Origin of the sequence: Proteus mirabilis ATCC 29906 (genome assembly GCF_000160755.1) — a bacterium.
GTDB classification, from domain to species: Bacteria; Pseudomonadota; Gammaproteobacteria; order Enterobacterales; family Enterobacteriaceae; genus Proteus; species Proteus mirabilis.
In genome coordinates, this window is sequence record NZ_GG668579.1 from 252,255 (window position 1) to 474,195 (window position 221,941).

The window sequence follows — 221,941 nt, forward strand, 5'->3', positions numbered from 1 at the left end:
TGATATAAACAGCCAGAACGACTTATTATGTAAAAAAACCCGAGCCTAAGCTCGGGTTTTTGGTGTAAAACAGCTAGCAGATGAATTACATCATGCCGCCCATTCCACCCATGCCGCCCATTCCACCAGCAGCACCTAAATCCATTTTTTCGTCTTTAGGTAAATCTGTCACCATAGCTTCAGTGGTGATCATCAGACCTGCGATAGAAGCTGCGAATTGCAGAGCAGAACGAGTCACTTTAGTTGGATCTAAGATACCCATCTCGATCATATCGCCATAAGCTTCTGTTGCAGCGTTATAACCGTAGTTACCTTGGCCTGCTTTCACATCGTTAACTACCACAGAAGGCTCTTCACCTGCGTTAGCAACGATTTGACGCATTGGCGCTTCCATTGCACGTAGTGCAACACGGATACCAACCGTTTGTTCTTCGTTATCACCTGTCATTTCACGCAGCGCATTAGCAACGCGGACAAGTGCAGTACCACCACCAGCAACAACGCCTTCTTCAACTGCTGCGCGAGTTGCATGCAGAGCATCATCAACACGAGCACGTTTTTCTTTCATTTCAACTTCAGTTGCCGCACCGACTTTAATTACCGCAACACCGCCAGCTAATTTAGCCACACGCTCTTGCAGTTTTTCACGATCGTAATCTGAAGTTGCATCTTCGATTTGTTGACGGATTTGAGCAACACGACCACTGATAGCCTCTTGTTCACCCAGACCATCGATAATGGTTGTTGTATCTTTGTTGATAACAACACGTTTCGCTTGGCCTAAATCTTCCAGCGTTGCTTTTTCTAACTCCATACCGATTTCTTCAGAAATCACAGTACCATTAGTTAGAATAGCGATATCTTGTAACATTGCTTTACGGCGATCACCAAAACCTGGTGCTTTAACCGCAGCGACTTTCACGATACCACGCATGTTGTTGACGACTAATGTTGCTAGTGCTTCACCTTCAACATCTTCTGCAATGATCAGTAGAGGTTTGTTTGCTTTAGCAACACCTTCTAAAACAGGAAGTAATTCACGGATATTAGAGACTTTTTTATCAACTAATAGGATGAATGGATTTTCTAACTCAGCTGTACCTGTTTCTGGTTTGTTGATGAAGTAAGGAGACAGGTAACCGCGGTCAAACTGCATACCTTCAACAACATCCAGCTCATCTTCTAAGCCAGTACCTTCTTCTACAGTGATGACACCTTCTTTACCCACTTTTTCCATTGCTTGAGCAATCAGAGTACCAACGGTTTCATCAGAGTTAGCAGAAATAGTACCTACTTGAGCAATAGCTTTAGTATCTGAACATGGAACAGACAGTTTTTTCAGTTCTTCTACTGCGCCCACAACGGCTTTATCGATACCGCGTTTCAGATCCATAGGGTTCATGCCAGCGGCAACTGCTTTTAAGCCTTCGGCGATAATTGCTTGTGCTAACACTGTTGCAGTTGTAGTACCGTCACCTGCCGCATCATTAGCTTTAGAAGCAACTTCTTTCACCATCTGAGCACCCATATTCTCGAATTTATCTTCTAATTCGATTTCACGGGCAACAGACACACCGTCTTTAGTGATAACAGGTGCACCGAAAGATTTATCTAAAACAACGTTACGACCTTTAGGGCCTAAAGTTACTTTAACTGCATCTGCAAGAACATTAACACCACGTAACATTTTATTACGAGCGTCTATACCGAATTTGACGTCTTTAGCTGCCATCGTATATTTCCTTTGAATTCGTTCAGTTTAAGAAGATCTTAAAAGAGAAAAATTATGCTTCTACAATTGCTAAAATGTCACTTTCAGACATGATAAGCACGTCTTCGTTATCAATTTTTTCTGATTTAACACCATAACCATCGTTAAAAATTACGATATCGCCAACTTTAACATCGAGTGGTTTGACTTCACCGTTTTCCATAATACGGCCGTTACCAACTGCTAAGATTTCGCCACGAGTTGATTTACCCGCTGCAGAGCCAGTCAGTACGATACCACCTGCTGATTTAGCTTCGACTTCTTTACGTTTAACAATAACACGGTCATGTAATGGACGAATCTTCATTAATAGATCTCCTATAAAAAAGTCCATATCAGGATTAAGGTTGATACCAGTGCCTAAGATGAACCAGTACCATGACGATACAAGTGGGGGCATCCAATAAAACTTCAAGGGGGAGAAAAGTGTTTTTTTTCAAAAAATCCCCTTTTTAGATGATTATGCTTACAGTTAATTATTTTTTATCAGAAAAATGGTCATTATCCTGATGTTCATCCTTATTATTCAGTTGCTTACTAGGTGAATCTTCTTTACGTTGATATTCACCTTCAAAAGTACTCCCACCTTGATGGGAAGAAAAGCCATTTCCGCCCTGTCCGGGGGTATAAATTTTGATACGCGTAATCAGTTTTGTGACCAATAGCGCTTGTAATGGGGGTAACAATAAAAGTAAGCCGAGGAAATCAGTAAAGAAGCCAGGGATCAATAACAATATCCCAGCCAACACCAACGAAACGCTTTTCACCATTTCAGCCGCAGGCACTTCTCCCATGGCTAATTTTTGTTGCATTGAAGCAATATTTTTCACACCTTGATTTTTAACCAAAGAGATCCCGACACAAGAAGTCAGTACTACTAAAAATAGGGTTGTAAGAACGCCAATTGAAGAGGCAACATGCACAAAAATCACAGCTTCTATATAAATAAGAAGACAGATAACAATTAATGGGAGCCAACGCACTTGGTTCTCCTTTTATAAAAAAGATTCATATTATTAATAGAAAGGAGTGTGAACCACCTCTAAGCTAACAGCTTATGCACTCGCTTTTTCTTAGTTTATCTACATAATAATGGGGAGCCTAATCCTCCTTTTCAAGGGAGCATAAAAAGAGAAGTAGAACTGTAAAATCCATGAGATAGATCACAAAAAGAAAATAATTCAGCGTTATTTACTTATAAAGTGATCCAGCTTAAAGGTATTTGCTTACAACCCGAATATGATCGTGTCAGTACCAAGCAAAACGGTAAGTTATATTACATTATTAACCGTTAACGATATATTTTATTAACAAGCGCATAACTAGACAGTTAAAATTTTAATAAGAAGGTTCTCATGTCAAATAAAACTCGTATCGAAGAAGACCTGTTAGGTAAAAGAGAAGTTCCTGCTGATGCTTACTACGGCGTCCACACTTTACGTGCAATTGAAAACTTCTACATCAGTGATCGTACAATCAATGATGTTCCAGAATTCATCCGCGGTATGGTCATGGTGAAAAAAGCCGCTGCATTAGCAAACAAAGAGCTTCACACTATTCCTCGCGAAATCGCTGATACGATTATCAAAGCCTGTGATGTTGTTTTAGAAACAGGCAAACACATGGATCAATTCCCAGTTGATGTATTCCAAGGTGGTGCGGGTACTTCATTAAACATGAATACTAACGAAGTTATCGCAAACATCGGTTTGGAATTAATGGGTCATCAAAAAGGTGAATATCAATATCTGAACCCTAACGATCACGTGAATAAGAGCCAATCAACAAACGACGCTTATCCTTGTGGTTTCCGTATCGCAGTTTATAACTCTGTTATTAAATTAACTGAGTCTATTGAGCTACTGAAAGCAGGTTTTGATAGAAAAGCAACTGAATTTGAAGACATCCTGAAAATGGGTCGTACTCAATTACAAGATGCTGTACCAATGACTTTAGGCCAAGAATTCCACGCTTTCTCAGTATTAATGAAAGAAGAAATCAAAAACCTAAAACGTACTGCTGAATTGCTGTTAGAAATGAACTTAGGTGCAACTGCTATCGGTACTGGTTTAAATACTGCACCTGGCTACCAAAAATTAGCTGTTGAAAAATTAGCAGAAGTAACTGGTTTACCTTGCGTTCCAGCTGAAGACTTAATCGAAGCAACCTCTGACTGTGGTGCTTACGTAATGGTTCACGCTGCATTAAAACGTCTAGCAGTGAAAATGTCTAAGATCTGTAATGACTTACGTTTACTTTCTTCTGGTCCTCGTGCCGGCCTGAAAGAAATTAACCTGCCAGAATTACAAGCAGGCTCTTCAATCATGCCAGCTAAAGTAAACCCAGTTATCCCAGAAGTTGTGAACCAAGCTTGCTTTAAAGTTATCGGTAATGATACTTGCGTCACCATGGCAGCTGAAGCAGGTCAATTACAATTAAACGTAATGGAACCGGCTATTGGTCAAGCAATGTTTGAATCAATTTCTCTATTAAGCAACGCTTGCCGTAACTTAGTTGAAAAATGTGTTGATGGTATCACTGCTAATAAAGAAATCTGTGAACACTTCGTATTTAGCTCAATCGGTATCGTAACTTATCTAAACCCATTCATCGGTCACCACAACGGCGACATCGTTGGTAAAATTTGTGCAGAAACAGGTAAGAGCGTACGTGAAGTTGTATTAGAACGTGGCTTATTAACTGAAGAACAACTGGATGATATCTTCTCTGTTGAGAACCTAAAACACCCGGCTTACAAAGCAAAACGCTTCGATGATTAATATTTATGTTTCATAACATAATCATGTTAAACATAAGAATGAGCTCTTAAAAATACAAGGCACGGACTCTTTAAGAGACGTGCCTTTTTACTTGATTGTAAAAACAAAAATTTAACTTATCTTTCTCATTTTTTTAATTATCTCAAGGAGTAAACGCTATGTTAGCCGTAGAATTGATTATCGTTCTGCTGGCCATTTTCCTCGGTGCGAGACTAGGAGGAATTGGTATCGGGTTTGCCGGTGGTTTAGGGGTGTTAGTATTAGCCGCTATCGGTGTTAAACCAGGTACTATCCCTTTTGATGTGATCTCCATCATTATGGCTGTTATTGCCGCAATCTCTGCGATGCAGGTTGCTGGTGGTTTAGATTATTTAGTTGATCAAACAGAAAAACTATTAAGACGTAATCCTAAATACATCACAATACTTGCGCCAATTGTGACTTATTTATTAACTCTCTTTGCAGGTACAGGTAATATCTCTTTAGCTACATTACCCGTTATTGCTGAAGTTGCTAAAGAGCAAGGCATCAAACCTTGTCGCCCATTATCAACAGGTGTGGTTGCTGCGCAAATTGGTATTACAGCATCACCTATTTCTGCTGCGGTTGTTTATATGGCATCAGTCATGGAAAACCCTGCAATGGTCGGTGAAGGTAATACAGTAAGTTATATCACTCTGTTATCTATTTTATTACCAGCGACCTTCCTTGCTATTATTCTGATGTCATTCATCATCTCTTGGGTATTTAACTCAAAACTGTCTGATGATGCGATTTATCGTCAACGTTTAGAGCAAGGTCTAGTTGAATTACGTAATAGTAAAGAGCGTAGAGAAACATTACCGGGTGCTAAATCTTCTGTAATGCTATTCTTACTTGGTGTTATTTGTGTGGTCACTTATGCCATTATCAATAGCCCAAGTTTAGGCATTGTAAAAGAGCCGTTAATGAACACCACTAACGCTATCCTTATCATTATGCTGAGTGTGGCAACCCTTATCACTGTTTTCTGTAAAGTTAAAACAGATAACATCTTAAACTCAAGTACATTTAAAGCAGGTATGAGTGCATGTATTTGTATTCTGGGTGTTGCTTGGTTAGGTGATACTTTCGTTTCAAGTAATATCGATTGGATCAAACTGACTGCCGGTGATTTAATCACAGGTCATCCTTGGTTATTAGCGGTTATTTTCTTCTTCTGCTCTGCCTTATTATATTCACAAGCGGCAACAGCAAAAGCGTTAATGCCAATGGCTTTAGCTTTAGGTGTTTCTCCATTAACAGCGATTGCATCATTCTCAGCAGTTTCTGGTCTATTTATTCTACCAACTTACCCAACACTGGTTGCTGCTGTTCAAATGGATGATACGGGTACAACTCGTATTGGTAAATTAGTCTTTAACCATCCATTCTTTATTCCTGGTACTATCGGTGTGATATTAGCGGTCGGATTTGGTTTCCTCTTCGGCGGTATGATTTTGTAGTTTAAAACCAATATTTAAAAAGACATTGCAAAAAGCTTTACTTTTTAACTAGATATAAAAATAAGTCCCCTCACCCAAATGGATGAGGGGATTTCATTTTGACACTACCCCACTCGCGGCTGTTACTTTCATTTCTGATTAAAATCTGTTAATTATGGTGCTCTTGCGACACTATGATTTAAGGAGATTTCCGTGCAACGTGAAGCATTATTAGACCACGTACTTATCCAATTAGAGCAACATGGGCTTGCCGCTACGTTGCCTGAGTTATTGCAGGGATTTGATATTACTGAATCTGAACTCCAACCTTTTTGGCCTGATAAAGACGCGTTAATTTTTGATTGTCTACGCCATCATGGACAGCAAATTGATATTTGGCAACGTCAAGTGATATTAGATGAAACGCTGACCACAGAGCAAAAATTACTAGCACGTTACGATCAGCTGGCTATGCGCTTAGAAAAAAATCGTTTTCCAGGCTGTTTGTTTGTTGCTGCTTGTAGTGCTTATCCTGATGAGCATTCACAAATCCATCAGTTAAGCCAGCGCCAAAAGCAAAGCTCATTTGAATACTCTAGAATGCTACTACGCAAGCTTGATCTTGAAGATAGTGAGTTAGTTGCTAAACAAATGGAACTCATCTTAGAAGGCTGTTTAAGTCGCTTAATGGTCAATCGTCGTGCTGACGATATCACGACAGCAAAACTATTAGCTCAAGATATTCTTAAAATCGCCCAATGTCGTAAAAATGGTGCGCTAAGCTGATTGCATATCAATATTGCAATTAGAGTAATTGCTCATTTCGTTCTCTTATTCCATTACTCTCGATGAGAGGAAGAGCAAAGCGGTTAAGTGATAAGCAAAGGAAAAATATCTCTTTAAAAGATAAAAATGGACTATCTTTACTGATTGTTATTTAAGCATTTTTTATTAGAAAATCGCTTGTGCTGAAAAATCAGACTCAAATAGAATAAAAAGAGAGCAAACAAACTTATTTTTGCATTTTTTATTAAAAAGACGTTGACGCATCACGCTGAATACGGTTTAATGCGCCTCGTTGCCCGGATAGCTCAGTCGGTAGAGCAGGGGATTGAAAATCCCCGTGTCCTTGGTTCGATTCCGAGTCCGGGCACCATCTTTCCTTTCGGAAATGGTGTAACCGTTTCCCTAGCACGGTCGCTGGAAGTGAGATCTCCAACGCTCGGTTAAAACTTGAATTTCAGTTGTAATCACGTTCATGACTTCTCACGTGGTTGACAATGATTTATCAAGTAAGGGTGTTTTCCTAGAACACCCTTCTCAATCAAATCCAGCTTATACACAAAGTTGATAAAATAGTCAACTTTGTGTAAATATTTTTTATTTATATCACATCCTCTGTCTTTTTGATGCTAGCCTTGTAAGTTCACCACCTAATCCCATTGTTAAAAACTCACCTAACTCATTCTCCAAGATCCTGACTGTACTGTATGCATCCAGAGCAATATATTCCATAGTTGAAGAGAGACTACGGTGTCCTAACATCTGTTTCGTCAATTGCATATTACGTTCAGGATATTTCATTAATGTCGTCGCCAGTGTATGTCTGAAACGATGGGGACTGACATGAAATCCACATTCCTTTGATAAACGACGGAAAAAAGAACGTATCGTCTGACTGAGTGGAGTTTCAGAGCGGGATAGTCGTTTATGATAAAGACGATGAACATCAAACAAAATATCGTTTTTATCCGCCCCGTGACAACGCATTTCCTCAACCAAGGGCGCCAGTAAACAACGTAGTGGCTGAACAAAAGCAATCTGATATTCCCGGTGATTTTTACTGCTTTCACTGCGCAATGTGATCGTACACTCCTCAAAATCCAGATCGCCAATATGCAGGTTAATCAGCTGGTTAAAACGAATAGCCGTCAGCCTCAGCGTTTCCAGCACAGCAAACCAGAATCGAGTGGGATAAACCGCACATGCCTGAAAGTGGGCCTGATCAGGTGGCAGCATATTTTCCTGTTGCTGAAATTGTTCCAGAATACGATAAATCGTTCTCAGTTGTGATTGTGTATAGACTTTTTTCTGTTTTTCACCCGGTTCAATTTGTGTTTCTGAGAACGGGTTTTCTTTAAGTGAAACAATCCCTTTTTTGATCCAATAATTATACAGAGACTGCATATGCCTGGTTTTTGTGTTCCATGTCCGTTCCCGGACTTTCTGAATATTCAGCTCATTTCTTCGCCATCTCAGCACATGCTCATGTGTCACTTCATCCGGTAGCGGTAACGCATTTTCACAAACTCCGCAATAACGCAGAAAAAGACGTACCATCTTACGGTATGTTTTCTCCGTATCCGGCCGTAATACTTTATTGTAAAAGTAATTACTCAGCATTTGCTCCCATACATCCACTTTCTGCTGATGTTCATCAGAACTGTGATTATCTTTCATAAACACCTCCTGCTTTTAACTTCCGACAATACGAATAAACAATGATTCCTCCGGCATATTCATGCCAAAAATCTGACGTCCTTTAATCATGTAACCATTGATTTTTTTATGGGATAACGTAATTAATGTTTTGTTATCACTCAGCGGATTCAGTTTTTCACCATAAATTCGAGCCCTGAAATGCCCTGTTTGTCGGGTATCATGACGAATAATCCGGTGCAATTTAAGGGATTCAAAAGAAGAAATAATATGGCCGATATCATCCGGATTTTTACCCGCCTCCTGTATGTACTGATAAAAAACAGCCGGACTCTGGCAAAACAAATACTCCATGACACAGTGAACCTTCGCATCCGGCGTATTTATTGCCAGTTTTCCGCCCAATAATCCGGACTTAAACCACGCCCAGAAAGCCTCTCCTTCATTTTTTATACTCAGACAGTTTTCGCGCTGTTCATCCTTCTCATCACGATTGCCCGTCTGAGTATCAGATAAGATTTCCGGCATTAAACCTGATAATTCAAGTGCATATTTCATATCCTCAGATAACGGAGGAGACATATCTGAGACAGTTTTTTCATCAGCAGAATCAAGTGCCCCATGGACAACCGCACCTTCTGCTTCTGCAACTACCATTAGCGGTATATCGCAGTGAATTCCGTTCTCTGTTTTTTCTGAAGTAACAGACTCCGGAGGCAATACAGATGTTACAGACGGAGTTTCAGGTTGTGGCTTTTGCGCCAATTCAGCAGGCGCCAATGACGCGATATCATTCTCCGGCTGCCCTGATAGCACTGAAGACGAAGCATCAGGCGCTGACATAGAAACAACGGAAGAAAATGCCGGCAATGCACCGGCGGGGAACGCAGCCAGAGCCTCATTCAGCACACGCTGTAAATCATTATCACCGTTTACCGGCTCGGTCACCACGTCAGACAACGCCTGAAGCGCCTTTGGTGTACCCGACAACCAGTGGATTACCTTCTCCGGTAATAGCCGGAAAGCCATCATGGCCCCCGTCGTCCGGCGAAAATGCGTCATATCCGGCACCGGCTCATGAAAGCGAAAACGATACGGTACGGTGGGCGCACTCATCCCCGGCTGCCACGCCGACAGGCTGTTCAGTTGTCCCTCAAACTGTGCCGTTAACGGTAACCAGTAAAACAGTCCGGTATAAAAAACACACACATTCCAGGCGCTGAACTGACGGCTCTGCTCTTCCGACGGAAGCCCGCGGGGCAGCATCTCTTTCTGGGACATCCGCATACACCAGGCTGTCGTATTCAGCGTTAAATCCAGCAATCCCCCTTCGCCGGCATATTTCCCGGTTTTTGATGCCGGCACACACTGAAGTCGTTCTGCCAGCGTCTGCAAAGGAGACAGGCAAAGTGCCCGGTACTGGTTATCCGGTAACGCTACCACCCGGCTGATTTGCTGTAACCAGTTTTGCCGCTGCGGTGTGGTCAGCAATACGTCAGCTGCCTGCGGTAAATAAAAGCCGTCACTGTCACGGATAAATAATGGCCTTTCCTGCGTGTTTCCCGGGGAAACACGCAATGTTTTCTCTTCCGCTTTCCGGGAAAGCGATTTACGAAACCACGGTAACATCGGTGTTACTGCCTCTTTAATTCGGTAAAAACAACAACGCAACATTAAATAAAACATAAATTATTTTAATATCAGGATAAGAATAAATAATAAATGCACCTTATTTTCATTACGTTAACTCATCCACAAAAATAATTCCGGCAACAAAACAGAAGATTACATGAATAATGTTTTATTATTCTGTCTCTGTCTGTTTCTGCTGCCAGGCACGGATGGCCTTTTCATACGCGTCCGCATTCACATGCTCCCGGGTCATTCCGCATTGCAGAATATTTTCCCGACCTGACCAGAAGCCCGCATTTCTGTTTCTTTCCACCAACTGACATTCCGTCAGGTAATAACGCCCCCACTCAGCCTGGCGCTGTTCATCCCAGACCAGGAAAACGCCCACAACCAGAATCAGTGGCAACAAAAGTCCGGCTGTGACAAAAAAAGGAAACAGAATTTCATTCCAAAAATCCTGAGCCCACTCCCTCACACCCTGCCCAAATTCACATCTCATCACACTCTCCCCCATCTCATTCAATGACGGCATCACGATAACAATGCGGGAATAAAACAAAAGCCGAAATTAGTTTTCCGAAAAAAAATAAAAAAACCCGGTATCACTACCGGGTTTTCAGTCAGTTAAATCAGTACGGAAACCTCACCCTCCGTAATGTGGCAATGAATCAAGAATATAGTCCGGTCCCGTCACATCCTGGAAACCGTCCTCATTCTCTTCATCACTGAACTCAATCTCATCAGATTCATGGTCGGTTAACCGGCCATGGTCATACTCGCTGTATCCGCAGAAACCACAGCCTTCTTCGGCATAGACATGACGGACCTGACAGCGGAAACGCGCAGACAGAGCACACAAAACCGCTGCTGACGGCGGCCCCCACGGAGTATCAAACTCTGCGGATAACTCCGTCGCATACCCGCCATCAATACAGTGAAAACCACTGCCGTTCGGCCATTTCACACCATAACGGCACTGATAAAGGTGATATGTACTGTTACCGGGGGCAAACGCCTGCCAGCGCGCCTGCCGCCAGATGACCTCCGGTGTTTTCCATAAACAGCCGTTAAAACCGTGTAATTCAGCCGCAAGGCTGGTCGGTAACAGAGTCCGCATATCCATCGGTATGGCTTCTCCGGTACTGCGAAGGTACTGAATATCCTCCCAGGCTGTCGCCACCCGGCTCTCATCCTCTCCGGTAAACCGGTTAAGCCAGTCAAAACTGCTTCCCGATAACAACGGGGACAGTCTCGCTTTCTGCGTCGCCGTCAGCGAGTCCCAGGAATGGTACGCCCCGCCTTCAGATAACCACATCTGATACCACTGATGGATTTGCTGACAACATGACGGTGTCAAATCCGGTGCAGTCATCAGCAGGTCAACCCAGTGCGTGAAAGCCGTGTTTCCCGGGGAAACAGGCCCGGTTGCACCGTATGAAGTCAGTTCCGGTAACGGCGGAAAAGACAGCGGTCTGACCGGTTTCAGTATCCCCGCGCAGCCGGCCAGCAACAAATGCAGACTTTGTGCTATCGCCGTCTGCCAGGCGGGTATCCCATCATCCGCATATATCCAGTGTTTAAGAGCCGGCATATCCGCCGCGTTGTGTAAGGTGATGTCAAGTCGGTTCGAGCACCAGTTTGGCATGATGATGTCCTCTTTTCAGAATAAAAAAGAGGGCTTATCCCGTGAGGAACAAGCCCTCACGGGAAAGATGTCAGTCGTTAATCGTTAAGGATTATCCGGCATGACATCCGGGTTAATGGCACCGCTCAGCTGAGCCTGTGCAAGTAAGGCATCGCTGTCACTGACATACGGGGATGCCGGCAGATAACAGGATGCATTCAGTTTATCCAGGTGGTACTTATCCACCAGACGGTTGACCACCGATACCGGCGATATCCCGAGTTCAATCATCCGGGACACCTCAGCATCATCGGACAATCCGGTATCACTCAGCGTAATGCCGTAATGCACTTGCAGTAACTGATGTACCAGTAACTGAAAGCGGATAATGGTCATTTTGTTCATCGCAGTCTCCTACGCGGCCTGTCGGGATGCGGCCACATTCAGTAAAAACTCACAGGCCTGGCGGGCCTGCCCGGCGGCCCGGAACAACGCTTTTTTGTCCGATTTCAGTACCCGCAGCCAGCTGTCAAGATAGCTTTCATGGTTCACTTCTCCCTCGACGCTTAACTGCGCACAAAGAAAAGCGCTGCCCATTTCCGCAACCAGCTCCTCAAAACTGTACAGCGGGTCACCAAACTTCAGGGACGATGAGGTGATGCCTTCACGGGCCAGCCTGGACGGATGACCGGTACTGTGCACCAACTCATGCAGTAAGGTGGCCTGGTAATCGGCATTCCGGTCAAACTGTGACGACAGCGGCATCACAATCCGGTCCTGTGACGGACTGTAATACGCCCGGTTCTGCGCCGCACTGGTCACCTTCACGCCGCTGGCATTCAGGATATCCAGCACCCGGTGCGTGGCCGGCAGGGTTATCCCTGCTGTCTCCTCTCCGGGTAGTCGCCGGTTTTCGTAAAAATGCGCCGGCAGGTCATCACACTGGGCTATGTTAAATAACGGATTCGCCTTTATCATCGGCACCTCCGTCATCACCACCTCACCGTGTTCATCCCGCAGCAGCTCACCGTGACGGTCTTTTGCCGGCACCTTCACCGGTTTGAATATCACAGTATTCGTCGCCATTTCGCCTTTACGGACATGGCCACCCAGTTGCTGTGCCTGACGGTAAGTCAGCCAGATATCGTAACCAAAGCCCTGCTCCGCCGCCGACAACCATAACAGCAGCACATTTATCCCCTGGTAGGAATGACCGGTCAGGGCGTTCACCGGAAAACCGGTGCCTGTCCCTTCCGACGGCCGCCATGGTCGTTTCCACGGACGGGTGCCTTTTTCCAGCGCGGCCACAATACGGTCAGTCACTTCCTGATAAATATCGCGAACCGGCTTATCCGCTGCCGGACGGCGTTTACGGTCAGATTTTTTCATCGGAATACCCTCAATAAAAAAGGTGTATCCCGTCCTGACGGTGAGATACACCATCAGGTGAAAAAACAATATGGTTAATTTTCAACCGGCGTTTCCAGTGGAAACACTGATTAAAATGTGTTCAGTGCTTCCCGGGGAAACACCTTACCTGATTACCACCAGGCCACAAAAAACAGTGACTCTGCGTCAAAGTCAAACGTCTCCGTTATCTCTGACAGCCAGCGTCTGACGCCTTCCACATCAGCCCAGTACGCCTCATCATAAGCCGTTGAAACCAAAAAAAAAGCCCTCAGTGGTCGGGAACCGTGTCTGACAGTTTTCCGGTGTCAGTGCCTGCAAGTCCTGCTGTAAAGCCCGCAGATGGGCCTCTGTCACCAGCACCTTTTCACAGTTCTCAAAAGCCCCGATATGGTCATGCACCCACTTAAACAGCGCATTAACCTTACGGAAATACCCGACTTCAATATCGCCGTCGCTGTCCGCTTCTGCGTAACGTGAGGCGGGTATCCGGCTTTTGTCTGTACCACGCTTTTCACTGGCATAAAAGTAAATATCGAGTCCCTTCTGCTCAGCATCTCTGACACACGATAACGCACACGCCAGCGTGTCCCAGTTGATCCCCAGCTCCGCATCAAAATGATGTGCAACATGCGTTAATGTTGCCCGTGTCTCTGCCGGACAAGCCGTTTCATCAACATAGGTAACATCATCGGGGAACCACATCTCACACAAGACGAATGCCTCCGGATTGCAGCGGGATAAATCCGCTATCAGTTCCCGTATCGTACAGGCTCTGGCCATTATCCTGCCTCCGGTAAACCTATCCCTTCCGGTAACGTCAGGATAAGATAAGGAAATACCTGACTGACATAGTCCAGCACCGGCTGCCAGTCCCGGATATCCCCGTCAGAAGAGACCGAAAAATATCCCGGGCACAGGTTGTACAACAACAGTAATGCCGCGACTACAAACACGTCATAGGGTTTGTATGCTGTCTTGCAGAAATCCCAGTAGTCCTCTACGGGGATTTCGCGCTGAACAATAAACGTCTCATGATTCATGTCATCAGCCGCATTACCGTTAAAACAAAGCGCCTCACCGTCGTCGGTGAATAATGAGCCATCATTCAGCCGTTTTTCCTCCAGGCCATCACACAACACAATAGGTTTATCTGGGTATCCGCCGCAAATCTGCTCTGCGGATATGGGATTGGCCAGATAGTGGTGATAGAGCTTGTCCAGATGTTCACGGAAGTTCTGCCACATCAGGGGGTCAACGCTTTGTTTTTGTGTAAAATAATGTGTATATCCCATGTGATAAATCCTCATTCTGATTAAAAAAATGGCGGATTCATCTCCTGACGGAAATCAATCCGCCGGGCGGGGTCATAACAAAAAGTCAATGGTGCTATCAGTACAACAAATCAGCGACACCAGGCATAACGCACCTGTGCCAGCTGGTATGTCAGTGCAAATCCGGCACGGGAGGCCGCTTTTATGGAACAAAATGTCCTGCTGTCCAGCGAGGTTATCAACGAATGAAAGCGGTATTCTTTCGAATGCGCGCCCAGACGTACAGTAATGCGGATCCTGAACTGCCGGGGATTCACTTTCACCACCGTCGCACGGTAAGCGCGCCGGCCGGTTCGGTTACTTATCCACGGTAATTCACCGGGTATCCCTGACGAAACAAACGGTATACGGTCATAAAAACGGTACAGCCGTTGCATGATCAGACTCAGAAATGAAAATGGTTTGTTTTCTGGCAGTAAAACAGACATGTGTGTTTCTCCGGTAAAAAAAGACGGAGAAACGTCCACCTGACGGGGAGTTTCCCCGTCGGGTAGGTAAGTAAAAAAAGAATGAATGCCGGCAAATCAGTCGCTCAGTTCGATACCGACAAGGTATTCATCAGCCATCTCCATTGCCATCCATTCACTGACGGTCTCATCCAAGCCGGCTTCACAGCCTTTCTGCCAGATCACTGCATCAATCCGCTGACCGATATCCGGTAAACGGCGAAGCAGACATGCCGGCCAGGGTCTCATCAGACCATCCGCACGCCACAGTAATAATCTGCCGTAAGCAAATCCGGCATCATAAAGCGTACACTTCATCAGCGAAATGGAATGAGGGCGGTTTTGCTCACCGGCATACCTTTCAGCCAGTTTCAAATCAGCCTCAACATTTCGCAGTGTCCGGGCTTCCTCAACCAGCCACATCAGCCATTCCCAACTCCGGGAATAGCGACAGACGTGATCGGCCACAAAGAACAGTCCGCGGGTAATGCCATAAATCATGGTTATCAAACCTGATCAGTAAATGGAAGCAGCCCCATTTCAGGGTAGCTGACTGACACCTGTGAGTCCGTTAAATCAGTCGGTTACATGCTTTTCATTTTCGTGTTGCAGGCAGCAGCGGTAACCCCAGCGCCAGGCTTCATTCCAGATTTCCGGATCGAGCCGCTCAGCGATGACTGTCAGCCGGTGAAGCAAAAATGCGGGGGCACCGGTTTGCGAGTCCATAGTAAATCAGGGCGCCAAAACGAAATGCCGTTGTATACAAATCAAGCTCAATAAACGGCAGTTCTCTGTAATCTCCGCTCTGATACATCCGTTTTTCGTCCAAACGTATCACCTCCAGTTCTTCTGCGGTGATTTTCAGCATCCGGGCATCATTAGCAACGGCCTTCAGTTGCTGAGAAACACGGGAATGCGGAAATAAATAACTGGCAATACCAGACATTACGTGGGCAACACCATAATTCAATGTAAAAAGAGTCATAAGGGCTATCCTCAGATAAGGGAATACAGCCCTCACGGGATGTTTTCCCGTATGGGTCATAAAATCAGTGAATGTCCGCCGTTAAGCACCAAACATCAGCGCTTCAACCGGATCTTCAAACTGTGCATTTTTGATCGCATCGTTGTAGATACGGCGAAAGTCAGACGCATAAGGCGTTTGCTCAGCCGCTTTCCAGACAGCGCGGACCATTTTCTCAAGATGTGGACGGGTAAAATCAGCCTCCACAGATAACGCGCCCAGTTGCTCTGCAACGGCACTGATTATCCAGAAGTTTGGCGGAAAATTATCTTCGTCCGGGTGCTCGCCAATATCCAGACGGACAAAAGCAAGAACCATGTCGAGCTCACCTGAGAGGTGATGCAGTTGCGTGAGAGAGTGCAGATCGTCAAAAAAAGACGATTCCGGAAATGTAGATACCTTCATTGAATTTCTCCTGAAAAAACGGAGAAATTCCCTGATGACGGGTGATTTCCCCGTCAGCGGGCAGGTTATATGAAGCGTTGCGTAAAAATAATCCTGATGATAACGCTATTCTGTTATCACCCTCCGTCAATTTCAAGGACGAACGGAGTTCTGTCATCGCCCGTAGGCTCCCGTCTCAGATGACCCGAGGATTGGCAGTGGCAATCACCCGTAGGCGTTCCTCTCAGATTGCCGGAACATTGGCATTGTTGTCACCCGTAGGCGCTTCTCTCAGACAACCGAAGCATTGGCAAGTTGCATTACGCAACGAGATAAGCAGATTCATTTTTAGCCGTTTTTTTATCTTTGTCAATCCTGCCCATTCAGGATTTTTACCACTTCTCTGATCACCCGTACTCCCCCTTTACGGGTAATATGTATTCCATCATCAGTTCGTACAGTTTCATTATGAATAACAGATTGCCATTGCGTTCCTAATATATGAGGCTGATTAATATCCAGATAATGAATATTTAATAACATCGCACTGTGTTTAATTATATGCCGGGTATGTATTAAATAACGTTCATGTTCCGGATTTTTTAAATGTGGTGGAGATATCCAGACAATTGTCGCTAACGGATTTTCACTTTGAATTTCAGCAATGAATTGAAATACCAGACTGTAATATTTCAGCCATTCATCCGAACCATATTGAACAAAATCATTTGTTCCGAGACTAATAATCACATTATCAAACTCCCGCAAATCGAAATTATTCACGAAAGCGATCCAATCTTTTTTACTTTTATTTATTAACCCCGAACCGGAAACATATTCTGTTTTTATTTTTTCATCCAAAACATATTTTGCTGACATTTCATAAACAGCCGTTAATGAATCACCTAAAAATAACGTCTTCGCCATTAACGGAAAACAAAAAGCAAAATTAATAAACAAAATAATTAAACAGACTTTCATTTTTATCTTATTCCTCAATATCTCCTTTCTGACTATAAACCCGTTTAATATAATCGCCACGACCGTCACCATGCCCTAAATCCATGGAGGTTAATGCATAGGCTTCCTTTTGACTGAATCCCTGACTGAGATAATATTTTTCAACATCCTGAGCATAGGCATACCGTAAACCATGATTTGATTCTTCGTGAATAAATCCGCCTATCCGTCGCATCACATTAATATAACGATCTTTGGCAGAATGTAATGACGGACGATTAATTAAATAACCGTTATGTTTATCCGCATATTCAATGGCTTTATTAATTAATGTTAATACACGGGCTTTATCCGGCACTAATGCTTCACGGGGTCTGCCTCCTTTTGTCCCAAAAACCACATGAACGCGATCTTTACCGTTTTTAAGCGCCTGTTGCCAGGTCCGTAATGATTTTACTGACTGCACTGCTTCTTCATTTCTCAATCCCAGACTACGGGATAACTGCATAGTTAATGCCACCCCCTGATCATAAGGCTCAATCCGAGCGAGCGCTTCGTGAAAGCGCTCGTCCGATATCGCGGTACGGGTGCCAGCCCTGCTGGCACCTGAAAGCCCCAGCGCCTCATTACTGAGGCGCTCATGTTTAGGGTCAGCCAGTTTATGACGTCCGGTAACACGAAATATCGCCCGGATAGCCGACATTTCGTTTTGACAGCTGCGTAAACTGATATTCTGTTCTCTGCGGGCATGGATATACATTTCAATATGGCGGGATTTCAGTTGCTCAACAGATCGTATCTGAATATTCAACCCGGCCAGCTCTGCCGCAACCCGTTCTGCAATTTTGACCCGGTCTGCAATGGTTTTAAAGCTCCCTCCGGCCTGACGTGCAAGGATATGCATTTCACGGGACAGGGCTTTTGCTCTTCTGGACATTCTCTGATTCTCCGCCTCTTTCGCTCTCAACTGGTTACCTTTTCCCGGCGCGACGGTTTTATATTGCGCATCCTGCGACCTGACAGATACCTGAGCACCGGGGCGATAAAAGGTTGAGTTGTTGAGAGGTATCAAATCAGTTCTCTGAACTGTTTGCGGTCATCAGACCGGCCCCCGTTATCAGGGCACCTCCGTCCGTCAGTTTCCTGACGTCGCCTTGGTATCGTGTCGTTTTTTCTCCTTTTTTCATAATGTTATACGTTTTTATCATCATATAAACGTTGAGCGTTGAAAGACTTTCAGCCGTTCTGAGCAATGCATTACATGTCTGTCAGATTGTCAGTTTTGCTGTAAGACCAGTATTGAAGCGTTCTGAGCGTATGCACTTGCGTGCGTCACTTTGTCTTCGTTTCACTTGACGAAAGTGACGCACGCCCATCATTCTGCTGCTCAATGTATTGCTCCGAAGATGCCGCTTTCCAAAGCTGCGCAATGGAAACGCGTCATACCGGGCATACAAAGGTTGCAGAAAGCAGGGCGTATTCGTCAGAACACATCAGAAGAGGCAGATACACGTTATCGCATACTCTGCTTTTTTGTGGATATCCGGGTGACCGGATAGCTGTGACATGGTCACTGAAGTGCAGTTAATCCTGATGATAACGCTATTCTGTTATCACCCTCCGTCGATTTCAAGGACAAACGGAGTTCTGTCATCGCCCGTAGGCCCTCGTCTCAGATGACCCGAGGATTGGCAGTGGCAATCACCCGTAGGCGTTCCTCTCAGATTGCCGGATTGGCATTGTTGTCACCCGTAGGCGCTTCTCTCAGACAACCGAAGCATTGGCAATGTTGCATTAAGCAACGGTGTAACGTGGTAAATTTAATCAAACTTTCTTTTTTCGTCAATACCCGATAAAGAAAAAGGAGAATATTTTACATCCTCCTTTTTCTCTTTATTAAATATCCCCTTGTTGGTTCTTCATCGTATTAATAATCAATGCCATCTTTAATCACGAAAACTCAACAATCAGATATGTTTTTATTTGGATTTATCATAAACATCCCAAACAGGCGGTTTATTTTTCATAGAGTCAACAGAAACACGTAAGAAGGGCATATTAGTTTTAAATGTTAAAATAAAATCCAAGGACATTCTATTACAAACAGAAAAAAAACGTTTTTGTTCTTCATCAGTAAAATTTTTTTGTTTTGGGAATATAAATAAACTCCCTAAACTAACCTGACAATGTATATAACATTTCTCACCAAACCAGCTCACTAACTTATCATGATATTTTTTTCAGTAATCGTAGTCAAATATTCTTTTCTGTAAAATTTAATACCTCTCTCGATCATTAACCAAAAGAAACTTTCTTTATTCTCAGAATAAAAATTATTACAATCCCCATTACCTTCCAAAGCATCATTGTCATTTTTTTTATTATATAAACATCCTTTGTTACCATTTAATGTTGTTTTTCTCCTTGAGTATTGCTTCCTTATTTTACTGAACCAACCCCTCCTCCTCCACAAATACCCCGCCCCTATTAAGACCACAAACCAAAAAATAAAATTCATATTATCATCTCCTATATACAAGGACTCGGATACATATTAAAAACTTACTTAAACTGACATAAAAAATCAAATTCAATAAATCCATCCAGATGAAAGAATAAGATTTTTATATGAAGGCAACAAAAAAGTTATACACATACCCACCGCCACCATCAGGGCCGATACCCTGTACGCTCCCGTTTACCCGATTGCTTGTTGGCATCGGGTTGCACTGGCTTGGTGACCGTGGATATGTGCATAACTCACAAGATGTAGACAATGATTAAAAATCGACCTAAAATTGTATTAACGATAGACGACAAGCATGAGATAAATCAGACTCACTGATTACCGGAGGGGGAAATGAGTGATAAAACAGCCGCTTCCAGAGGAGAACGCTGGGGCATAAAAGCAGCTTATAAAGCAAAATGGCTAATCAAAAAATTGAAGGCTTTCGATAAGAACTGTGTGGCAAGCGCCAAAAGCAAAAATATGCCGGGTTGGCTGGGGCATATTCCACTGGTATCTATAACTCTCGCAGTCATCGCGTTACTGGCTTATTTCAGTTTGTACATCCTATTTACCTTTGGAGCGTTGGTGATTTTATTTTCTGTAATAGAACACATTGATATTTCTTCAGGAAATAACATTCAATCCACTGATAACAATAATGAATGGCAATCCAATCTCGTTGGCAATAGTGACGACTTTAGAAATGGCAACCAAGGTTTTGGATATTATATGAACGGAATAAATATTGACGAAGATTAGCCAGCCACAAAACTAAATTTTGCAGCTGGCTTCAAAATATTATTAGTTAACTTTTTTAGAAATAGCTTGTTCTGCTAACTGTCCTCCTTTCCCCCCCGCACTATGCGCAGGTGAAGTCGCGTTAGATGTCATATTACCTAGCTCGGACCCAACTTTAGCTCCAGCCCAACCAAATGCTGTCAACCACAACGCCGGCAACACCAAAAACATCGTTCCCATTACCAGGTTCATAATGACATCATCAGACGTGTTCTGAAGCCCGTTCATATTCCACTGACTGTGCGTATCGGAATTATACAGTGCCTCCATCATCCAGCTGTCTATCCAGCGTGCCAGCTCCCACCAGAATGTCAGAAAGTTCAGCGCAAATATCACAAACGTCACCGTTATCGCCGTCTTAAATTCATACGCCGAAAACATCAGCACCATCGGGATCATGATATACACCGCCATTAACATCAGCCCCTGCACCATCGGTAAGGACTGTCGCATCGTATCAAAGGCAGGGAATGCCCCCAGTGACGCCAGCGAAGTCCCGGCTACCCCTCCCATTCTGGCCAGCTCATTCATCACCGTCATATCCGCATTACCCCCGTATCCCCGGTATACCCGGCCGCCGGAGACATCCAGATTCGCCGGACTCACCAGCCGGCGGACGATGGCCTCCTCAAACTCTTTCGAGTTTTTATTAATCAGCTTCATCGCCGCCCGGGCACGCAGCCACATCCCTTCATCGGTCTGCTCTTTGACAAGTTTCAGTAACCCTGCATTCGCATCATTCCACCACTGATAACAGGTCGGGTAACCGTTGCCGTTGACATTCGCATACCCGTCATCCCGGTCGGCATCCCAGGGAAAGCCCGCCCGCGGTGTCCGTGACTGGATCTGATGATATTCCCCTTTCATAAAGGTGGCCGAGCCTATCCAGGTGATATCCTGTAACGTTTTTTCATCCTGTGTTTTTCCCTGATCTTTCGCTTTCCAGTCATACAGGGCACGTGAGTAACAGTCATCCGTAAAATCCTGAAGTGCGGCAGCCAGCGCCGGATTTTTAATGTTGCTGTGCTGCACCTCAAAACGCACCTGACGCAAATCCGGCCGGCACGGAATGCTGGCCACCGCCGCCTGAGTCACCCCTTTCGACAGCTTATGTACCAGCATCCACCACAGCGGGATTTTGGCTGTCTGATTATCCAGTGACGACACCACGCCGCTGTAACCGGATTCCGCCGGCTTCACCGGGGTCCAGGTGCCGCAGGTTTTGGTCCGGCTGGTATCAAATTGCAGGGTACTGACACTCACCTCCATCAACGGCACACAACAAAACAGGATCACCACAAAGGCGCCGTAAAGCGCGTTCTCGATACGCACAATTGCCAGTGAACCTTTGTTACCCTCATCCTCCCCCTCTTCCCGCACTTTCAGCCAGATCCCCAGCACTTTAAAGACCAGCGGCAGCGCAAACAGCCCGGTGCTGGTCAGTACCGACCACAATCCGTTATTCACCACCCAGGCCAGCAGCGTGAGAAAATACTCGAGATAACTGTTTGTCATCATAAGCCGTCACCTCCCGCCCAGACTGACCATTCACTCACCGCCACAAAGGCGGCCATCGCCAGCCCGCTGCGCTTCAGACTGCGCCGGGCCGTCTCACTGACTTTCGGGTGGTGATACAGTTTCCATAATCCAACCGCCACGGCTCCGTACAACACACACCGCCAGACCAGCCAGAACCAGCGGGCACGGTAAAACGCCCGGCGCAGACTGTCCGCCTCACCGTAATAACTCAGCCCCAGCTGAGCCACCGCCAGCAACACCACCATACTGAGCAGGGTCAGCCCGGTTACTTTCAGCACCGGCCATAACCGGCGCCCGGTTTTTCCTTTCGTCATTTAACGTCCTCCGGTGTCACTGTTTTGCTCCAGTCCCTGTACACGCACATCCGTATTATCTGGGGTCTGGGTGGCAGGGTTCGCCTGTGTCCGTTGCTGATCACGCTCAATCACCGTCAGCATCGCGTTATTGGCAATGGATTTACGCACTTCCATTTCCGTTTGCAGCATCCCGATTTCGCGATCCAGCTGGTCAACCGACTGGTTACCGATCTCCTGGGCTTTCGGAAAATTACCGGCATTCGGCTCCCCCTGGCCGGTGATCAGCATCCGGCGCATCGTCAGCGCCAGCTCCATCGTGTCCGCCATCGCCAGCTCACCGGCCAGACGCTGTGTTAATGCCGTTTTATCCGGATCCCGGCGCAGCGCTTCAATCCCCCCCCGGGAGACCGTCAGGCTGCCGGTTTTCAGTTTCGCCAACTCTGCCGCCCCGACCGCGCCCCGGCTGTTCACCAGTTTATGCAGCTGTTCCAAATTTTCCCGGGTGGTGGTCTCCAGCACCGGTGCCAGCCCGGTTCCTGGCTGGGAACTGCCCGGTTGCTCCGCCTCACCGCCGCTCTGACAATCCGCCGGATTGGTGCAGGTGCGGACCGATTTGCTGCCCAGCACCTGTGTGACCACCTGAGCGGCTTCCTCACTGTTGGCAAAGCGCCTGCAAGCGGCTCCGTTACACTGGCCGGCCGGCACCGGGGCCGTACTGGTTGCCGGCAGACCGTTCATGATATTAAAGCCGGCCTGTGCAAAATCCTGCGCCGGCTGAATCGCAGGCTGACCAACCCCACCGCGCTGTTTCCCGCCTATCCATACAACCCCTTTATCGCCACTGCTTTGCTGAATTTGCTGGTCAGTTTTTACCGCATCCCCGTCACTGTTATTGATGATATTCTTTGCTTCTTCGAGGATCGCCGCCTGCGTCCACTGATTATTTTCTGAAAAGTCCATCATCCGTTTAGCCATGTTCTGACAGTTCAGCTGCGCCTTATCAAACGCCACATTAGCCTGCAACACCCCGTTGGTCAGCATTTCATACAGGCCGGGATTCGCCCGCTGGATAGCCATCGCCGGCAGACTGGCCACCGCCCCGGTGGCATTCTGGATCACCTCACTCATCAGATTCTTAAAGCCGGCCGTCACCCCGTTCAGCTGGTTGCCCACCGTGGTTTTGATATCAAAATTGCCGCACATCAGATCACTGTTCCAGCCCATGCTCATCCCCAGACGTTGCAGATTACTGCGCCCCGGCGGCTGGGATAACACCGTGCCGCCGCCCAGGTTGTAGTACAGTTTGTCGGAGACCGCGCCGGAAACATTTGCGCCGTAGCCGATATCATTCGCACCGGCAGAAAAATCCAGCCCGGCCCGGACAGAAAATGCCGGTACACTGCATAACACCATCAGTGTCAGCGCCGGCGGAAAAAACGTGTGTCGTTTTGCTTTCATCATCTTAAAATCCCTGCTTAAAACGTTGTGCTGTACAGAAATTTTTGCCCCATGCGCTTGCAGCAGCTGTACGGCTGCCACAATGCCCAGGCATAATTACCGTCCTGTGCCTGTGCTCCGCCCTCATCCGGAAACACCGCACAGCTGTTTTTCAGCCCCGGCGACAGGCGCTGCCATTTATGGTTTTTTGTCCCGGTATTCTCCGTCACCGCGTCCGGCGGCCAATAGCCATCCCGGCGGTTGCCTTTCAGGGGCACATAGGTATGCGCCTGCCCGGTGCGGGTCATAATATCTGCCACGCGCTGCGCCACCACAGCCGCCGCTTTATCCCCGTCCTGCTGGTTGACAAAACCGCTGCGCGGATAGAGATTTCCCCACATGTTGCCCCGGCTCTGCCCCCCGATTTCCCGTTTCCCGGGAATTATCGCTTCCGGATACGCCATTTCCGGCACATCGAGCCGCCACGGCACACTGTCGAGCGTGCTCAGGTAATAAGGAAACAGCGGTGTGGCTGCGCTGTCACAGGAATACCCCGGAATACTGCCGCCGATAAGGGTGGTTGCCGGATGACCGATAGCATCCGCATAAAAAAAGTGCAGGGCGGTTTTACGTTTTGCCTCAAACTTCTGTTCACTGTTTCCGCCCCCGGCAGATACCCCGCTCAGCACGCCGGTCACGGCATTTTCAATCCCGCCGGCCGCCCCGCTGACCAGTGACATTTCCCGCCACGGGTTTTCACCCGGGGCATGGTAGGCCGAGACCACCGCCTGCGGAATAAAATGTGACACCCGGACAGATGTCCGGATACGGCAGCCGCCCCAGCCACACTTCAGCCAGTAGCAAATCCCGCTGATACGCCAGCTGATACACGACGGTGAGGCCGCAGAAGCGACCAGAGTGGCGGTACTCAGACTGGCTTCCGCCACCGGCACCAGTGAACAACCGAGTAACAAAGCCCCCGCCAGACGCCGGCGATGTGATTGTCGGGTCATGGTTGACCTCCTCCTTCCTGTTGTTCCCGGTACTGCTGTATCTGCGTCACCGCCTGTGCAATATCGGTGGTGCCGTAAACCACCCACTGCGCATCAACGACGACCGCCGGCAGAGATGACACCCCCAGCTGCCAGGCCTGAACCACGCCCTGATAAGCCTGCCGTAATGCCGTTTCTCTGGCCTGCCAGGCCGGACTTTGTAACAGGGCGGTGATGTGCGGGGCATCCGCTTCACTCAGTTCCGTCCCCGGCTGAAGCAGGGCCTCATCCAGCAGGCGTTCAGGCGCATCCAGATACACCACCTCAAACGGGATGTCCGTCTGCGGCAGAGCGTCATCCTGCGTGGTATACAGCACCACTGCCGCCCCGGCGGTCAACGGCAGGCATGACAGCGACAGCATCAGCAATCCGGAAAGAGATAAAAATCGTTTTTTCATTCGGTCAGTCCTCACAAACGAACGGTGAGAGAAGAAAAGCGCATCAAAACCCGCCGGTGACCGGCGGGTTTTCACCGGTTACCAGCCCACCGCAAACCCGGCGCCGATACTGGTATCGCCGCCGTTATTCCATGACGCATTCAGGCGCACATTGGTATTGGCCGTCGGCTTATACTGCACCCCGGTGGCTATCGCCTGTGCATCACGGTAATGCCCCATCGCCATCCCGAACGAAAAACGCTCACTGTTCACATACGGAATGGAAGATATTGCGGTCACCCCGGCAATCCCCGCATTGGCCCGTTTCTCCACCTGACTGATTTTATTGTCCAGCTGACTGAAACGCTGGTCGGTATACTGCCGGGCATTGTCCAGCACCGTGTGGGTCACCTGCCCGAACGTCTCATCGGTATAGCGGTTTGCGGCCGCCAGGGTCTGTTCCTCCCCCTCAATACGGGCCTGCTGCTCTTCCGTAATCCGCTTGTTTATCTTCGCCTCACTGTACTGAATGCTCACATCGGTGTAGTCCATGGCCTGTTTCAGCGTCTGCTTATCGCCGGCAATACGCGCATCCCGCTCCTCATCCAGTTGCCCTTTGTTGACCGCATCCGTTTTTGCAATGCCGGCCGCCACATGCGTCAGAAAACGTTCCTGACCTTCACGGCCGACGGACACGCTGTTATCCCGGTCAGCCAGGCTGCCGTCCCCCAGTGCCACACTGTTTTTCGCCAGCGCCCGGGCATCCACACCCAGTGCCACGGATTTTTCGCCCAGCGCCAGACTCTTATCCCCGACCGCAACAGCCTGTTTACCCTGACTCAGCGTACTTTGCGCCTCATTCAGGGCTTTATCCGCCGCCTGATATTCCGCCTGTTTCTGCGCCAGTTCGGCTTTCACCTTCTCCAGATCCCGGATGTTTTCCAGCTCGGATTGCGTCGGACGCAAATCAGACAACTTTGTATCCAGCGCGGAGAGATCCTTTTCCAGCCGGGAGAGTTGCGTTTCTGCCTGCTTCAGTGCCTGATCGGTGACGGCTTTTTCCGCCGATAACTGCTGTTTCAGCTGTGTGGCCTGTGACGACATGGCCTGTGTGTGACTGAGCGCATTGTCCTGAAGGTACTGATCCACTTTTTGTTTCAGCGCCTCCGGGTTGGTATTCAGCCCGACGGTGTTATCCCGGGGACGGCTTTCCAGTACCAGCAGTTGCTGTAACTCTTTGGCATAATCCGGGCTGTCCGGCGATAAACTGTTGACCTTATCCAGCTGGATCAGGTAGTTCAGCTGATTCTCATAGCGGGTGAAAATACCGCTGACCATCTGATTAAAGGTGCCTTCATCGATGTTATCCAGATACAGCTCTGACAGGATCTGCTTCCCGGCCTCTGTCACCCCGGTGAGCCCCTGCTCAATTTGCTGCCGGGCATTTTTCTGATAAGCCTGATACAGATTCTTTTTCCCGTCCGCAGAGGTGATCAGGGCGATTTTGGCCAGCTCTTCCTGATAACCGGCAACGCCCTTCAGGGCCGCGGTATTCAGGTGTAAACGGGATAATTGTTTCTTCTGCTCGCTGTCCGTGACCGCATCCGACCACAGCATCGCTTTATCACTGTGGCCGGCACTCAGTACCGGGGACAGGGCCACACCCTGATAGTTGGTCGTAATCTGAGAACCGGTTTTCTCTTTGATGGTTTCATTAACCAGAGCACTTCTGGTTTTCGCTTCAATATAGGCATTAACATAACTGACATAAAACTGCGTGTCATTACTGACCGACGTATCCTGCTCAACCCGTTTTTTCACTTCCTGAGCCAGACGGTCAGCCTGCCCCTGCTGCCACAACGCCACAAAATTCTCATCCACAATCTGTGAAACCGCCCCCAGATTGCGTTCATAAATCTGTGCCATCCGGTCAGCGACCTGCTGTGCCTGTGTCACCTGCTGCTGTTGCGCGGTACGCTGACCCGCCAGGGTCTCCTGTTGCTGCAACAACGGTTTCATCGCTTCCTGACGCTCCAGAATATTGCTGTTCGCCAGCGATTTACTGTCAAACAGGGCCTGCGTCTGCATGTACTGCTCATGCGCCTGCGCCCTGTTCTGCAACAGGGCATTCTGGGCTTTCATCGCCGCCTGCGCCTGTTCCGCCGTCATATTGTTCCCCAGCGCCATACTGCCCTCACCGACAGCCGTACTGTGCTGCCCCGTGGCCACGGCCGTGTCCCCCAGTGACACGTTTTTGGCCTGTAAAGCGCAGGAATAACTGACAACCAGCGACAAAAGCGTTACTTTAACTCCCGTCGTTTTCATGACGTCATGTTTCCTCTTTTTAACATACCCAATGAAGCGGCCGGGTAAGCCGTGCTGCAACACGGTTTACCCACTCCCTGCTCCACCCGTTTCATCATCCCGGCACCCGGGGCGGTAACCCCCGTTTCCGGTCAAGTTCATCTGCCACCCTGAACGCCGCTTCCAGCTCACTGCATCCGTATTGCTCCATCAGCACCCGCCGTTGCTGCTTCTCCTCTTTTTCCGTCATCCCCAGCGCCAGATATAAGCTCGGCTGTACCACCCGGAACAGCGCCTCCACTTTCCGCGCCAGCACCACCCCTTCCGTGTAACAGCCGGAGAGTTTGGCTGCGGACAGCAGCACCTGTTTCTGCTCCTCACTGAGCGTCTTAAAGCGGGCGATTGCCTCCACCTCTTTCTGCGGCATCGTCAGACACACCCACCACTCCGCCATATTGAGCATTTTCTCGGCACAGTCCGGATAGTCATCGAGGTTCTGGGTCGCCAGCCACAGCCAGGCCCCCAGTTTCCGCCACATTTTCACCACTTTGGTCACATAGGGGGATAACAGCGGGTTGACCGTCACGATATGCGCCTCATCCACCACAAAATTAATGTCCCGGGCCCGGTACTGATCCCGCTCGGCAATATTGTTGATGGAGTTGATAAGACTCACCATCGTCAGCGCCATCTGGGCCTCATACCCTTCCCGCGCCAGGTGCCCTAAATCAATCAGGGTCACATCCGCCTCCGGCCACAGCTCCCCCGGCAGATTAAACAGCTCATGCTCAAAACTGCCCGGTTCGGTAAACATCCCCAGGGATTCCGCCATTTCGGCCGCTTTCGCCCGGCGCTGCGGATTTAATGCCCGCCCTTCCTCTTCACCTTCCCCCCGGGAGAGGGCATACAGCGCCTCCTGCAAATCCGCCGGCAGCATCTGCCGGTCGGCGGCATAAGACGCCCGGGCCCCCGCCATCAGCGCCCGGCGGATCATCGCCCGGTCAGCCCGCTTCAGCTCCGCTTCTTCCCGCACATCCCCGCCGGTGATCATCATGCGGGCGGAGATTTCCATTTCCCCCAGAATGTCACGCTGCCCGTCATCATCCTCAGATTCACTGTCCGTCTCGGGCAGTTCATCCGCATTCAGTGCCAGACGCTGTTCATCCATCATCAGCAGCTGATGCGCATCCGCAAACAGCGGCAGACGCACCCCGCTGCCGGGCTTGACACTGACCTTATTGACACTCAGCCCCAGACTGGCGTAATAGTCCGCCAGTAAACCAAAGGAGTTACCGGCCTCCGCAATAAACAGACGCGGACGGCGGACCGCCATCAGCTGCGATAACTGTGCGCATAAGGTGGCGGATTTACCGGCCCCGGTGGGACCGAATAACAGCAGATGCGCATTCTGGGTACGATCCTGTTTATTCTGCGGATCAAAGGTCAGCACCCCGCCGCCCCGGTTAAAGAAACTCCAGCCGGGATGCCCGGTGCCGCTGGTGCGCCCGGTCACCGGCAGTAATCCGGCCAGGTGCTGTACCCAGGTCAGCCGGGTATACCAGTGTTTTTTATCCGTCTGCGGGTCAAAACACATCGGCAGGGCACGCAGATACCCGTTCAGCGGCGCCACATCATATTCCGGCTTCACCGGCTCCAGACCGGCATTCAGCAGCGTGGCCGTCAGATCCACGCGCTTTTTGTTCAGTTCCTCCACCGAGCCGGCACGCAGCAGCAATGACAGGGAGGCCCGGTAAAGCTTATGGCGGTGCCCCAGTAAACCTCTGGCGGTTTCCACGTCCCGGCGGGTACGTTGCGAGTCGGTGTTTTCCCCCACCGAGTTTTTCCCCAGCCGGGTAAATTCCTGCTCCAGCGTATCCTGGGGCTGTGTGACGATGGTCATCGACAGCATCGTCCCTTCCGGAAACAGGTCCATCAGCGCATTGATATTTTTGTCACCGCGCTTCTGCTCCCCGGTCAGGTGCCCCGGCCCCGGGGCTTTACGCAGTTTTTCGATATTCACCACACCGTGCGCCAGGTTATCAAACCACCACACGCCGTTTTCCACATCCGACCGGGGCGGGGTAAACCACAGCGTTTCCGCAAAATCCTTCAGCACCGGCAGGGTGCCCGGGGCTTCCTCCGCCGCCGGCCAGTACGCCCCTTCCCGGTACAGCGTCTCCCGGTCCACCCAGTCAGGGGCCGGATTGAAATGACGCAGCAGCCACTGATGCACCTGCCTCCCGTCCTGGCGGACACACTGCACGCCGGCACTGCCCAGACTGCTGACCAGCCGGTCACACATCTGATTGAGCATCGCCACCGGCGGCATCGGATCGGTATAGCTGTTCCCCAGCCGGCGGTAAACCACCATCCGGGTCCGGCGCTGCTGTCCGCGCCAGGGTTGTCCGGTCACCTCCGTGTCCTTAAACAGCCCTTCCGGACGGGCAATCCCCCGTAAATGACGCGCCATTTCGGTCAGCCAGGCTTCGGTAAACGCGGTGCCCCGGGCCGCCGGCAGGATATAGTCCCGCAATGTGGCCAGTGTGACGCTCACGTCGTCCTCATCCTGACAAAAAAACTGCACCACCCACGGGTTATCATCATGCTCATCCAGACTGTCCTGAAGCGCATCCTCCACCGCATCCCGGATTTCGAGCAGACGGCCGGCAGAGCGCCCTTCCGTCGGCGCCGGCTCAACGGCATACACCGCCCCGACCGACACCCCGTCATCAAGCAGCAGGCATTGCTCCTCATCCAGAAATTCCACCCAGGGCAGGTAATCAATAAAGGACGGATTCGCATGGTAAATCTTCTGCTCATCCGCCCGGGTCATTTTTCCCGGCCGGGAAAGCGGCTGACGGCCTAAACCGGCATTCTCTGCCGGTGTACTGCGGTGTACGGTTTTGTCAGCCTTGTTTTCATCCGTTTTTTCAGCAGAAACCGCCTGCGCTTTCCGGCGTGAGCGGAATAATGAAAATCCCATCACAAGCCCTCCACACGCTCACCCGGCAGGGCATACTGCACTTGATGGTAAAACGGAAACACCGTACTGTATCCCGGCACCGGCAGATTGCCGGCCGAGAGATGCGGGAACACATACATCACCATGTCCGGGTTCGGCAGACGCGGAAACTGCTGATGGATCTCACTGCTTTGTGTCCGGGTATACGCGGTGTCCGCCTGCTGAAGGCGCGCGGCTTCATCATTCGTCAGGGCGCGTCGCAGGGCGCTGCGGGCGGTCTCCGTCACCGTCCGGCTGTCCGCCGCACCGTTCGGATCAGCCTGTCTGCCGGACCAGATGGCCATCATGTCGCTGTTTCCCGCCGGCAGCAGCTCCTCTTTGGAGGTGGCACAGCCGGCCAGCAACAACACCAGTGCGCACAGCACTCTGCTTTTCATCACACATTTCATCATTCTCATGATATGACGCCTCCCGCGCCCTTCAGGATCGCCCCCCGGCAGGTCAGCCGGGCAAACTCACCGTGACAGCTCAGTTCAGATAGTGAAAAAGGCACACATTGCCAGCCGGCTTTATCCGGCGCCTCCCCTTTAAAAACGGTGTACAGCAGGCGATCCCAGTCACTGTCCTGCGGCCACGCCTCATCCCGCGGGGCAAACCGGTAAACGGTAATGTCGTTGTCACTCAGCCCCACCCGGTGACGGCCCACAGACAGAACCGCCCCGGGCGTCTCACCGGCGGTACTCTGCCACGCCAGCTGTATCGTCGCCGGTGACATGCCGGCAATCAGCTGCTGTTGCTCCTCATCAAACACCTGATGACCGGCCACCGTCAGGCAAAAATGACTTCCAGTACAACCGGCCTGTCCGGCACTGAACACAAACACCAGCGGAAACGTCACCGGCGTCACAGCCAGCACCCCCGGCTTCGCAAAATACGTCACTCCAGACCTCCTTCCTCACCCTCTGTCAGTGAAAAACCGTAATTCACCCGGCGTCCCTGCGATTCATAATCCACCGGGATCTGACGGCTGATATGCACCGCGACTTTCTGCCCCGGCGGCACATACACCGCATCAAAGGTCTGCCCGTAGCGGGATTTCACCCAGTCCGCCACATCCTTAAACCCGCCGCCGATGGCACTGCCCAGCGCCGCTTTCCCCGCATCCCCGGAGAGCGAGGAGGTGATACCGTACCCGTTGTTCTGCGCGGTATACTGACTCTGCGACATCGCATCCCCGGCCGAGGCCGCTGCCGTCAGGGCAAACAGGGTCGGCAGATAGGTGCCGGCATTGGTTTTACGTTCACCGCTGATACACGGGATCCCGCTCTCATCTGAAATCCAGCCGAGCGACCCGCCGTTATTACGGGCATTCTGTCCGCTGTTGGCCTGACTGCCGCCGTCCGTCCGGTCAGCCGGCTTTGGCACCGTGCGGATCGTGCCGTCCGTAAAAACAAAGGTGATCGAGGTGATATCCCCGCGCACACAGGACAATGTCCAGTCACCGGTGGCCGAGCCGCTGATCACCGCCCCTTCCACATCCGGTAACTCAATGCCGTTCGCCGTGAGGTTGTCTTTTCCCACCACCACCTTGAACGGATACGGATCGGTCACTTTACCGTCAATGGGCACCCGCCCCAGCAACGCCGTCATCGCCTGGCTGCCCACCAGGGTGGCATTCTCCGGTATCGTGTACGCCGGTTCGGTATGGGCCTCACCGTCCACTGTACCGGAGAGCGTGCGCTGATTTTTGGCCACCCGGTCCAGTTCCGCTTTCTGACGGGTAATGGCGTTATCCTCCAGAAAAGAGGTCGGAAACGCCGGTTTAGCCGGTTGTCCGTTCACCATCCGCCCCGGTTCAGCCGGTTGTGCATCCTGCGGCTCAGCCCACAGCAACCCGTCTTTCACCGTCAGTCCGCTGCCCCCGGTATCCAGCCCCAGTCCCAGCGGAATATCGCCTTGTCCGCTGCCCTGAGCCGGCTGACCACCTGATGCTGTCAGCGTTTCCCCCAGGCTATCCAGACGCCGCATCAGTGTCTGCTGCTCCTGTTGCAGGGCACGCTGCTGACTCTCCGCTTCCTGACGGACGGAAGCCACCGCAGACTGGATCTGCCCCGACACATTCTGCTGCCGGTTACGCAGCTGCGCATTCTCTTCCAGCAATTTCTCATTCTGGGCGATCAATTCCGCCTGACGGTCACGTACCGTTTTCATAGTGCCAATCAGCGTCCTCAGTGTATCGGCCGGGGTATCCCCCTCAATCCCGAGTGACTTCAGCTCCCCTGGGTCAAGGTCATTGATTGACTGAGACAGGTTGTCCTGTCCGCTGCCGGTGACCGGCGTGTCGGGCTGGCAGCTTTTGATACCAATCAGCACCGCCAACGCCAGTGCGGACGGCACCAGAATTTTAACCAGCGTATTGGATTTCACTTTCATCGGGCTTTCCCTCCCGTCCTCCGGACAGGCGGCTCCGCAGGAAACGCCTTATCCGGTTTGCCTTTCATCACCAGATACACTGTGGTGGTATCCTCCGGTGTGCCCTTCGCGTCCAGCCACTGATGCTGGAACGTGGCGCTGACAAACTGCCCCTGCAACTGACGGGGATCCAGCACGACTTTCTGAGCGGACTGATTGGTCAGTTTCACCGCCACCACCCGGTACTCCGCCGCCTGCCAGCCGGCCAGCGGCCGCGCGATCAGTGGTTCAGACGGGTAGAGTGCTGTCAGTGTTTTTGGTAAGGTCAGTGGCAAAGGTTGTACGCCGGACACCGGCTCCACTGTTCTTAACGGTGCATACAGACTCTGGGCGGCATAACGGGTCAGTAAGACCAGTAACGGCGCCGGATAACGGGTTTTCGCTTTGCGGTCCACGCTTTCCGGTACGGCATCGGCTGCTGCCCCCGCAGCCTGCCCGCTGCGTCTGACGCTCTGACTGTCACGCTGCGTACTGACTTCACCGCTGTACACCACCCGCACCGGCTCCAGCTTCCCTTTACCGGCAGTGGCCGTCACATCCAGCAACAGGATTTCCCCGCTTTCCACATCCTGTAACTGAAGGCGGGTCTGCGGGAAGGCGCTTTCCGCCCGCAGGTACACCGCCCCTCCGGTACTCTGGATCCGCAGTTTCTCATTCAGAGACGGTGGAAAACCGACACGCACATTTTTTTCCACAAACACAATGCGCTCTTCCCCCACATGCAGAGAAACCGGTAACGGAATACGCTCCCAGCGGACCAGCTCTACCGCCTGCACCGGCAGCGGCAGAGCGGCCACAGAAAACACCGCCGAAATCCCCAGAGCACAGGCCGTCAGATGACGTTTTATGCTCATTGACTGACCTCCTTATTCTGCTCCGCCGCTTCCAGACGCTGAGGCAGCCCGTCATAGCAGTCCAGGGCCAGACCAAACGGATTACTTTCCGGATCGCCCTCCCAGCGCACCACTTTCACCGGATAACGTACCGTCGCTCGCTTGACCGGCTCCGCGCTAAAATATTCATCCGCTACCAAATCCAGGCGCACGATCCAGTTATCCCGGTCAATCACCCGGACTTTATCCTCACTGAACCCGCGTCCCGGGATCTCATACACCACCCGGGAACGCCCTTTCAGCTCCCCGAGCGTAGTACGGTAAGCGGCCTCTTTCTCAAAATACGCCCGGCAGGACGGCGTCAGATAGGCACTGAGCTGTGCAATCTTTCGCGGATAATCCACCTCGCCGTCTTTCGGCCAGGCATTCAGTTGCTGAAAAATATAAAAGCTGAAAGCGTACACCGTCGGCAGCGGCACTTCCCACCATGCCCGGGTACTGCCGGAGCGCAAATCCGGCGGATTATGGATCGTCAGTTTAGCCGGCGCCCGCATCCAGCCGGCAAAGGCCACAAACAGGCAGAGCACCAGCACCCCGCAGATCATCCGCAGTGTCAGAATGTGCTGGTCCCGGTTTTGCAGGGCATGACGAAATTTACTCATGGCGGCCTCCGGCGATATACCGGCACAGTGACAGCGCCTGCGTCCGGCGTAAAAACCATCCCTGAGATACGGTGATGAGGGATTTTTCAGTCAGCCGTCCGGTCAGCGGCAATGTGCGGGCAAACCCAGTTTGCAGTTTCCAGGACAATCGGCGGTAGAGATAATTTTCCGGTTTTCCGCGTTTGATACGGGTCAGAAAAGTGCCGCCAAAAAACACCACCAACAGCGGCATTATCAACGCGCCGGTCGGCAGGATCACCCACCCGGCCAGCGGTAACAGCGGGATACTGATAACGCTCCCGCCCACACAACCGACACCGGCGGCGGCAAACATTTCATGGGTGGTAAATCCGCGAAAGACGGTGGGCTCTGCATTTAAGCGATCCGGCATAAAATCGATGGTCTGCATCGTTGCCTCCGCTTAAAAAATAATAGTGGCGGATTTTCCGGCCAGCCAGACGACCGCCACAATCAGGACGACACCGACTACAATAATTGTACCGAATTTACCCCAGCCAGCCTTTTGGTCGCGCACTTCATTGAACGTGGTGACCGCGGCAATGGCCACCACGATAAAAGCCGTCGCAGCCACAACCAGCCCGCCAATCACAATGCCGTCATTAAGATAGCCTTTAATGGTGTCCATCAGTCCGCCGCCGCCACCGGAAGAAGGGGGTTCCACCGAAGGCAGTGCGGCATACGCCGGCATCAGACTGAATAAAGTGAATAACGTCACCACTGACGCACCAATACGACGGACACCACGTCCCCAAAATGATTTCATATCCATAAAATGACCTTTCATTCTGTAAAATAAATTAAACAGCACACTCAACTGGCAAACATCCAGATGCAGACCACCAGTAATATCACTGCCCGGACAGCAAACTGCCCCACCCTTGCAGTACGAACATTTTCATTTGCCCAGCCCCGGTAAACATCAACCAGTCCCCAGGCTGCCCATAAAAACAGCACCGCCAGTAATGCCCCGATACACAACAGATTCAGAACAGCCGGAGACATCCCCGAGCCGGCAGCAGCCTCAAATGCCGCCTGCTGTGACGGATTCATCGCTGCTCCCGGCGGTAATCCCCGCGCAGCGGCTCCGCCACATTAACCGGCACCGTGGGCTGGGCCCGGGAAGGCTCCAGATAGCGGACAATCCCCTGCCGGATAATCTCCACCTCTCTGGAGGCGCGGGAATAATCAAAATAAAAACGGGCGTGATTGTCCTGATTTGCCTGAATACGGGCGCGCTCCAGGCTGGCCTGGATGTGATCGAGCTGCTTTAACGTCAGCGCCAGTTCATCTTTTTCAGCGGCCTGAGCAGGCAATACCCCAAATGCACTGACAACCAACGCAAACAGGGAAATAAGCGGAGAAAATAATCGCATAACGACTCCTTAAAGACGGTTAACGTGGAGTCAGGGTAAAAAAGGCGGACAGAAAAAACAGCAAACAATTAGTTTTCCAAATTTTTTAATTTTATATTGCTTGCTTTTTGCGAAAATAGCTGAAATGAATAAATAAAAGTGAGCCTATGAGTCAGACCATCACCCGAAAAACTGGGCATTTTGCCTGGTGTGCACTGGTTGCCCTGCATCTGGCCCGCAGGGAGGGGCTGGTGCAGTCCGACATGCAGAAAAACCTGTTTTTAATACGCTGGCTGGCAACCGCCAAAAAGCAACGCCGTTTTGACCGTGACGTTACGCCGGATATTGACTGGCTGCTTCAACAGGGACGTACACTGGGGAGCCGGGCCAAACTGCCACAAAAACTGGATTATCTGTACCGCTCCTGTACAGGCGCATTACACGAGCAGAGCGATCTGTTCCGGCTCACTTATGCGCTTGAATCGGCCAAGGAGGCAGGCTTTGCCTATCAGTTATTGAGTGATAAATCGTGGCACAGACGACATGCGGTGAGCCCGGATACGCTCAGCAACACCATCTGTTTATCCAAAAATGCACTGGAGCAGGCTTTTGATACTGACGGTCATCAGACCGCACACCTACCTGTAAAAATCGGAGGTGATATCGCCGCACTAGCTGAACTGCTGACACAATGTGGCTGGCAACTCATCACGACAGACAACCCGCCACTTTATTTACTGCTCACACTCATCAATCCATCAATCAGCGCAGGATAACCCCATCACACCACTGACGCGCGGCCTAGCCGCTTGTCTGCTGACAGAGACACACAAAAACAAGTGTTGTGTGTCTCTGCCCAGCGCCTATAAATATTTTTTAAATGACGCGGTAGCCACTGCCACCGCAAGCCCGAACAACAGAGCCGCCGGTAACAACACCAGATTAGGGTAAATGGCAGACGGCCAGGACAGATAAATCATGCACGGAACAAAAAAGGCCGGCTTAACAAAACGCTTGGCGTGGTGATACACAAAACTGGATTCATACCCGGCACCATAACGCCGCAAATCACGCCGGTTAAAGCCTTCCACCATGCCCACCAACAGCACCATAACAAACAGGGGCATCGACAGCACCAGAATAGTCACCCGGATAAAAAAGGTCAGCGTCACATAAACCGTCGCCAGCAGATAGTCTCTCAGCTCGGACACAAACCAAATCCGCCAGTCATCCAGTTCACGGGCAACTGCATTCCCGCTGACAGGATACACGTTCTGCCAGCTCTCCATCAGCCCGGACTCCACAAACAGCCACCGGTATGCCTGTTCAACGGTATGAGCCAGCCACTGCGCCGGACTGGACATCAGCAGACTACGGGTAAACCCTTCTGACAGATACCCGCTCTCGGTTAACATCACCTGCCGGCTGTGCTCCGCCCCTTCGTCCGCCCAGAAAAACGCAATCCCGACCCACTCAATCAACAGACTGCATACCCAGGAGGCCAGTAATACCCCGATGATGGCCCACGGCCAGTGCCACAACAATTTAGCCGGCAAACCGGGGTCTTTTGCCGGGTGACGCGGGGTTTCCTGACGTACCTCAGCAGTTGCCATCGTTGCCCCCTTCGGTATCCGGTGCCATCTCAGCCACATTCATACCGCCGCTGTCATGCCGCGCATCCGAAAATGATGACGCAGTCCACCAAGTTTCGCCGGTACGGTAATTTTTCTCCATATACTGTGCGATTTTTTGTAAATCCGGTGGCATCAGGGCATCAGCCTCTGCCGCCGGCAGGGGCATCCTGATTTTCCATAACTTCCCGCCTTCCAGCAGCGCAAACGCCTGTCCTTTCGGTAACTGAATAATATCTGCCGGTAACAGCAGCGGTTTAGCCACCATACTGACCCTGTCCTGGGTATTGGAGGTAAAATCACTCCCCTGCCTCGGATTGGAAATATCGGTGATCCCGGATACCAGGGTTTTGGTGTAAATATCCACTTCCGGTAACTGTTCCGTCAGTAATTTCGCGGTCATCAGTTCACGGACACGCAACATCACCAGCGTATTAAAGTTACCGGTGACCTGCGCCGATTTCGCCGCATTCCCCAGCCGGGCTTCAATATCAGACCAGGTCTGTGTGTAGGCCGTCACTTCAATCCCCGCGCCGCCGCTCTTGTTCAGTAACGGAATAAATTCATCCCCCATCAGTTCATTAAATTCATCGCAATGCAGGCTGATCGGTAATTTTCCGGCGTGCTCATCCTCCGGCAGTCCATCCTGAGTCCCGAATTTATAAATATGCCCGGCTACCGAGACCAAATCCGCAAACATGGAATTCCCCACCGCTGCCGCCACTTCCGCATCCGATAACGCATCCAGCCCGACATATACAATCCCTTTTTTCCGAATCACCTGCTGCCAGTCAAAAATCGGACGGGGATCCTGCATATTGGTGTAATCCGGCGACAACAGGGCGGCAGTTTTTCCGGTAGTCAGTTTTTCCAGTAACGGCAGCAGAGAAGCCACTATTTTATCAAAATAGGTCCGGTCATAACGGATCGCACTGCGCAGCCCGTCCAAAATCGGATCATAGATTTTTTTCCCTTTCTCACTACTTAACGCCAGCTCCGTTGCCCAGATAGCCACAGCTTTCGGATCACTTTGCAGATGACGGGGCACATCCTCGACCGTCAGCGCGTTCTGCGCATTCTCGATTTGGACAAACAAATCAGGTAGTTGTGCTTTAATCACCTGCATCGAATATGTCTGATAGAGTTCCCCGATATTGGTGACATAACGTAAAATTTTGGCATAATCCGGACGCTCCCCCAGAGCAACCAGTGCCCGGGCAATGATATTAACAAACCGCCAGGCAAACTCCCGGAACGCCGCGCTGTTCCCTTCCCCGGATAACTGGCCGGCAACCCGCCCCGCGACTTCCGATACTCGGCCAAAACGCCCGATGGCGTTATAACGGGCACTGATATCAGGCCAGCCCAAGTGAAAAACATAAAACTCCTCACTGCGCCCCGCACGATGCGCTTCCGCCCACATCCGGCGCAATAAATCCGCATCCCCTTTCGGATCAAAAACAATCGTGATATTCCCCCGGTGGATATCCTGAGTGATCAGCACTTCCGCCAGACGGGTTTTGCCGACACGGGTGGTCCCCAGTACCAGCATATGACCAACCCGTTCACGCAAATCTATGGTCACATTCACCTCATCCGGCTCCACACCGTGTAACACCGGATTCCCCCCCACCGGCGTCAGCGGGCGGACCGGATTCAGCCAACTGTCTTTTTGCAAAAGCCGGCAAACCGCCGGAAAACGGGATTCAAAACGGAGTTCAAACTGCCGGGCCAGCCGGTAATGTGCCGGCGGCTGAACATACCGCTCCACTTCCGGACGCTGGGTTTCCAGCAGGCGTTGCGTGTGTTTTTGCTGCCACTGAAACCCTTTTCCCAGAAACAGACGCTGCCGGCTGACCGGCACCTGTGCCGACGTCACCTGATAGCGGGGCAGACGCCGGAGATTCCGGCGGTAACGTAATACCCGGAATCCCTGATGTGCCCGCAATGCGGAAAAACCGGCAAACGCACCGGCGGTGACATAACTCACGGACGGAGACAATGCCACTGCCCAGGGTGCTACCGCACACACAAACGCCGCCCCGCCGGACACCAGAGCACTGTTCAATTCCACGGCCGGTCGCAGCCAGGCCTCTATCACATAACGATCACTCATTCTCTCAAACTCTTTTTTGGTGTTACCCCGGAAAACAGTGTTTAAAAATTCACCGGTGTTTCCAGTGGAAACAGTGTTCAAAAATCATCCAGCGTTTCCACTGGAAACACTGTTTGAAAATTCACCGACACGTCCGGAAAACAATGTGCTCACTGCACTCAACCACAGGGAGGATCTGACGGATTTTCTTTTTCCGGTACACGCGATTCTTTCCCGTGACAGTGACGATGACGGCGGGCAGGACGGTTTTTTTTCCCCAGGAGTCTCATCACAACAAAGAACACGCACCACATCAGCACGGCCAACCAGAATGCCGGGGAGTCAACCCCATCTGAAGGCCATATCGGCGGTAACATTACTTCACCTGCTGGGTCAACCCGGTTTCCGTGATCAGAACTGGGTAATGTGATAACTGAAGACGGTGAGCTAAATCGGTGCCAGAAGCTGGGGAGAGCAGTCCTCCCTGAGCCAGCGCCTGAAGCGCCTGTAACCCGGTTTCCGATTTCACATTCACCACCATCCCGGCCGCATTCATTGCATTCAGCTGGGCTGCGTGCTGTGTGAGCCATGCCCGGGATAACGGATCATCCCCCACCAGATACAGTGCCCCAATCCCCGGTAAATGCAGGACGCGGTCATCCACCTCCCCCGGCGTCATTTCCGGTGTCTCAACCGGCAACACCATTGACGGGGCCATCACGGACGGCAGAGGGCGGGACGCCGGCTTTGCTGTCCATTCATTCGGGGCATTATTTATCGCGTCATAAAAAGGTGCTGCCGGTTGCCCGCCATAATCCGCCACCACCGTTAATGCCGCCTGACTGCCGCCGGCTGCGCAAAACAGCAGCATCCCCAAGACGGGCAGGGGATAAAAGGCTCGCGTTGTCTTTTCTTCAGGATTATTTCGCATCGGTTTTGTTCTCCGGTTCTATCCACACAAACGATACAGCCCGATCTGTACTGACTGCCGGTAAATGAGCGGGAACGGGTTGTGTACCGCCCGTCAGTGTCGCCAGCTGACGCCGGACACTATTTTTATAGCGTACTGCGGGCTGACCGCCCGCCGGATGGTGATAACAGCCGGCGGCACGGATCCAACTACCCGGTGACGCCTCATAACAGCGGCGCAGGATGCGGGCGGCCACATGCAAATTGGTATAAGGATCAAAGGCCTCCCAGGCGGAACGGAAGTGATGCCCGTTCCAGCCCCAGTTCACCTGTGCAATCCCCACATCAATACGTCTGGGGGATGTCGTCTGTAAAAACGACTGTAAAGCCTGCCAGGCGGCCTGCCGTGTCGGATAACGGTATCCTTTACCAGCCACATTCAGCGTCCACGGCCAGGGATGGATTTCACCGGCCTGCGGGTGATGTGCCGGTAATGTCCAGGATGACTCCGTCAGTGCCAGGGAATACAGGGCTTCTGCTGGTACATTCTCCTGCCGGGCCACCTCACGGTAGCCCGGCGGCACCTCCCGAGCCGGTAACGGCACGGAAAACAGCAGCAGGACAAGAGTGAGCAGGGAATTTTTACGCATCACGCCTCCGGATTAAGGTGTGAGCGGACGCCACCGCCCATCCGGTAACTGTTGCATCACCACCGGTGTGGTGGTCAGTCCGTACTGAAGCGAGAGACCGCCATCATGATTTAACGTAATTTCCCGCTTTCTGACGCGCTCTGCCGGGATATTTTTTTGTCTGGCCCAAGCCCTCAGGCGGTTATCATCCCCCTTTGTCCCCAGCACATAAATATCAAACGGCTGTTTGCCGGCCAGCAGAGTAGCCAGACGGGCATCACACGCGCTACAATTTTCCGCCTGCACAAACAGTGCCTGCCGGCGCTGCGCTGTTCCCTGTTCCATCCTGCCGAATGTTCCCAGACTGACCGGTAATACCTGACCATAGAGCCGCTTCCAGGCAGCATCTACTTCCCGCTGAAACGCCAGCTCTTTTTCTGCCCTGGCAAATTCCTGCTGTACCCACTTTTCAGCCAGCCGGCGGCGCTCTTCGTCTGACCGGGCCTCAATACCCAATGTCGTCAGGGGATCCAGTCCGGGAGACTGAATACCGCGCCGCCCTTTCATCAGCGCCTCAAAACGGGCATACTCCTCCGCACTCAGTCCCCATTCCTGCGCCTCATACTGCAATGACTGTGTCTGACTCTCAGCCGATTTCCCCGCCTCAATCTGAACCGGTCGGGTTGCCCCGGAAACAGACTGTGCAGCTGTCAGCGGTGCGGACATCAGACACCCACCCAGTAAAACCACGCATCTTATGTTTTTCATCACGGCATTCCTTTTATGGCAGGCGCAACGTCACTGTGCGCCCCTGATAACGTAATGTCACACGATCAGTCTGAATGTCGGTCATTTCCCAGCCCTGATAACGTCCGCCTACCGGCAGTAACTGTACCTGCCCCAGCTGACGAATATCCGCAGGAGCCAGTGCGGCAAGAAGACGACCGCCCCGCTGTTCAATCGCGGTTAACTGAAACGGCACGGTCCGGGATGGACGGACAGAAGCCCCGAGACGGGAAGTTTCCGGCGTGGCGGGTTTTGCCCTGACAACCGGGGGATTGACCGTTTTTTGTTCCGGCTGGCGCTGTTCCTGCAACTGATGTAACGCCAGTGCCCACTGTGCCTGGCGGGTTTCCAGTTGTGCCAGTCGTTTTTCCAGCCCGTCAGACAGTACGGCGATCTGTTCATCCGGTTTGCCGGCCACCGCCAGCTGTGCTGTCACCGTTCTGAGGGTGTCGCGCTGTGATGCCACATCCTGTTTTAGCGTCGTCAGCCCCTGACGGAGCACGTCCAGTTGCGCATTCATCCGGTCATCCGTGACAGAGTCAGCCATCTTCATCTCAATCGCCTGTAATCGTTGTCCGAGTTGTGACAGAGCCTCTGAGTGTGAACTGATAACATTACTGAGGATAAACAGCGGGATACCGGCCACCAGAGCACAGGCGACCACGCCCGTCACAATCACCCCCCGGTAAATTTTTTTATGTAATGGGGTTACGGACAATTCTTCAGAATGAGTCATTTCAGCCACCCTCCGCGATGAACCTTATTCACATCGGTATGACCAGTGGAAGTGTTAAGCACCGGTGGCACCGGTAATGGCGTACTGCCCGCAGAAAGTGGGGTGACCACAGAGACGGATGAAGCGCCGCTCATTCCTGCATCCGGCGCAGATGGCGTGTATTCCGGACGAAGTCGGTAACACACTTCCCGTTGCACATCATCCACCCACAACTGCCAGGCCGGACCGACAAGGATCTGTAACGCCACATTCAGGCGGATCGATCCCATCTGATAATGAACAGCGGGTAACGGCAGACGATAAAGGTGGTTCACCTGTCCATCGGACGTGCACAGACGATATCCGGAATCACGCAGGGCATAATGTAGCGCATCCCCGACTGTCGGGGAGACGGAAGCAGGAATACGCAGATGAACAATTTGTTCCAGCGGGTAACGCTGTGCCTGTGAAGGCGAAATATCAACCAGCCGGTAACGGTCATAACGCACCACTTCCGGGGCTGACGGATAAATATCTGGGAGCAGCGGCTGAGCATAACCGACGTTGAGCGGAATCGCGATGTCTGCCGCCGCTTCCGTAGGCTGGGCTGGCTTGTCTGCACAGCCCCCCAACAACAGTGAGGTCAGGGCAAGACATATCGGGAGAGTTTTCATACGCATTTTCTGTCCTGAGTTAACAAAATAAAGTCACAGGCACACTGTGCGCAGAAAAGCAAGCGCTCTCAATAGGAAATTAGTTTTCCGAAAAAAAAGAAAACGGCGGGTGTAAAATACCGCCTCTAAAAGAGGTGGTTTTAAATTGGGCCTCCTATAAGGGGGCTATATTCTTTATTAATCCCCCAACAATTCCATTTGTTGGTCGAGCTCTTGATCAACTTTATCCTGATGCCTTACATAACGCCTAATGATGACTTCATTAACCCCCACCGTATCAGCAAAATATCCCCTAGCCCAAAAATGATTACCCCAAAGTTTCTTACGTATATGTGGAAATCGATTATATAACCTTATCGTACTACGTCCTTTCAGGACTCCCATTAGTGTTGATATTGATAGTTTAGGTGGGATCATTACAACTAAATAAGCATGGTCTGGCTGAACATTTAGCACCAATACTTCACAGTCTTTCATAATGCAGAGAATATAAATTATTCTATAAAGCTCTTTTCCTACTTTATCTTTCAATATATTATAACGATATTTAGGAGTCCAAACTAGATGATATTTGCAACGTCAATACACATGTGATGAACTTCTGTATAAACCCATGTTATTTCCTCTTTACTTGTGGTGAGTAAGAGGTAGTTTTTTAACATGGGTTTCCTTCAGGCTATAGCCTCACAGGGTCAATCATCACCTGCTTAGGTGGTGGTTTAAGGCTGACAATAAAAACCCGCTTTTTGGCACAGGCGGATTTTACTATACCCTAAAAGTTAATACTTCCCTGAACCCCGATCTCTCTCGGATTACCTAGCTGTGCTTTATTACCAAATGCATACGTTCGATATAAAGCATCACCAATATTTTTCGCATAGATACTAAGTTCATATTGCTTTGTAGGGTGCCATGATATTGATGCATCAACAACAGTATAATGCCCTTGTTCTAAATTATTTTGCTCATTAAAGTAAAATGGTCCATTAAATCTGACTGCAATCCGAGAAGACCACTTTTGCTCCTTGCCATATAAGCCCTCCCATGAAATTAATGAACTATAACTAGGAGTATAAGCAGGTCTTTTATTTTTATGTTCTCCACTGGTAAACTCTGATTGATTGAACATGCCACCCAGTGAAATACTATGATTAGGGGTAAGCTTTGATTTCCAAAGATATTCTATCCCTCGACTTCTTGAATCTCCCATATTAGATAATGCCTGATAACCAATAACACCTACATATCCTTGAACATCTTTACTATCTATTTGATATAAAGTAATTTCGGCCATATGGTTATCATTAACACTGTGCCATTTCCAACCTAATTCCATTTCCGTGGCAATTTCCGATTTATAAGAAGTCAGAGCTAGTTTATCAACCCCTTCTTTGTTAAAACCACCAGGTTTAAAACCGCGGCCAACTCCAAACCATATACGATTCTGCTCATTTGGAAGCCAGGCGATACTTGCTCGTGGAATAAAGGCATTAAAAACTGCATTATTATTATAATTAGACTCACCTTTTCCTTTTTCTAAAATAATCATTCGAGTTTTTGCTTTTTCGTGAGAAAAACGAGCCCCTGCACCTAACTCCCAATTGTCATTTATCCTGTATGCACCATCAAAATATCCAGAGTAATTATAAATATCATTATCAGATTTTTTTCCTCCCATTCCGACTTTCCCTACAGATAAATTATCATGTCTATAACCCATCTTTTGAAATGATACCCCTATAATTCCACTTAGATCCCCCCCCTCATAATTAGCTCTTGCTTCTGAATACAAAATATCCTGAGAATCATCTTGTAACGTTCCGTCCATAAACAATCTATCTATATCCATATTTTGATAAGAAAGTATCGTTTTAAACTTCCATTCATCATTAAAATCATAACCTGTATTCCAGGAAATATTTTTTAATTTACGTTTAAGATTAGGTGTTTCATATAACCATTCAGTATCAATTTTTGAACGTGAAAGAGGTGAAAAAGGAACAAAATATTCCTCATGAGAATGGTAATTTTCTCCACCTACTTTTAAATTAGACTCAAATAATGTATCAGGGGAAATATAATTAGCAGACAACCATCCAGCTTTTATATCTCTGCTATCAACATTTTTTTTATCCCATGCTGGATTGTTCAAAGAACCATTATTTCTATCGAGACTAACATTCCCCTGAAAAGCCCAGCCGTTTTCCATGTAGCCAGTGCTTCCTCCTGTATTGATTCTTTCCCCTTGACCAAAATATTGCCCCCCTAACCATACTTCAGCGTGACTACTGGGTTTTTTGGTAATAACACTGATAATCCCTCCCAATGTGCCACGCCCATAAATAACTCCTTGTGGGCCTTTAAGTAGCTCAACTTGCTCAACCCCTTGAAGAGATTGAGCATACGATTGAGAAAGCTGGGGAGCACCATCAACAAACAGTCCCAAACTTGGAGAAAAGAAATCGGCCGAAGATTGGCCCCGAAGAGTCATATTGTTATAAATACGCGAACTTCGGTTTGCAGATAACAACTCAGGAAAAACTGCGCTCAAATCATCAGTTTGATTAACTAAAGATTTTTTTAACTGTTCATCAGTTTGAACATTCACATTACCAATTACATCAAAACTACTTTGAATGCGCTTAGTTGCAGTAACAGTTATTGTATTATCATGCTGTTCTGTGGCAGCTACAGAGCTTACTGTTACCATTGTAGCCGCTACAAAAGATATAGATTTAAATAAAGTTCCTTTATTTTCCATATAAACCCCAAAATGTGCAATGGCACTTTACGCCGAAATGTTAATACGAATTAATATCATTTGCATTGTTATTATTATTTGATGTTGATCACATTTTGAGCATGAAAATTATATATACTTATGAAAGTGTGCTGAGTAACAGAAAACATGAATATTAAGGTGGGTTAATAGAGTGCAAACCAATGACAAAAAACAAAAGGATCATTGCTGCTATAAATCAATCTGTTATGAGTTATCAGCCAACAGAAGGATCATTATGGCTATAGGTGGGGTTTATATCACCCAAACCCTTATATCAATGATTATCATGCAATCTGTACCAACCTTACTAAGAAGTGAAGGATTTTCTCTCTCTTTAATTGGATTGACTTCACTTTTTATGCTTCCTTGGACACTTAAATTTTTATGGTCTCCATTTATTGAACGCCTGAGATTACCTTTTGGAAAAAAATTTCGCCGTTCACGTAACTTGATTCTTATTGGTCAATCATTGGTTGCTCTTTTAGTTTTTTTACTTATTCTAATAAACCCTAACGATAATATAAGCAAACTGAATAATCTTTGGATTTTTGGAATATTTATCCTATGTGCATTCTTAACATCGACTATTGACATTGCATGTGATGGCATGGCGGTAGAACAGATTAAGGCAAGTAATAGAGGGTGGGGAAATATTGCCCAAGTTGGCGGAGGAGAAATAGGAGCATTATTAGGCACTAGTGGTTTTTTATTAATTTCCAGTTATTTTAGCTTAAATACTGCATTTGCTATATCAGCTCTAACCATCATATTACTTACAATTCCAACACTCTACTTTAAAGAATCAGATAGACTAACCACATCTGAAACTTACCATATACCCAAATTATCATATGCATTTAATCGAAAAGAGGTAAGAATTGGTATTTTATTAGTAGTTTTATTAGAAGGAGGTAACAGAATCACAGATATGATTACCGGACCTCTATTAATAGATATAAATATTACATTAAATAATATTGCACTATTAATAGGAAGCTTCAATTTTTGTGCAAGCCTATTTGGAACACTTTTAGGTGGTATATTAATAAAAGTATTTGGCATATGGAAATCAATTTTCATTACCTATGGTTTACAAGGTTTAATTTTTACTTTCATATCCATGGCTATAGGAATAAAATATATCCCACATGAAATACTTTTTTTACTTATAGGGTTCAAATATATTCTTTTTTCTGCAGGACTAGTTTCTTTTTACACTGGTTTAATGAGCTTATCTTCATTGAAACAAGCTGGTATTGATTTCACTATTTTCCAATGTACAAATGCTTTTACAGCAATCATTGCTACTCTATTAGGCACTTGGACAGCGGAGAACTGGTCTTATCATTTTGTTTTTGCAATATCATCTATTTATACTTTTATCGCAGTACTAATTTCCATTAAATTAATAAAAAAACGCCTTAAACTAAATATTTCATCAAACAATTTTGAGCAATATGTATAATTAGTAGGAAATTGAATAAGGTAATTACAGAATGGATAACTATGAAGATTATTATACTCAGTCTGCTGAAATGTATGATATTTTAAGCGAACCTCATTGGGAAACTCGTAAAAATACATTTATAAAATCCTTGAAGTTTATGGGAGTAAAAACAGGCAACTGGTTAAATATAGGTTCCGGCACTGGCCAAGAATTAAGTATAATTGCGCAAATGTTTCCAGACATACATATTTTTGCAATTGAACCGTCTGCATCTATGCGTATTGGCCTAATGACAAGAATTATGATGTTGCCTGAAATACAACACCAAGTAACTGTGATTGCTGATACATTTCAAAATACCATTCTACCAAAATCATTTTCTGCCGCTATTATATGTGGCTGTATAGGATATTTTAATCAGAATGATAGAAAAATATTATGGAATAAGCTTGCAAATGGGCTAGAAAAAAAAGGTGCTATTTTGGTAGATACAATGCCGTTTAATACGCCTTGTAACATTTCTAAGATACTATTAAATAGTAAAAAAATAGGGAACCATATCTATGAAATTTATTTAAGTGGCAAACCTATAGATCAAGAGGCTATTCGTTGGAATATGAATTTTAAAATCATAGAAGACGATAAAGTCATACGAAATTTTAATATAGAAAGAGATTGGTATACTTTTGGAATTGAACAAGTAATTAAGGAGGCATCAAGAGAAGGATTGGTCCATGAAAACATTAGCTCAAGTACTGTACCAATGGCAATCCTCCGCCATAAATAACTCATAATTAAGGTATAGAAATGAAAATATTAAGTGATATTAATAACATAAAAGAATTATGTTCCAAGCAAATAAACATTGACAAAAATAAATTTTCAGATAAGGACAATCTGATAAAATTAGGTCTTGATTCAATTGGATTTATGCAATGTTTATATATTTTCCAAAAAAATGGTTATGCTATAACATTAAAAGATTTGTATTTAAATCCAACAATAAAAGGATGGTATAAAATATTAAAAAAATCAGATATAAATAAAAAAGAAAGAAAAGATAATATATATACACATAAAACAATAAAAAATGCTGGTGAGTTTTCACTTACACCTATACAACATGCCTATTTTGTCGGCCGTTTGAATAAACAAACTCTTGGTGGTGTTGCTTGCCAAATTTATCAAGAATTTGATGGCACCCCTAAATTTACTCCGGAAAGTCTAGAGAAAGCATTAGTATTATTATCAAAACGTCATCCCATGTTGAATATAGTATTTCACCAACAGGGTACACAATTTTGGTCTCCTAACCCAAATAGAAAATATGTTACATATCATGATTTTAGTAAATTACCAAAAGATGAGTATGAGAAAAAACTTTTACAATTACGGGAAAAATTAAGCCATCAGGTACTAAATGTTGAAAGCGGTCAGTTAATTGATTTTCACATGATATCGCTACCTAACAACAGATATCGTTTATGTACTAATATTGATATGTTGATTGCAGATGGTACAAGTTATTCATTACTCTTTACTGAACTTTGTTTATTATTGAGCGGAGAAATACTGCCTCAGTTAGATGAGCACTATGACTTTTACCATTATTTACAAGATAAAAAACAGTATGAAAACAAAGAATCAGCATATCAATATTGGAAAAATAAAATCCCAAACCTACCAGACTCTCCTCTTCTGCCATTATATATGGATCCAGAAAAAATAAATAAAATAAAAATTAAACGCCTTAGCTGGACATTTAGCTCAAAAGAATGGAAAAACTTTAGTAATTTGGCTAAAGAAAATAATATTACACCTTCCATTGCATTAGCAACCTGTTTCTCATCTGTACTTGCAAGATGGACTGGCCAAAATAGCTTATTACTCAACTTTACATTATTTGATAGAAAGCCATTAGCCCCTGCAGTTAATAATATTATAGCTGATTTTACTAATGTCATTCTTTTAGAAATGAAAACAGACAATCGACCATTAATTTCATTATCTAAAGACAATCAAAATACATTTATTGAAGCTTGGCAACATTCTGATTATTCTGGTATTGATATCATTAGAGACCTTCGTAAAAATGGCACCCATCCTTATGGGTGTCCTGTTGTCTTTACTAGCCATATTAATCAACCACTTATTGATAAAAATATAGAATCTGTATTAGGTTCTATAGGATGGGGAATATCACAAACCCCACAAGTTTGGCTTGATCACATGGCAATTAACAAAAGTGGAAATATTGTTTTACAGTGGGATTATAACAATGACTTGTTCCGGAATGATGTTATAACAACAATATTTGATGTTTATATTTCTCGTATACGCCAACTTGCCAACGATCCTAATGCCTGGATTGAAACCCAACCTGATTTAATTCCTAAAAAACAATTAAAAAATAGAATATCAGTTATCAAAAAAGATAATTCACTATTACCACATACACTGCATAAGTCTATTTTCCATAATTATTCAAATTCATCAAAAATTGCTGTCATTGATATCGACTCTCAGGAATGGAGCTACAAAAAATTATTATCTAAAGCAACAATACTCAGTGATCAAATAATACAACAAGGTTATAAACCAGAAGACAGAATTGGTGTATGTATGCCAAAAGGAGTAGGGCAAATCATTAGCGTTCTGGCTATTTTATTAATGGGGGGAACTTATGTTCCGATTGATGTACTACAACCAGAAGAACGTATAAACCGCATTGCTAAAAATGCTCAGCTTTCATTACTCATCGTATCTGATAGCGATCCATCCTATTCAATCTATGCTACATTTTGTAACAGGATTGTTTGGCAAAAAGTTCAACCCTCCGAGAATAAACCACTACACAATATAGATATATCTCCTCATCAAGCAGCTTATGTTATTTATACTTCAGGTTCTACTGGAGAGCCTAAAGGTGTTGTTGTATCCCATGCCAGCGCAATGAATACCTGCCTTGATCTCAATCGGCGATATAACATTTCAGACAAAGATCGGGTACTTGCCATATCAGCACTACATTTTGATCTGTCTGTTTATGATATTTTCGGTGTTTTAAATGCCGGAGGGACTCTTGTATTAGTTAAAGAAGATGAGCGCCGTAATCCTGATGCATGGTTACGACTTATTAACCAACATAAAATAACACTTTGGAACAGCGTACCTGCACTGTTTGATATGTTACTAACCTATGCAGAAGGAATAGGGTCATCCATTCCACAATCGCTGCTATTAATCTATCTCTCTGGAGATTGGATTGGGCTTGATCTCCCGACACGTTACTATAATTTCTGCCCTGATGGACAAATAGTCGCCATGGGAGGTGCCACAGAAGCCGCTATTTGGTCTAACTATTTTAATGTCACAACATTAGACCCATCCTGGAGCTCGATACCTTATGGATATCCTTTATCCAACCAACGTTATCGTATTGTTAATGCTAGAGGAGAAGATTGCCCTGATTGGGTATCAGGAGAACTTTGGATTGGTGGTGCAGGCGTTGCGTTAGGCTACCTAAACGATCCCGAAAAAACAGCACAACAGTTTGTAAAACAAAATGGTGAAAATTGGTATAAAACAGGTGATATGGGAAGATATCTCCCTGGCGGTATACTTGAATTTTTAGGAAGACGTGACCGCCAAGTTAAGATTGGCGGATACCGTATAGAACCAGGGGAAATTGATGCTGCATTCAATAAGCTTCAGGGTGTGCAAAATGCGATTACACTATGCCTTGGTAATGGTAATAAAGAAAAAGCATTACACTCTTTTGTGATACTAAATTCGGGTAATTACCAGGATATTATCAGTTCAAATAGCACCTTTTCTCCCCTCTACTATCTGCGCTCAACCCCAATAAATGTACAACAACAATCCCAAGAAACGGCAATCATAGCTGGATTTTTATATGATTATCTTACTGAACAAAATATTGATTTCGACAACCTCTTGTCAGAAAAAAAATCAGCAGATGACCATAGCATTATCGCTAGCTATCAGTCATTAATGGCTAATTGGCTAAATTTAATAGCACAATATCCACAAACTACACTCAATTCCCCCCCAACTAATAGTACCCAGCGAACGCTAATAGAAAATTTGCAGCGCCACAAAAACAATTTAACAGACATACTCAAAGGTAAAAAATCAGCTCTAACACTATTTGATGATCCCTATTGGTCACCAGAACAAGTCACTATGCGTATTGATGGAATGCACTACTCCTTAGAAAATTTACTACAACAAATAAGAGAACTTCATCATTCACTAAAAAGGCCAATAAAAATCATTCAATTAGGTGCTAGAAGCGGTATTTCAGCAAATTATATTCTGCAACGATTACCCACTAATATGGTTACCCTACTGCTAACTGATGAGTCTCTTTCAATGGTAACGCAAGCTAACCAAAATTTATCAGATTATCAAAATAGTTATGCTGAGCCTCTTACAGAAGTATTTCTTCATAAAAATCGATATAGTGCAGATATCATTTGGATGAACAATTATCTTCATCGATTAGACAGCCCACAAAAAGAGATACAAAAATTCGTTTCACTCTGTGCTCCGAGTGGAATGATTTTTATACAAGAAGTGTTACATGCCCCTGCACAATCACTGATAAGCATCTCTTTATTACAACAAAATGGTAGTGATCCTGCTGATGAATTATTAACAGCAAAAAAATGCAAAGATATCTTTAGCGCTTCTACTGCGACTTATAAAAGTGAAGGAGTTAACGGCGAAATATTGACACAGTTATACCAAGCACCAGAAAAAATTTATTTACCAGATAAAAATAAGCTAGAGCATGATTTGCGCCAATTTTTACCAGACTATATGATCCCAAAACATATTTATTTTCTAACTGAGTTCCCCTTAACCGCAAATGGCAAAATAGATAACCAATCATTAAAATTGTATTGTCAGGAATACCAAGAAGAATACCTAAATCAACAACCTATCAATGGTAAAGAACAGATCATCATAACAATATGGCAAAAGCTCCTTGGCACCAACAAGATACACCGTCACAGTCATTTCTTTCGTGAAGGGGGAGATAGCCTAGTTGCTATTCGATTGATCTCTGATTTAAACCATATTGGCTACCAAGTTGAACTGGAGCATATCTTTGCTTATCCGATCCTTTCTGATTTTGCACAAAATATAAAGCAGAGCGAAGTTTTCGAAAAACAGCCAGCAATTTCACATAACGAGGCGTATAGATACAATCCATTTCCACTCACTGATATTCAGCAAGCTTACTTAGTTGGACGGCAAAATAATTTTACACTTGGGGGTGTTGGTACACATTTTTTTGTCCATTTTATAGCGGAAAATTTAGATGTACCTAAATTAGAACGTACAATTAATCAGTTGATTTCTCGTCATGATATGTTACGTGGTGTCATTATTAATGGACAACAACAAGTACTTAAAAAAGTTCCTTATTATTCCGTTAAAACGCATTATATCCCTACAGAAAAAAGTGACGCTTTTCTAGTATTACGAGCTCAACTTGCTAACATTGTTTATGATCCAGAAATTTGGCCTTTATTTACTATTCAAGTTATCAAGACCAAAGAACAACCAGATCATATTTTTATTAGCCTTGATAACTTATTCCTTGATGGAATGAGTATGCAGATATTTTTCAGTGAGCTAAAAACACTGTATATGGAGCCAAATCACCAATTTATCCCTCTAGATATTACTTTTCGAGATTATATTGATTGTGATGCCTATCCGATTAACACACAAAATGATTGGGAATATTGGTTAACGCGTTTACCACAATTACCACCAGCCCCACAATTGCCACTAATAAAAGATCCAGCACAGATTGTGCAACCTCGCTTCTCGCGTTTACAAACATCATTATCTACTTCTGTTTGGCAAGCACTACAACAAGTTGCTCAGCAAAATAATGTTACGCCAGCAGCACTTTTGATTGCTGCTTATTGCGCCACATTATCCGCATGGAGTAAAAGCCCTGAGTTAACAATTAATTTGACATTATTTAATCGGCATCCTGTACATCCTCAAATAAATGAAGTACTTGGTGATTTTACCTCATTACAATTACTCGATTGGTATACCTGTGATCTTTGGTCAAACAGTATCTCAATGATGCAAAAACGTTTACATAAAGATATGCAACATCGTAGTGTTTCAGCCATTAAAGTAATGCGTGAAATGGCAATTCAACGACAGATGTCTCATATAGAGATACCTGTCGTTTTTACCTGTGCATTGGGCTATAAACATGATGAAGGTTTTCTTTCTCATCATTCATGGCTAAAACCTGTTTGGGGAATATCACAAACACCACAAACATGGCTAGATCATCAAGTATATGAGTCAGACGGTGAATTATATTTAAACTGGGATTTTGTCGAACAATTATTTGACTACACAACCATTTTTTCCATGTTCCAGCAATATGAACATATACTCACTAAACTGGCTACTGAACCACAATCTTGGCAATTGCCACTAAATAAACTTATACCAAGATGCAATAATCTCGTCATCACCCCAGTTTTCAATGCCAAAAATAATCAAAACACACATTATAAACAATCTACTGATACACAAAAAACAGGTCAGACAATACAAAAACTACAACAACTTGTTAAGCAAGTTATTGGAATAACGTTAGCACCTGAAACAAATTTTTTCGAAGCAGGTGCCAGCTCTTTACAATTGGTTCAACTTCATGCAGCACTACAAAAAAATGGCTATAGCCATATTACAATTACTGATCTGTTCGCTAGTCCAAATCTAAGTACATTAGCGCAATTGCTTTGGCAAAACACTTCACCAACATGTGAGCAATATTCCGACCGAGACAAACACAAAAACAAGAGAAAGAAACGGTTACAACTACGAACTCATAGTAGATAAAGGATATTAATCATGCTGAATTTTGAAACTTTCTATGGTAATAGTGAACCTATAGCTGTTATTGGTCTTTCTGGTCGCTTCCCTGATGCACAAAATATTGATCAATTTTGGCATAACATAATTAATAAACACGATAGCTCTCGTCTTTTTTCTGAAGAAGAACTAAAAGCCGCAGGTGTCGCTGAACAAACTTATCATTCACCTGATTTTGTTAATCGTGGCGCGCCGTTAGATGAAGCGGAATATTTTGACGCTACTCTATTTAATTATTCACGCTCAGAAGCTGAACTTATCGATCCCCAGCAAAGAATTTTTTTACAAGGTGCTTGGCATGCTTTAGAGCATGCTGGATATGCCCCTTGCAATATAACCATCAAAACAGGCGTTTTTGCTTCAGCAAGAATGAGCAGCTATCCTGCCCAGCAAGATTTAGCATTGCACAATATTGGCCATGTCCGTGGCATGCAAAAATTATTAGGGAATGATAAAGACTATCTCGCAACACGTATTGCATATAAATTAAATTTAACTGGTCCAGCATTAACTATACAAACCGCTTGTTCTAGCTCCTTAGTTGCCGTACATATGGCTTGTGAAAGTTTACGCTCTGGTGAATGCAGTATGGCTATTGCTGGTGGAATTGGTATCACATTTCCACAAACCGGTGGTTATCTATATCAGAAAGGCATGATCTTCTCACCAGATGGTATTTGTCGTCCTTTTGATGCAGAGGCAAACGGTACTTTTGCTGGTAATGGATTTGGTATTGTAGTGTTACGTCGTCTTGAAGATGCCTTAGTGGATGGAAACACAATTATTGCTGTATTACGTGGTAGTGCCATTAATAATGATGGTCATCAAAAAGCGGGATTCACAGCTCCCTCCGTAGCAGGCCAAGTTTCAGTTATTAGAGAAGCAATACAACTGGCCGATATTAAAAATGAAGATATTGAACTTATTGAAGCACACGCAACAGCTACACCATTAGGTGATCCAATTGAGTTTAGTGCATTATGTCAGGTTTTCGCTGATCGCTCTCTTACTGCTTCTAAATGCGCTATTGGCTCAGTTAAAGGCAATATCGGACATCTGGATACAGCAGCAGGTATCACTGGCCTAATTAAAACGATATTAGCGGTAAATAAAGCACTTATTCCTCCATCTATGCATTTTAATCACCCAAATCCTCAATTACAAATAGAAAAAAGCCCGTTCTACATTCCTAAAAACCCTAAAGCTTGGTCTAGCAGAATACGAACTGCTGGTGTTTCTTCATTTGGTATTGGTGGAACAAACTGTCATATCATTGTGCAATCATTGCCTGACTCATTAGTATCAATCAAACCTGAACAAGAGGTAGACAATAATTTTGAATACTCATTATTGCTTAGTGCCGCCACAAAAGAGAGTCTAAAAAAACTTGCTGGTGATTATGCACCATTAATAAAAATTACCCCAGCAAACATTCTGGCTCATAATGCATTACAGCAAAGACAACTCAACTTACCATGGCGCTTATCTATCCCCTTAACAAGTGAGAGTGATATTTCACTGTTAGCTTTCTCTCAAGGAAGTGCTGATTCTTTAATACAATATGGTCATACATCAACAAATAAGAAAATAGCGTGGCTATTTTCTGGTATGGGATCACAATATCCTGCTATGGGTAAAGTGATGTACCAACATTCAACAACATTTGCCGAAACAATCGATCGTTGTGAGCAAGCATGCCTGCAACACTTAACATTTCCGTTAAAAGAAGTCATGTTTGGCCTACATAGCGATAAACTTGTTAATGCCAGTTATATTCAAGCGGCTATTGTCGCCTATGAAATCGCAATGGCAGCACATTGGCGAGCAATCGGTATTTTACCTGAAATAATTGTAGGTCATTCTTGCGGAGAATATGCCGCAGCCGTTATCGCTGGTTTCTATACAATCGAACAAATGATGCCACTTGCTGTATATAGTGGACAATTAATGGAAAGTCATGTTAATGGTGAAATGATTGCTGTATTTGCAGAATATCAAGATATTCAAATCATTGCTAAACAATGTCATGTTGAATTAGCTGCAATTAATGGCCATAACAACTTATCATTCGCGGGGCAACCCGATGATATGCAAAAGTTTACTCAAATATTGAAAGCAAAGAATATTCGATTTAGAGAAATGAATAACGTGTGTGCTGCTCATACCTCTTATATTGATAATATTCTTGATCAATTGATGGAATTTACTGAGTCATTATCAGCCTCACAAGGAAAAATAGCCTTAGTCTCAGGCTATACAGGGCAATTAATTTCTCAAAAAGAACTTCAACATCCATCATATTGGGCTCAGCAACTACGCAATACAGTTATGTATCAAGATGCAATACAAACGTTAGTCAATCATGGTGTCACCCATGCTATGGAATTAGGACCAACTTCTGTATTAAGTGATCTTGGTGAACGTGAAGGCATTACTGAGATTAGTTGGATACCAACTGCCAGAATGGGAGTTGATGAAATTCAGATGAAACAACAGGCTGCAACAACCCTATTTATTGCAGGCTATGATTTACCATGGCAGTCACTGTTTAAAACTCAAGGAAGTTATATACCATTACCTCTCTATCCCTTTGAAAAACAATATTATTGGTATGAAAAAAAGGATAGTGAAAAATATCAACCACAAAAAAGCGCATTTGATTTACCTATTAGCCAAGGTCGTGAAACGGCATTAAAAGCGCTTACAACACTCGATCTTCCTCGTTTAAACTCATTTAATTCAACACTTACCACTTTACATAATTATTACGTCGATAAAATGATATGCTCGTGTTTAGGCCATGAGTTGAATACCCCCATGTCTGTAATCGATATTATGCGAGCAGGACGCATTTTACCCCGCTATTATCAATTATTAGTACGTTTATTAGAGGCCTGTGTTGAGGATGGATATTATATTTACCAACAGATAAATCAGCACAACTACTATAAAAAAATAAAATCTATTTCTAGTGATAAATTACCATTATTATTCCATCAATTACAATTAGATAGCGAAGGTCTTCAATCTATTCCTGACACCGTCAAGCGAGCAGGAGAGCAACTCTACGATATGATGACAGGCGTGATTGAACCTGTTTCAGTGATCTTTCCTGAAGGTGCATCTCAAGGTGTTGAAGTTCTCTATCAAGATTTTAGTTTTGGTCGTTATTTTAACCAAATTGCTGCCGCGGTACTTAAAGGATTACTTTCTCACTACCAGCCCACTGTGGCTAAGCCTTTGCGAATTATTGAAGTCGGTGGTGGCACGGGAGGAACCACCTCTTGGCTGCTACCTATTTTATCAACCATACAACATGTTGAATACGAATTTACCGATATTTCACCTATCTTCACCCGACGTGCCGCACAAAAATTTAGTCAATATTCATTTGTTAACTATCGAGAGTTCAATTTACAACAATCCCCTGAAATACAAGGTTTTCAATCTGATTATTATGACATTATTATTGCTGCTAATGTTATTCATGCCACTCAACATATTGGAGATACATTAACTGCTCTTCGTACTTTACTGCGTTCCAATGGTCATTTGCTTATGCGCGAAATAACCAAACAAGCTCGCTTATTTGATTTTGTTTTTGGCCCACTGGTGTTACCCCTCCATGATGAAAAGATCCGTAAAGGAAAACTATTTTTATCACCAGAATTATGGCATCAACAGTGTCGCTTAGCAGGATTTCAACATATTCGCTGGTTACCTGATGCATTACCAGAAACCAAAGATATGTGTGAACATATTATTCTCGCCAGTGTTTCGACAGAAAACGATCACTTTGATCAAGAGTTACCTAGTGACACCAAGATACAACAAAGTTCACACTACCAATGGCAATTAACACCTTGTGTGGAACAAGATCTTATCAAGCCAACATTAATATTTAACCATCAACAAACATTGCCTTCTGAAATCGCAGCTATTTTATCCGCTATTGGATGTCTTTCTGAACAGGGCGAAAATCAATTAATCGTTGCCAACCTTGCAGATCCTTTAATTATCGCCGAGCAGATCCGCCAAATATTACTGTCATCGTCTGATGGGTTTGTTGTTATCACGCAACAAGCCTGGGCATTAACTGCCATAGAAACGGTTAATCCAGCACAACGTAGTATTCGAAGTTTATTAAAAACTATTCAAAAAGAATATAGCTCAAGGTTAATTGCCATTGTTGATTTAGGTATAAATGCCTCATGGTCTGAATTAGTTCCTGCTTTTATACAAATAGAACAAGGTAATAATGAAATTATTGTTCGTAACCATTGCTGCTACTTACCACAATTAACCCCACTGCCCTCATCTTCTACGATCATAGCGCAGAACATCATGGTATCCCCGCGCTGGCATATTATTACTGGTGGTTTTGGAGGCTTAGGTCGAATTACAGCAAGTTGGTTAGTAAGGCAAGGTGCTAAACGTATCGCTATTTTGGCACCACGAGCTGATAGCAGCGCATTAGATTGGATGAATAACTTACAGAAATCTAACCAGCTAGAAATAAAATGGCTAACATGTGATTGTCGTGATAACGCTCAATGTCATGCAGCACTCACTCAGCTTGAAAATGAAGGTGGCATTGAGGGGCTTATACACAGTGCAGGTATTTTGGATGATGCACTTATGACACAACTCACCCCTAAGCGTATGTCTGACGTATTTTCTGTTAAAGCGATATCTGCCAAGCAATTTTGTGATGCTTTAGAAAAAACAGATGCCAGTTACCTTATTTTATACTCCTCTGCCGCTGCAACTATAGGCTCTGAAGGACAAGCAGCTCATTCCCTCGCTTGTGGATATTTAGATGGATTAGCTGAATATGCACGTCGCAATATCAAGGGATTAACCGTCATTTCTATCGCTTGGGGGGCATGGCAAAGTGTTGGCTTTGTGGCAGAAAAACAACTCCATGATAAATTACAACACAAAGGTATGAGTACGCTTACTACTGAGGAAGGACTGGCACATTTAGATGCTTGTCTGCTAGATAATACCTCTTGTCGCCTTGCAATGCGCTTAGCGACTCCACCTTTAATGACACAAAAAACGCCTTTATTTCATCAGACTAATCATAATGATCATTATGATAACCATGAAATTAATCACACTCGCCAGCTTTGTGAAACCCCAACTCAAACGGATCAAACAGAGCCGGTAAGCCCTAACAGGGTTGATTATCGCGTTGGTGATAACTTAGAACAGTGGCTAACAGCATGTATCAAACAACTGTTGCGTCTTGGTGATGAACATATTGATACTCACATTGAACTATTCCAATTAGGACTAGATTCTCTCTCTTTCCTCGATCTCAGTGCGGAAATTAAGAAACAGTTTGCGGTCAATATTGACGCTGAACAATCTTATGATGATATGACTATTGCTGGTTTAGCCTCAGTTATTCGAACCGCAGCACCTGAGAAATTTACTGTGACAGAAGCACTCCATAATCAAGACAACATTTCCCACACAATGGAGTCAGAACGATATGCCCCATTTCCATTAACACCAATTCAACACGCCTATTGGATCGGACGTAAAAACCTCTTTAACTACGGAGGCGTTGCTTGCCATGCAATTTTTGAATGGGATTGTCAACGCCATATATGGGAGCCGGCCTCACTTGAAAAAGCTTGGAATAAAGTTATTCAGCGTCATGATATGTTGAGAATGATCATAGATGATGATGGACAACAACGTATCTTAAAAGAAGTTCCTTATTTTCATTTTATTCAACATGACCTAACAAATTTAACCCAACAAGAGCAACAAGAGAGCCTAACACAGATAAGGGAAGCCCTTTCTTATCGGGTATTACCGACTGAGTCATGGCCATTATTTGAAGTTGAAATTTCTTGGCTAAATAACGATTGTTACAGATTACATATCAATCTAGATTTACTGCAGTTTGATACCATGAGCTTTAAAATTCTGTTTGATGATCTATTTAACGCCTATTCAGGACAAGAATTAATACCACAAACATTTACCTTCCGCGACTACTGCTTAAAAAATCAAACAAATCGTAACAGTGATGAGTGGAAAATGGCATGGTGTTACTGGCAGGATCTATTATCTGATTTACCTTCTGCCCCATATTTACCGATAAAGAATTCATCCATTACTGAACAACCTCGTTTTACGACTTTCCAACATCATGTTTCTATAGCGCAATGGGACAAATTAAAACAGAGGTGGAAAAAGCATGGTATTACACCATCAGCAGGGCTTTTAACACTTTTTGCTTTAGTTTTAGGTCGCTGGACAAAATACCCAGCCTTTACACTAAACTTAACTTTCTTTAATCGTCAACCATGGCACCCAGATGTTACACAACTTATTGGTGATTTTACCTCTGTACTCCCTATAGATATTTATCTAGATAACGACTGTACATTAAATGAGTCAATGGCAAAAATACAGCGCAGACTTTGGCAACATTTAAGTAAGTCCCAAGTAAATGGTGTAGAGATTTTACGTGAATGGGGACGCTATAAAGGGGATAGTAGCCAATCTCTGTTACCTATTGTATTTACTAGCATGTTAGGTATGACACTAGATGGTGACAATATTGATGAAGCATTAAATCAGCTTTTCGGCCAACCCGTATATAGCTTCGCGCAAACACCTCAAGTTTGGTTAGATCACCAAGTAATGGAAGGAAAAGAGGGGCTAACATTAAATTGGTTCTGCATGGATGACATCTTTGCTGACGGTTTATTAACAATGATGTTCTCTGATTATCAAAGCTTGATCACTCAATTATGCCAAGATGAAGATAATAATCAATCAGTTGATAAGATTATTGCGCAACTTCCTTCATATCAACATTTAGCAATAGATAATCACCTCCAATCACGCTATCAACAACTCGAGCAAACATTGGAAAATCATCCGCAAATCAAACGTGCTCATGCTATGGTAATGGTAAAAGACGATACGAAAGTAGAGCCTCCTCTACAATTACTGTTTGAAGCCTCTTCTGATATTCCACTATCCGTTATTAAACAGCCCAATTGGTTACCTAATTTACTTTCGCCATCAGCTTCACTCAGTGACATTATTGAAAAGAGTTGGCAACGATTTGAGGAACGAGCACGGTATGGCATATGTCACACACTGTATCGAAATGCTCTTTTTACCGAGCTAAACACACCAATCACCCTAGCTGAAATAGTGGCTCGTTTAAAAGCAAAGCCTCAGTATGAGAGGCTACTTAGTCAGTGGCTAGATTTATTATGCCTGCATCACTTATTAACCAAAGAGGGTGATCAGTTTTATGCCACAACACAGTTTATTAACTTATGTTTATCTGCCCCAGTATTTCAACAACCTGTTAATGATTGGGAATATGTACTTTGGGATTACCTTGAACAATCACTAACCCAACATGAATTACTCTTTAGTGGTAAGGTTTCTCCTCTTTCACTACTTTTTAATTCAGATGAAATTACCACAGCACTATACGCCAAACACCCTGCACTAAATTATTTAAATCAATGTGCAAAAGATATTGTTAGTGCAATGGTTGGTGCAACATCTTCACTCAATATTTTAGAAATAGGGGCAGGTACAGGAGCTACCACTCAAGGTATAGTCGCAGTACTTAAGAATACGCATTACTCATACACCTTTACTGATATATCACATTACTTCCTTGATAAAGCGCGAAAAAAATTCACTGCTGTAGGAGAAATGCGCTATCAACTCTTTGATATTAATGCACCAATACAATTTTCTCATCATCCAGATAATGGCTATGATCTGATCATTGCATCTAATGTATTACATGATGCATCACATATCGGCCACGCACTAAAACGGATTAGAAGCCTGTTAAAACCTCAAGGCTATTTATTATTTATCGAAGCAACCGAGTGTCAAAGTGCTATGCAAATGGCGACTGTTGGCTTTATTGAGGGATTAAGTGCATATCAAGATAAGCGTATATTGACGAATAAAGCGATGCTTGATAGTGAAAGTTGGCATGATATTTTAATCAATACTGGTTTTGAAACTATTGGTCAATGGCCCCAAACAGATTCCTCATCTTTGCGACAAACACTCTTTTTAGCCTCTCCCACTCGTGGAGGAAAACCTTATTTAGGTAAATTACGTGATTATTTATCTCATTCTCTTGATCAGAATATCGACTCTTTTGAGTTGTTCCAATGTGAAAATATTGAAGCAACCCTTAATGGCATAGCAACATCATCCGCTCAAGAGCTAAATGAACAGATACAACCTGTTGCAATACCTGATGTACCAACCAATATGATTAATGAAATCATTGCATTATGGTCTGAGTTATTAGGTCGTGAGGTCAATAGTACAAATGATTTCTTCCGTTCTGGAGGAGATAGTTTGATTGCAACCAAAATGATCAGCCAATTACATCAACGGGGATATCCAGCAACATTACAACAGATTTTTACCTATCCATGCTTAGCCGATTTTTGTGCTCATTTAGAGCAGGAAAAGCAATCTCAACGAGAGTACTCCTCTTTGATACCTCTAAGCGCTGTATCTGCTCCAAAACCTTACCACTACTTTATGGTACATGCTTCTGATGGTGATCCCGGTGTTTACCTACCTCTTGCTGAGTCGTTAAATAATACAGTGTGGGGATTAACAGTTACAGATGCTTCAAAACTAACTGATTTGGATACATTGTTATCATTACATTTATCTAGCATAAAAACAGCACAACAGACTGGCCCTTATATTCTTATTGGTTGGTCATATGGTGCTTTTATTGCCAGTTACCTTGCAGAACAACTCTCGCAACAAAATCATTCCGTATTATTAGTATTAATAGATCCCGTCTATCGACATGATTTTATTAAATTTTGTCATGATGACTCAGATAGTTCATCAGATGAAAATAAGCAGCTTGCATGCACTAAAAGACTTATGTCATTCCTACCTGAAAGTGACCTACCATTATCTGATGATATCGCCTGTTTATGGCTGGAAGCCACCAACCACCCAACAGAATGGACATCACCTGAAAAAGAGTGGTACCAACGATTACCGCCACATACCCAACATCACTATTTTTCAGGGGAGCACTGGTCAATACTGCAAGATCGCGCTACCAGCACACATCTGGCCGAAATCATTGATCAGTGGGTGCAACAAAAACTTTCTAATAACGGATATCCATCCGAAGGAGGTAATTAATGAAACCGGCAAAAAAAGTGGTGATTGTAGGCAGTAAATTTGGAGAGGTTTATCTCAATGCATTTATACAACCTCAAGACAAATGGCATCTTATTGGCCTTTTTTCCAAAGGTAGCACTCGTTCTCGAGAATTATCTAAAGCATTCGGTATTCCACTTTTTACTCGATTTGATCAACTACCTGAAAAAATAGATCTAGCTTGTATTGTTGTGCGATCAACCATTGTTGGTGGCGAAGGTAGCCAACTTGCGCAAGCATTTTTACAACGGGGGATCTCGGTTGTACAGGAACATCCTGTACATCCTGATGAAATTACCAGACTACAATCATTAGCAGAAAAAATGCATTGCCACTATATCGTTAACAGCCTCTATCCACATAATAAAGCAGGACGTTTATGGATAGAAAACACACAGAAGATATATCAGCAAATACAACAACGACCAGTGTGGGGACAAATTATCACAAGCAGGCAATTAATTTATTCCGCCTTAGATATATATTGCCAAGCAATGAAATTACACCCTAATGATATTACAGTCACATTAGAAAAAGATAATACCCCGCTACAATTTCTACGACTATCCAACCCTACTGGTGATTTGCTTTTATGCCTACAAAAACATTTGTCATCTAACGATCCTGATCAGCATAGCCTCGTGATGCATCATATGATATTAGGCTGGCCAGCTGGTTATTTAACTCTCGCTGGAAGTTATGGGCCAGTAGAATGGAATAATGCGCTTTATATTCATCATCACCAAGATAGTAAAAAAGCCATGTATCAATCTCCTGCCACGATGGAGCTTGATGAACCACTGTTTCATTCATTTCATACTCCACCAAATAGTTGGCAGGATGTGATGGAATGTGAAGCACCAGAAGCTATTAATTACTTACTGGCAGAGATAGATAAATGCTGGCAATTACCTAATGATAAAAAACCAATGATTTTACAACCCCATTACCAATTAGCTTTATCTCAATTATGGATAAAAACATTGCAAACGGCAGGTAAAGCCATTGATGGCACAATTGCGTCATTTAAGCGAATGAACTTCACCAAAAGTAGTGGGCGGAGAAAATAATGATAAAACAATCTCCCAAATATATTACTCCTTTAAATGAGCAAAATGTAAATAAAGACAATGCTAACCTATTGGTTTGCCCATTTGCTGGTGCCAGTAATAGTGCATTTAACTCGTGGAGATCTACCGATATTTCAGGGTTAAATTGTCAATTAGTTAATTACTCTGGCCATGGTTGCAGATTTAAAGAACCAGCCTTTAATGATATTGGGTTATTAGCCAATGAATTAATAACAATAATAAAGAAATTTTATCCACCACGGCATAATTCATTATTACTTTGTGGTCACAGTATGGGGGCCCAAGTTGCCTTTGAAACTGCTATTCAATTAGAAAAAAATGGCTGGGAATTATCTGGACTAATATTATCAGGCTGCCAAGCTCCTCATATTCAAGCAAGGAGATTACTGAGTGATTTAAATGATGATGACTTTATTCAACAATTAATTGCCATTGGTGGATGTGATGCTGAATTAATCAAGCAGCCACAGTTGTTAAAACAGTTTATGCCATTATTACGTGCTGATTTCCTTGCTACCGAGCGTTATTTTTTTCAAAAAAGCACTAAACGGCTTTTTCATACCCCTGTTTTATTAATGTATGGTAGTCATGATAGTGAAGCTGATAAAAACGAAGTTGAAGCATGGCAAGATTGGATAGATAAGCATTGCACTATTAATTGCATCGCTGGAGATCACTTTTATCCAATTACACGCCCAAATACTTTTTGTCGTTTTATTATTGATTTTTATCACCAATTTATCAATGATTAAATTGATTAGGTAATATATATGAATAAAACAATAGATACTTTGCCACTTAACTTTCGTATTTTAATAAAATTAGCCCCACTCCCTCTGATTAGTGGCATTATTATGGCAATAATCTCAACAATGCTAAGTTTAGCACCATTATGGATCATCTATAAAATCAGCCAGATTTGTTTTTCAACATCACCTAATATTCAACAAATAAATAATCTAGTTTATATCACTGTGATTATTTTAATTTTACGTTGGGGATTAATGGCAATAAGTCATATTGCCGCACATCGGGGTGCTTTTTATATTCAGCATCAATTACAACTCGCAATAGCTAAAAAAATCAGTAAAGTACCATTGTCATTTTTTGCTCAATATGGCAGTGGAAATCTGCGACGTATTATCAATGATGATATAAAAAGCTTAGAAGGTTTTTTCGCACATATGCTACCTGATCTCGTCTCAGCCATAGTGACTCCCTTTATCGCTATTATATTACTTTTTTATGTAAATTGGCCTCTTGCCTTATTATCTCTAACCCCATTACCCATTGCTTTTATGGCTCAACTTCTCATGTTGCGTCGAGCCAATAAACAAACCAATGAGTGGATGAATATTCAGAAAAAAATTGCTAATGAAATAGGAGAATATATTAAAGGAATACGAGAAATAAAAGCGTTTAACTTAACCTCCCATACTTTTGGTAAATTATCTCAATCTATCAATTCCTCTGTTAAATGGATAAAAAATAATGTCAAAGCTAGTACAGGCTCTTGGATGGTATTTAGTGGGATATTAACAGCGAATCTCGTTATTATAGCACCAGTAGGTGGGTGGATGTATTTAAATCAAAATATTGATTTATCTACTTATATTTTATTTTTAATGACATCCCCCCTCGTACTTGCGCCGTTATTACGACTAACATTTGTGCTAGGAGAACAAGCTCAACGAAAACAAACCTTAAAACATATCAGTATGATCCTTGAACTTTCAGAGCATAAACAACATGATAAACATTTTACTCTCCCTAAAAATAGCGATATTACTTTTAAAGATGTCTGTTTGGATCATGGTGATAAACCGATATTAGAGAAAATTAGTTTTAATGCCCAAGCGGGTACAACAACTGCAATTGTAGGCCACAGTGGTGCAGGAAAATCCTCATTATTAAAACTAATTCCCCGTTTTTATGATTGTACTTCTGGCCAAATAAAAATAGGTCAATATGATATCAACTACTGGCCAGAAATTGATTTACTTTCTCAAATAAGTGTTGTTTTTCAAGATGTATATCTATTTCATGGAACTATTTTAGAAAATTTACTCATAGCAAATCCTAATGCCTTATTTGAGGATATTATCAAAGCAACTAAAGCAGCCAATATTCATCATGTTATTGAAAAACTCCCAGCAGGGTATAATACATTAATTGGTGAACAAGGAAATAAACTTTCAGGTGGAGAGAAACAGCGATTATCAATTGCAAGAGCACTATTAAAAAACTCTCCAATCCTACTTCTCGATGAAATTACTGCCAATGTTGATGCTGAAAATGAAATTTTGATCTATCGCGCATTAAAGAGTCTATGCCAGAATCGGACTGTTATTATGATCACTCATAACCTACATACTATTATTAACGCAGATAAAATTATTGTGCTTGATAATGGAAAGATTATTGATACAGGTACACACACCCATTTATTAAACCAATGCCCAACCTATCAAAAATTATGGAATGATTATAGTCACACTATTCATTGGCAATTAATCCAGGAGAATAATAATGATTAAAGAATTAATTAAATCAGGTTATTTGCTTTCTAATAAAAAAGATAAAGATTTAATGGTGGGTCTATGCCTTGCCGTAGTTGAAGGTCTTTTTGCTACTATTCCGTATATTCTACTCTATTTTTTATTAATTGATCTTTTTGCCAATAAAATCACACTAGCTCAGTTATTTTATTACTTTTTATCAATACTCTTATCTATTGTTCTGCGTATTGTCATTGGTACTTATAGTATGCCAATGATTTTTATTGGTGCTTATAAAATGATGGGACAAGCCCGTCTAAGAATAGCCGATCATTTACGAAAAATCCCGATTGGCTGGTTTTCTTCTCAACGCAGTGGTGATCTTGCATCACGGCTTACTGCTGATTTAGAGATCATTGAAAATATCTGGTCACATTTCTTAGGAATGTTTATCAGTACTTTAGCGATGCCTGTTTTTCTCTCACTATTCTTAGTATGGGTAGATTGGCAACTCACTTTAATTATATTATTTTCTATTCCAATCGCTCTGTTCGCATTATCCATAAGCCATAAAATAATGTTAAAAGCTGCACAACAGGCAGCTGATGCTAATGCCAATGTACAATCCGAATTACTCGATTATATCCAAGGAATTATGGTTATTCGTAGTTTTGGGCGACTTGGTCCTGCATGGAAAAAACTAAAAGCAGCCTTAGAAACACAAAATAAAACCCAAATAGTTCTAGATTCCAAGCCTGCCCCTTGGATTGCACTTTATGGTTTTATTCTTGAATCAGGTTTTATTTTATTAATGATAATAGGAACAAGCCGTTTAATTAGTGGCTCACTTTCTCCTTCTCAATTCGTTTTTTTCCTTGTATTAGCACTCCCCATTTATCGACAATTCTTTGATTTAGGATTATCCAGTATGTTGTTAAATTATGCACAAAAATCATTACAACGCATAGAAGAAGTAATGAAAGTGGTTCCACTTTCTGAGCCTAAATATACTCAATTACCAATAAGAACAGATATCTATTTTAACAATGTAAGCTTTATTTATCCTTATAATAGTCAATTAACATTAGATAATATATCTTGCTGTTTTCCTGAAAAAAGCTTTACTGCTATTGTTGGCCCTAGTGGCTCAGGGAAAAGCACTTTACTACAGCTTATTTCTCGTCTATGGGATGTTAACCAAGGTGAAATATTGCTAGATGATATTAATATTAACCAAATAAATTCCGATAAACTCTGTTCATATGTATCTTCTGTTTATCAAGATGTCGTTTTATTTTCAGGAACAATTAAAGATAATATTTTAATGGGAAAAACAGATGCTCACGATGATGAAATAATAACTGCAGCTAAATTAGCTAATGCACATGAGTTTATTATACAAAAACCACAAAATTATGATACTCCTATTGGTTACGGTGGTATGTTACTCTCAGGTGGAGAACGTCAACGTCTTTCTCTTGCTAGAACTTTATTAAAAAATGCACCAATTTTACTGATCGACGAAGCAACATCGAGTATCGATTGTTCATCAGAAGTATTAATTCAACAAGCTTTATCATTGTTATCAAAAGATAAGACAATCATTATGATTGCCCATCGATTAAATAGCATTAAAAATGCCGATAACATTATCGTAATGGAAAATGGAAAAATAGCAGAACAAGGAAAACATGCTGAGTTACTTGCAAAAAATGGCTTATATGCACATTTATGGTTACAACAGAAAGCGTTATGCTAATAGCCAAATGCAATGAGTAATAGCAACTTGTTTATAGATAATGAGGTGCATATCTGGATTGGTAATCTACAAACGATACCATGTTTAAGTAAAGCTAAATCCAGAATGCACATCTTAAATAACGATGAAATTTCATCGTTATTCGACTACCCTTTTATAAAACAACGAAATATTTTTTTGCTATCAAGAGTCATGTTACGCGATATTTTATCATTTTATTTAAAAATTTCACCAGAAGATGTAAGATTTTCAAAAAATGAGTACGGGAAACCATTTATTTTAAACGAATCAAAGGAAAGCATTTACTTCAATTTATCACATTCAAATAATTGTGTTGCTCTCGCTATTTCAAATACATCATCCGTTGGTATTGATATTGAATATTTCAACCGTGATATAGAAATAAATAGCATTATAGATTATTATTTCTCAAAAAAAGAAAAAAAATACCTATCTTATTTTGACGAGACTCAAAAAAAACATAATTTCTATAAGATGTGGACATTAAAAGAAGCCTATATTAAATCAAGAGGCATTGGATTATCAGAAGAAATCATTAAGAATTTAGATTTTTATATAAAGAGAGATCAATTTGATAAATTATATTTTATAGAACAGCATTACTCTGCTCATCTTTCATATATTACCAAATCAATATTAGATAGCTATAAAATATCCATAATCACATATCACCATCCATTTAACTATAAATTCTTAACATGGGGTGATATAAAAAGCAACCTGCCACATCATTTATTATAGTTATACGACCACAATGAAATTATATATTAACAGTTAGTTTTAAGTATTATTTGACTGACTATAGGTCATATAAAAGATATGACAATTCAATTCATATATTCACACCAAAACACGAATAAATTATAAAAAACCATCAATATATTAGCACTCATATAAATAAGGAAAAATTATGTTTAATAATAAAACAAAAAATACTATTATTAAAAATAAATCCGATTGGTTAACCATACCTGAAGCTGTATACCTAGCCAACCAGAAAAAAACAGAGAAACAATTAACCGACAGCGACGTTTATCGCCATGCGCTATCTTGAAACATTTATTTATCTATATACTTTCAATCTACAATTATATTAAGGAAAGTCACAAAAATTAAGAATAAAATTAAATTGAAAAAAATAGGAAACTCTCTCACAGATCGTTTATGCTATCTTGATACACATTGTTTCATTAAACATATAAATTATACCACACTCACTCAAGATAAATATATTCATTCTAAAAAAATGGGTCATTGATACCACTCTGATCGGGTATGAATTCGTAACAATTCAACACTTACTGGCGCACTCAATCAATATATCACCACCAATCACAGGCAATCAATGTATTAATTATGGCATTTCAGTTTTATTATCAAGAACTCTATTTCAAGCGTTTGAGAAAATAACATGAAAAGAACGAATTAGCCAACAACTAATGTAATTACCTGAAGAACTAAAATCTGAGATTTATAACAACATTAATCGAATGAAACTCATAAATCCAGTGACAAAGAATATTTCCCTATTTATAAATTACCACAAGATTCCTGTTTTGTAATTCGCCTGACTGAACTACAAAAGCTGATGAATGCCTATGTAAATATTAAACACACTCCAACATCGACACGCATATCCAGCCCTTTATCTCGTCTTTTCTGGCTTTCATGTAAACATAATGAAGTCATCAGTCCATTACTAGGAAAACCTTACAAGCTTTTATCCATTTTCGAACAATGGGCATCTACCGAAGGTATTACTGACAAATTCAGCGGCGATACACTGAAAACAGCACTTGAACGCGGTTCTCCCACTTCAGTGCCTTATTGATTTAACTCACCATTATACTGAAATACGTATTAAGAACTCAAAAACTCTTAATACGGGCTTACGTGCTTTCTTCTTCACCTTCGCTTATGCTTTTTTATCTTCTCCAACCCCACTCTACACTGGAGAAAATCATGACATCACATCAGTTATTACGCCTGAAACAGGTCGAAGAAAAAACCGGTCTGAAACGCTCGCAAATCTATCTGTATATGAAAGGGGGCTCTTTTCCTCGTTCAATAATAAAGGTTGGCCCTGCCAGCGTAGCCTGGCTCGAATCTGAAATTGATGAATGGATCAACCTCAAATTAGCCAACCGCTGAAGTGTTTAAGGAAGGTCCGAAATCATGATTCCGTCTCTGAATTACGCCGTATTAACAGATGCCCTGCGTGCGCTGAAAGAAGACAATATTCACCATCGTGAATCTCTGGGACTCACCTTAGACGAAATGAATACCCTCAGGACAACACTGGTGCTTTAATGAAAAAACGAAATTTCAGTGCAGAATTCAGACGTGAATCCGCTCAGTTAGTGGTGGATCAACACTATACGGTTGCAGATGCCGCAAATGCCATGGATGTCGGACTTTCCACTATGACCCGGTGGGTAAAGCAGCTACGAGATGAACGTGCCGGCAAAACACCTAAAGCCTCCCCTATCACGCCGGAGCAAATTGAGATACGTGAGCTGAAGAAAAAACTTCAACGTATTGAAATGGAAAATGAAATATTAAAAAAGGCTACTGCGCTCTTGATGTCAGATTCCCTGAACAACTCTCGATAATCGGGAAACTCAGAGCGCATTATCCTGTGGCCACGCTTTGCCACGTGTTTGGGGTTCACCGCAGCAGCTATAAATACCGGAAAAACCGTCCTGACAAGCCGGATAGCAGGCTAGCTGTATTACGCAGTCAGGTTCAGGAACTACACGGCCTCAGTCATGGCTCCGAGGATGCAAGAAGTATCGCCACAATGGCCACACACAGGGGCTTCCGGATGGAACGATGGCTTGCCGGCCATCTTATGAGGAAGCTGGGGCTGGTGAGTTGTCAGCAGCCTGTTCACCGATATAGACGTGGGGGACACGAACATATTGCTATCCCGAATCACCTCGGACGTCAGTTTGCAGTGACAGTGCCTGACCAGGTATGGTGCGGCGATGTGACGTATATCTGGACAGGTAAACGCCGGACTTACCTTGCTGTGGTACTCGATCTATTTGCACGGAAACCCGTGGGGTGGGCAATGTCGTTCTCTCCGGACAGCAGGCTGACCACCAAAGCACTGAAAATGGCATGGGAAAGACGCGGTAAGCCATCCGGGGTTATGTTCCACAGTGATTAGGGTAGTCACTATACAAGCAGGTAGTTCAGGCAGTTACTGTGGCGATACCGGATCAGGCAAAGTATGAGCAGGCGCGGAAACTGCTGGGATACTCATTCTAATATACTTTCAAATACCGGATCGGACTGACCCGTGCTGGGATTGGCTCAAATGCCTTTGTGTTGACCTGTCGTCCGATTCTGGTATTTCCCGGGCATAACCGGGCCCAGAGTTTGTGACCTGATAGGAGCTTTGTGCTGCATCCCGAGTGTCCTGTCCTGCGATGGGGATGATTGTGCTACCAATATCTGGAGGCAAACCATGCAAAACGACCGCCAATCTTCTGAAACCGTGATTCTGGGTGTCGATACCCATCTTGATATTCATGTCGGCGCTGTTATCAGTCAGGCAGGTAAACTGCTTGGAACTCACATTATTCAAACAAATCAAGCGGGCTATCTGGAACTACTTGATTGGGCACGTTCTTTCGGTAGCCTCGAACGAGCAGGCATCGAAGGAACAGGAACATATGGTGCCGCATTAACACGCTATCTCATCAAGAATAGCATTTATGTTGTTGAAGTTAACCGGCCAGATCGCTCAAAACGCCGCCTTGAAGGGAAGTCAGATCCACTAGATGCAGAAAATGCAGCCCGGACAGTGCTTTCAGGGAGCAGCAAGGCCATACCAAAAATGCAGTCAGGTGCATGTGAGGCTCTCCGGATTATTAGTGTTGCCCGACGTAGTGCAGTAAAAGCCTGTACGCAGGCGATTAATCAGCTTCGTGCACTGCTGGTTAGTGCCCCGCAAGATGTTCGCGACAAACTCTGGAAATCGAAACCACACGAATGCGTAACCGCCTGCATTAACAGCGAAGTGTCAGAGCACTCACCGTTACGTATAGCCTTGTGCAGTACGCTTCGAAGCCTTGCGAAACGATGGATGGCCCTGACTGAAGAGTTGAATGAACTAGACGAATCACTAGATAAACTGACCCGCAAGTATGCCAGTAACCTTCGTAGCCAGTTTGGCGTTGGGCCACAGACGGCTGCAACACTGCTGGCAGTTGCGGGTGATAACCCCGAACGTTTAAAAAATGAAGCGGCCCTGGCATCGCTCTGTGGCGTAAATCCACTGCCAGCATCATCAGGGAAAACAGTAAGGCACAGATTAAACCGTGGTGGCTCACGTGAAGCAAACAATGCCCTGTGGACAATAGCCCTTGTACGTATGCGTAGCGATCCGCGCACGAGAATCTATGTCGACAGACGAACTGGTGAAGGGCTATCGACTAAAGAGATCCTGAGATGCCTAAAACGCTACATCGTCCGTGAGCTCTATCCATTGATTTTATCGGACCTCGCATATGCCAATCGCCGCTCTTGACATAGGAGCGTCAACAGTCCGATGGAGCGCTTTTTCAGGAGTCTGAAAAACGAGTGGATGCCGGTGACAGGCTACACCAGCTTCAGTGAAGCTGCTCAAGCGATAACGGGTTATATCGTCGGGTATTACAGCGAACTCAGGCCGCACGAATATAACGGTGGATTACCACCAAATGAATCGGAAAACCGATACCGAAAAAACTCTAAAACCGTGGCCAGTTTTAGTTGACCACTACAAAAGCTTATTGATGAACGAACTGATGATGTTTTGTATGGTGAACCATGATACAAAAAATGGACGATGGGCCGAATGATCTCATTTAATACATCTTCGCCTTATACCAACGCGAATGGAAGATTAAAAAAGTGGGCAAAAAATAATAACAATTTAAAGTAAGCATCAGCGTCAAATTAATGGCCGAAAAATCGCTCTATGCCCACATCCTTAATCTGACCACGCCGTGGCAGGTTAAATCCCTTGCTCTCAATAAAAATGCAGATTCTGTAACCGGAACAAAGAATTCTTCAAGGTGGCGATAATATTCCATTATGGAAAGCTAAATATGGCTTTCTGAGCCTTATTACCATGACTAAGGAATACCCTATTATCAACAGTATAAAAATGTAGTTTGCAGGATGAGCGGGCTCTTTACCGTCCGCATTCGCAGGGAAATTGAAATCTATGTCACTCTGCCAGATCCAAAAATAAGGTTAAGGCCGCATTCCTTTGCGGCGTCTTATTCCTCTGTTCAGACCTTATCCATCATATAACGATGCGCTTTCGATGCTGCCTGGCGGCTTTAAAAATATAGCGCTTATCGTTTTTCAGTGCTTTCAGCCAAGAAGCAATATAACTTTCGTGCTGAACCTATCCGACAATCCCCAGATCCGCCATCAGGAACACGCTTCCCAGCTCGGCGATCAACTCTTCAAATGCATAATTTTCACTGCTAAATCTTCCTTTCATTTCGCGGTTCAGGCGACTTTTGCCATCGCTCCAGTGAACAATCTCATGCAGATCCGTGGCATAAAAGCTAGCGGCATCGGAAAAAAACGACGTTCAGGTAACAAAACCTCATCTGTTGATGGCATGAAAAAGGCGTTTTGTCCTTTCTCAATGATGTTAGCACCGCTGTTACAGAACAGATTTTCAGCCTGTGGCAACGCGTCAAACGTCGCTTGTGGGGCAACGGTATCTGCCGTCAGTGAGAGGCCATCAATTTGTTCGACATTAAACACGACAAAGGTTTTCAGCATCGGGATATGGTCAATTTCTCCGGTGTCGTTTTCCTTCTCCAGGATGGTATAAAAAATGGCGGTCATGCCGTGCTAGTCCTTACGAACTTGCGCACCTTCTGCCCTAGCCTGTTTGTATGTCATCCAGCAGGAATCACTGAATCCTCATTCTGATTCACTGCACCCGCTGTAGGCTGTGCCAGTAGCGTAGTTGGAAGGCATGCCGGACATACCCGGTACGCGCTGCCACGGACACACTCAGGGTTTAACGCCTACTTCCAGTGTGGTAATGATGAGGTCGGTAACGATCTGATAAATATCGGTTCTGGTTTTGGAAAATTTCGTTTTTGAGGAGCCTGACGGGTCCAGCGGGGATACGCTGGCCGCCGTTGCGGTGTTAGAGGCACTTGTCTGAGTATGCAAGGAAGTGATCATAGTTTTTTCTCCATCAGTAATGTGATTTTCATCTTCGTATCGCCTGACAGTTCGCTTTCTCGGCATCGTTCTGGCCCACAAGGGTGCAGCATGCGTGCACTTCACCCTTACGGGACCGGTTGTGCCGTGAAATGATTAACCGGAAGCTGATACGGGAACAAAAAGCACACAGGAGGAAAAATCGGTCCCTGCATAGCCGAACTTAGCGCCCTTTACTCCGTATTGGTGAAAAGTAGATTTGTGGTAATGAATTGGGGATTGGTACTGATAGAAACATCTTGTTGGCACCGAGATCTCAAAAAATGTCTAGAATTAAAACAGGTGTGCTTACCTTAATGTGATAGAGCCCTAAAACATGCATCTTCAAGTTAATTGTGCATGATTATAAAAAAAAAGAGGCACCCATAGAGTACCTCACTTACTTTATATCTTATTAAATCAGAATATATTAAAAATCAATTTTGACATTTATCCCATAATTTCGACCCGGTAATGGGACTAAATATTTCAATTGAGAAGATGCAGGTCTTGCTTCAGTATCGGTGAGATTATTAATAATAAAATCAACCGAAACATCTACCTTATCAAGGTGGTATTTTTTGCCAATCCCCGCATCAACTAACGTATAGGAAGGAAAGGCCATATCTCCACCATACATTAACCCACCGCTTTCTTTTTGTTTTTTATAGTAAGTTGCACTACTAAATGCAGTTAATTCATCATGTTGGTAATAAATACTGATACCATGCTTTTCATTAGGTAAATTTGGCAAATAGTGACCTGCAATAAACAGTTTTCTTTTGCTTTTATTTTCGACAAAATCACCAAATAGTGTAAATGTTAGATTGTGATCATGAGGCATTTCATATAAATATTTAAATTCATATTCTAATCCTTTTGTTTCAAGATCGGTGTCATCCCATTCCATAACAGGACCAGCACCACGACTGATACCCGTTAATCGTCTAAATTTAAAACCACTGTAGTCTGTTTTATACAAATTAAGTTTATTAGAGAAATTGCCAATCTCAATAACAGATGATAATTCAATACTTTTGCTTTTTTCGGTATTAAATTCACTGTTTCCTTGTTCTTCAATTAAATAAGCATAATGAGGGCCATGTGTATAAAGTTCATTAATTTCTGGTGCTCGATAAGAAATATTTTGTTGTAGTTTTAATGTCCATTCATCAATTGGTGTAAAAGATAGAGCGAGTGTATTTGCACTTGTATCAAAATGACGGTTTTGTAAATTAGAACCTTGCCCTCTACCACGATTATAATTCGCTGGAATATTGAGATTATGTTGAGTGTAACCTTTACGATATCCAGCAGTGAGCTCAAAAGGAGATAAATTTAGCGATTCAACCCAATATATTCCGTACTCTTTGGTTAATACACTGGGTAAATAAGCATCATAACCAGACGTTTTCAGATCACGATAATTACCGTTGATCCCAAACGCACCATTAAGTCGATTAAATAGCGGAGTATGTGCAGTTTCTAAAGCTAACTGATGGCTTTTTGTATTAAATACCGATGAAGCAATTTGGCCGACTAACTCTTCATCTTTAGATTCAGAATAAGAATAATAAAAAGCACTGTCTCTTAAAAATGGTGCTAAATGATCATGTTTTCCTTGTATATCTATTCTTCGATTACTATTTGAAACCGAAACAGGTTTATACCTTTCTCGAGTTGTTTTAGTTGTGAGATAAGCATAGCCTGGCACTCCATACGATGTTTGAAAATCAGTGACAGAAAAACCTAAGTAACCGTCATCTCCGATATAAGAGAGTGATGCGTTACCACTTTGGCTTTTTAAAAAGCTATTGGGAATTTCGTTATTATTATTTTCAACATAATGCTTTGGAGGTGTGACATGTTCAATAGATGTGGGGCTACCAGGTTTATATCGTAAGTTAGGTTCATTATCTACATAACCAATACCTGAAAAATAGTCCTTATCTTTAAAGGTATATTTATCATCCTCGCTTAACTCATATTCAACCTGATATTTTTTCCAAAACTCACTAATGTAAGGATACGCTTCAGGGTTACGGCTAGTAAACACTTTCATATCCACTTGGCATTGATCACGTAATGCAGAGTGGTCTTTTAGCTGTTGATAGCTATAGCAAGCACCAACTTTAGAGCGTGTTGGAATTTTATATTTTGAGACTCGTTTAGTAGCACCGGAAAGATTAAAAATCCAGTTTTCTTTATTACTGAATTTAATATTTACTGATCCACCGTTACCATTATTAGTGCTACCATTAAATGTCACGGCACCTGAAATTGCTTTTTCAGGAAACTGTGTCATTATTCGATCATCCCACAAATGAATTGCACCACCACTGCTGCTACCACCATAAAGTAGTGCTTCGGAGCTTTTACTAATTGATATTTCGTTAATTCTATTCATATCAACAGGAATAGGCATATTCCCACTAATAAATGAAACATCATTAATCGGAAGATTATTAACTAAAATCCCGACTCTATTGCCAGAGAGACTTCGAATAACAGGCCTTGCCGCATTTGGGCCAAAACCTTCCGCTTGTACACCAGCAACTTTTGAAACGGTATTACCAATCGTATTTGTTTTTATTTGTTCAAGTTGTTTTCCTTTTATCTCTTCTCGATTATTGAGTAATAAAGAGGAGAATGTCTCTTTGTTTTTTATTGATGTTGCTTTAACAGTAATAACATCGTTTGATGTTTCTTTTTCTTGGCTTTTATCTTGATTATTCTCTTTTCCATATAAAGGAGACGACAAAAGTATAAGTAAAATAATAGAGAGTTTACTTTTTTTCATGATATTCATATTAGAATGTAAGAGTAGCGCCTAAGATAATATTACGACCAGGTAAATACATTTCATCTTTAATATAAGAGGTGCTGTCTTTCCCTTTTACATCAAAGATATTATTAATCTTGGCGTATAAGGTATAATCTGTGTTATCTAAATAACCAATATATTCACTACCTAAACTAACTGTGTTATAAGCCTCTGTGGATGTTTCATAGTCTGCTGTTTTATTCTGTTTTCCAAAATAATCAATGCGAATTTGTCCAATTACGTTTTCTGTAAAACTATGTTTAATATAAGTACTTAAACGATAAGCCGGTATTCTTGGTATATTTCCCTTATTGTGTAGTAAATTTGCTCTAACATAATCACCAGAAATACCAATTAAGCTATCTTGGTTATAGTAATAATCAATATTTCCTTCTATACCTTTAAACTGTGCATCATTTTGAACATATTGTAATGAACGATAGCCATTATTTAATTCAGTCCCCGTAAATTGACCGTAAATATAATTATTAATACGGTTATAATAGGCACTCATATTGAATTGAATATCACCTGTTACTTTAGTTATTCCAATATCAATATTATTTGCAGCCTCTGCGGTTAAATTAGGATCGCCTTTTTCAATAGTTCGACTTGCAGCATGAACACCATTCGCGTAAAGCTCTTCTGCAACAGGTAATCTTTTCGTGTGTGAAAGTGATAAATTTAAAAAATAGTCTTGTGTAAAATTCCATGCTAATCCAGCAGAAATAGAAGATGCACTCTGCTTATTATTTTTTTGAGTTTCTCTATTTAACAGTGATTGCCACTCTTGGCGAAATCCTAATTCATAGCGAAAATCACCTAATTGGTATTCTTCTAATAAAAAGAGTGAGTGATTTTTTGTTTTTGTTGACGGTACATAAGCTTCTTCTCCTTGAGCACTAAAATCACGCTGGTTAAATTGCCCGCCAATAACACCATGCCAACCCCAAATAGGTTGATGTGTAAATGTCAGTCTTAATTCATCGCCTTTGTTTTTAAATGAGGTACTGACTTCATTTCCTTCTTTTTCATCATGATGATAATCGGTTCTGACCGCACTGAAACGTATTGATTCAATACCAGTAAATGGATTGTTTTTTTCACCACGAAGATCCCATCGTTTGCTATCCATAACAATATAAGGAATACCATGTTGATGTTGTTCATCAGGGTATTCATGATTGTGATTATGATGATGATGGCCGATTAAAGGAGGGCGAATTGGGGCGTGATGATGGTGATCATCTTCATGATCATGAAAATGCGTATGACCAGGCAGCCCATATCGACGATGTTGTTCACCATAACCAATCCCTATATAACCGTCATCAAAAAGCCAGGATACACCAATATTTGCCGATTGGTTATCTTGATAAGATCCTGCTAAACGGCTAGTTTCTCCTTGATGTAAAGGTTCTGGTTGTTTGTAATCACTTTGATAACGTTTAGTACCCTCAAGGCGAAGCGCCAAATTATTTTCTCCTAACGTTAATCCTACTGATCCTGTATTTCCTTTAGAAACAGAATCGTATTGATAATGCAATTCACCCTCATAGCCTTTTTCAGGCACTGACATAGGAATCTTGCTATCAATAACATTAATTGCACCGCCTATTGTGCCTCCTCCATAAAGTAATGTTGAAGGGCCTTTTAATACTTCAATGCGTTGACTTAAAAAGGGTTCACTGGTGATTGTATGATCTGCACCAATAGAGGATACGTCCATAAGATCACTACCACTGTGTAATACCTTGACTCGATTGCCTGACATTCCTCGAATAACTGGATGAACTGAGCCTCCACCAAAAAAGCTGGCATGAAAACCTGGTAAGGATGTTAAGGTTTCAGCAATCGAGGCACTACGATTAGCGCGTAGATCTTCTTGTGTCAGAACAGAAACGGGGATCGCCATTTTCTCTTGCGGAGTATGCAAAGGTGTTGAATAGACCTCTAATACCTCATTGTTCCGATTTTCAGTTGATTTTATTGCAGGGCTTGCATTTGCAAATAAGGAATAACTCATTGAAATAAAAAATGTTGTATAATTAAAAATAGATTTTTTCATACTATCCGCCATTTTTTGTTATGTTATAACATATCACATTGTATGTATATATAATTATCATTAGCAAGTGATTATTTAAAAAATAATAAAAATTTGGGCTGTCCTAGATAAGGTTTAAGTTTTAACTATCTGTTTTAGAATACTTAATTGCTTCTTTGCAGCTTGGCGTATTAAACGGGTTATTGTTAAATCTGGTGTATGGCACCATCAGACAATGCTCCGATCTGATGCTTCATCCTCTGCATACTGGGGTTGACGGTGTAAGTATCCCGCATAATTAATTTGCCAACGAAGGAGATCGCTATGCGTAAAGCCTGTTTTACTGAGCATCAGATCATCGCCGTAATTAAGTCGGTTGAAACCGGGCGGACTGTTAAAGTTGATGACTTTAACCGTGAGACATTGTCGATTAAAATCATTCTGAATCTGCCAGATCTGCGAATGATCCGTGTACTCGACAGGATCGCGGCAAACTGCGGCTACCCGATCATGCTGCACATGAATAATGGTCCAGAATTTATCTCACTGATACTGGCTGAATGGGCAGAAAAACATGCAGTAAAACGGGATCTTATCCAGCCAGGTAAGCCGACGCAGGACACTTTCATTGAATACTTTAACCGGACATACCGTACATACGCGATTTTTATATATTCATGATCAGACGTGAGATAAATAACGAATTGGAGTGGGTTTAAACAGGTTATAACGAATAGGTTACTGTAATTAATTTTCAGTATATGTAAGAGAATTTCGAGTCCGTTTACCATGCTGTGTAAACGCCTTTTTCAAAAGTGACCATCCTGGCGGTCGCGGTCACCGAACTCGACAATAAAGCGACTCTATTACTATACGCCAGTTCCTCAGCGGCATTGTCCATTTTTGCGAGGCAATCCGTCAGACAGTGCGGGGTTAGGATTGAAGCCACAGAGCACCGTTATCACTGGATACAATGGTACGTTGGCTCAATCTCAGGCTACGTGGGTATTGTACTATGGACGCTTTTGTCAATCAGTAATGGATTATATAGCCAGACATATCGATCTGTACCTTGCTAAATGGGTTACCCGTAAATACAAGAGGGGACACGGTAGTCTGGTTCAAGCGTATGAATGATTAGACAGGATCCGGAATGTTAAACTCAGTTTGTTTGCACACTGGACTATTTGTACGCGATGTTACCAGTCAACTACAAGAGCCAGATGACGGGATACTGCCACGTCCGGCTCCGTGGGAGTGGAGGGGGAAAGTTCCCCTCCACGACGCGATAACCTCATATAATACTAGAAAATAAAAATCAGATAAATGATAGTGTTCACTACTTTTTAGTGATACACCTTGCAGAATGTACCATTGCAACAAATCCTGCTGCTATCATCATAGTATCTTTCAGAACTAACCTTCCCGCACCGGAAAGATAAGGAAACTCAGTATGAGCATCTGCTCCATGTACCCAGGTTTCAGGTGTAAACACCAAAAATGTTAATGTGACAAATGGCGTAAGAAACACTAAGGCAGAGCCCTTTCCATTTATTATTAAGATAAACATCAGCATAGTACTTTCCTGCTGGAGTTGGATTTCCTTGATTGAAACGATGAATATCTAACGTCGTCTTCCCTTGAGTATGCTGTAAAAAACTGGGATCAAATTCAGCATATTTCATAGCCACTGTGTCCATGGAAAAAACTCCCAGTGAAATAAATATGGCAGGCAGGAATGAATGATGTTCAGTTTAAGTGCAATATTTCATAAATATTATCCTTATTTCAGAGCTGACTCACTTAATTCATGCCCACCATAATCGTTAACAACTGTCCACTTCACTTTTCCATATCCCGACATATTTCCATGTATAGGAAGGCGTATTGAAGAATAAGGAGCAACCATATCTACTGGATTAATTGATTGTGAGTAGTTGCTCTGAATCAAAGTAATATGATTATAAGTAATAAAATAAGGACTTTGATTATCTGCACAAAGAAAGGCCTTTGCTCCTTGTTTTTCAATATGCCATATAACAGAATTATAGGCCTCACTGAGAGAACGTGTGAGTTTTTCTGGACGATAGAATAGCTTTATGCGACTATGGATCGGGAGTTGAAGATAATTTGAGTTTACATTTAAATTATTTTTATTTTCAAATTTAGGTTTAGCTGAAATATCCAGTATATTTAGCCAAAAAATTGATTCACGATCATTAGGCAGTGCTTCACCCGTATACATAATTCGTAATGTTTGCCCTGTGTGAGGTTCTATACGAAATATAAGCGGAGTAATAATAAAGGGAACATTGACTGAGTCTGGAGCAACACTGGCATCACCAGTATCAATCCAGGACTGAATTAAAGATGGAGTAGATTCATCATTATTAATTTTAATATTAATACCTTCCTAGTTTTCAGGATAAATAACTCAGGTACCCAACATTAGCATAACTTGACACAGAAAATAAGCCGGCCATCATGAAAAAGAAAAGTTTTTTCATGGAAACTCCGAACAAAGCAGTGCAGATGAGCTGCCTTGTAAATAATGATAATAAAAACGCACGATTATTATTTATTACTCATAGGCAATAGTGTAATTAACACTAGAAATGACATCCCCTACAATTGCTTTTCCTGTAGCATAATATTGGGCCATATAGCGTAGTGTCGCTTCATCGTCACTATTAATAGCTTCTGAATGGACATCCTGTCCGACAAAGTCTTTCCCTAATTGAATAGCAGTAGTACCATCGTTATTTAATAACTGAATTTGAACATTTTGTGCTCCGTCAGAGCTTGCATTTTTTAGTTTGTTCGTATTAAAGTCAGTATTAGCTCCGGGTTCAAAAAAAGCTTTCACATTACTAGATCCATTTTGTCCAGTAGTGCATCCAGTAAGACTAATTGTACCGTCATATGCCATTGCTGAGTTAAAAATAGCAACAGACAGTACCGTACTTAAAGCAATATTATTTTTAAATTTCATTATTTGGTTACTAACATAAAAATCAATCTATAAACTTCATTGAGGGTATTTATATCCTTAATTTATATATTAAAACTATAAAAAACAGGTGCTACTCTATTAAAATTATTAAATATAAACGCCATTATTTAATAAAAAATTACTAACATTCACCAACATGAAAAATACGGAAGCTTTATTTGAAATTACAAACTTATTATTTATTAAAATGTAACCTCATGTAATTAAAATATAATTAATGGATATAATTTTCTTTCTAAAAATAAATTATGTTAATATGTTATTATTGATCGATAATGTATTTTTTTGATAGATTAAAACCATCAATATAAACATAACAATCGTTTTTAACGATCATTTTTAACAATTTATACTGATTGTAAAACTCATTTATATTGATATAGAAGGGAATAGGTAATACAGAATATATTTCAAAGTATATTTTATTAATCTTAATGACTATATAAGCAAATTTAAAAAACTTTAAAATAATTATTTAGAAAATAAATATATATTAATGCAACCATTAATGATAATAATTTATAATCTTTAATTATAGGAAAGGCACCATAAATACATTGTATTAATATTTATAACATAGACTTGGCGACTATATTAATCACCTATTCTTTTGTTAAAAAGAAAACAACAAATAACAAAAAATAAATATATGAATTAAAGAAAAATCATTCTTTAAATGATATACCTTGATCTGCATCACAGTATAATTCGGATATTTAATTACATATAACTTATAGTTGTTATATATACCTTAACAATTAATGAATGCAAAAATAGAAAATAATAACCGATTTTGACCACATATAAAACTTATTACACATATAATGATGCTTTCACATTTCTCATGTTTTAGTTTTAATCTTTTCAGCGCTCAAAGATAATCTCTCTATTGGCTTCTATCACGTGGCTTGCATATTTTCATCAAATGGATAGTCAATCTCTTTATCATTATATATCACATTTAATGTGGTTATAACGAGCTCTTATTGAACATTCATATCCTTGGTTTTTATGCACAGTAATGTGCAGCTAAACAGCTTTTATTCCTAGTCATTTTGCTAAAAAAAAGATTACTAAAATTATAAAAGCCACCAACCTATAACATTATTTTATATCCGTGATGACATAAATATAAATAAATGAAATATTTTCACTTAATATTTCAGCAAGATTTTTTACCAAAAAGGAATTAAAAATGAAAAATTATAAAGTCGCAGTCAGCTATGATATGTCTGACTCTATTTCAACTCATCGTAAATATGTTAATATTCTACATACTGACTTCTCTTATATTGCCGCAATTATTATTTCACTTGATAATATTCAAGATGGAAGGCTCGATTTTATTGAACAAAATAGCTTTGGACAGCCTGTATTCGCTATTATTAATAAAGATAAAGTTATTCCGACTAATATTATTAATCGATTAACAGGTGTAATTGATTTAAATAAAAAGAATACAGACCGGATTCAGCCGGCTGTTCCCAGACTGACCGGTAATATCTGACCATAAAGTCGTTTCTAGGCTGCATCCACTTCCCGCTGAAACGCCAGCTCTTTTTCTGCCCAGGCAAATTCCTGCTGTACCCACTTTTCAGCCAGCCGACAGCGCTCCTCATCTGACCGGGCCTCAATGCCCAGTGTCGTCAGAGGATCCAGGCCGAGAGACTGAATACCGCGCCACCCTTTCATCAGCGCTTCAAAACGGGCATACTCCTCCGCACTCAGTCCCCATTCCTGCGCCTCATACTGCAATGACTGAGTCTGACTCTTAGCCGATTTCCCCGCCTCAATCTGCCAATCTGCCCCCCGGAAACAGACTGTGTGGCTGTCAGCGGCGCTGTCATCAGACACCCGCTCAGTAAAACCACAAATCTTATGTTTTTCATCACGGCATCTCTTTTATGGTAGGCGCAACGTCACCGTACGCCCCTGATAACGTCCGCACACCGGCAGTAACTGTACCAGCCCCAGCTGATGGATAAAGGTCCGGAAGTACCGGCTGGGCATGACCGGTGTTGACCAGAATCGCGGTATCTATCAGCCACCGGTTCGGCAGGCCGGGAGGGTTTATCTGCACAGCCCCCCAACAGCAGTGAGGTCAGGGCAAGACATATCGGGAGAATTTTCATACGCATTTTCTGTCCTGTGTTAATAAAATAAAGTCACAGGCACACTGTGCGCAGAAAAGCAAGTGCTCTCAATGAGAAATTAGTTTTCCGAAAAAAAAAAGAAAAACGGCGGGCATAAAAATGCCGGCAGTCATGCCGGCATTTGAGAGTAAAAACAGAAAAGATTAATGTTTTAATGACTCAATCTTTTCCCGGGTCAGTCCGGTACATTGCATAATAATGTTCAGATCAACCCCCTGTTGTAATAATGAGCGGGCGACTTTTTCAACACCCAGGCCAATACCTTTTTCGATACCTTTTTCGATACCTTTTTCGATACCTTTTTCGATACCTTTTTCGATACCTTTTTCGATACCTTTTTGCTCAAGTTGTTCTGCAATCGTTGTCAGCATCGTTTTATACTCCGGTGACAGTGCAATCAATTGGCTGAAAAAGCGGGATTCATCCAGAATATACCCCTGATAGGCAATATATTCTATCACACTCCTCACCTGGTCAACCGTATTGTGTTGCGAGTTAATTATCTGCGCGATTATCGGCAATACCGCCATTAAACCGTCGCGGGTCCGAATATGTTTCTGAACCAGCTCCAGCAGGGCAATACCCTTGTGTGTCAGGATTTCCTCATCACTGAGCACACTCAAATCCACTAACGGAAACGACCGGGTATACAGCTGCTGAGCCAGCGCCGGATCGGCGAACCCGTCCAGCCAGTTCATGCTGTACGGATAAGGACAAACACTGCCCTGATAAAACAGAAACGGCACCACCAACGGCAGGGTCTTATCCGCCGGCGATTTTTTCAGATGATGCGCTATCGCTGACATCGCATAATGCATCAGACGAAAACCCATTAACCGATCCGGTTTTGACTGGTGCTCGATCAGGCAGTAGATATACCCTTCCCCTTCCGTCATCTGCACGGAATACAGCACATCCGAATGCAGCTGACGTAAACGGCGCTCCACAAAACTGGCCGGCTCCAGGCGCAGTGTACTTAAATCGCACAAAGGCAGGATGTTGGCCGGCAAATGCACCGAGAAAAAATCCCGGGCATTCTCAGGATGCGTTAAAAACTGCTTGAATAACGCATCATGTACCGGTTGTTGTGTATTTTTAGTCACAGCAAACTCCTTATTAATGACTAAAAAGAATCAGCCACATACTCTCTGGATACCGGCTGTTCAGTCTCTGGTGGTGTTGACTGGTGTTTCTCGGCTTTATATACCACTTCTTTACCGATTTTAATCCAGTCAATATTCAGCAGCCTGGCTTTCAGGCTGACCCGCTGTTCTCCGGCATGCTCACCTTTTGTCAGGGTGAAAATATCGGAAGCCAGGTTACTTAATGTAAACCCGGTTAGGACTTTTTTGTCCTCATCCACCGCTTTGATACACCGTCTGACCAGTGAGACCGTATTCTCCCCGACAACGGTCGTATCAAAACGAACATACACAGGGTTATCAGCCGGTCCACTGAGTGCATTAATCACTGCGGTTAAAAACTGCCCTTTAGGGCCGTTAACCTGACGGATATTCGATAAATACCCAATCCCGTTCACATGCAGATTAAAGTATTTATTTTCAGATGTTGTATTATTTTTGCTGGTCATGATGTTTCTCCATCGGATAAAAAAGGTAAAAAAATGAGAAACATCGTCTCGGCAGGAACGTGTTTCCCACCGGGGTCAGTAACAGGAACGCTCCCGAACTGACGACTTGCGTTGTATAAGATGATCCTGATGATAACGCTATTCTGTTATCACCCTCCGTCAATTTCAAGGACGAACGGAGTTCTGTCATCGCCCGTAGGCTCCCGTCTCAGATGACCCGAGGATTGGCAGTGGCAATCACCCGTAGGCGTTCCTCTCAGATTGCCGGAACATTGGCATCGTTGTCACCCGTAGGCGCTTCTCTCAGACAACTGAAGCATTGGCAATGTTGCATTAAGCAACGGTATAAGCAGAATAAGGATTAATCTGTCTTTTTTTTATTTGTCAAGTAAAAAAGCAGTTCAGAGAGAAAAGGATAAACACAGAAGAATAAAATGGATAACAGAAACAAACTGAAAGTCTGGTTACAGCAACATCATCTGACACAAAAAGACCTGGCTCAACTCATTCAGCAGACAACAGGCAGGCCCTGTTCTGTCAGGGCGGTAAAATCCTGGTTATGCCCACCGGAAAAAAACAGCGCCCGGCCCTGCCCGGACTGGGTGATTCAGGTACTCAGTCACATGGATGAATAACTTTTTTGTCAAATAAAAAAGGCGTTACGGTTAATAACGCCTGACAGTGCCGCCCACTCTGTGATGTTAAAAAGAACCTCAGGAGTTCAACCAGCTCCGGCGCGGTTTTCATGAGGTTGATGCGCCTTAAAGTCTGTCCTGCTGACAGACAGACTTTCTCATTGTCGCCACCGCAGTTGTTCCGCTACGGCTTTGCCGCAATGACGGGGGGCTTTTCCCTAGCGTCAGCTATGCTAACGGTAATTATCACTCAGGTAAAGAGTCCTGTTATGCTCTTCTTCACGGCCTTCTTTCTTTTATTCATCCCCCGGGTAACCCCCTGCATTTTTTCCGGTAATGGTACACTCCCTTTACAATCCGGATAACGCTGACAACTCCAGAAACGGCCTTTACTGCTCTCCCGTAAGACCATCTTTCCATGACACGACGGGCAGGATGGCATCGGTGGCAGATCCAGCGCCAGCGGCATTTCCCCGCCTTTTTTAATGAGATGTGCCAACCAGCTGATTTGCTTTTGCATAAACACATCCAGAGACAGATTTCCCTGTGCAATCTGCTCGAGTGATTGTTCCCATAACGCCGTCATTCCCGGATCTGTACAGGCTGCCGGCAGGGCATCAATCAGCTGACAACCGGTGTCTGTCGCCCGGAGTGTTTTTTTCTGCCTGACAATCAATTTCCTGTTTTCCAGCGTGGTGATGATCCCTGCCCGGGTTGCCTCTGTCCCCAGCCCCGCATTCTCTTTCAGGACTTTTTTTAATGTCGGATCGGTAATAAAGGAGGACGCATTCTTCATGGCCGCAATCAATGTACCATCCGTATACGGTTTCGGTGGTGAGGTCGCCAGTTGTACAACCTTTGCCTCCTGTACCACACAGAATTCACCTTCGTGAAGGGACGGCAATGTTTCTGTTCCGGCTTCCAGCCCGGTTTCTGCCTCTTCTTTTACTGACGGATCGTCTTCATGTTTCACAAATAATACAGACCAGCCCTTCACTCTTTCGACTTTCCCTTTGGCAACAAATTGTTGTCCGCCTATATCTAAAAACACCTCTGTTGCATCCCATTCCTGATCCGGCAAAAACTGCGCCAGATAATGGGCACGGATAAGTTTATAGACATTCAGTTCAGCCTCATTCATGGCGTTCAAATCAGGTGTCTGCCGGGTCGGTATAATCGCATGGTGAGCCGTAATTTTTGCATCATTCCAGACCCGGGAAATTCGCGCCGGCTGCAATTGTGCCAGCACATTCTGTAAGGCCGGATCGCTTTGTGATAATGCATCTAAAACAACCGGTATGTCGGCACGCATGGACACCGGCAGATACCCGCAGTCCGTCCGGGGATACGTGGTGGCCTTATGTTTTTCATACAGACTTTGCGCGATTTCAAGCACTTTATCCGCAGAATACCCCCAACGCCTTGAGGCCGCCTGCTGAAGTGTCCCGAGATCAAACGGCAACGGCGGCAAGGCTTTTCCTTTCGTTTCATTCACTGTACACACCGTCGCTTTCCCTGCCTGCCGGCACAGTTGCTCTACGGCCTGAGCGGCCTGAACGTGAATACAACGATGTTCATCATCACAATACTGCGAGGCAGGTCGCCAGTGAGCCTGAAAAATGATCCCCTGATGCTGCAACGAGGCGGTCACCCGCCAGAAGGGTTTGGAAACAAAGTGCGTAATTTCTCTTTCCCGCCGGACAATCAGGGCCAGTGTCGGCGTCTGGACACGTCCGACCGACAATATCCCACCAAACCCCAGTTCCCGGGCTTTGAGGGTAAACAGACGCGTCATGTTCATACCGATAAGCCAGTCTGCTCTGGCCCGCCCTAATCCCGCTGAATATAAAGAGGCCGTTTTCTCGCCGGGTAACAGGTTATTTAATGCCTGCCTGATACTCGCCTCATCCAGTGCAGACAACCATAAACGTTGTACCTTTTTCCGGTAATGACAGGCCTCCAGTAATTCACGGGCAATCACTTCCCCTTCCCTGTCCGCATCCGTGGCAATCACCACTTCCGTCGCCTGACTGAGCAACTGTTTTATGGTCCGAAACAACGAAACCGCGTCTTTTTTAACCACCATTTTCCACTGTTCAGGAATAACGGGTAAGGCACTCTGCCGCCAGGGGGCCGCAAACTGTGCGCCATAAGCCTCCGGTTCAGCCTGCTCCAGCAGATGACCTCTTGCCCAGGCGACCTGAACGCCATTTCCCTGAAAAAAATTATCCCGCCGCTGATGAGCGCCGATCACCCGGGCAATATCTTTGGCCTGAGACGGCTTTTCGCACAGAAATAATTTCATTACCCTGTTCTACCTCCTTTTTCCGGCTGCAACGTCATTCGCGGTTTTAAATATTTCCTGAACAAACTCCGGAGTCAGGGTATCACTGTACGAAGCGCTGTAAGTGATATACATGTGTGTTCCCGAACCATTTTTTTCCAGTTCGATGACGATATGTGCCGGCGGGTTACGTTTTCCCATATCCGCCCCCATTTTATAATAACTTCCCGGCGTCACTTCCCATTCCCAGCCCCGGCTTTCTTCTGCAATAGCCGTGGCGGCCCATTGATCACTTTCTTTACCTGACTGACGCAGAGCACGGATTTTGGCATTCACATCCTCAAAACCATAATAACGGCGCAGACGGGCTGCGGCTGTATCAATATCAACAGGGATAACCACGTCATACTCCCGTTGTTCCCGTTTCTGCATACCACCATTCATGGTATGACTGACCTGATGCCCCAGGTCACTGATTTTCTGATTCCATTCTGCGATTTCCTGTGCAGAGCATCCGGTCAAAAGCCATAAAGAAAAGCATAAGGTAAGCAATCCGCTTTTTTTCATTGCAGCTCCTTATTATTAAATAATTAACCCAATATAAATAACATTCGTTATTTTTTTAAAGACGGTAAAAATGACGCACGTTTTCTTCCTGAAATGATATCCGGATCAATTTCACCTAAATAACGGGAAGCCTGTTGATAAGTTTCACTGTTTAAATCAAGGTTATGACGGGTGAGCTCATATTTCCGGTAGTTTACGGCCATCCCTGTCACATGACGAACCTGATAGCCCGCTAATTTAAGGACCTTGTCACGTTGCTGACGGGAAATAAAACCATAATGCTCTCCCTGCAATACACGCAAAGCAAGTTGATCAACCCCGACGAGTAACCAGACACATTTATAACCAACAGGAGATTTACTGAATATCGCCAGGTCAACAGGAGATGTTGATGAGATATCCGAAATAACCGCAACCGCAGGTAACTGAACTAATTGTTGTTCAACCTCTGAAAGTAATTTCTGAATAGTCCGAGTCCCTTGCTCCAGTGCCTGCTCAAGCTGATACAGCCACATTTCTGCATATAAGTATCCCTTCTTTGCATCATCAGTAATATGACCCGCCCGGGAAATAAACATCGGAAGACTGGGGATCATCCATTTACGCTTTTTTTCGTCACCGTCATTCTGAGAGTTGGGTACAACCCGCCCTTCCCATAGCCGGATTGCATAACTGGTATGGAGTTTCAGTGTTAATGTTGACTTTAAAGGGCCAGCCTGAAGTAACTGTTGAGAATGTTTATTTTGTTCCATAACAATACCCTTGCTTTGAGAAATTGACATACCGTACAAATGTCAACCCCCTATGCCAACGATAAATTCAAATTGAAAAAAATAATTTATTATAAAAACGTAGCGTTACTCGTCATCCTACTGAAATGCAGGTTAACCTTTGAGCATTGTTTCCACCGGAAACATCAGTAAATAGTTAAGGGTCTTCCTCTGTTGTAAGGGGAGTAGTACAGTACCTAATTGATTTATAAACACCATACAATGCATTTATGGTGTCTTATTTTAAATAAGAGGAAATTCTTCATGAGTGTGCCACAAACAAAAGCTGAGCTGCTTTTAGCTATTGATAAAAGTTTTAGTAAATTAATTAGTTACCTCAACGCAATCCCGCCAGAAATGACTTCAGATAACTCAATGGATGGACACGCCAAAGGAACGAAGATAAGTGTTCATGACCTTGTTTCATATCTGCTTGGATGGAATGCTCTTGTTGTAAAGTGGATCACTTTTGATGCTAAAGGTCTGCCTGTCGATTTTCCGGAAACTGGCTATAAATGGAATCAACTTAGTCTTCTTGCTCAAAAATTTTACTCAGATTACAGTGAGTTAAGTTATGAATTGTTAGTAGCTGAACTTCAGGCTGTAAAAAATGAAGTTGTGAAACTTATTGATGAGCGTACCGATGATATTTTGTATGGAAGACTATGGTACACAAAATGGACGATGGGGAGAATGATCTCATTTAACACATCTTCGCCTTACGCCAACGCTAATGGAAGATTAAGAAAGTGGGCAAAAAACAATAAGATCAGTTTAAAGTAAATATCAGAGTGAAATTATATGTACGAAAATATCTCTATGCCCATATCGTTAACCAGACTGCTCCATAGCTTGTTAAATTCTTTACTCTCGATGATGCAGATTTCGTTACGGAAAGCGAAATATCGCGTTCCGGACCTTCCTACCCGGATAAGAAAAACCCAATTTTTAAACACTGTTTCCAGTGGAAACACCGGTTAAGTTTTGAGCACTGTTTCCAGTGGAAACACGGGTGATTTATTGAATACGCCTTCATTGCTCATTGGATATCCCTATGAGCGTACGGCGAAAACGCTGAAGGTACTGACGTGCAATATCAGGGGCACCCATCCCCCCCTGAGACGCCTTACTTCTCTCCGTTCTCTCCGGTTTGGTTTGCGTGTGCTGTGATACATCCGGAGTACCTGACATTTTCTGTAAAGACGCACTTTTCATCCCCGTTTCTGCTGGGGAAACGGAGTGATATCGCCCTTCACGGGCTGCCTTTAATAGCTGCAAGGCATACCCCACCGGATTACGTACACTTCCTGTCCTCACCCCCTGTGTCAGTTGCTGCACAATCGATATTGCGGCTTCTTCCGGCAACGCCTGTAACTGTTTTTCCAGCATCTGCCGATCATTCTCATCAATCCACTGATGCAGCCCCTGCACCTGAGTACCCGATAAATATTGCTCTCCCTGATCTACGTACGTATTTTTTACACTCTGTGTAAAAGTATTACGTACGTAACAGTTCGATTTTCGTACCCCTGAATCAGACTGGGTTTGTGTACTCAGTTCGATTTTCGTACCCGGTTTTTTTTCATCATTTTTTTCCCTGAGTTCGATTTTCGAATCCGGTGTTTTACACTGGGCTCGATTTTTTTTATGTTTACCCGGATGAAGTTGTGCCGTCTGCCCATTGAGTATCCGGCGTTGCCTGTCTGCCAGCGCTTCCGGTGTCTGAAGACTTTCAAGCCGCTGCTCAATGAGTTGCATTCTGGTATGCTGATGTCGCATTGACGGCTCGGTTTTCAGGGCAGTCAGCGCAGCGCGGGCCACGCACCGCACACTCTTATTTTTGTGATAACAACTTTTTTCCAGTACATCCATCCAGCGTGGATCTAATGTCTCTGCATCAAATGCATTCACCGGCTCATCATGTAACATATAGATATTTCCTCTGATACGCCCCCGTTTATCCCTGACCCGATGGCATAAACTGAGCCAGCCCGTCAGCCTCAGCATTAACAGTGCCCTGCTGACCGTTTCCCGCGAGGCTTTATCGCTGTGGGGTGTGGCTAACTGGAGTTGTAAGTCATCATAGGTCGGAAATACGGCCCCCTCATTTTGCTGAGCATGAAGGCGGATCATCATCCAGGTCAGTTTATCAACCGGGGAAAGTCGGGATTCCAGCAATAATTGCCGGGGGATTGCATCATGAACATTGCCGGCGTAAATCAATCCACTGCGCAGTGCCGTGCCGGGCTGGCTGTGTTGCCGGTGATGCAGTTGCTGCCGCATTTTTTCTAATGAAAACTGAATAATACTGTCCGGAGGAAATTGCATCTTATGCCCCACACAAAAATAATTTCATGCCTGAATACACTTATAGCTGCCTCCTCCGGTGAAAATACCGCACCGTAAAGAGGCAGTCTCAATATACTGAGGATCATGATGTTGAATATTCTGCCCTTACCGGCTAATCATCTTGTTATAACGTTCATGGCTCATCAGCTTCCAGCTTTGCCCCTGGTCCATACTGAGCAGACGCCAGAATGCACCAATATCAATTTTCAATACCGGGTAAACACCGCCCTTTTTTCCACCGCATTTCACTTTTTTACAAAGTCGTTCTCCCGAAAAATAACGTAGCAATAACCCGTTTGCCTTCCGCTGAATATGCTCCGGAACAGGCGTGACACATTCCGGAAATATCCGGGCGGATTGATGATGACTGATATTCCTGTTATCCGGCATGATATTTCCCCCTGTCAGCTGAATTCAGTATGCCGTCCCGGTGCCATTCCTGAACCGAATTCCATACCGTGGTCAGAGAGACATTCATTTTTTCGGCACAGGACACCATGATCTGAAGACAATCCGGATCATCCGGCTCCGGCATGCCCTCCTCTTTCCAGCGATACCATAATTCCGTTTGCTGCACATCTGACAGCCGCTGTGAACGGCCAGCATTTCCCCGGATCCCGGACAAACGCCGACGGGCTGACACCTCCAGTGACGTCATGCCAAAATACTGATTCAGCAAATCGATGGATGCCCCCAGTCTCAGACAGCGTTCAATCATCTGATTTTGACGGTGAACTTCTTTTGCCCGGGTCAGTAATAACCGTAAATTCTCCCGGTGGATCTGGCAGGTAATAATGGAGACCGGACTTTGAGAAAGATAATGCAGATCTTCAATGGTTAAACTGTTCAGTAACCGGATCTCATTGTCCGTCAGTCCCAGCGCCTCACAACGCCGCAGATTTCCGCTTTTTATTTCCATCACCAGTTCTGTCAGCAGATGATTCCCTGCCTGTGCTAATTGAGTCGCCATTACAGCCTCCTGTATTATTGAAAGCCTGCCAGAGTGTAAGTATCCACTGTAACACGTAATTCCGGTGCCATAACTCACGGGCTTTATTTGAAAGCAATACTTCTGCCCCTGCTTTTTGTCTCATGGTGCGCATATATTTTCGCCACGCCCGGCGCCGGCTCTGATAATACCGGGACCATATAAATCCCAGTAATTCCGCAGACAATTCAGCCTGCCGGCCTTTACCGGTAAAACACACCTCAATATAAGGTTCTCCGGCGGTCCCGGTTTTCCGCAGTGCATAACGGCAACGGCAAATTTCCGCACTGAACAACACCAACCGCCACCAGTCCGCATCCTGATTTTCCGGTGGACGGACAGAAAACCGGAAAACCTTATCATGCTCATATTTCCGGCTCCCGGCCCGGAATAACCGGCAGATATCCATCAGGCGCTGTATCACTTCCTGCTCATAACCGGTCTTTGCCCGCCCCCGGTTCAGGGGCAGATAACACGCCAGCGCCTCCGGCGATAAGGCGGTGCTTTTATTCCCATTCCTCTTCATCATTCACATCCGGATCAACATCTCTTTGTTTGGCATACAAACAACGCAACAAGTACATCAGTTTCATCCATGTCATAAACTGGGTATCATTCAATACCGGCGACATACCGGGCTGATATCCCCCCGTCAGCAGGGCTCTGAGGGCATCCGGAATATCATCATGGGACTCATCAGGTTCTGAGAAAACCGTCATCACACGCCCCAGCACCGAATGTGCTGACAACGTAATAAATCCCGGAGAATGCACCCCGGAAGCCGCCATAAAGGCGGAAGATAAATCCAGCTCATTCCCTAATTCAAACAAAGTACGGTAAATTTGCGTCTGAAGATGTTCAATATCATCCAGATGTGATGCCACCGGCCAGAGATCCTGACACGTCAGTGCCGTCACCGCATGACCGGAGACGGGCGCCTCCACCGGTGTGACATGCTCCGGGTTATTCGTGACAAACAGACTTCCGCCATCGACAGGCTCAATATCCGCCTCGTCGGTATCCCCGCTCAGCACAGGAGCCCCGCCGTATAAATCCGTCTGGATCTCCACAACCGGACGGGATTTTTTCTTTTCAACGACAGGAGATACTGAAGCCTCCTGACCTGAACCAGAAGATAGGGGCTCCATTAACAAATCCTCTGCCGAAAAACCGGAGGTCATACCGGTAGGTACGGTTTCTGAATGCGCGGTTGTTGTATCACCCTCACTCTCCACCGGCGCAGGCAATTCCGGCTTTGTGCTGCGTCTGCCTTTATTGACCTTCAATTCAAATACCCAACGTTCATAATCCACACCGGCAACAGAACACTCCCTCAGTAGCCGGCCAATCAGTTCATCCAGAAACACGTCATAATCAAAAACATCATGGTTATCTATTTCTGTGCATGTCCTTTCAAAACATCCCAGAAAATCACAGGCTGGATCCGGCCCGTCATACTGAAAAAGAAACGAATCCGCTACCCGTTTTAATGTCGAACGCACGGACAATAATTGCTCAATTTGGGGTCTTCCCAGCCCGTTTTCCAGTAAACGGGGCATATAAGGTAATAAAACAGAAACAGTATCTTCCATCTTACTGATGTGTGAAATGCTGACAGGTAATCCGTCCGCCGTCATGCGCTGAGCGAATGCCCGGAGTGATAATTTTTTCCCCAGCGTTTCCTCATACAGAGAACGCGCCACACAAATCCCTTGTGCTTTTTCCAGAAACGTTAACTCCCCTCTGACTTCATTCTCCGCCAGATGGCCAATCAAACACTGCAAACGCCCCGGCCAGGGTTTAAATAACACATGAAGGCGGAAGAAACGCTCATCCTGTGTCTCCTGCCACAACTCAGAGAGGATCTGATAGCGCGTATTTCCGCCGTCACTGAAGATATAAAACTCACTCCCCGGTGCTTTGGTGACTTTAGGGACACTGTCCAGTCCGCGTGCCCGAATGGAACTCTTGATTTCCTCATAACGCGGGTTTCTGCCCTGACGTGGGTTATCCGGATTTGGCTGAAGTTGCTCAAGTGTTAATATCATCGGCATTTCAGACACCGGATTGACGTGGGCATTATCGGATAACGGGGAACTGACAGGATTTCCTCTGAGAAGCGCCTGACTGAGTTTATGCTGTAAATCTGTTTTCATTCTTCGCCTCTCCCTTAAAAATAATATCCCTGAGGAAAATCACTGAACCGGGTATACATCCCGTTAAACTGCACTTTCACCGTCCCCAGCGGTCCCTGTCGTTGCTTACCGATGATAATTTCTGCCACACCTTTGTCCGGTGAGTGTTCGTGATACACCTCATCGCGGTACAAAAATAAAATCAAATCCGCATCCTGTTCCAGCGAGCCGGAATCCCGTAAATCCCCGTTTGTCGGGCGCTTATCTGCACGTTGCTCCAGTTGCCGGTTTAGCTGGGAAAGGGCCACCACCGGACACCCGAGTTCTTTCGCCAGTGCTTTCAGACTACGGGAAATTTCACTGATTTCCTGCGTCCGGTTTTCCTGTTCAGGACTGCGCATCAGTTGAAGGTAATCCACAATAATCAGTCCCGGCGTACCCACTTTACGGCGGTAACGCCGTGCCCGGGCACGTAACAGGGAAGGTGTCATATTACTGGTATCATCAATCACCAGACGCTCCCCCCATTCGGCAATCTGTGACATGGCACCACCAAGACACTCCCAGTCATTTTCTTCCAGAGACGCACTGCGGATAGCCGTCAGTGAGACATTGCCCAAATCACTGAGTAAGCGCTGCATGATTTGTTCCGCCGGCATTTCCAGACTGAAAAAAAAGACCGGTTTTTCTGCCAGACGCAGGGCATTCTGTGCAACGGTCAGCGCCAGTGCCGTTTTCCCCATCGACGGCCGTGCGCCCAGTAACACCAAATCGCCTGCCTGCAAACCACAGGTTTTTTCATCCAGCTCACTGAACCCCGTTGGCGTACCGGTTATCCCTTTTGCACTTAATGCCTCCTCCAGATGCTGAACAACATTATTTAAAATATCGAGCAACGACGGGGAATAAGCGGGCAGCCCTTTTTCTGACAGCTGAAACAGCCGCTGTTCAGCCTGCTCACATAACGCCGGTATATTTGCCTGAGCCGCCACACTCTGGGTGGCCAGCAGATTCCCGAGCATCATCAGACCACGGGCACGGCTGCGATCCACGACAATCTCCGCATAGCGGACAATATTGGCCGCACTGGGGGTGTTTTTGGATAATTCCGCCAGATAAGCAAAGCCCCCCACCCGCTCAAGCACGCCGTCTTTTTCCAGTACATCACTGAGGGTGATTAAATCTATCGGGCTGTTTATCTGACACAGGGCGGCCATTTTCTTCCAGATTTCCTGATGCGCTCTGGAACAAAAATCCTCCGCCTGTAATAACGGCGCCACTTCATCCCAGCGGTCATTATCCAGCATCAGCCCGCCCAGCACGCTCTGCTCCGCCTCCGGTGAGTACAGAGTTTCAGGTAATACAGCAGAAGAAGACTTTTTATGCATTGAAAAGCCCTCCGTTAATCCGAAATGCCCTGTTCCCACCGTGTAAATAAATTATTTTTTTTGGAATATGAATTGTTGGTGTCGGACGAACAGTCGTCAGAGATAAGCTCCCTGTGACTGCCCGACTATTTTCGGACCGGTAAGTTTGGCGACCCCGGTCTGAACGTACAGGCAGCCTATTTTTATCCATAACACACCTAAAGGAACATTTATGAATACAAACTATCAACTGCCGTCCGACATTGATTACATTGGCATTTTTGACAACAACACCGATACGGGCGAAGCCCGTTTTGACTTGTATGTCAAAACCTTCCGGAGTATGACCATGAAAATGACTGAAGAAAGCAATTCCCGCCAGAGTCTGTTCCGCCTGCAATGGCTGGGTGACTGGCTGGCTGAAATGTATGGCTGGAAAATGCTGAATCCCGATATCACTCCCCTGAATGCTATTCACAGCTATCTTATTCTTCGCGATAACCTGCCGGCAGCTCAGGTGGCAGGCATGACAACAGAACAGATACATCTGGCGCTGACTGAAGAGTGGGGCACATTCAAAGCTCGTAGAGGGGCAAAAGACTTTTTGCGCAGAGTCGAAAAACGCCCGGACTCTCTTGACGATCCTTTCCGGGAAATACATTAATTCTGATCGGGCTGGCAGTATCTGCTGCCAGTCCACGGTTAGACTGAACGGGAAAAAACAGGAGAATACCTTGATATTCATGGACGCACCTCCCGTTTCAGCACATCATCAAAACGGGTTTTCCATTCCGGAAACAGCTCTGAAACAAGATGATGCATAATGACTGCGGCTGCCGGTGTTTTACGCTGAGTCCGGTATTCCAGACGATGCACCGGTTGTCCCTGTGCATGACCATTTTTAAATATTTCCAGTTTGGGCACAGCGGTTTTCAGTAACGAAAGAGAAATCGACTCCGCAAAGGGGTACGCTTTTTGGTCAATAATCTGAGTTAATTCAGTCAGTGTTGCACGATCTAACACCGTATCTTCAACACAATTAGCAAGAATACGTATTGCCGGCAGGGGAATTCCGTAAGCCGTCAGCGGCACCAGCCCGCCGATTAATCCCAGTGTTCCCCGTAAAAATTCACGCGTATCCGGCAAAATAGGTTTGATTATCCCGACAGCATAATCGGTGGCAGCTAACAAAATGGTTTCCAGCATCACCGAAGCCGCGCCTTTTGAATCAATGATAATAACATCGTAAGAAGCGAATAACGGATGTTGCAGAATATTACGCAGACGCATTCTGCCGTCAGGTGCATGCAATATAGCCGCAGGGAGACGATCATGCGGATCGTTAGAAATGATGATATCCAGATTAGGGATAACGGAGCGTGATATGATGGTATCCGGCCGGGAAAGATCGGTCAGTTGCATTAACAACTCAAACAAGCCGTTTGGTGCTTCATATTCAAGTTTAAACAGACTGCTGGCTGTCGGCTGGGAATGATCGCCGTCGATCAACAGGGTTTTTAACCCTGCATCAGCACAAAAACCCGCAATATTGCTGGCTTTGGTTGACTTTCCGGCTCCGCCTTTTGTTGATATAATTGGAACAATTCTGGTCATTTTCTCACTCAGCATACTCTGGGTGAGAAGTCAAAAAAAATAATTACATTAGTGAATTACATCAAGCTTTTTAACTAGGGGATTGAAAATCCCCGTGTCCTTGGTTCGATTCCGAGTCCGGGCACCATTTTAAAACTTGTTAATCAGCAATTTAAATAGCTGAGAGAACAACTAAGGGTTAGAAAAATATATTTTGATATTATCATCTTATATTGAAACTCTTAAATAAAACAGGCTTGTTTTGCAAGGCTTGTTTTTTTTTATTTTTACTACTCTCTACCGCATTTACTTATATCGTAGTCAAATACTACTTCTAATATTCTCGCCCCATCAATTCCGCTTCAAGTATATCTCGCAAGTTATCAACACTTTCATCAATGTATTCTAATATCGATGTAATACTGGCATGCCCTAATAGCCTTTTCACAACATGCAGATTACGCTCTGGTGATTGCATCATAAGATAAAAATAGCGACATATTCCTCTACCAACTCCCTGAAGCACCCCCACCACCACTCGAACCACCGCCGCCACCGCTAGAAGAACTAGAAGAACTAGAAGAGCTGGATGAACTTGATGAACTTGATGAATAAGACGAACTCGAATAACCACCAGAGCCTGAATAACCACTACGTCTACGAATACGTTTTGAATATGGCAGTTGATTAAACGGTGAACCAAACGGACTAGCGACACAAATCGCTTTCCATTCTTTTCGTTGTTGCCGATAAATTGGAAATAACAGGTTGATAATACCAAATAAAACCACTAATACGATAAAATTACATAATAATGACAATATGACTATTATCACTAAAACAAAATTATCAATAATACCATCAAGAAAGACTTGTGTATAAAACATCGCCGCCGCAAAACAGAGTGTCATGGGGAAAAATAACGTTGAAAATGTAGGAAAATAGTACGAATATTGCAGATAATTTTTCAACTGTTTACGTTGCTTTATACTTAACTTACCTTTTTGGTCTGCTGGATTTTTCTTTTTTCTTCCTCTAGGCGCTAATAATTGATTAATTTTGGTTTTTATTTTTCGCGTCGAGAATATCAACTGAAACCAATAAACACCGCCTAATATTACCAAATAAATTAGGATAAAATGTGTGTGGAATATTTTAAGTGTATTAGTATTTATCTGTGAGTTAGTGAAACTTATTGGTTCATGATTAACGGCTTGAATAGCATTTTTAACCCCTTGTTCGATGCCTGCATAATAATTATTTGAACGAAAAAATGGCAACATTTCATTGCGAATAATTCGTCCTGCCAGTACATCAGTTAATGCTCCCTCATAGCCATACCCGACTTCAAAACGAACATTACGATCATTAATTGCCACCACGAGCAATAATCCATTATCTTTCCCTTTTCTGCCTATCTTCCATTGATTAAAAACACGAAAAGCAAAGGATTCGATGGTTTCTTTCCCTGTCGTTGGAACGATATAGACAACAAATTGTGATCCATCATTACGACTATTTTCGAAGTTAACCAATAAAGTATTTAACGCTTTGAATTGTTGTGCAGTCAATAAATTTGCACTATCAATCACTCTATCTGTTTTTAGTTGAGGAATATCATTCGCTGATGCACTCACTATCACGCTAAAGCTAAATAAGAACAATGAGAATAAGAATAAAACCTTACGTATCATGAGGCAAAGTCCACCACTGGTGTTACTTTTATTTCCTGTTCACTCTCAACAGTGAAATTGACTTTTTTATCATATCCCATAACGATAGCTATGAAGTTATAAGGAAACTGTCTAATCTGAGTATTATAATGACGAACTGCCTCGATATATCGCCCTCTAGCAACAGAGATACGATTTTCGGCTCCCTCTAATTGCACCATCAGATCTTGATATAATGTGTTAGCTTTCAAGTCAGGATATCTTTCTGAAATAGCTAAAAGACGTGATAAAGATTTTCCCAAATCATCCTGTGCTTTTTGATAACTGGTAGCAAGTGTAGAATTTTCAAATAAACGCGTATTGACATTAATTTGTCCAACAGACGCTCTTGCCTTTACAACATCTTGTAATACTTGGCTTTCATAATTTGAGTACCCTTTAACTGTATTGACTAGATTAGGGATCAAATCTAAACGACGTTGATATTGATTTAATAATTCTGATGCCGCCGCAGTAACTAACTCGTCATTCTTCTGGATTTTATTATAAGAATTAATCAATACAACAAAAATAATGATAAGAAGCAAAACCAAACCAACGACTAACTTACGCATAAAATATCCTTTTATTGGTGAGCTTTTAGTTCTATGACAGCAATAAATTTATCATTTTTATCAACTAAAAAAAATCATTTAATATTATTACCCATTTTTTATTGTGGTTACTATTTTTAGTCGATCTTTTCTTCAGTATTTTTCAACAATACTCCTATCTTCTTAATGAAATAGAATATTCACTCAATATATTTATTTTTTGCACAACAAAATAATTATTACCTTAAGATAAGGTATTGCCATCAGAGTAAAATCACTTTTATCTTTTTTAAAGAATGATCTGATTTTCTAATACAGAAGAATTAATACTATCTCATTGCTATCTCAGTCATTTATCTTAACTACCAATGAACATAAAAATAAATTAAGATAGACAAAATGTGTTCTCAACCACATGTTTTTGCAACCATTTAACATAGTATTATTAGTATTAACCTAAAAGAGACACGCTCATCTCGTTAATTTAAGAGAACGCTTTATGAACCTTTTTTTCCAAAATAGCTTAGCCTTTCCTAGCTTTATCTTTAGTGCCTTACTTATTATTATCCTCTTTTATTGGCTATGTGCTGCTTTTGGACTATTAGATATCGATTTATTTAATATCGATAGCGAATTAGATGTCGATGCGACGGGCCTTGCGGGTTGGCTAACTAAATTAGGGCTTGCCGGCATTCCGGTAACCATTATATTAACCTTCTTCACTTTGTTCGGCTGGTTTATTAGTTACTTTTGCGTACATTGGTTTATTCGTTTTATTGAAACAGATTTATTGCGTTATGTTATCGGCTTTATTGCTTTTATTATCATCAGCTTTGTTTCTCTTAATTTAACAGCGCTATGCTTAAAACCAATCCGCAATAAGCTCATTTCTCGTAGCAAACCTAAATCAGTTCACCAACTAGTAGGAAAATTTGCTGTAGTACGCTCCGAATATGTCACAGAAAATAAAGGTGAAGCCCTATTAGAAGATGGTGGTGCCGGTTTAATTTTACAGATCAGAGCGCCAGCAACAGAAAATATTAAACGAGGGGATAGCGTAATTATTATTAGTTATGACGCGCCTACTCATAGTTATCAAGTCGTAACGGAAGATGAATTTCACCGCTAATGATAAATTCGGTGAAAGGAAAATAAGTTAACAGACACATTAAGATTAAAAATGACGACATCGTCTGAACCTATGGAGAAAAATGTATGGATTTGGCTTTCGTTATGCCTTTCTTAACAATTATTGGCTGTGTGATCTTAGTTATTTTAGGGCTCTTTGGTTTATTCAAAGCGTTTTATATTAAGGTTCCACAAGGTACAGCATTAATTGTTAACGACATGACATCACAACCTAAAGTTCATTTTACTGGGGCTTTAGTTTATCCGGTTATCTACAAAAAAGAGTTTATGCGTATTTCGCTTTTAACCTTAGAAGTCGATCGCCGTGGTAAAGATGGATTAATTTGCCAAGATAATTTACGTGCAGATATTACTGTCGCCTTCTACCTGCGTGTTAATGAAACGACGGAAGATGTATTAAAAGTCGCTAAAGCGATTGGTGTAGATAGAGCATCAGATCATCAAGCCGTGAGTACATTATTTAGTGCTAAATTCTCTGAAGCCTTAAAAACCGTCGGCAAACAATTTGAGTTATCGAAATTATTTGAAGATAGACAAAATTTCCGTGATCGTATTGTTGATGTGATTGGTAAAGATCTCAATGGTTATGCGTTAGAAGATGTGGCCATCGACTATTTAGAGCAAACACCTAAATCAGCCCTTGATCCAAATAATATTTTTGATTCAGAAGGTATTCGCAAAATTACCGAAATTACTGCAATACATAATATCGAAACGAATCAAAAAGAGCGTGACCAAGAGTTAGCGATTCAAAAGAAAAATGTTGAAACTCGCGAAGCAAGTCTGGCTTTAGAGCGCCAACAAGCAGATGCAGAAGCTCGCCAACAGCGTGAAATTGATAATATCCGTGCCCGTGAAAGTTCAGAAACCTTACGAGTACAAGAAGAAGAGCGTCTAAAAGCAGAGCAAGCTCGTATTCAAACTCAGCAAGAAATTGAAATACGAGAAGAAAACCGTATGCGTGAAGTCGAAGTCGCGCAACAAAACCGCACCAGAGCGGTAGCTATTGAGCAAGAGCGCGTTAATCGTGCCCGTGAATTAGAAATTGTCGCTCGTGAGCGAGAAGTTGAACTACAACGTATTGAAAAAGAAAAAGCGTTAGAAGAAGAGCGCAAAAATATTTCAAATGTGATCCGCGAGCGTGTTGCTGTTGAAAAAACGGTCGCACAAGAAGAAGAGCGTATTAAAGAAGTACGTGAAGTCTCAGAAGCTGAGCGTATGCGCCAAGTGACGGTGATTAATGCGCAAGCTGAAGCCGAAGAATCTTTAGTACGCCAAGTGAAAAAAGCCGAAGCGGATGAATCAAGTGCAAAACATAAAGCTGAAGAAATCAGCACCATGGCAAAAGCAGAATTAGAAGCCTCTGTGAAACAAGCTGAAGCGAAAAAACGCTTAGCTGAAGGGATCGAAGCTGAACACGCAGCATTAGGCCTTGCCGAAGCACGTGTTCGTCAAGCAACTGCCGAAGCAGAAGAAAAAGAAGGTTTAGTACAAGCCAATATCACAGCGGAACAGCTGTTGGCACAAGCGCGTGGCTTGAAAGAAAAAGGCTTAAGCGAAGCGCAAGTCATGGAAGCAAAAGCACAAGCGCAACAACAACAAGGTTTTGCTGAAGCGAAAATTCTTGAAGAGAAATTAGCAGCTCAAGCTCGCGGTGAAGAGCAACAAGCGAATGCTAAAGAAAAACTGGGTCTTGCTGATGCGAAAATTCTTGAAGAAAAACTGGCCGCTCAAGCGCGTGGTGAGGGTCAATTAGGTTCAGCACAAGCAGAAGTGATCCGCCAACGTCTGAAAGCAGAAGCTGACGGTTTAACAGATAAATTCAAGTCAATGGATCACCTCAGTGATACTGCTCGTGCTCATGAAGAGTTCCGTATGCGCCTTGAAAAACAATTTGAACAAGCCATGGCTTCTATTGAAGCAAATAAAGAGATTGCTCGTGAGCAAGCGGATGTATTAGCAGCAGCACTGAGCAAAACGAATATTGAAATTGTCGGTGGTGATGGCAACTTCTTTAATACCTTCTCTAAAGCACTGAGCTTAGGTAAAGCGGTTGATGGTTTTATGGATAAAAGTAGCTTTGCCAAAGAGAACGTTGAGAAATTGATTAATCGTACTCAGCAAGATAAAAAATTAGATGTTGCTTCACTGCTAAAAAATCCAGAAGTTCAAGAATTAATTAATGGATTTATGGCGACTAAAGGTGCGGGTCAACTGATCAAAGAAGTCACAGCAAAATCAGACACCCCAAAAGAAGATTAATATCGCTCTAAAAGGAGAGGAAAAGACATAGAGAAATTCTCTATGTCTTTTCGATTGTTTCTATCGTTTAAGCCAAGGAAATCCGTTATACCATGTCTGATATTCATGATACGAATCGCGAACAGGAAATACTTGATAGCGCTGTTGCACAAGGTGGCGCATATGAAATATTGCGTAAACGCCTTACCGAGCAAGGTCAGCAGTTACATGTAAAAGCCACTGAACTCAATCAGCATCGATTAGCTGAATTTGGTCAAAGCCAAATGGATATCATTGGCCGTATTCGTATTCGAACAGAGAATAATTGCCAAGCAAGAGATATTGTTCGCGTTGGTGAATGGTTACTATTTGGTTATAACGTTTTCCTCGGTTTAAAACGAGAAACGCACCTTGAAGATGTTTTTTCACTTTATCGCTTAATTGATAATAATGGCGAGTTTGATGTTGAAGCGGTTGCTTATGAAGGCACTTTTTTAAATGATAATCGCTTTATCCAAGATTTTACCGAGCTATACACTTACTATAAAAATACGCAACTACTACAGCTAGTTGAGCGTGATGGTAAATTACTCGCTAGTTTTCAAATTGGCGATCGTATTACCGATGTACGCGTCTTCCGTTGGTCGATATCCAGTGACAAACAACGTATTGAATATATTGATAATCGTGGCGAACGCGATATAGCACTCCCCCCTGCTTACGATTTTGATTGGATAAAAACACAACGTGAAGATACGGTAAATGGGCGTTTTCCTCATATCAACATTTTAGATACAGTCTTTGTAGAAACCACCGGTGGCGATTTGACTGTCAAATGTGAAAACAATACCGAAGATGGTTTAGGAATTTATCGTGAAGCGGTCTTAGATAAAAACCAGTCCCTTGATGATGCACAAATTGAATATGCACAAACTGGCAGTTTAATTTTATTAAAAGTGCTTCCTTACCGCGAAGAGAATTGGCGTTATTTAGTCTATAACACACTAACACAAAGTGTTCAGCGTATTGATGCCATTGGGCAAGCTTGTGTGCAACTTCCGGAAGATCACGGTATCATTTTTCCCGGCGGCTACTATCTACAAAATGGCGATTACAAAACCTTTGATCAACCAATGGAAGGTATGTATTTTCGTCGTTTGCGTCGTTCACCTAACGGTGAAGATGTGCTGTATGTCTTCTATTCACCGACACAAGGTCGTCTCGCGCTATTTAATTACAATATGATTGAGCGTAAATTGGCGACACCATTGGTCGGTCATGGCTATGCCATGCTAGAAGATGGCAAAATGGTGCTATTTGAAGGGGAAGGCGAAGAAGCTACCCGTGTTCACCCGATGCAAGTTTGGCAAACGCCCTTCTATTCTGAAGAATTTGCCGATAAACAACCGCCACGAAACGGCTTTTATGGGCGTATTGGTAATGCCGATTTAGTTCGCGGGATCTCAGAAATTTTACATGTCGCCAAAGAAATTGAAGGTAGCCAAGTTTCCATCGCTCGTTATGAGCAACTTAGCCAACAACCAAAAAGCTTATTAGATCTCTATTACTGGTTTAATGATGAACACTGTCTAGGTATTGGCCCCTTACTAAAAGAGATCGCTCAAACAAGTGAATTAGTGCTTGATGAATATGAAAAAGTCGAAAGTATTCGTCAACAATCAGCGAAATCAATGCAAGAAGCGATCAACCGTCAGAAATCTCTGTTATCACTGACACTGCCTGATAGTTGGACCGATATTCAACAATTTGTTGATAGTTTAAATTCGCTCAATACACACCATGGACACCTTATTTCTTTGCGTGAATTCCGTTATATGGATTTAACGCAATTAAATAAAATGGAAACGGAAATAACCGAGGCACAGCAACGTGTTTCGCAAGCCACAGCCCAATTTCTTGCCAGCGACAAAGCGCTACAGCCTTTTAAAACACAGCTTACTACTTTTGAACAACAGATAGAAAAAGCACAAAACAGTGCTCAGCTTGATGTACCAATGAATGAGATGGCGCAGATGTCAGAAGATTTAGACATGCTGTCAAATCTGATGGCATCACTCACCTTTGAGGATGTGACGCAACAAACACAGATTATTGATGCCATCTCCCAAATTTATGCACAACTCAATCAATCACGAGCTCGCTTACAGCAAAAAAGAAAATCACAAAGTAGCGTAGAAACCGTCGCTCAATTTGGTGCGCAATTCCGCCTATTTAGTCAGGGGATCACCAATGCTTTATCACTGGCAACAGATCCGGAACGTTGTGAAGAGCAGCTTTCACGATTGCTAGTACAGCTAGAAGAATTAGAAAGCCAATTTAGTCAGCATGATGAATTTCTTGATGATATCTTGTCAAAACGAGAAGAGTTATTAGAGACTTTTGAGGCGCATAAACAATCGTTACTTGATGATCGTCAACGTCGTTCACAAAGCTTATTAACTGCTGCTAATCGTCTCTTAGAAAATCTGCAACGTAGAACAACTCGGTTGCAATCACAAGATGAATTAAATGCTTTTTTTGCCTCTGATCCTTTAGCATTAAAAACACGTGAAATCATTGAAAAACTAAGAGAAATCAATGACAACGTTAAAGCAGATGATATTGATGCCCGTCTTAAATCGTCTCGTGATCAAGCCATCCGTATCTTACGTGATAAAACGGATATCTTTGAAGAGGGTGGCAATGTTATTAAATTGGGCCCTCGTCACCGTTTTAGTGTTAATACACAAGAGCTAGATCTTACTATTTTACCGAAAGAAGATAAGCTTTGGTTATATCTAACCGGTACCGATTTCCAAGAGCCAATCGACCATCCAGAGCTTGAAACACTGCGCCCTTACTGGAATGCGACATTAAGTTCAGAATCTGAAACGGTGTATCGTGCGGAATATCTCGCCTATTCAATTATCTATGCTGCATCAAAACGTCAAGATGGATTAACCCTAGAAATCTTAAAAGAAGCACTGAGTGTACCTGAAAAATTAGAAAAGTTAGTACGTGATTTCGCAACACCTCGCTATAAAGAAGGCTATGAAAAAGGGATCCACGATCATGATGCTATCGCCATTCTAAAGAAACTTCTACCTGTAGGTGAAAGTGCTGATCTGCTTCGTTATAACCCAACAGCACGGGCAATTGCTGCTATTTTCTGGGAAAAAGTACAAACTAATGAATACCCAGCATTATGGCCAGAGCGCGCACGAACGGCAGTGAATATTCAACAACTGTTTCATAATGATGATGCATTAATTGATTTACAGGCAGAAATAGAAGCGGATATCCGCCTATTCCTTACTGATAATCCGATTAAATGTGGATCTTATGTTCCGATCCAAGCCGCTGAATATTTAAGTTTTGCACTAGCAAGAACACCAATAGAATTGGTTTACAGTAAATATGCCAAAGAGCTCGTTGTTGCCTTACAAAACCGATTAGAAGCCGCTCATATGTGGATTGATTTTAATCGTTCACAACAAAATTTAGCCTCACGTTATGCACAACGTTGGGCATTGATTCAAAATTGGCTACAAGGATTGTGCTCTCAAGCCGATTATGCTCATCTAACCCCTTATATTCCGGGGGCAATTGCCATTATTATGTTAGATAAAATCGCCTCTGCACGTTATAGCGAGGTTGATTTATACTTTAAGGTAAACGGATTATTAGGTGAGCATCCTACTATTGAAAATCAAACACTTTCATTGAGTTTAGATGATTATTTCAGTCGTATGCGCGGACAGCGTAAAACCTTTATTCCCGCCTTTAATCATTATCTGACTTTACGACAAAAAATTGTTCTTGAAGAGCGCCAGCGTTTAAAACTGGATGAGTTTAAAGCAAAACCTCTCAGTTCATTTGTGCGTAATAAACTGATTAACGATGTCTATTTACCAATTATTGGTGACAATATGGCAAAACAGATCGGTGCATTAGGTGAAGGGAAACGCACTGACTTGATGGGATTATTATTAATGATCTCCCCACCAGGTTACGGTAAAACGACCTTAATGGAATATGTAGCCGATCGTTTGGGACTGATCTTTATGAAAATAAATGGCCCTGCTTTAGGTCATAATGTTTTGTCATTAGATCCCGAACAAGCGCCAAACGCAACAGCAAAACAAGAGCTAGAAAAACTCAATCTTGCCCTTGAGATGGGCAATAATGTGATGTTGTATGTCGATGATATTCAGCATACACACCCTGAATTCCTACAAAAATTTATCTCGCTATGTGATGGCACACGCCGTATTGAAGGGGTTTGGAAAGGGAAAACCCGAACCTATGATATGCGTGGTAAAAAATTCTGTGTGGTGATGGCCGGTAACCCTTATACCGAGTCTGGTGAACTATTTAAGATCCCTGATATGTTAGCTAACCGTGCTGATATCTATAATCTTGGTGAGGTATTAGGAGGAATGGATGACGCCTTTGCACTCAGTTATATTGAAAATAGCTTAACCTCTAACTCAGTTCTTGCTCCCCTTGCTTTACGTGATCTAAACGATCTCTATCTTTTTGTTGATAAAGCCATGGGTAAATCAGTTTCAACCAATTCCCTCAGTTATCCTTATTCGGATGCGGAAATTAATGAAATTGTGATGGTATTAAAACATCTAATTACTTTGCGTGATGTAATTTTAAAAGTAAATCAACAATATATAGCAAGTGCGGCACAATCCGATAAATATCGTACTGAGCCTGCATTCCGCTTACAAGGCAGTTATCGCAATATGAACAAATTAAGCGAAAAAGTCTCTGCGGTTATGAATGAGAAAGAAATTGAACGCTTACTCGACGATCACTATCTTGGCGAAGCCCAATTACTCACAACGGGTGCTGAAGAGAACTTATTAAAACTGGCGGAAATACGTGGCACATTAACCGAACAAGATGCTATTCGTTGGCAGCAAATCAAAAAAGATTTTATGCGCAACAAAGCATTAGGTGGCGATAATGCTGATATTGGCGATCGCGTAGTGTCACAGTTGGCGAATTTAGTAGAAAGTGTGCAGAGTTTACGCTAAAAGAGATAAATTAACCTTATTTAGCTCACTTATTTTAGTGGGCTAAATAGGGCATAAATAATGGTTTATAAATTGAGCAACCCACTCCAAAAATCATTGATTAATTGGAATACTACAACCCATGTACAATCCTTACTAACAATCTTTCTCATTTTTCCATGTTCACGATATGCATCTGTTCAAGATTAGTGAACAAGGGAATATCGTGAACAGAATATGGTTAAATATTTTTACAATTAAAGGTTTTATTTACCACGTCGCATAGGCATTGTTGATGTCTGCTTTAACGTTAATCCCTTCGTTTCTGGTGCAAACAGTACTGATACCATCATCCCAAACAGAGAAATAGCCGCCCCCACCAGCATTGTGGTATTGATCCCATAAGTGGCAATAAAAGCGGGAAGCGCACAGGTGGAAATAACCGTCCCAATACGGCTTATCGACATAATAACCCCCACCGCCGATGCTCGGATATCGGTTGGAAATAATTCATTCGGATAAAGCCACTGTAAAATGCCAGGTCCTCCCGAGAAAAAAGCGTAGGTAGCAAACGCTAAGATAACGAATAAAATCGGTAAATTCGGGAATATCCCCAGCGTGAATAATGCTAAAGTCATCATCGCAAAACTACCAATTAACAGTGGGCGCCGCCCCGTTTGGTTTAACCAAAACATCGCAGGAATACAACCCAACATAAAAAATAGGCTGATCACGACATTGCCTAATGCCGCACTTCTTCCTGTATCCCATCCTAATAAACCGACAATTTGAGGGCCAAAGGTATAAATGGCAAACATCGGGATCACTTGGCAGGTCCAAATTACGGCAACAAAGAGCACAAATGAGAAGTGGCGTTTATTAAATAATTCGATAAAACGGGTCGTTTTAGCATCTTCTGCTTCAAAGACCACAGGCTCGCCAAAGAGTTTGATCATCATTTCATTACACTCTTTAATACGCCCTTGGCGTATTAACCAAAGCGGTGATTCAGGGAGATCAAAGCGACCAATTAGAATAATAACGCAAGGAATAAAAGCACTGCCTAACATCCAACGCCAGCCATCTTGGACATCATATAAAAGATAACCCACTAAATTGGCACATGTCGCACCGATATACCACATAGCAGCAATAAATCCGACGGCAAAGGCACGTTGCTTTTTATTGGAAAATTCGGTGATCATCGAAGTTGCAATAGGATAGTCAGCGCCAATCACAATCCCAATAAGGAAGCGCATCACTAACAACCCTATTGGTGTTGAAACAAACATGGTCGCAATAGAAATCACCGCAATAGCCACAATATCAACGAGGAACATTTTACGGCGCCCTACTTTGTCACAAATATAGCCAAAAAGTGAGGTACCAATAAAAAGCCCTGCTAATGTTGCCGCACCAAGCAGACCAATCCATCGCGTATCAAGCTGTAATATAGGTGTTAATTGTTCGAGCGCCACACCAATAATGACTAATACATAACCATCAAGAAAAGGGCCGCCACTTCCCCATAACATCACTCGACGATGTACTGAGGTAAAACGAATATCATCAAAGTTTCTGGGCTGCATGACTGCGTCCTAGTCTATTTTTTAACCAAAGAAAGAAAAGCTCCCAGGCCGGAGACAGCGCTGGGAGAAAAGTAGCGATACATCATCCGTAACGATATTCCACGCCAAACGTTCCGCGTGGGTATTCCCATTTTTCAAGCGCACTGTCTAAACCGAGAATTCGACAGGTTCCACACTCTAAGCACCCTGCATAATCAAAGCTGACGCTACCATCTTGTTGTTTTTTATAAAGACCCGCAGGACAAGCTTTTACCAGTGTGTCTAATACTTGCATATCAGGTTGCTGTTTAATGATGATATGTGGATTTTCTTCATCGACATTAAATTTATTGATGCCCAATTTGACATCGACATTTACAGGAGAACTCATATTGCTTTTACTCCTTTGATCCCATCTTTTATTAAATTCATCCACCCCACTTTTTTGCTATGACGCATGATGGTTTTACGCATCGGTACAGGGGCATCATCGGTGACAGTAAAGAGATCTTTTGCAATACCAACCACCATGTCAGGATAAGCAGTAAACATACGCGGATTATCTAGTAAATCAGGCATACGTTGATATGCTTTCATATCGCGCAAAGGCCCCTGTGCTAAATGGTTGAGATACTCATTAAGGGTTTGTTTACTAAAATCATTTTTTGCCATTGCTGAAAGCACCGTTTTTGCAGCAGCTTCCCCTGATGCCATGGCTAAATCCATCCCTCTAATGGTAAAGCCTAGATTCATACACATGCCTGCCGCATCTCCTGCTATCAAAACACCATCACGAACAAGTTCGTGTTGCATTCGCAACCCTGCCTCAGGTACCACATGGGCGCTATATTCCACCATTTTTCCATCAGCAATCAGCGGTGCTACAACGGGGTGTTGTTTAAAATCTTCTAGCATTTGTGGAACCGATTTTTTGGCATCTTTAATATGGTGAAGCCCACAGACAAGCCCCAAAGAAAGCGTCGTTTTATTGGTATATAAAAAACCGCCCCCCATTAGCCCATCGGTAGGAAAGCCGGCAAATAACCAAGCCACACCTTCGTTATCTTTTAGGTTAAAACGATCTTTAATGACACTTTCAGGCAGTTCGATGATCTCTTTTACGCCCACGGCAACATTTTCAGCTGCAACTCGTTTTGTCATGCCTAACTGTTCAGCCAAAAGTGAGTTCACACCATCAGCCAAAATCACCGCTTTGGCTTCTAATACATCACCATCTGCTTCTACACCGACAATTTTACCGTCACGCTCAACTAACTTATCAACACGAATGCCCGTGATACACTGGGCGCCTGCATCTTCGGCTTGCGCCATTAGCCATTGATCAAATTCACCACGTAATACAGACCAAGAGGCATGATTAGGGTTATGCGTTTCAGCGTTTTGATAGTCGATAGTCATAGCCCCTGTTTGTGTCATAAATGACAGTTTTTCATGGGTGATCACCCGCTCAACCGGAGCCTGTTGCGCAAATTCAGGAATGATGCGCTCAAGGGTATGGGCATATAGACGACCACCCGTTACATTTTTTCCGCCGGCGTAGTTCCCTCTTTCTATTAGCAATACCTGCGCACCTTCTCTGGCTAAAACAAGTGCAGCCACAGAGCCCGCTAATCCTGCGCCAACAATAATGGCATCGAAAATATCTTCGGAATCGGACATAACATCTCCAGAACTTGCAAATAAAGCAGAGAAGTTATCTTCTCTGCTGACTAAATCAGTTAGATAGTTGACGGGTAAGTGCAGGCAAAATCTTCATTACATCACCGACAATGCCATAGTCAGCAAATTGGAAGATAGGTGCATTTTTATCTTTGTTGATCGCCATAATGGTTTGTGATCCATTTGCACCAACCATATGTTGGATTTGCCCTGAAATACCTACCGCCAAATACAGATCTGGCTTAAGCATCAGGTTAGAAATGCCAACATAACGCTCATGCTCCATCCATTTTTCATTTTCAGCCACAGGGCGGGAGCAGGCGATTTCAGCCCCAATCTCTTTTGCTAACTCTTCTGCAATAGCAATATTTTCTTTACTGCCAATACCTCGACCAACACTGACCACAAAACGGGCTTTATCCAGATCGACGGCATTGATTTTTCTTGGCTGAATAGACTGGCAAATAATGCTTTGTGAAGGGGCAATCCATGCTACTTTTTGTGCCGTACCCGTAGCCTGTGTTTCTGATGCAACGTCAAAAGCACCAGTGCTTGCGGTAACAACACAATAAGGTGTTGTTAATGTTTCATCACCAAAGGCAAGTCCACCGTAAACCATATGTTTTGCCACTAATGCATCATTTTGGGTACTTAATGATTGTGCATCATTTGATACTACCGCGGCTAAACGGTGACCTAAACGAGCGGCAAATAATTTGCCACGACGCGTATTCGGCAGTAAGACCAAGCCGGCATCGCTATGTGATTTAATGGTTTCAACGATACTTTGTGCATAATCTTCCATAATGCGATCATCAGGTTTACCTTCTAATTGGAAAACCGCTGTCGCCCCTAATTTAAAGGCAGCGATGCTTTGCTCATCATTAAAGGTAAAGACATTGATTGATTGACCTAATGAAGAAGCACCTCCCATTAATTCTGGTAAAGGGGAAAGTACATCACTCAACACCCAAACAGTTGAAAACTGGCTCATAACTCCCCCTATTACTTAATAATTTTTCGTAAATATTCTGCAAATTCAGCAATTTGATCATCGCCATCACCTTCAATAATGATGCGCTGACGTACTTTTTGTTTCGGTGCTAACACGGTTTGCTCTGAACGTGGTGTTATGGGCTCTAAACCAAGATCGGCCACACTCCATTGTTGAACCGGCTTTTTAGCGGCACCTAAAATGGCTTTCATGGATGGAATTTGTGGAGAGTTGATATCGGTAGAAACGGCAATCACCGCAGGTAAGGTGATAGTAAGCGTTTCAATTTCGTTTTCTAATTCGCGTTCAACGGTGATGGAATCAGTTGTAATAGAAACAATTTTATTAACCCCATTAATGGCAGGAATATTCAAGATCTCCCCCACCAGCAAACTCACTTGTTGGGAACTTAGATCTGCCGAGCCATCACCACATAAGATAAGATCGTACCCCTGCTTAGTTGCAGCTGCTGCAAGCACTGTCGCCGTTTGATAAGGAAGAGAAGCTTCCAATTGCTCATCAACCACCACCACGAGATCATCAGCACCACGAGATAACACATCTTTACGTGCTTTAGCGTTAGTCAGCGCGTTACCACCTACGCTCATTGCCGTGATTTGAATACCATCAAGTTGTGTTTTTAACTGATTTGCCGCTTCAATCGCATTTAAATCATATTGGCTAATTTTGTTATTGGCGCGCGAAAAATCGAGTGAACCATCGGCATTATTGACCACAATATCCTGTTCATCGGGAACACTCTTGTAACATGTAATAATCTTCATTACATCTCCTGAAATTAATAAATATGTCATTTACTCTGGCAATGTAATATACAATTAACACAATTAAATGATTAAGAAATTAAATCCAGATCACCAATATTGAAGATTATTAAATAAGAGATGGATAGCGTTCAATATTGCTAAATACATCACCAATATTGAAATTAAATTTAATTAAAGTGATTAACTTTCAATATTGTTAACTGGATCAACAATATTGAACATAATAAGAAATGAGTTATTTAATATTCAATATTGCCACAAAGATCAACAATATTGAAAGAGCGAATATAACACATTTATTACAAACCTAAATATAGTCTTATTTATCAATTAATTAAAATGAAAACAAAAGGTTATAAACCGTAACATAAAATCGACAAAAAGAATAGTGTGAAGTGAATAACAGAATGGAACATTAATAATATCCATTATTCTTCTTCATTAATGATTTTATAAATTAGCCAATCGGCTTGTTTTTTGATTATGATAAAAACCAATTAATGGAATATATAGGATCTAACTAAAAGAGTTTATTCGAAATTAGGAATTAACACTTATTAAACTTCTGCGCTAAATATATTTGGAAAATTTACCTATGAGCAAAGATAATAAAAAGGCAGGAATAGAACCGAAGGTTTTTTTTCCGCCATTAATCATTGTTGGTATTTTATGCTGGTTAACGGTACGCGATCTTGATGCTTCAAATGAAGTGATCAATGCCGTTTTCAGCTATGTTACCAATGTCTGGGGTTGGGCCTTCGAATGGTATATGGTGATCATGTTTGGGGGCTGGTTCTGGTTGGTTTTTGGACGTTATGCCAAAAAACGCCTGGGCGATGAGAAACCAGAATTTAGTACGGCAAGCTGGATCTTTATGATGTTTGCTTCTTGTACATCAGCGGCTGTGCTGTTTTGGGGCTCAATTGAAATATACTACTACATTTCAAGTCCTCCTTTCGGTATGGAAGGTTACTCCGCGCCAGCCAAAGAGATAGGGTTAGCTTACAGCTTATTCCACTGGGGCCCGCTACCTTGGGCAACCTATAGTTTCCTGTCTGTCGCCTTCGCTTACTTCTTTTTTGTACGCAAAATGGAAGTGATCCGCCCAAGTAGCACTTTAACGCCATTAGTGGGTGAAAAACACGTTAATGGTTTATTTGGTACTGTCGTCGACAATTTCTATTTAGTCGCTTTGATCCTAGCAATGGGCACCAGCCTTGGGCTTGCAACGCCTTTGGTAACTGAATGTATTCAATACTTATTTGGTATTCCTCACACTCTACAATTAGATGCCATTATTATCTCTTGCTGGATCTTACTCAACGCTATTTGTGTGGCATTTGGTCTACAAAAAGGGGTAAAAATCGCCAGTGATGTGCGTACTTACCTGAGCTTCTTAATGTTAGGTTGGGTATTTATCGTGGGTGGTGCCAGCTTTATTGTCAATTACTTCACAGATTCTGTGGGTACATTGCTGATGTATATGCCACGTATGTTGTTTTACACCGATCCTATTGGTAAAGGGGGTTTTCCTCAGGCTTGGACTGTCTTCTATTGGGCTTGGTGGGTTATTTACGCCATTCAAATGAGTATCTTCTTAGCGCGTATTTCTAAAGGTCGTACTGTTCGTGAATTATGTTTAGGAATGGTATCAGGTTTAACCGCAGGAACTTGGCTGATTTGGACTATTCTGGGGGGTAACACTTTACAACTGATTGACCAAAATATCCTTAATATTCCGCAACTGATTGATCAATATGGTGTGCCACGCGCCATTATCGAAACATGGGCCGCTTTACCCCTCAGTACAGCAACCATGTGGGGCTTCTTTATTCTCTGCTTTATCGCCACCGTCACTTTAATCAATGCCTGCTCTTACACACTAGCAATGTCAACTTGTCGCTCCATGAAAGAAGGGGCTGAACCACCATTATTGGTACGCATCGGCTGGTCTGTATTAGTCGGTATTATCGGCATTATTTTACTAGCATTAGGCGGCTTAAAACCGATCCAAACCGCCATTATTGCCGGAGGATGCCCACTATTTTTCGTCAATATCATGGTCACCTTGTCCTTTATAAAAGATGCCAAAGTGCACTGGAAAGATTGATCTCCCTATACGCAAAAAATGACACATTAAGAGGTTATTAACATGGATTTTAGATTGAATGATGAGCAGGAACTGTTTGTTGACGGTGTCCGCGAATTAATGGCCAGTGAAAACTGGGAAGCTTATTTCGCACAGTGTGATCGCGAAAGTAAATACCCAGAGCGTTTTGTTAAGGCCTTAGCGGATATGGAAATTGACAATCTGCTTATCCCTGAAGAGCACGGTGGCTTAAATGCCGGATTTGTTACTGTTGCCGCAATTTGGATGGAATTAGGTCGTTTAGGTGCGCCAACCTATGTGCTCTATCAATTACCGGGGGGATTTAACACCGTATTGCGTGAAGGGACTCAAGAACAAATCGACAAAATCATGGCGTTTCGTGGTACAGGCAAACAGATGTGGAACTCAGCGATCACTGAACCGGGGGCCGGTTCTGATGTGGGCAGCTTACAAACCACTTATACCCGTAAAAATGGCAAAGTTTACCTCAACGGTAGCAAATGCTTTATCACCAGTAGTGCTTATACCCCTTATATCGTCGTGATGAGTCGTGATGCGGCTTCCCCTGATAAACCCATCTTTACCGAATGGTTTGTCGATATGAGTAAACCCGGCATTAAAGTCACTAAGCTAGAAAAACTGGGTTTACGTATGGATAGCTGCTGTGAAATCACCTTCGACAACGTTGAACTTGAAGAAAAAGATATGTTTGGTCGCGAAGGTAACGGCTTTAACCGTGTGAAAGAAGAGTTTGATCATGAGCGTTTCTTAGTGGCACTGACTAACTATGGTACCGCAATGTGTGCGTTTGAAGATGCGGCGCGCTACGCCAACCAACGGGTTCAATTTGGTGAGACTATCGGTCGCTTCCAACTTATTCAAGAAAAATTCGCCCATATGGCGATCAAACTCAATTCAATGCGCAACATGTTATATGAAACTGCATGGAAAAGTGACAATGGCTTAATTACCTCCGGTGATGCTGCAATGTGTAAATACTTCTGTGCGAATGCAGCCTTTGAAGTGGTTGATAGTGCGATGCAAGTGCTGGGTGGTGTGGGGATCGCAGGTGAACACCGTATTGCACGTTTTTGGCGTGATCTACGCGTTGACCGTGTATCTGGTGGCTCTGATGAAATGCAGATCCTGACATTAGGACGCGCTGTACTGAAACAGTATCGTTAATTAATCGCAGAGCACTCTCTTAACATCAAGTGAGGGAGTGTTCAAACAGTCCACTGACGAGGTGACATTATGACAGAACATTTACCCATGCCACAATTTGGGCCACTAGCTGGAGTTCGTGTGGTGTTTTCAGGTATTGAGATTGCCGGGCCATTTGCAGGACAGATGTTTGCAGAGTGGGGTGCAGAGGTCATTTGGATTGAAAACGTTGCATGGGCGGATACCATTCGTGTTCAACCCCATTATCCACAGCTTTCCCGTCGCAATCTACATGCGTTATCGTTAAATATTTTCAAAGACGAAGGCCGTGATGCTTTCCTAAAATTAATGGAAACCACGGATATTTTTATCGAAGCCAGCAAAGGTCCTGCCTTTGCCCGTCGCGGTATTACCGATGAGGTTTTATGGGAGCATAACCCTAAATTGGTTATCGCGCACTTATCCGGCTTTGGTCAATATGGCGATCCGCAATATACCAACCTTCCAGCCTACAACACTATTGCTCAAGCATTTAGTGGCTATCTCATTCAAAACGGCGATAAAGACCAACCTATGCCCGCTTTTCCTTATACCGCTGACTATTTCTCTGGTATGACGGCAACCACCTCAGCATTAGCGGCACTGTACAAAGTGCAACAAACAGGCAAAGGGGAAAGTATTGATATTGCAATGTATGAAGTGATGTTGCGAATGGGGCAATACTTCATGATGGACTATTTTAATGGCGGAGAAATCTGTCCACGAATGACCAAAGGCAAAGATCCATACTATGCCGGCTGTGGCTTATACCGTTGCCAAGATGGTTATATCGTGATGGAAGTGGTCGGCATCACTCAAATTGAAGAAATTTTTAAAGATATTGGTCTTGCTCATCTATTAGGTACTCCTGAAGTCCCCAAAGGGACACAACTGATCCACCGTATTAATTGCCCTCATGGTCAACTCTTTGAAGATAAATTAGATGAATGGCTAGCCAACCAGCCGATTACCGCCGTACTAAAACGCCTATCTGAACTCAATATTGCCAGTGCAAAAGTGTTAACCATTCCTGAATTAGAAGGCAATCCACAATACGTGGCTCGAGAGTCAATTACTCAATGGAAAACGATGAGTGGTGAAACCTGTAAGGGACCAAATATCATGCCGAAATTCAAAAATAATCCAGGAAAAATCTGGCGTGGTATGCCTGCTCACGGCATGGATACCAATGCGATTTTGAAAAATATCGGTTATAGCGACGAACAAATTAGGGAGCTAGTCGATAAAGGGCTAGCTAAAATCGTAGAGTAAATACCGTTAGACTCAGGTACAAGTGGCACTATCCCACAATACCTGAGCTTACGGCAAAAGCATGGGATAACAGTTTAATGGATGTGATTGGCAGACAACACTTACGGCAAATGTGGGATGATTTAGCTGAAGTTTATGATAAAAAAACAGCGCTAATTTTTGAATCTGCACAAGGGAAAGTCAGACAATTTAGCTACAGTGAATTAAATGAAGAGATCAACAGAGCCGCAAATCTTTTTCATGCCTGTGGTATAAAAAAAGGCGACCATGTTGCCTTACATCTTGATAACTGCCCAGAATTTTTCTTTTGCTGGTTTGGACTGGCAAAAATTGGCGCTGTTATGGTGCCCATTAATGCCCGCTTTATGTATGAAGAGAGTGCTTGGATCATTAACCATTGCCAAGCACACTTTGTGGTAACAAGTGATAATTTCTCTCCAATTTACCAACCGATGTTGCACGATAAGCACTCTCCTTTAACGCAACTGTTTTTAATAACAGAAAACGGTCTCCCTACTGAAAAAGGGGTTGTTGATTTTTTAAGTGAAAAAGCCAAGCATCCCGTTACGCTTAATCATCACACCCCATTAAGTGTGGATGACACGGCTGAAATCCTTTTTACCTCAGGTACTACTTCACAACCCAAAGGAGTAGTTATTACGCATTATAATTTACGTTTTGCTGGCTACTACTCCTCATGGCAGAACGCCTTACGGGAAGATGATATCTATCTTACCGTCATGCCTGCTTTTCATATCGATTGCCAGTGTACCGCATCACTTCCTGCTTTTTCTGTCGGTGCCACATTTGTACTACTGGAAAAATACAGTGCGAGAGCCTTCTGGAAGCAAATTCTCAAATACCAAGCAACGGTAACAGAATGCATACCTATGATGATGCGCACCTTAATGGCACAACCAGTCTCACCAGATGAAAAGCAACATAAACTGCGCGAAGTGATGTTTTACCTCAATCTTGCAGATGAAGAGAAAGATGCCTTTATTGAACGCTTTAATGTGCGATTACTCACCTCTTACGGCATGACAGAAACCATTGTTGGCTTAATCGGTGACAGACCTGGCGATAAACGCCGCTGGCCATCTATTGGTAGACCGGGATTTTGTTATCAAGCGCAAATTCGCGACAAACAAAATCAGCAAGTTCCTAACGGTGTAGTCGGTGAGATCTGCGTCAAAGGTGAACCGGGAAAAACCTTATTTAAAGAGTATTACAATCGCCCCGATGCAACAGAAAAAGCGCTAGAGCCTGATGGTTGGTTACACACGGGTGACTATGGTTATCAAAATGACGAAGGCTTTTTCTATTTTGTTGATCGCAGTTGCAACATGATCAAACGCGGTGGTGAAAACGTCTCTTGTATTGAAATTGAAAATATCATCGCATCACATCCTAAAATCCAAGATGTAGCAGTAATTGGTGTACCTGATGATATTCGCGATGAAGCCATTAAAGCCTTTGTGGTACTGGTTGACGGTGAAACGTTAAGTGAAGAAGCCTTTTTCGCCTTTTGTGAACAGAATATGGCGAAATTTAAAGTGCCTTCCGCCGTTGAGTTTAAACAGGGGTTACCACGTAATTGCTCGGGCAAAGTGATCAAAAAGCATTTGAAATAAGCCATAAGTGGGTTTTCGTGACAGTTAATTATAACTGCTTATTTTTATTGAAAAAGGAATATGACATGAGCCAATCATTACATCTAACAACACGTGGTTCAGTGCTTGAAATTATATTAGATAGACCGAAAGCCAATGCAATTGATGCCAAAACCAGTCATGAAATGGGTGAGGTATTTATGCGTTTTCGTGATGATCCTAGTTTACGCGTTGCCATTATTACAGGTGCTGGTGAACGATTCTTTTGTGCCGGCTGGGATTTGAAAGCCGCAGCTGAAGGAGAAGCCCCTGATGCAGACTTTGGTGCTGGTGGCTTTGCGGGCTTAACGGAATTATTTGATCTTAATAAACCTGTCATTGCTGCCATTAACGGCTATGCTTTTGGGGGTGGCTTTGAATTAGCACTGGCAGCCGACATGATAATTTGTTCAGACAATGCTTCTTTTGCCTTGCCAGAAGCACAATTAGGTATTGTCCCTGACAGTGGCGGTGTTTTACGTTTACCTAAACGCTTACCTCCTGCAATTGTCAATGAAATGCTCATGACTGGCCGTCGTATGAATGCACAAGAGGCGCTACGCTGGGGCATTGCTAACCGCGTTGTCAGTGCGACTGAACTGATGGATAGCGCCCGTGAATTAGCCGATCAAATCGCCAACAGTGCGCCACTTGCAGTCGCTGCATTAAAAGAGATCTACCGTGCCACTAGCGAGCTTTCGATTGAAGAAGGCTACAAATTAATGCGCAGTGGTGTTCTAAAATATTACCCAAGTGTTTTACATTCAGAAGATGCACTCGAAGGCCCGCTAGCCTTTGCCGAAAAACGCTCACCTGAATGGAAAGGACGGTAATTATCACTTGAATTGATAATACAACTAAGAGGAAAACTGATGAGTATCTATGCATTTGAAGGTGTTATTCCTGTTGTTCATCCAACAGCTTACATTCACCCATCAGCAGTACTAATTGGCGATGTCATTATTGGTGCTGGTGTTTATATTGGCCCTTTGGCTTCATTACGGGGTGATTATGGCCGTTTAATTGTTGAAGCAGGTGCAAATCTTCAAGATGGCTGTGTTATGCATGGTTATACGGATATGGATACCATTGTGCAAGAAAATGGTCATATTGGTCATGGTGCTATTCTTCACAGTTGTATTATCGGTCGTGATAGCCTAGTCGGTATGAATAGCGTGATTATGGATGGTGCGGTCATTGGTGAGGAAAGTATTGTTGCCGCCATGAGCTTTGTGAAAGCGGGCTTTCAAGGACAGGCGCGACAAATGTTAATGGGAAGCCCAGCAAAACATGTACGTGATATTAGCGACCAAGATATGCAGTGGAAACGTATGAATACTCGTGAATATCAAGATCTCACTGTTCGTTGTCGTCAAAGCTTAGTAGAAACGACACCATTAACAGCCCCTGAAGCTAATCGTCCTCGTTTAAGGGGCACGACAGAGGTAAAACCCAAAGGTCAATAAACCAACAGCGACAGGCACAACAAACGCCTGTCGTATTGCTTTATTTTAACACTCGGCTATCAATTAACGCCGTTGTGATTTTGACAACATCCATTGCCATTTTTGTTGGTGATTCAGCCCATGAGGGATCATAGCGGCTAATTTCTCTGGGGCGCTTAAACGGCTTTTACTTTGCGTATGACCTTTTAAACGAGCGTAAAGAGCAGGATCAATATGACTGACTTTGATCATCCTTTGGCATTGGCACCCTCTTCCTTCCAATTGATTAGGCACACTTTTGGTTTCACACTCAATCTCTTTTACATCAGAAAGAATATAAGAAACGATATTAATCGCATTACATTGGGGGATATCAAAATTTTTAGCGATCTCTTTCGCACTCACCCAGCGTTGTTGCTCTTGAACCCAGTCTGCAATTAACAAATAGAGTGGTTTATTTATGTCTTCTTCACACATATTTACTCCAACAATATTACAAATCAAAGTTTATTTATCTCTAAATAAAGATAATAACTATATGTTAATTTTATTTAACCGCGGAGTATCGGCTTTCCCTGTTAATTCATTCAGTTAGTTATTTAAAAATAAATAATATTTTGTATATCATTAACAACCAAACTCTTTAATTAACACATTAATTACAATTTATTTTGTTGTTATTAAATATAAAATAACACTAATAAAAATAAATAAAATCAACTTACTGAGTTTACAGTAAGAACGGACAAAAAGAATAAAAGAACATGATAAAAGTGTTTATAAACAACAAAATAGCATAAAAATATTATATTATTAATCCATTAAAATGCTAAGGTTATAGTAATAGATTTATTTTTAGATTACCACAAAGGCAACTTATTGTTAGATATAAATCAATAATTGATTAAATTACACCTTATCCGCGTATACGATAATTTAGCAGAGAATAATCTTACTTTAAAAACACAAGTCGATATAATAAATTATTATTGCGCAATTTAATCAGATAATATTTCTACAATATAGTACAATGCTCAGCATTCTATTCTTTTTAAATAGTCTAATTCATCAATAGAGTTTTTATTTAATATAGACAGAAAAATTGAATAAGAATAATATTTATTTTACCTATGATTATTATTTTATTGGCGCCATTAACATTAAATAGCGCCAAATAACAAACACAATAAAATCATTACAATGATTGGCGATTAAAGGCTAATGACCAATCATCAGTAAATTTATTAATCGCATCATCGACTACGGGTGAACGGATAATAGAGTAGGCAAGCTCTATCGGAAGTGTTACTGCCGAAGCGCCAGACAACAGACAATCAACCACTTGGCGTGGTGTTTTAAAACTAGCTGCCAGTATTTTAGTGGGTAAATTATGCATGGAAATCAGCGTTTGCAACTCTCTTACTACTCTCACACCATCAGAGCCTTGTCTATCCATACGATGCACATAAGGAGCGATATAATCAGCCCCTGCTAACGCCGCCATCAACCCTTGAGACACACTGTAAATAGCAGTCCCCAATACCAACATATTTTTTTGCTTTAATTGTTTAATAGCAACCAAGCCAGCTTCAGTGACGGGAATTTTAATCACAGTATTATCGGCAATATTACCAATGCGCAATGCTTCTTCAATCATGGTATCGATATCACGGGCAATTACCTGCGCAAATACCCGCCCCTTACCGCCCATAGCGGCTTTTAATTCAGGTAATAGCGTTTCAATGGGCTGCGCTGATTGAGCAATAATAGAAGGATTGGTAGTGACACCAGCAATAGGAAGCACTTGTGAAAGTTTTCTCACTTCTTCAATATCTGCGGTATCTAAATAGATTTCCATAATCGCGCCTCAATGATGTTGGTTTTAAGCTAAATAATTATAGGTATAGATTAGAAAGTAGCATTGTGAGCGAAGAATTTCTAGTAGAACAGATGAAAATAGCGCCATTTTCACGGCGCTAACAATTAAACAAAAAATAACCGTTATATTTATTTAATCCTTATCATTAATATAATTTTTTGCTATTAAGTATAGCCTCGATCTTAATAGTATTAAGATTAATAGCATGACTAAAATAATTATTTAAATAAAATATAGCGAGTTATTTTTTAAATTCAGCATCAATAACTTGATAAAAAGCATTACCCGTATCAGCAATATCCCAAACACCTAAAATAATTTGATAACCAGAACGTTCTGGTATATTACAATTTAATGTTACGGTTTCTGTGGGTATTTTCCCATTATCATTTCGTTGGCAAAAAGGTGTTAAATCAAAATCAGCACGGGTCAATGGTTTATTAACATCCCACCCTGGTTTTGTAATAAAGAAGCGCCATGATTCAGTGCTATGTTTTGCAGTTAATGTCCACTTAAAAGTATTTTCGCCACTTTTCATTGCCACTTTATGCCAGCGATCTGCACTTTGTGCATTTAAAGCAGAAAAAGTTGCCTTTCCACCACTGGCAATTTCACCATCTGCAGGACCACCTTTAGGGAATCCTTTATCCCCTTCAATGGATTGCGGTTCATACTGTATCGGACCACAATTTTTATTTAAATTCCCCCCTTTGGATGAACAAAGAAAAGCTCTGCTGGGTGGAATATCAATATAGCCATGCTTTAATGTCACCTCAGCTGATGCTGTTGAAATAATACCTGCAGATGATAATAATAATGTTGCAGTAAATAGCATAAGTTTATTTTTCTTCATAATAAATCCTCAATAATAATTAAATTATTTAAAATATAATGATTATGTCAATCACATTAGATATTAGTCAAAAATAGATAATTAAATATATATTTATTAAAATCTGTGAGCAATATCGTCATTTAATTTAATATTAAAAGGAGACTAAAACAGCCATTTAATATTTATTAGATGATGATTAACCATTGAAATAATAAAAATATAAACAAGAGTATATAAAATAAGTTTATTATTAAAGAATAGTTTTAAATTAACATTTCACTTAAATTAACTATTCTTTATAAAAATTAGTTTGATGATAAATATGCCATGGCACTTCGTTAATCAATTAAAATAACGCATTGATATAATCAGAAGTAAACCCTCGATATTGTAGATAGCGAATTTGTTTGGCTCTCTCTTTAAAATCTTTGGGTTTACCTGTACCAAATTTTTTCTCTTTAAGATCTTGGCAAAGTGCATACCAATCAGTTTCTGTTTCTTCTAGTACCCGTTCAATAATTTCACTAGGAAAGCCTTTTTGCTGTAACTCTTGGCGAATACGCAGCGGGCCATAAGATTTACTTAAATAACGACGAAAAAAAGCATATACCGTGCGATTATCATCCAGATATTGGCCTTCTAATAATCGCTCGATCACTTGCTCTAAACATCTTTCATCGGTTGTGCTATGTTTAGCTTTATCGACTTCGTTGATCCTTCGTGCTAAACGGCGTTTTAGCTCAGTGGTGCCATAATCACGACGCGACAACATAAATATAGCGTATTGGTATAATTCATCATAAGTCATCGCAACTCCTTAATGTTATTGCACCTCAGTTTGGTATCCTACATATCTTATCGCAGTTACTTATCAATGCGACCAATTAATCGGAACTTATCAATAGCTGTACAAAAATAGTACAATCACGCTTGGTAAACCCCGTTATTTATCACCATAAAATCATCTGCTTTTATTAAGAATAACTGAAGATAAAGATGATTATTAGTTAAAAACACTTAGATAATACCGTGATAATACATATTGCTAAGCATTTTTATCTGCAATTAGCACTTATAGCTGGTGACCATATATAAGAAAAAGACTAAAATTTCGCGCTACTCTTTTACTTACTATTTGGTTATTTTTTATTTTTGTGGGTTATATATGAACTTTTCTCATTTTAATAAGGTAATGTTTGCTGCCTCTCTTCTTGCTACTGGCTTTTCTTATGCGGATAGCGATCGCCCTCTGCTCTCTTTAAGTGTAAGCCAATCCGGCGGCACTGCGTTAAATAGCGAAGGTTCGTTAGATACCCGTACTCCTGCAAGCCAATCTCGCGTATTACCTATCTGGGGTGATGAAGCTCGCGCCCGAGGTTATGATTTACCAGAGCCATTTGGTGCAAGCTATAGCTATATGAATCTACGTCAAGATATTGTTGTGGATAAAATTGGGTTTATTATGCCGAAAAATCCAGAAACAGCGAATGCTCTAAAAATAGAAGCAGGACATACTCGTGAAAAAAGTGAAACCCATATGCTAAAACTCGATAGCTGGGTTTTCCCTTTTATGAATGTGTATGGTTTATATGGGCGAACTAAAGGTAAATCAAAAACAACACTTAAAGGTGGTAGTTTTGGTGGTTTTCCATTAAATTTTATAGAAGGTATGCCTTTTAACCTCGATTTTAAAGGTGATACTTATGGCGCAGGTTTTACTTTAGCCGGTGGCTATAATCAATTTTTTGGTACTTTTGACTTAAACTACACCAAAACTAATCTTGATATTCTCGATGGGGATATTAAAGCCTTAGTCATTTCACCTCGTGTTGGCTATGAATTTGTTTTTCAACCTTTAATCGCCGGCCAAGGTAATACCAAGCTACAAGTGTGGACAGGTGCCATGTATCAAGATATTACCCAACGGTTTAAAGGTAATATCAATAATTTAAATCTTCCCCCAGCGTTTGCTGGCATGATCGCCTTAATGAACGATCCTGATATGAAATTCGACGTTGAACAACATCTTGCTCATAAATGGAACCAAACGGTAGGGGCTCGTTTAGAAGTCACCCGTAACTTTAATGTGATCACCGAAGTGGGCTTTAATAATCGTAATAGTTTCTTTGTTTCTGGTGAGTTCCGTTTTTAATGGTTAAAACATCTTTTATTTATGGGCTGGCCTTTGCCAGCCTATTTATTTCACACACAGCGAATGCCCAACTCTTTCCTGATAGACAACAAATCGACCAATGGTTAAATCAACTAGGAGGGAGCAATAATTTTGATCGCAGTAAAACCATCGACTGGGGCGTTTTACCCGGGCCTTTCTATACCCCTGAATTAGAGTTGGGGCTTGGGATCGCCGTTGTTGGGCTTTATCAAGCAGATAGTCGTCCCGACAGTAAAATTTCATCACTGTCATTAAGTGGCTTTGGTTCATCAACCGGGGCTTTTGGTATGACTTTTAGTAACTATACTTACCTTGCTGATGATACATGGCGCTTTTACCTTACTGGGGCATTAAATAATGTGCCGACCAACTTTTGGGGACAAGGCTATCATGAAGGACGAGTTAAAAAGAACTTTGCACAATATCGTTCACAAGAGCTACATTTAACGCCGACATTGCTACGTCAAATTACCAAAAACACCTATATTGGCTTAGGTTGGGATTACGCTAACTTACAAGCAGCAGCACCTGATGATGAGTTTAAAGCCTATATGAGCAAACGTCATTTGCCATTACGCTCTACCAGTTCAGGATTAAGTGTGCGCTTTACCTACGACAGTCGCGATTTTTTGCCTAACGCTCGCCAAGGCCAAGCCTTTGATATTAGCTATACTCATTATTCATCGGATACTGGTAGTAATAACCGTTTTAATGCAACTCAAATGCAGTACAACTATTATTATCCATTAACCGAAGATGCGGTACTCGCCTTTGATAGCTATGCTCGCTTTACCTCAGGAGATGTACCATGGACGCAACTGTCTAAATTAAGTAACGGCCATCAGATGCGTGGCTATTATGAAGGGCGTTATCAAGATAATCATGTCTTTTCTAGTCAGATAGAGTATCGGCAAAAACTTAGTTGGCGTCATGGTATTGCATTATGGGCCGGAGGTGGCACATTGAGTAATCAAGCACGTGATCTCGGTAAAGGACATTGGCTACCCAGTGTTGGTATTGGTTATCGTTTTGAATTTAAACCACGCATGAATGTACGCCTCGATTTTGGTGTCGGTAAAGAGAGCACCGGATTTTATTTCCAAGTGGGTGAGGCATTTTGATGTTAACGCGTTTGGCTATTTTTAATATCATCTTCATATTGGTCATTTCAGGATGCACTACCTCATCTGTGTCTGAAACCATTGCTGCTCATCTGGAAAGTGAGACTCAAGAAGAAGCCTCACAAGTTTGGCAAACGCCCCCCGTACTTGATGCGCCTAATGGATTAAGGCCTTGCTGTGCTTTTGGCTATAATTTAAAAGTCAAAGCATGGGGAGTACCTATTCCTTTTTATCGTATCGATAATATTGTTGAAGCTTCTACTTTAGGTGATCATCGCTATAACGATAATTTTTGGCTGGGAACTGCCGCAGTATTAGGCATAGGCAGTGAAAAGTCGGGCATAGTCTATTCACATAAAGGGGGCTTTCTTGATATCGCCCATATTCGTGATACCGCAGATTATACTTATTATCTCTTTAGCCATATCTATCCCAAATTAGGCCAAGAGTGGACGCTAACACTCAGTGACGAATTAGCACAGCGTAAAATTCACTTTAACCGCTTTACTCCTCCTAGTAGTGATCGACAACGTTATACCTTAAGTGCTTATCTTGCCGCGCGTTTAGCTTATCGCCTTGCCGTATGGCATGAGATTGCACAGTGGTACGGTTATCGCTCTGTGGCGGGATTTTCAGAAGGGATCTCCGCATTCTCACCAGAAGATCTCTACTCTAACCTAATGGGGGCGCGCTTATCACTTACCCTGATCCTCAATGGTGATGCCACAAACCTTGAGCACTATAACCAATCAATGCAGCGTATTATTCCCTCAGCACTCGCTCAACTAGAGGCGCAACCTCGTCAGGCCACCCAGCAGTGGTTTGATTTAATTGATGGGCAATGGTGGAATAGCCAAGAGCGGGTACCCGATAAATTTTTAGTATTAAAGCGTGATTATCATCTTGCTGACAAACGCTATCCGGTATTGCCTTTTGGGGAGACAACTCCACCTCATTATCTGACATTACCCGATGTTTACGCAGGCTATTCTTTAAAACAATTAGCAGAATTTCAGCTTTGGCCTACTAAACAGATGGCAAATTTACCCGTCCCTAAAACTTATTGGAAAGAAGCGGATTTTGCTGATTTAGCAGAAAAAGCTCGCCAAATCGATCAAAAAACTCGACCAAAAACAACAAAAAATGACTAAATATTGAACAAAATTGACATATTAAAAACGCTAAATTATGATAAATTTGAGTTAAATAGCATTAATTTATATAAGAATAACTGAACAATAATCAAAAATCACATTTTTTGTTAAAAGAAAAAAGCGATTATAAAACGAGGTGTTCCAGTAAATAAGATACATTTTATTAACAATGCACTCGTAGTTATCCTAATGTAAGGCGATATTTTGTAGCTATAGAAAAAGTAATTTGCTAGTATTCGTTCGATTTTTATCCAGTTAAACGAGGAGAAGCAATGCCCTCTCAATTGATGAGGACAAGTGCCGTCTTCGCTTTCTTGATTTCACTACTCTTTACTGGTGTGAGTTTTGCCTCTACCAGTACCGGCAGTTCCCGAATGCTGCAGGCGGATACATTCAAAAGCACGACAACCTCGTTGCCAGATTTGAAAAAATATCCCTCGGGAACTCAGCGTAAGAAAGCGTTTTTAAATGTCATAGTTCCTATTATTGATAACATTAATAATAAGATATTGAGAGATCGTGAGTGGTTAACCGCTCAACGTAAAGCCCAACACTGGGGCAGCGCAGATTTGAAAAAACTGCGTGAAATCTGTCAATACTATGGCGTAACATGTACCAGCCCCAAAAAAGTGAATTGGGATTCGTTACTGACTCGCGTTGATATTATTCCGACTCATTTTGTCGCAACGCAAGCTGCAACAGAATCAGGTTGGGGAACATCAAAATTGGCACAGCAAAACAATAACTTATTCGGTATGCGATGTGGTAACCGGTCTTGCAATAATGTCCCTGGGAAAACCAAAGGCTATGCAGCCTACCCAGATATTGAAGGCTCAGTGATTGCTTATATGCGTAATCTCAATACGCACCGCGCCTATAATTCACTGCGCTCATCAAGAGCACAGCAAAGAATGACGCAACAGCAACTCGATCCACGCCAGTTAATCACCGACTTGAAAGGCTATTCAGAATTAGGTTCAAGTTACAATGATTATCTGACCGAAATGTTCGACTCAAATAAGAAGCTGATCACGCAAGTTCAGTTACAGTCGAAACGAGAAAGTTAGTCCTAAATAGCTATTCATAGCAAACAAAAGCCACTTTTCATTTATCTGAAAAGTGGCTTTTATTTATCACAAGATAATCTTTTGATTGAAAGCAAGCTAATAATTCATAATATAGGGAGTAACACATTTGGTATGACTGTTAAATCACACCCTTAGAGCCATTTATGAATTTTTTTTCATTCGAGTTTCTCGGAGCCTTTACGAGCTTTTTTATTATCTATTGGCTCTTCCAAAAGCAGGTTAAGATCCAAAATATCTTACTCATCATAGTAAGTTATGCTTTTCTATTCTATGTCGACTACCGTCCTGCTGTTATCTTATTAAGCTATACGCTTTTGATTTACTCATTAGCCAATATACTCACCCGCTATACATCAACGAAAGTGATTTATTGGTTACTGGGGCTGTTAGTTGCCCTCTATTTTACTGCCTTTAAATATTACTCATTTTTCCAAGAATCATTGACACAATTATTCTCACAGTGGGGATTAAGTGTTGAATTGCCAATTATTGAACTACTGGCACCATTAGGGTTATCGTTTTATATCTTCCACTCTGTTAGCTATGTCGTTTCAGTGTGTCGCAAAGAGATCCCTAAAGCCCCTTTTCTTGATGTCGTGCTCTACTTATGCTTTTTCCCAAGCATTGTGGCGGGACCGATTAATCGTGCCAAACAATTTTTACCACAAATTCAAGCACCAACCCGTAAAATTATCGACTATAAAGGGGCTATCATGCTGATTGTATTAGCAATCGCTAAGCTCTTTTGGTTAAGTGGTTGGTTGTCGACAAATTATGTCGATCCTATTTTTAATGCCCCTGATTTAGCCACTAGCGGACAAGTACTGGTGGCGACCTATGCTTATGCATGGCATATCTATTTTAACTTCTCGGGTTATACCAATTTAGTGACAGGTATTGCGTTATTACTGGGTTTTGTTGTCCCTCGTAACTTTAATGCACCTTATTTAGCCATCAATCTTGCTGATTTTTGGCGTCGTTGGCATATAAGTTTATCAACGTTTATTCGCGATTATGTTTATATCCCTTTGGGGGGAAATCGTAAGGGCGTTATTCGACAAAATGTGAATGCCTTTGCCGCGATGGTTATCTCTGGTTTATGGCATGGCGCAGCTATGACGTTTATTATCTGGGGAGCCATTCATGGTATTGGTGTGGTGATATTAAATATCAAACACCGCCTTTTCCCCGCCGCCAAACATGACGCCAATAGCATGCTAGCATCATTAAAAATGTTGTTATCTTGGATAATTACCTTCCATTTTGTGTGCTTTGCGTGGATCTTTTTTCGCAGCCAAACCGTCAATGATGCTTGGATATTAATTCAACAACTCTTTAGTGCAGGTGCTTGGCAGTCGCTACAAGCCGAAGGGCTAACCCTGTTTATGTTCTGGGGACTGTTCTTACTGTATCCTTGTTTTGTCACTTTAAGGGCAATTATTGCGCGACTTGAGAAAAAAGTGCCTTGGTATGTTTATCCACTACCATTAGCGTTGATCCTTACAATTATATTTATGTTGTCTCCTGATGGGGTTCCGGGATTTATTTATGCCAGCTTTTGATTTCAGTTCAAATTTAAAAAAGACCGTAAAAGTGGCTTTAATGGTGCTCTTCAGCACACTATTTCTTATTTGGCTAAACCAAACATCATTAGAGCGCTTTTGGCAACAACAATACCATCGCCCAGCCCCTTGGTCGGGTTTATCACAATATTATGCTTGGCAAGTGGGAGGTCAGTTGCGAGATGGCGTATTTGTCGCAGTAACAAGCTATAGTGATTATTTGCGAGTTAATCACCCGGATAATCAGGCTAAACCAATAACGCCTCGTCAAGAACAAACCGCCTTTCCAGAAGGATTTGCAGTAGGGCTACATTTTATCAATGGCTATACTCGCCCCGCTTCGCAATTAACACAACAGTTTCCACAACTCCTACAACGTCAATATGCACAAGGTACATTAGCAAATGCATCAACTATTGATCTGACAAAAGCCGCTGCTGAAGCCCAAAAACCTATTGTGCAAAAAACAGATGTCATATTATCTCCCAAAGACAAAGTGCTGTTTGCTGGAGATTCAATGATGCAAGGCGTTGCCCCCTTATTAAAACGTCAATTGCAAACAGATTATAATATAAGCAGTATTGATTTGAGCAAACAGAGCACAGGATTAGCCTATCCTAAGTTTTTTAATTGGCCTCAAACTATTGCTAATCGGTTAGCTAGCGATGATTCCATTAAGTTACTGGTTGTTTTTTTAGGGCCTAATGATCCTTGGGACATGCCCCCAGATGGTGGCGGACGTTATTTAAAATTTGCCAGTGAAGCGTGGGGCACCTTATATCGCGCTCGTATTGCCAGCATTATTGATAATGCGCGCCAACATAATGTGAGTGTGATTTGGATTGGTCCTCCGAATATGCGTAAGCAAAAATTATCTCAAGGTATGGCTTATCTAAATCAACTTTACCGGGAAGAAGCAGAAAAAACGGGAGAAATTTACCTTTCTGTCAATGATATGTTTAAATATGAAAAAGATATTTATTCTGATTATATCGGTGATGGTAGCAGCCGCGTGAAGCTAAGAGCAGGCGACGGTATTCACTTTAGTTTAAAAGGGCAACAAATCATTGCTCAGCAGGTATTCTCGCGTATCCATCTGCAAAAAGTTGATGATGTGCCAGATGATGTAACAGACAAAAATATGGTCACGCCAAATGAAACAATTAACGCACATCCTTAAACCTCGAACCTTAGTCAGTCGTTCTATTATACTGGCTTTGGTTTCGCTGTTAGTCGCTTGTAACCAAGAGAAAGATAAATCTCTTACGCTATCAACACCTAGCGTGTTACCTGCAGATGGTTCAAGACAACTCTACAACTACCATGATCCCAACTTTGCCGCTTTTGCGCAAAAGTTAAAGCAACGACGCCAAAGGGTACATATCGTACAGTTGGGTGATTCACATACCGCTGCGGATTTTTTCAGTGGTAAACTACGTGAACGTTTTCAAGCTGATTATGGCAATGGTGGTATAGGTTTTATTCCCCCTACCGCTATTGCGGGTCAACGTATTGCCAATATCCAATATCAAAGCAGTAAAAAAGCGTGGGATTTACTTTCTAGTCGCAAAGAAAGCGATCCTGATTTTCCCTTAGGGGGATTTATCGCTGAGCCAGTCGCGAAATGGTCAGCATTGCAACTAAATGAAAATCCGACAACAGGTCAGCGTTACCAATTACAAGCGTTATATAAGGCGCCTACGGCTTCACAAATCCATTTACAATCCGCTGGCAGTAAAACACTTTCACTTTCACAGACACAAGGTGAATGGCAATTTTCTAAACCCACAACGATCACCTTCCCAATCAATATTACGATTAGTAAAAACCAACCGATAAAATTAGGCGGTTGGTTAATTAGCAACCAAAAGCCAGGGGTGATGTTATCCGCATTAGGTATTAACGGCGCAACCATTAACATGATGGATAAATGGGGAGCACAGTGGAGTAAAACATTAGGCCAATTACATCCCGATATGGTGATTTTAGCTTATGGCACTAATGAAGCCTTTAATGATACTTTTGATTTAGTGGCTTACCGACAACTGCTTGTTGAAAAAATTCGTCAAATCCGCCAGCAAGCCCCGAATAGTGCCATTTTATTAGTTGGTCCGTCGGATTCTATTAAGAATAAAGATGCATCAGATTGTCGCTCTCAACAACCCCAATGGTTAACCGATATTATTCGTATCCAAAAGAAAGTCGCTCAACAAGAGCGTACATTATTCTGGGATTGGCGCGATTATATGGGTGGAGAGTGCTCAATTAAAGCATGGTCTATTTATGATCTTGCAAGGCCGGACGGTGTCCACCTTTCTCGTGAAGGGTATGAAAGTAGTGCAAATACTCTCTATAGCCAATTATCAGCGCTGATTAATAAAAGTTAGATATTATTATAACGAAAAGGAGCCTCAGCTCCTTTCTCGTTATGTGGACTCTCAGTCATCGCATTATTAATTATGTAAAGCATCAATATATTTAATGACATCAACACTCGCTTGTTCCATTTGCTGAATATACTTCACTACCGCATCCTGATCACCGGCCATATTCGCCGCCAATGCAAGACGCCCACTTTGATGAACCAATTTATGAGGCTCTTCTAAACGACGAAAAGCTTCACTGCCAGCAAATTTGCGCCCTTCACCTTGGTAGTACCATTTTCCTAAACGACATTCAGTATGCTGATTAACACAATTTTCATCATCATTATTTAATAAGTGAATATAAATCGCTTCTTTCCATAAAACATGATCTATTTTCACAGTATTAAAAAATTGTTGTATCGACATAAACTGAAAGATATTTTTTAAATCATTGGCTTGTTGAGCAAGCGCAGATAAATTAGCATGACCTTCCGTAACAAGATTTTTTATTTGCTTCAATTGTTCTTGATTTTTCTGAGTATTTTGTTTTATTGGTGTAAAGCGGGCACTTACATTATTGTTGATAGACGCTATTTCTGAGGCCTGATTTTGGATCTTTTGTGAAAGGCTTTTCATCTCTTGTGCTAATACAGAAAATCCTGCACCTGCATGACCTATATGTCCTGCCTCTATTGCTGAATTAATTGATAATATATTGGCTTGATTTGACAGTTTATCAATATTATTAGCGCTATCTTTTATTTTATTTAGCCATTTAGCAAAATTCTCAATTTCTTCATTACTATGAGTAAAATGCTCATCAATTTCATTAAAAAAGACCACTAATGATTCTGCATTGATAAGCATATCATTAAAGAGATGTTCCATTTCTTCCAGCAATGCTAGCTTTTCTTGTAATTTCTGACTAGATGCCAAAATGGAATCACGAATAAGTGTAATAGTATGAATATTACACTCCGTATGCTGTTTAAACAGTGAATTATAATCACCCATAAAAATATCAGCCTCACCATGTTCACAAAACAATAAGACCTGTAGATTAATCAGTTGTTAACTATTTTCTATCAGATTTAATGGTGATTTATAGCAATGAAAAATGGCGCACCTATTGATGCGCCATTTGTTAAAAAGGAACAGCTCATTTTTATAAAAATGCAAAGAAAATCATTCCAACCACTGCGCCTGTAGTACCTAAAATGGTTTCCATTAATGACCATGTTTTTAAGGTTTGCCCTTCTGTCGCACCAGTAAATTTACCGTATAACCAGAAGCCGGAGTCATTAACATGGCTTAAAATAATAGAGCCACCGGCAATACAAACCGATAACGCCGCCATTTGTGCACCGCTATAACCTAATTCACTGATCACCGGTAACACTAAACCAACCGCAGTTAAACAAGCCACAGTCGCAGAGCCTTGAATAACACGTACAGCACCTGCAAGAATAAAACAAGCCACAGCAATCGGCATACCTGCACCAATTAATGCATTCCCTAATGCTGGCCCCACACCTGAATCCACCAGCACCTGTTTAAATACGCCACCAGCACCCGTGACTAATAAGATGATCCCCGCAGGTTGGATAGCCGCAGAGCATACTTCCATGACTTTTTCTTTGCTCATACCACGGCGAATAGCCAAGCCATAAATAGCCACTAAACACGCCACAAGGATGGCAATAAAGGGGTGACCAATAAACTCAAGAATATTGAATAGCTGAGAGTCAGGCTCAACAAAACGCGCACCAATGGTTTTACATCCAACCAAGACTAATGGCAATAAGACCAATGCAAGACTGAAGCCAAAAGAAGGCATTTTACTTTGTCCTAAGCTTGGCTCATCAAAATCTTTCGGTAATTCTAAGGTCACATAACGGCTAATAAAGTTACCAAAAATAGGCCCCGCTAATAACATACCTGGAATAGCTGCACATAAACCAATTAAGATCATCCAACCAAAATCAGCATTCATCTGGTCAGCAAGCAACATAGGCGTTGGCCCCGGTAATAAGAAGGCAGCGGCCCCTGCAACACCGGCAAAGAGAGGGATCGCCATTTTAACAACATTCCCCCCCGTACGACGGGCAACAGCAAATACCACCCCGATCAGTAAAACCACCGCGACATCGAAAAACAGAGGTAATGCGCAAACTAAACCCGCAATACCCAGTGCATAGTTAGCCCGTTTTTCACCAAAGGATTTCAGTAGCCGTACCGCAATTTGGTCTAATGCCCCCGTTTCATGCAGAATTTTACCAAACATTGCCCCCAAAGCGACCACGATGGAGAGAAAACCCAATGTTCCCCCCATTCCGTTTTGCATGGTTTGCGTGATTTTTTCTAACGGCATACCAGAGAAAATGCCAGCACCAATAGCAACAATCATTAACGCAATAAAGGCGTGTAAACGCGCATACATTACAAAGAAGAGCAATAATAGGACGGAGCCAACTGCAGTTAGCACCAGTGTTAATGTACTCATACCGCACTCTCCTCAGTAATAGGTTTAGTAACAGATTCTATAGTGTTGATGACATTTTCAATCACGTTATCAAGAGATGGCGAAATATCTATTTCATAAACATCAGGTTCGTCATTCGTTGGCTCTTCTAATGTTTCAAATTGAGTAATCAACATCTGTGGTTTAAAGAAGTGACCTTTACGCTCTTTTAAACGACTTTCAATTAGCGCGTAATCCCCTTTTAAATAGAGAAAATGTAAGCAGTGATTACCTTCTCTTAACATATCGCGATACTGTTTTTTTAATGCGGAACAAACGATTAATGACACTTTATTGGTTCTTTGCATTGCAAAAGCAGCATCATTGAGAGCGTGTAACCAAGGTTTGCGATCTTCATCATTTAAAGCATGACCTGAAGCCATTTTAGTGATGTTTGCACGAGGATGAAGGAAATCGCCATCTAAAAATGCCGCACCGATACGTTGTGCTACACCATTTGCAACCGCTGATTTACCGCTGCCTGATACCCCCATTAAGATAAAGACATGGTGTAGGGATTGGGTATCTTTCATATATTGCTCCTTTAGGCAGTTATTAACTTTTTTGTAATGTTACCCGTAACTGTTACGGGTAACATTACTCGATCCAGAAAGATAAAAACAACCTACAAAACAAACTATGAAATGAAAGTGTGAAGCGTCTCGCAAATAGATTGTGGAAAAACAACAAAGTTACAACAAAATCATAAGTAATTGATAAGTTAACGACTGATTTTTACAAAGCAAAAAAACGTCAGGATATATCACTCTATAATCCCAAATAGGGTCAATAAAAAAACCCTACCAAAGAAAAAAATAATTTAATAATCAAATAAATAACTAAATACTTTCACCGGTGATGATACGGAATCCCACATCAATCACTTGCCCACGAGTAATTTTACCCTTCATTCTTTTTAGTAATAAATCCGCCGCTTGTTGTCCCATTTCATCACGTGGCGTAAAAATACTGGCTAACCGTGGAGTCATGACTTGTCCCACATCATGACCGTGGAAACCGGAAATAGCAATTTGCTCAGGTACCGCAATCCCCATACGCTGACATTCGAAAATAGCCCCTATCGCAATATCATCATTGGTGCAATAGAGCCCATCTAAGTCAGGATATTGCTTGCGTGCCTCATGTAAAAGTTCTGTACCTAACGAATAAGAAGAGCTTTTAGGTGTCATCACATGACCTATGGGTAAGCCTACTTCTTGCATCGCTTGTTCATATCCTTGTAAACGCATTAATGTTCGCTCATCTTGTCTTGCCCCAAGATAGATAATTCGTTTACAACCACGGTGGATCATTTCACTGACCATTTTTCGCGAGGCTTCAATATTGTCTAACCCTACCGCCGAATCAAAACAAGGTGAAACACTATCCATAATTTCCACCACCGGAATACCCGCCGTTTCCAGCATTTTGACCGTTTTGGGTGTGTGTGTTCTTTCCGCTAAGATCAAGCCATCAATATTATAAGAAAGCAGAGAAATAAGACGCTCTTCTTCTTTTTCTGCTTGATAGCCATAGTGCGCCAACATAGTTTGATAACCATATTTATCCGTCACAGATTCAATACCACGAATAACTTGTGCAAACACTTGGTTAGTAAGAGAAGGCAATAATACGCCAATCGCATGGCTGGTCGCATTCGACAAAATATCAGGTGCACGATTAGGAATATAATTCAGGCTGTCTAATTCACGAGCGATTTTGACTCGTAATGCTTCGGAAACTTGTTCTGGATTACGCAAAAAACGACTAACTGTCATTTTTGTGACACCAACACGGTCGGCAACATCCTGTAATGAGGGGCGTTTTTTTTTCATTTTATATCGTAACTATCCAAAATATCAGTATTAATACGCACTTGAGGTTTATTTAACAAACCTGATTATATCCTTAGGTTATACACTATTTCGAATAAAGTTTATCGGATGTCTTCTTAGATTTAATTTTGAATGCCTCTCCCTTGACTTAAGCCAAAGGAAATATAGTATGCATCGTTATATAATTTATGAAATAACGATTATTAATATAAAACAACACTACAGTGTGAACCTATGGCTATCCACAGACGACAATTTCTGAGTTATTTAACGACGCTTGCAGCATTATCAGCACTGCCACGTTGTGCAAGAGCGGCAATCACTTCACGTATCGCTGCTCAATTTGGTGTGCTTCCTACACCAGAAAATATTCATCGCGTTATTAGCGCAGGCCCACCAACCGACCAACTGTTGTTGGCTTTAGTACCAGAAAAATTATTAGGTTTCTCCTCGCTTAATCTAGGAAAAAGTAGCTTATTTGCCGACAAGTTGCGTAAATTGCCCCATTTAGGCCGTCTGTCTGGCCGTGGTAGTACACTCTCCTTAGAAACATTAATGGCGCTAGAGCCAGATATCATTATTGATAGTGGTAATGTTGATGAAACCTATCGTTCATTAGCTAAACGTGTTAGTGCGCAAACAGATGTACCTTATGTGTTAATTGACGGCAGCTTAAAAGACAGCCCAACTCAGTTACGCCAAACGGGGGCTTTATTAGGTGTGGCAGAAAAAGCAGAAACATTAGCACTTATTGCAGAGCAGTATCTTAGTGATGCGACCTTGTTTGCTTCTACTCTAAAAATAAGACCTCGGTTTTACCTTGCACGTGGTGCGAAAGGCCTACAAACTGGCTCAACAGGATCTATTCATACTGAAGCTATTGAACTATTAGGGTTCGAAAATGTCGCTGATATTGCAGGTTTTACTGGCCTTACTGATGTTTCCCCTGAACAACTCCTTATGTGGAACCCTGAAGTTATCATCACACAAGATGAAAATGCCTATCAGCAAATCAGGCAAGACTCTATATGGAAAAATATCCAAGCTGTTAAAAATAATAAAGTGTTATTATTTAAAGGCTTACCATTTGGCTGGTTAGATGGCCCTCCTGGTATCAACCGTTTAATGGGAATGCGTCGCTTACAGAGCCATTTTGACCATCGAATAGCAGAACAAGCCACGCAAGATCTGCAAAATTACTTTGCTTGTTTTTACCATACATCGTTAAGTGCTGAGCAATGCCAGCTGTTGATGAGGTCTTCATGAGCCAATCAGCACGTATCACTCTGTTGTTGCTGTTATTCTCAGTGGCTGTAGTTATTGCTATCACTAGTGGTAAGTATTCACTTACAGTCAATGAACTGTGGACAGTCGTCAGTAGCAAATTAACCGGGCATATTGAAGAGAGTCGAACAGCAACCGTGTTCTGGCAAATACGCTTGCCTCGAGTGCTTGCTGCCATTTTAATTGGAGGTGGGCTTGCTATTGCGGGGGCGGCTTATCAAGGTATGTTCCGTAACCCACTAGTATCACCTGATATTCTCGGAGTGTCATCAGGGGCTGGTGTCGGTGCTATATTGGGTATTTTTCTTGGTCACTCCATGTTGTCAATTCAGCTTTTTGCTTTTGTCGGAGGGCTTATCACTGTTGCTTTAGTCTATTTTATTGCCAAATTGGCGAAACAACAGGATCCGGTCCTTTCTCTTGTTTTAGTTGGTATTGCGATTAGCGCCTTATGTGGCTCAGCTATTTCATTAATGAAAATTTTAGCTGATCCTTATACTCAGCTACCTTCCATCACTTTTTGGCTGTTAGGGGGGCTATCAACTATCACGGCGCCTGATTTACTCTCTGTTGCACCTTTAATGCTACTCGGGTTTATTCCACTGATTTTATTACGCTGGCGAATGAATATTCTCAGCCTTTCTGATGAAGAAGCGCGCTCCTTAGGCCTTAATGTAGAAATTACCAGACTTATCTTTATTTTATCGGCCACATTAATCACCGCGAGTGCAGTTTCTATTGCAGGCATTATTGGCTGGTTAGGTTTAATTGTTCCGCATATCGCAAGATTGTTAGTTGGTGCTAACTTCGGATATCAACTGCCTATTTCCTTACTTGTGGGCGCAACAATGTTATTAATAACGGATACACTAGCACGAACTATTGCGAATATTGAGTTGCCTTTAGGCATTTTAACCTCAGCTATTGGTGCGCCTTTCTTTCTGATGTTATTACTCAAAACAAGGCGGGATAGATGATCATCACTGCAGCTAAACAACTCACAATTGGCTATAAAACAACACCCTTGATCCAAAACCTCTCTTTTTATATTAAACAAGGGCAAATTGTCTGTTTATTAGGCGCAAATGGCTGTGGTAAAACCACGTTGATGCGTACCTTACTTGGTTTGTTACCCAGTCTTGCAGGCCATATTATCATTGAAGGCAAAGAAATAAGTAAGTGGTCACCAACTGATTTAGCCAAAGTGATTGCCTATGTTCCTCAAGCAACCCACCTCCCTTTTTCTTTTAAAGTGATTGATATGGTGATTATGGGGCGTGGAGCACATATCTCTTTTTTCTCGATGCCTAGCTCACAAGATAAAGCAATGGCAATGGAAACCTTAGAAATGCTCTCTCTTTCGCATCTTGCTCACCGCACTTTTGATACATTAAGTGGTGGTGAAAAACAGTTGGTATTGATTGCACGGGCTTTGGTGCAACAACCTAAATTACTGATTATGGATGAACCTGCTGCCAGCCTTGATTTTGGTAACCAAATCAAGCTAATTAACCAAATTAAGACACTAAAAGCCTTGGGTATAAGTGTGTTTATGTCTACACATCATCCACAACATGCCGCTTTACTGGCAGATGAGGTGATTTTACTCACCCCTCATCGCCACGTTTTACAAGATAAACCTGAGCTTTTGCTCACCCCCGAACATTTAGCTCAGCTTTATAATGTGAAACCCACTGATATTCAGGCGCACTTTTACGCCTACCCTGATAATAACAATCCATATAGGCAAGAATATGAACACCATTGAAACCACAGATTTTGCTGAGCTTTATAAAAACCATATGCAACAGGCACAAAGAACCAAAAAAGAGCCTGAACATTGGGATAAACGCGCTGAAAAAATGGCAGAAAACTGTGCGGATCCCAACGATCCCTATTTGATCAAGTTTCGTGAAATGATGGATTTTTCCGATGCTGAAACACTATTGGATGTCGGCTGTGGACCTGGCTCTATTAGTATTCATGTTGCTGACAAGTTTAAAAAAATAATCGGGATAGATTATAGTACCGGCATGCTAACCGTTGCCAAACGTAGAGCCGCACAAGCGGGTATTCATCATGCTGATTTTCTTCATTATTCATGGGAAGATAATTGGGATGCGCTTCCACCTTGTGATATTGCGGTCGCTTCACGCTCCACATTGGTGATGGATTTAAAAGCTGCGCTGTTAAAACTAAATCGCCAAGCTAAATTACGGGTTTATACCACTCACACCGTATCACCCACTTTTGTTGATCAACGTATTCTTCGCTTATTAGGTCGCAATGTTCCCACATTGCCGACCTATATTTACGCAGTCAATATCCTTAACCAAATGGGGATCCACCCTAAAGTAGATTATATCCGTAGCCGTAATTGCCAAAATAATTTTAATAGCCTTGAGCAGTTTATTGACAGTATTAACTTCTCTGTAGGGCCTTTAAACGAAAATGAAATTGCACACTTAACCACTTATTATCATGAAAGTATGAAAAATGATGTGGCCCTTATCTCGCCAACGCGTGATTGGGCGATGGTTTCTTGGGATGTCGTTCCTGAAAGCGAGCTAACCTTATGATTTATTATCCCGATGCTTTTCTTGATAATTTATTGCTGGAAGATATTCAATATGGCGATTTGACTTGTCGCGCACTCAATATTAACCATCAATTAGGCACAATAACTTTTACATGTCGTGAAGCCGGCTGCGTCAGTGGAATCACCCTAGGCTGCCGTTTATTAGCAAAATTAGGACTGACTGTCACCGCACATCTACAAGAAGGTGATTTTGCCAAGCAAGGTGATTGTTTAATTAGTGCAGAAGGTCGAGCAGATGCACTACACCAAGGCTGGAAAGTGGTGCAAAACGTGCTGGAATGGAGTTGTGGTGTGAGTGACTATATGGCAAAAATGCTCGAAATCTATCATCGCTACCAACCTAAAGGGCAAATTGCGTGTACACGTAAAAATATCCCTAATACCAAATTACTGGCCACTCAAGCGGTACTTGCGGGTGGTGGTATTATTCATCGCCAAGGCTGTTCTGAAACTATTTTACTCTTTGCTAACCATCGTCATTTTTTATCCGAGCCAAATAATTGGTTACAACAGGTTACACAGTTACGCCAAGCAGCACCTGAAAAATGCATTGTTGTGGAAGCAGATAACTTACAACAAGCAAGAGAAGCGTTAAAAGCGCAGCCAGATATCTTACAACTGGATAAATTTTCTATTGAAGATATTACCTTACTACAACAAGAGGCTCCGCAGATTGCCCCACGCTGTCATCTTTCTGTCGCTGGGGGAATTAATCTAAATACTATTGAAAAATATGCCCAAACAGGGATCGGCTTAATGGTGACATCAGCACCTTATTACGCACCACCTAGTGATATCAAAGTTCGCCTTTACCCTAAAAATTAAATCAAAACACAGATAAAAATATTAGTTTATTGACTGATAAAGATGAGTGCCTACATTAGGTAAGCACTCACTTTGTAACTTTAACTTGCGCCTATCGTTATATAAATAATTATATATTGAGATTAAAATAATGAAACTAACACCTCTATGCTGTTTATTCCTTGTTCTACTGCCTTGCAGCCTAATAGCCCAGACAACTTACCAGCAATCAATCCCTGATGTATTAACCGTTTGGAGCAGTCCCATTGCGGCAAATCCCGATGTATTAACACAACAACAAATGCTCGAACAAAATAAAGTCAATGCGGCACAAGCACTTGCAACATTACCTGGTATTGTGATGCAAAAATCAGGTAATCGTAACGAATATACCCTTAAAGTACGTGGTTTTGATAGTCGCCAAGTTCCGGTGTTCTTTGACGGTATTCCAACCTATGTGCCTTATGATGGCAATCTCGACTTAGCGCGTTTTACCACTAACGATCTCGCCAGTATCGAAGTTAACAAAGGTTATACCTCATTACTGCAAGGCCCTAATCTGATGGGAGGTGCAATTAATATCACCACCGCAACGCCTCGCAAACCATTAGAAGGTCATATTGCTTATTCGCAAGGTTTTGCTCGTGGTGCTGATTATGCTCATAACATGAGTGCTCGTTTAGGAGCACGTACTGAATATGGTTTTATCCAAATTAGTGGCAGTCAACTCCAGCAACGTTTTACCCCCATACCTAATGCAGATGAAAATAATAACGCAGTGGGGACACATGGACGTCGTAGTCATTCAGCAACAGATGATAAACGAGGAATGATCAAAGTGGGTTGGACACCACGCGCTTCTGACGAATATACCCTCACCTATGTAAAACAAGATGGTAATAAAAATAGTCCACCGAATAGTGATCCTAATGCCAAAGGTCGATATAAATATTGGGCATGGCCAGATTATAATAAAGAGAGTTACTACTATAGTGGTGTGACACAACTTACGGATAGCATAAATCTACAAAGTCGTGCTTATCATGATAAGTTTGAAAATACCCTTTATATGTATCCTAAAAAAGGTAATAGGGTCGATTATAGCCATTATGATGATCACAGCACAGGCGCTGCATTACAATTCGGTATCGATATGGAGGAAAGTGATCTGCTCTCTTTTGCGGTACATTGGAAAGATGACGTTCACCGTGCCCAAAAAGAAAAAAACGGTGATTGGGTACGTTTTAAAGATAGAACTTGGTCATTAGCCACAGAATATCAATGGGTAGTGAGTAACGATCTTGATGTCGTTGGCGCCATAAGTTACGACTGGCGCAAAAGTATCGATACAGATAAAAATGCTGATAACAACAAACAAAATGCCATTAACTGGGAAATCATGGCTAAATATTCATTAGCCAATGACGATAATATACGTTTTACAATCTCTGATCGCAGTCGCTTCCCTACCCAAAAAGAGCGCTATACCACCGAAAAACCCAAAGATGGATCAAGAGGGATTATTAACCCCAATTTAGATCCAGAACGCGCATTATCCTTTGATATGACCTACGAAGGTTATCTCAATGAGAAATGGGGCTACCAAACTAGCCTATATTACAATCGTGTAAGTGATGCCATTATGGCGCATACGCTTTATCGTCACGGTGAAGCGCTATTTCAAAACCAAAACAGTGGACGTGTTGATTATCTAGGCTTGGATATTGGTACTAAAGGGAAAATGACCGATTGGCTAGAACTTGGCCTAAATTATAGCTATATCCATAGTGATCCAAAGCAAGTTGACCATATTGAAGGTTTACCAAAACATAAAGCCTATATGTGGTTAACCTTTATTCCTGTTGAACAAGTGCGCTTTACTATTATGGAAGAAGCACAAAGTTGGACTTATAACCGTATAGATGAGAATAATAAACTGGCTGGCTATACAAAAACCGATCTACGGTTAGATTATGATGTTGGATATGGTATTTCAGTTAATGCTTCCATTAATAATCTTTTTGATAAATCTTATCAATATACACAAGGTTATATAGAAGATGGCCGTAATTATTGGTTAGGCGCTGAATATAAATTCTAATCAGCTCACTCAATTATAAGTAAAAGCGCTATTAAAAAATAATAGCGCTTATTTTTCAATATTCATAAATCCATATTATATGCAAAAAATAATCTATTAATAAAATATCAGAAACGTAAAAATCCTTTTGCCATTTCTAATAAAGTGTTCATTGTACTACTGACAATCTTAACAAAATTATCATAATTACTATTTGCTGTACTGTATTTTTTGGAAAGTTCATCTAAATTAGTGTTAATTTTCTTATCTAATGCGTCGATGGTTTTTCTGAATAACTCAAATTCTGTTTGATTAATATCATCCGTGTTAGATACCTTCTTAGATAGATCATTTAGCAATTTTTCTAGGTCAGTACAATCAATTCTACCTCGACAATCAATGTCAACATCAGGCTCCCCCCCACGCCTTTGTATTGATACGCTTATTCCATTTATACCTTTTAATAGTTTTTCTAACGCATCTGCCGCATTATTTACCTGTTGTAGATCGCTATAATGAACTTCTTGGCCATCAATGGTGCGTAAATATGTCCCATCCTTTTGATGTTGAAAAAACAAACGAGATTTAAAAACAAAAGGATCGTCGACAGTACCTGTTGGATTTTTATATTTATCTCTAATGTTAGATAAGTCATTAAAAAAAGATTTAAAATCAAAATTCACCGTACCTTCTTTACTTCCTGCTTTCTGATATTTATTTAAATTAGATATGGTTTGCCTTAGTTCATTGACAAAATTCATGTAGTTAGAAAAGATATCCTTTAATACATCTAGATAATCCGCTTTGCCTGAAACAATAGATTGTTTAACATTATTAAAAAGATCACTTAACGAATCAGTCTCATAACTATTATCTTTTTTTCTAAGATCATTTAGATCATTAGAAAATTGATTTAAAAAATCATTTTTATCATTAATGGTTTTATTATAATCATCATCTAAATAATAATATTTATCTGTATCAGGTAACTTCTCTATAAATTTATTCTTTCTATTATTATCATAATTCATATCTTGATATTCCCGATTAGGTTCCCAAGATAAAAAATCCTCATCTTCTAGCAGGTTTTCGAAATAATTATCAGTATTTACTCTAGTATTTAAATGAGGTAAATCGTTAATCCCCTCAGTATAAACTGAAATATCATTAGACATAATCTTAACCTTTTATATTAAATAAAAGTTTATAAAAAAAATATGATTTTATCTTTTAAATTAAGCCCTTACATTTGAAGAAATCGTAGAAGCTGCATCCTGCTGAGCATGAATTATCGCTTCTATTGCTTGTAATAATGCTCTTATAACTTCAGTCACTTCTCGCTGTATCTCATTGTTATTATTAATCACATTATTATTAATACTTCCTCTCGCATCCAATACTTTTTGTTCACCTTCAATTGTGCTACTTTCAGATTGTATAGTTTGGTCTGCAACCCTTGCTAATGGATCTGCCAAAGATGAAATAGTATTTCCCATCACTATGGTTGGATTGGAATGCCCAATAAGCTCTTTCCCCATCCCTTTAATAGAAAAAGTGGCTCCCATACCATGTATAGCCATAGAAATTCCAGCACTAGTAATTGCAGAACCAATCATAATATTGGCTTTTTTATTAAGATTATCTTTTACTTTATCGGCTATATCCAATTCAATGTTCATTAGCATCACACCCATTTCTCTGGATGCTTCAAATTTTTTTATCATTGTTTCTAAATATTTAACAATGAGATCTATTAATTTCATCATATCGTCTGAAACAAAGTTAAAAATCCCCGTTCTTTCTATTTTAACATGATCGTAAATATCATTATCATTATCTACTTCTAATGAATCTAATATCTGTTTAAGATCTGGTTTAGTTATATGCTCTGGTTCAGATAAAACAGGCTTTAGATTAACTCTGTCTATTCCTGTTAATTTACTTAAGCTAGGTGCCACCTCTTTATATAACTTATTTCTATCAATAATACCCTCACCTTCATCAGCATTATTGATTGTAGTTTGATAGTGATTAGATACATTATCACTATTAATCTTCATACTCATATTTATACCTCACTAATTTTTTATTTAAATAGATATATTTCTTATCATGTCTGATTTTAATTTATTACTTACTGAAGATTTATCGCTGAGGTTTTTTAAAATATCTGTTATAGAATCAATATTCTCATGATAAGTTTCCATTATCTTATCCATTAATTTTTGAATAATATCTAAAACCGCAGTTAATTTTTTACTACCGGCAATAGACTGGATTATTTTTGACGCGATAACAGAACCATAAATATTAACAGTATTTGTTGCTGCTGAATTGGTTAACTTAGAAGCAACCACCGTTCTATTCAACATAATACTTGCTTTTTTAGAAATCTCTTTAGCTAACTGCTTATCAATTTTTTCCAGTGCTTCTTCAAGCGCTTTAATAATGATATCTTTGATCATTTTCCCCAATACCGCTTCAAGTCCATCATTGAGCACTTTTTTTAGTATTTGTCTAATTTGCTGATTCGATATTTTATTAACCGCATCTGAAATACCTTTCATGGCAGGTCCAATAACAAAACTCAATGCCGTAGCGGCAACAAATAAAACGACTGTGACAAGTATTTTAGTTGCCATTTTCAATTTGTCTTGTATTGAATTTTTCATCTCTTCGATGATTTTTTTATCTAGCCCTAATTCTTTGAGTCCATCCAAAGAACTATTAACTAAACTCACTAGAAAATCACTAACCTTATCGATAGCTTCCATAACCGCATCTGATATGGGTTGCATAATCTCATCCATAAAAGATTTATTATGAATAGATTGATACACTTCATCAGCAATAGTTAACCCAGCATCAGCAACAAATAAGGTTGTTGCGACTCCTATTAATACCATTGAAGAGCCAGCGGTAAAAATAGAAGAAACACCTGCAACAAGCGTTAATAATCCGCCTAATATTTTTAAACCAATACCAGCCCAAAACTGAATTTCTTCTTGTTTTTTGATTAATGATTTTTGCTCTTCAACTTTATCTTTAAGTGATTTTTCAGTCACCTCTTGCATTTCATTAAAAAGTTTCTGTTCACTTTCCGAACGATGTAACATGACCTTTAACGTCAACTCACGTGTCTTAGATAACAGAAATGTCAGTAATGACATACCGGATAAAGAGTTAGATGCAATTTCAAGCTCCAAGGAACTTTGTGAAATAGTCAGTTCTTTAAATAGACCTCTTATTTCTGCTAATTGTTTTTTTATTGATTCACTTTCTTTTTTGTTGATCAATGCCTTTAATTCATCAGTATGTGAAGTAATTTTATTGATTTTATCTTCACTTAAAGAAATATTTGGTAGGTAATTAAAAGAATCATCAAAAAAACCATCCAATTTTTTAGATAAATTATCTAGTTCATCTAATGAAAGCTTAGAAAAATCACTAGGAAAGTTTAAGAAAGGGAAAACATCTTCAAGGGCTTTTTCCATATCCACTTTAGAGTGAATATTTCCTAATAATAACTGTTGAATTAATGAATCAGGAATATTGCAATTATTTAAAAAACTTTTAACTTCAGACTCTTTTTTGAAATTCTTTTCTTTTATTTGGTTATAAACTTCCATCCAGTAATCAACAAAAGCACCTTTGGTTTTATCAAGCTCATTGAAGCCAGATTTAAAAAGTTCTTTTAAATCATCTATGCCATTAGATAGCTTTTGTAATTTATCTCTGTAATAATCAAATTTCTCTGGATCTTTAATTTTATTCAAAATATCTTCATGTATAACATGCTGGTAAGATAATTGTAAAAATAAAAAATCATAATCTTTGTTGGATTTTTTATTTTCTAAATGATCGGGACTGGAAGTAGGTAATGATGAATTTTGTTGTGCAGATACGTCAAGATGATCATCTTTTTTTTATTATTCTTCGGTTCTTCTTCTGCTAAGGAAGGCTTAGTATTGTCTTCATCATTTTCTAGTGAAAATGTCGTCATTTTATATTGTAGATCATCTTGAATATTAATTCTTTTCGCATTCCTCTCCTGTTCATGAGGTACTCTAAGAAGTGGTATATCAAACTTACTTTGATTCTCCTTCTGTTGTTGAGTAGTCACATAATTACTTATATTATTAATTGCATTTGCTTGCTTAGTAGTATTTTTAATAACATTTTTTACTTCTTCAGAAACAAAAGGCGAAGCTAATCTACTATGTTCATTACTTTGATTAATCTTATTCATACTATTATTCCTTTTCTTCCTTTTCTTCCTCTTTATTAAGGACAACAAGAGGAATATCTTTTAATAGCTCTAAATAGCTATTAGCCTTCTCTTTTATCGTTTGATCATTAATATTTTGAGCCACCTGATGAAAACAATATTTAGCTTTTTCTTTTTCACCAATTGATAAATTACATTGTCCAGCATAAAAAACAGGTCGATAATCATTTTTAGCATTTAGATAAGCTAAAGCATAAAGATCGATAGCTGCTTGATATTGCTTTTTTAATTGATTAACTGCAGCAAGTCCCATAATGTAATCAACATTATAAAAATCATAGAGACATAAAAACTTAAAAATCGCCTCAGCTTCATCTAACTTCCCTTTCTGATAAAAATCATACGCAAATGAATAAATCCCTTCCATAAATCCATCTGGAATTTCACTTTCATCTTTGATAGATGCGCCATTTTGTACAATAGAAACAATGTAGTTTGCGAGCTGATCTAATTCTTTTTCTGACATTTTTTCATATGCTGACATTATGATAATCCTTTCATCTATGATGAATAATTAATAATAATATTCTAACTTAATTATTAATTACCCACTTTAATAAAACACACGTCTATATTCATAATTATAAATATTTCGACTAAATTTATTAATTATTGATATAGTCCATTTCTTCTCGAGATAACCCTTCAATTTCTACTCTTTTTAGCCAAATAAGAACATCCATAACATCTAATAAATCTTGATCTATTATCACTTCAAATAAATGATATTTATGATGTAGCTTCCTTGCTAATTCAGGATAACGAATAACGGGTGTACCAACTTTTTTGGCATAGGCCTTTACTGCTAATGCTTTAGCATTAGTACAACTCAATGAAACTATTGGCATTATGCCATTATCAGGATCGAAGTAGATACCTACCGCGACATGTGTGGGATTGACAATAACAGCTGATGAGTCGCGGATCACACGTTTCATTGGCTCATCGAGTAATTCTTGATGAAGTTGTCTACGTACCGATTTTATTTCTGGATTTCCTTCCATATTTTTATGTTCTTGCTTAACTTCATGTTTTTCCATCATCATATCTTTTATGAATAAAAAGAAATCAGCAATAATATTTAAAATAAGAATAGGTATCGATAAAATAAAAAATATAAATATAAAACTAACAACTAATGAGCACCATTTATCAATCACCCCCTCTAAATCAGCGCGATATAGTATAACGACTTCCCCCATATGTAAAATCATGAAAACATAACAAGTTATTAAAAATATAATAATAAATAATATTGTTTTTAAAAAATCTTTTATTGTTCTTATGCTAAATATTTTTTTAAATCCAGAAATGGGGTTAATATGATTAAAATCAATTTTAATTGCTTCAGTGGCAAGTTTAAAATGGGAGCTAAATAGAGAAGGGATTGCGCCAGATAAAAAAGTCACAATAATGATCGGTAGTACAATATCAAAGAATAATTTTGATATAACTTCAACATAACTCTTTAAAGAAATACCTGTTGGATGCAGTAAAAGTGATTGATAAAATTGATTAAATTCATCCAACTTCACTTGATTAAATAAATATATAACACCAATGAAATAGACTAAACCAGAAACCAGTTCCTTACTTTTAAACGATTGTCCTTTTTTTGCTGAATCATCAAGCTTTTTCTGTGTTGGCTTTTCTGTTTTCTCAGCCATGATAAATACTCATAAAAATAGAATAAAAATATCTACTGTTAAAAAAATGATATAATTCATTCGTCATTGCTGAGGTAAAAAAGAGCAGTAATACTAAAAAAGCGATAATACCTTTGATACAAAGAGAGAGAGAAAATGCATTTAATTGAGGACAAAATAATGAATAAACCCCTAATGCAACTTCACTTAAGAACATGGTAATTAATACAGGAGAAACCAAAATAATCGCCACTTTAACCATATCATTTAGCCAATGACCGATAAAATCGTAACCGATATTTTTATTAATATACCCAATAGGAAAAACATCGTAACTCTCTTTTATGGTACTCATTAAAACAACGAGCCCACCTGTAGCTAAAAAATAGGCCATACAAAACAATCCGGTTAATGACGCAAATTCTGACGATTCAATACCTGTAGTAGGATTAATTGTATCTCCTATGCTTGCTCCTCTTTGATTATCAACGAATTCTCCAAACGCAGAAGCTATCCAAAATGGCGTGGCAAGTAGCAAGCCGATAACTAGACCTATAATTAACTCACTAATTAGAACAATAGCCCAAGTCTCTCTTAAAACCCCTGTTATCGTGATGCTAGGTTTTATTCCTAATGCTATATAAAAAATAATAATATATTTTAATAATTGACTATTGAGAACTCGACTATTGAGGAATGGAATAAACATAAAAATAGGAAATAATCTAGCAATGAGCAAAAAAATATCGATTAAATAAGATTGTATATATTGCAACAGTACTAGCATGATAGTTACCCTGCTAACCCAATCGTCAACATCTCTTTAGCATAAATTAGTAACTTATCTCCCATCCATCCCATCATCATAAGTAAACAAACAAAAACCCCCACAAGCTTGACACCAAAAGGTAAAGTTTGCTCTTGTATCTGTGTGATCGTTTGCAATAGCCCAATAAGCAATCCAATAAAGGTCGCGATAGCAATAGGCGCAGCTGAAAGCAATATAATCAAATAAATAGCTTTATTAGCCGCATAAACCATATCCACTAGTTCACCGCCATCAAATCAAGATATTGATTAATGAGTCCTTTAGATAACAGTCCCCAACCATCCATGGCGATAAATAAAATAAGTTTTAAAGGTACAGATAATGTAATAGGGCTCATCATCATCATACCTAATGCTAATAAAATGCATGAGACAACTAAGTCAATAACAATAAAAGGCAAATAAAGATAGAAACCTATAATAAAAGCAGATTTTATCTCACTAAGTGCATATGCCGGTAATAATGATAAGAGTGAATTTTCTATGTTTTCTTTATCACCATCACTATTTGGTCTATTCTCTTGCGCTTGTTCAAAAAAAGCTAATAAATCAGGATCTGAGTAATGATATAGGTATTTTTTATAATCGCCTAACGCCTCATTTGAAAATGACTCGATCGCATCTGGAGATGACATATCCACTTTATTTTCAATAACATAGTAACAAATATTTTTAGTAATTGGTGTCATAACAAAAAGCGCCATCATTAAAGCGATAGCATTAAGTACCATATTAGAAGGAACTTGCTGCACACCTAATGCATTACGAGTCATAACTAAAACGATAGAAAACTTTAAATAACAAGTTCCTGCAGCAATAATAAAAGGAGCCAATGTGGCAAGAGCTAGGATCAAGATTAATTGTGTTGAGCTTTCCATATGTTATTCGCATTTTATAGATAATTTATTAATTTCTACCGCTAACATATCTTTAATTTTGATTAATTCTCCTTGGGCAATAGCTTTACCATTTGCTAAAATATTAATATGACGAATGGCATTATCAGGTAAAATAAATTTCTTCCCTGGTGCTAATTCTTCAAGTTGATCAATTGATAATGTTTTATTGGCTAAAAGAAAAGATATTGTAATCGGAATAGCGCCAATTGAATTTAAATCAAGTGATTGAGCTAAATCAATGCTATCTTCTATTATGGCATCGTTTTGCTCATCCTCTTCATTTTCTTCACTATTTTCAACGATAGCATCTAATGTCACACAATTACCCTCATCCCATGAAAAATAAAAATATTTTTTATCACCAACATTAAAAGAAAAATGGATATCATCTATTAATAAAACATCCCCTGGTAATATTGTTTTTAATAATGAAAGTGATATTTTACTGTAACCAAAAATAAAACTTGTTATAAAACCTATTTTATTTTTTGGAAATACTGTCAATTCATATTTCCATTTAATATCGCAAATAAAAACATGACCTAATGTGGTATCTACACAAGGATAGCAAGATCCTTTTTCAGCACCTAAACAGATATTTTCAACACATGATGACATTGGCTCTTTAGAAAAAGGAAATAATAATGTTGATAAAGATTGTGAAAAAAGAGCAATTAAATAGTTTTCAGGTACTAATTCCCAATCAATTTTTTTTTCAGGATATAAGTTATCCATGACTTGACTAACTGAAATTAACGCCGTTAAGGTTCCTAATTTATTCTCACATCTCAATACAAAATATAGCTGTTTTTCTGTTATTTTTTTTGTACCAAAGATAGAAGATAATATTACCATGTCATTAATTTTATTTGTTTCTTTATGGTTATTATCTACCTCTACGTTAATACTCATTCATTTTCATCCTCTCTTTCATAAATAGCATTAATAGAGTTGATATACCACGATTTATTTTTATGGCTATTAGTTAGATCTATGGATAATCCCCCATTATATTGCTTCAAATTCTCTAATGCTGTTTGATAAACGCGTCCTGAGGAGGCAATTAACTGAACTTGTTTATCAATAAAATGAATTTTAGCCTGATGATAACGACTCTTCCATTTTGTAAATGTATAAGTAATGCTTGGTGGTAGAGTCAACATAGATATTTTTTTATCTATTACTTGCCAAGCAGGTAGCTGTGAAACCATTTTGGCTACTTTTGGTAATGCAATTACCGTTTTTATTGGTGTAACTTGCGAAGAAAAAGGAACAACTTTATTAGTTTCAGTGATATTTTCTTGATAAATTTCCGGTTCTTCTTTTGTATCAACTTTTGATACGTTATTTAGCGGCATTGCCATACTAGACTCAATATTTTTGTATGCACTGTTATTCTCTTTCTGATGAATTTGAGCCTGTTTTTCCTGCTTAGTTGCACTGCTAACTAAATCAACATTATCATTATTAACGGGTTCTTTTTTAATTATTTTTTCTAAAAACTTAATATACTGTTGTTGATTTATTTTTTTATCTACGAAAATAGGAAATACTGAACTCTTTTTTGTCGATAAGAATTCATTAACCATCGTTTTAACATTGTTTTTTCTTATTATGTCTTTAATGACAGTTTTTTCTTCTATTCCTACATGGGGTTGTAGTTTGTATTTATCTATCTTAGATGTTTTTTTATTTATTCTCTGATCAGTGAGCTGTGCTTTTTTTTCTTCTCTTCCTATATATAAAGAGTTAAATCCTTTTTTTATATTTATATCTAAAGATATTTTTTTAGTTTTAGAACCACCAGATGATAATAAATACCGATGACTTAATAGCAAACCTTCATAATTTTCTGGCATTTTATCTTCCTGAAGATCTTGCTCATCGTTATGACTGGCAATATTGTCTTTTAAACTCGCTATTTTTTTAAGTATATCTAATTTCTCTGCTAATTTTTTTATACTTTCAGGTGTAAGCTGACATTTATTCAAATACCTATTTACGCTATAAGACTCAGTTGGAATATCACTTTCCGTTTTTTCACTAGATAGCGTCATCTTATTTGAGTTAGATATTCCCTGAACCATATAATGCTATCTCCTGTATTTCATTCTGCTCTAACCTTTCAATATATAGCTCTTTCTCTAATGCTTTTCTTTCAAAATAAAGTGTCATTTTATTTTGTTTTTTGACGGCCTTTTGTCGTTGTTTTTTTAGCGCCTCACTCTGTTTTTCTAAATCATTCAGTTTATCCTTTATTTCTTCAACTTGAGCGACATAAAAATTTATTGAATGTAAAACAATAGCTTGCTTCCTTCTTTGTTGATGAAACGAATGAATTGAATAAATACCGGCTTTTTCATAAGCGGGTACTTCACTCTTTAAAGCACTAATTAATTGCTCTTGCTCTTTTTTCTTCTGTTCAGCTTCTGTAATAAGTTTTTTATATTTTAATTGTTCTTTTTCTATTTTTTTTTGCCGTTGGGCAATGGCACTAATCAATGCTTGATGCTTAAGCGGTAATCTCATACATTTGTTCTAATGTTTGTTGAAAATCGGCTTTTTCTTTAAAGGATTGAGTAAGAAAGCTTTCTATCTTGGCTTGTTTTCTTACCGCGATATCATTTAATTCGTTATCTCCTTCATGATATTCTCCTAACTCTTGCAATAACTTAACATCTTGTAATCGCATCAATATTTGTCTTATTTTTAAAGCAGATTTTTGTTGTTTACTATCAGTGACTTGTTGAAAAACCCGACTCACACTACCTAATACATCAATAGCAGGATAGTGCCCTGATGCTGCTATTTTTCGAGATAAATAAATATGTCCATCTAAAATAGAACGAATTTCTTCACCGATCGCATCTGGCTCATCATCACTCTCTAATAAAACAGTATAAAATGCCGTAATGGAGCCTGTTTTTGTTACCCCTGGACGCTCTAAAATAGCGGGAAGTTTATCAAATACAGATGCTGGATATCCTTTACGTACGGGCAACTCACCCGCTGTTAATGCGATATCCCTTAACGCTCGACAATAACGAGTCATAGAATCAATAAATAAAACGACATTTTTTCCTTGTTGACGAAAATATTCGGCAACCGTTGTTGCCACTAAAGCCGCATTACACCTTTCTACCGCTGATTGTTCTGAAGTTGAGCAAATTAAAACCGTATTTTCACATCGCTTATGTTGCTTTAATTCTTCAATAAACTCTGTAACTTCTCTTCCTCGTTCACCAATCAAGCCAATAACAAAAACATCTGCCTGTGCAAAACGGATAATCATATTCATTAACATCGTTTTACCCGTTCCTGCACTAGCAAAAATCCCCATTCGTTGCCCCAATCCACAACTTAATAATCCATCAATAGCACGTATACCTGACTTAAATAGTGTTGTAATAGGCAGCCTATCACTAAACAAAGGTGGCCGACCTTCGATAGGACATAAGGTACTAAAGGTCTTCTCTGCTATTTCTGTATTAAATCGTAATAAGCAATTCCCTTTACTATCAATCATGCTGCCTAATATATGTGGGCCTAGGGCAACTGAAAATGTTTTTCCTGTTGGCTCAACTATAATTTGTAAAGAGTAACCTTGAGCGCTTCCCATCATACTTAATATTGCTATGTTATTATGAAACCCAATAACAATAGCTTCACCGAGAATATTTTCACTGAAAATATTCTCTTTTAGTTGGCAGACCTCCCCAATAAAAACATCACGTAACATCACTTCTAAAATATTTCCTTGTATTCGTAAAGGATGCGCTGCGTTATGAAACATTAGAAATCTGGCGTTCATTATTTAGCCAATAAACCGTTGATGTATACTATTCATAATTTGAAAATAGTCATCAATGGCTCTTGCCATGCTTTCTCCATTTTGCAATGCAATTGGCATAAATGATGCTCTTAATTCTAAAGAGTCCTCAATTCTCACCAAGGCCGGTTGTCCAGGGTAAAAACTTTCTGTTTGATTATTGATGCTATCTAATAATAATTCGGCACTAATTTGTGTAAGTAATTTTTCATCATAATCACAAAGCACCGACCAAATCATAGGAACCTCGTCAACAACCAATAAATTAATATCTGGCATATCACCTAAACTAATGGTAATGGTTGAATGGTTATCGATTGATTTCCCCCCTGAAAATAAATCATTCCGACCAATAACATTCATTGCATCCATAAGTAAGCTAGCAAGATCAAAAGACATAATCACTCCTAAATAGATTGTAATACATTAATTTCAATATCAGATGTTATCTCATCATAAGATAATACCGGTATTTGAGGATATTGAGTTTCTATTAGTTTTTTTACAAAACGCCTTATATCTATTGATGTTAAAAATATATAATCCTGAATATATTTAATATCATCAATAACCATAGATATTTTTTCTATTATCATATCTAATTCAGCAGGTTCTAAATTCAATAATGTGCCAGAAGAACTTTGTCTTATTCCACTACGAATTATCTCTTCCATATCGTTAGATAAGATAATTGCATTAAACTTCCCATCGGTTGAAAAAAAATAACTAATATAACGAGCAAGAAGCGTTCTAATGTGTTCAGTAAGTAGCACGGGATCTTTTTCTTTGCTCCCCCATTGAACTAAGCCCCCTATAATAGTCTTTATGTTTCTAATAGGAATTTTTTCTTGTACTAATCGTTGCAAAACATCATTTATCCTCTGAATAGAAACTTGCCTATAACACTCTTTTAAAAGCTCAGGGGCACTCTTTTCTAATTTATCAAGGATATCTTTTGTTTCTTGAATACCAAGAAACTCTGTAATATTTAATGTGATCAGATCAGAGAATTTTCTATAAAAGTAACTTTCTGAACGTTCCGCTTTGTAACCTAATGGCGCTAATTTAGATTCATCATCACGCTCAATCCAATAATGGGTTTTATTATCATCTTCAATACTTATTAAGTTAAAGCCTAAAGAGAGCAATTCATCATTAGGATTTTCTATATGAAAAAGAGGAAAAGGACAATTAAGTTCTTTTGCTTTAACTTCGTTAATTAAAATAATAATTTTATCGTCATCTATTTTATCTGAATAGTGAATCACAATATCTGGTAATAATATACCATATTGTAAAATAAATTCTTTTTGTAGCCATTTTTCAAAAACTATTTTTGTTAAATATGGTTTTTTCTTAGTAGAAAGAGTGATGATTAATGGCAAAGTTTCAGCTTGTGATAAGGTAATATTTTCTGTTAATAAACTATTATCTACTTCTTCCCCATGTTTACCAGAAAATAAATTTGACATAAGTCCTTTTTTACTGTCGACATTAGTAGCATTAAGATTATCTTTTTCATCTTCTTTTTTATATTCTTTTTTACTATTCTTCCATTTTATTTTAAAAAAGTAGACGCCAAGCATTGCAGATAAAATAAGAAAAACAGGTGTGGGAAATCCTGGTAAAAAACCGATACCAAAAGCCAAAATAGCTGTAACAAGCAAAGCAAAATCTTGTGCCAATAGCTCATTCATAATGCTATAGCCCAAATTATTATTTTCACCACCGACACGTGTTACAATAAATCCGGCACTAATAGAGATAAGTAAAGCAGGAATTTGTGCAACTAATCCATCCCCTATCGTTAAAAGTGTATATGTATGTAATGCCTCTGTAATAGATAACCCCATTTGAGCCATACCTACCGATATGCCACCAATTAAGTTCACGAAGATAATGACAATGCCGGCTATCGCATCCCCTTTTATAAATTTCATGGCACCATCGAATGAACCATATAATTGACTCTCTTGTCCTAACTCTTTCCTTCTGATCTGAACTTCTTCATTCGTAATGATCCCTGATTTTAAATCAGCATCAATACTCATTTGTTTTCCAGGCATACCATCCAAAGAGAAACGAGCCGCGACCTCCGCTACTCGTTCAGATCCTTTAGTAATCACGAGAAATTGCACTATGGTCACAATGGAAAAGACAACAAAACCTACAACAAGATTTTCACCAATGACAAACTCACCAAATGAGGTAATGATCTCTCCTGCATCTGCATCTAATAATATAAGACGGCTAGTGCTTATTGATAAAGCAAGCCGGAAAAGAGTTGTTATAAGCAATAATGCAGGAAATGTCATAAAGTTCAGTATACGTTTAATATAAAATGAACTCATAAAGATAAGAATTGCAATAGTAATATTTAAACCTATAAGAAAGTCGACCAAATAAGTTGGCAAAGGTATAATTAACATCATTATAACCAGTATCATCACTGATAGTACGATAAGTTCTGGTTTGTTTTTTATTGCTAATAGAAACTTATAAATCATAAACTTTGCCAATAATTAATTGTTTTTTATTTTCTTAATTGATATTGCTCTTGCTTAATATAATTATCTATAATTTTTTGTATCATTATTTGGCATTCATTTCTAAAATCATCAGATAAGTATAATAATTCAGGATATTTATTGAACATTGTCTTTAACTGTTGTAGCAACCTCATTTTTATTTTAATAAAATAACCTTTCCATTGATTATCCATAAGTGATATTAAATATTTTTCCATTTGTTCTGGAGATATCATTCCATTAATAGTTAGTTGATAAAAATCATCTTCTTTTATAAAACTCTTTAAATCTTCTTTAACTAAATTTTCTATATTCATTTCTATAAAGCTATATAATAATCGTAATTTATTTACCTTTTCCAAAAGATAACCAAACTCTGAACTTTGGGAGCAACTTGGCATTAACGATTTCATATCACAAATCAAGCTCTGTGTTAGAAAATTCAAAATAATTGAACATTTTTTTATATCATATTTTTCTATCCACATTTTGAAAAAATAAATAGGTTCAATATCCAGAATAATGTAACTACGGTAAAGGTCTCTTAATACTGATGCATCTAAACAAAGTAATTTAGCAAAGGCTTTAGCTTGGAGAGCAATATTAATGCCTGCCTTAATTTGCTTACCCTCCTCACCTGCAAGTAACCTATTGATCTCATTTTCAATACCTGCATCTAATTGTGCACCTAATTTTTTTTTCCTAAGTAATTCTCGTAAAACCATAACGAGATCACTAGGATCAGGGAACATTTTACGTAAATATTGCAATAATTCCTGTAAACTTCTCCCCGATTTTCTAAATTGAAGCATCACCTTATCAAGTTTCTCATCAGCACCATCTTCTGCAATATATAAAGCTTCTTGCCCTTTATTGGCTTTTTTGTCTAATAATTTTCCTAATCGCTGAGAAAAAAGAGTTGCCACCATAGACATATCATCAGATATTTCTATTAATTGATTTTGATAATTTTCACTTTCGTTTATTTGTGGTTGCTTATATTCTATGTCTTGCTGACTTTCTTTACTAATACTGTTGCTGGCACCATTTGTCGAAGTTGCAGTATTAATTGGTCCGATCATAATATCACCTCATAAATGCCTGAATTTGTTTTAGCGCTTGAGATGTTTTTTTATCCATCGGTAAAAATGGGTGTTCAGTTAAAGAGTCCAATCCGTGCGTATCAGTTTTATCTAATAAACGCGGTTGTAACATAAAAATACGCACCATTTTTTTATTATTATCTGACTGATAGCTAAATGCTCGGCCAACTAAAGGTATAGCACTTAAAAAAGGAATTCTGTTTTCTGCTTTTATGTTATCTTCTCGTGTATATCCACCAATTAATAAACTACCGCCTTCAGAAACTCGGGCCACGGTGCTGATATTTGTGCGATTAATAACAGGTAATTTTTCAATCCCTTCTTCTCTATCTTCATCATCACTTTTTTTCTCGGCGCCATCTTCAAGATTGATAATCATCTCAATCTCTTGGTTAGTATTACTAATACGAGGCAATACACTGATCATAGTGCCGAATGTTGTAGATTCTAATGAAGCAACTCGCTCACCTTTAATTTGTGTATAAAAGGTGGTGTTATTATCAAATATGGCGGGGGTATTTTCTTGAGTTAACAAAATAGGACGAGAAACCATTTTAGCTTCCCCTTCCTCACTGAGTGCTTTGATTTTACTTAAAAAACTAAAACCAGATACAGCACTTAAACTAGCGGTATTAAAGAAAAATGTATTTTTACCCGAGCCATAACTCCCCTGCCAATTCACCCCCAAACTATCGGCTTTACTTTTAGAAATATCAATTATCCATAATGACATTTCAACTTGTCTTTTCGGTTTATCTAATTGTGAAATAAGTGAGCTAACTAAAGCTAAACCTTCTCGACTCGTTTTAACCAACAGGCTATTTGATCCAGGTAAAGGAACGAGTTCAACATTATATTTGCCCATTTGAGTGATAATCGGTGAATGAGTATCTTGTATATCGTTGGTAATTTTATCATCCTGATATTTATCATTATCTTCGATAATCTCACGCGCTCTTCTGACTGTTTTTTCTTTCTCTCCCGATGGCATAAATAGCTGTTGCAAAACCGTTGTTATACCAGGTAAAACCACTTTTTCATCACGTAATATATAGGTTCTATCTTGTACAAAAGTGTTTTTTAATGGAAATATCTGCACAAACTCATCGCCATAACGAGAGCTTCCGGTTGGAACTTGATTATTGATATTTTCATTAATTTGTTCTTGTACATCATTATCCAAAAGCTCAGCAGCAGCCTTAACTAAGCTAATATAAATAGGAGGACCTGAGAGATAAAAAGTACGCTGATCGTGACCTGCACGTAATGGGTAGCGGAGATCATATAATCCAACATCTTGTAGATACTCTTTCAGTTTACTCAAGCTGATATTTTTCACTTGAAATAGCTGTTGCTGTATCTCATTATCGCGATAAATATAAATAGATTCTCCGTCATTAAAATAAAGTAATGACAAACGCTTTACCATTAATTCAAAGGCGTCTTCAGGTGAAGAAATATCAAATTTTCCACTGATCCGCTCTTTTTTTACTGCGCTGCTTAGAATAAAAGGTTTATTTAATTTATCTGATAGCACTAGGAAAAACTGTTCAATATGTGTATTTACCGCAACAAAAACATCAGGTTTTTTAACCTGATGTGTATAAATAACCTTTCCTTCTGCAGCTTGTGTTGGCAAAAAGAAGCTATAAAAAATGATAATTCCAATGATACAGTAAATTTTATTTTTTATGTTCATAAAGATATTGGCCAATTCGCCGAAATTCAGTTGGTGTAATACCAAATAATGTCTTAATTTCATTAGAAAAATGAGATGCTGAACTAAAACCATTATCGACTGCAATCTGAGTCAATGATTCATCTGTTGATAGCGTTGTCAAAATAGAAGATGCCGCACGCCATGAACGTAATTGACTTTTACCACAATTACCTAAATAACGTTTACACAGCCGTCTAAAATGTGTCCCTGATACACCATATCGTTCACCTATTTGTGCAATATTGCTTTTTTTCTCATCCAAATAACTAATCAGATGTAATATAAGCCAGTAACTTTCACTGTGTCTTATAGTCACAAAAAGAGGTTCTAATTGGCTTTCATCTTTCAGTGCCTCATTAATAATCAGATGTTCTAATGTTCCACTCCCCTCTTTTATATAAAAAATTTGTTGATTAATATCAAAATTAGTGCCAACTGCTGTCATTTTTGAAAAATCTCTAGCATAATCAATAAATGCCAATAATCTGGCACAAATAAAAAATGATCTCTTTTCAATACGCCATGACTGATTTTCTGATTGAAAAATAACATTTTCATTTTTTGAATTATAAATAAAAGCCTTTCCCTTTATAATTTTAGTCGTTTTATCATCGTATATTCTTATTGGATATTCATCATTTAAAGGAATGCACATGAATAATAAATTCCCTGATAAAATATTTTTATCGCCACTTATTTTTATATCATTTATTAACATGGTAAATACCTCAGCCTATACTTATAATCTATTAAAGGTTCAAAAAAACAAACTATTTTTCAAAATGTTATTATAGCCATCATTTATAGAACACTATAATAATATAGCCTAGAATTAACTTTAAAAATAAATAACAATTCTCATTGATTATTATTAAAAAAACAACAGTAATATATCAACATTTATTTTCAAATAAAACACCTATGTTTTTTTAAAGAATTTCATTGTTTATATAACTAAAATATATTTATAACATGAATTAATTAACATTTATTATTGGGTTAACTCTATGCTGTATTATATTTATGTTCTCAGTGGTCCTTTAAAAGGGATAATAACGCCTTTGCTACCTAATCAATACTCATTAATTCTACATAGTAAAGAACATATTGAAAATAAAATAGAAAATGAGAAATTAACACTTTACATTCCTTGCAACAAGAAAGAACATGAAAAGATAATTACGATTATGCTTGATGAGCATAATACAAAAAATAATAAATATAAAATAGAAGATGGTTTAATTTCTAAAGAAATTAGCAAAGAACTACCATTAGAACTAGATAAGCCTATATATATCAATAATTTTCCTATTTTCTTAATTAGTCATAAAGATGATTTGTCTATAACATCTTTTGATTTAAATTCAAAAAAATGGACATTTAATAGAAAAATCATTGTATCATTTATATTTGTTATTGCATTTTTTATAGTATCATTTACTTTTATGGATGTATCAAAACCATTAGAAAATAAACCAAAGGAATTGGCTTTTAAAAGTTCATATTCAAATGAATTCAAAGGAGAAAATGGTTATTTATGTATTTACACTGAACCTTACTCTTCTAAAAATTTAATAAAAGATAGTGATTCAAAAACAAAAATTTCATTTTTGAACAAAGAAAAAATTATCAAATTAGCAACTAATAATAAAATTCACGTTACTTTAAAAGACAACACTAAACCTATAGTGAGTAAATAAAAATGAAAAGCTAAAAATCATTCAAGCCATCAATGACAATTTTCCCAAAAATTGTCAGCCAATCATAAAAGAATTATCAATTGCTAAAATTGTTGAAGAGATAAACAAGCTAAATTTCACTAAAACAATAGGATATACTATTGAAGAAAAAAATAACGGCTTAATTTTTATCTTTGATGATAAGCTAAGCGTAAATGACAAAGAAAAATTTAATGCTTATATAAAAAAACAGGCAGCTTTTTTTGGAAGAAAATTTATTTTTTATCGTGAAAATAAAGTTAATATCAACTTGAAAAATAAAGCAATGCTACAAGAAGATAATGGATATATTTTTCTTGATAATCAGCATCGTTATTTTCCTCAAGGATAATCAAGCTATGATGAGTAACATAACAAATTTAAGCACAAAGGAGTAATTTATGGCTGCGAGTCTTGTTCAAACAGATGTAAGTTCAATTAACAAAGTTGACCAATATTTTCATAAACCTGTAAGAACCCAAAGTAATAATTTATCAAAAGCTTTAGAAGCATTAAAAGCTGATACATCTAATGCCGCGGCATTAGCCGAATATCAAGCCAAACTTGCCGAATATAATATTACACGTAATGCCCAATCTACATCAATCAAAGTCATTAAAGATCTAGCAATGAGTATTATTGGTAATATGCGTTAACATCAGTTTTACGGAGGTTATGTATGGCTATTGCACCTATTATTCCCGTTAATTTAACCAAAGAACTACAAGATACAAGTGATGATAGTTTATCGACTATCATGGTAAATGGCATTATTAGTAGTATGCAATATGAAAAAAAGATACAAGAAAAGTTAACAACATTAAGCCAATTAGGTGATGCCCAAAGTTATACGAATTTACAAATAGAACTTAGCGATTATTCAATTACGATGAGCTTAGCGAGTACGTTAGCAAGAAAATCTCTCAATATTGTGGAAACACTACTTAAGGCTCAATAGTAATGAATAGACGGTATTTGTTATTACTATTTTTATGTTGCTTACTTCCTTTATTAAACGGTTGTAAGGATCAATCACTGCTCACTAATTTAAGTCAAAGGCAAGCAACTGAAATTCAAGCGGTGTTACAGAAACACCAAATAACAAGTACTCGTACTGCGTTAGGAAAAGGATTATTTGAGATCTCAGTTAAAAAGGAAAATATAGGGATTGCTATTCAAATATTAGAAGAATATCAATTACCAACAATTTCTCGTATTGAAATTACACAATTATTTCCATCAGATGCATTAGTTTCATCGCCTCAAGCTGAAAAAGCACGTTTAATTTCAGCCATTGAGCAACGGTTAGAACAATCATTATTAACCATTGATCATCTTATCGATGCGAGAGTACATGTCAGTTATCCACTATCATCAAATGATCGTATAACGCCAACACCTCATGCTTCTGCTTTAGTTTTCTATGAAGATGGCATGATAGATAGTGATCAGCTAAGTGACGATGTTCGTGCTTTTATCCATAATGCTTTTAATGATATGGATGAGAGTAATATTACTGTTTTATTATATCCACGGAATATCAATAAATTTACGATATTAAATAATCAACTTCACCAAGATAATACGACATCATTGAGTAACTCTTGGTTACTCATAGGGTTATCAGTAATTAGTTTAATTATAATAATTATGGTCATATTGATTATTTATCGTCGTAAACAAGTCAATAAAATGGTAAGCGAGAATGAGTAATCTGACTGCTGAACAATTTAAATTGATCTCTAATGTAATGTATGAACCGTTAAGTTATATCCATTCAGACTACGATGTATTAGCATCGCCAAAAGAAAATACTCTATGGCAAAAAATAGCTAATCGTCATTTAATTGGGCAATATCAACTTATACTGCATATTGATTGTGAGATTGATACTACCGTAGAAAAAATATTTACTCATTGGCACACTCTTCCTCGTTGTGCTTTATTTTTAGGTTATTTTTATTCTCGTCATACGCTATTAGCACAAAATTATTATCATTTAGAACCTGCATTAAAAGCATTTTTAGCTCTCTATCCTATGTTAAATAGGACTGTCGATAGCAAAATATTACTGTCACTAAAAGATATTGCCCCCATAGATATTGGCTATCAATTACTATTTAATTTTATTAAGCTAATATCGAACGCACTAGCTCAACGTTTTAAATTACTTTTTTCACCAAAATCTTTATCAATTAATATTGAATTTCCTAAATCACTTGTTTTATCTCCTACACTTTTTTTACTGGTATTAAATTATGCTACGCTTGTTACCTGACAACCTTTTAAAATATACCTGCGAAGGTGTATTAATACGAGCTCACTATATACGACAGCTCGATAATATTCATAAAACAACATTAGCGACCAAGCAGGCAGCAAAAAAAATGCTGCATCACTTTAATCATAAACTAGATAAACTTCGTAATAAGATAGCTAACGAAGCTTATGCTAAAGGATTACAGGTTTTATTAGCTGATATAATAAGATTCTCAATTGAATATCAAGAAAAATTTGTACAATATGAATTTCAGCAACGAGAACAACTCGTCGCAACGATCGGGGAATTCTTAGATTCACCTGAAATACAAGTTAAACTCACTCAATATCTGATGTCATCTGTTCCTCTTGAGCAAAAAGTAACACTCGATATTCCCACAACACTACAGCGCTATTTTGAGAGTGAACTCGACAATAGCAATATTAAGTTAAACTGCCATAACAACAAGACCATTGCTATTCATACCGGTGATCAAATTACTTTTTTTGATCCTGCCATATTTCTCAACGATCTAAGAACACAATTTCATCGGCCTTTTTCTGAAACTTATCAACCGATTTTTGAGCAAAACATCAAACAACTGCTATTAAACTTTATCAATACATTTACCCCCTCAGACGATCTTTCTTCAAGAAAGCCAATTTTAAACGAGGATAACAATGAAAATTGATCCTTTCCGCGCACAGCAGGTATATAACTCTCCTTCGACTTTATCTAGTGCTAACAATATTTCGAGAAAAGGATCAGATCCTATTATCGAAAATTTGAAACTGACTTTCTATCAAGATTTAAGCAAGACAGATCTTAGCCATGCTAATGATATTCTTACTTTATTAGACCAATTTGATGTCAAAGATGGAGGTAATCAAACGTTAAAAGAGAAGCGACAAATAGCCTTATTGGTTTATGCTCACCAACAAAGTGAATTAGAGCATCATGAAAATAAAAACTTGATTAATCAAGCACTCGTTTCGCGACTCTCTTATCAAGGTTTTTATCATCAAGTCACCCTAGAATTATTAGGTATGATTGATAACAATGATGAATTCGAAGGTTTTTTTAAGCCTGATAGGGTGACATTTTCATTGTGATCATAACATTTGAGCACCAGGCCCTTTTTCCCCTAAAATATCATCAGGGTTACGCAATGGACAATCATTTAAAGATAGGCATCCACAGCCAATACAGTGATCAAGTCCATTACGTAATCGCTTAAGACGCCGAATACGCTCATCGAGCCGTATTTTCCAATCTGTTGATATTTCATGCCATTGTTCTGCAGTTAATTTACTATTTGGTGGATATTTCCCTAATATTTCCTGAATTTCTTTTAATGGAATACCTGTACTCTGCGCTGCTTTAATAATTGCCACATAACGGAGTACCACTGACGGGTAACGGCGCTGATTTCCAGGGCTCCGAGAACTTTTTATCAATCCTTTTTCTTCATAAAAATGCAGTGTAGAGATGGGTACACCACTGCGTTTTGCCACTTCGCCAACCGTGAGCGCTCGATTAAAATCTATTTTCTCTTTACTCATTTGCTACCTTTTTTATTTTTCACTTGACCTCAAGTTAACTTGAGGTTTTATAGTCCTGTCCCAATACAAAGTCAAGTCAGCCAATTGCCTGATTTTATTTTTTTAAGTTTATTGAGGACTGATACATGCCTAACTCAATTGCACGTATTCTTGAAAGCCAAACATTATGGATTGTCGCAAGAGTGCTAATTCTATTGTTATTTTTATCATCGGGTTTTGCCAAGGTATTTGATTATGAGAATAGTTTGGCAGAGATGCGTGCAGCAGGGTTAAACCCTGATTGGTTTTTTAATCTCGCCAGCGCCATTGTTTTATTCGCCGGATCGATTTTAGTTCTTTTTGATCGTTATCTATGGTTAGGTGCTGGCGCATTAGCCACTTTCTTATTTTTAACCATTGTGATTGTACATACGTTTTGGAATATGACCGGCGATAAAGCGATGTTATCCATGTATTTTGCGATAGAGCATACCTCTGTGATTGGAGGACTAATGGCAACCGCAATGGCTAGCCACTTTAGAGCATTATGGAAAAAATTTAACTCATAACACCCTAAAAATAGATAAAAACTTCACTATGGGATCGGCGGTAAAATGAATAAGAAATTGACGTTAACTTTATCTGCCTCACTATTTTTATTAAGTGCAGGGGCAATGGTTTATGCAACAATGGGATCTGATGAAGATGAAACACAGCCATTTGCTTATCCACCAACAAAAGTGGCATTAGCAACCGCGCAATCCGCTGAATTACCCAATACCATGCATGGTGTTGGAGAATTGGAAGCTGCTAGACAAGTCTATTTAGCGGCAGAAACAAATGGGCGCATCGCCACGATCCACTTTGCATCAGGACAGACCGTCACCGCGGGACAAATCTTAGTAAAATTAAATGATGAGCCAGAGCAAGCGGAATTATTACGCCTACAAGCACAACTAACTAATGCAGAAAAACTTTATTCAAGAACTCGCCAACTTTATAGTAAAAATGTGGCTGCAGCAGCACAATTAGATAGTACGTTATCAGAGCGCGATATGATTGTAGCCTCTATCCGTGAAGTGAAAGCGCGCATTGCACAAAAAACCATTAAAGCTCCCTTTGATGGTATTGTCGGCATAAAACTCGTGCATGAAGGACAGTATCTAAATGCTGGGGAACGTGTTGCCTCATTAGTGGATGCAAGCCACTTAAAACTTAACTTTTCACTCGATGAGCAAGTGGCGCCACAGCTTTCAACTCATCAACCTATTAATATTGCAGTTGATGCTTATCCTAATCAAACATTTACCGGCTCACTTAATGCCATAGACCCTCTTATTGGCCCTTCTCGCACTGTGCAAGTACAAGCCATTTTACCGAATACCGATAACAAATTAAAAGCGGGCATGTTTGCTCGTGTTCAAGTTACCTCCCCTACTCGTCATCAGGCATTAACCGTACCAGAGACAGCGGTTACTTATACTGCCTATGGGGATACCGTGTTTGTAGCGCAATCTGACAATCAAAAAAACCTTATCGCTAAGCGTGTCTCTGTGAAAGTTGGATTGCGCTACAACGGCCTTATCGAGATCAAAGAAGGCTTAAATCAGGGAGATCAAGTTGTTACCTCAGGGCAAATCAAACTTAGTGATGGCACCTCAATAGCCCCCATAGAGCAAGATACGTTAACACTGGCCCAATCTACTACTCGTCAACCATAACAGGAGTGTTTCATGAAATTCACTGATATTTTTGTGCGACGACCTGTTTTAGCGTTAGTAGTTAGCACCTTGATTTTTTTACTGGGCGCATTTGCGTTCAGTAAACTACCTATTCGCCAATACCCCATGTTACAAAACTCAACGATTACCATTGCAACAGACTACCCTGGCGCATCGTCTGAACTGATGCAAGGTTTTGTGACTCAGCCTATTACACAAGCCGTTTCCTCGGTGGAAGGCGTTGATTATATTTCTTCATCTTCAGTACAAGGAAAAAGTTTTGTCACGGTAAGAATGGAGTTAAATCGCGATCCGACACAAGCATTAACGCAAGTGATGGCCAAGGTCAATCAAGTACGTTATAAATTGCCAGAACAAGCTTATGATCCTGTGATTGAACTTTCTTCTGGTGAATCAACCGCAGTCGCTTATGTTGGCTTTTCCAGTGAGCAAATTTCTATTCCAGAATTAACTGACTATCTATCTCGTGTGGTTGAACCGATGTTTTCCTCCATTAATGGGGTCGCCAAAGTACAAGTCTTTGGCGGACAACAACTGGCCATGCGCGTATGGCTAGATACTGATAAATTAGCGGGGCGAAACTTAACTGCTAGTGATGTCGCTGATGCCATTCGCCGTAATAATTACCAAGCGGCTCCTGGAAAGGTCGAAGGTGAGTTTGTTATTGCGAATGTTTATGTCAATACCGATTTAACCAATGTGGAAGAATTTAAAGATATGGTGATCCACAATGATGGCCATAATCTTATACGTCTACGTGATATTGGCACCGTCGAGCTAGGTGCGGCTGCTACTGAAACCAGTGGCATCATGAATGGCAAAAAAGCCGTCTTCTTAGGCCTATTTCCAACACCAACAGGTAACCCGTTAATCATTGTTGATGGTATTCGCGAAAACCTTACTGATATAGAAAAAACACTCCCACCAGGTGTAAATGTGGAGCTGGCCTTTGAAACTTCACGTTTTATTAAAGCTTCTATTGATCAGGTGGTGCAAACATTAATTGAAGCCATTTTAATTGTTATTGCTGTTATTTATCTCTGCTTAGGCTCATTACGTTCTGTAATTATTCCTGTGCTTGCTATCCCTTTATCTATGTTGGGGGCAGCCGGATTAATGTTGGCATTTGGTTTTAGTATTAATTTGCTTACTTTACTAGCAATGGTTTTAGCCATTGGATTAGTTGTCGATGATGCGATAGTGGTGGTTGAAAACGTACATCGTCATATTGAAGAGGGATTATCACCAGTGCAGGCCGCATTAGTGGGGGCACGAGAGGTCGCGGGGCCGGTTATTGCCATGACCATCACTTTAGCCGCCGTTTACGCGCCAATCGGTCTCATGTCAGGATTAACAGGTGCACTGTTTAAAGAATTTGCCATAACGCTTGCTGGTAGCGTCATTGTATCGGGTATTGTGGCATTAACCTTATCTCCGGTCATGAGCTCATTAATGCTCAAACCGAAAGAAAATGAAGGCAGGATGGCTAAAATAGCCGAATATACCTTTGATAAATTGGCATATTACTATAGCTATTTGCTTAATTTTTCTTTAACTCATCGCTGGTTAACCGTCGTTTTCGCCTTCGCCGTGTTTGTTAGCTTGCCGTTTTTATATAGCCAGACAAAACAAGAGTTAGCACCTTTAGAAGATCAAGCGAGCGTTTTAACCGCGGTAAAAGCACCACAACATGCAAATCTTGCCTATGCGGAACATTTCAATCAGAAACTTGATGATATTTATATGAGCCTACCAGAAACAGACAGCACATGGATCATCAATGGTACTGATGGCCCTTCAGCAAGCTTTGGTGGGATTAATTTTGATGGTTGGAAAGGTCGTGATCGTAATGCCAATCAAATTCAGGCAGACCTACAAAATCGTGTTGCGGATGTTGAAGGAAGCAGTATTTTTGCTTTTCAATTAGCATCATTACCTGGCTCTGTCGGCGGATTACCTGTCCAAATGGTGTTACGTAGCCCATTAGGTTATCCCGTTTTATTTGACACGATGGAAGAGATCAAACAGCAAGCACGAGAAAGTGGTCTATTTGTCGTAGTGGATAGTGATCTTGATTACAACAACCCTGTTGTACAGATCACTATTGATCGTGCCAAAGCCAATACCCTTGGTATTCGCATGCAAGATATTGGCGAATCACTATCCTTATTAGTGGGTGAACACTATATCAATCGCTTTGGTATGGATGGTCGCTCTTATGATGTGATCCCCCAAAGTATACGTCAACAACGTTTAACTCCGGCAGCACTTGCAGGGCACTATATTCGTACTCAAGATAACCTGTTAATTCCATTATCAACCGTAGTCAATATTACCACTCAAGTTGAACCCAATAAATTAACGCAATTTAATCAACAAAATGCCGCTATATTTCAAGCTATTCCGGCACCGGGTGTCACCATGGGGCAAGCTGTTGCGTTTCTTGAAAATGTGGCAAATTCCTTACCCGCTGGCTTTAGCCATGATTGGCAATCTGATGCTCGCCAATTTACCCAAGAAGGAAATACCTTAGTCTTTGCGTTTATTGCCGCCCTTATCATTATTTATTTGGTATTAGCCGCACAATATGAAAGCTTGGTTGATCCATTGATTATTTTGATTACGGTACCACTCTCAATTTGTGGTGCATTAGTGCCATTAGCTTTAGGTATGGTGACATTAAATATCTACACTCAAATTGGTTTAGTCACCTTGATAGGACTTATCAGTAAGCACGGTATTTTAATGGTGGAGTTCGCTAATGAATTACAAGTTCATAAAAATCTAAATCGACGTGAGGCGATTATTGAAGCAGCAAAAATCCGCTTACGCCCTGTCTTAATGACTACGGCAGCAATGGTTATCGGGCTTATTCCTCTGCTATTTGCCAGTGGTGCTGGAGCTAATAGTCGCTATGGATTAGGGTTGATTATTGTATCAGGTATGTTAGTTGGCACGCTATTTACGCTGTTTGTATTACCCACAATGTACAGCTTCTTAGCTCGAAACCATCAAGTCAGCGCTCAGACTGAGCGTCAAAAACAATTACAGCAAATCAGTGAGCAATAAAAATAACAAGCGCTAATGTCGTAAACCCATCCCCATTGTAAATACAATGGGGATGGTTATAGTTATTTTTTGAATAAATATTATTTTATTTCAATATTATCATTGACTAAAGGAATGTTATGATTTATTGCAAACTTAATCAGCTCATCAACTTGTGATTTCCTTTTAAGTACCTCCCTACTGCGATTTTCCCTTAAATGAACGAGAATACTTTCTAAGCTTTTTGTTTTTGTATTTCCTGCCTCTATCATTTTCATCATTTCCATTAAAGCAATAAACTCCCCTGTTCTTCCTAATCCCGCAAGACAATGGACAGCTATATTTTCTTTTGTTGGGTTTATTGTTAATTCTTTGCCAATCAAATCAATTGTATTTTTTAATTTTGTCGCATCTATTGCTGTATGATCTCTCCAATTATAAATATGCACAAATTTTATATTTTTCTTTTCATCACAACCTTTTTTAGTTAATTTATTAATATATACTTTGCAATCTAAACTTCTTTCATTTAGTAAAACTTCATTATCTCCATTTTTATTTTCTATAAATTTCCCATTTTTACCTTTTATTTTAAAACGACTGAAATCCCACTTATTAAAGTGGCGAGATTCTATATTATCTGAATAAAAATCCTCTCTAAAGTATTTAAACCCTTTCTGCTTAGAATTGCTTTTATCATATTCACTATCAGGTTTTGAGAAGTCCCATTTAATATCCTTATTCGAGGCTAAAACATAAACTGTCTTTATATCATTATCAAATAACATATTAAAATAATGTTTTAAACTCTCTTTATCATTAAGAGGATATTGGCTTGCAATAGTCGTATAAGGAGAGTTCTTAACACTCACATTATTAGTAGGTAATAATACCCCATTAGATTCTATTAAAGTTTTTTTACAATATCGTACTCTATATCTAGAATTAGGTACACATTGATAATTATTTTCATCATATTGAGGTGAGTTTTCATTATAATATAATTTGTTAAGAACTTCTGTAGATACTAATCTTTGGATATTATTTACATTATTGATATTTTGTCGCATACAGAGAACAGGTGCTTTTTTTTCAGATAAAATTTCTGTATACCATATAGTACTAGTATTCTTAACACTACTGAAATTAGGATTTCCCGTGGGATCTTTTATTCCTAAAAAATTTCTTATGCTATTAATTTTTGCACTTACATTAGGTATTATTCTTATCATATATCACCCTTTTATAAATTAGTTTTACATAACAGTCTCCTAACTTTATATTGATAAAAAATTTAAAATATAAAAAAAACATCTTTTATCAATCATGTTCATTTTAAGAAATAAATATAAGTGAATATAAAAATGCCAATATTGTTGAATAACATATCGGCATTTAAAATTAAAAGAAAATTTAGTCTCTTGTTTATAAACTTATCTTACATCGTTGAAAAGGTATTCATAATTATCCCACCAGAGATAATCAATGCCATTGAGAATATAGCGGGTAGATCGGGTTTTTGTTTATATAAAATCATGGCAACTAATGTTACCCCAACAATACCAAATCCACACCACAAGGAATATGCCACACCAACAGGGATATAGCCCATTGCACGTGTTAAGGCGAAATAGCAAATACAGTAAGCGGCAATCACTAAAACAGAGGGGGCTAATTTACTAAAGCCATTGGTCTTTTTAATCATTGAGGTGCCTGTGATTTCAGAACCAATAGACAGCGCCAGCCATAAGAATCCGGTAAACATAATGGTTATCCTTATTTATTTTAATAAAGTACTTATTTATTAAAAAATAGTTTTATTAAATATAGATTATTAAGAAATAGATTTATTTATTCACTGACGAGCAGTGTGTTTTATATTCGATAACTCCGTCGTTTCTTCTGGCTCTTCTTCGGAACCCATTTTCGAAAACAGATTCATAATGACGATCCCGCTGGCAATAACTGCCATACCAATAATAGCAGCCGTATCAGGATGTTGACCGTAAAATGCCATACCTAAAGTAGATACAACTAAGATACCGGTTCCGGACCAGGTGGCATAAGCTAAGCCTACTGGAATATTTTTAACTGCACGAGATAATGAATAATAACAAACAATATAAAGAACAATAATTAATCCTAATAATAATGTCTTTGTTATTCCTTCACTATTATCAAACATTTTTAAGGTCGAGGTTGCTGAGGTTTCTGAAATAATAACCGCCAGCATCCAAAGCCATGACTTTGCTTTTGGGGACATAATAAGACTCCTAAATTTTTAGATATGGTATATTTTAATCTTTCAAACTTTTTAAATATTCAATAGCAGAATCGGTTAATTTATCTTGTGATAATTGGTATTTTTCAGGGTTACTCATTACTTGTTTCAAAGTAATATAGCGATTATTATTCAGTTGTTTTGTTTCCGTTTTATTAATAAATTTTAACTTGTGATCAAAAGCATTCTTTTTTAAGTTATCTTCAACTTCATTTATTGAGCAAAAAGTAATACCCATTGATATTAATCGTTCAATATTCTGTTTTAGCACTAAGTTATAGTGTTCATTTTGGTTTAAACCTAAAATTTCATTAATTTCACTGTTTGGCTGACAAAAGTAAGGTAATGCAATAATAGGAATATTTTTAGCCAATGCGGAATGAATAAGTGTTCCTTCTTCACTAATCATTAACCCATTAATAATTTCCCCCACCAGCTTTTTGTCAAAATAGGGAATAAATAATGCCTGATAAGCAGATAACCTATGGGGATCAAACTCATCGGCTTTAGTGATATCCCCTACATGGTACCACTGCGATAAATCATGGCATTGCTGTGCCTGTGTGGTAACAAAAATAGAAGCCCGTACAGTGGAAAAATGGCTAATGCGTTGATAGATTTCATCACGATATCCCGGCGCCGGTGTTAAAACTAACAACACCGGCTTTTTTATACGCTTTTCTATTTCTGCAACAATCCGTTCAATTAATTGATTGTCCATTACCTCACCTCATTGTCTTAGCTGACAATAAACACGCTGTCGTTATTTCTAACTCCTGCCGCATTTGCCTCATCGGTATCAATATGAAATTCCAATGCAAATTTATCACTGACGCGCACAATCACTTCATCAAAAATCAGGCTACGTTCACCCTCTGTTTTTACATGCACTTTCTGACCATTGGTCACATTTAACGCTCTAGCATCAATATTATTCATATGAATATGACGCTGAGCACAAATGACTTGCTGTTTTAATTCCACATATCCCGCAGGCCCCATTAAAACCGCATTACCGGAGCCTGCCAAATCACCGGAACTACGCACGGGTGCCTTTATACCTAATGCAAAACAATCTGCTTTTGAAATTTCTAATTGGCTTTGTGGACGAACCGGCCCTAAAACACGAACTTTACTGATAGAGCCTTTAGGCCCGACTACCATCACACACTCTTTGGCGGCAAATTGTCCCGGTTGTTTTAGATCTTTAAACGGGGTGATCTGATAGCCGTGACCAAATAACGCATCTACATCTTGTTGTGAAAGATGTACATGCCGATTAGAAATACCAACAGGAATAGCGATCCCTTGATTTATGCCCATTCCCACATTGGGGATATTTAAACGAGTGAGAATTTTTCCCATTAGTTGTTGATTAATCATTATTTTTTACCTTTACGGCTTTCAGGTTTACTCTCTTTTTTACTGCTTGGTGCTTTATCTGCTGTCATTGCTTTAGTTTCAGGGGCACTATTTTGAGCCAGTCTATCTGCAACTTCTTTTGTCGCGTCACTATCTCCACTTTCGTGCTTCATGACAGTTTCAACCCTGTTTTCAGCCAGCGTTTTGAGTGCATTCTGTTGTGTTTCTTCACTAATAACAGCGCTTTTTTTCTTACCTTTTATTGTCAGCAATTTGGTGATAACACTTGGCTCTGGTCTTGCTATGACGAGTGATCCGATAACCAACTCTTTTTGGCTCACCACATCTACACCATGCTCAACCGCTGTTTTTACCGCACTGATCTCACCTTGAAAACAGACAGAAACTAACCCTGATCCAATTTTTCTATAACCGATAATTTCAACACTGGCAGCTTTACAAGCCGCATCAGCAGCTTGGATCGCAGCGGTTAATCCGCGTGTTTCAATCACACCTAAACTGTTCATCTTTCTCTCCTACTGATTAGTGGCGGACAAGACGGATCTCAAAATCAAATTGTTTAAAGAAGGCTTCTAAGCGATCGAGCTCTTCTGGCGTATATCCCGGATCGTTTTTAATGGGGTAGATCATCTCCAATTTTTGGTATTTATTACGGCCAAATTGGTGATAAGGTAGAATATCGATGCGCTGAAGATTACCGCGTTTTGACAACGCCATGGCGTAGTTAATCGCACCAGTAATCGCATCATAAGAGTCGTTATAACCTCGCACTAAAGGCATACGGATAACCACATTTGCACCGAGATCCATCAAACGCTCTAAATTACGGCGGACATTCTCATTACCAATGCCAAATAATGCTTTATGCTGAGTAGTATCAATGTGTTTGATATCAATTAGAAACTGATCAACGACTTGCGCTAATTTTTCATAATTAGCCACATTAGTGGTTGCTTGTGTTTCCACCGCGGTATTGATCATCATCTTTTTACATTCACGTAGCAGAGCTACAGCAAAATCCGTTTGTAAACTCATTTCGCCGCCACCGATTGTGACACCACCGCCGGAAGAGATATAGAAGTCGTAATCTTGCATGATAATGTCCATCAATTCAGATACAGAGACATCTTTACCCATAATATCCAGTGCATCAGAAAGACACACTTCTTCACATTGACGGCATCCAATACAATCAACGGCACGATCAACGCGATGAACTTGCTGCCCTTGCTCATTGGTTGTCATGTAATGCACACCTGCCGGACACACATCAACACATTTACCGCAATCCACGCATTTATCGCGAGAGTACATCACCTGAAATTCACTGCTAAGACCTTCTGGGTTTGAACACCAAGGGCAGCGGATATTACAGCCTTTTAAGAAAACCAGAGTACGAATACCATCACCATCATAAATAGAGTATTTTTGGATATTAAATATCCGCCCTCTTATTTCTGCTGCCGTCTCCATCTTTACGCCTCCAAATCTGCATCAAACATCCTTGTTCGATAAATTTACATCTTGTCTTGTCGCGATTAATAGGGAGGACTCTTAGCCCTCCTTAGGTCTATGATCAGAATTTCTCAATCACTGTACGACTAATAATTTCATCCTGAACTTCTTTACATAATTCAACGAAGTACGCACTGTAGCCAGCAACCCGGACAATTAAATCGCGGTACTTTTCAGGCTCTAATTGGGCTTTTTTCAGTACTTCATTATCGACATAGCTAAATTGCATCTGACCATTACCCAAAATAGAGGCAGTTCTTAATAAGGTAATTAATCCTTGGCGTCCTTCATTGGTATCTAGCAAGCCTTTGAGGAATTTAAAGTTATGAACCATACCGATATTCATGGTTTCAACATTCATCTTGCTGATGGATTTAATGATGGCAGTTGGGCCATGTTTATCTGCACCCTGTGTAGGGCTGATCCCATCTGATAATGGTTTCCATGCTAAACGGCCGTTTGGTGTTGCTGCGGTTAATTCACCAATTGGCGTGTTATTAGAGATAGATAATGTACCGTGACTAAATGTGGAGTAGAGCATTTTATATTTACGGCATTCACGTTCAGTCCATTCGGTAATGTCTAACGCATATTGGTCAACAACATCATCGTCGTTACCAAATTTCGGTGCATTTAAACAGTCACGCAGTAACTCTTCGTGCCCTTCAAAATTAGCTAATAAGCCGTCACGTATTTGCTCTAAGGTATATTTTTTGTCTTCATAAACCAGTTTGCGAATTGCCGCCATAGAATCGACATAAGTGGCTAAACCAGAGAAGATCAGACCCGGTCCGTGGTTAACCATCGCACCACCCGCTGTCACGTCTTTACCTTGCTCCATACAACCTTCAACCAATAGCGACATGAGTGGTTTTGGGGCAATGTCACGGTGAACGCGCTGGCTGATAACCGTACCAATTGCTGATAAACGAATAATATGTGCGACTTGCTCTTTAACCGCGCGATCGAAATCCTCATAAGTACGTAAATCACGTAAATCGCCGGTGTCTAAGCCTTGGTAGCTATCAAACAGCACCATACGACCACGATTTAATACAAATTCAATGGCAATTGGCCACTGGGTATAACCCGTTGATGTCCATTGATAGATACGACCTGATTTTTGTGGTTCAACACAGCCCATTAAGCAGTAATCGCGTGCATCTTCAAAGTCGAAGCCCTTGCGCAACATCATCTTGATATGAGAATCATCGAAGTGACAGGCAGGGAAGCCCATTCCCGCTTTGACCACATCAACGATTTTTTCCATATATTGCTGTGGCGATTGGTTATGGATACGACAAGCCAGTGAAGGTTGATACACTTTCACAAAGCGTACTGCGTCCATAATCAAGTAAGTTAAATCGTTACAAGCATCGCCACCTGAGCGTTTTTGTCCCCCCACCGTTAAGTTGATAAAGGGTTGATAGCCGGCAAAATATTTTGCGCCAAGTTCACTAGACATCCACATTAATTCGGCACATTTGATGATAAAGGCCTGCATCATTTCCAGTGCTTGTTCACGCGTTAAACGACCTGTTTTAATGTCGTTTTCATACATTGGGAAACAGTATTGATCTAAGCGACCTAAAGAAAGTCCCGTTTGGTTCTCTTCAACTTCAAACAATGACTCTACAGTCCAGATACTTTGCAGTGCTTCTTGCAATGTTTTTGGAGGATTAGCAGGAACATTTTCATTGACTTGAGCAATGGTCAATAACTCTTCACGACGTTGTGGCTCACTTTCTTTAGAGGCTAATTCTCGGGCATGCTCGGCAATACGATGAGCATAAGCGATAACCCCTTCACAACTTTCAATCGACGCTTTATAGAAATAGATACGGTCAATATCAGCAGGATTTTCCATGCTTAATTCAGCCAATTTCGCTTGTGCATCGGCTTTAATACCGTTCATCCCTTTGGTGAATAACAGCACGTCATAACCGGGGCAAGTATCACCACCACCATTGATTTGATGATAAGAGAGATCGCTGACAAAGGTTTCACCACTGAACTCCCATACACCCGCTTCGCGGTATTGCGCTTCACAGATTTCATCTAAAGAGCGACCTTCCCAAAATGGCACTATCTCTTCACGAATGACTTTTTTGTCTTCTTCTGAAATTTGGAATGGATCTTGTGGGCGCGTGCTCATGGTGTCGAGTTCATCACGTACCCAACGCCATGCGATATCAGGAGAGAAAGCGCCAGCACGCGGTTTCCCACAAGGATGTCCCACAATAAGCTCTTCATCTTGAATTAAGATAGGTGCGGTTTCACAAGCACGGCGGAAAGCTTTAGCACGCAATAAAATAGGGGGTAAACCAGGGTTATTGCGAGCAATTTCAGTAAAGGCTAATGCTCTATAAATTGAAACACTAGGGCGAGCCTCTAAATAACGATTACGCAGGCGCTGTAGGCGGGGAGTTAAGCCTTCCATTACAGTCAACTCACCATTTGCGGTCGCCGGTGTAACAACATTGGCTGAAGGTGAAGCATATTGCGGTGGTGTATTCATACGACCGTTATATAAACGGACTTGTAGTGAACTGTGTAATGCTGATAAATTAGCGCGCGCTGATAACAACATTTCTGAAAGTTCGTTAATACTGACGCGAGGATCGTTAATATCGATACCTTGGGTCATGGCATCAAACATTGGATAACCATCGACTTCTTTCGTTGCGCGAACTTCGGATAGCTCAGCCAGTTTTAGCCAAAGACTTTCAACAATTTCATAAGCTTGTGCTGGCGTTAAACGACCTTGGTCAATATCACGTTGATAGAATGGGTATAGTGCTTTATCAAAGCCCATTGGGTTGATAGCGTAGCTACCATTCTCCAGATGAAGAATAAGCTGTAATAAATAGAAAACTTGTACCGCTTCTTTAAAGGTTTCTGCTGGCTTGGCGGGTACTTTACGTAAAATAGCCGCGCTTTCTAATAATTCAGCTTTACGGTATGGATTACCTTCCATTGCGGCTAAATTTTCTGCTTTAGCTGACAGTAGTTGTGCAAAATAAAGTGCCGCATCACATGCATAAATCGCCGATTTGCAGAAATTGGCTTCATCCATACTGCTACGATTTACCGCACTACCAATGCTTCTCATTCTATCTTCAAGTTGTGCTTTGATGGCTAAGAAACCTTGATTCACCACCAGCATATAATCAGGTGATGCAACGCTATTATTGATACTTAAAAAGCGATAAATAGAGTCACTACGCACTTCTTCTTCGCTGTGGAAAATCGCACCACGTGGTGTTGAGGATTGGCTACCGATAATAAGCTCATCTTGAGCGATATAGCTTGGAAAATGACGAATAAACTGATAAAAGCGTTGTGCAGGTTTAATCGCTTGGGGCACACCGGCAATATTGTTATCTAATGAATCAAAAATCGTCGCACGCTCTGTGCTAATAGAACTGTTACGTGAAACTAAACGTTCTGCCAGCATTTTTACGCGTGGCGTCAAAGAATATTTGGCCATGTGAGGCTCTCCTGATGTTCTTTACTAGACCTAATCGGTATTAATTGAGCATTAACTGTGTGATACACCGGCAAATGCCTGACGATACAATGTTTCTAATTGGTGTGTGTTTACGTCACGCGGATTTGTCGGCGTACAGCTATCGCGTAAAGCCTGTCCGACCATTTCCGTTAAACGGGCATAAAAGTCCGCTTCACTGACACCGGTATCGCGAATACTCTTCGGCATACCCATTTCATCTTTCAATACATTAATGGCGACAATAAGGCTGATAACGCCTTCTTTTACCGTCTGCGCAGGTAATCCTAAACTTTGGGCAAGGTAGGCATAGCGCTTCGCTGCTTCGCTATTACAATCACCATGAAGATTGGCATTAAAGGCAATAACATGTGTCATCAATAACGCATTCGCACGGCCATGAGGGACATGAAAAACACCGCCTAATGCATGGGCAAGACTGTGTGTAATACCTAACGACGCATTAGTAAATGCCATACCTGCGATGCAAGATGCATTGTGCATTTTTTCGCGAGCAAGTAAGTTATCCCCTTGATGATGACAATCAAGCAGATGGCTAAACACTAATTTGACTGCTTTTTCTGCCATCGCATCAGAAAAATCAGATGCAGCTTTAGACACATAAGCTTCTAATGCATGGCAAAGGACATCCATACCCGTATCAGCAGTAATTGCAGGAGGTACAGATTTCACAAGTTCAGGATCGAGGATCGCGATATCAGGCAACATAAACTCATCGACCAATACCAGTTTTTCACTGCGTGATTTGATCACTGAAAAAGAGGTCACTTCAGAGCCAGTACCACTGGTCGTGGGGATCGCAATAAACTGCGGTTTACTTCTACTGTGCTCTTTACGGGTATGCCAGAGGGAGTACATAACGGCTTTAGCAGCATCGATAACAGATCCACCGCCGAGTGCGATAACCAAATCAGGATAATGGGCATCCATTATTTTCATACCACTGACAATGGCAGAAATATCAGGATCTGATGCAACATCATCATAGATTTGAAACTCAATACCTCGTTGCATTAATTTTTCAGTGACTTTATCTGCAAAGCCAAACTTCACCATTGCTTTATCTGTCACCACAAATGCGCGGCGGGCAGTTAACCCAGAGAGAAAATTCAGTGCATTGGTGCCAAACTGAATTTTGGGTTTTATCAGAAACTCACTCATGTCGTTATTACTCCTTACTGTCCCGATAAACCTTCTCAACAATGGCAACCACGGACATCGCCTTGTAACGATCTTTGTTTAGTGCGAAGTATTCTTCAGCCAACACCACATCGTTGATACCTGCACCCACACTATCCACTGCAACATAGGTTTTATTTTTCAGTGGATTAAGCTCATCATCTAAGGTCGCTATCATTAATAAATTGCTTCCTTTCAGTTCAGGGCTTTTTTGTGTCGCGACTACGTGTCCGATTACCTTTGCGAGGATCATGGTTTATATCGCCTTCTATCAATGAGTTATTTACCCAGACGTCCGAGAACTTCTTTGATAATGCGCTCCACGTTCTCTTCGGTGATCTCACCTTGTTCAATCACTTGTTGTGCACACGCACTGACTGTCGTTGTATAAGGGGACGCGCCAAAGCGATCATCACCTTGTGTTTGACGTTGTGCTGTTGCACATTCCGCATGAACAGGGGTTAAAGAAGGTGAACGAAAACGATCATCATCAAGAATGCTGGTGTGGTAATTTGCGCTAGAAACAGCAGGTTGAGCAGCTTCTTGTGCTAATGGACAAGGTTGTTTTAACTCTTCAACACTACGTACCCCATAACCGACTTTACGAATATTCAGTAAATTCATCGGGCCGACGTTATCTGAGCTAGAACCACCGCCTACCGCACCACAACCTAGGGTTAACGCAGGAGTAATATTGGTTGTTGCGCCAATACCACCTAATGCCGCCGGAGTATTAATTAAAATACGATTAACGGGTTTTTCTAAAGAGAACTGACGAATAACATCTTCATTTTGGGTATGGATCACTAAGGTATGACCTAAGCCTTCGTTAGTGAGCAATTGCACCACACGATGACAGGCTGATTGCCAATCTTCTTCAATATACATACCTAAGATTGGGCACAGTTTTTCCCGTGAATAGGGATTCTTCGGTGAAACAGTATCTTGTAGTGCAATCAAGACGCGGGTATTAGCAGGTACAGTAAAACCGGCGCGCTGGCTTAAATAGATAGCATCTTTACCAACCACCGCAGGATTTATCGTGCCATTAGCGCGCAATAACATAGAAGCGACTTTCGCTGCTTCTTCATCATTCATAAAATAAGCACCTTGCGCTAATAGCTCACGGTGAACTTCGTTATAAATGCAACGTTCTACGATGATGGATTGTTCTGAAGCGCAGATCACGCCATTATCAAATGTTTTACTGGTGATGATATCGCTCACTGCTTTTTTGATATCCGCACTACGCTCGATAAAGGCAGGGCCATTACCTGGACCACCACTGATAGTTGGTGTGCCTGATGCATAAGCCGCACGCACCATTCCTTCACCGCCAGTAGCTAAGATTAATGACACATCTTTGCTGTGCATTAATTCTTTTGTCGCTTCCAATGTCAGCAATGTCACACCATCGACAATTCCCTCAGGTGCTCCCGCTTCTAGTGCGGCTTTTTTGACAATTTCTAGCGCGCGGAAACTACACTGTTTCGCATTAGGGTGCGGTGAAAAAATAATCGCATTACCTGCTTTCAGTGCAATTAGGGTTTTATAGATAATGGTTGAAGTTGGGTTAGTGGAAGGCACTAACGCTGTAATAACCCCTAAAGGTACCCCCACATCCATGACTTTTTTCACTTTATCGTCATTGATAATGCCAATGGTCTTTAGGTCTTTCATATGTTCATACACACGCAATGACGCAAAGGTATTTTTCAGTACTTTGTCTTGCCATTTACCAAAGCCGGTCTCTTCGCTGGCCATTTTTGCCAACTCTTCTGCGTGACGAGCAGCTTCAAATGCAATGTGTTTGACTATATTGTCGATTTTTTCCTGCGAAAATTTCGCATATTGTTGTTGTGCATTTTTCGCGTTACGAACTAGCTCGCGAGCCAGTTGTCGGGATTGCAAATCTTTATCTAATGCAACCATGTTTTCCCCCATACAGGAGTTAAAAATTTAGCTGAATAACGTTTTTTGCTTGGCAGCACCTGAATAATCAGGCTTTATGTTGCTCTGCAATCTTCTCGATATCGTTATGTGGTCTTGCAATAACACGAGAAGTCACTACTGTGCCGATACGTTTTGCCGCCTCAACACCAGACTCAACCGCTGCATTAACTGCACCGACATCGCCTTTCACCATGGCAGTCACTAAACCTGAACCGACGTTTTCATAACCAATCAGTTCCACATTGGCTGCTTTACACATTGCGTCAGCAGCTTCAATGCAAGCGACTAGACCTTTGGTTTCCACTAGACCGAGTGCTTCTTTCATATTTATTTCCTTCGTTATTCAGTCACTTTGTACTGGGCAACGATTTTTTGAATATCGTTATGTGGACGAGCGATGACTAATGAAGTGACCACCGTACCTACACGTTGAGCCGCTTCTAAGCCAGAATCTACAGCGGCTTTAACGGCACCCACATCGCCTTTTACCATTGCAGTGACTAAACCTGAGCCAACATTTTCATAACCAATCAATTCAACATTGGCGGCTTTGCACATCGCATCAGCGGCTTCAATACATGCCACTAGCCCTTGAGTTTCAATAAGTCCTAATGCATCACCCATACGTTCTCCTAAGGCAAAGACTATGCCTTGTGTTTGATAACAATTTTGTTGATGTCATTGTGAGGACGAGCAATCACAAGTGATGTGACGACTTCACCCACCCGTTGCGCTGATTCCACACCTGAATCTACCGCAGCTTTCACTGCCCCTACGTCGCCTTTCACCATCGCAGTCACGAGACCTGAACCAACGTTTTCATAACCAATCAATTCAACATTGGCGGCTTTGCACATCGCATCAGCGGCTTCGATACATGCCACTAACCCTTTAGTTTCAATCAGACCTAATGCATCACCCATTTTTATTTCCTCCAGGAAGCCGTTTAACGGTTTACAGTTACCCATCATGTCTGCGTGGTGATTTTTTAAACGCAGACCTTGGTTTCAAATTCACTATAACGGCTAAAAATAAAAACAACATATAAATCCATAAAAGATAAACATATAGTTTTATATTCTGATATTTATGCTTATTTAGCCTTATTTTTATTTATCTATGCTGTTAATTGCTTTTTTTTATCTGTTTAAATTTATAAAAAAACACGCAAAGAAGATGAAAAAAAAGACAATTTAAGTTTGTTAGAAGGATGTTGAAAAGGTGCAAAAAGGCAGTACAAATCAGCGGGAAAGATGTGCGGGATATCACTAATATTTCAATGCCAGCTCAAGGATGAGAAAAAGCTAAATCTAGTCTATATACAAAAAGTGCTATTTCTAGGTTAGCCCTTTATGTCTTAAGCCGAACTCATTATGCGGCGTCCTTAGCAGGCATAAATAGTCAATGTTTCCGTCGATGGGGGGACAGTATGAGAGAGGGAATATTCGCAAGAATACGTCGCAACGCTCGCCCAATATTTATTGAGCGAGAAAGTAATGTGGATTTTTAATCGAATTTACTGCCGGGTTTTAAGGTACAAATATAGAGTGGGGAATTGAGCGAACTGAGTAATAACGTTTTTTCATTTAGCTTTTGTGCATTAATAAATAATCCATCATGACTATCTGACATTTCACGCATAAAATAATCAAAAATAACATCGGGAGACTCATCAATTGAGGAGGCACTAGACTCCCATTGACTGACAAAATAGTGACGCTCGGTGGGGGAAACCCGCTTTGTGGTGTAATCAAATTTCACATAACGTTGTAAATAGAGCCAACCCGCTTTAGAGGTAGTATACCCCTCAACCACAATAGAGCCTTTGCCATTAGCACCAAAAGAGAAATGAATATTGCCATTCACATTCTCATCTTCCATATTTTCAAAGCGCATAATGCCCTTTGTTGAACAAACCATCATACCTTCATTTTTGATAGTTAATAATCTTGTTGCTGCATAAGTGGCGACCAAGATAAAAATCAGGGCCGATAAAAAACATAAAAGTTTCCCTGAGATTTTCATTAGTATTTCCAAGAATAGTAAAAGTAATTATCGCAATAGCTAAATGGATTATCTTCGTTCTTAGCGCAATGCGCTAAAAAGACACGCCCTAAGCCATTAGTTTGTAATTTATCACCATAGAAAAAAACAAAGCGCTCCCCTTTCACACACTGTAAATTAAGCTTCTTTCTTACAGCGTCAAAATTGCGAATATAATTATCACTGACAGAGGAGTTAATCATGGCCTCGTTAGAGAGTAATTCACAATCATTATGGGTGAGAGGTGTTAATGTGATAGGCTTTGATTGATGCTGATTTAAAAAGATGATCACCACAAGAAATATGGCGCCAAATAAAAAACCAATACTGGCTAAATACCAACAAATTTCTGGCTTTTGTGGCGATGTTACCGATAATTGAGGCTCTTTTTCTAATTCACTGTCTAGATTATCAGGCTCGGATGATAACGATGTCTCAATGGGTGATGCGATATTACTTTTATTTGCTTCACCTTCGTGCTCATTTGTTTGTGTAACAGGTAACAGTGTTGAGTCATCAATTAATTCAACAGAGATATCAGGATTAAACTCTAGTCGCCCTTTGGCGATAGTGACAATAATATTTTCAATACCATAATGACGAAATGTTTTACGCAATAAACTTAAATATTGGTTTAAATTACTATTTGAAGAAACTAGCCCATTGTCATCCCACACGCGTTTTAATACTTCATCACGATTTACTACACCGGGATTTTGAATAAAATAAAAGAGTAACGCATTAGCGGTAATAGACAGATGTGTATCAACGTCACCTTTTTCTAACGATATCGCGCCATCCGTTGCGTCGTAATAAATTGAGGCATTTATTCTGTATTTCATTGTGCCCTCATTCATCCTAATTAACATGACTGATTTGCTGTGTCGGCCATATATTCAAATGTCATTTTTAATAATCTTTCAACTAATGCACTACGCTCTTGTTGTGAAATCGTAGGGCCTTCTGTGAGTTCTGATAACCAAAGGCCATCGGCAGCATAACGAATTAACGTACCTAAGTAGCTATTATCAAGTTTATCGCCTTTGGCTAAATGGCCTAACATCCAATCACGCCAACATTGACGCATTATTGGCTCGTTAGGCATAGCTAAAGAAAGTATTGCCAATTGGCGACTTTCATCTGACTGTTTGAGATCAGAAATATAGGTTAAATAAGCGCGAGAAAAGCGCCCTGCTTCTATCGGATCGTTGGCCATAATTAACGCAATTCGTTTATCCATAATACCGAGTAAGCGTTTGAATACCGCCTGTATCAGTTCTATCTTCCCAGGAAAATGGTGCAATAATCCGCCTTTACTGACACCCGCTTCTTTGGCTACGGCATTTAAAGATAAAGAAGCAATTCCTTCATTCGCCACAATAATACTTGCCGCTTCTAATAACTGCTCTTGGACGCGGATAGGATCTTTTTTTCGGTGATGTGCGGTTGTATTCATGCGTAGGATAATACCGACCAGTCGGTATGTTCCTTATTGATCAAAATCAAGCACTATTAGAGTGAGCCTTATTATATGCCAATAATGTTGTCAACTTCACATTACTTTATTTAAAACCAAATTTAATTTTAAATAATAAAATTATTTTATAGTTTTGATCTCAATAAAATATTTAATTAACAACAAAAAAAGAGAACTTGATAATTATCAATTAAAAATAAGGATAAATAGTCATTAAGATATTTCAATAATGTGGTAACGCAATAAAACACACTTTCTCTCATAGAGAATAAATTAAACACTCCTTTAAAAGAGCGATTATTTGTTTTTTTTAAAATAAAAAGCCCTCTTTAAATTTAAAGAAGGCCTTTCTATTATTAATTAAATTACTATTACTTAATCGTTATTAATTAACTATTATTAATAACGGTTAAAAACTGGCGTTTAATGCTTGTTCTAGATCAGCGATAATATCGTCTATATGTTCAATACCAATTGAAAGTCGAATTAAATCACGCGAAACCCCCGCGCGTTCTAGCTCTTCATCATTGAGTTGGCGATGAGTGGTTGATGCAGGATGACAAGCCAAGGATTTAGCATCACCAATATTGACAAGACGTACAATCAATTTCAATGCATCGATAAATTTCGCACCCGCTTCAGCACCACCTTTGATACCAAAAGAGAGAATACCAGCAGGTTTACCTGACATATAACGTACTGCTAAATCATGCTCTGGGTGGCTGGTTAAACCTGCATATTTAACCCAGACAACTTGAGGATGATTTTGCAAATATTCAGCAACTTTTTGCGCATTTTCAGTATGACGCTCCATACGTAACGCTAATGTTTCTAGACCTTGAAGAATTAAGAAGGCGTTAAATGGCGAAAGGGCGGCTCCTGTTCCACGCAATGGAGCAACACGGCATCGCGCAATATAAGCAGCCGCACCAAAGTGCTCAACATAATTAACCCCATGATAAGAAACATCCGGTGTATTGAGGATTTCAAAACGATCTTTATGTTCAGCCCAAGGAAATTTACCTGAATCAACGACGATCCCACCAATAGAGTTACCATGACCACCAATATATTTAGTGAGTGAGTGAATAATAATATCAGCACCATGCTCAAAAGGGCGACATAGGTAAGGCGTTGCTACCGTATTATCAATAATTAAAGGGACACCATGACGATGAGCCACAGTGGCGAGAGCTTGAATATCAACAATATTACCACTTGGATTAGTGATAGATTCACAAAATACCGCTTTGGTTTTCTCATCAATTAACGCTTCAAGTGCCAGCAGATCATCATGGGGGGCAAAACGCGCTTCGATACCGATACGGGGAAAAGTATGTGCCATTAAGTTATATGTACCACCATAGAGTTTCGCAACCGACACAATGTTATCGCCCACTTGTGCAATGGTCTGGATAGCATAAGTAATCGCAGCCATACCCGATGCCACAGCAACTGCTGCAATCCCTCCTTCTAAGGCGGCAACGCGTTGTTCCAATACATCATTGGTTGGGTTCATGATACGCGTGTAGATATTGCCAGGTACTTTTAAGTCAAATAGATCAGCACCATGTTGCGTATCATCAAATGCATAAGAGGTGGTTTGGTAAATAGGCACCGCAACAGCTTTGGTGGTTGGATCAGGTGAATAACCAGCGTGAACAGAAAGTGTCTCAAGTTTCATAGCAATCCCTTTGTTCTTATCATATAGGTAGCTTCTAAATAGAAGTTAGATCTTTTAACTTATAAGTAATATAGATAAGCGGATATTAGCCTTGTCGCATAGTGAAAAAATTTCAACTTATACCAATGAGACTTTTTTTAAAATCGAGAGTATTTATTCAAATACCCCCAATTGGCACGAAAATTTGACTTAAGAACCCTGTTTTACATTCGATTTGCTCGTTTTTGGCATTTTTGTCATTTTTTGACGAGTCGCTAACCAACAAATTAAAGAGCCGCCTGTCACCATCATAACGCCTTGCCAAAATGAAAAAGAGAGTGCTGTAGAGAGTAGTAGGGATGAAAAAGCCGTAGAAATTACCGGAGTAAAATAAGAAAGCGTCGCTAATAATGTCACATTACCGCTGATCATTCCTGCCGTCCACGCCGCATTAGCTAACCCTATCGCAGCCCCAGTAATAAGTAACAGTGAGATACTTTTTACATTAACCACCCACTCGATTGGAGCAGAAAAAATATATTGCCCCCAAAGTGCCAATGCCGTTAAGAAAAAGAAAGGCACAATACCATTATGTCCCCCCGAAATAAGACGAGTCACATTACTGTAAAATGCCCATAACACGGCGCCGATAAACGCCAAAATATAACTGAGAGGATTACGACAAATATTATTCCATAAGCTTTCTATTGTCAGTGGATTATCACCACTAACAACCCAAACAAGCCCACTGAATGAGCATAATAAACCCACTATCAATAGGATAGAGAATCGCTGTTTATTTAAGAACACCGCTAATGCCAGTGTAAAGCTGGGCCATAAATAGTTAACCATGCCAAGCTCTATAGCTTGTGCTCTATCACTAGCAAATCCTAGCGCCAACGATAAACAGATTTCATAACTAACAAATAAAAGTGCCCCCCAAGCAAGGTAACGCTTAGGAAAAAGAGATAACTTAGGCACCCCTAAGATCAAAATCAAAAATAGCGTTCCCGTTGTGTAAATCAGCGCAGCACCCCCTACCGCACCAAAATACTCACTGATATTGCGAATTAACCCAACAATGGTACTCCAAAGGAATATCGCCACAATGCCATAGAGTGTTCCTTTTGATGTACTGGAAATCATGTTTATACCTTCAGATTTAAGTTTTTCTCTATATAGCCGATAGTAAAACAGAATCGGGGTAATTGCTTGAATTACTCACTCCCTATAGAAGAAGCACACGCTAAAATGAAACATTTTGTTACAATTAATATAGCAAATTAAATATATTGATTTACTCCCAATACGAGTAATAAAAGTATCTTTTATTTTTATACGATAAAAATACGCTTTGTAATTTCCAATAAAAATGAATAAACAATATTTCTATTTTATTTACAAAAAATAAATTTTCATTTTAAAATTTACTTAAATGCCCCCTTTCAGCGTGCTTTTTTGCTTAACAAAAAGCCATTTTTGGTTTCATTTTATAAAAAAACTGTCCATAAAATACATTTTATGAAACATCATCTTATAAGTATAAGTACGCTATCTTTTTACGATATATCAGATAAATGATAAGATAGATGTAATAAAATCAAATAAAAAACCAAGCAATATCAATCAGATAAAAAATCACTCACAAAACATTAGACAAAGTAATATATTTTTCTATTTTTTAACAATTAAATATTACCGATAGTTGAGCAGATATTAATAGAATTTATCTATAAAACCAGCAAAAAACGATCGTTTAAAACGATTTCTCTATTTTTTTTACCACATTTATAATTTTTGTAAATTTGACTTAAGTGAATATATGGCAATTTATTCGTTTTCACGAAGATTGCTATCACTCGCTTTTGTTTTAATAAATAAAATAGTCTTATTTGGCATTTTCCAAAAATAATTTAATCCTTGTTTTTTTATTATTAATAATAAAAACAGAATTAAATATTAGCTTATTTTATTAAGCTAAGTATTAAATATATATTGAAAATATAGGAACATTTAATGAAAAAGTTATTATTATCTGCAATTATTACTTCAGCAATGGCCATAATTGCTACACCTGCACTAGCAGAAGATACTGGTACACCAGCACCAACAGAAGTTACAGTTAATGGTGGTACTATTAACTTTGAAGGTTCTGTCGTTAATGCTGCTTGTGGTGTTGATAGTAGTTCAAGTAACCAAACTGTTCGTTTGGGTCAATTCCGTGTCGCTGAATTCACTAAAAAAGGTGATGAAACAGGACGTATTCCTTTTAGCATTAAATTAAATAACTGCGATATTACTGTTTCATCATTAGCAGCAATTACCTTTAACGGTACAGCTTCTGATGGTGATGCAACTGCATTCGCATTACAAGGCAGTGGCGCAGCAACCAATGTAGCGTTAAAAATTACCGATTCAAGCAGCAAAAATGTTGTTCCAGGACAACCTTCTTCAACTCAAAAATTAATCGAAGGTGAAAACCAATTAAATTATAACGCTTCTCTTATTTCCACTGATGATACAGTGAAGGCAGGTAGCGCAAACGTTACAACTAACTTTATGGTGACTTACTCTTAATTACTTCATCACTTTTGATTGATGTCTTATCGCCAAGGACGGCCTATTTTTATCAAAAGTATTATTACTCCATATTCATTAGCTAATAAATATTTATTATGAAAAAGATATTTGCTTTTATTATTTTTTTATTCCCACTTATTGCTTATTCTAATGGTGTTTCATTAGGTGCTACGCGTATTATTTATAATTCTAATATTAAACAAACTAATCTTGTTGTGACTAATTCAGATAAAGAGAATAGTTTTCTAATTCAATCATGGGTATCTGATAATCAAGGTAATAAAAATAATGATTTTATTGTTACCCCTCCTTTATATATTCTTGACGCTAATAAAGAGAATGCTTTAAGAATTATGTATACAGGTGAACCTTTACCTGCAGATCGCGAAAGTTTATTTTGGATGAATGTCAAAGCTATTCCTTCTTTAGATGAAAAGCTTGCCAATGAAAATACACTACAAATTGCCATCCAGAGTCGGATAAAGCTTTTCTACCGCCCTAGTGGGTTGTCCGCTTATACTGAAAAATATGCCAATGAAGTGACTTTTTCCTATAAAAATGGGGAGTTAATTGCCCATAATCCAACACCTTATCATATTACTATGGTCAATTTAGCCGCAGCCGACAGTCAACTTCCTTCAAGTATTATGATTAACCCATTTTCACAATTAACATTAGGAAAAGTTAATCAGAATGCTAATACCATTTCATTCCAAACCATTAATGATTATGGCGCACAGACTCCTGTTTTAAAAAAAGAAATCGTTCATTAATCACAGCATCTTTTTCAACCCTGTTGGTCAAAAACCATGGTTAATAAGAATACTAATAAAGATATCGTTTATTTTCTCTTTCCAAGTGTCATTGCATTGTCATTGACGCTGTCCTTTTCATCATATAGCGCAAACCGATTTAATCCTGCATTTTTGGCTGACTCTCCTGATGCCGTCACCGATTTAAGTTATTTTGAAGCAGGCAACCGCATTAAACCCGGTGATTATCTTCTTGATATTGTTTTTAATCATGAGTATCTGCGTAGTGAAAATATTCATTTTATTAGTCAAGATAACCATGTTATTCCTTGTTTAAATCGAGATTATTATCAATCACTCGGGATCAATATTAAACTATTTGCTGATTTTGAGAAATTCTCGGCAAATGAATGTATTGATATTGAAAAAATCATTCCAGATTCTGTTGTTAATTATGATATTGAGAAACAAGCTTTAAATATTCAAGTCCCTCAAGCCGCGTTAGATCTGAAAGCGCGCGGTTATATTCCACCAGAAAAATGGGATAACGGTATAACAGCAGGTATTTTAAATTACACCTTTAGTGGCGCTAATAGCTGGGGAAATTCTCATAATAATAGCTACTATTTAAATCTACGTAGTGGGATCAATATTGGTGCTTGGCGATTACGCGATTATTCCACTTGGAATTCGTCAAACGGGAAAAACCAATGGAACCATATCAATACCTATCTGCAACGCAATATTGTGTCATTAAGAAGCCAATTACAAATTGGTGATAGTTATACCTCATCAACACTTTTTGACAGTGTTAATTTTCGAGGTATTTCATTAGAAAGTGACGACACTATGTTACCTGATAGCCAAAGAGGATTTGCACCTGTAGTCAGAGGTATTGCTAAAGGCAATGCTAAAGTGGTGATCCGCCAAAACGGTTATGTGATTTATCAAACCTTTGTTTCTCCGGGTGCTTTTGAAATCCGTGATCTCTATCCAACGTCAAATAGTGGCGACCTCTATGTCACCATTGAAGAAAATGATGGTAGCAAACACAGCTATGTTGTGCCTTATTCTGCTGTACCTATTTTACAGCGAGAAGGCCAAAAACAGTTTGTCATCCAAGCCGGTGAAATACGCCAAAATAACCAACATAAAAAACCTCGCTTTATACAAGGTCATCTTATTTATGGCTTACCCTATGACACCACTGTCTATGGCGGTGCATTAGCAACAAAAGATTACCAATCTTATGCCCTAGGAGCAGGTAAAAATATGGGTACCCTAGGTGCCTTCTCTACCGATATCACCTTTGCTCATAGCCAATTGCCAAATAACTCAACATCAGATGGTTATTCTTTACGTTTTCTTTATGCCAAGTCGTTAAACCAATTTGGCACAAACTTTCAATTGCTCGGTTATCGTTACTCTACTTCGGGTTTTTACACATTAGATGAGACATTAAATACGCGTATGTCCGGTTATCTGTATGAAGATAATCAAAAAAAACCGTTGAGTTATTTTAATTTGCATAATCGCAAGAAAGGGAGCCTACAAATTAATTTATCACAACAACTGGGGGATTATGGCTCTATTTTTATGATGACCAACTGGCAAAATTATTGGGGAACTAATGAGAAAAATGTCCTAGTACAAACCGGCTACAATGGCAATATTAAAGGGCTCTCTTATAACGTCATTTATAGTTATAACAGAATGATGAATAGTGGTCAGCGTGACCAAACATTGTCTGTGGGTCTTTCTATCCCATTACAATTGCTAATGCCGACAAGTTATCAATCCATCAATAGCACTTATCTCACATATAATTACAGCCACAATAATAACGGTTACTCGACACATAATGCGGGGATTGCTGGTACATTATTGGAAGACAATACCCTTAATTACAGTGTTCAACAAGGTTATAGCAATCAAGGCGGAAACTATACCGGTAGTGCGACGTTGGGTTATCAAAGTCGCTATGGCAATTTAAATGCTAGCTATAACTATCATCAAGATGCTCAACAAATTAACTATAGCCTCGCTGGAGGTATGCTACTCCATAGTGGCGGATTAACCTTAAGCCAACCCTTAAGCGCTAATGCCATTTTAGTAGATGCTCGTAATACTGCGGATGTACCGATTGATAATGCGACAGGGGTTTATACTGACTGGCGAGGGTTTGCCGTTATTCCCTATGCTACCGCTTATCGACAAAATCGAGTGGCATTAGACACCACCGCATTACCCGATAATGTTGAAATTGAGCAAAACATTAAGCAGGTGATCCCAACACAAGGCGCCGTCATTAAAGTTCAGTTTGATGCTAAAAAAGGGTATCGCTTATTACTGACGCTACAACACCAAGGTCGCCCACTCCCTTTTGGGGCAATAGCAACTGATAAACAAAATCATCTGTCCGGTATTGTTGGCGATGATGGCTTACTCTACTTATCGGGTGTCCCTGATTCAGGAAAATTAGAGATCCGCTGGGGGCATAATGCCTCTCAATACTGTCAAGTGAACTATCAATTACCCGCCTCTCAACTTGATGAACCTTTTGTGAAAATGACACAGGAGTGCCAATAATGCACAAATTAATGCTTATTGTAGCGTTGTCATTACTGTTTACCACTAAGGGATCTGCTTACGATACATTGGTACACATTAATGCCAGAGTAACAGGAAACACATGTACGGTAGAGACAAACTCAAAACGTATTACCGTAAAATTAGGCCAAATCGCCACAAAAGATTTTATTTCTACGACGATAACGCAACAACGTACGCCTGTTATCCCTTTTAGTATTAAATTAGTCGATTGCCAACCTGAAGCCAGTGCTGTGAAGGTCAGTTTTAATGGTCGTGCCGATCCTATTGATAACGCCTTACTCGCCATTGATGCAACGGGTGCCAAGGGAGTTGCCATTTCCATTATGGATAACTCAGGAGCTTCCATCGATATTAACGATAAAAGCCAGTCTTATACCTTATTGCCTAACCAAGATAATACCCTGCAATTTTATGCTCGCTATGTAGCGACTCAACTTCCTGTTCAAGCCGGATCGGCGAATGCAACAGCAACCTTTTTACTGGAGTACCAATAATGACACGCTCTTTTTCTTTCTTCACATTGCTGGTTTCTCTTCTTTGTATCCCGAGCCAAATGGCATGGGCTATTGCAGATCCATTAGTGGTAACCCCTCCACCTATGAATTTTGATGGTGCCGCCGATGGTACTCCCGCAGGAACGCCCATCACATCAACTTGGATAGGTGAAACCTCTGTCCATAATGGTTTCAAATGTGAGAAGAAATTTTTGCAAAAATGTTGGGTTGAAACCCTCTATGCTAATGCTACTGGTTCAAAAATTAGCGGGATCTACTATTACGAAGGTAGTAATCGTTATCCTGTTTATTCACTCCCCGGAGTTAAAGGTATCGGCTATGCTTTTGGTTTAAAAGATAACAATGATAGTGTTGCTTACGTACCTATTGATGTTGATAACGGTTCGGGTGCAACGGTGATTTATCCTGCAGTAGGCTCTACCGTTAACCATAATGTGGATCGCGTTTCACTGAAAGGCAAAGTCGTCTTTGTGGTGACAGATAAACATCTTGAGACTGGCGTTTATAACATTCCATATACAGTTATCGCCAATACATGGTCTGAATATGGTGGAGGCCATAAAGGCAATAATACCTCTATCGTAGCAATTAACCCCGTCACTATTACTATTAAAGCTCGAGGCTGTACCGTAAATACCAAAAATCTCACCTATGAATTAGGTGATATCTCAATGCGAGATATGGCAGCCATTGGTTCAACATCAAAAAGTCAGGCTAAACCCATCTCTGTTACATGCGATAGTAATGTGCATTTATATGCCAGCATGACCGATCAGTCTACCTATTCTAATAATACAGATATCCTCACACTGACATCAGACTCTGATGCTTCTGGTATTGGTATTCAATTTTTCTTTAATGATAATCCAACTCCCGTGGTGTATGGCCCTGATATCAGTGCGATAGGACAACCTAACCAACGTTTACTCCATATAACAACTTCTAACAACGAAAACTACATATTAAACCTGTCAACTCGCTATATCACGACTGGGACACTAAAACCGGGTAAAGCAAACGGATTAGCCAGTCTCACTTTTTCTTATCAATAATGATTTGAATTTTTAAGGCTGATGAAATGATTGATAGCAGCAAAACGATTAATTTTCGTATAGGACAACGAATACGTCACTTGCGAAAAAATTTAAAATATTCGGGGAAACTATTTGCCAAAGAGTTAGGCATAAGTCAGCAACAACTTTCACGGTATGAACGAGGAACAAATAGGATCAGTATTGAGTTTGTTTATTTAATTACTGAAAAGTTTGATGTTCATATCAGCTATTTCTTACAAAGTAACTATATGATTAATATTGAGCAACAACGAAATATACAAGAAAAAAACAGCCTGCTGATTGCCGAGGCTTGTATAAAAAATGGCACTAATCGCCCTTAACTTAATTATTCTTTCGGTTCAAATACACACTGTCATCTATTTTATCGTTGATTTAATGATAATGTTCTCTTTTTTCTATACAAAATAAGAAGCCACCGTTTAACGGTGGCTTTTTGGTACTGATAAACTTAATTAACGACCCGCTTTCAGTTTTTGGTAATAGCTTTCGTATAAAACCGTCGCTTCACCCACATCATTTTGCCATTCGCCTTTACTGATAATCTCTTCACTAGGGTAAAGTGAGCTATCTTTTGTGATGGCTTTTGGCAATAATTTCTGTGCCGCTAAATTAGGTGTTGGATAGCCGATATTTTCAGCCACTTTCGCAGCAACTTCGGGGCGTAATAAGAAGTCGATAAGCTTATGCGCACCTTCAACATTTTTTGCATTTGCAGGAATAGCTAAGCTGTCCATCCAGAAGATACCGCCCTCTTTTGGCCATACCAACTCAATAGGAGCACCTGCTTCTCGCGCAATAAATGCAGAGCCATTCCAGATCATCCCTAGATTCACTTCTCCTTGCATATAAGGATTAGCAGGATTATCCGAATTAAAAGCCAGTACATTAGGCATCAGCTTTTGTAACTCTTTATAGGCTTCTTCAATCTGTTTTGGATCTGTGGTATTACCTGAATAGCCTAATTTTAATAAAGCCATTTGGAATACTTCACGTGCATCATCCGTTAACAGTAAGCTATCTTTATATTCCGGTTTCCATAAATCAGCCCATGAAGTAATGCTACTTACATCAACTTCATCACTATTAATCCCTATCGCAGTCGCTCCCCAAATATAAGGGATTGAGTAGTCATTTTGAGGATCGAATGATTTATGTAATAAACTTGGGTCAAGATTATCAAAATTACTGAGCTTTGATTTATCAATCTTCTGTAGCATCCCCTCATGACTCATTTTAGAAATAAAATAAGTTGAAGGAACCACCAAATCATAAGCACCGTCTTTATAGGTTTTTAATTTGGTATACATGCTTTCGTTAGATTCGTAGGTGGAGTAAATCACCTTAATCCCAGTCTCTTTTGTAAACTGTTCCAGCAATCCTGGCGGTACATATTCCGTCCAGTTATAGAAATAGATTGTCTTACCATCATCAGCCGATGCTGTACCAATACTTAATGCCATTACACTGGCAGCAAGTACAGAGGACCACTTTTTCATTTAGGCTTCCTTCAGTGGTTGATGCGTTAATATCAAATAGGCGTAACGCCTACCTCCAACAGATTTGGTCATCAAGACCGTAAAAAGTGCGAGAAACTCGCACTAATACTTTTAAATTACGCTTTGCCAGTTCTATCTCGTAAGATCAACTGACTAATTAATACTAATACTAATGATAGCCCTAAAAGGATGGTTGCCAGTGCATTCACTTCCGGTGAAACACCTACTTTTACCATTGAGTAAATTTTTAATGGTAAAATTTCATAGCTTGGTCCAGTCACAAAAGAAGAGACAACCACGTCATCCATCGATAACGTAAAGCTTAATAGCCAACCCGAGGCTACTGCCGGCATCGCTAATGGCATAATGATTTTACGTAAAATAGTAAATTCACCCGCCCCTAGATCCTTAGCGGCTTCAAGCATTTTGACATCAAAACCACTGAGTCGCGAATAGACCGTGACCACCACAAAAGGCAGACAAAAGGTAATATGCGACACCAGTAATGACCAAAACCCTAAGGAAATGCCTAATAGCATAAATAAAACCAATAATGAAATCGCCATCACAATATCTGGCGACATCATCACCACAAACAGCATACCACCAACAAACTTTTTACCACGAAAACGATAACGATAAAGCGCCACCGCAGCCAATGAACCAATCAACGTCGCAAAGGTTGCTGAGGTGACTGCCATCGTTAATGAATGCCCTGCAGCTTGTAGCAGGCTGTCATTATTTAATAAAATGGTATACCAGTCAGTGGTAAAGCCTTTCCAGTTGATCCCGAAACGTGATGAGTTAAAAGAGTTAACTATCAGAATGATAATCGGGATATAAAGATACGCGTAAATGATGGACATAAATCCACCCCGCAATAACCGTCCTATCATTCTATTTCTACCTTCTTATGCAGTAGTTTTACGGCTCGGTAATACACAAATAGCATTAACCCCATCACCAGTGTTAAACAGATACTGGTAGCTGCCCCAAATGGCCAGTCGCGAATATTTAAGAATTGGCTCTTTATTACGTTACCAATAAGTAGGTTTTTCGCGCCCCCCATTAAGTCCGCCACAAAGAATAAGCCCATGGCAGGTAACATTACCAATAAACAACCTGCGATGATCCCCGGCATAGTTAATGGGATAATAATACGAATAAAGGTCTGTAATTTATTCGCACCGAGATCTCGAGCTGCTTCCAAACAGGGTTTATCCAGTTTTTCAATGCTGGAATAGAGTGGCAGAACCATAAAAGGTAATAAAATATAAACCAACCCTAATACTACCGCCTCTGGGGTATAGATAATCCTTAGCGGTTTATCGATAAGCCCTATCCACAATAGAAACTCATTAAAATAGCCTTTCGTACTAAGAAAAATCTTTAACCCATAAGTACGAATAAGTGAGTTAGTCCAAAAGGGAACTATTAATAAAAACAGCAGTAATGGTTGTATTTTCTTAGGCATTTTTGCCAGAAAAAAAGCAAAAGGATAACCTAATATTAAACAAGCTAAGGTCGCTACCAATGCCATATTAATAGAGTGCAGTAATACTTCTGCATACATTGGATCAAATAAGCGATAATAGTTATCGAGTGTAAAAACCATCTCGACTAAATTCGCATCATCACGGGTTAAAAAACTGGTGGCGATGATCATGATATTCGGTAAGAAGACGAACACCATTAACCAACCCACAACACCAGTAATAACGATGTTTTGAAATAGTTTACGTGTTTTCTTCATCAGCCAGCACGACCTCCCAGCTCTCAACCCAAGTTACCGCTATCTTTTGGTCTAACGAGTGATCAACATCCGGATCATCTTCATTAAAGAATTCACTCACCATCACCATCTTGCCATTTTCCATTTCAACAACAGAATCTAGCGTCATGCCTTTATAGTTACGTTCACGAACATAACCGATAAGTCCCGGAAGGTTTTCAAGATCGTGTATCTCTTCAACGCGCAGATCTTCTGGTCTGAGTAACACTTTCAGCTGCTGATTTTGAGTAACAGGTAATTGCGTGTAAATATCGCATTCGTGCCCTTCAACATCCGCTCTAATACGTGTCTCATCAATACGATGTAGGACACGTGCATCAAAGATATTGATTTCACCTATAAATTGCGCAACGAATAAGTTAGTTGGCTCTTCATAGATTTCTCGAGGCGTGCCATCTTGCTCAATACGCCCTTCTTTCATTACCACGATCCTATCTGACATAGTCAGTGCTTCTTCCTGATCGTGGGTGACGAAAATAAAGGTGATCCCCAGTTTTCGTTGTAAGGCTTTTAGCTCATTTTGCATCTGCTTACGTAATTTGTAATCCAGAGCAGACAATGATTCGTCTAACAACAATACCTTCGGCTTATTGACCACCGCCCGTGCAATCGCAACCCGTTGCTGTTGACCACCAGAAAGGTGAGCAGGACGACGTTGGGCAAAGTCCTCCAGTTGCACCATACGTAACGCTTCCATAACGCGACTATTGATCTCTGCAGCAGGTGTTTTCTGCATACGTAGACCAAAAGCCACATTTTCAAATACGGTCATATGGGGAAACAGGGCATAACTTTGGAAAACGGTATTTACAAAACGCTGTTCTGCTGGAATATGGGTAATATCCTGTCCATCTAGGATAATTTGTCCATCATCCGCGTCTTCTAAGCCCGCAATTAAACGTAATACCGTCGTCTTACCACAGCCTGAAGGGCCGAGTATGGTTAAAAACTCGCCATGGTTGATAGTCAGATCGAGGCGGGAAATGATTTGTTTTCCGTCGAAACCTTTACTTAAGGATTTTAATTCGACTAGTGGTGTCAGAGATGTTTTCTCAGTCATTTAAGGTAATACTCTATCCCGAAGAATAATGCAGATAGAACCGCCGCCGGAAAAGACTGTGTGAGCTGCCGGAGCAGTATGCTCCACAGAAGCCCAAAACCAGCAACGCCGTATGTATAGTACAAGGGGCAAATGATAAACGTAGTGAGGTAAAATTGAAAGCAAAAAGGTACATTTCTTATGAAAAACTATTCATTTTTAAGCTTTTCATCATAACTTTCGACTTTGTTATAAAAAACAAAAAATAGAATATAATCAAATAATTAATAATAAGTATAAATACTAATAAATTATTTTAATTTATGATTAAATAAATTTTTTATCACAAATCATTCTATCGCGGTATTTTCAAGTCTAAAACAGACTTAAAAAAGATTATTTTCAGCAAGATAAATACTAAAAATACCTTCCATAGTCTTAAGCCATAGAAGGTATCCTTTCTATTAATTATATTGGATTAAATTTTTTAAATGTAAGATGGCATTATTTACATTAGGCAAAGGGCCTATCTTTTCATTTAATGATGGATAAGTTCCTGTTTTAATCAGTAGCTCTCGCATCTCTATTGGCGTTAATACCGTGTTGGTTTTATCTTTATACCAAGATTGAATAACCGCAGCCGCCCCCGCGACTAATGCACAGGCTGATGATGTTCCACTAAAATTAGCCGTATATTTGTTATTCCCGTCACCATGAAAAAGATCACCATATCCGGCAGTGGTCACATCTTCTCCCCATGCTTGCACATGAATGGGGGAGCCATGCGTTGAGAAAGGTAAACGATTTAGCGTATAAGGCGAGCCCGCACCGACACGTATAGAGTGGTTATCGCTACGTTGACGATAGCTATCATAAAAAGGTAAATCGAGATCAACCCCCCCATTGCCGGCAGCCATGATCACAATAATCCCCGCTTCTGTTAATGTACGAGTTGCCTCCCAGATATGCATTTCATAATCAGCAGGAACATAAGCATGATGTTCACAAACTGTCTGCATCTCATATAAAACAATATCACCCGCGTGTAATTTCTGTTTACTGGCAATAATTGCTTCAATACGACCACTGCTTAATTCTGATATGGCATAAAACATATCTAATTTATAAGCAAGCCCAGTAATACCTTTACCGTCTTTTTTCCCCATAATTAACCCCGCCACTGCCGTACCATGGTCGGCTTGATCGGTTTTTTCAGTTAAAGGAAAAAGTGGCGTGATATTATTAGCTAACAAATCGGGATGTGATAAATCAAAATCCCACTCAATATCGGCCACCTGTATACCTTGTCCATAAGCATTTTTATTCCAAGCGTCTATAATACCTAACCCAGTTATTTCATTTGATTTTATTTTTGGGGTTTTTAAATAATGCTGATGGCGAGTTAAATCCGGCGTAATATTAGGTGGCTGTACAGGTAATTTTGGAATTTTTTGCACATATTCTATATCAGGATGTTGTTTTAATATTTTAATAATTTCATCTAATGTATATGTGTTATCATTAGGTAAATTTAAATAATAGTAATCATTTAAATGATTTGATGTAAGAGAAAGATGATTTTTAGGTGGTAATTGTGATGATGATAATACTGGAACAAAAGAAATATTAGATAAAAATGTATTATATTGATTATGGTAACCAGAGCGTAATAGTTTTTTATTTTGATCAAGTGAATGTATATTTTTTAGTTTGACTAGTATTTTCCTTTCAATATTCATAACCAATGCTCCTTTTCTATTTTTTATTTTTACTTTTGTTTTATAACGTAGATTTTTGAGCATTGGCTATTTTCATTTTTAATAGCATTGAGATAAATTTAATTATTAAGATAATATACTGTGTATTTATACTCATTAAATAATTTAGTTTTTCTTAGACAGCATGCACTTCCATTTGAATGGGATCAAAGATCCAGACCAGTGAGTGCACAATATAAATCTTTTTCATTGTTTTACTTGAGTCGCATTGGGATGGTTGCCTTGAGCTGAGGCTGGTTTTGGAATGAAAGTAACATCAATACCAACCGTTAAAGGCCAAGCTTTGCGTCTCTTCTGCATTGATTGGTTGGTGTAAAATATCTGATGTGACTTTTTACAGCGTATAATCGCATAATTTGCTGTCACACTAACGACTTCACCTTTGCGTCTGGTGTTGATTTCATGTCTTTCTTTCCATTTAATGATATCTGGAACAGAATAAAGTCCCGATGCTAACATTTTACTTCGCCATAGCGTATGTTGAGTGCAAGCTATTCCCATCAATTTGTCGTTGTCTATGACAGATAATAACTTTAAATTGTTAGGGTTAATCCAATGAATGACTTTTAAGCATCGTTCGTAATGTGAAATAACCATATTTATGCTGTCATCAGAATCAAACAAATCTGTTGCTTTCCAGATAGGTTCATGGTGCGCAATACGATTTCTAAGTCTATTTATTTCAAATAAATTTGAGCTAATATGGTTAATACTCAAAGAGGTACCATTTAAGTCCTTAGCATATGGAAAAACAAAATTATTAAGCTTTGGCCAAAGCTCGATAATAGGAGGATTAGCAAGGGATTGGCTTGAACGATGATTCTTGTCTGTTAAGTGAACCCAAAAACCAAATGTTAGTTTCGCAATTAGATTATCAGGAGTAATAGCTTTACCCTCTCTAACTAAATCCTTCTTAGCTTTAACTATCTGTTGAAACCCCTTACTATTATTTTGATTTGTATAAGAATTACTAAACCAAAACTGGTCTATTTTGGCTTTCTCTTTAGCCCAATCTTGTGGTTGATAATTTGCTTCGACTAGCTGCTCATGGTATTCGATGTAAGCATTATTGATAGCATTACGCAAAGAGACTTCTAATACTTGAAGTACTGGATAAAAGAGACCTGATAACTGTTTATTCCACACATATAACCCTAAGCTTTGTTCATCGCTTACATCGCATAAGTGTGGTTGTTTGTAAGTAGAGAGTCGAGAGTTAGATAGCGTCTTAATTATTGATTTTACAGGCATATTGATATTCCACTCTGATGATAAAAAAGTATATCTATACATCCGATGAAGAACAAGCTACTTGACATCAATCGGGAATTGACTAGAATCTAATCATCGACGGAAACGTCACTAGATTGAAAGCGCGGTACAGTGTGAAGCTGGTTGGTCTTAGACCCCGTTAGCGAGATATTTTCGAAGGGCTCCTTATAGGAGCCCTTTTCGATCTAATAATTAAACCTAGATTAGTTCATCAATAATTAAGCTTCGTACATAAAATCTAATTATATCGGCCTCGTTTTAGGGAAAGATCACACCACCTGCTCTATCACATTTTGTTATGCTATAGTAAGCCATCTCGATATAAATCCTCTCTTACTCTCAGTAAAACACCAAAATCTGGTGTCCTCATTGGTGTCCTGATAAAGAGAAAACACACTAAAATGGGTTATAATGCACGAAAATACACCAACCGATAAAACACTAGAAAACAAGCAAACACAGGGCACTCAAGGGAATTACCCACTTAATCGCTTCTCTGTTGCACCTATGCTCGATTGGACTGATCGCCATTGCCGTTATTTCTTTCGCCAGCTTACCAAAAATACTTTGCTGTATACTGAAATGGTCACAACAGGTGCCATTATTCATGGCAAAGGTGATTATTTAAAATATAGCAACGAAGAGCACCCGATCTCATTACAGCTTGGCGGCAGTGATCCACAAGCGTTAGCGCAATGTGCAAAATTGGCACAAGAGCGTGGCTATGATGAAATTAATTTAAATGTAGGTTGCCCTTCTGATCGGGTACAAAATGGACGCTTTGGTGCTTGTTTAATGGGTGAAGCACAACTCGTTGCAGATTGCGTGAAAGCTATGCGTGATGTGGTCGATATTCCTGTGACGGTAAAAACACGTATTGGCATCGACAACCAAGATAGCTATCAATTTCTATGTGATTTTATTGATACCGTCAGCCGTGATAATAACTGCGATACCTTTATTATTCATGCTCGCAAAGCTTGGTTATCGGGATTAAGCCCCAAAGAAAACCGCGAAGTGCCTCCTTTAGATTATCCTCGTGTTTATCAATTAAAACGTGATTTCTCGCATCTCACTATGGCAATTAATGGGGGAATTAAGTCACTAGAAGAGGCACAGGAGCACTTAAAATATATGGATGGTGTTATGGTAGGTCGCGAAGCTTATCAAAATCCATCAATATTGGCTCATGTGGATCACGTGCTTTTTGATAATCAGTTACCTGTTACTAATGCCGTCGCTGCCGTAAAAGCCATGTATCCTTATATTGAAAAAGAGCTCTCACAAGGCACTTATTTAGGTCATATCACCCGCCATATGTTGGGAATTTTCCAAGGTATTCCCGGGGCAAGACAATGGCGTCGTCATTTAAGTGAAAATGCCCACAAACAAGGTGCTGATTTAACCGTGCTAGAGAATGCGCTCAAGTTTGTGACCGAAAAATAGTCCTTTTTAACCCGTGATAAAAATCCATCTTACTCAAATTGCTTAATCAACTATTTAGTTAATCAGTTAATAAAGATGGATTTTTTATACTTGTAAACTTTAAAAACTATGGGATCAATAGACTTGAACCTTGAGATTGACGACTTTCAAGATAACGGTGTGCGGCTTTAGCATCAGCTAATGCAAATTTCTGATTATCTGGCACACTGACATCAATTTTACCACGACCAATTAACGTAAATAGTGCTTCACTTGCTGCATCTAACTCTTCGCGCGTCGTAATGTAGCCGGAAATAGAAGGACGAGTAACATAAAGTGAACCCAATTTATTAAGAATACCTAAATCAACCCCTGTTACCGCACCAGAAGCGTTACCAAAACTGACCATTAAGCCTCGGCGTTGCAAACAGTGCAACGAATCCAACCAAGTTGCTTTGCCAACAGAATCATACACAACGGGTACTTTTTGGTTATTGGTGAGCGCAAGGACACGTTCAACAATAGATTCAGTTTGATAGTTAATCACTTTCCATGCACCTGCGGCCTTAGCTTTAGCCACTTTCTCATCACTGCCTGCAGTACCAATCATTTTAGCGCCAATCGCTTTCGCCCATTGGCTGGCAATTAGCCCGACACCACCCGCCGCTGCATGGAATAAAAAGGTTTCCCCTGCACGTAATTTGTATGTTTCATTGAATAGATAATAAACCGTTAATCCTTTCAAAAAAGAGGCGGCGGCTTGTTCAAAAGAGATATTATCAGGCAGGCGAGCTACTTTATTTTCTGGTACATTATGCGTATCGCTGTAGGCGCCTAATGGAGATTGTGCATATACAACTCTATCCCCTTCTTTAAGTGAAGTAACATGAGCGCCTGTTTTAATCACAACACCGGCAGCTTCAGTTCCTAAGCCACTTGGGAAATGCTCTACTGGATATAATCCGCTACGCACATAAGTATCAATATAATTAATGCCAATGGCTTTATTGGCAACCTGTACTTCGTTATCGCCTAGAGGGGCGGGGGTAAATGAAGTTAGCTCGAGTACATCGGCATTACCATGAGCTGCAAACTGAATGCGTTTAGCCATCGTAATCTCCTTTATAAGATTGATGATTGACCTAGGATTATATAAACCAGCGTTGTAACGACCTGTAGAGATAATGACAAATGATCGTTATTTCTACAAGGCACAGATTATTGGGTTAGCGTATACTAATGCGCTGATTGATATTTTTTCGACTTTGTGCAGGATTTATGGCCAGAAACAAGACCACTGACAAGCTAATGTCTGAGATAAAAGATCGCCAAATGGAAGGGTTGAAGCTTCCCCCCCATTCGCTAGAAGCCGAACAATCGGTGTTAGGCGGTCTAATGATAGATAACGAGCGTTGGGATAATGTCTCCGAGCGTGTCACTGCCGATGATTTTTATAGCCGACCTCATCGCACTATTTTTGCGCAAATGCAGCGTTTACTTGAGCTGGGTAAACCTATTGATCTGATAACCTTATCAGAAGCACTAGAACAAAACGCAGAATTAGAAAGCGTTGGAGGCTTTGCTTATTTAGCAGAACTATCCAAAAATACGCCAAGTGCAGCCAATATTAACGCTTATGCCGACATTGTACGTGAGCGTGCTGTCGTTCGCGATATGATCAAAGTCGCCAATGAAATTGCTGATGCTGGATTTGATCCCCAAGGACGCACCAGCGAAGATCTGCTCGATTTTGCTGAATCTCGCGTCTTTCAAATTGCCGAAACCCGCGCCAATAAAGATGAAGGGCCAAAAGCAATTGATGCCATTTTAGAAGAAACCGTTGAAAAAATAGAGCAACTCTACCAAAAACCTCATGATGGTGTGACGGGGGTATCCAGTGGCTATCAAGATCTGGATAAAAAAACCGCCGGACTGCAAAAATCAGATTTAATTATTGTCGCAGCACGTCCTTCTATGGGTAAAACTACCTTCGCGATGAACTTATGCGAAAATGCGGCAATGACGGAAGAAAAACCTGTACTTATCTTTAGCTTAGAGATGCCAGGTAACCAAATCATGATGCGTATGCTCGCTTCATTGTCTCGCGTGGATCAAACCCGTATTCGTACTGGGCAACTTGACGATGAAGATTGGGCGCGTATTTCAAGTACCATGGGTATTTTGCTTGAAAAACGTAATATGTATATTGATGATTCCTCTGGTTTAACCCCCACCGAGGTGCGCTCTCGTGCCCGAAGAATTTATCGTGAACATGGCGGTTTAAGCCTAATCATGATTGACTACTTGCAGTTAATGAGAGTACCTTCATTATCTGAGAACCGAACTTTAGAAATTGCTGAAATTTCACGCTCTTTGAAAGCATTAGCTAAAGAATTACAGGTTCCTGTTGTCGCTCTGTCACAGTTAAACCGTAGTTTGGAACAACGTGCTGATAAGCGCCCAGTTAACTCTGACTTACGTGAATCGGGCTCTATTGAGCAAGATGCCGACTTGATTATGTTTATCTATCGTGACGAAGTTTATCACGAAAATAGCGACCTAAAAGGGGTGGCAGAAATTATCATTGGTAAACAGCGTAATGGCCCTATCGGTACGGTAAGACTAACCTTTAATGGTCAATGGTCTCGCTTTGATAACTACGCAGGCCCTGCTTACGACGACGAATAACCATCCACCTTGACGGAATAAAAGGAAATAGAGAAATAACATGAAAGCGGCAACCGCAGTAATAGATCGCCGCGCTCTGCGTCACAATTTTCAGCATGTAAGAGACTATGCACCACATAGCCACCTGATAGCTGTCGTGAAAGCAAACGCTTATGGTCATGGGTTATTAGAAACAGCATATACTTTAATGGATGATGCTGATTGTTTTGGCGTAGCACGTATCGGTGAAGCCTTAACATTACGTAGTGGGGGGATTGTGAAACCCATCCTACTACTTGAAGGCTTCTTTGATGCTGTTGATTTACCCATTTTGGTGGTTAACCATATTGAGACTGTTGTTCATAGTGAAGAGCAACTCGAAGCGTTAGAAAATGCCGATTTAGAAGAACCCGTAAAAGTCTGGATGAAGCTCGATACTGGAATGCATCGTTTAGGCGTCCGTCCTGAAGAAGCTGAGGCTTTTTATCAACGACTTTGTGCTTGTAAAAATGTCCAACAACCCGTCAATTTGGTCAGTCATTTTAGTCGCGCGGATGAGCCTGATATTCCTGAAGTCACACAAAATCAAATTCAGCTATTTCAAGCCTTTATCCAAGATAAAGCGGGTGATAAATCTATCGCTGCTTCTGCGGGAATTTTATTTTGGCCACAAGTCCATTATCAATGGGTTCGCCCTGGGATCATCACATACGGTATCTCACCTACGGGTGATAACAGAACAGGTAAAGACTTTGGTTTAACCCCGGCAATGACACTAAAAACGAGCCTTATTGCGGTTCGTAAACATAAAGCAGGTGAACCCGTTGGTTATGGTGGCACATGGGTAAGTGAAAAAGATACTTATCTGGGTGTTATTGCTATCGGTTATGGTGATGGTTACCCACGTAGTGCACCTTCTGGCACCCCTGTTTGGATCAACGGTCGAAAAGTGCCGATTGTTGGACGCGTATCCATGGATATGATCAGCGTCGATTTGGGATCTGAGCTAATTGATCGTGTCGGTGATGAAGCTATTTTATGGGGAGATGTGCTACCCGTAGAAGAAATAGCCAAATATAGTGGTATTAGCGCGTACGAATTAATTACCAAATTAACTTCGCGCGTCATTATGGAATACCTAGACGAACAATAGCACACAAGATATTGTATCTATCTGGCACACAAAAAGTGATTGGAGAATAAAAGCCGTGTTTCAACAGGTTGAAGCGTTTGCGGGAGATCCGATTCTCTCATTAATGGATGTCTATAATAAAGATCCACGTCAAGATAAAATTAACCTAAGTATTGGTCTTTATTATGATGAAGAAGGCAAAACCCCCATTCTAGGCACTGTGTCTGTGGCGCGTCAGCAGCTTAATGCGATGACACCTACCGCAACACTGTATTTGCCAATGGAAGGACTCGCCCCTTATCGCCACGAAGTACAGACTCTCCTTTTTGGTGCTGATAACCCGCTTATTGCAGACAAAAAGATTGCTACCATACAAACATTAGGTGGCTCCGGAGCGCTAAAAGTCGGCGCAGATTTTCTACATCGCTATTTTCCAAGCTCTGAAGTTTGGATCAGTGATCCCACTTGGGACAATCATGCGTCTATTTTTGCGGGCTCCGGTTTTAAAGTAAATTATTATCCTTATTTTGATCCCGAAACCAAAGGGGTCAAATTCGATGCATTAATAGATTGCTTTAAAAAGCTTCCTGAAAAAAGCATCGTACTGATGCACCCATGTTGCCATAATCCAACAGGATCCGATCTCACCAAAGTACAATGGGATCAGGTCATTGAGATCCTCAAAGCGCGTCAAGCAATCCCTTTCCTTGATATTGCTTATCAGGGATTTGCTGAAAGTTTAGATGATGATGCTTATGCGGTTCGCGCTATGGCCAAAGCGGGGTTACCTGTATTAGTCAGTAACTCATTCTCTAAAATCTTCGGGATTTATGGGGAACGAGCGGGTGGCTTATCGATTGTATGTGATAACGCGAAAGAGTGTGAGCATGTATTAGGGCAATTAAAAGCGGGCGCACGTCGTATCTATTCAAGTCCTGCTAACTATGGCGCACAACTGGTTAATCAAGTTTTATCAGATCATGTATTAACCGCACAATGGCAAAAAGAAGTGGCTCATATGCGTGACCGCATCAAAGAGATGCGTGTAACTTTAGTTAATGCCTTAAAAGAAGCATTACCTGAGAAAAACTTTGATCATTTATTAACACAACGCGGTATGTTCAGTTATACCGGCTTTTCACCAGAGCAAGTAGATAGATTACGTGAAGAGTTTGGTATTTACCTGATTGGTACAGGTCGTGTTTGTATGGCGGGTGTCAATAACAATAATGTGCAGCGCATTGCACAAGCCTTTGCAGCCGTCAGTTAATTAATATAACCAACCATTCGTTGCTGATATTAGCTTAAAAAAATACCTGCCTATTTTCATAAGCAGGTATTTTCTTTACTGCATTACAACATTTTTCACTGTCTTTTTAGGTCTTTGCCTTTTATGCATTGACAGCTTGCTGCTTTTCCCCGGCATTACGGCGTGCTTTTTCTTCCATGATCTCAATAATTTGAATATCTGTATGTTGCATTGCACGACTGGCTAATGCGCAGAGATTCGCAATTGAACTATCAACATCATCACTGACAATCCCGTCAGTACCCGCTACACTTTGATTTTGCATCGCCATCAAAACGGCTTTATACGCACTCGCCGCACTACTTGATACTTTCATCGCACAGCTATTTGAGGCGCCATCACAGATAATGCCACTAATATCACCAATCATACTGTTGATTGACATACTTACAGTGGTGAAGTCTTTAGTCAGTAGCCATGCCATACCCGCAGCCGCCCCCATTGATGCAGTGGTTGCCGCACACAATGCAGACAGAGGTGGGAAATGGCTATGAACATAAATCGCCATTAAGTGCGATAAAACTAATGCCCGTAATAAAGTTTCGTCATCTGCTTGAATAAATTCAGCAACTACCATTACCGGCAATGTCGCAGCAATGCCTTGATTACCGGAGCCTGAGTTACTCATAGCAGGTAATACAGCGCCCCCCATACGTGCATCTGAAGCGGCAGACGTTCTTATCATGATTTCACTCAGTAAATCCTTACCTAATAAGCCATTCTCTTGCTGTGAAACCAGCGTCCGCCCTATCGCCAATCCATAACTATTTTTTAGTCCTTCTTCTGATAAAGCACCATTTAGATAAGCCGCATCAAGCATAAAGGCGACTTGATCTATAGGTACATTGAGTGCAAAGCGATAAATATCTTCAGCACAAACCGTCGCAAAAGGCTTTTCTTCTACGCTATCCCCGGCATGAGTCAAACTCGTTTTATCATCCTCAAAAACAACTTTGCCATTACACTCACAGCGCACAACATGGGTATGCTCTTTAGCAATACTGACAATGGCATAACCTGACTGACCATATACTTTTGCTTCGGAGTAGAGTACATCACTACATGGCGTTTTCACGCCAACCGTCACTTTTCCTTCAGCAACCAATGTCTTAGCCTGAGCGATAGCTTGTGGTGATGCTGTAAGTAATACTTCAAGGCCAGCATCCGGATTGCCCCCTGTCGCCCCTAATGCAGCCGCGATGGGCAATCCCGCCATTCCCGTTCCTGGTACTGTTACGCCCATTCCGTTTTTCATTAAATTAGGCGAAACCCACGCTTCAATACCAACAACAGGCTCAGCTAATAATGCGGTTGCTTTTGCCGCAGCTAATGCCAATGAAATCGGCTCAGTGCAACCTACTGCTGGCTTAACACCTTCACGTAATTGACGAATAAACTGCGACCATAAATGAGAATTATTGTTCTGGCTCATAATCTAACACCTTGGATTAATATCGTTTTTAATAACAGCTAACTCGAACCGCAGTTGACGACTATGAGAATGCCAAGAACGGAGAAACACAAAGTAGCAGACCCGTAAAGATAATCAGATAAAGTGATGCGCCTTTGTATTTATGTAACATCGGTACTTTGTACACTAGGTATGCAGGGATAAGACAACCGACCATACCAAAGATAGGACTACAAATTGAGGTAAAGCTCAGTACTGGTGCATTGAGAATAATGGCGCCCCAAGCTAACAGCACAGCAAAGATCATAATGCCGTTTTGTACCCATTTTTCATTGATTTTTTCAACGGGTATCATGCGTTGCAGAATATTCATCACAATCCCTTGTGTTGCTTCACGGAAACCGAGATAGACACCAAAGAATGCGGTCATTACTGCGAAAATATTCAGCATCACACTCACTACGGTTACCCAACCACCAGGGAAGAATTTTGCCGCAATCGCTAATGCAGAGATATTTTGCTCATAAGCTTTTACTGCTTCATCATGTCCCATTGCTAATGTGAAGGAGATCGCATAGAAAAACACCGTACAGAACAACACACCGAAAGCGATATTCATTGCACGTAATGCTTTATGACGCGCTACTTCACGATTTTGGTTACGACTACGATAAGAGATAACCATTGGGCTTAATGTTTGGATAAACAAAATAGAAGTTAATGTAAAAGGTAGTGTGATAATGGCTTCTTTAATTAAACGTCCGGCAGGTGGTAATGCGCCAACATTATACAGATGCCACATACCAATCATTGAAAGACCTAATGCCGCAACAACCAGTAGTTTTGTCATTACCATAAAGCTTGATAGCTTAAACAGTAATTGTTCACCACGAGAAGAAATAGCCACTAACGCACAGATTAAAATCAGACCATAGAACGGATTTTCTGATAATAAACCGTCAGTCACACCAAAAGTTTGTAGATAAGAAGCACTGTCATTCGTGATAGCTGTGGAATAGACAAACATCCAAATCACTAACATCACAAAATAGAGTGCACCTAATAAAATACCCCAGTTTTTACCGAGATAACCGGTGATAACGCTTGGGTAGTCTTTACACTCAGGAGATTCAGCCAACGTATTAATAAATAGGCGTTGGAAAAGGTACATTGCGGGGTAACCAATCACGGAGGAAAGTAAGAAAACCCACAATCCCATTAAGCCAACCTGTACAGGTAAAAAAACAATCCCTGCACCGATAGCCATACCGATACTCATGATAACCCAGCCCACATCATTGCCGTCAAATTTAATTGCTGCACGCCATTGTTCTTCTGTCATACCTGCTCGGCGAGCGCCAGCACTAGTTGCGGGATAGCTTGTTGTCTCTGTTTTTGAGGAAGCCGTTTCCATATTAGTACTCACTTTTTATATTGTAATTGTTAATAGCAAAACGAATTTGGGGGTAAAAAGAACTATCTAACTTTGCGATGACCTAATAGCCTTACTTTTTGCAGGTATTTTTATTATGGGTAAATGATAGGAAATATTGCGGAGAAAAAAGTTGTTATAAATCGTGATAGCTGAAAACGTTTTGGGAAATAATTCTCTCACAAGGAGAAAAGTAGGATTATCTGTTCAAAGGGAACAGTAAATAATAACCTTCCCCCTACGGCAACCTTTTAATTTACATAACACATTGAAACATAACACAATATCACTATTGTTATACAATAATAGTCAAGTATAACAAATGAAACAAATCCATGAATAAACTGTGCTATGCATCACGATATACTATGATAATCCTTTCTATTTAGCTTTGTTATCTCGTATTTAGTTAAAATAATGTAATAAAACAGCAGAATTAACTATTTATTCTTTTTTTATAAAAAGAGTGTTAATTATATAAAAAGCGGCTATCAGCGTGACTGACGAAAAAAGAATAGTTTTATCTAATAGAATTAATTTCTCTAATAAAATATCAAATTCCTTTTTATAAAGAAAAACGCTACAAACAAAATTTGTAGCGTTTAGACAAGAAGTGCGTAAACCGTGTGCTATTAATAACCGCGCTCTAAAATTGGTTTCAAAAACCTTGCCGTGTGGGAGCCTTCAAAGTCAGCAACTTGCTCTGGCGTACCGGATATCAAGATCTGACCACCACCACTGCCTCCTTCAGGCCCTAAATCAACGATCCAGTCAGCGGTTTTGATCACATCGAGGTTATGCTCAATCACCACAATCGTATTACCCTGATCACGCAACTGATGGAGCACATCAAGAAGTAACTCAATATCGGCAAAGTGCAAACCCGTGGTCGGTTCATCCAAAATATAGAGGGTTTGGCCTGTACCCCGTTTTGACAACTCTTTGGCTAATTTAACCCGTTGTGCTTCACCACCCGATAACGTAGTGGCAGACTGTCCTAAACGAATATAAGAGAGTCCCACATCAATCAATGTTTGTAGCTTACGCGCTAATGCGGGCACCGCATCAAAAAACTCTCTTGCTTCTTCGATTGTCATATCTAGCGCTTCGTGAATATTTTTCCCTTTATATTTAATCTCAAGGGTTTCACGATTATAACGTTGCCCTTTACACTGATCACAAGGCACATACACATCAGGTAAAAAGTGCATTTCAACTTTTAATACACCATCGCCTTGGCAAGCTTCGCAACGCCCCCCCTTCACGTTAAAACTAAAGCGCCCTGGCGTATAACCGCGAGCTCGTGATTCTGGTACACCAGCAAAAAGTTCACGGATCGGGGTAAATACTCCGGTATAAGTCGCAGGGTTGGAACGTGGCGTACGACCGATAGGACTTTGGTTAATATCAATCACTTTATCGAAGTGCTCTAATCCCTCAACGTCTAAATAAGGTGCTGGCACGCTATTAGTGGCGCCATTTAATTGACGTTGGGCAATGGGGAATAACGTATCATTAATTAAGGTTGATTTACCCGAGCCAGATACACCAGTAATACAAGTAAATAAACCAACAGGTATTTTTAAATTAACGTTTTTTAGGTTATTACCTTTCGCCCCTAAAATAGTGAGCATTTTTTCGCGATCAACAGGAACACGCTTTTCAGGGATAGCAATACGGCGTTCGCCACTTAAGAATTTACCGGTTAATGAGTTGGGATTATTAACAATATCTTCCAGTGTACCCTGAGCGACTATCTCACCACCATGAACGCCAGCACCCGGCCCAATATCAATAATATGATCAGCGGCACGGATAGCGTCTTCATCATGCTCAACGACGATCACCGTGTTACCTAAATCACGCAAGTGGATCAACGTTTCCAGTAGGCGATCGTTATCGCGTTGATGCAAACCAATTGAAGGCTCATCAAGTACATACATTACCCCAACTAATCCAGCACCAATTTGGCTTGCTAGGCGAATACGCTGCGCTTCGCCGCCTGATAATGTCTCCGCTGAACGAGAAAGAGTGAGGTAATTTAATCCCACATTGACCAAGAATTTTAATCTGTCACCAATCTCTTTTAATACTTTTTCGGCAATCTTCGCTCGCTGACCACTGAGTTTTAGATTTTGGAAAAAGCTCATCGCATGACCAATACTGTAATCCGCAATTTCAGGTAACGTGGTATTTTCAACATACACATGGCGAGCTTCGCGACGTAAGCGAGTACCACCACAAGAGGCGCAAGGACGATTGCTAATATATTTAGCTAACTCTTCACGCACCGCACTCGATTCTGTTTCACGATAGCGGCGCTCCATATTATTTAATACCCCTTCAAAAGGATGATGGCGAACCACAACATCCCCTCGATCATTGGTGTATTTAAATTCAATATTTTCTTTACCTGAACCGGATAAAATCACTTTCTGGATCTTGTCGGGTAATGAGTCAAAGGGAGCTTCAACATCAAAATGATAGTGCTCGCCTAATGAGCGCAACATTTGGAAATAGTAAAAATTGCGCCGATCCCACCCTTTAATCGCACCACCGGCCAGAGAAATTTCTCGATTCTGGATCACCAAATCAGGATCGAAAAATTGTTGAACCCCTAAACCATCACAAGTAGGACACGCACCTGCGGGGTTATTAAAAGAGAATAACCGTGGCTCTAGTTCACTCATGCTATAACCACAAATAGGACAGGCAAAGTTTGCAGAAAAAACAATATCTTCAGTACTGCTATCGTCCATATCAGAGATAACAGCAGTACCGCCAGAAAGCTCTAATGCGGTTTCAAAAGATTCTGCTAAACGTTGAGCCAGATCGTCACGAACTTTAAAGCGATCAATGACCACTTCAATGGTGTGCTTTTTCTGTAACTCCAAGGTAGGGGGATCTGATAAATCACACACTTCACCATCGATACGAGCACGAATATAGCCTTGTGCAGCAAGATTATTGAGTAATTTTACATGCTCACCTTTGCGCTCTTTTACGATTGGCGCCAATAACATTAAGCGTTTACCTTCAGGTTGCGCTAAAACATTATCCACCATTTGGCTTACCGTTTGAGCCGCTAAAGGGATATCGTGATCAGGACAGCGCGGTTCACCCACACGTGCAAATAATAGACGTAGGTAATCGTGGATCTCGGTAATGGTACCGACCGTTGAGCGTGGGTTATGTGATGTCGATTTCTGCTCAATCGAAATAGCGGGCGATAACCCTTCAATATGATCAACATCAGGCTTTTCCATTAAGGAAAGAAACTGACGAGCATAAGCTGAAAGCGATTCAACGTAACGCCGTTGGCCTTCCGCATAAAGCGTATCAAAGGCTAAAGAGGATTTACCTGAGCCAGAAAGTCCCGTAATAACAATAAGTTTATCGCGGGGAATGACCAAATTGATATTTTTTAGGTTATGGGTGCGAGCGCCCCGTACTTCGATTTTATCCATGAATATATCCCGGATTAAGTGAGTCGCCGAAAAAGAAAGAATCGGATAATTATGACACAAAACTAGCTGAATGGATATACAGTATATATATTGAAACTGAATGATAATGAAAATTTGCCATATTAAGACAATAAAATGTCGATCCTGTTCTCAATGGAGAAATTCATTACTCATCATATTCAAATTTTAGCTTACGTGATAAACTTCATCGCTTATGATTTCAAAAAATTTACTTTCGCAGGAGTACCTCACATGGCGAGCAGAGGCGTTAACAAAGTTATTCTTATCGGTAATTTAGGGCAGGATCCAGAAATCCGTTATATGCCAAGTGGTGGTGCAGTGGCAAATCTGACACTAGCAACTTCAGAAAGCTGGCGCGACAAACAAACCGGTGAAATGAAAGAGAAAACCGAATGGCACCGTGTGGTCATTTTCGGCAAACTAGCAGAAATTGCTGGCGAGTATCTGCGTAAAGGTTCACAAGTTTATATTGAAGGTCAATTACAAACACGTAAATGGCAAGATCAAAGTGGTCAAGATCGCTACAGCACTGAAGTTGTGGTGAATATCGGTGGCACAATGCAGATGTTAGGTGGCCGTGGTGGTCAAGATAATGCACCTTCACAAGGCCAAGGCGGTTGGGGTCAACCTCAGCAACCACAAGCATCACAACAGTTTAGTGGTGGCGCACCATCTCGCCCAGCACAACAACCCGCAGCGGCACCAGCGCCAAGTAATGAACCACCAATGGACTTTGATGACGATATTCCGTTCTGACGGTTACTTAAGAACTTACCTTATCTTCTAAGTCATATAACATCAAACGCTAAAGCCTGTTATATCATTAACGGGCTTTTCTTTGTTTCATGCTTATCCCGCATTTGCCAATCATATTGTCACACCTTGTCTATTTCCCATTGACTATTACTCGTTCATCATTGGCGTTAAGATAAGTCTTGTGAATGAGTATTAGCCCCTTTCACCATGGTTAGATTTGATTTACTGATAATGACAATTTATAGCGTTATTTTCTCAAAATCCCACTTTCCACAAAGGTTTGCTCAAAAAAAATAATGGTAAGATCATCGTAATTAATCACGTCTGAGAGCATCCTATCCTATGAATGAAGAGAAATTGCTCGCTCAGGCAGAAAAGATCTGCCAGAAACGAGGTGTTCGCCTGACTTCACAACGTCTGGCAGTATTGCGTCTGATCATGCAACAACCTACCGCAATCAGCGCTTATGATTTATTAGATTTATTACGCCAAGTAGAGCCTCAAGCTAAACCACCTACCGTATATCGTGGATTGGAATTTCTACTTGAACAAGGTTTTATTCACAAAATAGAATCCACCAATAGCTATGTGCTTTGTCATCATTTTGATGATGCTGAGCATACTTCGGTGATGTTAATTTGTGATCGTTGCTTATCAGTCACAGAAAAAAGTAGCCATAAAATTGAAGGGGCGATCACCACACTCGCTAAAGATAATGGCTTTCATTTACGCCATAGTGTGATTGAAATTCATGGGCTGTGCGCTCAGTGCCATGAAGCCCAAGCCTGTACACATCCGGAAGGTTGTCACCATGATCATAGTATGGATGATAATCTTAAGCAGAAAAAAACCGGTGACTATAAGCCTCGTTAAGCAGATAAAAGATAAAAGTCAGCGGAACATATGTTTTTTTGTATAAATTAAAAAGAGAAAATGCAGATGATTTTATGTTTTTACACATCATCTGCATCTTTTTGACGTTCTCCCCGCCCTGATGAACTGGAGGACGAGGTTTCGGCGCATCTGGTACAATAATTTGTATTGATTGAATGACTTAGATACAAATTACAGCCATTCGCCGTTACGGATAACCCCTACTGCTAATCCTTCCACAGTAAAGCTCTGCTCACGTAAATCAACGATAATAGGTGAAAACTCTGGATTTTCTGCGTGCAGTTCTATCTTACTACCGACTTTCTTAAATCGTTTTACGGTTACTTCATCTTCAATACGTGCGACAATCACTTGGCCATTATGGACATCTTGTGTTTTATGCACAGCAAGTAGATCGCCATCCATAATACCGATATCTTTCATCGACATACCATTAACACGCAGTAAAAAATCTGCGCTCGGTTTAAAAAGCATAGGATCAACTTGATAATGGCTTTCGATATGCTCTTGCGCTAAAAGTGGTTCACCGGCTGCAACTCGTCCAATTAATGGTAAGCCTTCAGGCTCTTCTTCAAGTAGCAAACGGATACCTCTAGATGCACCAGAGACAATTTCTATCACGCCTTTGCGAGCAAGTGCTTTTAAATGCTCTTCTGCCGCATTAGGTGAGCGAAAACCAAGTTGGGAAGCGATTTCCGCCCGTGTTGGTGGCATACCCGTTTGCGAAATGTGATCACGAACCAAATCGTAAACCTGCTGCTGCCTTGCAGTTAATGCTTTCATTCCGCCCCCTGTTTGTTTATACAGTCAGACTGTGAGTATATACAGGTATATGCCGATTGGGAACTACAAATGCATATAAAACACGCATCTTTGCATTATTTTTCGACAATTGTCGATTTTTTTTACTTTATGCAAAAAAATGATGCCAAAGAATGGTTCCCCAAGTAAATAATCCCAATATAATAGCGACGAGAACGGCAGCTGATCCCATATCCTTTGCTCGTCCTGATAATTCATGACGTTCTGTACCAATGCGATCGACGACAGCTTCTATAGCACTATTGACCAGTTCTAAAATAACGACAAGGACGACTGAACCAATCAATAAAATGCGCTCTAGAACACTGACATCGATAAAAAATGCAAGGATAATTGCTATTAAGGTCACAATAGCTTCTTGTCTAAAAGCGGCTTCATTGATCCAAGCGGCGCGTAAGCCCTGATATGAATAGCCACCAGCTTTAATGATTCGGGTAAGACCTTTATTTTGATTAGCCATAATAAACTCTATCGAAAACAAACGATTATTTTGCCACTTTTCTCTATTAATATTGTCACAGCACCACAGATCTACGAAAGACTTTCTGTTATGCTTTCGAAGTATTGCTAATAAGAGGCTACAACTATTTATGTCAGCTTGGCGTAAACTATATTATAACACATTGAATTTACCACTGAAATTGTTGGTAAAAAGTAAACGAGTTCCGACTGATCCTATCACTGAGTTAGGCTTAGATAGGTCGCGATCTTTCCTTTATGTTCTGCCTTATCACTCTAAAGCAGACTTACTGACATTACGTCAGCAATGTTTATCTCTTGGCTTGCCAGATCCTCTGCAACCCATAGAAATTAACGGAACCAAACTGCCAGCCTACGTCTTTATTGACGATGGTCCTAGAGTATTCCGTTACTACTCTCCCGATCCGCGTAAAGATTCAGTGAAAACATTCCATGCTTATCTTGATGCTCATCGTAACAATCCGCATCTTGATATTGAAATGTTACCTGCTTCAGTGATGTTCGGTCGCTCACCGGGTCGAGAAGGTCATAATGGTGTCCCCCATTTGCGCTTATTAAATGGGATCCAAAAATTTATTGCCATCCTCTGGCTAGGTCGAGATAGTTTTGTCCGTTTCTCGCCGACCGTATCCATGCGCCAAATGGCGAATGAACATGGAACCGATACCAGCATTGCTCGAAAACTTGCGCGTGTGGCACGTATTCACTTTTCACGTCAGCGTTTAGCAG

192 protein-coding genes, 1 tRNA gene and 9 pseudogenes are annotated in these 221,941 nt (G+C 40.9%); 72 read left to right on the plus strand and 130 right to left on the minus strand.

Annotated elements, in window-relative coordinates:
• Positions 1–85 precede the first annotated feature (85 nt).
• The 3 genes from groL to HMPREF0693_RS12090 all read right to left on the minus strand — a co-directional run bounded on the left by groL (position 86) and on the right by HMPREF0693_RS12090 (position 2,754).
• Positions 86–1,732, minus strand: coding sequence for a chaperonin GroEL (groL, locus tag HMPREF0693_RS12080; RefSeq protein WP_004245716.1), 1,647 nt, complete (start codon positions 1,730–1,732; stop codon positions 86–88).
• A 52-nt stretch (positions 1,733–1,784) separates the two neighbouring features.
• Positions 1,785–2,078, minus strand: coding sequence for a co-chaperone GroES (locus tag HMPREF0693_RS12085; RefSeq protein ID WP_004249265.1), 294 nt, complete (start codon positions 2,076–2,078; stop codon positions 1,785–1,787).
• Positions 2,079–2,247: 169 nt separating this feature from the next.
• The gene (locus tag HMPREF0693_RS12090; RefSeq protein ID WP_004245719.1) at positions 2,248–2,754 is read right to left on the minus strand and encodes an FxsA family protein; all 507 of its coding nucleotides are present in this window, start codon (positions 2,752–2,754) and stop codon (positions 2,248–2,250) included.
• Between the two features lie 372 nt (positions 2,755–3,126).
• Here HMPREF0693_RS12090 and aspA point away from each other — a divergent pair, with 372 nt between their 5' ends.
• From aspA to HMPREF0693_RS12110, 4 genes are all read left to right on the plus strand, one after another.
• Positions 3,127–4,551, plus strand: coding sequence for an aspartate ammonia-lyase (gene aspA, locus HMPREF0693_RS12095; protein WP_004245720.1), 1,425 nt, complete (start codon positions 3,127–3,129; stop codon positions 4,549–4,551).
• Between the two features lie 158 nt (positions 4,552–4,709).
• Complete coding sequence (locus HMPREF0693_RS12100; protein WP_004245722.1) at positions 4,710–6,035, plus strand: anaerobic C4-dicarboxylate transporter; 1,326 nt, start codon at positions 4,710–4,712, stop codon at positions 6,033–6,035.
• A gap of 192 nt (positions 6,036–6,227) precedes the next feature.
• Positions 6,228–6,800 (plus strand): division control transcriptional repressor DicD, encoded by a 573-nt coding sequence (dicD, locus tag HMPREF0693_RS12105; RefSeq protein WP_004245723.1) that lies wholly within the window; start codon positions 6,228–6,230, stop codon positions 6,798–6,800.
• A gap of 294 nt (positions 6,801–7,094) precedes the next feature.
• A tRNA-Phe gene (locus HMPREF0693_RS12110) sits at positions 7,095–7,170 on the plus strand.
• Positions 7,171–7,403: 233 nt separating this feature from the next.
• On the opposite strand, the gene HMPREF0693_RS12115 is transcribed toward HMPREF0693_RS12110, so the two are convergent.
• The 17 genes from HMPREF0693_RS12115 to HMPREF0693_RS12185 form a co-directional block, all read right to left on the minus strand.
• A complete protein-coding gene (locus HMPREF0693_RS12115; RefSeq protein WP_004245724.1) occupies positions 7,404–8,474 on the minus strand; it encodes a tyrosine-type recombinase/integrase in 1,071 nt (356 codons plus the stop codon).
• A gap of 15 nt (positions 8,475–8,489) precedes the next feature.
• Positions 8,490–10,139 carry a TraI domain-containing protein gene (locus HMPREF0693_RS12120; protein WP_223302950.1) on the minus strand — a complete coding sequence of 550 codons (1,650 nt, stop codon included), beginning with the start codon at positions 10,137–10,139 and terminating at the stop codon, positions 8,490–8,492.
• Positions 10,140–10,257: 118 nt separating this feature from the next.
• Entirely contained in the window at positions 10,258–10,584 is a 327-nt protein-coding gene (locus HMPREF0693_RS12125) for a hypothetical protein (protein WP_012368427.1), read from the minus strand.
• A 144-nt stretch (positions 10,585–10,728) separates the two neighbouring features.
• Positions 10,729–11,730 carry a DUF1281 domain-containing protein gene (locus HMPREF0693_RS12130; protein ID WP_004245726.1) on the minus strand — a complete coding sequence of 334 codons (1,002 nt, stop codon included), beginning with the start codon at positions 11,728–11,730 and terminating at the stop codon, positions 10,729–10,731.
• Positions 11,731–11,814: 84 nt separating this feature from the next.
• A complete protein-coding gene (locus HMPREF0693_RS12135; RefSeq protein ID WP_001038587.1) occupies positions 11,815–12,114 on the minus strand; it encodes a TA system toxin CbtA family protein in 300 nt (99 codons plus the stop codon).
• A 9-nt stretch (positions 12,115–12,123) separates the two neighbouring features.
• On the minus strand, positions 12,124–13,098 hold the full coding sequence (locus HMPREF0693_RS12140; protein WP_012368428.1) for an ArdC family protein: 975 nt from the start codon (positions 13,096–13,098) through the stop codon (positions 12,124–12,126).
• Between the two features lie 258 nt (positions 13,099–13,356).
• Complete coding sequence (locus tag HMPREF0693_RS12145; RefSeq protein WP_004245732.1) at positions 13,357–13,899, minus strand: hypothetical protein; 543 nt, start codon at positions 13,897–13,899, stop codon at positions 13,357–13,359.
• Positions 13,899–14,411, minus strand: coding sequence for a hypothetical protein (locus HMPREF0693_RS12150; protein ID WP_000542402.1), 513 nt, complete (start codon positions 14,409–14,411; stop codon positions 13,899–13,901). The genes HMPREF0693_RS12145 and HMPREF0693_RS12150 overlap by 1 nt, the downstream gene beginning before the upstream one ends.
• Positions 14,412–14,521: 110 nt before the next feature.
• Positions 14,522–14,878 (minus strand): hypothetical protein, encoded by a 357-nt coding sequence (locus HMPREF0693_RS18600; RefSeq protein WP_004239684.1) that lies wholly within the window; start codon positions 14,876–14,878, stop codon positions 14,522–14,524.
• Between the two features lie 96 nt (positions 14,879–14,974).
• A complete protein-coding gene (locus HMPREF0693_RS19550; protein WP_223302951.1) occupies positions 14,975–15,145 on the minus strand; it encodes a hypothetical protein in 171 nt (56 codons plus the stop codon).
• 418 nt (positions 15,146–15,563) lie between these two features.
• Positions 15,564–15,881 carry a hypothetical protein gene (locus HMPREF0693_RS12160; protein WP_000171971.1) on the minus strand — a complete coding sequence of 106 codons (318 nt, stop codon included), beginning with the start codon at positions 15,879–15,881 and terminating at the stop codon, positions 15,564–15,566.
• Positions 15,882–15,962: 81 nt separating this feature from the next.
• Positions 15,963–16,325: a hypothetical protein gene (locus HMPREF0693_RS12165; RefSeq protein ID WP_004245735.1), complete on the minus strand. Its 363-nt coding sequence runs from the start codon at positions 16,323–16,325 to the stop codon at positions 15,963–15,965.
• 223 nt (positions 16,326–16,548) lie between these two features.
• Complete coding sequence (locus HMPREF0693_RS19705; RefSeq protein ID WP_012368430.1) at positions 16,549–16,677, minus strand: hypothetical protein; 129 nt, start codon at positions 16,675–16,677, stop codon at positions 16,549–16,551.
• Positions 16,674–17,285, minus strand: coding sequence for an SGNH/GDSL hydrolase family protein (locus tag HMPREF0693_RS12170; protein WP_000861660.1), 612 nt, complete (start codon positions 17,283–17,285; stop codon positions 16,674–16,676). The genes HMPREF0693_RS19705 and HMPREF0693_RS12170 overlap by 4 nt, the downstream gene beginning before the upstream one ends.
• Before the next feature lie 7 nt (positions 17,286–17,292).
• Complete coding sequence (locus tag HMPREF0693_RS12175; RefSeq protein WP_036932448.1) at positions 17,293–18,201, minus strand: integrase domain-containing protein; 909 nt, start codon at positions 18,199–18,201, stop codon at positions 17,293–17,295.
• Between the two features lie 1,042 nt (positions 18,202–19,243).
• The gene (locus tag HMPREF0693_RS12180) at positions 19,244–19,483 is read right to left on the minus strand and encodes a hypothetical protein (RefSeq protein WP_004245739.1); all 240 of its coding nucleotides are present in this window, start codon (positions 19,481–19,483) and stop codon (positions 19,244–19,246) included.
• Positions 19,483–19,782, minus strand: coding sequence for a hypothetical protein (locus HMPREF0693_RS12185; RefSeq protein ID WP_004245740.1), 300 nt, complete (start codon positions 19,780–19,782; stop codon positions 19,483–19,485). Before HMPREF0693_RS12185 ends, HMPREF0693_RS12180 begins: the two co-directional genes overlap by 1 nt.
• Before the next feature lie 342 nt (positions 19,783–20,124).
• Between HMPREF0693_RS12185 and HMPREF0693_RS12190 the strand changes: the two genes are divergently transcribed.
• Positions 20,125–20,532 (plus strand): DUF3742 family protein, encoded by a 408-nt coding sequence (locus HMPREF0693_RS12190; RefSeq protein WP_004239694.1) that lies wholly within the window; start codon positions 20,125–20,127, stop codon positions 20,530–20,532.
• A gap of 42 nt (positions 20,533–20,574) precedes the next feature.
• Here the strand turns inward: HMPREF0693_RS12190 and HMPREF0693_RS12195 are convergent, their stop codons facing one another.
• The 16 genes from HMPREF0693_RS12195 to HMPREF0693_RS12270 form a co-directional block, all read right to left on the minus strand.
• Complete coding sequence (locus tag HMPREF0693_RS12195; protein WP_000988923.1) at positions 20,575–22,089, minus strand: conjugal transfer protein TraG N-terminal domain-containing protein; 1,515 nt, start codon at positions 22,087–22,089, stop codon at positions 20,575–20,577.
• Positions 22,086–22,424: a hypothetical protein gene (locus HMPREF0693_RS12200; protein ID WP_000160224.1), complete on the minus strand. Its 339-nt coding sequence runs from the start codon at positions 22,422–22,424 to the stop codon at positions 22,086–22,088. The genes HMPREF0693_RS12195 and HMPREF0693_RS12200 overlap by 4 nt, the downstream gene beginning before the upstream one ends.
• On the minus strand, positions 22,425–23,867 hold the full coding sequence (locus HMPREF0693_RS12205) for an integrating conjugative element protein (RefSeq protein WP_004245741.1): 1,443 nt from the start codon (positions 23,865–23,867) through the stop codon (positions 22,425–22,427).
• A gap of 14 nt (positions 23,868–23,881) precedes the next feature.
• Positions 23,882–24,856 carry a TIGR03756 family integrating conjugative element protein gene (locus HMPREF0693_RS12210; protein ID WP_036932450.1) on the minus strand — a complete coding sequence of 325 codons (975 nt, stop codon included), beginning with the start codon at positions 24,854–24,856 and terminating at the stop codon, positions 23,882–23,884.
• Positions 24,853–25,293, minus strand: a complete 441-nt coding sequence (locus HMPREF0693_RS12215; protein WP_004239699.1) for a TIGR03757 family integrating conjugative element protein — start codon at positions 25,291–25,293, stop codon at positions 24,853–24,855. Before HMPREF0693_RS12215 ends, HMPREF0693_RS12210 begins: the two co-directional genes overlap by 4 nt.
• Before the next feature lie 78 nt (positions 25,294–25,371).
• On the minus strand, positions 25,372–27,597 hold the full coding sequence (taaP, locus tag HMPREF0693_RS12220; RefSeq protein WP_017827858.1) for a trimeric autotransporter adhesin TaaP: 2,226 nt from the start codon (positions 27,595–27,597) through the stop codon (positions 25,372–25,374).
• A gap of 94 nt (positions 27,598–27,691) precedes the next feature.
• Entirely contained in the window at positions 27,692–30,559 is a 2,868-nt protein-coding gene (locus tag HMPREF0693_RS12225; RefSeq protein WP_004239701.1) for a conjugative transfer ATPase, read from the minus strand.
• Complete coding sequence (locus HMPREF0693_RS12230; RefSeq protein ID WP_004245744.1) at positions 30,559–30,996, minus strand: TIGR03751 family conjugal transfer lipoprotein; 438 nt, start codon at positions 30,994–30,996, stop codon at positions 30,559–30,561. The genes HMPREF0693_RS12225 and HMPREF0693_RS12230 overlap by 1 nt, the downstream gene beginning before the upstream one ends.
• Entirely contained in the window at positions 30,993–31,478 is a 486-nt protein-coding gene (locus HMPREF0693_RS12235) for a hypothetical protein (protein WP_004239705.1), read from the minus strand. Before HMPREF0693_RS12235 ends, HMPREF0693_RS12230 begins: the two co-directional genes overlap by 4 nt.
• Positions 31,475–32,971 carry a TIGR03752 family integrating conjugative element protein gene (locus HMPREF0693_RS12240; protein ID WP_004239706.1) on the minus strand — a complete coding sequence of 499 codons (1,497 nt, stop codon included), beginning with the start codon at positions 32,969–32,971 and terminating at the stop codon, positions 31,475–31,477. The genes HMPREF0693_RS12235 and HMPREF0693_RS12240 overlap by 4 nt, the downstream gene beginning before the upstream one ends.
• Positions 32,968–33,864 carry a TIGR03749 family integrating conjugative element protein gene (locus HMPREF0693_RS12245; protein WP_004245745.1) on the minus strand — a complete coding sequence of 299 codons (897 nt, stop codon included), beginning with the start codon at positions 33,862–33,864 and terminating at the stop codon, positions 32,968–32,970. Before HMPREF0693_RS12245 ends, HMPREF0693_RS12240 begins: the two co-directional genes overlap by 4 nt.
• The gene (locus tag HMPREF0693_RS12250; protein WP_000033152.1) at positions 33,861–34,505 is read right to left on the minus strand and encodes a PFL_4703 family integrating conjugative element protein; all 645 of its coding nucleotides are present in this window, start codon (positions 34,503–34,505) and stop codon (positions 33,861–33,863) included. Before HMPREF0693_RS12250 ends, HMPREF0693_RS12245 begins: the two co-directional genes overlap by 4 nt.
• Positions 34,498–34,914, minus strand: coding sequence for a TIGR03750 family conjugal transfer protein (locus tag HMPREF0693_RS12255; protein ID WP_004239708.1), 417 nt, complete (start codon positions 34,912–34,914; stop codon positions 34,498–34,500). The genes HMPREF0693_RS12250 and HMPREF0693_RS12255 overlap by 8 nt, the downstream gene beginning before the upstream one ends.
• Before the next feature lie 12 nt (positions 34,915–34,926).
• The gene (locus HMPREF0693_RS12260; protein ID WP_073557142.1) at positions 34,927–35,289 is read right to left on the minus strand and encodes a TIGR03745 family integrating conjugative element membrane protein; all 363 of its coding nucleotides are present in this window, start codon (positions 35,287–35,289) and stop codon (positions 34,927–34,929) included.
• 47 nt (positions 35,290–35,336) lie between these two features.
• The gene (locus tag HMPREF0693_RS12265; RefSeq protein ID WP_001070025.1) at positions 35,337–35,576 is read right to left on the minus strand and encodes a TIGR03758 family integrating conjugative element protein; all 240 of its coding nucleotides are present in this window, start codon (positions 35,574–35,576) and stop codon (positions 35,337–35,339) included.
• Entirely contained in the window at positions 35,573–35,899 is a 327-nt protein-coding gene (locus HMPREF0693_RS12270; RefSeq protein WP_001236300.1) for an integrative conjugative element protein, RAQPRD family, read from the minus strand. The genes HMPREF0693_RS12265 and HMPREF0693_RS12270 overlap by 4 nt, the downstream gene beginning before the upstream one ends.
• Positions 35,900–36,045: 146 nt before the next feature.
• On the opposite strand from HMPREF0693_RS12270, the gene HMPREF0693_RS12275 reads away from it, so the two are divergent.
• Complete coding sequence (locus tag HMPREF0693_RS12275; RefSeq protein WP_004239713.1) at positions 36,046–36,654, plus strand: DUF2913 family protein; 609 nt, start codon at positions 36,046–36,048, stop codon at positions 36,652–36,654.
• Positions 36,655–36,741: 87 nt separating this feature from the next.
• Here HMPREF0693_RS12275 and HMPREF0693_RS12280 read toward each other — a convergent pair whose 3' ends face one another.
• From HMPREF0693_RS12280 to HMPREF0693_RS12325, 9 genes and pseudogenes are all read right to left on the minus strand, one after another.
• Positions 36,742–37,491, minus strand: a complete 750-nt coding sequence (locus HMPREF0693_RS12280) for a TIGR03747 family integrating conjugative element membrane protein (RefSeq protein ID WP_000179437.1) — start codon at positions 37,489–37,491, stop codon at positions 36,742–36,744.
• Positions 37,478–39,625, minus strand: a complete 2,148-nt coding sequence (traD, locus tag HMPREF0693_RS12285; protein WP_036932451.1) for a type IV conjugative transfer system coupling protein TraD — start codon at positions 39,623–39,625, stop codon at positions 37,478–37,480. Before traD ends, HMPREF0693_RS12280 begins: the two co-directional genes overlap by 14 nt.
• 355 nt (positions 39,626–39,980) lie before the next feature.
• Positions 39,981–40,535 carry an integrating conjugative element protein gene (locus tag HMPREF0693_RS12295; RefSeq protein ID WP_004245750.1) on the minus strand — a complete coding sequence of 185 codons (555 nt, stop codon included), beginning with the start codon at positions 40,533–40,535 and terminating at the stop codon, positions 39,981–39,983.
• Positions 40,525–41,163 carry a transglycosylase SLT domain-containing protein gene (locus HMPREF0693_RS12300; RefSeq protein ID WP_004239718.1) on the minus strand — a complete coding sequence of 213 codons (639 nt, stop codon included), beginning with the start codon at positions 41,161–41,163 and terminating at the stop codon, positions 40,525–40,527. The genes HMPREF0693_RS12295 and HMPREF0693_RS12300 overlap by 11 nt, the downstream gene beginning before the upstream one ends.
• Positions 41,164–41,175: 12 nt before the next feature.
• Positions 41,176–41,910 carry a TIGR03759 family integrating conjugative element protein gene (locus tag HMPREF0693_RS12305; protein WP_000790124.1) on the minus strand — a complete coding sequence of 245 codons (735 nt, stop codon included), beginning with the start codon at positions 41,908–41,910 and terminating at the stop codon, positions 41,176–41,178.
• Between the two features lie 13 nt (positions 41,911–41,923).
• Positions 41,924–42,664, minus strand: a complete 741-nt coding sequence (locus HMPREF0693_RS12310; protein ID WP_004245751.1) for a hypothetical protein — start codon at positions 42,662–42,664, stop codon at positions 41,924–41,926.
• Complete coding sequence (gene pilL2, locus HMPREF0693_RS12315; protein ID WP_004245752.1) at positions 42,661–43,323, minus strand: PFGI-1 class ICE element type IV pilus protein PilL2; 663 nt, start codon at positions 43,321–43,323, stop codon at positions 42,661–42,663. Before pilL2 ends, HMPREF0693_RS12310 begins: the two co-directional genes overlap by 4 nt.
• Positions 43,324–43,494: 171 nt before the next feature.
• Positions 43,495–43,932 (minus strand): annotated as a pseudogene (tnpA, locus tag HMPREF0693_RS12320) (IS200/IS605 family transposase).
• Positions 43,933–44,089: 157 nt separating this feature from the next.
• Positions 44,090–46,078, minus strand: a complete 1,989-nt coding sequence (locus tag HMPREF0693_RS12325) for a TonB-dependent receptor (RefSeq protein WP_004245754.1) — start codon at positions 46,076–46,078, stop codon at positions 44,090–44,092.
• Positions 46,079–46,250: 172 nt separating this feature from the next.
• Between HMPREF0693_RS12325 and HMPREF0693_RS12330 the strand changes: the two genes are divergently transcribed.
• The 16 genes and pseudogenes from HMPREF0693_RS12330 to HMPREF0693_RS18940 form a co-directional block, all read left to right on the plus strand.
• Positions 46,251–47,564 (plus strand): MFS transporter, encoded by a 1,314-nt coding sequence (locus HMPREF0693_RS12330; protein ID WP_001351065.1) that lies wholly within the window; start codon positions 46,251–46,253, stop codon positions 47,562–47,564.
• A 31-nt stretch (positions 47,565–47,595) separates the two neighbouring features.
• Positions 47,596–48,333: a class I SAM-dependent methyltransferase gene (locus HMPREF0693_RS12335; protein WP_004245755.1), complete on the plus strand. Its 738-nt coding sequence runs from the start codon at positions 47,596–47,598 to the stop codon at positions 48,331–48,333.
• A 20-nt stretch (positions 48,334–48,353) separates the two neighbouring features.
• Positions 48,354–54,458: a non-ribosomal peptide synthetase gene (locus HMPREF0693_RS12340; protein ID WP_004239721.1), complete on the plus strand. Its 6,105-nt coding sequence runs from the start codon at positions 48,354–48,356 to the stop codon at positions 54,456–54,458.
• Positions 54,459–54,470: 12 nt separating this feature from the next.
• Positions 54,471–63,686 carry a type I polyketide synthase gene (locus HMPREF0693_RS12345; RefSeq protein ID WP_004245756.1) on the plus strand — a complete coding sequence of 3,072 codons (9,216 nt, stop codon included), beginning with the start codon at positions 54,471–54,473 and terminating at the stop codon, positions 63,684–63,686.
• The gene (locus tag HMPREF0693_RS12350) at positions 63,686–64,774 is read left to right on the plus strand and encodes a Gfo/Idh/MocA family oxidoreductase (RefSeq protein ID WP_004245757.1); all 1,089 of its coding nucleotides are present in this window, start codon (positions 63,686–63,688) and stop codon (positions 64,772–64,774) included. The genes HMPREF0693_RS12345 and HMPREF0693_RS12350 overlap by 1 nt, the downstream gene beginning before the upstream one ends.
• Positions 64,774–65,547, plus strand: coding sequence for a thioesterase II family protein (locus HMPREF0693_RS12355; protein ID WP_004239723.1), 774 nt, complete (start codon positions 64,774–64,776; stop codon positions 65,545–65,547). The genes HMPREF0693_RS12350 and HMPREF0693_RS12355 overlap by 1 nt, the downstream gene beginning before the upstream one ends.
• Positions 65,548–65,565: 18 nt before the next feature.
• Positions 65,566–67,332 (plus strand): ABC transporter ATP-binding protein, encoded by a 1,767-nt coding sequence (locus tag HMPREF0693_RS12360; protein ID WP_001044024.1) that lies wholly within the window; start codon positions 65,566–65,568, stop codon positions 67,330–67,332.
• Positions 67,325–69,052 (plus strand): ABC transporter ATP-binding protein, encoded by a 1,728-nt coding sequence (locus HMPREF0693_RS12365; RefSeq protein ID WP_000588838.1) that lies wholly within the window; start codon positions 67,325–67,327, stop codon positions 69,050–69,052. Before HMPREF0693_RS12360 ends, HMPREF0693_RS12365 begins: the two co-directional genes overlap by 8 nt.
• A 12-nt stretch (positions 69,053–69,064) precedes the next feature.
• Entirely contained in the window at positions 69,065–69,814 is a 750-nt protein-coding gene (locus HMPREF0693_RS12370; protein ID WP_000071884.1) for a 4'-phosphopantetheinyl transferase family protein, read from the plus strand.
• A 169-nt stretch (positions 69,815–69,983) separates the two neighbouring features.
• Positions 69,984–70,127 (plus strand): hypothetical protein, encoded by a 144-nt coding sequence (locus HMPREF0693_RS19750; protein ID WP_000482925.1) that lies wholly within the window; start codon positions 69,984–69,986, stop codon positions 70,125–70,127.
• Between the two features lie 908 nt (positions 70,128–71,035).
• The gene (locus HMPREF0693_RS12375; RefSeq protein ID WP_000200567.1) at positions 71,036–71,224 is read left to right on the plus strand and encodes an AlpA family transcriptional regulator; all 189 of its coding nucleotides are present in this window, start codon (positions 71,036–71,038) and stop codon (positions 71,222–71,224) included.
• A gap of 24 nt (positions 71,225–71,248) precedes the next feature.
• Positions 71,249–71,362: pseudogene (locus HMPREF0693_RS19560) on the plus strand (DUF2857 domain-containing protein); the annotation flags it as partial.
• A 20-nt stretch (positions 71,363–71,382) separates the two neighbouring features.
• A pseudogene (locus tag HMPREF0693_RS12385) lies at positions 71,383–72,335 on the plus strand (IS3 family transposase); the annotation flags it as partial.
• Positions 72,336–72,545: 210 nt separating this feature from the next.
• Positions 72,546–73,610 (plus strand): IS110 family RNA-guided transposase, encoded by a 1,065-nt coding sequence (locus tag HMPREF0693_RS12390; RefSeq protein WP_004239726.1) that lies wholly within the window; start codon positions 72,546–72,548, stop codon positions 73,608–73,610.
• A 12-nt stretch (positions 73,611–73,622) separates the two neighbouring features.
• A pseudogene (locus tag HMPREF0693_RS12395) lies at positions 73,623–73,838 on the plus strand (integrase core domain-containing protein); the annotation flags it as partial.
• A 12-nt stretch (positions 73,839–73,850) separates the two neighbouring features.
• Positions 73,851–74,006: pseudogene (locus tag HMPREF0693_RS18940) on the plus strand (ClbS/DfsB family four-helix bundle protein); the annotation flags it as partial.
• 352 nt (positions 74,007–74,358) lie between these two features.
• Here HMPREF0693_RS18940 and HMPREF0693_RS18945 read toward each other — a convergent pair.
• From HMPREF0693_RS18945 to HMPREF0693_RS12410, 3 genes and pseudogenes are all read right to left on the minus strand, one after another.
• Positions 74,359–75,280: pseudogene (locus tag HMPREF0693_RS18945) on the minus strand (ArdC family protein).
• Between the two features lie 448 nt (positions 75,281–75,728).
• The gene (locus HMPREF0693_RS12405) at positions 75,729–78,098 is read right to left on the minus strand and encodes a TonB-dependent receptor plug domain-containing protein (RefSeq protein ID WP_004239729.1); all 2,370 of its coding nucleotides are present in this window, start codon (positions 78,096–78,098) and stop codon (positions 75,729–75,731) included.
• A gap of 10 nt (positions 78,099–78,108) precedes the next feature.
• On the minus strand, positions 78,109–80,190 hold the full coding sequence (locus HMPREF0693_RS12410; RefSeq protein ID WP_036932453.1) for a TonB-dependent receptor: 2,082 nt from the start codon (positions 80,188–80,190) through the stop codon (positions 78,109–78,111).
• 378 nt (positions 80,191–80,568) lie between these two features.
• On the opposite strand from HMPREF0693_RS12410, the pseudogene HMPREF0693_RS12415 reads away from it, so the two are divergent.
• Positions 80,569–80,844: pseudogene (locus HMPREF0693_RS12415) on the plus strand (DDE-type integrase/transposase/recombinase); the annotation flags it as partial.
• 664 nt (positions 80,845–81,508) lie between these two features.
• Here the strand turns inward: HMPREF0693_RS12415 and HMPREF0693_RS12420 are convergent.
• The 4 genes and pseudogenes from HMPREF0693_RS12420 to HMPREF0693_RS12430 form a co-directional block, all read right to left on the minus strand.
• A pseudogene (locus HMPREF0693_RS12420) lies at positions 81,509–81,712 on the minus strand (DUF417 family protein); the annotation flags it as partial.
• The gene (locus HMPREF0693_RS18630) at positions 81,651–81,869 is read right to left on the minus strand and encodes a FimD/PapC N-terminal domain-containing protein (protein WP_071587368.1); all 219 of its coding nucleotides are present in this window, start codon (positions 81,867–81,869) and stop codon (positions 81,651–81,653) included. The pseudogene HMPREF0693_RS12420 and the gene HMPREF0693_RS18630, both read right to left, overlap by 62 nt.
• A gap of 83 nt (positions 81,870–81,952) precedes the next feature.
• Entirely contained in the window at positions 81,953–82,576 is a 624-nt protein-coding gene (locus HMPREF0693_RS12425) for a fimbrial biogenesis chaperone (protein WP_081355108.1), read from the minus strand.
• A gap of 174 nt (positions 82,577–82,750) precedes the next feature.
• Positions 82,751–83,161 carry a fimbrial protein gene (locus tag HMPREF0693_RS12430; protein ID WP_000669584.1) on the minus strand — a complete coding sequence of 137 codons (411 nt, stop codon included), beginning with the start codon at positions 83,159–83,161 and terminating at the stop codon, positions 82,751–82,753.
• Positions 83,162–83,985: 824 nt separating this feature from the next.
• On the opposite strand from HMPREF0693_RS12430, the gene speFL reads away from it, so the two are divergent.
• On the plus strand, positions 83,986–84,063 hold the full coding sequence (gene speFL, locus HMPREF0693_RS19835; RefSeq protein ID WP_223310125.1) for a leader peptide SpeFL: 78 nt from the start codon (positions 83,986–83,988) through the stop codon (positions 84,061–84,063).
• A gap of 314 nt (positions 84,064–84,377) precedes the next feature.
• On the plus strand, positions 84,378–84,689 hold the full coding sequence (locus HMPREF0693_RS12435; RefSeq protein WP_001351056.1) for an Orn/Lys/Arg decarboxylase N-terminal domain-containing protein: 312 nt from the start codon (positions 84,378–84,380) through the stop codon (positions 84,687–84,689).
• A 14-nt stretch (positions 84,690–84,703) separates the two neighbouring features.
• On the opposite strand, the gene HMPREF0693_RS12440 is transcribed toward HMPREF0693_RS12435, so the two are convergent.
• The 6 genes from HMPREF0693_RS12440 to HMPREF0693_RS12470 form a co-directional block, all read right to left on the minus strand.
• Complete coding sequence (locus HMPREF0693_RS12440) at positions 84,704–85,036, minus strand: exported protein (protein ID WP_004239732.1); 333 nt, start codon at positions 85,034–85,036, stop codon at positions 84,704–84,706.
• A 442-nt stretch (positions 85,037–85,478) separates the two neighbouring features.
• A complete protein-coding gene (locus HMPREF0693_RS12450; RefSeq protein ID WP_004245766.1) occupies positions 85,479–86,438 on the minus strand; it encodes an Rpn family recombination-promoting nuclease/putative transposase in 960 nt (319 codons plus the stop codon).
• 20 nt (positions 86,439–86,458) lie between these two features.
• On the minus strand, positions 86,459–86,926 hold the full coding sequence (locus tag HMPREF0693_RS12455) for an STY4534 family ICE replication protein (protein ID WP_000202155.1): 468 nt from the start codon (positions 86,924–86,926) through the stop codon (positions 86,459–86,461).
• 885 nt (positions 86,927–87,811) lie between these two features.
• Positions 87,812–89,866, minus strand: a complete 2,055-nt coding sequence (locus tag HMPREF0693_RS12460; protein ID WP_004245767.1) for a DNA topoisomerase III — start codon at positions 89,864–89,866, stop codon at positions 87,812–87,814.
• 9 nt (positions 89,867–89,875) lie between these two features.
• Positions 89,876–90,412 (minus strand): hypothetical protein, encoded by a 537-nt coding sequence (locus HMPREF0693_RS12465; RefSeq protein WP_000748138.1) that lies wholly within the window; start codon positions 90,410–90,412, stop codon positions 89,876–89,878.
• Positions 90,413–90,459: 47 nt separating this feature from the next.
• Entirely contained in the window at positions 90,460–91,164 is a 705-nt protein-coding gene (locus HMPREF0693_RS12470) for a PFL_4669 family integrating conjugative element protein (RefSeq protein ID WP_000437242.1), read from the minus strand.
• Between the two features lie 282 nt (positions 91,165–91,446).
• Between HMPREF0693_RS12470 and HMPREF0693_RS12475 the strand changes: the two genes are divergently transcribed.
• Complete coding sequence (locus HMPREF0693_RS12475) at positions 91,447–91,965, plus strand: ClbS/DfsB family four-helix bundle protein (RefSeq protein WP_000115888.1); 519 nt, start codon at positions 91,447–91,449, stop codon at positions 91,963–91,965.
• A 249-nt stretch (positions 91,966–92,214) separates the two neighbouring features.
• Here the strand turns inward: HMPREF0693_RS12475 and HMPREF0693_RS12480 are convergent, their stop codons facing one another.
• The 5 genes from HMPREF0693_RS12480 to dnaB-PI form a co-directional block, all read right to left on the minus strand.
• Positions 92,215–93,510 (minus strand): STY4528 family pathogenicity island replication protein, encoded by a 1,296-nt coding sequence (locus tag HMPREF0693_RS12480; protein WP_004245773.1) that lies wholly within the window; start codon positions 93,508–93,510, stop codon positions 92,215–92,217.
• A gap of 126 nt (positions 93,511–93,636) precedes the next feature.
• The gene (locus HMPREF0693_RS12485) at positions 93,637–93,921 is read right to left on the minus strand and encodes a ParE family toxin-like protein (RefSeq protein ID WP_004239737.1); all 285 of its coding nucleotides are present in this window, start codon (positions 93,919–93,921) and stop codon (positions 93,637–93,639) included.
• The gene (locus tag HMPREF0693_RS12490; RefSeq protein ID WP_000235333.1) at positions 93,911–94,501 is read right to left on the minus strand and encodes a DUF2857 domain-containing protein; all 591 of its coding nucleotides are present in this window, start codon (positions 94,499–94,501) and stop codon (positions 93,911–93,913) included. The genes HMPREF0693_RS12485 and HMPREF0693_RS12490 overlap by 11 nt, the downstream gene beginning before the upstream one ends.
• Before the next feature lie 524 nt (positions 94,502–95,025).
• Positions 95,026–96,675, minus strand: a complete 1,650-nt coding sequence (locus HMPREF0693_RS12500) for a ParB family protein (RefSeq protein ID WP_004245776.1) — start codon at positions 96,673–96,675, stop codon at positions 95,026–95,028.
• A 14-nt stretch (positions 96,676–96,689) separates the two neighbouring features.
• The gene (dnaB-PI, locus tag HMPREF0693_RS12505; RefSeq protein ID WP_000549132.1) at positions 96,690–98,042 is read right to left on the minus strand and encodes an SPI-7-type island replicative DNA helicase; all 1,353 of its coding nucleotides are present in this window, start codon (positions 98,040–98,042) and stop codon (positions 96,690–96,692) included.
• Positions 98,043–98,253: 211 nt separating this feature from the next.
• Here dnaB-PI and HMPREF0693_RS12510 point away from each other — a divergent pair, with 211 nt between their 5' ends.
• Positions 98,254–98,685, plus strand: a complete 432-nt coding sequence (locus tag HMPREF0693_RS12510) for a hypothetical protein (RefSeq protein ID WP_001095747.1) — start codon at positions 98,254–98,256, stop codon at positions 98,683–98,685.
• Between the two features lie 77 nt (positions 98,686–98,762).
• On the opposite strand, the gene HMPREF0693_RS12515 is transcribed toward HMPREF0693_RS12510, so the two are convergent.
• From HMPREF0693_RS12515 to HMPREF0693_RS12530, 4 genes are all read right to left on the minus strand, one after another.
• Complete coding sequence (locus HMPREF0693_RS12515; protein WP_000196965.1) at positions 98,763–99,635, minus strand: ParA family protein; 873 nt, start codon at positions 99,633–99,635, stop codon at positions 98,763–98,765.
• A gap of 313 nt (positions 99,636–99,948) precedes the next feature.
• On the minus strand, positions 99,949–100,140 hold the full coding sequence (locus tag HMPREF0693_RS12520) for an integrase (RefSeq protein WP_223307207.1): 192 nt from the start codon (positions 100,138–100,140) through the stop codon (positions 99,949–99,951).
• Positions 100,121–101,308: a TPM domain-containing protein gene (locus HMPREF0693_RS12525; RefSeq protein WP_004245782.1), complete on the minus strand. Its 1,188-nt coding sequence runs from the start codon at positions 101,306–101,308 to the stop codon at positions 100,121–100,123. Before HMPREF0693_RS12525 ends, HMPREF0693_RS12520 begins: the two co-directional genes overlap by 20 nt.
• The gene (locus HMPREF0693_RS12530; RefSeq protein ID WP_004245783.1) at positions 101,305–101,901 is read right to left on the minus strand and encodes a LemA family protein; all 597 of its coding nucleotides are present in this window, start codon (positions 101,899–101,901) and stop codon (positions 101,305–101,307) included. The genes HMPREF0693_RS12525 and HMPREF0693_RS12530 overlap by 4 nt, the downstream gene beginning before the upstream one ends.
• 478 nt (positions 101,902–102,379) lie before the next feature.
• Here HMPREF0693_RS12530 and HMPREF0693_RS12535 point away from each other — a divergent pair, with 478 nt between their 5' ends.
• From HMPREF0693_RS12535 to HMPREF0693_RS12545, 3 genes are all read left to right on the plus strand, one after another.
• Entirely contained in the window at positions 102,380–103,009 is a 630-nt protein-coding gene (locus tag HMPREF0693_RS12535) for an OB-fold-containig protein (RefSeq protein WP_004245784.1), read from the plus strand.
• An 86-nt stretch (positions 103,010–103,095) separates the two neighbouring features.
• Positions 103,096–105,291, plus strand: coding sequence for a hypothetical protein (locus HMPREF0693_RS12540; protein WP_004245785.1), 2,196 nt, complete (start codon positions 103,096–103,098; stop codon positions 105,289–105,291).
• A 92-nt stretch (positions 105,292–105,383) separates the two neighbouring features.
• Complete coding sequence (locus HMPREF0693_RS12545; protein WP_004245786.1) at positions 105,384–110,318, plus strand: DNA repair ATPase; 4,935 nt, start codon at positions 105,384–105,386, stop codon at positions 110,316–110,318.
• Positions 110,319–110,563: 245 nt separating this feature from the next.
• On the opposite strand, the gene HMPREF0693_RS12550 is transcribed toward HMPREF0693_RS12545, so the two are convergent.
• From HMPREF0693_RS12550 to HMPREF0693_RS12570, 5 genes are all read right to left on the minus strand, one after another.
• Positions 110,564–111,886, minus strand: coding sequence for an MFS transporter (locus tag HMPREF0693_RS12550; RefSeq protein WP_004245787.1), 1,323 nt, complete (start codon positions 111,884–111,886; stop codon positions 110,564–110,566).
• A gap of 82 nt (positions 111,887–111,968) precedes the next feature.
• A complete protein-coding gene (fixX, locus tag HMPREF0693_RS12555) occupies positions 111,969–112,256 on the minus strand; it encodes a ferredoxin-like protein FixX (RefSeq protein ID WP_004245788.1) in 288 nt (95 codons plus the stop codon).
• Positions 112,253–113,545, minus strand: coding sequence for an FAD-dependent oxidoreductase (locus tag HMPREF0693_RS12560; RefSeq protein WP_004245789.1), 1,293 nt, complete (start codon positions 113,543–113,545; stop codon positions 112,253–112,255). Before HMPREF0693_RS12560 ends, fixX begins: the two co-directional genes overlap by 4 nt.
• Before the next feature lie 55 nt (positions 113,546–113,600).
• On the minus strand, positions 113,601–114,539 hold the full coding sequence (locus tag HMPREF0693_RS12565; protein ID WP_004245790.1) for an FAD-binding protein: 939 nt from the start codon (positions 114,537–114,539) through the stop codon (positions 113,601–113,603).
• A gap of 11 nt (positions 114,540–114,550) precedes the next feature.
• Positions 114,551–115,324, minus strand: coding sequence for an electron transfer flavoprotein FixA (locus HMPREF0693_RS12570; protein WP_004249233.1), 774 nt, complete (start codon positions 115,322–115,324; stop codon positions 114,551–114,553).
• Positions 115,325–115,922: 598 nt separating this feature from the next.
• On the opposite strand from HMPREF0693_RS12570, the gene caiT reads away from it, so the two are divergent.
• From caiT to caiE, 6 genes are all read left to right on the plus strand, one after another.
• Positions 115,923–117,437, plus strand: coding sequence for an L-carnitine/gamma-butyrobetaine antiporter (gene caiT / locus HMPREF0693_RS12575; protein WP_004245792.1), 1,515 nt, complete (start codon positions 115,923–115,925; stop codon positions 117,435–117,437).
• A gap of 42 nt (positions 117,438–117,479) precedes the next feature.
• Entirely contained in the window at positions 117,480–118,622 is a 1,143-nt protein-coding gene (gene caiA, locus HMPREF0693_RS12580; protein ID WP_004245793.1) for a crotonobetainyl-CoA dehydrogenase, read from the plus strand.
• A 69-nt stretch (positions 118,623–118,691) separates the two neighbouring features.
• Positions 118,692–119,912: an L-carnitine CoA-transferase gene (gene caiB / locus HMPREF0693_RS12585; RefSeq protein WP_004245794.1), complete on the plus strand. Its 1,221-nt coding sequence runs from the start codon at positions 118,692–118,694 to the stop codon at positions 119,910–119,912.
• A 77-nt stretch (positions 119,913–119,989) separates the two neighbouring features.
• Positions 119,990–121,546 (plus strand): crotonobetaine/carnitine-CoA ligase, encoded by a 1,557-nt coding sequence (caiC, locus tag HMPREF0693_RS12590; protein WP_004245795.1) that lies wholly within the window; start codon positions 119,990–119,992, stop codon positions 121,544–121,546.
• Positions 121,547–121,611: 65 nt separating this feature from the next.
• Positions 121,612–122,397, plus strand: coding sequence for a crotonobetainyl-CoA hydratase (gene caiD / locus HMPREF0693_RS12595; protein WP_017628515.1), 786 nt, complete (start codon positions 121,612–121,614; stop codon positions 122,395–122,397).
• 39 nt (positions 122,398–122,436) lie between these two features.
• Entirely contained in the window at positions 122,437–123,030 is a 594-nt protein-coding gene (caiE, locus tag HMPREF0693_RS12600) for a carnitine operon protein CaiE (protein ID WP_004245797.1), read from the plus strand.
• A gap of 63 nt (positions 123,031–123,093) precedes the next feature.
• Here caiE and caiF read toward each other — a convergent pair whose 3' ends face one another.
• The 4 genes from caiF to HMPREF0693_RS12620 form a co-directional block, all read right to left on the minus strand.
• Entirely contained in the window at positions 123,094–123,486 is a 393-nt protein-coding gene (caiF, locus tag HMPREF0693_RS12605; protein ID WP_004245798.1) for a carnitine metabolism transcriptional regulator CaiF, read from the minus strand.
• Between the two features lie 718 nt (positions 123,487–124,204).
• Positions 124,205–124,867, minus strand: a complete 663-nt coding sequence (fsa, locus tag HMPREF0693_RS12610) for a fructose-6-phosphate aldolase (protein ID WP_004245799.1) — start codon at positions 124,865–124,867, stop codon at positions 124,205–124,207.
• A gap of 262 nt (positions 124,868–125,129) precedes the next feature.
• Entirely contained in the window at positions 125,130–125,741 is a 612-nt protein-coding gene (locus tag HMPREF0693_RS12615) for a lytic polysaccharide monooxygenase (RefSeq protein ID WP_004245800.1), read from the minus strand.
• A gap of 328 nt (positions 125,742–126,069) precedes the next feature.
• The gene (locus tag HMPREF0693_RS12620; protein WP_004245801.1) at positions 126,070–126,531 is read right to left on the minus strand and encodes a regulatory protein RecX; all 462 of its coding nucleotides are present in this window, start codon (positions 126,529–126,531) and stop codon (positions 126,070–126,072) included.
• A 357-nt stretch (positions 126,532–126,888) separates the two neighbouring features.
• Between HMPREF0693_RS12620 and HMPREF0693_RS12625 the strand changes: the two genes are divergently transcribed.
• From HMPREF0693_RS12625 to HMPREF0693_RS12655, 7 genes are all read left to right on the plus strand, one after another.
• Positions 126,889–127,875, plus strand: a complete 987-nt coding sequence (locus tag HMPREF0693_RS12625) for a hypothetical protein (RefSeq protein WP_004245802.1) — start codon at positions 126,889–126,891, stop codon at positions 127,873–127,875.
• Positions 127,875–129,017: a BamA/TamA family outer membrane protein gene (locus HMPREF0693_RS12630; RefSeq protein WP_004245803.1), complete on the plus strand. Its 1,143-nt coding sequence runs from the start codon at positions 127,875–127,877 to the stop codon at positions 129,015–129,017. Before HMPREF0693_RS12625 ends, HMPREF0693_RS12630 begins: the two co-directional genes overlap by 1 nt.
• A complete protein-coding gene (locus tag HMPREF0693_RS12635) occupies positions 129,017–130,168 on the plus strand; it encodes a DUF4056 domain-containing protein (protein WP_004245804.1) in 1,152 nt (383 codons plus the stop codon). The genes HMPREF0693_RS12630 and HMPREF0693_RS12635 overlap by 1 nt, the downstream gene beginning before the upstream one ends.
• 275 nt (positions 130,169–130,443) lie before the next feature.
• The gene (locus HMPREF0693_RS12640; protein ID WP_004249225.1) at positions 130,444–131,238 is read left to right on the plus strand and encodes a protein bax; all 795 of its coding nucleotides are present in this window, start codon (positions 130,444–130,446) and stop codon (positions 131,236–131,238) included.
• A gap of 164 nt (positions 131,239–131,402) precedes the next feature.
• Positions 131,403–132,821: an MBOAT family O-acyltransferase gene (locus HMPREF0693_RS12645; RefSeq protein ID WP_004245806.1), complete on the plus strand. Its 1,419-nt coding sequence runs from the start codon at positions 131,403–131,405 to the stop codon at positions 132,819–132,821.
• Entirely contained in the window at positions 132,808–134,001 is a 1,194-nt protein-coding gene (locus HMPREF0693_RS12650) for an SGNH/GDSL hydrolase family protein (protein ID WP_004245807.1), read from the plus strand. Before HMPREF0693_RS12645 ends, HMPREF0693_RS12650 begins: the two co-directional genes overlap by 14 nt.
• Positions 133,976–135,208 carry an SGNH/GDSL hydrolase family protein gene (locus HMPREF0693_RS12655; RefSeq protein WP_004245808.1) on the plus strand — a complete coding sequence of 411 codons (1,233 nt, stop codon included), beginning with the start codon at positions 133,976–133,978 and terminating at the stop codon, positions 135,206–135,208. Before HMPREF0693_RS12650 ends, HMPREF0693_RS12655 begins: the two co-directional genes overlap by 26 nt.
• Before the next feature lie 66 nt (positions 135,209–135,274).
• On the opposite strand, the gene HMPREF0693_RS12660 is transcribed toward HMPREF0693_RS12655, so the two are convergent.
• The 4 genes from HMPREF0693_RS12660 to gntR form a co-directional block, all read right to left on the minus strand.
• Positions 135,275–136,201 (minus strand): methyl-accepting chemotaxis protein, encoded by a 927-nt coding sequence (locus HMPREF0693_RS12660; RefSeq protein WP_004249221.1) that lies wholly within the window; start codon positions 136,199–136,201, stop codon positions 135,275–135,277.
• 151 nt (positions 136,202–136,352) lie between these two features.
• Positions 136,353–137,690: a gluconate transporter gene (gntU, locus tag HMPREF0693_RS12665; RefSeq protein WP_004245814.1), complete on the minus strand. Its 1,338-nt coding sequence runs from the start codon at positions 137,688–137,690 to the stop codon at positions 136,353–136,355.
• Positions 137,687–138,241, minus strand: a complete 555-nt coding sequence (gene gntK / locus HMPREF0693_RS12670; RefSeq protein WP_004245815.1) for a gluconokinase — start codon at positions 138,239–138,241, stop codon at positions 137,687–137,689. The genes gntU and gntK overlap by 4 nt, the downstream gene beginning before the upstream one ends.
• Positions 138,242–138,547: 306 nt before the next feature.
• Positions 138,548–139,543, minus strand: a complete 996-nt coding sequence (gene gntR, locus HMPREF0693_RS12675) for a gluconate operon transcriptional repressor GntR (protein WP_004245816.1) — start codon at positions 139,541–139,543, stop codon at positions 138,548–138,550.
• A 234-nt stretch (positions 139,544–139,777) separates the two neighbouring features.
• On the opposite strand from gntR, the gene HMPREF0693_RS12680 reads away from it, so the two are divergent.
• The 6 genes from HMPREF0693_RS12680 (at position 139,778) to HMPREF0693_RS12705 (ending at position 146,331) form a co-directional block, all read left to right on the plus strand.
• Complete coding sequence (locus tag HMPREF0693_RS12680) at positions 139,778–140,809, plus strand: iron ABC transporter substrate-binding protein (RefSeq protein ID WP_004245817.1); 1,032 nt, start codon at positions 139,778–139,780, stop codon at positions 140,807–140,809.
• Positions 140,806–141,804 (plus strand): FecCD family ABC transporter permease, encoded by a 999-nt coding sequence (locus HMPREF0693_RS12685; RefSeq protein WP_036932454.1) that lies wholly within the window; start codon positions 140,806–140,808, stop codon positions 141,802–141,804. The genes HMPREF0693_RS12680 and HMPREF0693_RS12685 overlap by 4 nt, the downstream gene beginning before the upstream one ends.
• On the plus strand, positions 141,801–142,595 hold the full coding sequence (locus HMPREF0693_RS12690; protein ID WP_004245819.1) for an ABC transporter ATP-binding protein: 795 nt from the start codon (positions 141,801–141,803) through the stop codon (positions 142,593–142,595). The genes HMPREF0693_RS12685 and HMPREF0693_RS12690 overlap by 4 nt, the downstream gene beginning before the upstream one ends.
• Positions 142,582–143,406, plus strand: a complete 825-nt coding sequence (locus HMPREF0693_RS12695) for a class I SAM-dependent methyltransferase (protein ID WP_004245820.1) — start codon at positions 142,582–142,584, stop codon at positions 143,404–143,406. The genes HMPREF0693_RS12690 and HMPREF0693_RS12695 overlap by 14 nt, the downstream gene beginning before the upstream one ends.
• Positions 143,403–144,251 carry a ModD protein gene (gene modD, locus HMPREF0693_RS12700; RefSeq protein WP_004245821.1) on the plus strand — a complete coding sequence of 283 codons (849 nt, stop codon included), beginning with the start codon at positions 143,403–143,405 and terminating at the stop codon, positions 144,249–144,251. Before HMPREF0693_RS12695 ends, modD begins: the two co-directional genes overlap by 4 nt.
• A 130-nt stretch (positions 144,252–144,381) precedes the next feature.
• Positions 144,382–146,331: a TonB-dependent receptor plug domain-containing protein gene (locus tag HMPREF0693_RS12705; RefSeq protein ID WP_004245822.1), complete on the plus strand. Its 1,950-nt coding sequence runs from the start codon at positions 144,382–144,384 to the stop codon at positions 146,329–146,331.
• 107 nt (positions 146,332–146,438) lie between these two features.
• On the opposite strand, the gene HMPREF0693_RS12710 is transcribed toward HMPREF0693_RS12705, so the two are convergent.
• The 18 genes from HMPREF0693_RS12710 to HMPREF0693_RS12790 form a co-directional block, all read right to left on the minus strand.
• Positions 146,439–147,485 (minus strand): IpaD/SipD/SspD family type III secretion system needle tip protein, encoded by a 1,047-nt coding sequence (locus HMPREF0693_RS12710; RefSeq protein WP_004245823.1) that lies wholly within the window; start codon positions 147,483–147,485, stop codon positions 146,439–146,441.
• A gap of 60 nt (positions 147,486–147,545) precedes the next feature.
• Positions 147,546–148,376: a hypothetical protein gene (locus HMPREF0693_RS12715; protein ID WP_004245825.1), complete on the minus strand. Its 831-nt coding sequence runs from the start codon at positions 148,374–148,376 to the stop codon at positions 147,546–147,548.
• Positions 148,377–148,400: 24 nt separating this feature from the next.
• Positions 148,401–150,086 (minus strand): type III secretion system translocon subunit SseC family protein, encoded by a 1,686-nt coding sequence (gene sctE, locus HMPREF0693_RS12720; RefSeq protein ID WP_004245826.1) that lies wholly within the window; start codon positions 150,084–150,086, stop codon positions 148,401–148,403.
• 77 nt (positions 150,087–150,163) lie between these two features.
• The gene (locus HMPREF0693_RS19565; protein ID WP_004245828.1) at positions 150,164–150,559 is read right to left on the minus strand and encodes a hypothetical protein; all 396 of its coding nucleotides are present in this window, start codon (positions 150,557–150,559) and stop codon (positions 150,164–150,166) included.
• A gap of 4 nt (positions 150,560–150,563) precedes the next feature.
• Positions 150,564–151,082 carry a type III secretion system translocator chaperone SicA gene (sicA, locus tag HMPREF0693_RS12725; RefSeq protein WP_004245829.1) on the minus strand — a complete coding sequence of 173 codons (519 nt, stop codon included), beginning with the start codon at positions 151,080–151,082 and terminating at the stop codon, positions 150,564–150,566.
• Between the two features lie 121 nt (positions 151,083–151,203).
• Positions 151,204–152,265 (minus strand): EscU/YscU/HrcU family type III secretion system export apparatus switch protein, encoded by a 1,062-nt coding sequence (locus HMPREF0693_RS12730; protein WP_004245830.1) that lies wholly within the window; start codon positions 152,263–152,265, stop codon positions 151,204–151,206.
• Entirely contained in the window at positions 152,258–153,031 is a 774-nt protein-coding gene (gene sctT, locus HMPREF0693_RS12735) for a type III secretion system export apparatus subunit SctT (protein ID WP_004245831.1), read from the minus strand. Before sctT ends, HMPREF0693_RS12730 begins: the two co-directional genes overlap by 8 nt.
• Before the next feature lie 5 nt (positions 153,032–153,036).
• Positions 153,037–153,285, minus strand: coding sequence for a type III secretion system export apparatus subunit SctS (gene sctS / locus HMPREF0693_RS12740; protein WP_004249210.1), 249 nt, complete (start codon positions 153,283–153,285; stop codon positions 153,037–153,039).
• A 5-nt stretch (positions 153,286–153,290) separates the two neighbouring features.
• Positions 153,291–153,950, minus strand: coding sequence for an EscR/YscR/HrcR family type III secretion system export apparatus protein (locus tag HMPREF0693_RS12745; protein ID WP_004245833.1), 660 nt, complete (start codon positions 153,948–153,950; stop codon positions 153,291–153,293).
• 3 nt (positions 153,951–153,953) lie between these two features.
• A complete protein-coding gene (locus tag HMPREF0693_RS12750; RefSeq protein ID WP_004245834.1) occupies positions 153,954–154,883 on the minus strand; it encodes a FliM/FliN family flagellar motor switch protein in 930 nt (309 codons plus the stop codon).
• Complete coding sequence (locus tag HMPREF0693_RS12755; protein WP_004245835.1) at positions 154,880–156,058, minus strand: hypothetical protein; 1,179 nt, start codon at positions 156,056–156,058, stop codon at positions 154,880–154,882. The genes HMPREF0693_RS12750 and HMPREF0693_RS12755 overlap by 4 nt, the downstream gene beginning before the upstream one ends.
• Entirely contained in the window at positions 156,039–156,500 is a 462-nt protein-coding gene (locus HMPREF0693_RS12760; protein ID WP_004245836.1) for a hypothetical protein, read from the minus strand. The genes HMPREF0693_RS12755 and HMPREF0693_RS12760 overlap by 20 nt, the downstream gene beginning before the upstream one ends.
• Positions 156,484–157,782 (minus strand): type III secretion system ATPase SctN, encoded by a 1,299-nt coding sequence (gene sctN, locus HMPREF0693_RS12765; protein ID WP_004245837.1) that lies wholly within the window; start codon positions 157,780–157,782, stop codon positions 156,484–156,486. The genes HMPREF0693_RS12760 and sctN overlap by 17 nt, the downstream gene beginning before the upstream one ends.
• Before the next feature lie 3 nt (positions 157,783–157,785).
• On the minus strand, positions 157,786–158,199 hold the full coding sequence (locus HMPREF0693_RS12770; RefSeq protein WP_004245838.1) for an InvB/SpaK family type III secretion system chaperone: 414 nt from the start codon (positions 158,197–158,199) through the stop codon (positions 157,786–157,788).
• A gap of 8 nt (positions 158,200–158,207) precedes the next feature.
• The gene (locus HMPREF0693_RS12775; RefSeq protein WP_004245839.1) at positions 158,208–160,307 is read right to left on the minus strand and encodes an EscV/YscV/HrcV family type III secretion system export apparatus protein; all 2,100 of its coding nucleotides are present in this window, start codon (positions 160,305–160,307) and stop codon (positions 158,208–158,210) included.
• Between the two features lie 26 nt (positions 160,308–160,333).
• Positions 160,334–161,410, minus strand: coding sequence for a type III secretion system gatekeeper subunit SctW (gene sctW, locus HMPREF0693_RS12780; protein WP_004245840.1), 1,077 nt, complete (start codon positions 161,408–161,410; stop codon positions 160,334–160,336).
• Positions 161,411–161,414: 4 nt separating this feature from the next.
• The gene (gene sctC / locus HMPREF0693_RS12785; RefSeq protein WP_004245841.1) at positions 161,415–163,130 is read right to left on the minus strand and encodes a type III secretion system outer membrane ring subunit SctC; all 1,716 of its coding nucleotides are present in this window, start codon (positions 163,128–163,130) and stop codon (positions 161,415–161,417) included.
• Positions 163,114–163,869, minus strand: coding sequence for a helix-turn-helix domain-containing protein (locus HMPREF0693_RS12790; RefSeq protein WP_004245842.1), 756 nt, complete (start codon positions 163,867–163,869; stop codon positions 163,114–163,116). The genes sctC and HMPREF0693_RS12790 overlap by 17 nt, the downstream gene beginning before the upstream one ends.
• Before the next feature lie 289 nt (positions 163,870–164,158).
• On the opposite strand from HMPREF0693_RS12790, the gene HMPREF0693_RS12795 reads away from it, so the two are divergent.
• From HMPREF0693_RS12795 to HMPREF0693_RS12825, 7 genes are all read left to right on the plus strand, one after another.
• Positions 164,159–164,851: a hypothetical protein gene (locus HMPREF0693_RS12795; RefSeq protein ID WP_004245843.1), complete on the plus strand. Its 693-nt coding sequence runs from the start codon at positions 164,159–164,161 to the stop codon at positions 164,849–164,851.
• A 419-nt stretch (positions 164,852–165,270) separates the two neighbouring features.
• The gene (sctF, locus tag HMPREF0693_RS12800; RefSeq protein ID WP_004245844.1) at positions 165,271–165,525 is read left to right on the plus strand and encodes a type III secretion system needle filament subunit SctF; all 255 of its coding nucleotides are present in this window, start codon (positions 165,271–165,273) and stop codon (positions 165,523–165,525) included.
• A gap of 23 nt (positions 165,526–165,548) precedes the next feature.
• Positions 165,549–165,827 carry a type III secretion system inner rod subunit SctI gene (sctI, locus tag HMPREF0693_RS12805; protein ID WP_004245846.1) on the plus strand — a complete coding sequence of 93 codons (279 nt, stop codon included), beginning with the start codon at positions 165,549–165,551 and terminating at the stop codon, positions 165,825–165,827.
• A 2-nt stretch (positions 165,828–165,829) separates the two neighbouring features.
• Positions 165,830–166,582, plus strand: a complete 753-nt coding sequence (sctJ, locus tag HMPREF0693_RS12810; protein ID WP_004245847.1) for a type III secretion system inner membrane ring lipoprotein SctJ — start codon at positions 165,830–165,832, stop codon at positions 166,580–166,582.
• A complete protein-coding gene (locus tag HMPREF0693_RS12815) occupies positions 166,575–167,147 on the plus strand; it encodes a type III secretion protein (RefSeq protein WP_004245848.1) in 573 nt (190 codons plus the stop codon). Before sctJ ends, HMPREF0693_RS12815 begins: the two co-directional genes overlap by 8 nt.
• Positions 167,128–167,820: a hypothetical protein gene (locus HMPREF0693_RS12820; RefSeq protein WP_004245849.1), complete on the plus strand. Its 693-nt coding sequence runs from the start codon at positions 167,128–167,130 to the stop codon at positions 167,818–167,820. Before HMPREF0693_RS12815 ends, HMPREF0693_RS12820 begins: the two co-directional genes overlap by 20 nt.
• Entirely contained in the window at positions 167,810–168,241 is a 432-nt protein-coding gene (locus tag HMPREF0693_RS12825) for a hypothetical protein (protein ID WP_004245850.1), read from the plus strand. The genes HMPREF0693_RS12820 and HMPREF0693_RS12825 overlap by 11 nt, the downstream gene beginning before the upstream one ends.
• On the opposite strand, the gene soxR is transcribed toward HMPREF0693_RS12825, so the two are convergent.
• A complete protein-coding gene (soxR, locus tag HMPREF0693_RS12830; protein WP_004245851.1) occupies positions 168,242–168,691 on the minus strand; it encodes a redox-sensitive transcriptional activator SoxR in 450 nt (149 codons plus the stop codon).
• Between the two features lie 125 nt (positions 168,692–168,816).
• Here soxR and HMPREF0693_RS12835 point away from each other — a divergent pair, with 125 nt between their 5' ends.
• Genes HMPREF0693_RS12835 through HMPREF0693_RS12845 form a run of 3 tightly spaced genes read left to right on the plus strand, consistent with a single transcriptional unit; the run spans position 168,817 to position 173,481 of the window.
• Positions 168,817–169,239: a DoxX family protein gene (locus HMPREF0693_RS12835; RefSeq protein WP_004245852.1), complete on the plus strand. Its 423-nt coding sequence runs from the start codon at positions 168,817–168,819 to the stop codon at positions 169,237–169,239.
• A 45-nt stretch (positions 169,240–169,284) separates the two neighbouring features.
• Complete coding sequence (locus HMPREF0693_RS12840; RefSeq protein ID WP_004245853.1) at positions 169,285–170,391, plus strand: efflux RND transporter periplasmic adaptor subunit; 1,107 nt, start codon at positions 169,285–169,287, stop codon at positions 170,389–170,391.
• A 12-nt stretch (positions 170,392–170,403) separates the two neighbouring features.
• Positions 170,404–173,481, plus strand: a complete 3,078-nt coding sequence (locus HMPREF0693_RS12845; RefSeq protein ID WP_004245854.1) for a MexW/MexI family multidrug efflux RND transporter permease subunit — start codon at positions 170,404–170,406, stop codon at positions 173,479–173,481.
• An 80-nt stretch (positions 173,482–173,561) separates the two neighbouring features.
• Here HMPREF0693_RS12845 and HMPREF0693_RS12850 read toward each other — a convergent pair whose 3' ends face one another.
• From HMPREF0693_RS12850 to yddG, 19 genes are all read right to left on the minus strand, one after another.
• Complete coding sequence (locus tag HMPREF0693_RS12850) at positions 173,562–174,692, minus strand: protein-tyrosine phosphatase family protein (RefSeq protein WP_004245855.1); 1,131 nt, start codon at positions 174,690–174,692, stop codon at positions 173,562–173,564.
• Between the two features lie 206 nt (positions 174,693–174,898).
• Positions 174,899–175,225, minus strand: coding sequence for a DMT family transporter (locus tag HMPREF0693_RS12855; RefSeq protein WP_004245856.1), 327 nt, complete (start codon positions 175,223–175,225; stop codon positions 174,899–174,901).
• A gap of 90 nt (positions 175,226–175,315) precedes the next feature.
• Positions 175,316–175,723, minus strand: coding sequence for a DMT family transporter (locus tag HMPREF0693_RS12860; RefSeq protein ID WP_004245857.1), 408 nt, complete (start codon positions 175,721–175,723; stop codon positions 175,316–175,318).
• A gap of 34 nt (positions 175,724–175,757) precedes the next feature.
• Complete coding sequence (locus HMPREF0693_RS12865; RefSeq protein WP_004245859.1) at positions 175,758–176,462, minus strand: hypothetical protein; 705 nt, start codon at positions 176,460–176,462, stop codon at positions 175,758–175,760.
• A 17-nt stretch (positions 176,463–176,479) separates the two neighbouring features.
• Positions 176,480–177,124, minus strand: coding sequence for a phosphate propanoyltransferase (locus tag HMPREF0693_RS12870; RefSeq protein WP_004245860.1), 645 nt, complete (start codon positions 177,122–177,124; stop codon positions 176,480–176,482).
• Complete coding sequence (locus HMPREF0693_RS12875) at positions 177,124–177,630, minus strand: BMC domain-containing protein (RefSeq protein WP_004245861.1); 507 nt, start codon at positions 177,628–177,630, stop codon at positions 177,124–177,126. The genes HMPREF0693_RS12870 and HMPREF0693_RS12875 overlap by 1 nt, the downstream gene beginning before the upstream one ends.
• 16 nt (positions 177,631–177,646) lie before the next feature.
• On the minus strand, positions 177,647–178,597 hold the full coding sequence (gene cutD, locus HMPREF0693_RS12880; protein ID WP_004245863.1) for a choline TMA-lyase-activating enzyme: 951 nt from the start codon (positions 178,595–178,597) through the stop codon (positions 177,647–177,649).
• A 103-nt stretch (positions 178,598–178,700) separates the two neighbouring features.
• The gene (cutC, locus tag HMPREF0693_RS12885) at positions 178,701–182,129 is read right to left on the minus strand and encodes a choline trimethylamine-lyase (protein WP_004245864.1); all 3,429 of its coding nucleotides are present in this window, start codon (positions 182,127–182,129) and stop codon (positions 178,701–178,703) included.
• Between the two features lie 51 nt (positions 182,130–182,180).
• Positions 182,181–183,329, minus strand: a complete 1,149-nt coding sequence (locus HMPREF0693_RS12890) for a 1-propanol dehydrogenase PduQ (protein ID WP_004245865.1) — start codon at positions 183,327–183,329, stop codon at positions 182,181–182,183.
• 7 nt (positions 183,330–183,336) lie between these two features.
• Positions 183,337–183,600 carry a EutN/CcmL family microcompartment protein gene (locus HMPREF0693_RS12895; RefSeq protein WP_004245867.1) on the minus strand — a complete coding sequence of 88 codons (264 nt, stop codon included), beginning with the start codon at positions 183,598–183,600 and terminating at the stop codon, positions 183,337–183,339.
• Between the two features lie 26 nt (positions 183,601–183,626).
• Complete coding sequence (locus tag HMPREF0693_RS12900; protein WP_004249183.1) at positions 183,627–185,279, minus strand: acetaldehyde dehydrogenase (acetylating); 1,653 nt, start codon at positions 185,277–185,279, stop codon at positions 183,627–183,629.
• 67 nt (positions 185,280–185,346) lie between these two features.
• Complete coding sequence (locus HMPREF0693_RS12905; RefSeq protein ID WP_004245869.1) at positions 185,347–185,625, minus strand: BMC domain-containing protein; 279 nt, start codon at positions 185,623–185,625, stop codon at positions 185,347–185,349.
• A gap of 14 nt (positions 185,626–185,639) precedes the next feature.
• Entirely contained in the window at positions 185,640–185,924 is a 285-nt protein-coding gene (locus tag HMPREF0693_RS12910) for a BMC domain-containing protein (RefSeq protein ID WP_004245870.1), read from the minus strand.
• A gap of 20 nt (positions 185,925–185,944) precedes the next feature.
• Positions 185,945–186,223: a BMC domain-containing protein gene (locus HMPREF0693_RS12915; protein ID WP_004249182.1), complete on the minus strand. Its 279-nt coding sequence runs from the start codon at positions 186,221–186,223 to the stop codon at positions 185,945–185,947.
• Between the two features lie 583 nt (positions 186,224–186,806).
• A complete protein-coding gene (locus tag HMPREF0693_RS12920; protein ID WP_004245872.1) occupies positions 186,807–187,325 on the minus strand; it encodes a FidL-like protein in 519 nt (172 codons plus the stop codon).
• Complete coding sequence (locus tag HMPREF0693_RS12925) at positions 187,325–188,185, minus strand: transcriptional regulator (protein ID WP_017827350.1); 861 nt, start codon at positions 188,183–188,185, stop codon at positions 187,325–187,327. Before HMPREF0693_RS12925 ends, HMPREF0693_RS12920 begins: the two co-directional genes overlap by 1 nt.
• 20 nt (positions 188,186–188,205) lie before the next feature.
• Positions 188,206–188,799, minus strand: a complete 594-nt coding sequence (locus tag HMPREF0693_RS12930; protein WP_004245875.1) for a TetR/AcrR family transcriptional regulator — start codon at positions 188,797–188,799, stop codon at positions 188,206–188,208.
• Positions 188,800–189,229: 430 nt separating this feature from the next.
• The gene (locus HMPREF0693_RS12935) at positions 189,230–190,504 is read right to left on the minus strand and encodes a bifunctional O-acetylhomoserine aminocarboxypropyltransferase/cysteine synthase (protein WP_004245876.1); all 1,275 of its coding nucleotides are present in this window, start codon (positions 190,502–190,504) and stop codon (positions 189,230–189,232) included.
• Between the two features lie 189 nt (positions 190,505–190,693).
• Entirely contained in the window at positions 190,694–191,629 is a 936-nt protein-coding gene (gene yddG, locus HMPREF0693_RS12940) for an aromatic amino acid DMT transporter YddG (protein ID WP_004245877.1), read from the minus strand.
• An 870-nt stretch (positions 191,630–192,499) separates the two neighbouring features.
• Here yddG and HMPREF0693_RS12945 point away from each other — a divergent pair.
• The 6 genes from HMPREF0693_RS12945 (at position 192,500) to HMPREF0693_RS12970 (ending at position 198,339) form a co-directional block, all read left to right on the plus strand.
• On the plus strand, positions 192,500–193,060 hold the full coding sequence (locus HMPREF0693_RS12945; RefSeq protein ID WP_004245878.1) for a fimbrial protein: 561 nt from the start codon (positions 192,500–192,502) through the stop codon (positions 193,058–193,060).
• A 98-nt stretch (positions 193,061–193,158) separates the two neighbouring features.
• Positions 193,159–193,836: a fimbrial biogenesis chaperone gene (locus tag HMPREF0693_RS12950; RefSeq protein ID WP_004245879.1), complete on the plus strand. Its 678-nt coding sequence runs from the start codon at positions 193,159–193,161 to the stop codon at positions 193,834–193,836.
• 36 nt (positions 193,837–193,872) lie between these two features.
• Entirely contained in the window at positions 193,873–196,404 is a 2,532-nt protein-coding gene (locus HMPREF0693_RS12955; RefSeq protein ID WP_004245881.1) for a fimbria/pilus outer membrane usher protein, read from the plus strand.
• Positions 196,404–196,922 carry a fimbrial protein gene (locus HMPREF0693_RS12960; protein WP_004245882.1) on the plus strand — a complete coding sequence of 173 codons (519 nt, stop codon included), beginning with the start codon at positions 196,404–196,406 and terminating at the stop codon, positions 196,920–196,922. Before HMPREF0693_RS12955 ends, HMPREF0693_RS12960 begins: the two co-directional genes overlap by 1 nt.
• Complete coding sequence (locus HMPREF0693_RS12965) at positions 196,922–197,995, plus strand: fimbrial protein (RefSeq protein WP_004250113.1); 1,074 nt, start codon at positions 196,922–196,924, stop codon at positions 197,993–197,995. The genes HMPREF0693_RS12960 and HMPREF0693_RS12965 overlap by 1 nt, the downstream gene beginning before the upstream one ends.
• Positions 197,996–198,021: 26 nt before the next feature.
• Positions 198,022–198,339, plus strand: a complete 318-nt coding sequence (locus HMPREF0693_RS12970; protein ID WP_004245886.1) for a helix-turn-helix domain-containing protein — start codon at positions 198,022–198,024, stop codon at positions 198,337–198,339.
• A 132-nt stretch (positions 198,340–198,471) separates the two neighbouring features.
• Here the strand turns inward: HMPREF0693_RS12970 and potD are convergent, their stop codons facing one another.
• The 6 genes from potD to HMPREF0693_RS13000 all read right to left on the minus strand — a co-directional run bounded on the left by potD (position 198,472) and on the right by HMPREF0693_RS13000 (position 205,375).
• Positions 198,472–199,515 carry a spermidine/putrescine ABC transporter substrate-binding protein PotD gene (gene potD, locus HMPREF0693_RS12975; RefSeq protein ID WP_004245887.1) on the minus strand — a complete coding sequence of 348 codons (1,044 nt, stop codon included), beginning with the start codon at positions 199,513–199,515 and terminating at the stop codon, positions 198,472–198,474.
• Between the two features lie 116 nt (positions 199,516–199,631).
• Complete coding sequence (gene potC, locus HMPREF0693_RS12980) at positions 199,632–200,411, minus strand: spermidine/putrescine ABC transporter permease PotC (RefSeq protein ID WP_004245888.1); 780 nt, start codon at positions 200,409–200,411, stop codon at positions 199,632–199,634.
• On the minus strand, positions 200,408–201,268 hold the full coding sequence (potB, locus tag HMPREF0693_RS12985; protein ID WP_004245889.1) for a spermidine/putrescine ABC transporter permease PotB: 861 nt from the start codon (positions 201,266–201,268) through the stop codon (positions 200,408–200,410). The genes potC and potB overlap by 4 nt, the downstream gene beginning before the upstream one ends.
• Positions 201,252–202,367, minus strand: coding sequence for a spermidine/putrescine ABC transporter ATP-binding protein PotA (gene potA / locus HMPREF0693_RS12990; protein ID WP_004245891.1), 1,116 nt, complete (start codon positions 202,365–202,367; stop codon positions 201,252–201,254). The genes potB and potA overlap by 17 nt, the downstream gene beginning before the upstream one ends.
• 443 nt (positions 202,368–202,810) lie before the next feature.
• Positions 202,811–204,085, minus strand: a complete 1,275-nt coding sequence (locus tag HMPREF0693_RS12995) for a S8 family peptidase (RefSeq protein WP_004249170.1) — start codon at positions 204,083–204,085, stop codon at positions 202,811–202,813.
• A 225-nt stretch (positions 204,086–204,310) separates the two neighbouring features.
• Positions 204,311–205,375 carry an Abi family protein gene (locus HMPREF0693_RS13000; protein WP_004245893.1) on the minus strand — a complete coding sequence of 355 codons (1,065 nt, stop codon included), beginning with the start codon at positions 205,373–205,375 and terminating at the stop codon, positions 204,311–204,313.
• Positions 205,376–205,807: 432 nt separating this feature from the next.
• Here HMPREF0693_RS13000 and dusA point away from each other — a divergent pair, with 432 nt between their 5' ends.
• Positions 205,808–206,842, plus strand: a complete 1,035-nt coding sequence (gene dusA, locus HMPREF0693_RS13005; RefSeq protein ID WP_004245894.1) for a tRNA dihydrouridine(20/20a) synthase DusA — start codon at positions 205,808–205,810, stop codon at positions 206,840–206,842.
• Positions 206,843–206,948: 106 nt separating this feature from the next.
• Here the strand turns inward: dusA and HMPREF0693_RS13010 are convergent, their stop codons facing one another.
• Entirely contained in the window at positions 206,949–207,932 is a 984-nt protein-coding gene (locus HMPREF0693_RS13010; RefSeq protein WP_004245895.1) for an NADPH:quinone reductase, read from the minus strand.
• 167 nt (positions 207,933–208,099) lie between these two features.
• Here HMPREF0693_RS13010 and dnaB point away from each other — a divergent pair, with 167 nt between their 5' ends.
• The 3 genes from dnaB to HMPREF0693_RS13025 are packed head-to-tail and all read left to right on the plus strand — an operon-like array spanning position 208,100 to position 211,890.
• Positions 208,100–209,509, plus strand: coding sequence for a replicative DNA helicase (gene dnaB, locus HMPREF0693_RS13015; RefSeq protein WP_004245896.1), 1,410 nt, complete (start codon positions 208,100–208,102; stop codon positions 209,507–209,509).
• A 40-nt stretch (positions 209,510–209,549) separates the two neighbouring features.
• Positions 209,550–210,641 carry an alanine racemase gene (alr, locus tag HMPREF0693_RS13020; RefSeq protein WP_004245898.1) on the plus strand — a complete coding sequence of 364 codons (1,092 nt, stop codon included), beginning with the start codon at positions 209,550–209,552 and terminating at the stop codon, positions 210,639–210,641.
• 55 nt (positions 210,642–210,696) lie between these two features.
• Positions 210,697–211,890 carry an amino acid aminotransferase gene (locus HMPREF0693_RS13025; RefSeq protein WP_004245899.1) on the plus strand — a complete coding sequence of 398 codons (1,194 nt, stop codon included), beginning with the start codon at positions 210,697–210,699 and terminating at the stop codon, positions 211,888–211,890.
• Positions 211,891–212,011: 121 nt separating this feature from the next.
• Here HMPREF0693_RS13025 and HMPREF0693_RS13030 read toward each other — a convergent pair whose 3' ends face one another.
• The 3 genes from HMPREF0693_RS13030 to uvrA form a co-directional block, all read right to left on the minus strand.
• Positions 212,012–213,361, minus strand: a complete 1,350-nt coding sequence (locus HMPREF0693_RS13030) for an L-cysteine desulfidase family protein (RefSeq protein ID WP_004245900.1) — start codon at positions 213,359–213,361, stop codon at positions 212,012–212,014.
• Between the two features lie 61 nt (positions 213,362–213,422).
• Positions 213,423–214,754 carry an SLC5/6 family protein gene (locus HMPREF0693_RS13035; RefSeq protein WP_004245901.1) on the minus strand — a complete coding sequence of 444 codons (1,332 nt, stop codon included), beginning with the start codon at positions 214,752–214,754 and terminating at the stop codon, positions 213,423–213,425.
• 650 nt (positions 214,755–215,404) lie between these two features.
• Positions 215,405–218,239, minus strand: coding sequence for an excinuclease ABC subunit UvrA (gene uvrA / locus HMPREF0693_RS13040; RefSeq protein ID WP_004245902.1), 2,835 nt, complete (start codon positions 218,237–218,239; stop codon positions 215,405–215,407).
• A gap of 252 nt (positions 218,240–218,491) precedes the next feature.
• On the opposite strand from uvrA, the gene ssb1 reads away from it, so the two are divergent.
• Positions 218,492–219,016: a single-stranded DNA-binding protein SSB1 gene (gene ssb1 / locus HMPREF0693_RS13045; RefSeq protein ID WP_004249162.1), complete on the plus strand. Its 525-nt coding sequence runs from the start codon at positions 218,492–218,494 to the stop codon at positions 219,014–219,016.
• 342 nt (positions 219,017–219,358) lie between these two features.
• Positions 219,359–219,889 carry a zinc uptake transcriptional repressor Zur gene (zur, locus tag HMPREF0693_RS13050; RefSeq protein WP_004245904.1) on the plus strand — a complete coding sequence of 177 codons (531 nt, stop codon included), beginning with the start codon at positions 219,359–219,361 and terminating at the stop codon, positions 219,887–219,889.
• Between the two features lie 192 nt (positions 219,890–220,081).
• Here zur and lexA read toward each other — a convergent pair whose 3' ends face one another.
• Positions 220,082–220,693, minus strand: a complete 612-nt coding sequence (gene lexA / locus HMPREF0693_RS13055; protein WP_004245906.1) for a transcriptional repressor LexA — start codon at positions 220,691–220,693, stop codon at positions 220,082–220,084.
• Positions 220,694–220,820: 127 nt separating this feature from the next.
• The gene (locus HMPREF0693_RS13060; RefSeq protein ID WP_004245908.1) at positions 220,821–221,192 is read right to left on the minus strand and encodes a diacylglycerol kinase; all 372 of its coding nucleotides are present in this window, start codon (positions 221,190–221,192) and stop codon (positions 220,821–220,823) included.
• 130 nt (positions 221,193–221,322) lie between these two features.
• Here HMPREF0693_RS13060 and HMPREF0693_RS19570 point away from each other — a divergent pair.
• Positions 221,323–221,941, plus strand: a pseudogene (locus HMPREF0693_RS19570) (glycerol-3-phosphate 1-O-acyltransferase PlsB); the annotation flags it as partial.

Bases quoted from the DNA above. Each gene is read 5' to 3' on its own strand.
- groL (WP_004245716.1), bottom strand. From the start codon at position 1,732: ATGGCAGCTAAAGACGTCAAATTCGGTATAGACGCTCGTAATAAAATG.
- HMPREF0693_RS12085 (WP_004249265.1), bottom strand. From the start codon at position 2,078: ATGAAGATTCGTCCATTACATGACCGTGTTATTGTTAAACGTAAAGAA.
- aspA (WP_004245720.1), top strand. From the start codon at position 3,127: ATGTCAAATAAAACTCGTATCGAAGAAGACCTGTTAGGTAAAAGAGAA.
- HMPREF0693_RS12100 (WP_004245722.1), top strand. From the start codon at position 4,710: ATGTTAGCCGTAGAATTGATTATCGTTCTGCTGGCCATTTTCCTCGGT.
- HMPREF0693_RS12115 (WP_004245724.1), bottom strand. From the start codon at position 8,474: ATGAAAGATAATCACAGTTCTGATGAACATCAGCAGAAAGTGGATGTA.
- HMPREF0693_RS12120 (WP_223302950.1), bottom strand. From the start codon at position 10,139: ATGTTTTATTTAATGTTGCGTTGTTGTTTTTACCGAATTAAAGAGGCA.
- HMPREF0693_RS12125 (WP_012368427.1), bottom strand. From the start codon at position 10,584: ATGAGATGTGAATTTGGGCAGGGTGTGAGGGAGTGGGCTCAGGATTTT.
- HMPREF0693_RS12130 (WP_004245726.1), bottom strand. From the start codon at position 11,730: ATGCCAAACTGGTGCTCGAACCGACTTGACATCACCTTACACAACGCG.
- HMPREF0693_RS12135 (WP_001038587.1), bottom strand. From the start codon at position 12,114: ATGAACAAAATGACCATTATCCGCTTTCAGTTACTGGTACATCAGTTA.
- HMPREF0693_RS12140 (WP_012368428.1), bottom strand. From the start codon at position 13,098: ATGAAAAAATCTGACCGTAAACGCCGTCCGGCAGCGGATAAGCCGGTT.
- HMPREF0693_RS12145 (WP_004245732.1), bottom strand. From the start codon at position 13,899: ATGGCCAGAGCCTGTACGATACGGGAACTGATAGCGGATTTATCCCGC.
- HMPREF0693_RS12150 (WP_000542402.1), bottom strand. From the start codon at position 14,411: ATGGGATATACACATTATTTTACACAAAAACAAAGCGTTGACCCCCTG.
- HMPREF0693_RS18600 (WP_004239684.1), bottom strand. From the start codon at position 14,878: ATGTCTGTTTTACTGCCAGAAAACAAACCATTTTCATTTCTGAGTCTG.
- HMPREF0693_RS19550 (WP_223302951.1), bottom strand. From the start codon at position 15,145: ATGAGACCCTGGCCGGCATGTCTGCTTCGCCGTTTACCGGATATCGGT.
- HMPREF0693_RS12160 (WP_000171971.1), bottom strand. From the start codon at position 15,881: ATGACTCTTTTTACATTGAATTATGGTGTTGCCCACGTAATGTCTGGT.
- HMPREF0693_RS12165 (WP_004245735.1), bottom strand. From the start codon at position 16,325: ATGAAGGTATCTACATTTCCGGAATCGTCTTTTTTTGACGATCTGCAC.
- HMPREF0693_RS12170 (WP_000861660.1), bottom strand. From the start codon at position 17,285: ATGAAAGTCTGTTTAATTATTTTGTTTATTAATTTTGCTTTTTGTTTT.
- HMPREF0693_RS12175 (WP_036932448.1), bottom strand. From the start codon at position 18,201: ATGTCCAGAAGAGCAAAAGCCCTGTCCCGTGAAATGCATATCCTTGCA.
- HMPREF0693_RS12185 (WP_004245740.1), bottom strand. From the start codon at position 19,782: ATGAATTTTATTTTTTGGTTTGTGGTCTTAATAGGGGCGGGGTATTTG.
- HMPREF0693_RS12190 (WP_004239694.1), top strand. From the start codon at position 20,125: ATGAGTGATAAAACAGCCGCTTCCAGAGGAGAACGCTGGGGCATAAAA.
- HMPREF0693_RS12195 (WP_000988923.1), bottom strand. From the start codon at position 22,089: ATGATGACAAACAGTTATCTCGAGTATTTTCTCACGCTGCTGGCCTGG.
- HMPREF0693_RS12200 (WP_000160224.1), bottom strand. From the start codon at position 22,424: ATGACGAAAGGAAAAACCGGGCGCCGGTTATGGCCGGTGCTGAAAGTA.
- HMPREF0693_RS12205 (WP_004245741.1), bottom strand. From the start codon at position 23,867: ATGATGAAAGCAAAACGACACACGTTTTTTCCGCCGGCGCTGACACTG.
- HMPREF0693_RS12210 (WP_036932450.1), bottom strand. From the start codon at position 24,856: ATGACCCGACAATCACATCGCCGGCGTCTGGCGGGGGCTTTGTTACTC.
- HMPREF0693_RS12215 (WP_004239699.1), bottom strand. From the start codon at position 25,293: ATGAAAAAACGATTTTTATCTCTTTCCGGATTGCTGATGCTGTCGCTG.
- taaP (WP_017827858.1), bottom strand. From the start codon at position 27,597: ATGAAAACGACGGGAGTTAAAGTAACGCTTTTGTCGCTGGTTGTCAGT.
- HMPREF0693_RS12225 (WP_004239701.1), bottom strand. From the start codon at position 30,559: ATGGGATTTTCATTATTCCGCTCACGCCGGAAAGCGCAGGCGGTTTCT.
- HMPREF0693_RS12230 (WP_004245744.1), bottom strand. From the start codon at position 30,996: ATGAGAATGATGAAATGTGTGATGAAAAGCAGAGTGCTGTGCGCACTG.
- HMPREF0693_RS12240 (WP_004239706.1), bottom strand. From the start codon at position 32,971: ATGAAAGTGAAATCCAATACGCTGGTTAAAATTCTGGTGCCGTCCGCA.
- HMPREF0693_RS12245 (WP_004245745.1), bottom strand. From the start codon at position 33,864: ATGAGCATAAAACGTCATCTGACGGCCTGTGCTCTGGGGATTTCGGCG.
- HMPREF0693_RS12250 (WP_000033152.1), bottom strand. From the start codon at position 34,505: ATGAGTAAATTTCGTCATGCCCTGCAAAACCGGGACCAGCACATTCTG.
- HMPREF0693_RS12255 (WP_004239708.1), bottom strand. From the start codon at position 34,914: ATGCAGACCATCGATTTTATGCCGGATCGCTTAAATGCAGAGCCCACC.
- HMPREF0693_RS12260 (WP_073557142.1), bottom strand. From the start codon at position 35,289: ATGAAATCATTTTGGGGACGTGGTGTCCGTCGTATTGGTGCGTCAGTG.
- HMPREF0693_RS12265 (WP_001070025.1), bottom strand. From the start codon at position 35,576: ATGAATCCGTCACAGCAGGCGGCATTTGAGGCTGCTGCCGGCTCGGGG.
- HMPREF0693_RS12270 (WP_001236300.1), bottom strand. From the start codon at position 35,899: ATGCGATTATTTTCTCCGCTTATTTCCCTGTTTGCGTTGGTTGTCAGT.
- HMPREF0693_RS12275 (WP_004239713.1), top strand. From the start codon at position 36,046: ATGAGTCAGACCATCACCCGAAAAACTGGGCATTTTGCCTGGTGTGCA.
- HMPREF0693_RS12280 (WP_000179437.1), bottom strand. From the start codon at position 37,491: ATGGCAACTGCTGAGGTACGTCAGGAAACCCCGCGTCACCCGGCAAAA.
- traD (WP_036932451.1), bottom strand. From the start codon at position 39,625: ATGAGTGATCGTTATGTGATAGAGGCCTGGCTGCGACCGGCCGTGGAA.
- HMPREF0693_RS12295 (WP_004245750.1), bottom strand. From the start codon at position 40,535: ATGCGAAATAATCCTGAAGAAAAGACAACGCGAGCCTTTTATCCCCTG.
- HMPREF0693_RS12300 (WP_004239718.1), bottom strand. From the start codon at position 41,163: ATGCGTAAAAATTCCCTGCTCACTCTTGTCCTGCTGCTGTTTTCCGTG.
- HMPREF0693_RS12305 (WP_000790124.1), bottom strand. From the start codon at position 41,910: ATGAAAAACATAAGATGCGTGGTTTTACTGGGTGGGTGTCTGATGTCC.
- HMPREF0693_RS12310 (WP_004245751.1), bottom strand. From the start codon at position 42,664: ATGACTCATTCTGAAGAATTGTCCGTAACCCCATTACATAAAAAAATT.
- pilL2 (WP_004245752.1), bottom strand. From the start codon at position 43,323: ATGCGTATGAAAACTCTCCCGATATGTCTTGCCCTGACCTCACTGTTG.
- HMPREF0693_RS12325 (WP_004245754.1), bottom strand. From the start codon at position 46,078: ATGGAAAATAAAGGAACTTTATTTAAATCTATATCTTTTGTAGCGGCT.
- HMPREF0693_RS12335 (WP_004245755.1), top strand. From the start codon at position 47,596: ATGGATAACTATGAAGATTATTATACTCAGTCTGCTGAAATGTATGAT.
- HMPREF0693_RS12340 (WP_004239721.1), top strand. From the start codon at position 48,354: ATGAAAATATTAAGTGATATTAATAACATAAAAGAATTATGTTCCAAG.
- HMPREF0693_RS12345 (WP_004245756.1), top strand. From the start codon at position 54,471: ATGCTGAATTTTGAAACTTTCTATGGTAATAGTGAACCTATAGCTGTT.
- HMPREF0693_RS12350 (WP_004245757.1), top strand. From the start codon at position 63,686: ATGAAACCGGCAAAAAAAGTGGTGATTGTAGGCAGTAAATTTGGAGAG.
- HMPREF0693_RS12355 (WP_004239723.1), top strand. From the start codon at position 64,774: ATGATAAAACAATCTCCCAAATATATTACTCCTTTAAATGAGCAAAAT.
- HMPREF0693_RS12360 (WP_001044024.1), top strand. From the start codon at position 65,566: ATGAATAAAACAATAGATACTTTGCCACTTAACTTTCGTATTTTAATA.
- HMPREF0693_RS12365 (WP_000588838.1), top strand. From the start codon at position 67,325: ATGATTAAAGAATTAATTAAATCAGGTTATTTGCTTTCTAATAAAAAA.
- HMPREF0693_RS12370 (WP_000071884.1), top strand. From the start codon at position 69,065: ATGAGTAATAGCAACTTGTTTATAGATAATGAGGTGCATATCTGGATT.
- HMPREF0693_RS19750 (WP_000482925.1), top strand. From the start codon at position 69,984: ATGTTTAATAATAAAACAAAAAATACTATTATTAAAAATAAATCCGAT.
- HMPREF0693_RS12375 (WP_000200567.1), top strand. From the start codon at position 71,036: ATGACATCACATCAGTTATTACGCCTGAAACAGGTCGAAGAAAAAACC.
- HMPREF0693_RS12390 (WP_004239726.1), top strand. From the start codon at position 72,546: ATGCAAAACGACCGCCAATCTTCTGAAACCGTGATTCTGGGTGTCGAT.
- HMPREF0693_RS12405 (WP_004239729.1), bottom strand. From the start codon at position 78,098: ATGAAAAAAAGTAAACTCTCTATTATTTTACTTATACTTTTGTCGTCT.
- HMPREF0693_RS12410 (WP_036932453.1), bottom strand. From the start codon at position 80,190: ATGAAAAAATCTATTTTTAATTATACAACATTTTTTATTTCAATGAGT.
- HMPREF0693_RS18630 (WP_071587368.1), bottom strand. From the start codon at position 81,869: ATGGACACAGTGGCTATGAAATATGCTGAATTTGATCCCAGTTTTTTA.
- HMPREF0693_RS12430 (WP_000669584.1), bottom strand. From the start codon at position 83,161: ATGAAATTTAAAAATAATATTGCTTTAAGTACGGTACTGTCTGTTGCT.
- HMPREF0693_RS12435 (WP_001351056.1), top strand. From the start codon at position 84,378: ATGAAAAATTATAAAGTCGCAGTCAGCTATGATATGTCTGACTCTATT.
- HMPREF0693_RS12455 (WP_000202155.1), bottom strand. From the start codon at position 86,926: ATGACCAGCAAAAATAATACAACATCTGAAAATAAATACTTTAATCTG.
- HMPREF0693_RS12460 (WP_004245767.1), bottom strand. From the start codon at position 89,866: ATGAAATTATTTCTGTGCGAAAAGCCGTCTCAGGCCAAAGATATTGCC.
- HMPREF0693_RS12465 (WP_000748138.1), bottom strand. From the start codon at position 90,412: ATGAAAAAAAGCGGATTGCTTACCTTATGCTTTTCTTTATGGCTTTTG.
- HMPREF0693_RS12470 (WP_000437242.1), bottom strand. From the start codon at position 91,164: ATGGAACAAAATAAACATTCTCAACAGTTACTTCAGGCTGGCCCTTTA.
- HMPREF0693_RS12475 (WP_000115888.1), top strand. From the start codon at position 91,447: ATGAGTGTGCCACAAACAAAAGCTGAGCTGCTTTTAGCTATTGATAAA.
- HMPREF0693_RS12480 (WP_004245773.1), bottom strand. From the start codon at position 93,510: ATGCAATTTCCTCCGGACAGTATTATTCAGTTTTCATTAGAAAAAATG.
- HMPREF0693_RS12485 (WP_004239737.1), bottom strand. From the start codon at position 93,921: ATGCCGGATAACAGGAATATCAGTCATCATCAATCCGCCCGGATATTT.
- HMPREF0693_RS12490 (WP_000235333.1), bottom strand. From the start codon at position 94,501: ATGGCGACTCAATTAGCACAGGCAGGGAATCATCTGCTGACAGAACTG.
- HMPREF0693_RS12500 (WP_004245776.1), bottom strand. From the start codon at position 96,675: ATGAAAACAGATTTACAGCATAAACTCAGTCAGGCGCTTCTCAGAGGA.
- dnaB-PI (WP_000549132.1), bottom strand. From the start codon at position 98,042: ATGCATAAAAAGTCTTCTTCTGCTGTATTACCTGAAACTCTGTACTCA.
- HMPREF0693_RS12510 (WP_001095747.1), top strand. From the start codon at position 98,254: ATGAATACAAACTATCAACTGCCGTCCGACATTGATTACATTGGCATT.
- HMPREF0693_RS12515 (WP_000196965.1), bottom strand. From the start codon at position 99,635: ATGACCAGAATTGTTCCAATTATATCAACAAAAGGCGGAGCCGGAAAG.
- HMPREF0693_RS12525 (WP_004245782.1), bottom strand. From the start codon at position 101,308: ATGATACGTAAGGTTTTATTCTTATTCTCATTGTTCTTATTTAGCTTT.
- HMPREF0693_RS12530 (WP_004245783.1), bottom strand. From the start codon at position 101,901: ATGCGTAAGTTAGTCGTTGGTTTGGTTTTGCTTCTTATCATTATTTTT.
- HMPREF0693_RS12535 (WP_004245784.1), top strand. From the start codon at position 102,380: ATGAACCTTTTTTTCCAAAATAGCTTAGCCTTTCCTAGCTTTATCTTT.
- HMPREF0693_RS12540 (WP_004245785.1), top strand. From the start codon at position 103,096: ATGGATTTGGCTTTCGTTATGCCTTTCTTAACAATTATTGGCTGTGTG.
- HMPREF0693_RS12545 (WP_004245786.1), top strand. From the start codon at position 105,384: ATGTCTGATATTCATGATACGAATCGCGAACAGGAAATACTTGATAGC.
- HMPREF0693_RS12550 (WP_004245787.1), bottom strand. From the start codon at position 111,886: ATGCAGCCCAGAAACTTTGATGATATTCGTTTTACCTCAGTACATCGT.
- fixX (WP_004245788.1), bottom strand. From the start codon at position 112,256: ATGAGTTCTCCTGTAAATGTCGATGTCAAATTGGGCATCAATAAATTT.
- HMPREF0693_RS12560 (WP_004245789.1), bottom strand. From the start codon at position 113,545: ATGTCCGATTCCGAAGATATTTTCGATGCCATTATTGTTGGCGCAGGA.
- HMPREF0693_RS12565 (WP_004245790.1), bottom strand. From the start codon at position 114,539: ATGAGCCAGTTTTCAACTGTTTGGGTGTTGAGTGATGTACTTTCCCCT.
- HMPREF0693_RS12570 (WP_004249233.1), bottom strand. From the start codon at position 115,324: ATGAAGATTATTACATGTTACAAGAGTGTTCCCGATGAACAGGATATT.
- caiT (WP_004245792.1), top strand. From the start codon at position 115,923: ATGAGCAAAGATAATAAAAAGGCAGGAATAGAACCGAAGGTTTTTTTT.
- caiA (WP_004245793.1), top strand. From the start codon at position 117,480: ATGGATTTTAGATTGAATGATGAGCAGGAACTGTTTGTTGACGGTGTC.
- caiB (WP_004245794.1), top strand. From the start codon at position 118,692: ATGACAGAACATTTACCCATGCCACAATTTGGGCCACTAGCTGGAGTT.
- caiC (WP_004245795.1), top strand. From the start codon at position 119,990: ATGGATGTGATTGGCAGACAACACTTACGGCAAATGTGGGATGATTTA.
- caiD (WP_017628515.1), top strand. From the start codon at position 121,612: ATGAGCCAATCATTACATCTAACAACACGTGGTTCAGTGCTTGAAATT.
- caiE (WP_004245797.1), top strand. From the start codon at position 122,437: ATGAGTATCTATGCATTTGAAGGTGTTATTCCTGTTGTTCATCCAACA.
- caiF (WP_004245798.1), bottom strand. From the start codon at position 123,486: ATGTGTGAAGAAGACATAAATAAACCACTCTATTTGTTAATTGCAGAC.
- fsa (WP_004245799.1), bottom strand. From the start codon at position 124,867: ATGGAAATCTATTTAGATACCGCAGATATTGAAGAAGTGAGAAAACTT.
- HMPREF0693_RS12615 (WP_004245800.1), bottom strand. From the start codon at position 125,741: ATGAAGAAAAATAAACTTATGCTATTTACTGCAACATTATTATTATCA.
- HMPREF0693_RS12620 (WP_004245801.1), bottom strand. From the start codon at position 126,531: ATGACTTATGATGAATTATACCAATACGCTATATTTATGTTGTCGCGT.
- HMPREF0693_RS12625 (WP_004245802.1), top strand. From the start codon at position 126,889: ATGAACTTTTCTCATTTTAATAAGGTAATGTTTGCTGCCTCTCTTCTT.
- HMPREF0693_RS12630 (WP_004245803.1), top strand. From the start codon at position 127,875: ATGGTTAAAACATCTTTTATTTATGGGCTGGCCTTTGCCAGCCTATTT.
- HMPREF0693_RS12635 (WP_004245804.1), top strand. From the start codon at position 129,017: ATGTTAACGCGTTTGGCTATTTTTAATATCATCTTCATATTGGTCATT.
- HMPREF0693_RS12640 (WP_004249225.1), top strand. From the start codon at position 130,444: ATGCCCTCTCAATTGATGAGGACAAGTGCCGTCTTCGCTTTCTTGATT.
- HMPREF0693_RS12645 (WP_004245806.1), top strand. From the start codon at position 131,403: ATGAATTTTTTTTCATTCGAGTTTCTCGGAGCCTTTACGAGCTTTTTT.
- HMPREF0693_RS12650 (WP_004245807.1), top strand. From the start codon at position 132,808: ATGCCAGCTTTTGATTTCAGTTCAAATTTAAAAAAGACCGTAAAAGTG.
- HMPREF0693_RS12655 (WP_004245808.1), top strand. From the start codon at position 133,976: ATGAAACAATTAACGCACATCCTTAAACCTCGAACCTTAGTCAGTCGT.
- HMPREF0693_RS12660 (WP_004249221.1), bottom strand. From the start codon at position 136,201: ATGGGTGATTATAATTCACTGTTTAAACAGCATACGGAGTGTAATATT.
- gntU (WP_004245814.1), bottom strand. From the start codon at position 137,690: ATGAGTACATTAACACTGGTGCTAACTGCAGTTGGCTCCGTCCTATTA.
- gntK (WP_004245815.1), bottom strand. From the start codon at position 138,241: ATGAAAGATACCCAATCCCTACACCATGTCTTTATCTTAATGGGGGTA.
- gntR (WP_004245816.1), bottom strand. From the start codon at position 139,543: ATGAAAAAAAAACGCCCCTCATTACAGGATGTTGCCGACCGTGTTGGT.
- HMPREF0693_RS12680 (WP_004245817.1), top strand. From the start codon at position 139,778: ATGGCTATCCACAGACGACAATTTCTGAGTTATTTAACGACGCTTGCA.
- HMPREF0693_RS12685 (WP_036932454.1), top strand. From the start codon at position 140,806: ATGAGCCAATCAGCACGTATCACTCTGTTGTTGCTGTTATTCTCAGTG.
- HMPREF0693_RS12690 (WP_004245819.1), top strand. From the start codon at position 141,801: ATGATCATCACTGCAGCTAAACAACTCACAATTGGCTATAAAACAACA.
- HMPREF0693_RS12695 (WP_004245820.1), top strand. From the start codon at position 142,582: ATGAACACCATTGAAACCACAGATTTTGCTGAGCTTTATAAAAACCAT.
- modD (WP_004245821.1), top strand. From the start codon at position 143,403: ATGATTTATTATCCCGATGCTTTTCTTGATAATTTATTGCTGGAAGAT.
- HMPREF0693_RS12705 (WP_004245822.1), top strand. From the start codon at position 144,382: ATGAAACTAACACCTCTATGCTGTTTATTCCTTGTTCTACTGCCTTGC.
- HMPREF0693_RS12710 (WP_004245823.1), bottom strand. From the start codon at position 147,485: ATGTCTAATGATATTTCAGTTTATACTGAGGGGATTAACGATTTACCT.
- HMPREF0693_RS12715 (WP_004245825.1), bottom strand. From the start codon at position 148,376: ATGAGTATGAAGATTAATAGTGATAATGTATCTAATCACTATCAAACT.
- HMPREF0693_RS19565 (WP_004245828.1), bottom strand. From the start codon at position 150,559: ATGAATAAGATTAATCAAAGTAATGAACATAGTAGATTAGCTTCGCCT.
- sicA (WP_004245829.1), bottom strand. From the start codon at position 151,082: ATGTCAGCATATGAAAAAATGTCAGAAAAAGAATTAGATCAGCTCGCA.
- HMPREF0693_RS12730 (WP_004245830.1), bottom strand. From the start codon at position 152,265: ATGGCTGAGAAAACAGAAAAGCCAACACAGAAAAAGCTTGATGATTCA.
- sctT (WP_004245831.1), bottom strand. From the start codon at position 153,031: ATGCTAGTACTGTTGCAATATATACAATCTTATTTAATCGATATTTTT.
- sctS (WP_004249210.1), bottom strand. From the start codon at position 153,285: ATGGTTTATGCGGCTAATAAAGCTATTTATTTGATTATATTGCTTTCA.
- HMPREF0693_RS12745 (WP_004245833.1), bottom strand. From the start codon at position 153,950: ATGGAAAGCTCAACACAATTAATCTTGATCCTAGCTCTTGCCACATTG.
- HMPREF0693_RS12750 (WP_004245834.1), bottom strand. From the start codon at position 154,883: ATGAGTATTAACGTAGAGGTAGATAATAACCATAAAGAAACAAATAAA.
- HMPREF0693_RS12755 (WP_004245835.1), bottom strand. From the start codon at position 156,058: ATGGTTCAGGGAATATCTAACTCAAATAAGATGACGCTATCTAGTGAA.
- HMPREF0693_RS12760 (WP_004245836.1), bottom strand. From the start codon at position 156,500: ATGAGATTACCGCTTAAGCATCAAGCATTGATTAGTGCCATTGCCCAA.
- sctN (WP_004245837.1), bottom strand. From the start codon at position 157,782: ATGAACGCCAGATTTCTAATGTTTCATAACGCAGCGCATCCTTTACGA.
- HMPREF0693_RS12770 (WP_004245838.1), bottom strand. From the start codon at position 158,199: ATGTCTTTTGATCTTGCTAGCTTACTTATGGATGCAATGAATGTTATT.
- HMPREF0693_RS12775 (WP_004245839.1), bottom strand. From the start codon at position 160,307: ATGATTTATAAGTTTCTATTAGCAATAAAAAACAAACCAGAACTTATC.
- sctW (WP_004245840.1), bottom strand. From the start codon at position 161,410: ATGATCGGACCAATTAATACTGCAACTTCGACAAATGGTGCCAGCAAC.
- sctC (WP_004245841.1), bottom strand. From the start codon at position 163,130: ATGAACATAAAAAATAAAATTTACTGTATCATTGGAATTATCATTTTT.
- HMPREF0693_RS12790 (WP_004245842.1), bottom strand. From the start codon at position 163,869: ATGTTAATAAATGATATAAAAATAAGTGGCGATAAAAATATTTTATCA.
- HMPREF0693_RS12795 (WP_004245843.1), top strand. From the start codon at position 164,159: ATGCTGTATTATATTTATGTTCTCAGTGGTCCTTTAAAAGGGATAATA.
- sctF (WP_004245844.1), top strand. From the start codon at position 165,271: ATGGCTGCGAGTCTTGTTCAAACAGATGTAAGTTCAATTAACAAAGTT.
- sctI (WP_004245846.1), top strand. From the start codon at position 165,549: ATGGCTATTGCACCTATTATTCCCGTTAATTTAACCAAAGAACTACAA.
- sctJ (WP_004245847.1), top strand. From the start codon at position 165,830: ATGAATAGACGGTATTTGTTATTACTATTTTTATGTTGCTTACTTCCT.
- HMPREF0693_RS12815 (WP_004245848.1), top strand. From the start codon at position 166,575: ATGAGTAATCTGACTGCTGAACAATTTAAATTGATCTCTAATGTAATG.
- HMPREF0693_RS12820 (WP_004245849.1), top strand. From the start codon at position 167,128: ATGCTACGCTTGTTACCTGACAACCTTTTAAAATATACCTGCGAAGGT.
- HMPREF0693_RS12825 (WP_004245850.1), top strand. From the start codon at position 167,810: ATGAAAATTGATCCTTTCCGCGCACAGCAGGTATATAACTCTCCTTCG.
- soxR (WP_004245851.1), bottom strand. From the start codon at position 168,691: ATGAGTAAAGAGAAAATAGATTTTAATCGAGCGCTCACGGTTGGCGAA.
- HMPREF0693_RS12835 (WP_004245852.1), top strand. From the start codon at position 168,817: ATGCCTAACTCAATTGCACGTATTCTTGAAAGCCAAACATTATGGATT.
- HMPREF0693_RS12840 (WP_004245853.1), top strand. From the start codon at position 169,285: ATGAATAAGAAATTGACGTTAACTTTATCTGCCTCACTATTTTTATTA.
- HMPREF0693_RS12845 (WP_004245854.1), top strand. From the start codon at position 170,404: ATGAAATTCACTGATATTTTTGTGCGACGACCTGTTTTAGCGTTAGTA.
- HMPREF0693_RS12850 (WP_004245855.1), bottom strand. From the start codon at position 174,692: ATGATAAGAATAATACCTAATGTAAGTGCAAAAATTAATAGCATAAGA.
- HMPREF0693_RS12855 (WP_004245856.1), bottom strand. From the start codon at position 175,225: ATGTTTACCGGATTCTTATGGCTGGCGCTGTCTATTGGTTCTGAAATC.
- HMPREF0693_RS12860 (WP_004245857.1), bottom strand. From the start codon at position 175,723: ATGTCCCCAAAAGCAAAGTCATGGCTTTGGATGCTGGCGGTTATTATT.
- HMPREF0693_RS12865 (WP_004245859.1), bottom strand. From the start codon at position 176,462: ATGGACAATCAATTAATTGAACGGATTGTTGCAGAAATAGAAAAGCGT.
- HMPREF0693_RS12870 (WP_004245860.1), bottom strand. From the start codon at position 177,124: ATGATTAATCAACAACTAATGGGAAAAATTCTCACTCGTTTAAATATC.
- HMPREF0693_RS12875 (WP_004245861.1), bottom strand. From the start codon at position 177,630: ATGAACAGTTTAGGTGTGATTGAAACACGCGGATTAACCGCTGCGATC.
- cutD (WP_004245863.1), bottom strand. From the start codon at position 178,597: ATGGAGACGGCAGCAGAAATAAGAGGGCGGATATTTAATATCCAAAAA.
- cutC (WP_004245864.1), bottom strand. From the start codon at position 182,129: ATGGCCAAATATTCTTTGACGCCACGCGTAAAAATGCTGGCAGAACGT.
- HMPREF0693_RS12890 (WP_004245865.1), bottom strand. From the start codon at position 183,329: ATGAGTGAGTTTCTGATAAAACCCAAAATTCAGTTTGGCACCAATGCA.
- HMPREF0693_RS12895 (WP_004245867.1), bottom strand. From the start codon at position 183,600: ATGATCCTCGCAAAGGTAATCGGACACGTAGTCGCGACACAAAAAAGC.
- HMPREF0693_RS12900 (WP_004249183.1), bottom strand. From the start codon at position 185,279: ATGGTTGCATTAGATAAAGATTTGCAATCCCGACAACTGGCTCGCGAG.
- HMPREF0693_RS12905 (WP_004245869.1), bottom strand. From the start codon at position 185,625: ATGAAAGAAGCACTCGGTCTAGTGGAAACCAAAGGTCTAGTCGCTTGC.
- HMPREF0693_RS12910 (WP_004245870.1), bottom strand. From the start codon at position 185,924: ATGGGTGATGCATTAGGACTTATTGAAACTCAAGGGCTAGTGGCATGT.
- HMPREF0693_RS12915 (WP_004249182.1), bottom strand. From the start codon at position 186,223: ATGGGTGATGCATTAGGTCTGATTGAAACTAAAGGGTTAGTGGCATGT.
- HMPREF0693_RS12920 (WP_004245872.1), bottom strand. From the start codon at position 187,325: ATGAAAATCTCAGGGAAACTTTTATGTTTTTTATCGGCCCTGATTTTT.
- HMPREF0693_RS12925 (WP_017827350.1), bottom strand. From the start codon at position 188,185: ATGAAATACAGAATAAATGCCTCAATTTATTACGACGCAACGGATGGC.
- HMPREF0693_RS12930 (WP_004245875.1), bottom strand. From the start codon at position 188,799: ATGAATACAACCGCACATCACCGAAAAAAAGATCCTATCCGCGTCCAA.
- HMPREF0693_RS12935 (WP_004245876.1), bottom strand. From the start codon at position 190,504: ATGAAACTTGAGACACTTTCTGTTCACGCTGGTTATTCACCTGATCCA.
- yddG (WP_004245877.1), bottom strand. From the start codon at position 191,629: ATGATTTCCAGTACATCAAAAGGAACACTCTATGGCATTGTGGCGATA.
- HMPREF0693_RS12945 (WP_004245878.1), top strand. From the start codon at position 192,500: ATGAAAAAGTTATTATTATCTGCAATTATTACTTCAGCAATGGCCATA.
- HMPREF0693_RS12950 (WP_004245879.1), top strand. From the start codon at position 193,159: ATGAAAAAGATATTTGCTTTTATTATTTTTTTATTCCCACTTATTGCT.
- HMPREF0693_RS12955 (WP_004245881.1), top strand. From the start codon at position 193,873: ATGGTTAATAAGAATACTAATAAAGATATCGTTTATTTTCTCTTTCCA.
- HMPREF0693_RS12960 (WP_004245882.1), top strand. From the start codon at position 196,404: ATGCACAAATTAATGCTTATTGTAGCGTTGTCATTACTGTTTACCACT.
- HMPREF0693_RS12965 (WP_004250113.1), top strand. From the start codon at position 196,922: ATGACACGCTCTTTTTCTTTCTTCACATTGCTGGTTTCTCTTCTTTGT.
- HMPREF0693_RS12970 (WP_004245886.1), top strand. From the start codon at position 198,022: ATGATTGATAGCAGCAAAACGATTAATTTTCGTATAGGACAACGAATA.
- potD (WP_004245887.1), bottom strand. From the start codon at position 199,515: ATGAAAAAGTGGTCCTCTGTACTTGCTGCCAGTGTAATGGCATTAAGT.
- potC (WP_004245888.1), bottom strand. From the start codon at position 200,411: ATGATAGGACGGTTATTGCGGGGTGGATTTATGTCCATCATTTACGCG.
- potB (WP_004245889.1), bottom strand. From the start codon at position 201,268: ATGAAGAAAACACGTAAACTATTTCAAAACATCGTTATTACTGGTGTT.
- potA (WP_004245891.1), bottom strand. From the start codon at position 202,367: ATGACTGAGAAAACATCTCTGACACCACTAGTCGAATTAAAATCCTTA.
- HMPREF0693_RS12995 (WP_004249170.1), bottom strand. From the start codon at position 204,085: ATGAATATTGAAAGGAAAATACTAGTCAAACTAAAAAATATACATTCA.
- HMPREF0693_RS13000 (WP_004245893.1), bottom strand. From the start codon at position 205,375: ATGCCTGTAAAATCAATAATTAAGACGCTATCTAACTCTCGACTCTCT.
- dusA (WP_004245894.1), top strand. From the start codon at position 205,808: ATGCACGAAAATACACCAACCGATAAAACACTAGAAAACAAGCAAACA.
- HMPREF0693_RS13010 (WP_004245895.1), bottom strand. From the start codon at position 207,932: ATGGCTAAACGCATTCAGTTTGCAGCTCATGGTAATGCCGATGTACTC.
- dnaB (WP_004245896.1), top strand. From the start codon at position 208,100: ATGGCCAGAAACAAGACCACTGACAAGCTAATGTCTGAGATAAAAGAT.
- alr (WP_004245898.1), top strand. From the start codon at position 209,550: ATGAAAGCGGCAACCGCAGTAATAGATCGCCGCGCTCTGCGTCACAAT.
- HMPREF0693_RS13030 (WP_004245900.1), bottom strand. From the start codon at position 213,361: ATGAGCCAGAACAATAATTCTCATTTATGGTCGCAGTTTATTCGTCAA.
- HMPREF0693_RS13035 (WP_004245901.1), bottom strand. From the start codon at position 214,754: ATGGAAACGGCTTCCTCAAAAACAGAGACAACAAGCTATCCCGCAACT.
- uvrA (WP_004245902.1), bottom strand. From the start codon at position 218,239: ATGGATAAAATCGAAGTACGGGGCGCTCGCACCCATAACCTAAAAAAT.
- ssb1 (WP_004249162.1), top strand. From the start codon at position 218,492: ATGGCGAGCAGAGGCGTTAACAAAGTTATTCTTATCGGTAATTTAGGG.
- zur (WP_004245904.1), top strand. From the start codon at position 219,359: ATGAATGAAGAGAAATTGCTCGCTCAGGCAGAAAAGATCTGCCAGAAA.
- lexA (WP_004245906.1), bottom strand. From the start codon at position 220,693: ATGAAAGCATTAACTGCAAGGCAGCAGCAGGTTTACGATTTGGTTCGT.
- HMPREF0693_RS13060 (WP_004245908.1), bottom strand. From the start codon at position 221,192: ATGGCTAATCAAAATAAAGGTCTTACCCGAATCATTAAAGCTGGTGGC.